The sequence below is a fragment of the Ruegeria sp. G2 genome, assembly GCF_056533505.1.
In genome coordinates, this window is record NZ_JBQFON010000002.1 from 1 (window position 1) to 230686 (window position 230686).

The 230686-nt window shown below is 55.4% G+C and carries 206 protein-coding genes, 3 tRNA genes and 3 pseudogenes (1 of these 212 cut by a window edge); 88 read left to right on the top strand and 124 right to left on the bottom strand.

What is annotated here, in order from left to right:
* Positions 1–402: 402 nt before the first annotated feature.
* The 3 genes from katG to ACR0DU_RS04695 all read right to left on the bottom strand — a co-directional run bounded on the left by katG (position 403) and on the right by ACR0DU_RS04695 (position 4900).
* Positions 403–2604 (bottom strand): catalase/peroxidase HPI, encoded by a 2202-nt coding sequence (gene katG, locus ACR0DU_RS04685; protein WP_480717078.1) that lies wholly within the window; start codon positions 2602–2604, stop codon positions 403–405.
* 420 nt (positions 2605–3024) lie between these two features.
* The gene (locus ACR0DU_RS04690; protein WP_480872763.1) at positions 3025–4008 is read right to left on the bottom strand and encodes a glycosyltransferase; all 984 of its coding nucleotides are present in this window, start codon (positions 4006–4008) and stop codon (positions 3025–3027) included.
* Between the two features lie 46 nt (positions 4009–4054).
* A complete protein-coding gene (locus ACR0DU_RS04695; RefSeq protein WP_319545729.1) occupies positions 4055–4900 on the bottom strand; it encodes an SDR family oxidoreductase in 846 nt (281 codons plus the stop codon).
* Between the two features lie 88 nt (positions 4901–4988).
* On the opposite strand from ACR0DU_RS04695, the gene ACR0DU_RS04700 reads away from it, so the two are divergent.
* Positions 4989–5621 (top strand): class I SAM-dependent DNA methyltransferase, encoded by a 633-nt coding sequence (locus tag ACR0DU_RS04700; RefSeq protein WP_170779997.1) that lies wholly within the window; start codon positions 4989–4991, stop codon positions 5619–5621.
* A 56-nt stretch (positions 5622–5677) separates the two neighbouring features.
* Here the strand turns inward: ACR0DU_RS04700 and ACR0DU_RS04705 are convergent, their stop codons facing one another.
* Positions 5678–6664 (bottom strand): sterol desaturase family protein, encoded by a 987-nt coding sequence (locus ACR0DU_RS04705; protein ID WP_170779998.1) that lies wholly within the window; start codon positions 6662–6664, stop codon positions 5678–5680.
* A gap of 25 nt (positions 6665–6689) precedes the next feature.
* Entirely contained in the window at positions 6690–7445 is a 756-nt protein-coding gene (locus ACR0DU_RS04710; protein WP_480457016.1) for a class II aldolase and adducin N-terminal domain-containing protein, read from the bottom strand.
* 119 nt (positions 7446–7564) lie between these two features.
* Between ACR0DU_RS04710 and ACR0DU_RS04715 the strand changes: the two genes are divergently transcribed.
* The 7 genes from ACR0DU_RS04715 to msrA (ACR0DU_RS04745) all read left to right on the top strand — a co-directional run bounded on the left by ACR0DU_RS04715 (position 7565) and on the right by msrA (ACR0DU_RS04745) (position 14320).
* Positions 7565–8440: a LysR family transcriptional regulator gene (locus ACR0DU_RS04715; protein ID WP_480872765.1), complete on the top strand. Its 876-nt coding sequence runs from the start codon at positions 7565–7567 to the stop codon at positions 8438–8440.
* 156 nt (positions 8441–8596) lie between these two features.
* Positions 8597–10399, top strand: a complete 1803-nt coding sequence (ade, locus tag ACR0DU_RS04720; RefSeq protein ID WP_480872766.1) for an adenine deaminase — start codon at positions 8597–8599, stop codon at positions 10397–10399.
* Positions 10396–11859, top strand: coding sequence for an AMP nucleosidase (locus ACR0DU_RS04725; RefSeq protein ID WP_480872767.1), 1464 nt, complete (start codon positions 10396–10398; stop codon positions 11857–11859). Before ade ends, ACR0DU_RS04725 begins: the two co-directional genes overlap by 4 nt.
* A 130-nt stretch (positions 11860–11989) precedes the next feature.
* Positions 11990–12277 carry an HU family DNA-binding protein gene (locus ACR0DU_RS04730; RefSeq protein WP_010442901.1) on the top strand — a complete coding sequence of 96 codons (288 nt, stop codon included), beginning with the start codon at positions 11990–11992 and terminating at the stop codon, positions 12275–12277.
* 111 nt (positions 12278–12388) lie between these two features.
* Entirely contained in the window at positions 12389–13267 is an 879-nt protein-coding gene (locus ACR0DU_RS04735; RefSeq protein WP_480872769.1) for a DMT family transporter, read from the top strand.
* A gap of 94 nt (positions 13268–13361) precedes the next feature.
* Positions 13362–13811: a peptide-methionine (R)-S-oxide reductase MsrB gene (msrB, locus tag ACR0DU_RS04740; RefSeq protein WP_010442903.1), complete on the top strand. Its 450-nt coding sequence runs from the start codon at positions 13362–13364 to the stop codon at positions 13809–13811.
* Complete coding sequence (gene msrA, locus ACR0DU_RS04745; protein ID WP_480872771.1) at positions 13808–14320, top strand: peptide-methionine (S)-S-oxide reductase MsrA; 513 nt, start codon at positions 13808–13810, stop codon at positions 14318–14320. Before msrB ends, msrA (ACR0DU_RS04745) begins: the two co-directional genes overlap by 4 nt.
* A gap of 24 nt (positions 14321–14344) precedes the next feature.
* Here the strand turns inward: msrA (ACR0DU_RS04745) and ACR0DU_RS04750 are convergent, their stop codons facing one another.
* The 7 genes from ACR0DU_RS04750 to ACR0DU_RS04780 form a co-directional block, all read right to left on the bottom strand.
* Complete coding sequence (locus ACR0DU_RS04750) at positions 14345–16348, bottom strand: hydantoinase/oxoprolinase family protein (protein WP_480873282.1); 2004 nt, start codon at positions 16346–16348, stop codon at positions 14345–14347.
* A gap of 62 nt (positions 16349–16410) precedes the next feature.
* Positions 16411–17448: a tRNA epoxyqueuosine(34) reductase QueG gene (gene queG / locus ACR0DU_RS04755; RefSeq protein WP_480872773.1), complete on the bottom strand. Its 1038-nt coding sequence runs from the start codon at positions 17446–17448 to the stop codon at positions 16411–16413.
* A gap of 75 nt (positions 17449–17523) precedes the next feature.
* A complete protein-coding gene (fzlA, locus tag ACR0DU_RS04760; RefSeq protein WP_170470958.1) occupies positions 17524–18189 on the bottom strand; it encodes an FtsZ-binding protein FzlA in 666 nt (221 codons plus the stop codon).
* A gap of 58 nt (positions 18190–18247) precedes the next feature.
* The gene (gene mtgA, locus ACR0DU_RS04765; RefSeq protein ID WP_010442908.1) at positions 18248–18988 is read right to left on the bottom strand and encodes a monofunctional biosynthetic peptidoglycan transglycosylase; all 741 of its coding nucleotides are present in this window, start codon (positions 18986–18988) and stop codon (positions 18248–18250) included.
* A 38-nt stretch (positions 18989–19026) separates the two neighbouring features.
* Positions 19027–19947 carry a Hint domain-containing protein gene (locus ACR0DU_RS04770; RefSeq protein ID WP_480610766.1) on the bottom strand — a complete coding sequence of 307 codons (921 nt, stop codon included), beginning with the start codon at positions 19945–19947 and terminating at the stop codon, positions 19027–19029.
* A 186-nt stretch (positions 19948–20133) separates the two neighbouring features.
* Positions 20134–24666 (bottom strand): glutamate synthase large subunit, encoded by a 4533-nt coding sequence (gene gltB / locus ACR0DU_RS04775; RefSeq protein WP_480872775.1) that lies wholly within the window; start codon positions 24664–24666, stop codon positions 20134–20136.
* 124 nt (positions 24667–24790) lie between these two features.
* Positions 24791–26224, bottom strand: coding sequence for an NAD(P)-dependent oxidoreductase (locus tag ACR0DU_RS04780; RefSeq protein WP_480872776.1), 1434 nt, complete (start codon positions 26222–26224; stop codon positions 24791–24793).
* A gap of 229 nt (positions 26225–26453) precedes the next feature.
* Here ACR0DU_RS04780 and ACR0DU_RS04785 point away from each other — a divergent pair, with 229 nt between their 5' ends.
* Positions 26454–27257 (top strand): undecaprenyl-diphosphate phosphatase, encoded by an 804-nt coding sequence (locus ACR0DU_RS04785; protein WP_480872778.1) that lies wholly within the window; start codon positions 26454–26456, stop codon positions 27255–27257.
* On the opposite strand, the gene ACR0DU_RS04790 is transcribed toward ACR0DU_RS04785, so the two are convergent.
* Positions 27258–28241, bottom strand: coding sequence for a complex I NDUFA9 subunit family protein (locus ACR0DU_RS04790; protein ID WP_480872780.1), 984 nt, complete (start codon positions 28239–28241; stop codon positions 27258–27260).
* A 198-nt stretch (positions 28242–28439) separates the two neighbouring features.
* Here ACR0DU_RS04790 and ACR0DU_RS04795 point away from each other — a divergent pair.
* Positions 28440–28526, top strand: a tRNA-Leu gene (locus tag ACR0DU_RS04795).
* Positions 28527–28847: 321 nt separating this feature from the next.
* Here ACR0DU_RS04795 and ACR0DU_RS04800 read toward each other — a convergent pair.
* Positions 28848–29378 carry an SRPBCC family protein gene (locus ACR0DU_RS04800; RefSeq protein WP_480872782.1) on the bottom strand — a complete coding sequence of 177 codons (531 nt, stop codon included), beginning with the start codon at positions 29376–29378 and terminating at the stop codon, positions 28848–28850.
* Between the two features lie 104 nt (positions 29379–29482).
* Complete coding sequence (locus tag ACR0DU_RS04805) at positions 29483–30133, bottom strand: carbonic anhydrase (RefSeq protein ID WP_010442915.1); 651 nt, start codon at positions 30131–30133, stop codon at positions 29483–29485.
* Positions 30134–30276: 143 nt separating this feature from the next.
* On the opposite strand from ACR0DU_RS04805, the gene ACR0DU_RS04810 reads away from it, so the two are divergent.
* From ACR0DU_RS04810 to ACR0DU_RS04820, 3 genes are all read left to right on the top strand, one after another.
* Positions 30277–30666 carry a hypothetical protein gene (locus ACR0DU_RS04810; RefSeq protein ID WP_480872784.1) on the top strand — a complete coding sequence of 130 codons (390 nt, stop codon included), beginning with the start codon at positions 30277–30279 and terminating at the stop codon, positions 30664–30666.
* Positions 30667–30729: 63 nt separating this feature from the next.
* Positions 30730–32112, top strand: a complete 1383-nt coding sequence (locus ACR0DU_RS04815; protein ID WP_480872785.1) for a leucyl aminopeptidase family protein — start codon at positions 30730–30732, stop codon at positions 32110–32112.
* The gene (locus ACR0DU_RS04820) at positions 32109–32846 is read left to right on the top strand and encodes a C40 family peptidase (protein WP_480872787.1); all 738 of its coding nucleotides are present in this window, start codon (positions 32109–32111) and stop codon (positions 32844–32846) included. Before ACR0DU_RS04815 ends, ACR0DU_RS04820 begins: the two co-directional genes overlap by 4 nt.
* Here the strand turns inward: ACR0DU_RS04820 and ACR0DU_RS04825 are convergent.
* The 10 genes from ACR0DU_RS04825 to ACR0DU_RS04870 form a co-directional block, all read right to left on the bottom strand.
* Entirely contained in the window at positions 32843–33193 is a 351-nt protein-coding gene (locus tag ACR0DU_RS04825; protein WP_010442919.1) for a DUF2794 domain-containing protein, read from the bottom strand. The two genes, ACR0DU_RS04820 and ACR0DU_RS04825, sit on opposite strands and share 4 nt — an antisense overlap.
* 78 nt (positions 33194–33271) lie before the next feature.
* A complete protein-coding gene (locus ACR0DU_RS04830) occupies positions 33272–34936 on the bottom strand; it encodes an ABC transporter permease (RefSeq protein WP_010442920.1) in 1665 nt (554 codons plus the stop codon).
* Positions 34937–35041: 105 nt separating this feature from the next.
* Positions 35042–36259: a phenylacetate--CoA ligase family protein gene (locus ACR0DU_RS04835; protein WP_480872789.1), complete on the bottom strand. Its 1218-nt coding sequence runs from the start codon at positions 36257–36259 to the stop codon at positions 35042–35044.
* 19 nt (positions 36260–36278) lie between these two features.
* On the bottom strand, positions 36279–37112 hold the full coding sequence (locus ACR0DU_RS04840; protein WP_029622175.1) for an ABC transporter ATP-binding protein: 834 nt from the start codon (positions 37110–37112) through the stop codon (positions 36279–36281).
* 88 nt (positions 37113–37200) lie between these two features.
* Positions 37201–38484, bottom strand: a complete 1284-nt coding sequence (locus ACR0DU_RS04845; RefSeq protein ID WP_010442923.1) for an ABC transporter substrate-binding protein — start codon at positions 38482–38484, stop codon at positions 37201–37203.
* A 76-nt stretch (positions 38485–38560) separates the two neighbouring features.
* Complete coding sequence (locus tag ACR0DU_RS04850; protein WP_170471018.1) at positions 38561–39637, bottom strand: branched-chain amino acid ABC transporter permease; 1077 nt, start codon at positions 39635–39637, stop codon at positions 38561–38563.
* A gap of 3 nt (positions 39638–39640) precedes the next feature.
* On the bottom strand, positions 39641–39898 hold the full coding sequence (locus tag ACR0DU_RS04855; RefSeq protein WP_010442925.1) for a hypothetical protein: 258 nt from the start codon (positions 39896–39898) through the stop codon (positions 39641–39643).
* 3 nt (positions 39899–39901) lie between these two features.
* Entirely contained in the window at positions 39902–40888 is a 987-nt protein-coding gene (locus tag ACR0DU_RS04860) for a branched-chain amino acid ABC transporter permease (RefSeq protein ID WP_010442926.1), read from the bottom strand.
* 29 nt (positions 40889–40917) lie between these two features.
* Positions 40918–41736, bottom strand: a complete 819-nt coding sequence (locus tag ACR0DU_RS04865) for an ABC transporter ATP-binding protein (protein WP_170399285.1) — start codon at positions 41734–41736, stop codon at positions 40918–40920.
* A gap of 75 nt (positions 41737–41811) precedes the next feature.
* Positions 41812–43755, bottom strand: a complete 1944-nt coding sequence (locus ACR0DU_RS04870) for an AMP-binding protein (protein WP_170780349.1) — start codon at positions 43753–43755, stop codon at positions 41812–41814.
* Positions 43756–44123: 368 nt separating this feature from the next.
* Here ACR0DU_RS04870 and ACR0DU_RS04875 point away from each other — a divergent pair, with 368 nt between their 5' ends.
* Positions 44124–45065, top strand: a complete 942-nt coding sequence (locus ACR0DU_RS04875) for a sterol desaturase family protein (RefSeq protein WP_480872792.1) — start codon at positions 44124–44126, stop codon at positions 45063–45065.
* A gap of 57 nt (positions 45066–45122) precedes the next feature.
* On the opposite strand, the gene mutT is transcribed toward ACR0DU_RS04875, so the two are convergent.
* From mutT to ACR0DU_RS04890, 3 genes are read right to left on the bottom strand one after another with little or no spacing between them, the layout of a single operon-like run.
* Positions 45123–45521 carry an 8-oxo-dGTP diphosphatase MutT gene (gene mutT, locus ACR0DU_RS04880; RefSeq protein ID WP_170471024.1) on the bottom strand — a complete coding sequence of 133 codons (399 nt, stop codon included), beginning with the start codon at positions 45519–45521 and terminating at the stop codon, positions 45123–45125.
* A complete protein-coding gene (gene argJ / locus ACR0DU_RS04885) occupies positions 45518–46744 on the bottom strand; it encodes a bifunctional glutamate N-acetyltransferase/amino-acid acetyltransferase ArgJ (protein WP_480872794.1) in 1227 nt (408 codons plus the stop codon). Before argJ ends, mutT begins: the two co-directional genes overlap by 4 nt.
* A 5-nt stretch (positions 46745–46749) precedes the next feature.
* Entirely contained in the window at positions 46750–47598 is an 849-nt protein-coding gene (locus ACR0DU_RS04890) for a peptidylprolyl isomerase (RefSeq protein ID WP_010442932.1), read from the bottom strand.
* A gap of 176 nt (positions 47599–47774) precedes the next feature.
* Between ACR0DU_RS04890 and secA the strand changes: the two genes are divergently transcribed.
* The 3 genes from secA (at position 47775) to ACR0DU_RS04905 (ending at position 53095) form a co-directional block, all read left to right on the top strand.
* A complete protein-coding gene (gene secA, locus ACR0DU_RS04895) occupies positions 47775–50492 on the top strand; it encodes a preprotein translocase subunit SecA (RefSeq protein WP_480872796.1) in 2718 nt (905 codons plus the stop codon).
* Between the two features lie 100 nt (positions 50493–50592).
* The gene (locus ACR0DU_RS04900; RefSeq protein ID WP_480872797.1) at positions 50593–51513 is read left to right on the top strand and encodes a hypothetical protein; all 921 of its coding nucleotides are present in this window, start codon (positions 50593–50595) and stop codon (positions 51511–51513) included.
* Between the two features lie 25 nt (positions 51514–51538).
* A complete protein-coding gene (locus ACR0DU_RS04905) occupies positions 51539–53095 on the top strand; it encodes a phosphate ABC transporter substrate-binding/OmpA family protein (protein ID WP_480872799.1) in 1557 nt (518 codons plus the stop codon).
* Between the two features lie 3 nt (positions 53096–53098).
* On the opposite strand, the gene radC is transcribed toward ACR0DU_RS04905, so the two are convergent.
* The 3 genes from radC to dnaK all read right to left on the bottom strand — a co-directional run bounded on the left by radC (position 53099) and on the right by dnaK (position 57147).
* Positions 53099–53854, bottom strand: a complete 756-nt coding sequence (gene radC / locus ACR0DU_RS04910) for a RadC family protein (RefSeq protein ID WP_170471034.1) — start codon at positions 53852–53854, stop codon at positions 53099–53101.
* Between the two features lie 159 nt (positions 53855–54013).
* Positions 54014–55165: a molecular chaperone DnaJ gene (dnaJ, locus tag ACR0DU_RS04915; RefSeq protein ID WP_480872801.1), complete on the bottom strand. Its 1152-nt coding sequence runs from the start codon at positions 55163–55165 to the stop codon at positions 54014–54016.
* A 74-nt stretch (positions 55166–55239) separates the two neighbouring features.
* Positions 55240–57147 (bottom strand): molecular chaperone DnaK, encoded by a 1908-nt coding sequence (gene dnaK / locus ACR0DU_RS04920; protein ID WP_170471036.1) that lies wholly within the window; start codon positions 57145–57147, stop codon positions 55240–55242.
* Positions 57148–57361: 214 nt separating this feature from the next.
* Here dnaK and ACR0DU_RS04925 point away from each other — a divergent pair, with 214 nt between their 5' ends.
* Complete coding sequence (locus tag ACR0DU_RS04925) at positions 57362–57964, top strand: alpha-ketoglutarate-dependent dioxygenase AlkB family protein (protein WP_480872803.1); 603 nt, start codon at positions 57362–57364, stop codon at positions 57962–57964.
* Here ACR0DU_RS04925 and ACR0DU_RS04930 read toward each other — a convergent pair.
* Complete coding sequence (locus tag ACR0DU_RS04930; RefSeq protein WP_480872805.1) at positions 57961–58782, bottom strand: ABC transporter permease; 822 nt, start codon at positions 58780–58782, stop codon at positions 57961–57963. The two genes, ACR0DU_RS04925 and ACR0DU_RS04930, sit on opposite strands and share 4 nt — an antisense overlap.
* A 123-nt stretch (positions 58783–58905) precedes the next feature.
* Here ACR0DU_RS04930 and cysQ point away from each other — a divergent pair, with 123 nt between their 5' ends.
* The 7 genes from cysQ to ACR0DU_RS04965 all read left to right on the top strand — a co-directional run bounded on the left by cysQ (position 58906) and on the right by ACR0DU_RS04965 (position 66799).
* Complete coding sequence (gene cysQ / locus ACR0DU_RS04935) at positions 58906–59703, top strand: 3'(2'),5'-bisphosphate nucleotidase CysQ (RefSeq protein ID WP_480872807.1); 798 nt, start codon at positions 58906–58908, stop codon at positions 59701–59703.
* The gene (locus ACR0DU_RS04940; RefSeq protein WP_480872810.1) at positions 59703–60503 is read left to right on the top strand and encodes a 3-deoxy-manno-octulosonate cytidylyltransferase family protein; all 801 of its coding nucleotides are present in this window, start codon (positions 59703–59705) and stop codon (positions 60501–60503) included. Before cysQ ends, ACR0DU_RS04940 begins: the two co-directional genes overlap by 1 nt.
* The gene (gene galE / locus ACR0DU_RS04945; protein WP_170780049.1) at positions 60500–61483 is read left to right on the top strand and encodes a UDP-glucose 4-epimerase GalE; all 984 of its coding nucleotides are present in this window, start codon (positions 60500–60502) and stop codon (positions 61481–61483) included. The genes ACR0DU_RS04940 and galE overlap by 4 nt, the downstream gene beginning before the upstream one ends.
* Positions 61480–62526, top strand: coding sequence for a glycosyltransferase family 2 protein (locus ACR0DU_RS04950; protein ID WP_170780050.1), 1047 nt, complete (start codon positions 61480–61482; stop codon positions 62524–62526). Before galE ends, ACR0DU_RS04950 begins: the two co-directional genes overlap by 4 nt.
* A gap of 149 nt (positions 62527–62675) precedes the next feature.
* Positions 62676–63662, top strand: coding sequence for a glycosyltransferase family 2 protein (locus ACR0DU_RS04955; RefSeq protein ID WP_010442946.1), 987 nt, complete (start codon positions 62676–62678; stop codon positions 63660–63662).
* The gene (locus ACR0DU_RS04960; RefSeq protein WP_170780052.1) at positions 63659–65359 is read left to right on the top strand and encodes a DUF5927 domain-containing protein; all 1701 of its coding nucleotides are present in this window, start codon (positions 63659–63661) and stop codon (positions 65357–65359) included. The genes ACR0DU_RS04955 and ACR0DU_RS04960 overlap by 4 nt, the downstream gene beginning before the upstream one ends.
* A 6-nt stretch (positions 65360–65365) precedes the next feature.
* Positions 65366–66799, top strand: coding sequence for a nodulation protein NodH (locus ACR0DU_RS04965; RefSeq protein WP_480872813.1), 1434 nt, complete (start codon positions 65366–65368; stop codon positions 66797–66799).
* 1 nt (position 66800) lies between these two features.
* On the opposite strand, the gene ACR0DU_RS04970 is transcribed toward ACR0DU_RS04965, so the two are convergent.
* The 8 genes from ACR0DU_RS04970 to hslO form a co-directional block, all read right to left on the bottom strand.
* Entirely contained in the window at positions 66801–67319 is a 519-nt protein-coding gene (locus ACR0DU_RS04970; RefSeq protein WP_170542577.1) for a L,D-transpeptidase family protein, read from the bottom strand.
* A 62-nt stretch (positions 67320–67381) separates the two neighbouring features.
* Positions 67382–68167: an ion transporter gene (locus ACR0DU_RS04975; RefSeq protein WP_170471057.1), complete on the bottom strand. Its 786-nt coding sequence runs from the start codon at positions 68165–68167 to the stop codon at positions 67382–67384.
* Positions 68168–68189: 22 nt separating this feature from the next.
* Positions 68190–69413 carry a class I SAM-dependent RNA methyltransferase gene (locus ACR0DU_RS04980; RefSeq protein WP_480872815.1) on the bottom strand — a complete coding sequence of 408 codons (1224 nt, stop codon included), beginning with the start codon at positions 69411–69413 and terminating at the stop codon, positions 68190–68192.
* 39 nt (positions 69414–69452) lie between these two features.
* On the bottom strand, positions 69453–71285 hold the full coding sequence (locus ACR0DU_RS04985) for an ABC transporter ATP-binding protein (RefSeq protein ID WP_480872816.1): 1833 nt from the start codon (positions 71283–71285) through the stop codon (positions 69453–69455).
* The gene (locus tag ACR0DU_RS04990) at positions 71282–73120 is read right to left on the bottom strand and encodes an ABC transporter ATP-binding protein (protein ID WP_480872818.1); all 1839 of its coding nucleotides are present in this window, start codon (positions 73118–73120) and stop codon (positions 71282–71284) included. Before ACR0DU_RS04990 ends, ACR0DU_RS04985 begins: the two co-directional genes overlap by 4 nt.
* A gap of 194 nt (positions 73121–73314) precedes the next feature.
* Positions 73315–74469: a CCA tRNA nucleotidyltransferase gene (locus ACR0DU_RS04995; protein WP_480872820.1), complete on the bottom strand. Its 1155-nt coding sequence runs from the start codon at positions 74467–74469 to the stop codon at positions 73315–73317.
* On the bottom strand, positions 74466–75065 hold the full coding sequence (locus ACR0DU_RS05000; protein WP_480872821.1) for a CoA pyrophosphatase: 600 nt from the start codon (positions 75063–75065) through the stop codon (positions 74466–74468). Before ACR0DU_RS05000 ends, ACR0DU_RS04995 begins: the two co-directional genes overlap by 4 nt.
* The gene (gene hslO / locus ACR0DU_RS05005; RefSeq protein ID WP_170780059.1) at positions 75055–76041 is read right to left on the bottom strand and encodes an Hsp33 family molecular chaperone HslO; all 987 of its coding nucleotides are present in this window, start codon (positions 76039–76041) and stop codon (positions 75055–75057) included. The genes ACR0DU_RS05000 and hslO overlap by 11 nt, the downstream gene beginning before the upstream one ends.
* Before the next feature lie 76 nt (positions 76042–76117).
* Between hslO and ACR0DU_RS05010 the strand changes: the two genes are divergently transcribed.
* On the top strand, positions 76118–76561 hold the full coding sequence (locus ACR0DU_RS05010; RefSeq protein WP_170780060.1) for an NUDIX hydrolase: 444 nt from the start codon (positions 76118–76120) through the stop codon (positions 76559–76561).
* Here ACR0DU_RS05010 and ACR0DU_RS05015 read toward each other — a convergent pair.
* A complete protein-coding gene (locus ACR0DU_RS05015) occupies positions 76558–77832 on the bottom strand; it encodes a PP2C family protein-serine/threonine phosphatase (RefSeq protein WP_480873284.1) in 1275 nt (424 codons plus the stop codon). The two genes, ACR0DU_RS05010 and ACR0DU_RS05015, sit on opposite strands and share 4 nt — an antisense overlap.
* 121 nt (positions 77833–77953) lie before the next feature.
* On the opposite strand from ACR0DU_RS05015, the gene ACR0DU_RS05020 reads away from it, so the two are divergent.
* The gene (locus ACR0DU_RS05020; protein ID WP_480872823.1) at positions 77954–78304 is read left to right on the top strand and encodes an Hpt domain-containing protein; all 351 of its coding nucleotides are present in this window, start codon (positions 77954–77956) and stop codon (positions 78302–78304) included.
* Here ACR0DU_RS05020 and ilvA read toward each other — a convergent pair.
* Together ilvA and ACR0DU_RS05030 are read right to left on the bottom strand one after the other, a co-directional pair.
* A complete protein-coding gene (ilvA, locus tag ACR0DU_RS05025) occupies positions 78301–79527 on the bottom strand; it encodes a threonine ammonia-lyase IlvA (RefSeq protein ID WP_480872826.1) in 1227 nt (408 codons plus the stop codon). The genes ACR0DU_RS05020 and ilvA overlap by 4 nt on opposite strands.
* Before the next feature lie 57 nt (positions 79528–79584).
* Positions 79585–80352, bottom strand: coding sequence for a hypothetical protein (locus ACR0DU_RS05030; RefSeq protein WP_480872828.1), 768 nt, complete (start codon positions 80350–80352; stop codon positions 79585–79587).
* A 139-nt stretch (positions 80353–80491) separates the two neighbouring features.
* On the opposite strand from ACR0DU_RS05030, the gene ACR0DU_RS05035 reads away from it, so the two are divergent.
* A complete protein-coding gene (locus ACR0DU_RS05035; protein WP_480872829.1) occupies positions 80492–81715 on the top strand; it encodes an argininosuccinate synthase in 1224 nt (407 codons plus the stop codon).
* Positions 81716–81750: 35 nt separating this feature from the next.
* Here ACR0DU_RS05035 and ACR0DU_RS05040 read toward each other — a convergent pair whose 3' ends face one another.
* The gene (locus ACR0DU_RS05040) at positions 81751–81930 is read right to left on the bottom strand and encodes a DUF1508 domain-containing protein (protein ID WP_170694862.1); all 180 of its coding nucleotides are present in this window, start codon (positions 81928–81930) and stop codon (positions 81751–81753) included.
* 387 nt (positions 81931–82317) lie between these two features.
* Here ACR0DU_RS05040 and ACR0DU_RS05045 point away from each other — a divergent pair, with 387 nt between their 5' ends.
* Together ACR0DU_RS05045 and msrA (ACR0DU_RS05050) are read left to right on the top strand one after the other, a co-directional pair.
* Positions 82318–82599 carry an SCP2 sterol-binding domain-containing protein gene (locus ACR0DU_RS05045; protein WP_170780351.1) on the top strand — a complete coding sequence of 94 codons (282 nt, stop codon included), beginning with the start codon at positions 82318–82320 and terminating at the stop codon, positions 82597–82599.
* A 91-nt stretch (positions 82600–82690) separates the two neighbouring features.
* Positions 82691–83362 (top strand): peptide-methionine (S)-S-oxide reductase MsrA, encoded by a 672-nt coding sequence (msrA, locus tag ACR0DU_RS05050; protein WP_170780064.1) that lies wholly within the window; start codon positions 82691–82693, stop codon positions 83360–83362.
* Here the strand turns inward: msrA (ACR0DU_RS05050) and ACR0DU_RS05055 are convergent.
* Together ACR0DU_RS05055 and ACR0DU_RS05060 are read right to left on the bottom strand one after the other, a co-directional pair.
* A complete protein-coding gene (locus ACR0DU_RS05055) occupies positions 83359–84231 on the bottom strand; it encodes a ribokinase (protein WP_480872831.1) in 873 nt (290 codons plus the stop codon). The genes msrA (ACR0DU_RS05050) and ACR0DU_RS05055 overlap by 4 nt on opposite strands.
* A 3-nt stretch (positions 84232–84234) precedes the next feature.
* Positions 84235–86490 (bottom strand): NADP-dependent malic enzyme, encoded by a 2256-nt coding sequence (locus ACR0DU_RS05060; RefSeq protein WP_480873286.1) that lies wholly within the window; start codon positions 86488–86490, stop codon positions 84235–84237.
* A gap of 161 nt (positions 86491–86651) precedes the next feature.
* Here ACR0DU_RS05060 and mutS point away from each other — a divergent pair, with 161 nt between their 5' ends.
* On the top strand, positions 86652–89267 hold the full coding sequence (mutS, locus tag ACR0DU_RS05065; RefSeq protein WP_480873288.1) for a DNA mismatch repair protein MutS: 2616 nt from the start codon (positions 86652–86654) through the stop codon (positions 89265–89267).
* Positions 89268–89325: 58 nt separating this feature from the next.
* On the opposite strand, the gene ACR0DU_RS05070 is transcribed toward mutS, so the two are convergent.
* Positions 89326–89889: a nucleotide exchange factor GrpE gene (locus ACR0DU_RS05070; protein ID WP_010442968.1), complete on the bottom strand. Its 564-nt coding sequence runs from the start codon at positions 89887–89889 to the stop codon at positions 89326–89328.
* A gap of 10 nt (positions 89890–89899) precedes the next feature.
* Entirely contained in the window at positions 89900–90964 is a 1065-nt protein-coding gene (gene hrcA / locus ACR0DU_RS05075) for a heat-inducible transcriptional repressor HrcA (RefSeq protein ID WP_010442969.1), read from the bottom strand.
* Between the two features lie 112 nt (positions 90965–91076).
* On the opposite strand from hrcA, the gene rph reads away from it, so the two are divergent.
* Genes rph through ACR0DU_RS05095 form a run of 4 tightly spaced genes read left to right on the top strand, consistent with a single transcriptional unit; the run spans position 91077 to position 93902 of the window.
* Complete coding sequence (gene rph / locus ACR0DU_RS05080) at positions 91077–91790, top strand: ribonuclease PH (RefSeq protein WP_170542547.1); 714 nt, start codon at positions 91077–91079, stop codon at positions 91788–91790.
* Complete coding sequence (gene rdgB, locus ACR0DU_RS05085) at positions 91787–92401, top strand: RdgB/HAM1 family non-canonical purine NTP pyrophosphatase (protein WP_480872833.1); 615 nt, start codon at positions 91787–91789, stop codon at positions 92399–92401. The genes rph and rdgB overlap by 4 nt, the downstream gene beginning before the upstream one ends.
* Entirely contained in the window at positions 92391–93545 is a 1155-nt protein-coding gene (gene hemW, locus ACR0DU_RS05090) for a radical SAM family heme chaperone HemW (RefSeq protein WP_480872835.1), read from the top strand. Before rdgB ends, hemW begins: the two co-directional genes overlap by 11 nt.
* Before the next feature lie 3 nt (positions 93546–93548).
* Complete coding sequence (locus ACR0DU_RS05095; RefSeq protein ID WP_170780071.1) at positions 93549–93902, top strand: YbaN family protein; 354 nt, start codon at positions 93549–93551, stop codon at positions 93900–93902.
* On the opposite strand, the gene ACR0DU_RS05100 is transcribed toward ACR0DU_RS05095, so the two are convergent.
* The 7 genes from ACR0DU_RS05100 to ACR0DU_RS05130 all read right to left on the bottom strand — a co-directional run bounded on the left by ACR0DU_RS05100 (position 93892) and on the right by ACR0DU_RS05130 (position 101267).
* Positions 93892–94785: a ParB/RepB/Spo0J family partition protein gene (locus tag ACR0DU_RS05100; RefSeq protein WP_480872838.1), complete on the bottom strand. Its 894-nt coding sequence runs from the start codon at positions 94783–94785 to the stop codon at positions 93892–93894. The genes ACR0DU_RS05095 and ACR0DU_RS05100 overlap by 11 nt on opposite strands.
* A 20-nt stretch (positions 94786–94805) precedes the next feature.
* Positions 94806–95609 (bottom strand): ParA family protein, encoded by an 804-nt coding sequence (locus ACR0DU_RS05105; protein WP_170471099.1) that lies wholly within the window; start codon positions 95607–95609, stop codon positions 94806–94808.
* Positions 95602–96225 carry a 16S rRNA (guanine(527)-N(7))-methyltransferase RsmG gene (gene rsmG / locus ACR0DU_RS05110; RefSeq protein WP_480872840.1) on the bottom strand — a complete coding sequence of 208 codons (624 nt, stop codon included), beginning with the start codon at positions 96223–96225 and terminating at the stop codon, positions 95602–95604. Before rsmG ends, ACR0DU_RS05105 begins: the two co-directional genes overlap by 8 nt.
* Positions 96222–98090 carry a tRNA uridine-5-carboxymethylaminomethyl(34) synthesis enzyme MnmG gene (mnmG, locus tag ACR0DU_RS05115; RefSeq protein ID WP_480872841.1) on the bottom strand — a complete coding sequence of 623 codons (1869 nt, stop codon included), beginning with the start codon at positions 98088–98090 and terminating at the stop codon, positions 96222–96224. Before mnmG ends, rsmG begins: the two co-directional genes overlap by 4 nt.
* 12 nt (positions 98091–98102) lie before the next feature.
* Positions 98103–99389 (bottom strand): tRNA uridine-5-carboxymethylaminomethyl(34) synthesis GTPase MnmE, encoded by a 1287-nt coding sequence (mnmE, locus tag ACR0DU_RS05120; RefSeq protein WP_480872843.1) that lies wholly within the window; start codon positions 99387–99389, stop codon positions 98103–98105.
* 30 nt (positions 99390–99419) lie between these two features.
* Positions 99420–100691, bottom strand: a complete 1272-nt coding sequence (gene rho, locus ACR0DU_RS05125) for a transcription termination factor Rho (RefSeq protein WP_010442979.1) — start codon at positions 100689–100691, stop codon at positions 99420–99422.
* 126 nt (positions 100692–100817) lie between these two features.
* The gene (locus ACR0DU_RS05130) at positions 100818–101267 is read right to left on the bottom strand and encodes a CopD family protein (RefSeq protein WP_480456961.1); all 450 of its coding nucleotides are present in this window, start codon (positions 101265–101267) and stop codon (positions 100818–100820) included.
* Positions 101268–101670: 403 nt separating this feature from the next.
* Here ACR0DU_RS05130 and ACR0DU_RS05135 point away from each other — a divergent pair, with 403 nt between their 5' ends.
* From ACR0DU_RS05135 to dnaQ, 4 genes are read left to right on the top strand one after another with little or no spacing between them, the layout of a single operon-like run.
* Positions 101671–102270, top strand: a complete 600-nt coding sequence (locus ACR0DU_RS05135; RefSeq protein WP_480456960.1) for a Maf family protein — start codon at positions 101671–101673, stop codon at positions 102268–102270.
* Entirely contained in the window at positions 102267–103100 is an 834-nt protein-coding gene (locus ACR0DU_RS05140; protein WP_170773574.1) for a shikimate dehydrogenase, read from the top strand. The genes ACR0DU_RS05135 and ACR0DU_RS05140 overlap by 4 nt, the downstream gene beginning before the upstream one ends.
* Positions 103097–103690 carry a dephospho-CoA kinase gene (coaE, locus tag ACR0DU_RS05145; protein ID WP_480456959.1) on the top strand — a complete coding sequence of 198 codons (594 nt, stop codon included), beginning with the start codon at positions 103097–103099 and terminating at the stop codon, positions 103688–103690. Before ACR0DU_RS05140 ends, coaE begins: the two co-directional genes overlap by 4 nt.
* Entirely contained in the window at positions 103683–104405 is a 723-nt protein-coding gene (dnaQ, locus tag ACR0DU_RS05150) for a DNA polymerase III subunit epsilon (RefSeq protein ID WP_480456958.1), read from the top strand. The genes coaE and dnaQ overlap by 8 nt, the downstream gene beginning before the upstream one ends.
* A 25-nt stretch (positions 104406–104430) precedes the next feature.
* On the opposite strand, the gene secB is transcribed toward dnaQ, so the two are convergent.
* Both secB and ACR0DU_RS05160 read right to left on the bottom strand, forming a co-directional pair.
* Positions 104431–104931: a protein-export chaperone SecB gene (gene secB / locus ACR0DU_RS05155; RefSeq protein WP_010442985.1), complete on the bottom strand. Its 501-nt coding sequence runs from the start codon at positions 104929–104931 to the stop codon at positions 104431–104433.
* 54 nt (positions 104932–104985) lie between these two features.
* Entirely contained in the window at positions 104986–105486 is a 501-nt protein-coding gene (locus tag ACR0DU_RS05160; RefSeq protein ID WP_480872846.1) for an FxsA family protein, read from the bottom strand.
* Between the two features lie 108 nt (positions 105487–105594).
* Here ACR0DU_RS05160 and ACR0DU_RS05165 point away from each other — a divergent pair, with 108 nt between their 5' ends.
* The 3 genes from ACR0DU_RS05165 to ACR0DU_RS05175 are packed head-to-tail and all read left to right on the top strand — an operon-like array spanning position 105595 to position 107881.
* The gene (locus ACR0DU_RS05165; RefSeq protein WP_010442987.1) at positions 105595–106257 is read left to right on the top strand and encodes a Tim44/TimA family putative adaptor protein; all 663 of its coding nucleotides are present in this window, start codon (positions 105595–105597) and stop codon (positions 106255–106257) included.
* The gene (mltA, locus tag ACR0DU_RS05170; RefSeq protein WP_480872848.1) at positions 106254–107294 is read left to right on the top strand and encodes a murein transglycosylase A; all 1041 of its coding nucleotides are present in this window, start codon (positions 106254–106256) and stop codon (positions 107292–107294) included. Before ACR0DU_RS05165 ends, mltA begins: the two co-directional genes overlap by 4 nt.
* Entirely contained in the window at positions 107294–107881 is a 588-nt protein-coding gene (locus ACR0DU_RS05175) for a Smr/MutS family protein (protein ID WP_319545808.1), read from the top strand. Before mltA ends, ACR0DU_RS05175 begins: the two co-directional genes overlap by 1 nt.
* Here ACR0DU_RS05175 and ACR0DU_RS05180 read toward each other — a convergent pair.
* From ACR0DU_RS05180 to hslU, 3 genes are all read right to left on the bottom strand, one after another.
* On the bottom strand, positions 107878–109098 hold the full coding sequence (locus tag ACR0DU_RS05180; protein WP_480872850.1) for an MFS transporter: 1221 nt from the start codon (positions 109096–109098) through the stop codon (positions 107878–107880). The genes ACR0DU_RS05175 and ACR0DU_RS05180 overlap by 4 nt on opposite strands.
* The gene (locus tag ACR0DU_RS05185) at positions 109095–110192 is read right to left on the bottom strand and encodes an alpha/beta fold hydrolase (protein WP_170780086.1); all 1098 of its coding nucleotides are present in this window, start codon (positions 110190–110192) and stop codon (positions 109095–109097) included. The genes ACR0DU_RS05180 and ACR0DU_RS05185 overlap by 4 nt, the downstream gene beginning before the upstream one ends.
* A 100-nt stretch (positions 110193–110292) precedes the next feature.
* Positions 110293–111600 (bottom strand): ATP-dependent protease ATPase subunit HslU, encoded by a 1308-nt coding sequence (hslU, locus tag ACR0DU_RS05190; RefSeq protein ID WP_170780087.1) that lies wholly within the window; start codon positions 111598–111600, stop codon positions 110293–110295.
* Positions 111601–111799: 199 nt separating this feature from the next.
* On the opposite strand from hslU, the gene ACR0DU_RS05195 reads away from it, so the two are divergent.
* Positions 111800–112201: a DM13 domain-containing protein gene (locus tag ACR0DU_RS05195; protein WP_170542507.1), complete on the top strand. Its 402-nt coding sequence runs from the start codon at positions 111800–111802 to the stop codon at positions 112199–112201.
* Between the two features lie 105 nt (positions 112202–112306).
* Entirely contained in the window at positions 112307–113548 is a 1242-nt protein-coding gene (locus tag ACR0DU_RS05200) for an MFS transporter (RefSeq protein WP_170780089.1), read from the top strand.
* Between the two features lie 95 nt (positions 113549–113643).
* Here ACR0DU_RS05200 and hslV read toward each other — a convergent pair whose 3' ends face one another.
* Positions 113644–114195, bottom strand: a complete 552-nt coding sequence (hslV, locus tag ACR0DU_RS05205) for an ATP-dependent protease subunit HslV (RefSeq protein ID WP_010442995.1) — start codon at positions 114193–114195, stop codon at positions 113644–113646.
* Between the two features lie 198 nt (positions 114196–114393).
* Here hslV and ACR0DU_RS05210 point away from each other — a divergent pair, with 198 nt between their 5' ends.
* On the top strand, positions 114394–114591 hold the full coding sequence (locus ACR0DU_RS05210) for a DUF1127 domain-containing protein (protein ID WP_010442996.1): 198 nt from the start codon (positions 114394–114396) through the stop codon (positions 114589–114591).
* Positions 114592–114647: 56 nt separating this feature from the next.
* On the opposite strand, the gene ACR0DU_RS05215 is transcribed toward ACR0DU_RS05210, so the two are convergent.
* The 10 genes from ACR0DU_RS05215 to regB form a co-directional block, all read right to left on the bottom strand.
* Positions 114648–115010: a Lin0512 family protein gene (locus tag ACR0DU_RS05215; protein WP_010442997.1), complete on the bottom strand. Its 363-nt coding sequence runs from the start codon at positions 115008–115010 to the stop codon at positions 114648–114650.
* Entirely contained in the window at positions 115007–115357 is a 351-nt protein-coding gene (locus ACR0DU_RS05220; RefSeq protein ID WP_480872852.1) for a Lin0512 family protein, read from the bottom strand. The genes ACR0DU_RS05215 and ACR0DU_RS05220 overlap by 4 nt, the downstream gene beginning before the upstream one ends.
* A gap of 91 nt (positions 115358–115448) precedes the next feature.
* Complete coding sequence (gene trxA, locus ACR0DU_RS05225; protein ID WP_010442999.1) at positions 115449–115769, bottom strand: thioredoxin; 321 nt, start codon at positions 115767–115769, stop codon at positions 115449–115451.
* 58 nt (positions 115770–115827) lie between these two features.
* Positions 115828–119187 (bottom strand): double-strand break repair helicase AddA, encoded by a 3360-nt coding sequence (gene addA / locus ACR0DU_RS05230; protein WP_480872853.1) that lies wholly within the window; start codon positions 119185–119187, stop codon positions 115828–115830.
* Complete coding sequence (addB, locus tag ACR0DU_RS05235) at positions 119184–122111, bottom strand: double-strand break repair protein AddB (RefSeq protein WP_480872854.1); 2928 nt, start codon at positions 122109–122111, stop codon at positions 119184–119186. Before addB ends, addA begins: the two co-directional genes overlap by 4 nt.
* Positions 122104–122790, bottom strand: a complete 687-nt coding sequence (locus tag ACR0DU_RS05240) for a nucleotidyltransferase family protein (protein ID WP_480872855.1) — start codon at positions 122788–122790, stop codon at positions 122104–122106. The genes addB and ACR0DU_RS05240 overlap by 8 nt, the downstream gene beginning before the upstream one ends.
* Positions 122787–123791, bottom strand: a complete 1005-nt coding sequence (locus ACR0DU_RS05245; protein WP_480872856.1) for an aminoglycoside phosphotransferase family protein — start codon at positions 123789–123791, stop codon at positions 122787–122789. The genes ACR0DU_RS05240 and ACR0DU_RS05245 overlap by 4 nt, the downstream gene beginning before the upstream one ends.
* Positions 123788–124258, bottom strand: coding sequence for a tRNA (adenosine(37)-N6)-threonylcarbamoyltransferase complex ATPase subunit type 1 TsaE (gene tsaE / locus ACR0DU_RS05250; RefSeq protein WP_170471151.1), 471 nt, complete (start codon positions 124256–124258; stop codon positions 123788–123790). The genes ACR0DU_RS05245 and tsaE overlap by 4 nt, the downstream gene beginning before the upstream one ends.
* Positions 124259–124298: 40 nt before the next feature.
* Positions 124299–125807 carry a PAS-domain containing protein gene (locus ACR0DU_RS05255; RefSeq protein ID WP_480872857.1) on the bottom strand — a complete coding sequence of 503 codons (1509 nt, stop codon included), beginning with the start codon at positions 125805–125807 and terminating at the stop codon, positions 124299–124301.
* A gap of 65 nt (positions 125808–125872) precedes the next feature.
* Entirely contained in the window at positions 125873–127264 is a 1392-nt protein-coding gene (gene regB / locus ACR0DU_RS05260) for a sensor histidine kinase RegB (protein ID WP_480456945.1), read from the bottom strand.
* 89 nt (positions 127265–127353) lie between these two features.
* Between regB and ACR0DU_RS05265 the strand changes: the two genes are divergently transcribed.
* The 3 genes from ACR0DU_RS05265 to ACR0DU_RS05275 all read left to right on the top strand — a co-directional run bounded on the left by ACR0DU_RS05265 (position 127354) and on the right by ACR0DU_RS05275 (position 129509).
* On the top strand, positions 127354–127971 hold the full coding sequence (locus ACR0DU_RS05265) for an SCO family protein (protein ID WP_480456944.1): 618 nt from the start codon (positions 127354–127356) through the stop codon (positions 127969–127971).
* A gap of 87 nt (positions 127972–128058) precedes the next feature.
* Positions 128059–128613: an ActR/PrrA/RegA family redox response regulator transcription factor gene (locus ACR0DU_RS05270; protein WP_010443008.1), complete on the top strand. Its 555-nt coding sequence runs from the start codon at positions 128059–128061 to the stop codon at positions 128611–128613.
* 128 nt (positions 128614–128741) lie between these two features.
* Positions 128742–129509, top strand: coding sequence for a sulfotransferase family 2 domain-containing protein (locus ACR0DU_RS05275; RefSeq protein WP_480872860.1), 768 nt, complete (start codon positions 128742–128744; stop codon positions 129507–129509).
* Positions 129510–129774: 265 nt separating this feature from the next.
* Here ACR0DU_RS05275 and ACR0DU_RS05280 read toward each other — a convergent pair whose 3' ends face one another.
* Positions 129775–130581, bottom strand: coding sequence for a glycosyltransferase family 32 protein (locus tag ACR0DU_RS05280; protein ID WP_480872861.1), 807 nt, complete (start codon positions 130579–130581; stop codon positions 129775–129777).
* 235 nt (positions 130582–130816) lie between these two features.
* Here ACR0DU_RS05280 and ACR0DU_RS05285 point away from each other — a divergent pair.
* Positions 130817–130960 (top strand): annotated as a pseudogene (locus ACR0DU_RS05285) (two-component system response regulator); the annotation flags it as partial.
* A 212-nt stretch (positions 130961–131172) separates the two neighbouring features.
* Entirely contained in the window at positions 131173–131409 is a 237-nt protein-coding gene (locus ACR0DU_RS05290; RefSeq protein ID WP_170542472.1) for a hypothetical protein, read from the top strand.
* Between the two features lie 327 nt (positions 131410–131736).
* Here the strand turns inward: ACR0DU_RS05290 and ACR0DU_RS05295 are convergent, their stop codons facing one another.
* The 3 genes from ACR0DU_RS05295 to ACR0DU_RS05305 all read right to left on the bottom strand — a co-directional run bounded on the left by ACR0DU_RS05295 (position 131737) and on the right by ACR0DU_RS05305 (position 134248).
* Positions 131737–132705, bottom strand: a complete 969-nt coding sequence (locus ACR0DU_RS05295; protein ID WP_480872863.1) for a glycosyltransferase family 2 protein — start codon at positions 132703–132705, stop codon at positions 131737–131739.
* Positions 132706–132755: 50 nt separating this feature from the next.
* Positions 132756–133427 (bottom strand): FkbM family methyltransferase, encoded by a 672-nt coding sequence (locus ACR0DU_RS05300; protein ID WP_480872865.1) that lies wholly within the window; start codon positions 133425–133427, stop codon positions 132756–132758.
* 227 nt (positions 133428–133654) lie between these two features.
* Positions 133655–134248 (bottom strand): HD domain-containing protein, encoded by a 594-nt coding sequence (locus ACR0DU_RS05305; RefSeq protein WP_170471168.1) that lies wholly within the window; start codon positions 134246–134248, stop codon positions 133655–133657.
* A 207-nt stretch (positions 134249–134455) separates the two neighbouring features.
* On the opposite strand from ACR0DU_RS05305, the gene ACR0DU_RS05310 reads away from it, so the two are divergent.
* From ACR0DU_RS05310 to ACR0DU_RS05320, 3 genes are all read left to right on the top strand, one after another.
* Positions 134456–134770 carry a hypothetical protein gene (locus tag ACR0DU_RS05310; RefSeq protein ID WP_010443015.1) on the top strand — a complete coding sequence of 105 codons (315 nt, stop codon included), beginning with the start codon at positions 134456–134458 and terminating at the stop codon, positions 134768–134770.
* A 101-nt stretch (positions 134771–134871) separates the two neighbouring features.
* The gene (gene ahcY / locus ACR0DU_RS05315) at positions 134872–136260 is read left to right on the top strand and encodes an adenosylhomocysteinase (protein ID WP_480872867.1); all 1389 of its coding nucleotides are present in this window, start codon (positions 134872–134874) and stop codon (positions 136258–136260) included.
* A 13-nt stretch (positions 136261–136273) separates the two neighbouring features.
* Complete coding sequence (locus ACR0DU_RS05320) at positions 136274–137023, top strand: extensin family protein (RefSeq protein ID WP_170780106.1); 750 nt, start codon at positions 136274–136276, stop codon at positions 137021–137023.
* A gap of 4 nt (positions 137024–137027) precedes the next feature.
* Here the strand turns inward: ACR0DU_RS05320 and ACR0DU_RS05325 are convergent, their stop codons facing one another.
* Positions 137028–137675 carry a DUF899 family protein gene (locus tag ACR0DU_RS05325; protein ID WP_480872869.1) on the bottom strand — a complete coding sequence of 216 codons (648 nt, stop codon included), beginning with the start codon at positions 137673–137675 and terminating at the stop codon, positions 137028–137030.
* Positions 137676–137866: 191 nt separating this feature from the next.
* Between ACR0DU_RS05325 and ACR0DU_RS05330 the strand changes: the two genes are divergently transcribed.
* Complete coding sequence (locus ACR0DU_RS05330) at positions 137867–138208, top strand: DUF2853 family protein (RefSeq protein ID WP_480872871.1); 342 nt, start codon at positions 137867–137869, stop codon at positions 138206–138208.
* 222 nt (positions 138209–138430) lie between these two features.
* On the opposite strand, the gene ACR0DU_RS05335 is transcribed toward ACR0DU_RS05330, so the two are convergent.
* Genes ACR0DU_RS05335 through tsaD form a run of 4 tightly spaced genes read right to left on the bottom strand, consistent with a single transcriptional unit; the run spans position 138431 to position 141180 of the window.
* Positions 138431–138853 (bottom strand): EVE domain-containing protein, encoded by a 423-nt coding sequence (locus ACR0DU_RS05335; RefSeq protein ID WP_010443020.1) that lies wholly within the window; start codon positions 138851–138853, stop codon positions 138431–138433.
* Complete coding sequence (locus ACR0DU_RS05340; protein WP_010443021.1) at positions 138853–139122, bottom strand: YciI family protein; 270 nt, start codon at positions 139120–139122, stop codon at positions 138853–138855. Before ACR0DU_RS05340 ends, ACR0DU_RS05335 begins: the two co-directional genes overlap by 1 nt.
* A gap of 1 nt (position 139123) precedes the next feature.
* Positions 139124–140086 (bottom strand): NAD(P)H-dependent glycerol-3-phosphate dehydrogenase, encoded by a 963-nt coding sequence (locus ACR0DU_RS05345; protein ID WP_480872873.1) that lies wholly within the window; start codon positions 140084–140086, stop codon positions 139124–139126.
* Complete coding sequence (gene tsaD, locus ACR0DU_RS05350) at positions 140083–141180, bottom strand: tRNA (adenosine(37)-N6)-threonylcarbamoyltransferase complex transferase subunit TsaD (RefSeq protein WP_480873290.1); 1098 nt, start codon at positions 141178–141180, stop codon at positions 140083–140085. The genes ACR0DU_RS05345 and tsaD overlap by 4 nt, the downstream gene beginning before the upstream one ends.
* Positions 141181–141277: 97 nt before the next feature.
* On the opposite strand from tsaD, the gene ACR0DU_RS05355 reads away from it, so the two are divergent.
* The 3 genes from ACR0DU_RS05355 to ACR0DU_RS05365 are packed head-to-tail and all read left to right on the top strand — an operon-like array spanning position 141278 to position 144812.
* The gene (locus ACR0DU_RS05355; protein ID WP_029622191.1) at positions 141278–141991 is read left to right on the top strand and encodes a uroporphyrinogen-III synthase; all 714 of its coding nucleotides are present in this window, start codon (positions 141278–141280) and stop codon (positions 141989–141991) included.
* A 54-nt stretch (positions 141992–142045) separates the two neighbouring features.
* Positions 142046–143314: a COG4223 family protein gene (locus tag ACR0DU_RS05360; RefSeq protein ID WP_480872875.1), complete on the top strand. Its 1269-nt coding sequence runs from the start codon at positions 142046–142048 to the stop codon at positions 143312–143314.
* Between the two features lie 10 nt (positions 143315–143324).
* Positions 143325–144812 carry a heme biosynthesis HemY N-terminal domain-containing protein gene (locus ACR0DU_RS05365; RefSeq protein WP_480872877.1) on the top strand — a complete coding sequence of 496 codons (1488 nt, stop codon included), beginning with the start codon at positions 143325–143327 and terminating at the stop codon, positions 144810–144812.
* Positions 144813–145011: 199 nt separating this feature from the next.
* Here the strand turns inward: ACR0DU_RS05365 and ACR0DU_RS05370 are convergent, their stop codons facing one another.
* From ACR0DU_RS05370 to ACR0DU_RS05385, 4 genes are all read right to left on the bottom strand, one after another.
* Positions 145012–146199, bottom strand: a complete 1188-nt coding sequence (locus ACR0DU_RS05370) for a CaiB/BaiF CoA transferase family protein (protein WP_480872879.1) — start codon at positions 146197–146199, stop codon at positions 145012–145014.
* A complete protein-coding gene (locus ACR0DU_RS05375; protein WP_010443028.1) occupies positions 146189–147700 on the bottom strand; it encodes a tripartite tricarboxylate transporter permease in 1512 nt (503 codons plus the stop codon). The genes ACR0DU_RS05370 and ACR0DU_RS05375 overlap by 11 nt, the downstream gene beginning before the upstream one ends.
* Position 147701: 1 nt before the next feature.
* Positions 147702–148184, bottom strand: coding sequence for a tripartite tricarboxylate transporter TctB family protein (locus tag ACR0DU_RS05380; protein ID WP_480872881.1), 483 nt, complete (start codon positions 148182–148184; stop codon positions 147702–147704).
* Positions 148185–148253: 69 nt separating this feature from the next.
* Positions 148254–149234, bottom strand: coding sequence for a Bug family tripartite tricarboxylate transporter substrate binding protein (locus ACR0DU_RS05385; protein WP_010443030.1), 981 nt, complete (start codon positions 149232–149234; stop codon positions 148254–148256).
* A 109-nt stretch (positions 149235–149343) separates the two neighbouring features.
* Here ACR0DU_RS05385 and ACR0DU_RS05390 point away from each other — a divergent pair, with 109 nt between their 5' ends.
* Genes ACR0DU_RS05390 through ACR0DU_RS05400 form a run of 3 tightly spaced genes read left to right on the top strand, consistent with a single transcriptional unit; the run spans position 149344 to position 152346 of the window.
* Entirely contained in the window at positions 149344–150012 is a 669-nt protein-coding gene (locus ACR0DU_RS05390) for a response regulator transcription factor (RefSeq protein WP_170542436.1), read from the top strand.
* Entirely contained in the window at positions 150002–151369 is a 1368-nt protein-coding gene (locus ACR0DU_RS05395) for a sensor histidine kinase (protein WP_480872883.1), read from the top strand. Before ACR0DU_RS05390 ends, ACR0DU_RS05395 begins: the two co-directional genes overlap by 11 nt.
* Positions 151348–152346: an ABC transporter substrate-binding protein gene (locus ACR0DU_RS05400; RefSeq protein WP_480872885.1), complete on the top strand. Its 999-nt coding sequence runs from the start codon at positions 151348–151350 to the stop codon at positions 152344–152346. The genes ACR0DU_RS05395 and ACR0DU_RS05400 overlap by 22 nt, the downstream gene beginning before the upstream one ends.
* Positions 152347–152624: 278 nt before the next feature.
* Here ACR0DU_RS05400 and ACR0DU_RS05405 read toward each other — a convergent pair whose 3' ends face one another.
* Together ACR0DU_RS05405 and ACR0DU_RS05410 are read right to left on the bottom strand one after the other, a co-directional pair.
* Positions 152625–153242 (bottom strand): response regulator transcription factor, encoded by a 618-nt coding sequence (locus ACR0DU_RS05405; protein ID WP_480872887.1) that lies wholly within the window; start codon positions 153240–153242, stop codon positions 152625–152627.
* Positions 153239–155629, bottom strand: a complete 2391-nt coding sequence (locus tag ACR0DU_RS05410; RefSeq protein WP_480872889.1) for an ATP-binding protein — start codon at positions 155627–155629, stop codon at positions 153239–153241. Before ACR0DU_RS05410 ends, ACR0DU_RS05405 begins: the two co-directional genes overlap by 4 nt.
* Positions 155630–155873: 244 nt before the next feature.
* On the opposite strand from ACR0DU_RS05410, the gene ACR0DU_RS05415 reads away from it, so the two are divergent.
* From ACR0DU_RS05415 to ACR0DU_RS05430, 4 genes are all read left to right on the top strand, one after another.
* On the top strand, positions 155874–156836 hold the full coding sequence (locus ACR0DU_RS05415) for a TAXI family TRAP transporter solute-binding subunit (RefSeq protein WP_480872891.1): 963 nt from the start codon (positions 155874–155876) through the stop codon (positions 156834–156836).
* A 107-nt stretch (positions 156837–156943) separates the two neighbouring features.
* A complete protein-coding gene (locus ACR0DU_RS05420; protein ID WP_480872893.1) occupies positions 156944–159553 on the top strand; it encodes a TRAP transporter permease in 2610 nt (869 codons plus the stop codon).
* Complete coding sequence (locus ACR0DU_RS05425; protein WP_480456924.1) at positions 159550–159981, top strand: universal stress protein; 432 nt, start codon at positions 159550–159552, stop codon at positions 159979–159981. Before ACR0DU_RS05420 ends, ACR0DU_RS05425 begins: the two co-directional genes overlap by 4 nt.
* A 179-nt stretch (positions 159982–160160) precedes the next feature.
* Positions 160161–161366 (top strand): MFS transporter, encoded by a 1206-nt coding sequence (locus tag ACR0DU_RS05430; protein ID WP_480872895.1) that lies wholly within the window; start codon positions 160161–160163, stop codon positions 161364–161366.
* Positions 161367–161426: 60 nt separating this feature from the next.
* Here the strand turns inward: ACR0DU_RS05430 and ACR0DU_RS05435 are convergent, their stop codons facing one another.
* The 6 genes from ACR0DU_RS05435 to ACR0DU_RS05460 all read right to left on the bottom strand — a co-directional run bounded on the left by ACR0DU_RS05435 (position 161427) and on the right by ACR0DU_RS05460 (position 168421).
* A complete protein-coding gene (locus tag ACR0DU_RS05435) occupies positions 161427–162902 on the bottom strand; it encodes an NAD-dependent succinate-semialdehyde dehydrogenase (protein ID WP_010443040.1) in 1476 nt (491 codons plus the stop codon).
* 216 nt (positions 162903–163118) lie between these two features.
* Positions 163119–165341, bottom strand: coding sequence for a HEAT repeat domain-containing protein (locus tag ACR0DU_RS05440; RefSeq protein ID WP_480872897.1), 2223 nt, complete (start codon positions 165339–165341; stop codon positions 163119–163121).
* Positions 165342–165661: 320 nt separating this feature from the next.
* Complete coding sequence (locus ACR0DU_RS05445; RefSeq protein ID WP_480872899.1) at positions 165662–166684, bottom strand: aspartate-semialdehyde dehydrogenase; 1023 nt, start codon at positions 166682–166684, stop codon at positions 165662–165664.
* Between the two features lie 279 nt (positions 166685–166963).
* Positions 166964–167089, bottom strand: coding sequence for a hypothetical protein (locus tag ACR0DU_RS05450; protein WP_010443044.1), 126 nt, complete (start codon positions 167087–167089; stop codon positions 166964–166966).
* A 12-nt stretch (positions 167090–167101) separates the two neighbouring features.
* The gene (locus ACR0DU_RS05455) at positions 167102–167233 is read right to left on the bottom strand and encodes a hypothetical protein (protein ID WP_480872901.1); all 132 of its coding nucleotides are present in this window, start codon (positions 167231–167233) and stop codon (positions 167102–167104) included.
* Between the two features lie 15 nt (positions 167234–167248).
* Positions 167249–168421 carry an MFS transporter gene (locus ACR0DU_RS05460; protein WP_480872902.1) on the bottom strand — a complete coding sequence of 391 codons (1173 nt, stop codon included), beginning with the start codon at positions 168419–168421 and terminating at the stop codon, positions 167249–167251.
* A gap of 146 nt (positions 168422–168567) precedes the next feature.
* Between ACR0DU_RS05460 and ACR0DU_RS05465 the strand changes: the two genes are divergently transcribed.
* The gene (locus tag ACR0DU_RS05465; protein WP_480872904.1) at positions 168568–169710 is read left to right on the top strand and encodes a DUF3095 domain-containing protein; all 1143 of its coding nucleotides are present in this window, start codon (positions 168568–168570) and stop codon (positions 169708–169710) included.
* On the opposite strand, the gene ACR0DU_RS05470 is transcribed toward ACR0DU_RS05465, so the two are convergent.
* A complete protein-coding gene (locus ACR0DU_RS05470) occupies positions 169707–171116 on the bottom strand; it encodes a pyridoxal phosphate-dependent decarboxylase family protein (RefSeq protein WP_480872906.1) in 1410 nt (469 codons plus the stop codon). The genes ACR0DU_RS05465 and ACR0DU_RS05470 overlap by 4 nt on opposite strands.
* A gap of 149 nt (positions 171117–171265) precedes the next feature.
* Between ACR0DU_RS05470 and hpaR the strand changes: the two genes are divergently transcribed.
* Both hpaR and ACR0DU_RS05480 read left to right on the top strand, forming a co-directional pair.
* Positions 171266–171700, top strand: coding sequence for a homoprotocatechuate degradation operon regulator HpaR (gene hpaR, locus ACR0DU_RS05475; protein WP_480873292.1), 435 nt, complete (start codon positions 171266–171268; stop codon positions 171698–171700).
* Positions 171701–171853: 153 nt separating this feature from the next.
* Complete coding sequence (locus ACR0DU_RS05480) at positions 171854–172750, top strand: helix-turn-helix transcriptional regulator (protein WP_480872908.1); 897 nt, start codon at positions 171854–171856, stop codon at positions 172748–172750.
* Positions 172751–172758: 8 nt separating this feature from the next.
* On the opposite strand, the gene ACR0DU_RS05485 is transcribed toward ACR0DU_RS05480, so the two are convergent.
* A complete protein-coding gene (locus ACR0DU_RS05485; protein WP_480872910.1) occupies positions 172759–173973 on the bottom strand; it encodes a winged helix-turn-helix domain-containing protein in 1215 nt (404 codons plus the stop codon).
* A 6-nt stretch (positions 173974–173979) separates the two neighbouring features.
* Positions 173980–175005 carry a LacI family DNA-binding transcriptional regulator gene (locus tag ACR0DU_RS05490; RefSeq protein WP_311201791.1) on the bottom strand — a complete coding sequence of 342 codons (1026 nt, stop codon included), beginning with the start codon at positions 175003–175005 and terminating at the stop codon, positions 173980–173982.
* A 115-nt stretch (positions 175006–175120) separates the two neighbouring features.
* Between ACR0DU_RS05490 and ACR0DU_RS05495 the strand changes: the two genes are divergently transcribed.
* Positions 175121–175197: transfer RNA gene (locus ACR0DU_RS05495), tRNA-Arg, on the top strand.
* A 157-nt stretch (positions 175198–175354) separates the two neighbouring features.
* The gene (locus ACR0DU_RS05500) at positions 175355–176677 is read left to right on the top strand and encodes a tyrosine-type recombinase/integrase (RefSeq protein WP_480872911.1); all 1323 of its coding nucleotides are present in this window, start codon (positions 175355–175357) and stop codon (positions 176675–176677) included.
* Here ACR0DU_RS05500 and ACR0DU_RS05505 read toward each other — a convergent pair.
* Positions 176674–177312, bottom strand: coding sequence for a hypothetical protein (locus tag ACR0DU_RS05505; protein WP_480872914.1), 639 nt, complete (start codon positions 177310–177312; stop codon positions 176674–176676). The two genes, ACR0DU_RS05500 and ACR0DU_RS05505, sit on opposite strands and share 4 nt — an antisense overlap.
* Before the next feature lie 324 nt (positions 177313–177636).
* Between ACR0DU_RS05505 and ACR0DU_RS05510 the strand changes: the two genes are divergently transcribed.
* The gene (locus tag ACR0DU_RS05510; RefSeq protein WP_480872915.1) at positions 177637–177795 is read left to right on the top strand and encodes a hypothetical protein; all 159 of its coding nucleotides are present in this window, start codon (positions 177637–177639) and stop codon (positions 177793–177795) included.
* Positions 177796–177938: 143 nt separating this feature from the next.
* Positions 177939–178490 carry a recombinase family protein gene (locus ACR0DU_RS05515; protein ID WP_480872916.1) on the top strand — a complete coding sequence of 184 codons (552 nt, stop codon included), beginning with the start codon at positions 177939–177941 and terminating at the stop codon, positions 178488–178490.
* Positions 178491–180030: 1540 nt separating this feature from the next.
* On the opposite strand, the pseudogene ACR0DU_RS05520 reads toward ACR0DU_RS05515, so the two are convergent.
* Positions 180031–180851: pseudogene (locus ACR0DU_RS05520) on the bottom strand (IS5 family transposase).
* A gap of 259 nt (positions 180852–181110) precedes the next feature.
* Between ACR0DU_RS05520 and ACR0DU_RS05525 the strand changes: the two are divergent.
* The 3 genes from ACR0DU_RS05525 to ACR0DU_RS05535 are packed head-to-tail and all read left to right on the top strand — an operon-like array spanning position 181111 to position 184051.
* Positions 181111–182934, top strand: a complete 1824-nt coding sequence (locus tag ACR0DU_RS05525; protein ID WP_480872918.1) for a sensor histidine kinase — start codon at positions 181111–181113, stop codon at positions 182932–182934.
* 2 nt (positions 182935–182936) lie between these two features.
* Positions 182937–183362 (top strand): hypothetical protein, encoded by a 426-nt coding sequence (locus ACR0DU_RS05530; protein WP_480872920.1) that lies wholly within the window; start codon positions 182937–182939, stop codon positions 183360–183362.
* A complete protein-coding gene (locus ACR0DU_RS05535; protein ID WP_480872921.1) occupies positions 183341–184051 on the top strand; it encodes a hypothetical protein in 711 nt (236 codons plus the stop codon). The genes ACR0DU_RS05530 and ACR0DU_RS05535 overlap by 22 nt, the downstream gene beginning before the upstream one ends.
* 692 nt (positions 184052–184743) lie before the next feature.
* Here ACR0DU_RS05535 and ACR0DU_RS05540 read toward each other — a convergent pair.
* The 6 genes from ACR0DU_RS05540 to ACR0DU_RS05565 all read right to left on the bottom strand — a co-directional run bounded on the left by ACR0DU_RS05540 (position 184744) and on the right by ACR0DU_RS05565 (position 190147).
* The gene (locus ACR0DU_RS05540; RefSeq protein WP_480872923.1) at positions 184744–185754 is read right to left on the bottom strand and encodes a DUF2955 domain-containing protein; all 1011 of its coding nucleotides are present in this window, start codon (positions 185752–185754) and stop codon (positions 184744–184746) included.
* Positions 185744–186808, bottom strand: a complete 1065-nt coding sequence (locus ACR0DU_RS05545; RefSeq protein WP_319545853.1) for an HlyD family secretion protein — start codon at positions 186806–186808, stop codon at positions 185744–185746. Before ACR0DU_RS05545 ends, ACR0DU_RS05540 begins: the two co-directional genes overlap by 11 nt.
* Positions 186805–187884, bottom strand: a complete 1080-nt coding sequence (locus ACR0DU_RS05550) for an AI-2E family transporter (protein ID WP_170780137.1) — start codon at positions 187882–187884, stop codon at positions 186805–186807. The genes ACR0DU_RS05545 and ACR0DU_RS05550 overlap by 4 nt, the downstream gene beginning before the upstream one ends.
* A 179-nt stretch (positions 187885–188063) precedes the next feature.
* Positions 188064–188390, bottom strand: coding sequence for a potassium channel family protein (locus ACR0DU_RS05555; RefSeq protein ID WP_170471240.1), 327 nt, complete (start codon positions 188388–188390; stop codon positions 188064–188066).
* A gap of 84 nt (positions 188391–188474) precedes the next feature.
* Complete coding sequence (locus ACR0DU_RS05560) at positions 188475–188657, bottom strand: hypothetical protein (protein WP_480872926.1); 183 nt, start codon at positions 188655–188657, stop codon at positions 188475–188477.
* A complete protein-coding gene (locus ACR0DU_RS05565; RefSeq protein WP_480872927.1) occupies positions 188657–190147 on the bottom strand; it encodes an ArnT family glycosyltransferase in 1491 nt (496 codons plus the stop codon). Before ACR0DU_RS05565 ends, ACR0DU_RS05560 begins: the two co-directional genes overlap by 1 nt.
* A 117-nt stretch (positions 190148–190264) precedes the next feature.
* On the opposite strand from ACR0DU_RS05565, the gene ACR0DU_RS05570 reads away from it, so the two are divergent.
* The 6 genes from ACR0DU_RS05570 (at position 190265) to ACR0DU_RS05595 (ending at position 194838) form a co-directional block, all read left to right on the top strand.
* The gene (locus tag ACR0DU_RS05570; RefSeq protein ID WP_170780139.1) at positions 190265–191026 is read left to right on the top strand and encodes a glycosyltransferase family 2 protein; all 762 of its coding nucleotides are present in this window, start codon (positions 190265–190267) and stop codon (positions 191024–191026) included.
* Positions 191023–191322, top strand: coding sequence for a lipid-A-disaccharide synthase N-terminal domain-containing protein (locus ACR0DU_RS05575; RefSeq protein ID WP_010443061.1), 300 nt, complete (start codon positions 191023–191025; stop codon positions 191320–191322). Before ACR0DU_RS05570 ends, ACR0DU_RS05575 begins: the two co-directional genes overlap by 4 nt.
* A 171-nt stretch (positions 191323–191493) precedes the next feature.
* On the top strand, positions 191494–192129 hold the full coding sequence (locus ACR0DU_RS05580; RefSeq protein WP_480872930.1) for a GNAT family N-acetyltransferase: 636 nt from the start codon (positions 191494–191496) through the stop codon (positions 192127–192129).
* 126 nt (positions 192130–192255) lie between these two features.
* Entirely contained in the window at positions 192256–193977 is a 1722-nt protein-coding gene (locus tag ACR0DU_RS05585; RefSeq protein WP_480873294.1) for a tetratricopeptide repeat protein, read from the top strand.
* Between the two features lie 92 nt (positions 193978–194069).
* Positions 194070–194333 (top strand): YjhX family toxin, encoded by a 264-nt coding sequence (locus ACR0DU_RS05590; RefSeq protein ID WP_480872932.1) that lies wholly within the window; start codon positions 194070–194072, stop codon positions 194331–194333.
* A gap of 7 nt (positions 194334–194340) precedes the next feature.
* Entirely contained in the window at positions 194341–194838 is a 498-nt protein-coding gene (locus tag ACR0DU_RS05595) for a GNAT family N-acetyltransferase (RefSeq protein WP_480872934.1), read from the top strand.
* A gap of 164 nt (positions 194839–195002) precedes the next feature.
* On the opposite strand, the gene ACR0DU_RS05600 is transcribed toward ACR0DU_RS05595, so the two are convergent.
* From ACR0DU_RS05600 to ACR0DU_RS05615, 4 genes are all read right to left on the bottom strand, one after another.
* Positions 195003–195932 carry a hypothetical protein gene (locus tag ACR0DU_RS05600; RefSeq protein ID WP_480872936.1) on the bottom strand — a complete coding sequence of 310 codons (930 nt, stop codon included), beginning with the start codon at positions 195930–195932 and terminating at the stop codon, positions 195003–195005.
* 137 nt (positions 195933–196069) lie between these two features.
* On the bottom strand, positions 196070–197380 hold the full coding sequence (locus ACR0DU_RS05605; protein WP_480872938.1) for a gluzincin family metallopeptidase: 1311 nt from the start codon (positions 197378–197380) through the stop codon (positions 196070–196072).
* A 12-nt stretch (positions 197381–197392) separates the two neighbouring features.
* The gene (locus ACR0DU_RS05610) at positions 197393–198709 is read right to left on the bottom strand and encodes a TfuA-like protein (RefSeq protein ID WP_480872939.1); all 1317 of its coding nucleotides are present in this window, start codon (positions 198707–198709) and stop codon (positions 197393–197395) included.
* A complete protein-coding gene (locus tag ACR0DU_RS05615; RefSeq protein WP_480872941.1) occupies positions 198706–199899 on the bottom strand; it encodes a YcaO-like family protein in 1194 nt (397 codons plus the stop codon). Before ACR0DU_RS05615 ends, ACR0DU_RS05610 begins: the two co-directional genes overlap by 4 nt.
* A gap of 159 nt (positions 199900–200058) precedes the next feature.
* Between ACR0DU_RS05615 and ACR0DU_RS05620 the strand changes: the two genes are divergently transcribed.
* Positions 200059–200134: transfer RNA gene (locus tag ACR0DU_RS05620), tRNA-Thr, on the top strand.
* Between the two features lie 191 nt (positions 200135–200325).
* Here the strand turns inward: ACR0DU_RS05620 and ACR0DU_RS05625 are convergent.
* Both ACR0DU_RS05625 and ACR0DU_RS05630 read right to left on the bottom strand, forming a co-directional pair.
* Positions 200326–201486, bottom strand: coding sequence for a hypothetical protein (locus tag ACR0DU_RS05625; protein ID WP_480872943.1), 1161 nt, complete (start codon positions 201484–201486; stop codon positions 200326–200328).
* A 20-nt stretch (positions 201487–201506) separates the two neighbouring features.
* Entirely contained in the window at positions 201507–203822 is a 2316-nt protein-coding gene (locus tag ACR0DU_RS05630; RefSeq protein WP_480872945.1) for an alginate lyase family protein, read from the bottom strand.
* Positions 203823–204300: 478 nt separating this feature from the next.
* Between ACR0DU_RS05630 and ACR0DU_RS05635 the strand changes: the two genes are divergently transcribed.
* The gene (locus tag ACR0DU_RS05635; protein ID WP_480872947.1) at positions 204301–204537 is read left to right on the top strand and encodes a hypothetical protein; all 237 of its coding nucleotides are present in this window, start codon (positions 204301–204303) and stop codon (positions 204535–204537) included.
* Positions 204538–204555: 18 nt separating this feature from the next.
* Here ACR0DU_RS05635 and ACR0DU_RS05640 read toward each other — a convergent pair whose 3' ends face one another.
* On the bottom strand, positions 204556–204726 hold the full coding sequence (locus ACR0DU_RS05640) for an integrase core domain-containing protein (RefSeq protein ID WP_480872948.1): 171 nt from the start codon (positions 204724–204726) through the stop codon (positions 204556–204558).
* Between the two features lie 291 nt (positions 204727–205017).
* Between ACR0DU_RS05640 and ACR0DU_RS05645 the strand changes: the two genes are divergently transcribed.
* The 4 genes from ACR0DU_RS05645 (at position 205018) to ACR0DU_RS05660 (ending at position 208939) form a co-directional block, all read left to right on the top strand.
* The gene (locus ACR0DU_RS05645; RefSeq protein WP_480872950.1) at positions 205018–205956 is read left to right on the top strand and encodes a hypothetical protein; all 939 of its coding nucleotides are present in this window, start codon (positions 205018–205020) and stop codon (positions 205954–205956) included.
* Positions 205957–206033: 77 nt separating this feature from the next.
* Entirely contained in the window at positions 206034–206843 is an 810-nt protein-coding gene (locus tag ACR0DU_RS05650; RefSeq protein ID WP_480872952.1) for a polysaccharide pyruvyl transferase family protein, read from the top strand.
* On the top strand, positions 206827–207654 hold the full coding sequence (locus ACR0DU_RS05655; RefSeq protein WP_480872954.1) for a glycosyltransferase family protein: 828 nt from the start codon (positions 206827–206829) through the stop codon (positions 207652–207654). Before ACR0DU_RS05650 ends, ACR0DU_RS05655 begins: the two co-directional genes overlap by 17 nt.
* 91 nt (positions 207655–207745) lie before the next feature.
* Positions 207746–208939 (top strand): glycosyltransferase, encoded by a 1194-nt coding sequence (locus ACR0DU_RS05660; RefSeq protein WP_480872956.1) that lies wholly within the window; start codon positions 207746–207748, stop codon positions 208937–208939.
* Positions 208940–209904: 965 nt separating this feature from the next.
* On the opposite strand, the gene ACR0DU_RS05665 is transcribed toward ACR0DU_RS05660, so the two are convergent.
* Positions 209905–211917, bottom strand: a complete 2013-nt coding sequence (locus ACR0DU_RS05665; RefSeq protein WP_480872957.1) for an acyltransferase family protein — start codon at positions 211915–211917, stop codon at positions 209905–209907.
* 698 nt (positions 211918–212615) lie between these two features.
* On the opposite strand from ACR0DU_RS05665, the gene ACR0DU_RS05670 reads away from it, so the two are divergent.
* The gene (locus ACR0DU_RS05670; RefSeq protein WP_480872959.1) at positions 212616–213911 is read left to right on the top strand and encodes a nucleotide sugar dehydrogenase; all 1296 of its coding nucleotides are present in this window, start codon (positions 212616–212618) and stop codon (positions 213909–213911) included.
* Between the two features lie 365 nt (positions 213912–214276).
* Here ACR0DU_RS05670 and ACR0DU_RS05675 read toward each other — a convergent pair.
* Positions 214277–214653, bottom strand: a pseudogene (locus ACR0DU_RS05675) (IS3 family transposase); the annotation flags it as partial.
* A 346-nt stretch (positions 214654–214999) separates the two neighbouring features.
* On the opposite strand from ACR0DU_RS05675, the gene ACR0DU_RS05680 reads away from it, so the two are divergent.
* Entirely contained in the window at positions 215000–217132 is a 2133-nt protein-coding gene (locus ACR0DU_RS05680; RefSeq protein WP_480872961.1) for an alginate lyase family protein, read from the top strand.
* 1214 nt (positions 217133–218346) lie between these two features.
* Here the strand turns inward: ACR0DU_RS05680 and ACR0DU_RS05685 are convergent.
* From ACR0DU_RS05685 to ahbB, 12 genes are all read right to left on the bottom strand, one after another.
* The gene (locus ACR0DU_RS05685; RefSeq protein WP_480872962.1) at positions 218347–219321 is read right to left on the bottom strand and encodes an FAD:protein FMN transferase; all 975 of its coding nucleotides are present in this window, start codon (positions 219319–219321) and stop codon (positions 218347–218349) included.
* Entirely contained in the window at positions 219318–219833 is a 516-nt protein-coding gene (locus tag ACR0DU_RS05690) for a nitrous oxide reductase accessory protein NosL (protein ID WP_480872963.1), read from the bottom strand. The genes ACR0DU_RS05685 and ACR0DU_RS05690 overlap by 4 nt, the downstream gene beginning before the upstream one ends.
* The gene (locus ACR0DU_RS05695; protein WP_480872965.1) at positions 219830–220651 is read right to left on the bottom strand and encodes an ABC transporter permease; all 822 of its coding nucleotides are present in this window, start codon (positions 220649–220651) and stop codon (positions 219830–219832) included. Before ACR0DU_RS05695 ends, ACR0DU_RS05690 begins: the two co-directional genes overlap by 4 nt.
* A complete protein-coding gene (locus ACR0DU_RS05700; protein WP_480872967.1) occupies positions 220648–221541 on the bottom strand; it encodes an ABC transporter ATP-binding protein in 894 nt (297 codons plus the stop codon). Before ACR0DU_RS05700 ends, ACR0DU_RS05695 begins: the two co-directional genes overlap by 4 nt.
* The gene (locus ACR0DU_RS05705; protein WP_480872968.1) at positions 221531–222787 is read right to left on the bottom strand and encodes a nitrous oxide reductase family maturation protein NosD; all 1257 of its coding nucleotides are present in this window, start codon (positions 222785–222787) and stop codon (positions 221531–221533) included. Before ACR0DU_RS05705 ends, ACR0DU_RS05700 begins: the two co-directional genes overlap by 11 nt.
* A 3-nt stretch (positions 222788–222790) precedes the next feature.
* On the bottom strand, positions 222791–224698 hold the full coding sequence (gene nosZ / locus ACR0DU_RS05710) for a TAT-dependent nitrous-oxide reductase (protein WP_480872970.1): 1908 nt from the start codon (positions 224696–224698) through the stop codon (positions 222791–222793).
* A gap of 14 nt (positions 224699–224712) precedes the next feature.
* A complete protein-coding gene (locus tag ACR0DU_RS05715; RefSeq protein ID WP_480873296.1) occupies positions 224713–226836 on the bottom strand; it encodes a 4Fe-4S binding protein in 2124 nt (707 codons plus the stop codon).
* Positions 226837–226880: 44 nt separating this feature from the next.
* Positions 226881–227345, bottom strand: coding sequence for a DUF2946 family protein (locus tag ACR0DU_RS05720; protein WP_480872972.1), 465 nt, complete (start codon positions 227343–227345; stop codon positions 226881–226883).
* Between the two features lie 105 nt (positions 227346–227450).
* Complete coding sequence (locus ACR0DU_RS05725; RefSeq protein ID WP_480872974.1) at positions 227451–227714, bottom strand: hypothetical protein; 264 nt, start codon at positions 227712–227714, stop codon at positions 227451–227453.
* Positions 227671–229224: a cytochrome D1 domain-containing protein gene (locus ACR0DU_RS05730; RefSeq protein ID WP_480872976.1), complete on the bottom strand. Its 1554-nt coding sequence runs from the start codon at positions 229222–229224 to the stop codon at positions 227671–227673. The genes ACR0DU_RS05725 and ACR0DU_RS05730 overlap by 44 nt, the downstream gene beginning before the upstream one ends.
* A complete protein-coding gene (gene nirJ, locus ACR0DU_RS05735) occupies positions 229199–230413 on the bottom strand; it encodes a heme d1 biosynthesis radical SAM protein NirJ (RefSeq protein WP_480872978.1) in 1215 nt (404 codons plus the stop codon). The genes ACR0DU_RS05730 and nirJ overlap by 26 nt, the downstream gene beginning before the upstream one ends.
* 3 nt (positions 230414–230416) lie before the next feature.
* Positions 230417–230686 carry the 3' portion of a siroheme decarboxylase subunit beta gene (gene ahbB, locus ACR0DU_RS05740; RefSeq protein WP_170773400.1) on the bottom strand. Its footprint extends 213 nt past the window's final position, so 270 of the gene's 483 nt are visible here — the last part of the coding sequence; its start codon lies beyond the right edge, outside the window; its stop codon occupies positions 230417–230419.

Genomic DNA, 230686 nt, shown 5'->3' on the forward strand with positions numbered 1-230686 from the left:
GCCAATCACTCAGCGCCACCGCCCAATTACCAACCTCAGATGCCCACCGTCTCTCCGATGCGTCTCAACCGTCTCTCCGGCCCGTCTCCGCAGTTCCCAGCGTCCCAGCAACCGCCTCAGCAGCGCCGGTGAAGGGGTATTTACGGATTAGGTCTAAGACCTGCAACCCCCATTTTGAAAAAACTTCACATTTCCGCTCAGCTTCTTCTCCATCTTAATGAAAACAATATGTTAGCTTCATAATTCGCCCAGCAAATTTGCTAAAAGGAGGTTCACGGCAACGAAATGGACGACCTTTCGGCGGAATCATACCCAATGCTCGGCAGGCAACCCAAACTCAGGCGAATGAAAACGCCGCCCGAGTCTCCTCGGGCGTCGCAATTCACTGCGAAGGTCGCGTCACTAGTTCAAATCGTATCGATCCGCATTCATCACCTTGTTCCAGGCAGAAACGAAGTCACAGACAAATTTACCGCCCGCATCGTCCTGACCATAGACCTCGGCCAGCGCCCGCAACTGCGAGTTCGAACCAAAGACCAGATCCGCGCGGGTACCCGTCCACTTCACTTCGCCGCTCACCCGATCACGACCCTCGTAGACGCCATCACCAGACGGCTTCCACTCGGTGCCCATATCCAAAAGATTCACAAAGAAGTCAGTGCTGAGCGTACCAACTCGGTCGGTGAGCACTCCATGAGAGGTGCCGCCGAAGTTAGCACCCAGCACCCGCATCCCACCGACAAGTGCCGTCATCTCAGGCGCAGACAGTGTCAGCAATTGGGCCTTGTCCACCAGCAGAGCCTCGGCCGGAACCGAGTACTCCTTGTGCAGGTAGTTGCGGAAACCGTCGGCGATGGGTTCCATCACTGCAAAGCTGTCCACATCCGTCTGCTCTTGCGCGGCATCGGTGCGGCCCGGGGTAAAGGGCACGTCAACGTCATGGCCTGCGGCTTTGGCTGCCTGTTCGATGGCTGCAGCGCCACCTAGGACAATAATATCTGCCAACGAAACTTTCTTGCCACCAGACTGTCCATCATTGAACGCAGCCTGAACCCCTTCCAGCGCACCCAGCGCCTTGGACAGTTTCAGCGGCTCATTGACCTCCCAATCTTTCTGCGGAGCCAGGCGAATACGCGCACCGTTGGCACCGCCACGCATGTCCGATCCGCGGAAGGTTGAAGCCGAAGCCCATGCGGTCGACACCAGATCCGAAACCGACAGCTCTGTCGCAAGGATCTTGGCTTTCAGATCCGCCACATCGGCGTCGTCAATAAGCGCGTGATCGACGGCAGGGACATTGTCTTGCCATATGAGCTCTTCGCTGGGCGCTTCTGCTCCCAGATAACGTGCACGTGGACCCATGTCGCGGTGGGTCAGTTTGAACCAGGCGCGAGCGAAGGCGTCGGCGAACTCTTCCGGGTTTTCGTGGAAGCGTTTCGAGATCGGGCCGTAGATCGGATCCATGCGCATCGCCATGTCGGCGGTGGTCATCATGGTCTTGACCTTCTTGGACGGATCATGCGCCGCCGGGGCCATGTCTTCATCTTTCACGCCGACCGGTTCCCAGATCCAAGCGCCCGAGGGACTTTTGGTCAGGTTCCAATCATAGCCGAACAACAGATCGAAATAGCCGTTGTCCCATTTGATCGGGTTCGCGGTCCATGCACCCTCGATTCCGCTGGTAGTGGTGTCGTCGCCTTTGCCTGAACCGAATTTGTTGATCCAGCCAAAGCCCATGTCCTCGATCGGGGCGGCTTCGGGTTCGGGGCCGACCAGATTGGGGTCGCCCGCACCATGCGCCTTGCCAAAAGTGTGGCCACCCGCGACCAGAGCGACGGTTTCCTCGTCGTTCATTGCCATCCGACCAAAGGTGTCACGGATGTCGCGGCCCGAGGCCAGAACGTTCGGCTCACCATCGGGCCCTTCGGGATTCACATAGATCAGACCCATCTGAACGGCGGCCAACGGGTTTTCCAGATCACGCTCGCCCGAATAGCGGCTGTGCGGGTTCTCGGTTGGGGCCAGCCATTCGGTCTCGGCACCCCAATAGATGTCTTCTTCGGGAGCCCAGATGTCTTCGCGGCCACCCGAGAAGCCAAAGGTCGTTCCACCCATGGATTCAATCGCGCAGTTGCCCGCCAGGATATAAAGGTCAGCCCACGAGATCTGGTTGCCGTATTTCTGCTTGATCGGCCACAGCAGACGGCGCGCTTTGTCCAGGTTGCCATTGTCCGGCCAGCTGTTCAGAGGCGCGAACCGCTGATTGCCGGTCGAGGCACCGCCACGGCCATCTGCCGTCCGATAAGTGCCCGCTGCGTGCCAGGCCATACGGATGAACAAGCCGCCGTAGTGACCGTAGTCCGCCGGCCACCAGTCCTGCGAATCCGTCATCAGTGCGTAAAGGTCTTCCTTCAGCGCCTTCAAGTCGAGCTTCTTGAACTCTTCGGCATAGTCGAATGTCTCACCCATCGGGTTCGATGCAGGGCTATGCTGATGCAGAATCGACAGGTTCAACTGGTTCGGCCACCAATCCCGGTTGGACCGGGCCTCGGCGCCATGCATTACCGGGCATTTGCCCATGTTGGGGGTATCACTTCCGTCCATATCGATCTCCAGTACTGGCTAGATGTGTGCGTCGCGCGGTTAACTTTGAAACGAGAAACAGGGGCTTGAGTGTTTTTGCGCTCGTCCCTGGCATGGGCACTACGCGGGATCGCGCGGATCGGCCCTGCCTTCATTGTAGGAAATAGCATTAACGACTCGTTCTTTCTGTTTGGGTGTAGATTTAGCAAATCCAAGCTATTCACATAAGTTTTGTTTTTCGATGATATTGATAACCCAAAACTATCACTTGAACGTCTTCGCGCAGCTGGACGCTAGAGCACGCGATTGCATTTTCGCCGTTGGGCTTCACCGTGACTCGCAATTTGAGCACGTGGGGGTGGCGACGCAAATGGATCTACGATGCTGACCGCTGTAAATTGCCTGAGTGGGGCCAGCGTCAAGCTGTCTGTCGACACAGGTTCAGTGGCCATTGACTTTTTTATAAAGGGCGGATTTGTAGCCAAAGGGAATTCCCAACACGCCGACCAACCACCCTGCCGTGCGGGCGATCTGGATCAACCGTCGATCCGGTTGGAACGGAAACAACAGTATTGCCCCCAGTAGCGCCAACAAACGCAAAGGTGCACTCAGGAAACCCAAGATCGCCTTTGTCGGCTTCTGATCAAGCTTGCGCCGCATATGCGTGTTGGACTGGTCCCGCCCTCGGGCAGCCTGATACAAGAACGAGAGGCGTTCGGGCGGAATGGTTTCATACACGAACGCATCAGGCACCCAGCCCACAGGCAATCCAGCGGCAACGGTCTCGGCGTAGAACTTTGCGTCCGTTCCGCCCGTCATCCGCATGGTTTCATCGAACCAAAGCCCGGTTTCGCTGAACAACCGCGTCTCGCCAAGCCAGTTGTTGGTCACGATGGTGACACCGCCGGTATCGTTCAGCGTGGCTTTCCTGGCGGCGACGTTTTCCTTATCGAGATATCGATTGCTGATGTTGCGCAGCATCAGCCGCTGCATTGCGGTCTCTTGTCCGGTCGGCCCCGCAGCGCGGAGTGGCGCACCCAACAACACAGAGGAACTCTTGCGATACCCGGCAACCAAATTCTCAAGCCAATCGGATGCCACTACCTCGTCATCATCGACAAAACAGAGTAGATCCGAACCCTGTTCAAGCGCCTCGCGCGCTGCACGGTTGCGCCCGAAAGGAATGCCAGGTTCGGTCTCAAGGACATAATCCAGACCCGCCCCGTTGGGCAGAACAGCCCCCGCTGCCCGCACGGTATCCTCGCTAAGCGGTGAACTGTCGTTTTCGACCACAAGGCATCGCACCGAGCAATCGGTCGGCAGCTTCATCTCGCCCCAGCTCTCGATCAATGCAGCCAGCATTTCGGGGCGCTGCCGGGTGAGAGTAGAAACCGTAATCTTCAGGGTGGCTGAGCGATCCTTCATCGCATCCCCATACTACCTGCATCTGTTTCTTGACAAGGCGCAGTGATCACGAGGGTTCCATCAACGCTTCTAACCCAACCCGGTAATTTGGGTAGAGCAGTGAGATACCCAGCTCTTCTTTAATCCGATCATTCCGAACGCGTTTGTTTTCATTGTAAAAACTACGGGCCATTGGAGTCAGATCAGCCTCATCAAACGGCACAGCAGGCGGTAACGGCAGTCCCTGCAGCTCGGCCGCATAGCCGATCACATCCTGCGGTGGCACCGGTTCATCATCGCAGACATTGTAGATCGCGCCCGGATTGGGTTTGGCCATCGATGCGATCAACACCTGCGCGATATCATCAACGTGAATACGCGAGAATACCTGTCCCGGCTTAATGATCCGTCTCAGGCCACCTCTCTTGAGCTTGGAAAACGGTCCACGCCCCGGCCCATAAATCCCCGCCAATCGGAATGTGTGTAACGGGAGGTCCGGGATATCTGCCCACTGCGTTTCGGCACGCACGCGCCACCGACCTCGTTCGGCGGTAGGTTCGGGCGCGGTGGTCTCATCCACCCAACCCCCATCGTGATCACCATAAACCGCAGTGGTCGACAGATACCCAACCCATTTGAATTGCCCGGCGCGGGCGGCAATCTCATCGCGCAACTCTGCCAATACAGGGTCACCATCTACTGTAGGCGCGGTTGATATCAATACATGTGTGACACATTCCAGGTCAGGCCGTTCCCCCGGCCAGACAATCGGCTCGGCGCCCGACGCGCGAATGGTCTCAATTTGCTTTGGATCGCGCGAGGTTCCGATGATCCGCCAGGATGCTGGATCAAGTTGCTTCGATGTCGCTCGGGCAGAATAGCCGTGGCCGAAGGAAAAAAGTGTCTGAGTCATAGCTCCTTTGATGATCCGCCCGGCCCGGGGATGCAAGCGCCGGATGGACGCACTTGATTCGAATCCTCTGATGCGCCTTCATTGATGTATGAGCAACAAAACACCCGATCTACGCGCCGCCTATTCCTTGAAGTCGCCTGAAGAGAACAAGCGTCTCTACGCTGAATGGGCCGGAGACTACGACGACAATTTTGCCGCACTGGAAGACTATCAACTCCACATCCAAACAGCGCGCGCTTTCGTTGCTGCCGGTGGTCAGGGTCCGGTATTGGATGTTGGAGCGGGAACGGGGTTATGTGGTGCGGTTTTGGCGGGGCTGGGCGTTGGCCCGATTGACGCCACGGATATCAGTGCTGAAATGCTGGATCAGGCGATGCGCAAGGATATCTACCGAGACGCGATCGAGGCCGATCTGAATCAGGGCCTTCCCGTCCCGCGTGACAGCTATGCAGGCGTGGTCTCCTCCGGAACGTTCACCCATGGCCACCTGGGGCCCGAGGCCTTGCCCGCGCTCTTGCGGGTCGCGCGCCCCGGCGCACAATTCGCCCTGTCAATCAACGCAAAGCACTTTGAGGCGCTGGGGTTTTCCGATGCATTCGGCGCTCTCGAGGCTGAACAAATCAGCAATCTGTCATTTACCGAAGTGCGTATATATGGTGAGCTAGCCGCTGGCCCCAACAAGGATGACATTGCTTTAATCGCACTGTTCGAAAAGGGCTGATCAGACACTAATCAGGGCGAATCTGACAATATCTGGACCTTCGCAGCATTAGACATCTAGGTATACATCTGCTTCTTATACGCCCGAGTCCGTGTTGTCGCCTCAGCTGAGCCGTCGTGATAGGTCCCGAACCACTTGTCGAACGGAATCTCAGAAGTGCCATAGTTGCACTCGAAATACCGGTGATGAAGCTGATGGAAGAAATCTCCTGCCCTCGCTGCGTCCGTCTCGCCAGCCTTTAGCTTTTCAAAGCCCGAATGGGACAGAACAGGGCTGATCTGCTGAAAGTAAACATGAAACAACAGATGCAGCGGGTGCGAGGGTACGATCAGATGGATGAAGTAGGTCGAAAAATAAAGCAGGTTTTCATACCAGTGGTTCGATATCCCCGACCACGGCCCGATATTGACGTTGCGGTGATGCACAGCATGGACATGTTTATAGAGTTTCGGGTGATGCTCCAACCGATGGACCCAGTAGAAATGCAACCCGGACCACATCGGAATCAGCAGCATCCAGATCACGAACCAGACCGGCGCTGCGGCCCAAGTTATGACTGGCACGTAGCCGTTCGCCATCGCCCAATAGATTATCCATTGATAGACCGTGGCCACAGTCATCGCGCTGCCCAAGGTCCACCAGATATTATCCAAAACCTGGTTTCGAAAAGTGAATGAACCGTTGTTCCGAGTCAGGTCCCGACGGTCAAACTTTTTATACATGCCCTGCCCTTTGCGCATGTAAAGCCACCAATGCAGGCCCCCAGCAACCAGGATCTGAGGGAGCATATTCAATAGCCAAACGCGGAACATCCAACCAGGCGCGAAGGATTGCATAGTCTCTAATGCAGGCAAAAACGCAAGATATGCAACCATTGCCAAGGCCATGCACAGAGTCAGCGACGTAAGCGGCAGCCAAGCCCCTCTGTACCAACGCAGGATCTCAGCGGGGCGCGGCGGCCAGTTGAACAAAGGATTCAGACCGACCGGACCGTCGGGGCGGTAATTCCAGCGGGCGGCTTCTGCATCATGAACGTCAGTCACGGAAGAAACTCCTTAGAGGGGGTATTTAGGATGCGTAGTCCGAGCCTTCGGCATCCAAGACTGCTTTAATTTCGCGCAGATGCGCCTCAGCCTGACCGGGATAGTCATCCAATTCCTGTGCGGTCTTTTCCGCAATTTCGTCTGACAGAACGCGCAAGGGCTGCCCGGTTTGAAGCGCACGGATGTAAGTTTCAGCGGCGCGTTCAAAATAGTAGAGTCTATTAAAGGCATCTGCAGGGCTGTCACCGATCACCAGAACCCCATGATTGCCCATGATCATGACCTTTTTCTTCGGGTCTGACAGCATCGAAGCGCATCGTTCGCCCTCGCTTTCGAACGCCAGACCACCGAATTCCTCATCGATCACATAGCGGTTGAAGAAGGTTGCGGTGTTTTGATCGATCGGCGGCAGGGTGCTGTCCGCCAGTGATGCCAGAACCGTCGCAAATATCGAATGTACGTGCATCACACAACGCGCATGGGGGCAATGGCGGTGGATTGATCCGTGCAACCCCCATGCCGTCGGGTCCGGCGCTCCGGGCTGATCCATGACATTATTGTCGTTGGCATCCAGTAGCAGCAGATTTGACGCTTTGATCCGCAAGAAATGCATCTGGTTGGCATTCATCAGAAACTGCGTGCCGTCTGCATTGACAGCCAAACTAAAATGGTTCGCTACCCCTTCATGCATGTTGAGACGCTCGGTCCAGCGGAAGGCTGCGGCCATATCAACACGTTCGGACCAATGATCGATGTTGGGGCGCAGGTTGGTGACGCTCATACCGGACTCCTTCGTGGGGCGATTGGGGCATTGGGTAAATCGTGCCTGCACTGCAAAAGTTTGACCAACGAAAAAAACACACCTAATTCATAAGTAAAACTACTGGCGGAGTTATGCATATGCGGAAACCACTTCCTCCTCTGGGTTGGCTGCGCACATTTGAAGCAGCAGCCCGTCACCTGTCGTTTACAGGTGCGGCACGGGATCTGAACATGACGCAAAGTGCGGTCAGTCAGCAGGTCAAATCGCTGGAGGGGTATCTGGGCCAGCCGTTGTTCCTGCGTCGCCCGCGCGCATTGGAACTGACCGAAGCAGGCATCACCTATCTGCCGGTTGTGCGCGAGGCGTTTCGAACGCTTGTAAGGGGTACTCAGGCCGTCACGGGGGCGCAACAAAACGCGGTTCAGGTGCAGAGCAACATAACATTTGCCGTCAACTGGCTGGCGCCGCGTCTTCCCCGGTTTCGGAAACTGCACCCGGATGTGCATTTGAACATCTTCACCGAGCTGTGGGAGCCACGCGAAATGGCTGAGGGTGCGGCGGTCGAAATTCGATATTCACTGCGTCCTGCCGACACGGTGCGCACAGAACTATTGCAGACCGATCACTATTATCCCGTCTGTGCTCCGGGCTTCCGGGTAACACTTGAAACATTGCAAGAGCAGCCTCTTTTTGATTGTTCGAACTTGCTGTCGAATTGGGAGAGCTGGGTCACGGAACAGGGTCTAACTTGGGAGAAACCGCAAGTTACCTATTCAACGACCTATCTGGTCAGCGTGTCAGTCGCGATGGCTGGAGGCGGGTTGTGCTTGGCCCATGACATGATCGCCAAACGCCTACTTGACGAAGGTCGCCTAATTGCGCCGTTCTCTCACCGTGCCGCCATGCCCGAGGCATATTATTTGCTGCTGTCACCTCAAGCTGAGGAAACGCCGGGCGCATTGGTTTTTGTTGACTGGCTGCGCTCAGAAATCTCAGCCGACACTCAAAACTAGACCAGGGCGCTCCCGCCCATCCTCAATGCCCTTTGGGCATCTCCTCTGGTTGGGCGTAGCAGCGCTGGCGCGCTGCGGTTGGCATGAATTGTGATGATTGGATGATACCTTACCGGTGGGGGTTGCACCTTTTGCTTCATTCGTGAAAGTTGGGCCATGGAATACACTCCCTTCCCCAGTTGGCCCGATACCGCCCCTCGTCTTATCGCTGTTGCTGCAGGCCGCGAAGCTGCCGATATGGTGATCCGCGGCGGTACTTGGGTGAATGTACACAGCCGAGAAGCCCTGCCGGATCATGATGTCGCCATCGCTGCGGGACGCGTGGCCTTTGTGGGTCCGGATGCCTCCTATTGCATCGGTCCTGAGACTCAGGTCATCGAGGCAGATGGCCGGTATATGATCCCCGGACTTTGCGACGCGCATATGCATATCGAATCGGGCATGCTGACGCCTGCAGAGTTTGCCCGCGCAGTCATTCCACATGGCACCACTTCGATGTTCTCCGACCCGCATGAGATCGCCAATGTGCTTGGCATTGAAGGCGTGCGCCTGATGCATGACGAAGCGCTTATGCAGCCCGTGAATATTTTTACCCAGATGCCGTCCTGCGCGCCTTCGGCACCGGGCCTTGAAACCACGGGATATGAGATCACAGCCGAGGATGTGGCTGAAGCAATGGCTTGGCCCGGCATTGTCGGGTTGGGTGAGATGATGAACTTTCCCGGGGTCATACATGGCGACCCGAAGATGCTTGCGGAAATTGCCGCCACTCAGCGAGCGGGAAAAACAGTGGGCGGGCACTACGCTTCGCCTGATTTAGGGTCTGATTTTGGAGCCTACGTTGCCGGTGGCCCCGCTGATGACCATGAAGGCACCTGCGAGGACGATGCCATTGCTCGGGTCCGTCAGGGGATGCGGTCGATGATGCGGCTGGGGTCTGCCTGGTATGATGTGGAAAGCCAGATCACTGCGGTGACCGAAAAGGGGCTGGATCCGCGCAACTTCATTCTGTGTACCGACGACTGCCATTCGGGTACTCTGGTCAATGATGGTCATATGAACCGTGTGGTGCGCCACGCAATCGCTTGTGGATGTGATCCTCTGGTCGCGCTTCAAATGGCTACCATTAACACCGCGACTCACTTTGGATTGGAACGTGAGATCGGCTCGATCACGCCGGGTCGGCGAGCCGACATTATTCTGAGTTCTGACCTGACAAGTCTGCCAATCGAAACGGTTATTGCGCGGGGCCAGGTCGTGGCTGAAAACGGAATGGTGACAGTCGACTGTCCGCATCTGGATTGGCCTGCCAAGGCACGGAACACCGTCCATCTTGGACATGAGCTGTCTTCGACCGATTTTGAGATTACAGCCCCCGCTGGCGCCAACCGCGTCATGGCCAATGTGATCGGCGTCGTCGAGAATCAAGCCCCAACCCAGGCGCTGAAGTCAGAATTGCCCATTATCGAAGGGCTTGTTGAGGGCGAAGGCCAGGTTTGCCAGATCGCGTTGGTTGAACGCCACCGCGCCACGGGTGGTGTAACCAACGCCTTTGTGTCGGGTTTTGGATATCAGGGCAAAATGGCCATGGCCTCAACCGTGGCGCATGACAGCCACCATATGATCGTTGTCGGCACTGACCGCGAGCAGATGGCTCTGGCTGCAAACCGACTGGCGCAAGTGGGCGGCGGCATCACAATCTTTCGAGACGGTGATGAACTGGCGCTGGTTGAATTGCCCATAGCGGGTCTGATGTCCGACAGCCCAGCCGCCGAAGTTGCAGCCAAAGCCGAACAGATGGTCGAGGCGATGAAAGCCTGTGGCTGTGAACTCAACAACGCATATATGCAGCATTCTTTGTTGGCCCTAGTCGTGATCCCTGAGCTGCGGATCTCAGACCTTGGGTTGATAGACGTACGCACATTTGAAAAGATCGACCTTCTGGAACCCCTTGCATGACAACTATCCAAACCCCTGACGTTCCCAACCCCGAGAAATTTACAGACCCACTGGCCGCTGTCGCGCGATTGGAAGAGCTTTATGAACAAGCGACAAAGTTCCTATGCGACAAGTTTGCTGACGCGCTCAAAAACGGCGCTCCCGCTGAAAGATATCGCGCGTTCTACCCTGAAATCCGGATCAGGACCTCTTCTTACGCACAAGTCGACAGCCGACTAAGCTTCGGCCATGTATCCGAACCGGGCACGCATGCGACAACGGTCACCCGGCCCGATCTGTTCCGATCATATCTGACCCAGCAAATCGCACTATTGATCAAGAATCACGATCAGCCGGTAACAATTGGAGCCTCTGAGACCCCGATCCCGGTGCATTTCGCCGTGGCCAACAACCCGGATCTGGTGGTTCCGCACCAAGGCGCAGCCGGTTTCACGTTGCGCGATGCGTTTGATGTGCCCGATCTGAACACAACCAATGACGACATTGTAAATGGCATCAACGAGCCCGAGAACGATGCCGAACCTCTGGCGCTATTCACCGCCCAGCGCGTAGATTACTCTCTTGCGCGGCTGTCGCATTACACCGCAACGGACCCGAGCCATTTCCAGAACCACGTTCTGTTCACAAACTATCAGTTCTACGTCTCTGAATTCGAAAACTATGCGCGCGCGCAGTTGTCCGATCCCGACAGCGGCTATACCAGCTTTGTCTCGACTGGAAATGTCGAGATCGCTGATCCAGAAGCGGCAATCGAACAGCCGTTGAAACTGCCGCAAATGCCAACCTACCACCTGAAACGCGCGGATGGGTCTGGGATCACATTGGTCAATATCGGCGTCGGACCATCGAATGCCAAAACAGCCACCGACCACATCGCGGTTCTGCGCCCGCACGCCTGGTTGATGGTCGGCCACTGCGCCGGTCTGCGCAACACGCAGGCTCTGGGGGATTTCGTACTGGCCCACGCTTATTTGCGCGAGGACAAGGTGCTGGACGACGACCTGCCTGTCTGGGTGCCGATCCCCCCACTGGCCGAAGTGCAGGTCGCGCTGGAACAGGCTGTGGCCGAGGTAACCGAGCTGGAAGGCTACGAACTGAAACGCATCATGCGGACAGGCACCGTCGCATCGGTCGACAACCGAAACTGGGAACTTCGCGATCAGTCCGGGCCGGTGCAACGGCTCAGCCAGTCCCGCGCGATTGCACTGGACATGGAAAGCGCAACGATTGCTGCAAATGGCTACCGGTTCCGGGTTCCATACGGCACCTTGCTGTGCGTCTCGGACAAACCTTTGCACGGTGAATTAAAGCTTCCCGGCATGGCTTCTGCGTTCTATACCACTCAGGTCAGTCGTCATCTGGCAATCGGAATCCGGGCGATGGAGCACTTGCGCGGCATGCCACTGGAACGGTTACACAGCCGGAAATTGCGTTCGTTCGACGAAACGGCCTTTCTCTGAAGCAAAAAAGCAACGAATTTCCCCTATTTTTGGGGTTTTTAGTGCTACTATTCGTTGTGTTCAGCCACAATATCCCGTTACAGTTACGCGGTGAGGCCCTATAGATCGGGCACGTTAAGGAGACCAAGAAATGGCAAAGCCTATGACAAAGACTCAGCTGGTGGCTGCTCTCGCTGAGGAAATGGGAACTGACAAGAAATCCGCAAACGCTGCGCTGGAGGCCATGACCGGCCTGATCACCCGCGAAGTTTCGGCCGGTGGCGCCGTCACCCTGCCCGGCGTTGGCAAAATCTACTGCCGCGAGCGCCCCGAGCGCATGGTGCGTAACCCCGCCACCGGCGAGCAGTTCAAGAAAGAAGCCGACAAAGTGGTCAAGATGACCATTGCGAAAGCTCTGAAAGACAGCGTCAACGGCTAATTCACCGAAGACAGATCACAAGATCGAAGGGGTCGCCACCGGGCGGCCCCTTTTCCTTGCGGTTGTCACGAAAACCGGTGACAGTCGCCCCGAATTCCCAAGGAGGCTGAAATGGATCTGCGCGCCATCGCTATGGGGCTTGTGTTTGCCCTGATCTGGTCGTCGGCCTTTACCTCGGCGCGGATCATTGTTGCCGATGCCTCACCCCTGTTCTCGCTTGCGCTGCGGTTTCTCATTTCGGGAATGCTCGGCGTGGCGATCGCGCGCGCCATGGGGCAGAGCTGGAATCTGACGCCTGCTCAATGGCGCGCCACAATCCTATTCGGAATCTGTCAAAATGCCCTTTATTTGGGTCTAAATTTCTTCGCCATGCAGACCGTAGAAGCATCGATGGCTGCGATCATTGCATCAACTATGCCATTACTTGTCGCCTTGGCTGGATGGCTACTGCTGGGCGAAAAACTGCGTCCGGTGGGTATCATCGGTTTGTTTGCAGGCTTTGCCGGTGTCGCCTTGATCATGGGCAGCCGGATCGGGGCTGGCATTGACCTGTTTGGGGTCACGCTCTGCGGGTTCGGAGCACTTGCACTCACTTTTGCTACGCTGGCGGTGCGCGGAGCGACCTCTGGCGGCAATTTCATGATGGTGGTGGGGCTGCAAATGCTTGTAGGCGCAGCGGCGCTGTTCGTCGCCGCCCCGATCTTTGAAACCATCTACATCCACCCAACCGTTCCGTTCATACTGGCTTTTACTTACACCACGCTGTTCCCCGGCCTTTTGGCCACGCTGATTTGGTTCCTGCTGCTGGACCGGATCGGCCCGATCCGTGCGGCAACCTTCCATTTCCTCAACCCGGTCTTCGGTGTTGCCATAGCGGCCCTCCTGCTGGGTGAAAAATTGGGGCCACTTGATGCGATCGGCGTACTGATCACCACATTGGGTATTTTGGCCGTGCAATTGTCACGCCAACCCGTCGCCAAGCTGGCCTAAGATCGCGCACGACTGCGCGAGCCGATGTAACAAGCCTTTGCTTTCCCCCTTAGAACCCCATTTATTGGTCGAAACCAATAGAATCGGAGGAGCCATGTCTCGTTTCACCAAGGACCCCGAGGCCATCGCCGCCCTTTCGCCGGAGGAGTTCCACGTCACTCAACGCAGCGGGACCGAACGCCCGGGCACAGGCAAACTGTTGAATAACAAGGAACCCGGTATCTATGTGGATATCGTCTCGGGCGAGCCATTGTTTGCATCGACCCATAAGTACGAATCCGGCTGTGGCTGGCCCAGCTTTACCAAACCCATCGTGCATGAACATGTCGAAGAGTTTCGCGACACCACCCATGGCATGATCCGGACCGAGGTCCGCTCGAAACACGGCGACAGCCACCTGGGCCATGTCTTCCCCGATGGCCCGCGCGAACATGGTGGGCTACGCTATTGCATCAATTCCGCCTCGCTGCGGTTCATCCATCGCGACGATATGGAGGACGAGGGCTATGGCGAATTCCTGATCCATGTGGAGGATATCAGATGACCGATGAACGCGCCGTTCTGGCCGGAGGCTGCTTTTGGGGCATGCAGGACCTGATCCGCAAGTTGCCGGGCGTGTCCCGCACCCGCGTCGGATACACCGGCGGTGATGTGCCCAATGCGACCTATCGCAACCACGGCACCCATGCAGAGGGGATCGAGATTTGGTTCGACCCGGCACAGATCACCTATCGTGAAATGTTAGAGTTCTTCTTCCAGATTCACGACCCCACCACCTTGAACCGTCAGGGCAATGATCGTGGCATGAGCTATCGCTCAGCGATCTATTATGTTGACGAGGTCCAGAAACAGGTAGCCGAAGACACGATTGCCGATGTGAATGCCAGCGGCATCTGGCCCGGCAAAGTCGTGACCGAGGTTGAGCCTGTCCGAGATTTCTGGGAAGCCGAGCCAGAACATCAGGATTATCTGGAACGTATCCCGAACGGTTACACTTGCCACTTCCCGCGCTCGGATTGGGTGCTGCCAAAACGCTCCAGCGCGGCAGAATAAGGATACCGGTAGCCCCTGCGGGGGCTACCCCACCGCCACCCGAGGCCGTCCGCTGGCCTCGACCGTGACCAACGCCTCGACAAACACCTCCTGCGCCTCAATTTTGGCGGTGCGGATGTCGCGCTCGACCGTCACTCGAATATCCTCGGCCCCTGCTTCGCGCACAGCACCTTCAGCCTCACCACGCAAAGCTGTTTCAAGTACCTTCAGGGCAGCGCTTGAATCCGAGAAATCTTGTGGCCCTTCTTCCAGATGCACCCGATAGCGGCCTACAGCGGGAGACGTGACAGTGCCTGACCGGCGCAGGGTCATCCGACCAACGACCGCTCCGATAGCATTCGCAACACCAGCGTGTACAGGCAGGATCATATTGCAATGCAACCGCTCACCTACGGCAGGGTAATAGCTGGGTGCCGAGGCCCCTAGGCCCACCACATCGACATTCAGTGCGGCATCCAGCGCGATCAATCCTCGGTGTTTGGCAAGACCACGATGGGTTAGTACGTGCCGCGCGAGTTCCTGCGGTGAAAGACCAAAACCGTCGATCTCCTCCGCAAAAGCAGTCTCTAACAAAGTCAATGAGGTTTGTTCCGTCAATTGATCAACGATCATCTGCGCCAGTACCTCAGGTGACCTCGCCAGCTTTTCTCCAGATCCAACCCGCTTACGCGCCATTAGCTCCAGTGCCTTATATGCAGCCTTAGCATCCCAGTCGTCCAGACGACCCAGAACATGGCTCGCGTCTGAGGGCGTGACACCGGAAACCTGAACAATCCCACGATTGACCAAACGCGTCAGCGCGCCATGTTCCATCCGGGTCTGCAACAATTTACTCAGCGCCAGCACCCCATCGCCCAGCCGGTCCAGCAAGACAGCTTCACGCGGGCCCACGCCTTCAGCCGGGATTCCCGGCACCCGCCGCGCAAAACGGGTATCGTGTTCACCCACTGTTGTCGCGCGCAATTGTTCATCCAACTCTGCGTGAACAACATCTGGTGCTTCAGCAGCGATCAACGAAACCGGAAGCACACGCCGCGGGCCAAGAAAGACACCACCCTGCAATCCTTCCGTTAAAACATGTACTTGGCTGTCCCCACCCAGACCGTGGGTACGTATCGCAACGGCTTCGACCATAGTACGGAAACCACCAACTTGCGCACCTGCGGGATCAATCGCGGGCTTTCCATCCCGTATCAACGCGACGTCGGTCGTAGTTCCACCGATATCGGAAACCAACGCGTTATCGGCATTCGTCAACCAACGCGCGCCCACAATCGATGCCGCCGGGCCGCTAAGGATCGTCTCGATCGGGCGTTCGCGCGCCTGTTCGGCACTCATCAAGGCCCCGTCGCCACGCACCACCATCATAGGCGCTGAAATACCTTGTTCTTTCAGTTGGTCCTGCGCCCGCCCGATCAAACGATCAATCATGCCTATCAATCGCGCGTTGAGAACCGCAGTCACAGCCCGTTTTGGTCCATTCAATTTGGCTGACAAATGGTGCGAGCAGGTCACCGGAATACTGGTTCTTTCCGCAACCACCCGTGCAACTTCAAGCTCATGCGCCGGGTTCCGGGTGGCAAATTGTGCCGCAACCGCGTAGCCAGATATGCCTTCGTGAGATTTCAAGAAGGCCTCAAGTGCCTCTGTATCCAACGGCTCTTTCTCACCGCCTGCGTGATTGTGCCCACCGGACAGAACCAACGCCGGGTCGCCTTTCAGCGCATCCCGCAACCCATGCTTTTCCAGATCACTTTCCCGAAACCCAACATAAATCAGCGCGATACGCCCCCCCTGGCCTTCGACCAGCGCATTGGTGGCCAGAGTCGTCGAAAGCGATGCCAATCCGATCTGATCTGGCGCGATCTCGGCTTCTGCAAGCACCGCCGAGATGGCCCGACCAACTCCTATCGCCAAATCTGCGCGTGTGGTCAGAGACTTAGCCGAGGCAATCACCTCACGCTCATCCCGAACCAGCACCGCATCTGTATAGGTTCCGCCCGTATCCACACCCAAAGCCAGCGCCATCGGGTCCTCCATCTGTTCGCCAGAATCGGGTGTAGCGTTTTCCTACGGCGCGTCCAGCCTGTTTACGACAACCTAGACGCCGCCCAGCGCGCAGCATCAGCCACCGTCGGATCAGGATCATCGGTCAGCGTCTGAGCAACCGGCAGCAATGCCGGTACCGCCGAGTTCCCAATCGCATAAAGCACGTTCCGCACAAACCGATCCCGCCCGATTCTCTTGATCGGTGAGCCCGAAAACATCGCTCTGAAAGCCGTATCATCCAACATCGCCAACTCTGCCAACGACGGGGCCTTCAATTCCTCACGCGCTGCATATCTAATATCGCTGGCAGCGACTGCGAACTTGTTCCAGGGGCAGGCTGCAAGACAATCATCGCAGCCATATATCCGGTTCCCCAGTAGCCCCCGCAATTCTTCATCCACCGGCCCCTTATGCTCGATGGTTAGATACGAAATACAACGACGCGCATCCAGTTGATACGGCGCTGGAAAAGCGTTTGTTGGACATGCATTCAAACAAGCCCTGCACGACCCGCAATGGTCGACCTCAGCCACGTCCGTTGGCAGGTCCAATGTCGTGAATACAGACCCTAAGAAGGCCCAATTGCCCCAATCTTGGCTTACCAGATTGGTGTGTTTACCCTGCCAACCTAACCCAGCTGCCTCTCCCAAAGATTTCTCAGGCACTGGCGCCGTGTCGACAAACACCTTCACTTCACCCCCGCCCTCAGCAATCAGCCAGCGCGCTAATCGCTTCAGGCGTTTCTTGACCAGATCATGATAATCCTTGTTCTGTGCATAGACCGAAATTGCACCCAATGCGGGATACGACAGCACTTCTGCGGGATCATGCTCAGGCGTATAACTCTCGGCCAGCATGATCACGGATCGTGCCTCGGGCCAGAGCGCCGACGGATCCCCGCGCCAATGGCTCCGCTCCGCCATCCACCCCATCTGACCATGATATCCGGCCTGCAGAAATGCCTCCAACCGCTTTGGCACCTGCGGCACGTCCCAAGGACGGCACACCCGGCAGGCCACAAACCCCTCAACAAGGGCCTGCTCCACCAATCGTGCCTTCAATTCCGATCCGTTCTTCATCTGGCCCTAATTTTCCTCGGGGGGCGAATTGGCCCAATGGGCCACGAGGGGCAGACATCCCCCTTCCCCAACCTATCAGAAATCCAGATCAGCGTAATGAGGCGGTGGCCGGAATCCAGGCACCTGATCCGCCAGAATCGAGCGAAATGCAGGGCGAGACTTGATCTTCGCATACCAGTCCTTCACCGCAGCGCTCCGGTTCCAATCCACGTCCGAGATATAGTCCAGCGCCGACAGATGCGCCGCAGCAGCAAAATCGGCCAGTGTCATCTGATCCCCGGCCAACCAGCGGCGATGGTCCAGCAGCCAGGCCATGTAATCCAAATGATACTTGATCGCTTTTGCACCTTCCTTGACGTTCTTGCTGTCCGGATAACCCTGCCCAGTGACCTTTTTGTTCACCCGTTCATAAAGCAGTTTTGAGGTGACCTCGTGATGAAATTTGTCATCGAACCAGCCAACAAGACGCCTGACTTCGTAACGCGCCTCGGGCTTTTTAGGCATTAGGGGCGGCTCGGGACGAGTCTCTTCGATATATTCACAAATCGCGGCACTCTCGGCCATGATCTGACCATCCAATCGCAACACGGGGACCTTGCCCGCCGGATTGCGGCGCAAAAAGTCCGGGTCTTGTTCCCAATATCGTTCTTCGACCAGCTCAACCTCGATCTTCTTTTCAGCCAAGGACAAGCGGACTTTGCGGCAGTAAGGAGAGAGGGGAACGTGAAACAGACGCGCCATGAGCTTCCAATCGAACCAGAGAATACACCTCAGCTTTAGCCTCTGACCGGCTTGAGATTCAATCCTCGAAACACTTGGCGCGTCCATCTGCGCGGATGGTGGCCGCTCCATCCAGGATCGATGCTGCACGCCTGCGAGTTCGAACCGAAGGATCGGTAACTGATCTGTTTCGCGGCGAGGGCAGAATTGCAGCAATACGCGCTGCTTGGACCGGCGACATCTTTGCCGCACTTACCCCATAGTATTTCTGTGCCGCCGCTTCGACACCAAACACACCGGTCCCGGTTTCGGCGACGTTCAGATAGACCTCAAGGATGCGCTGCTTGCTCCAGACCATTTCGACAACCGGGGTTATCGAGGTCTCAAGGGCCTTGCGCACCCAACTGCGCCCTTGCCAAAGAAAGACATTCTTCACCACTTGCTGCGTTATGGTCGATGCGCCTCGATTGCCCCCATCTTCCAATGCGTCCCGAATGGCCTCAACATCAAAACCCCAATGCAAGCAAAAGTTTGCGTCTTCGGCTGCAACAGCAGATCGGGCCATGACGGGTGAAATTTCTTCGATGGCGACCCAGTCACGGTCAACCTTACCCAACCGGCGCCATTCCGACCAGATCGTATGTGTGATCGGAGGGTTCACGACCGAATAAATCAGGATCAACGCAAAAAACGCGACAGCAATACCTAAGCCGATTCGCAGCCCCCACCGCCGCATCCGCGCGATGAGGCCTTGCGATTTCTTTGAGCCTGATGCCTTTTTATTCTTACCGCGTGACTTGCGCGCTGCTTTCTTTGCCATGCTTTGCTATACGCCGCAGAGGGCGCATTTAAAACGGATTAATTCGACAACATCTGCCCGTCCCGCGGACGAACAACCGGGCGCGCCGTATTGACTGATGCAACACCGCGCACACTCAACTCAGGGAACAGCGCCAGAACTTCACCTTGTGTTCGTTGTTCGGCCTGGGTCAGCGCATGTCCCGGATAGTAACTTTCGCTTTTGGCCCCATTGGCGAACACGATCTCATGCCGGCGGAACAAGAGATGGATATAGTCGACCTCGCCCCCTTCCACCCGTGTCACAGTATCACCGTTCACGAGACAATGCGCTGCGATCAGAACTTCATCATGTCCAAACAGGTATTGCGCACGCCAATCGTCAATAAGCATTCGGTGTTGAGGAGAAACAACCAGCGGCTCGACAAGGCCAAACATCCCGGCCTCAAACCGAACCGGTGCCAGATTACCCTCTGCCGCTACGGTCGTCCGGCCAACCCAAAGCACCGGTTCTGCACCGCTGTCTGCTGTTGTAACAAGATCTCCGGGTTTCAGGTCTTCAGCCAGACGCGGCCCATCTGGCGTATCGATCAGTGTTCCAGGCGTAAAACAAGGTGGGCCAAGTTCGCCCGGGACAATCAGGGGGCCTTCAACATTCACAAATGTCGTCGATACCAGCGTGCCTGCCTGAAGAACCTGACCGTCTGTAGGTGTGAAAACCCGCGTGACGCCGTCCGAAAGATAGAATGTAATACCCACATAGGTGACGTCTCCGACACCGGGAACATTTATCGTCACGGTGTCTCCGGGCCAGGAATCTGAAACCGTTTGCCCGGCGACAGTGTCACCGCCAAAGTCCTCAATCTCGCCATTTTCGTCCTGATCAACCAGATCAAATGTATCGACCGTGATCGCGGATCCGACGGGGGGTGGGTTTGCCGGATCGAAGGAATAAAACTGGTCTGTATAGGTTATCGGCACACCAAAACTCCGCCTCTTTCACATCATTGATTTAGGATCATGCCCGCATTTCCCGAACAAACAATGACCAAAGCTAGGCGTTCCAGACCGAATTGCACAAGAATTAGAAGTCCTGCGCATATGCAAAAGAGAACCCGGCGTGTTGGATTCGACACGCCGGGTAAACCGTTTTCGATATCGCAGATCCTATTCTGCAGGAACCGCTGCGACTTCGGTGGTCAGGGGATGGCTTAGCTTGTTCAGCATCTCCTTGGGGCAGACCTGCAGGAAATGCGTCTTTTCCACTTCCCAGTGCTGCAAAATGTCTGCAGCCTTGCGGCTATTGGTTTCGTCGACATGGCGTTGGATCAGCGTTTTCAGTTGATCCAACCAATGCTCTACCGTGACTGGACAGGTGACCAGGGTCTCGTTGTTCAACAGCGCTTCGGCCTTGCCTTCGGGATTGTACAGATAGGCCATGCCGCCTGTCATACCCGCGCCAAAGTTCGCTCCAATGTCACCCAGGATTACCGCAACACCGCCGGTCATGTATTCACACCCGTTCGAGCCACAGCCTTCGACCACAACAGTTGCGCCCGAGTTCCGAACCGCGAACCGCTCACCCGCGCGACCTGCCGCGAACAGATGTCCGTCGGTCGCACCATACAGGACGGTATTGCCAACGATGGTGTTGTCATCCGCCTTCAACGGGCTGACCTGCGGTGGACGCACGACGATTGTGCCACCCGAAAGGCCTTTGCCTACATAATCATTGGCATCACCTGAGACTTCCAGCTTCAATCCCGGAGCAGCAAAGGCCCCAAGCGATTGACCGGCCGAACCTTGCAGTTTGACATGCAAGTGGTCGTCCTGGAACGTGTTCCGCATCCCAAAGTTCTGGACGATATGGCTGGAGACACGTGTTCCCACGGTCCGGTGCGTATTCTGGACGGCGTATGACAGCTGCATCTTTTCACCGTCTTTCAAGAACCGGGCGGCATCGCGCACGATCTCAGCATCCAGCGTATCAGGCACCGCATTGCGATCTTTGTCGCGGTTGTACACGATGTTGTGCGCTCCATCGACGGTGATCAGCAGCGGATTGAGGTCCAGATCGTCCAGATGCGCAGAGCCCCGGCTTACCTGAGCCAACAGGTCTGCGCGACCGATAATCTCATCAACCGAACGCGCCCCTAGGCTGGCCAGAAGTTCGCGCACTTCCTGCGCGTAGAAGGTGATCAGGTTGACGACCTTGTCCGCGTTGCCGGTGAACTTTGCACGCAGGGATTCGTCTTGCGTACAGACACCAACTGGGCAGGTGTTCGACTGGCACTGACGCACCATGATACAGCCCATCGCGATCAATGCAGCGGTACCGATACCGTATTCCTCGGCCCCCATCATGGCGGCCATGACTATGTCACGCCCGGTGCGCAGGCCCCCGTCAGTGCGAAGGGTCACGCGGTCGCGCAGGTTGTTCATGGCCAAAACCTGATGCGCTTCTGTCAGGCCCATTTCCCACGGCAGGCCGGCGTATTTGATACTGGTCGCGGGCGATGCGCCTGTACCGCCATTGTGACCCGAAATAAGGATTATATCCGCTTTCGCCTTGGCCACACCGGCAGCAATTGTGCCAACGCCCGACGACGCAACAAGCTTCACCGTCACCTTACAACGCGGGTTGATCTGCTTGAGGTCATAGATCAGCTGCGCCAGATCCTCGATCGAGTAGATGTCGTGGTGCGGCGGCGGTGAGATCAGTGTCACACCCTTAGTCGAGTGCCGCAGACGCGCGATCAGGTCGGTGACCTTCATACCCGGAAGCTGACCACCCTCACCCGGCTTCGCACCCTGAGCGACCTTGATCTCAAGCTCTTCACATTGGTTCAGATACTCGGCGGTCACGCCAAACCGCCCCGAAGCCACCTGTTTGATCTTGGCCGCGGGGTTATCGCCATTGGGCTCCGGCACGAAGTGTGCAGGGTCTTCACCACCCTCACCCGAGTCGGATTTCGCACCGATCCGGTTCATCGCCACATTCAGCGTCTTATGTGCCTCTGGTGACAGCGCGCCCAGCGACATACCGGGAGTGACAAAACGCTTGCGGATCGAAGTGATCGATTCAACCTCTTCAATTGGCACCGGCTTGCCCAGCGGTTTGAAGTCCATCAGGTCGCGCAAATGGATCGGCGGGTTCGACTGCATCTTGGCCGAGTACTGCTTCCACAGCTCATATGAGGCTCTATTACAGGCCATTTGCATCATGTGCATCGAGGTCGCTTCCCACGCATGGGTCTCACCCGATTTACGCGCCTTGTAGAAACCACCGATGGGCAGCACATCCAGGCCGCTTGCCCAGCCCTTGGCGTGAATCTCTTCGACCTTGACTCGAATGCCGTGGATACCAATGCCGGAAATCCGGCTCGTCATGCCGGGGAAGTACTCGGCCACCATGGCGCGGCTCAGGCCGACGGCCTCGAAATTCAGGCCGCCGCGATAAGAAGACACGACAGAAATACCCATCTTTGCCATGATCTTGAGCAGGCCCTGATCGATGGCTTCGCGATATCGCGCCACATTCTCGGTCAAGGTGCCGTCCAACAGGCCCCGTTCGATCCGGTCTGCCAGAGAATCCTCGGCCAGATACGCGTTCACAACGGTTGCACCGCACCCGATCAGCACCGCGAAATAGTGCGGATCGACGCATTCTGCCGACCGCACGTTGAGCGAGCAGAAGGTCCGTAGCCCTTGCCGTGTCAGATGACTGTGTACGGCGCTTGTGGCCAGAATCATCGGCATTGCCACCTTGTCTGGCCCGGAATGGTGATCGGTCAGCACCAGATGTCCTGCACCCGAACGCACCGCTTCTTCCGCCTCGGCGCGGATGCGGGCCAGAGCCAAGTCCAACTGACCCTCACCCGGGGCAAAACTGCAATCGATCTCGGCCAAAGGAGAGTTGAACTGCCCGACCAGCAATTCCCATTGCGCATTGCCGACAAAGGGGCTTTCCAGAACCACAATCTCAGTCTGGCTGCTATCTTCGTCCAAAACGTTCTTCAGGTTACCAAATCTGGTTTTCAGCGACATGACGCGATACTCGCGCAAACTGTCGATTGGCGGGTTTGTAACCTGGCTAAAGTTCTGGCGGAAGAAATGGCTGAGCGGGCGATACTGTTTCGACAGAACAGCCGAAGGCGTGTCATCCCCCATCGAAGCAAGCGCTTCTTTACCATCTTCCGCCATAGGGGCCAGGATCTGTTCGAGGTCCTCAACCGAGTATCCCGCAGCAATCTGGCGCTTACGCAGTTCCTCGCCCGAGAACATGGGCGCTTCGGTTACACCTGCAAGCGTTGTATCCAGATCGTTAATCTTGCTGACCCAATCGCCAAACGGCAAGGCGCGCGATAGCTTGTCCTTGATCTGGGTGTCACGATACAGCTTGCCCTTCTTCATATCCACGGCCAGCAACTGCCCCGGTCCAAGCGCGCCTTTTTCCTTCACCGACGCCTCGTCAATTGGTACCATCCCGGCCTCGGAACCCGCGATGACCAGACCATCACCCGTTACAACATATCGCATGGGGCGCAGGCCGTTCCGGTCCAGTCCGGCACATACCCAACGTCCATCGGTCATCGCCAACGCGGCAGGTCCGTCCCACGGTTCCATGACTGAGTTGCAATAGGAATACATGTCGCGCCAAGCCTGAGGCAGTTCGACTGCCTGCTTGGACCAGCTTTCCGGCACCAGCATGGTTTTCGCCATCGGGGCTGAACGTCCGGCGCGCACCAAAACCTCAAAAACCGAGTCTAATGCGGCCGAATCCGACGATCCACCCGCAATGATCGGCTTGATATCCTCGGCATGGTCACCAAAGGTCGCGCTGGCCATTCGAATCTCATGGCTTTTCATCCAATTGACGTTGCCCTTGAGTGTGTTGATTTCACCGTTATGGGCCAGCATACGGAACGGCTGGGCCAGCCACCATTGCGGGAATGTGTTGGTCGAATAGCGCTGATGGTAGATCGCGAACGCGGATTCAAAGCGTTCGTCCATCAGGTCGGGATAGAACACCGCCACTTGTTCGGCCAGCATCATACCCTTGTAAATGATCGACCGGCAGGACAGCGAGGCCAGATACAACCCTGAGATCCCCGCGGCGGCGGCGGCCTTTTCGATGCGGCGGCGGATGACGTAAAGCTCACGCTCGAAGGTCTCTTCATCCACGCCTTTGGAGTTCGAGATCAGGATTTGTTCAATCTCTGGCCGGGTTGCGTTGGCCTTATCACCCAGACAGGTCACATCGACCGGCACATGCCGCCAGCCGTAGATATAATACCCCATGCGCAGCACTTCGGTTTCGACGATGGTCCGGCAGCTTTCCTGCGCACCAAAATCAGTCCGGGGCAAGAACACCTGACCAACCGCGATGAGTTCGTCCATGTTTGGCTCATGCCCGGTGCGACGAATCTGGTCATAGAAAAACGGTACGGGGATTTGCACATGGATGCCTGCTCCGTCACCGGTTTTGCCGTCAGCATCCACAGCCCCCCGGTGCCAGATCGCCTTGAGCGCATCGATCCCGGCGTCAACAACTTTGCGGCTTTTCTTGCCGTCAACAGAAACAACCAGACCCACGCCGCAGGATGAATGTTCATCTTCTTCGGAATAAAGACCATTCTCAGCCATCCACTGACGTTTGGTTTCTTCGGCCTGCACCCAATCTGCGTCAAACTTGGTCATTGGCTGTCTCCTTCTTCCGTCGGCACTCCAGGGTTTCTGAACCTTTGCGGGCGTTCATTTAGTAACGCCTGTCCTTCGGGTAGTTGATATTATGATTGCAGCAGGTGATCCGCCGCTTTTTGTATCATTCGGCTGCGACTGCGGCTTTGGCGTTTAACCTGCCGATAATCGCGTCAGCACAATCGCGCCCATCGCGGATTGCCCAAACCACAAGAGACGCCCCGCGCACGATGTCTCCGATCGCGTAAACGCCTTCCATTTCGGTCTCACCAGTCTCGAATGCGGCCTTGATAGTGCCCCACCGAGTCACCGGCAGGTCGGGCTGACCAAACAGGGTGGGTAGGTCTTCGGGTTCAAAACCCAGCGCCTTGATGACAAGATCGGCGTCTTCGACATAATCCGCACCTTCGATCACTTCTGGCGATTGGCGGCCTGATGCGTCGGGCTGACCCAGGCGCATCTTCTGCACCATGACACCTGAAACCTTGGCGTCGCCAGTAAAGCCTTTGGGCGCACTGAGCCATTCAAAGATGACACCTTCTTCCTCGGCATTTTGGGTTTCACGCTGTGACCCCGGCATATTCGCCCGGTCACGGCGATAGAGACATTTGACCGAAGTTGCCCCCTGCCGGATTGACGTGCGTACACAGTCCATTGCGGTGTCACCGCCGCCAATGACGACAACTTTCTTACCTTCAGCGTTCAGGCGGCCACTATCAAAATCTTCAACGGCATCTCCAAAACTCTTACGGTTCGAGGCGGTCAGGAAATCGATTGCCTTTTCGATCCCGGTCAGACCGCTGCCCGGCATGGACAGATCGCGGGATTTGTAGACACCGGTCGCAATAATTACTGCATCATGTTTTGCTCGGATTTCTTCGAACTTGGCAGCATCCACATTGCAATTCAGAACAAATTCTACGCCGCCTTCGGCCAGCAAATCATTGCGACGCTGGACAATGTCTTTTTCCAGTTTGAAACCCGGAATACCATACATCAGCAGACCCCCTGCGCGGTCATAGCGATCATAGACCGTGACCTGGATGCCCGCCTGCCGCAGCATATCGGCCGCGGCCAGCCCGCCGGGGCCGCCACCAATGATGCCAACGCTTTCGCCACGCTCCGCCGCTGGTGCAACGGGCTTCACCCAACCTTTGTCCCAGGCTGTATCAGTTATGTATTTCTCGATCGTTCCAATGGTGACCGTCCCGTGACCCGATTGTTCGATTACGCAGTTACCTTCACAAAGTCGGTCCTGCGGGCAAATACGGCCACATATCTCTGGGAACGTGTTGGTCGCCTGGCTGGTCACATAGGCTTCTTCCAGCCGCCCTGTGGCGGTCAGGCGCAGCCAGTCGGGGATATTATTGTGTAATGGGCAATGCGATTGGCAATAAGGCACACCACACTGGCTGCAACGACTCGCTTGCTCGGCCGCTTTTTCGGCGGCAAACTCCGCATAGATTTCATCAAAGTCCTCTTTGCGGTCACCAGCGGCACGCTTTTCAGGCATGACGCGATCGATCTGCACAAATTTCAGCATCGGTTGCTTGGCCACGGGTCAGACTCCATGAATTGGCTTGCTTGGGTCTCTTTAAGGGAAGTCATTGAGGATGAAAAGTCAAATATACTGACCTATTATTAGAAAATTTCGGTGATTTGGCGTGTTGAGGTGAAATTTTGTCCAGAAAATAGTACCGATTCGGACCTATCTATGCGCTTTCCTTTCTCGCAACACGCTTATACCCATTGATCACAACAAGCAGACCACAACACCGGCAGAGCAGATGAGTCTTTTTCACTTGATTCTTGTGGCGATTATCCAAGGCGTCACCGAGTTCTTGCCGGTCTCATCCTCGGGCCATCTGATCCTGCTTCCGGGCCTGTCCGGCGCAAGTGACCAAGGCCTGGCGATTGATGTCGCTGTTCATCTGGGCACGCTTGGTGCCGTGGTTCTGTATTTCTGGTCAGATGTGAGGCAGGCATTGGCCGGTCTGCCAGAAGTTTTGACCGGGCGAATCGATACTCCCAGGGCACAGCTGGCCTTCGGATTAATCGTGGCCACCATTCCAACCGTTATTGTCGGCGCGATTCTGTACCTGTCAGGGCTTCAGCAATCCCTGCGCTCAATCGCGGTCATCGGCTGGACGATGCTGGGATTCGGATTGCTGCTGTACTGGATGGATCAGAAAGGCGCGCAAATCAAACATGCATCAGATTGGGGCATAAGAGATGCCGTGATAATGGGGCTATGGCAGGTGCTGGCGCTGGTCCCGGGGACCTCACGGTCTGGGATTACCATCACGGGTGCACGACAACTCGGGTATACACGGGAAGATGGGGCCCGGATTGCCATGCTGATGTCTATTCCAACTATATTAGCCTCGGGAGCCCTTTTGTCGGTTGACGTCATCCAGGATGCTAACTGGGATTTGGCGAAGGACGGAGTCATCGCGGCAGCGTTTGCATTTGTTGCCGCACTGCTGGCGTTGAGCCTGATGATGCGCCTGTTGCGCAGCGTCAGTTTCACACCTTATGTAATCTATCGCGTGATCCTTGGGGCGATCCTGTTAGTTATCGCCTATTCCTGATCAGATACGCAGATTCTTGGCCGAGTTCTGAATATCGTCATATTGACCCGATGGGCGGAATTTCCAGAGATATTCCGGCAATATCGAATCCAGTGTTGCGGGCTCAATCCCAAGATCCACAAACCCCTTGGCATCTTCTGCCACGACGTTATCGCGCCGCAGGTTTCTAACCTGGTCGCGGGTTAGGATATTGTTTGGGAACAACTGAAAACTAACAAACTTTACGATATCCAGTACGCCCGCCATGATTTTGGCAGCGAGGAACGGCATGCCTATGATGATCCGACGACGATGGATCACTTCGAGCATCTGCTGCATCAAGCCACGAAAGCTCTTAACCTCGGGACCGCCAAGCTCATAAATCCCTGCAGAGGCCTTGCCCAAAACACCCTGAACAGCGGCCTGTGCAACATCATCCACATAGACCGGCTGAAACTTGGTGTCGGCTCCGACAAGAGGCAGGAATGGGCTCATGCGCGTCATTCCTGCAAATCGGTTAAAGAACTGATCCTCGGTCCCGAAGATTATCGAAGGGCGCAGAATAACAGCCCCCGGCAGGTGTTGCAGAACATTCGCCTCGCCCTGGGCTTTGGTGCGTGCGTATTCGCTATCAGATTCCAGATCGGCGCCAATGGCGGAGATATGAACCATGCGATCGACATCGTTCGACGCAGCCAGACGGGCGATCCGTTCGGCCCCGTCGGCCTGCACCGCGTCAAACGCATTTTTGCCCAGCTCATTCAGGACACCGACGCAGTTGACCACAGCATCGACACCATGCATCGCCGAAGCGACCGAAGCATCGTCGCGGATATTGCACAGTATGGGCTCAACTTGCCCGACCGCGCCATACGGTCGCACAAACATCGCCTCATTGGGTCGCCGTACAGCGACCCGAACACGCCAGCCTTCGGCTGCCATGCGCCGAGCGATATATCGGCCGACAAAGCCCGATCCACCGAAAATCGTGACCAGTTTGGACATGATGGCGCTCCTGCTGTCTGGTTCTGATCTGATCTACCGCCCAACCGCTCGACGGACAAGGCGCAATAACGCCGCGCATCCGCGAAAATCCAATGCGTGTATCCCCGTCAGGGCGAGACACTAAAAAACTTTCAAAAAACGCCCCGAATCCGGTTGACGCCTACCGCCAGTCGGCTTAAACGCCCCTCCACGACACCTGCCCAGGTGGCGGAATTGGTAGACGCGCTAGCTTCAGGTGCTAGTGTCCGTATGGACGTGGAGGTTCGAGTCCTCTCCTGGGCACCAAATCTTTCCCACATGGATGTTCACAAAAACTCAATTTGATTGAGGTTTTGATCATTATTCAGGTGCATTCCCGAATAAAAGTCACGACTGAAGTCAATTCCGGGCATCTGTAAATATACTCGTTCCCCGTTTTGAGACGAACCCGCATTGTGAGCGAGTCGGTTGAGCAGCCGGTTGTCATCTCAACCTTTTCAAAGTTGCCTGGTCATCGCCGAAATTCTGATTGCTGATAACACAATGAATCCAAAAGGTGTTTTTGCCGCAATGCCGCTGAATTCACGAGAACCAATCTCGCGCTCGATTCAACGTCTCGATTTAGCGCTATCCCTCAACCAGTGCCTTAAGGTTCTCAAGCCCGCGCTCGTAATCGCCACCGACCCAGTTATCCATCATCAGGCCCATCCAGCGGGACATAGGGTTCATTCCCAACTCAGACACGAAACCCCAGGTCACCTGCGTACCTGCACCTTCGGATTGCAATGCGAATGTAGCCGTCGCAGTCCCCATCGGGCCAAAGTCGAGGGCGGTTTTGACGGACTGATCGGGGGTGCTTTCAATAATTTCCTGTGATCCAGTGCCCACCTGCGGATTGTCTGAGCTCCAGTTCAATGTATTGCCAACCCCAGCATCCGGGCCGCTGTAGCTGAGCTTGGTTTCGGGATCACGCGACAGCCACGGCGACCATTTCTCGGTCTCCTGCATCGAATTAACATAAGGGAATATCATGGCGGCCGGGGCGTCGATCGTGATGCTGCGCGACACCTCGGCTTTACCTGGCAGCAGGTAGGACACCCCAACCAGTGCCAGAATGATAAGAAGAAAGGCGACGAGGATACGTTTAATCAATCTCATAGAAATGGTCCGAATCCAATTGAACTGGATGGACTATATCAAAAAACAGCGCAGAATCAGAGGACTGATCTGCGCTGTTTAGCGTCAAGCAATGAATGACGTGCCTATACCACGACGAATTTCTTTTCCTGCGGATCATAACTCTGCAACCCGCCTTCTCCGATATCGGTCCAGAGCCCATGCAGGCTGAGTGAACCTTCTTCGACGGCGGAAGATACAAAAGGGAAGGTCATCAGGTTTTCCAGCGAGGCGACCACGGCCTGACGCTCGAATTGCCGGGCTTGTTCGGTGCTGTCTTCGACATCGGCAACCAGCTCGTATTTAGGCTTGAGGATATCCATCCAACGTCCGACGAAGCTGTCTTTCGCCTCAAGCTGCGGAGCCTGTCCCTTGCACATGTCGATACAGCCCTGCACGCCGCCACATTGAGAATGACCCAGAACTATCAGATGCGCGACCTTCAGCGCCGTTACCGCATATTCGATAGCTGCGCTGGTGCCGTGGTGATCCCCGTCCGGTGCGTAAGGTGGCACCAGGTTGGCGATGTTACGGTGAATGAAAAACTCACCCTGATCGGCACCGAAGATCGAGGTCACATGCACCCGGCTGTCGCAGCACGAAATGACCATTGCGCGCGGGCGCTGTCCCTCCGTCGCCAATCGCCGATACCAGACCTGATTCTCGGAATAGGTGGTCGCCTTCCAGCCGTGATACCGTTTCACCAGATAGGTCGGCAAAGGTTTGGCAAATTTCATTCTGATGCCCCTGTTGTTTTGACTGGATCGCTCTGTACCCTGAATTCTCACAAAATTCGAGACATTATCCCGCTGCTCCGCAAGGAATTGCAAAGGTATTTCAAAGCAGAATTGTAGCGTGCCGTGGGGGCATATCAACTGGGGTGAATGTGGTGGACAAGATTATCACGCTTGAACAGAAAGAATCCGTGCGTCTGGACCCGGACCGCCTTAACAGCCTGTATCATCAACTTGGTGAAAACAATGCGATGGATGTGCTGTGCAGAACAGTTGAAGAGCTCGCTCTGCGTATGTCGAATTGCGAAAGATTCTGGCGGAAACGCGATTGGACTGGGCTGCGCAAATGCGCCAAATCATTGGTGGCCATATCCGAACAGATCGGCATGACAGCATTGGCCCGTGTCGCGGGTGACGTCGTGCAATCGGTTGATGTCGGCGATGCTGTAGCAACAGGTGCCACGCTATGCCGTCTGATCCGGGTTGGCGAGCGTTCGCTGACCGCCATCTGGGATCAGCAGGATCTATCGGTCTGAGAGGGGTTGCGGGGACGCCGCAGACGGATAGTCTGTGCCAAACTTCAACCAGCCGAGGCCCGTATGACCCTGTCCTTTGCCCCCGCTACTGACCCGTCTTTGCCGCTATATGTTCTGCAGCAATCCGAATTGGCGGGCTGGCTGGAAAATCAGCCGGATCACGTGCACTCATGGGTTTCGGCGGATGGTTTTTCTGCCGCACTTGGTCAAACAGTTTTGGTACCCGGCCCAGATGGTAAGCCTGAATTTGCCCTTGCGGGATATGGCAGCGCGGCAAAACGAGCGCGCAAACGGTTTCCCTTGGCCGCAGCGGCGGAATCGTTACCAAAAGGAACCTATCGCATAGCCTCGGGCATCCCGGCGAACGTGCTTGAAGCTGAATGCTTTGGCTGGCTGATGACCGGGTACGCGTTTGATCGCTACGCCGCGCAAATCGCTGCAAATGCCGCGTTGGTTGCACCCGAAGGTTTGGATGCCAAACGGATCGAGATCATGGCAAAATCCGAGGCCTTAATACGGAATTTGGTCAACACTCCCGCTGCGGATATGGGCCCCACGCAATTGCAACAAGCCATTGAGGACCTGGCGCAGGAGTTCGATGCAGATGTATCGGTCATCAGTGGCGAGGCGCTGTTGGACCAGAACCTTCCAATGATCCACGCGGTCGGACGCGCAGCGGAACAGGCGCCTCGGCTACTGGAGATGAATTGGGGTGACAGCGGCCCGAAACTGACATTGGTTGGCAAAGGGGTTTGTTTCGATACCGGAGGGCTGAACCTGAAACCAGGTGCCTCGATGGGGTTGATGAAGAAAGATATGGGTGGCGCAGCCAATGTGCTAGGTTTGGCCCGTATGATCATGGCACTCGGGTTGGAATTACAACTGAGGGTGTTGATCCCAGCTGTCGAGAACTCGGTTGCGGGCAACGCATTCCGTCCCGGTGATATATTAACCGCGCGAAATGGAATGACCGTAGAAATCAACAACACCGATGCCGAAGGACGGTTGGTTCTAGCCGATGCGCTGGCGCTGGCACATGAGGACGCGCCCAATCTGCTGATATCGATGGCCACGTTAACCGGTGCAGCAAGGGTAGCGTTGGGGCCCGATTTGGCACCGTATTATACCGATGACAACAAGGCAGCCGAAACGCTGGCACGGGCAGCAGAAACTGTCGCAGATCCGGTCTGGCGCATGCCATTCCATGAGCCCTACGAAGCGATGATTGAGCCTGGCATCGCCGACCTCGACAACGCGCCGTCCGGTGGGTTTGCGGGGTCAATCACCGCAGCGCTATTCCTGCGCCGGTTTGCTAACCGCAGCCGCTACATGCATTTTGACATCTATTCCTGGCAACGTAGCAAGGAACCCGGCCGCAGCAAGGGCGGGTTGGGTCAAGGGCCACGTGCCCTTCTGGCGGCCCTTCCGGAGCTTCTTGGCCTATGACCCAAGCGCGTATTATCCGTCCCGTCGTCGATTTGCTACGTCAACCTGATGGCTCGCGCGACCGGCAATTGCTATTCGGTGACTCTGTGACCATCGAAGAAGAGCTTGATGGCTGGAGCAAGATCAAAGCTAGCAAGGATGGTTATCAGGGATGGCTGCCCACCAATCGGTTGGGCCCAATTGAGCCCCAGACTCACTGGATCATAGCCGGTTCGACCCACGCATACGAGAAGCCTGACATTAAAAGTCGCGACCTAACCTCATTAAGTTTCGGCAGCAGAATTCGCGTTTTGTCGGAGGAAGACAGATTTATGGAGACCGCACTGGGCTTTATTCCAGCGGTCCACGCTGTCCCTGCCTACTCTCAGCTCGCCGATCCTGTTGCCGCTGCCGAACTGTTTCTTGGCACGCCATATCTATGGGGAGGCAATAGCCGGTTCGGACTGGATTGCTCGGGTTTGGTACAGGCTGCCCTGCTAGCCTGCGGCATCCCCTGTCCCGGAGACAGCGGCGATCAGGAACGTGAAGTCGGAGAACTTGTGTCTGCAGGGGAACCTGCGCGTCGCGGTGATCTGCTATTCTGGAAGGGCCATGTGGCCTGGGTGGCGGCCGGGAATTTGCTGCTCCACGCCAATGCCTATCACATGGCTGTCGCGCTTGAGCCGATGGATCAGGCGATTGCCCGAATTGCAGCGCAAGGCGATGGGCCAGTTACGGCGCATAAAAGGCTCTAATCTGAGTCAACCGCCCGGATCAATTTGCGTTCCAGAACTCTCAAAACAGAGCGCAGATCGTGCCCACGTTTCAGAATGCGCCCATCCATACCCACCACCGAATACATACCCTGCCGCATTCGCAAGCGGGGGTGCTTTTCCACCCGGTAAATCGGATGTTCGGCAGTTCGCCTGAAAATTGAAAACACGGCTGTCTCGCGTAAATTGGAAATTCCGTAGTCACGCCATTCACCGGCGGCGACCATTCGGCCATAGACAGACAGGATTTGAGACATCTCACGCCGGTCAAACGCGACCGGCATCTGGGCAGAGCCGGACCCGAACCGGCTGGGAGGCTGCATGTTCATAAAACAAGCCTTGCCGGAAATCGTCATTGAATCAAGCCCAGTGCAATCGCAACACGAATTTTTAGAACCGACCGTGTGCTACCTGCGTCCAACCTGACGGCAAATCAGGATCACCGGCAACAGCCCCACTGCGAGGATAACCAGTGACGGCACCGCTGCACCTTCTAACCTCTCGTCCGAAGCTAGCCGGTAAGCCTGTACCGCCAATGTGTCGAAGTTAAAGGGCCGCATGATAAGAGTTGCGGGTAATTCTTTCATGACATCGACAAAGACGATCAGCAACGCCGTCAATAGCGAAGGGGTCAGAATCGGTAAATGCACCCGGCGCAATGTGCCCAGCGGTGTCTGCCCCAGCGATCGCGCGGCAGCGTCCATATTCGAGTGCACGGTACTTTGGCCACCTTCATATGCGCTGAGCGCAGCGGCGAGGAAGCGCACCATATAGGCCGCGACCAGCAACCAGATCGAACCTGTAACTAGCAGTCCCGTTGAAACATCAAAGGTTTTACGCATCCAGGCATCCAGCGCATTGTCTAGCCCGGCAAAGGGAACGATCAGCCCGACAGCGATCACTCCACCGGGCACCGCATAACCCAGCCGCGCCAGATAAGCCGCCGTGGCAGAACCACGCCCGGGTCTGAGGCGCTGATAGAACCCGACCGAGATGGCGGCGCAAACAGTGATTACGGCTGCAGTTCCGGCCAGCGTTAGCGAATTTTGAATGAACCCAACATATCTGCGTGATAGAAGGTTTTGTTCGGATTCGAGACCCATCTGCACGAGGATCACAACAGGTAGAAGAAATCCGAACAGAACTGGAATTGCGCAAAGCAGAAAAGCGGCAAACGCCTTTGCGCCCTTCAGCTCTGCAGCAGGTTGGGCAGCATGCTGTTTGCCGGTTTGGTAGTATTTAGCCTTACCACGCTGTGTCCGTTCGGCTATTGCCATCACAAGTGCAAACCCCAGAAGGCACAAGGCAAGCTGAGCTGCAGCGGCACGGTCGGCCATGGAAAACCAGCTTGTGTAGATCCCGGTGGCAAATGTCTGGACACCGAAATAGGCGACGGTTCCAAAATCGGCGATGGTCTCCATCACAGCCAACAGCACTCCCCCCGCAATGGCGGGACGTGCCATAGGTAGAGAAACACGCCAGAAAGCGGGCCAGGGTCCGTTCCCCAAGGCGCGGGCAGCCAAAAAGGCGGTGGCACTTTGTTGCAAAAACGCGGCCCGTGCCAGCAGATAGACATAAGGATAGAGCACAAGGATCAACATCACCGCCGCGCCCTCGGTCGAACGAATTTCGGGGAACCAATAGTCGCGCGGCCCCCAGCCCGTCACATCGCGCAGTGTGGATTGCACGATGCCGGGGTGGTCAAGGATAAAGGTATAGGCATAGGCCAGAACGTAGGCCGGAAAGGCCAACGGCAGCACCAATGCAATTTCGAGAAATCTCACCCCCGGGAAACGGGTCATGGTCACCAGCCAGGCCGCCCCGACCCCGATTGAAAATGTCCCCGCTGCGACCAGCGCGACAAGGATGATCGTTGTCAGAGCGTAACTGGGTAGTACAGTCTCTAACAAGTGGGAAACGGTGTCCGTTCCGCCGGTCACCGCTGCCAGAACCACGGCCACCATCGGCAACAGACAAGCTGCTGCTACAATACAGGCGATAGCTCCCACGAAACGCGTGCCCAAGGCGCCGCGATTGCGTGTTCCGTATTCTGAATATTCGATTTCGGCCATGATGCCTGACTGAGAATCCCGAAGGTTCCGTCTTTAATCGACCAAATTGCTAAGAAACACCAGTGTGACGGGAAACAAATCTGCGGCACATACTGCCGCAGACCCTTATTCGTAGACGCGCTGGTCCTCGATCACCAACCCATCCTTGGGCAATGAACCGGGGGCCACGACCTCAATCGCGCCTTTGAGTTTCAGCACCTCGGCAACCGATTTGGCATAGGCACCGTCATTCTCGCATGGGCTTTCAATCTGTACGGTCATTGTGTCCATCTCGCCCTGACGGGCTGCGATAACGCGGGCTTTGACAATCTCGTCATGCTTATCCACCAGTGCGGCCACCTGTTCGGGACGCACAAACATACCCTTGATTTTGGTGGTCTGATCAGCGCGCCCCATCCAGCCTTTGATGCGCATATTGGTGCGCCCACACGGAGAGGCTCCGGGCATGATAGCCGACAGATCGCCTGTGGCGAACCGGATCAGAGGATAGTCGGGGTTGAGAGTGGTTACGACGACTTCACCAACCTCACCGGGTGCAACGGGTGTGCCAGTGCCCGGCGTGACAATCTCGACGATGACGTGTTCGTCGATGATCATCCCCTCCATCGCCGGGCTTTCATAGGCGATATTACCCAGATCCGCTGTAGCATAACATTGCAGGCAAGCTATGCCCCGATCCGCGTACTCTTGACGCAAGGAAGGAAATAACGCACCCCCGCCCACGACCGCCTTCGAAAACTGCAGAGCAACACCCATCGCGTCAGCCTTTTCCAGGATGATCTTGAGATAATCCGGGGTTCCGGCATAGGCAGTGCAACCCACATCGCGCGCAGCGGTTACCTGCAGTTCAGTCTGCCCAGTACCGGCTGGCAGAACCGACGCGCCCACAGCCTGGGCACCGCTTTCGAAAATCATACCTGCAGGGGTCAGGTGGTATCCGAAACAATTCTGCACGATATCGCCCGGGCCCACGCCTGCTGCATTCAGAAAGCGGCCCATGCGCCACCAGTCGTAATCGGTGCTGCCCGGCTCATAAATTGGGCCCGGTGACTGGAACACATGCTGGAAGTTCCGCGCAGGTTTCACTGTAAACCCACCAAAAGGTGGCCGCCCAGCCTGTGCCTTGGTCAGGTCAGATTTCCGCAGCACCGGCAATTGCGCCAGCGTCTGCATATCAGTCACTGCGTCTGACTGCACATCAGAAAGGATATCCTTGTATCCGGGTGCTGCCTGCGCGCGACTTATTTGTTCAGGCAAAGCGCGCGCATGATCCGCTGCGCGTTCATCTGCTGATCGGGTTTCAAGCTTATCGAAATAGGTCATCGAAATATCCTCTGCCCGCTTACAGCCATCTCTTGCGACGGCGGTATGAGCGCACGTCGCGAAAGCTCTTTCGACCCTCGTCCGACATGCCGAGATAAAACTCCTTAACGTCAGGATTCTCGCGCAATTCGGCAGCAGGTCCATCCATCACAACGCGACCCGATTCCAGAATATAGCCGTAATGAGCGAACCTTAGAGCCACATTTGTGTTCTGTTCGGCCAGCAGAAAGGAAACGCCTTCCTTCTCGTTCAGGTCTTTTACAATGCCGAAAATCTCTTCGACCAACTGCGGGGCCAAACCCATCGAGGGTTCATCCAACAGGATCGTCTCGGGGCGTGACATCAGCGCCCGGCCCATCGCAACCATCTGCTGCTCTCCACCCGAAGTATATCCGGCCTGCGACCGGCGGCGTTCCTTCAAACGTGGAAAGTAATTGTAAACCAGTTCCAGATCCTGCTGGATGGCAGCCGAGCCGTCTTTGCGTGTATAGGCGCCGGTCAGAAGGTTTTCTTCGACAGTCAGATGTTCAAAACAGTGGCGGCCTTCCATTACCTGGATCACGCCCTTTTCAACCAGAACAGCCGGATCGCTTTCATGCACGCTGGTCCCGCGATATTTGATCGAGCCTTTGGTAACCTCGCCCCGTTCGGAATGCAGAAGGTTCGACACCGCCTTAAGTGTCGTGGTCTTACCCGCGCCGTTTCCACCCAATAGGGCAGTAATACCGCCTTTCGGCACGGTCAGGCTAACGCCTTTCAGCACGAGGATCACATGATTATAGATCACCTCGATATTGTTGACCTCAAGCAATGTTTCGGCTTGTACATCAGTGGTTTGTGCAGCATCCAGCATCAGCGCATATCCTCATGCCTGCCCCGTGGGACCGTTTAATCGGGGCGGCAGCTTACCGCCGCCCCTAAGTTCATGGTCGAAGCAGGCCTTAGTTGCAGCGTGTTTCGACGTTGTTTTCGGCTGCATATGCGCTCGAGTCTTCTTCAACCAGCGCACCGATCACCTCACCATCGGTTGGCTTGAAGTCCGAGATCAGGTTCCATGTTTGTGTACCTGCATCCCACTGAGAGACGCCGATCAAGCCAGGCCCGCCATGGTTATCGCACGATACCTGGAAGGTCGGACCAAAGTTCGGCATACCCAGAGAGGCCATGCGCTCTTCGGTGATGTTCAGCTGCTCCATCGCGTCCCGAACCATACCCGGTGTGACATCCCCGGTTCCATTTGCTTCCTGCGCGTCCTTGATCGCTTCGGCGGCGAGCATCGCTGAGTAGAGGCCACGGTTGTACAGAACGGTACCAACCTGATCTCCCGCGCCTGCGGCCTTTCCGGCATCCACGACATGCGTCTTGATGTCGTCAAATACAGGGAAGTCATCACCAACGGCATGGAAGGTTACGGCCTTGTAACCGTTCGCCTTGTCGCCAGCAGGCAGTACGTCATGCTGCGCGCCCGACCACCAAACGCCGATGAAGTTTTCCATCGGGAAGCGGATATTGGCAGCCTCCTGAATGGCGACCTGGTTCATTACGCCCCAGCCCCACATCAGGACAAAGTCTGGCTTTTCGCGACGGATCTGCAGCCACTGGGATTTTTGCTCTTGCCCTGGATGGTCGACCGGCAACAACGACAGCTCAAAGCCGTGCTTTTTCGACAGCTCTTCCAACGTTCTGATCGGTTCCTTGCCATAGGCTGAGTTGTGATAGACCAGAGCGATTTTCTTGCCGTTCAGATCGCCTCCATTTTCGTCTAGCAGATAGTTGATCGCGCCCGAGGCACCGTCCCAGTAGTTCGCGGGATAATTGAAGACGTGGCTGAACACCTTGCCGTTGCGGGCCGAAGTCCGGCCATAACCCATTGTATGCAGCGGGATGTCATCCGCCGTTACTTTGGGGATCAACTGATATGTAATACCCGTCGACAAGGGCTGATAAATCAACGCGCCTTCGCCCTTGGTTGATTCATAGCATTCCACACCTTTTTCGGTGTTATAGCCGGTCTCACATTCGATCACGTTGACAGGAACACCGCCAATACCCCCGTCTCGTTCGTTGAGCAGAGTGAAATAGTCAGCATAGCCATCAGCAAATGGAATACCGCCTGCAGCGTATGGGCCCGTACGATAGCTGAGCGATGGGATCACAAGATCTGCGAGCGCAGGTCCTGCCGCCATCAGCGCGCCCAGCGCCAGGGTAGCCATTTTCTTTTTCATCGGGTGTCTCCTCCCTTAGTTGATCCGATGTTGGGTTTCGGGCTTCAGCCGCCCGTCTTTTCATTGGGCCTGCCCACTAGTGCGGGAACGGCCAGAGTCTGAGTTTCTCTTTCGCGACGCGCCAAAGCTGCGCCAGTCCGTGGGGTTCAAGAACAAGGAATATGATGATGAGAGCGCCCACGATCACGAGATTCAGGTGCGCAACTATATCCGTGGGCCAACCCAGCAGATCGACACCCAGCAGCTTTAGGACAACTGGCAGCAAAACCAGAAATGCCGCCCCCGCGAAGGACCCAAATATAGACCCTAATCCGCCGATAATTACCATGAACAGCACCAGGAATGATTTCTGAATACCGAACACTTCACCCACTTCGACCGCGCCCAGATAGACAGCAAAGAACAGTGCGCCTGCAATGCCTACGAAAAACGAGCTGACGGCAAAGGCGGTAAGCTTTGCCTTGAGCGGGTTCACTCCGATGATCTCGGCTGCGATATCCATGTCGCGGATCGCCATCCATGTTCGGCCCGTAGTGCCGCGTGTCAGGTTACGCGCGATGATCGCACTGAAGGTCAAAAAGATCAGGCAAAACAGATAGGTCGCCCAGGCAGGCGCGTTCGGACCGGTGATGATGATGCCAAACACATCCCGTTCGGGCGAGTTGATCTGGCCAGAGGCCGAGTAGTTGTAGAACCACGGAACCCGGTTGAAAAGCCATACAAGGAAGAACTGTGCAGCTAGCGTGGCCACCGCAAGGTAGAACCCTTTGATCCGCAAAGAGGGCAGACCAAACAGCACGCCCACCAGCGCAGTGACACCGCCAGCCAACAGAACATGGATGAACATGCTGACATCCGGAAACGCCGTCATCAGCTTGTAGCAAGCATAGGCCCCCACAGCCATGAAACCACCTGTTCCCAGCGAGACCTGCCCGCAATATCCCACCAAGATGTTCAGCCCGATCGCTGCGATGGCGTAAATTAGGAAGGGCAGCAGCAGTGCGTTGGCCCAATAGTCGTTGATAATGAACGGAATGACCCCGAACGCCACTGCCAACACGACGTAGTACCGATACCGGTCAAACTTGATCGGGAAAGTCTGGCTGTCCGCTATGTAGGAGGTTTTGAAGTCTCCGGCCTCACGATAGAACATATCTTACTTTCCCCATTCTTCCTGCGCCCGATTGCGGGCTGCGGCATCCAGTTGATTGGAGCCCTTGGCGTATCCGGTCGCCTCAGAGGCGCGCACCAGTTTCATGTAGGCGAGAACGCCCATAACAAGCCCGGCAAAAGCCAGAAGCACAGCGATCACAAGCTGGCCTTCACTTAGATCACTGGACGTCAGAGCGATGTAGCCAAAGGCCCAGAACCCGGCCCATGCAATCACGTTGACGATGGCGATCAGCTTGGTCATCCCCTACACTCTCTCAATGATCTTCTCGCCGAACAGGCCTTGCGGCCGGAACACCAGAAAGATCAGCGCCAGTACATAGGCAAACCAATTCTCGGTCGCGCCACCAACTAAGGGGCCGATGGCAAACTCGAACAGTTTTTCGCCAACACCGATGATCAACCCACCGACGATTGCTCCGGGGATCGAGGTGAACCCGCCCAGCATCAGCACCGGGAGCGCCTTGAGTGCGATGAGTGACAGTGAGAACTGAACGCCCGACTTGGTACCCCACATGATCCCTGCAACTAGCGCCACGAACCCGGCAACCGACCAGACCATCACCCAGATGAAGTTCAGCGAAATCCCGACCGACAGCGCCGCCTGATGGTCATCCGCCACCGCACGCATCGCTCGGCCCTGTTTGGTGTACTGGCTGAACGCGACCAAGGCCGCCACCAGCAGCGCCGCGATGATCGTCGCCACGATGTCCAGATTGTCGATGAAGAAGCCATAGTCGAAGATGTTGAAGGTCGTCTCGTCAATCCATAGGTTGATGCCCTGTGGCAGACCCACATCCAGCGTCTTGATCTCGGACCCCCACATCAGGTCCGCCACGCCTTCAAGGAAATAGGCCAGGCCGATGGTCGCCATAAACAGGATGATCGGTTCCTGCCCAACCAGATGGCGCATCACGAACCGCTGCACGGCCCAGGCTAGCAGTACCATCACCGCCATGGTCAGAATGATCGCCAGCAGCGCGGGGACGTTCCAACCAAAGTAATGAACATGCGTGCCAAAGATGGCGTTAATCAGATGTGCAAATGGTACCTGCCCATTCATGATCCCGACTAGCGTCATCGCCGCGAACAGGGCCATAACTCCTTGGGCATAATTGAAAATCCCCGACGCCTTGTAGATCAGCACAAATCCCAACGCGACCAGCGCATACAGCACCCCGGCCATCAGACCGTTAAGGATGACCTCCATCGCAAATACGAGTTGTTCAGGCATGCCAGCCCCTCCCCAATTCTGCCCGAGCGTCAGTCATGACTGACCCCCAAATAGGCGTCGATGACTTCCTGATTGTTGCGCACCTCATCCGGCGTGCCGTCACCGATCTTCTTGCCGTAATCCATCACGACCACCCGGTCGCTCAGGTCCATCACCACGCCCATGTCATGCTCGATCAGGGCGATGGTGGTGCCGAACTCGTCATTCACGTCGAGGATAAAGCGGCTCATATCCTCTTTCTCTTCGACATTCATCCCGGCCATCGGTTCATCTAGCAGCAGCAGCTTAGGCTCCGCCGCCAGCGCTCGCGCTAATTCGACCCGCTTCTTCAAGCCGTAGGGCAAACGGGACACAGGCGTTTTGCGGATGTGCTGAATTTCGAGGAAATCGATGATCTTTTCGACCGCTTCCCGGTTCTCGGTTTCTTCCGCCTCGGCCTTACCCTTCCATAAGGCCTGCTGCAGGATGTTCGTCTTCATAAAGCCAAGGCGTCCGGTCATCACGTTGTCGAGAACGCTCATACCTTCGAAAAGGGCAATGTTTTGAAACGTCCGCGCAATGCCTTGCTGCGCCACCTCGAAGGGCCGCATCGGCGGGCGCTTGGACCCGTGGAACCAGACCTCGCCCTCTTGCGGGACATAGAAGCCCGAGATCACATTCAGCATCGAGGACTTACCCGCCCCGTTCGGTCCAATGATCGCGCGAATTTCGCCTTCGCGAATGTCGAACGAGATATCCTTGATCGCCACCACACCGCCAAAGCGCAGGGTGATGTTCTTCATCTCCATCACCACACCGCCGATCTTGCGGCCGTCTTCGGTGACATATCCTTCGGAGTTATCCAGCATCAGAACCTCCCTGACACAAAAACGGGACGGCGGGCGGGGCGATGACCGCGGGTCGAGCGGCGCACGTCAGCCCCCTCATTCCGCCGCCACCTTGTGCTGCACGACCGGCACAACCGGTGCATCGACAATCTCCAACGTCGCAGAAATCGAACCCTTGCGACCATCTTCATAGGTCACCTCGGTGGTGGTCGACACTTGGCCAGACCCGTCATAAAGCGCAGCGATGATGTCGTGGAACTTCTCCTCGACAAAGCCACGGCGCACCTTCCGAGTCCGGGTCATTTCTCCATCGTCGGCATCCAGTTCCTTGTGCAGAACCACAAAGCGATGCACCTGACAGCCCGACAGCATTTCGTCCGCCGCAACCGACTTGTTCACCGCTTCCACATGGCCGCGAATCGTCTCTAACACACGGGGATGGCCTGCCAATTCCTGATAGGACGCATATGCCACGTTGTTGCGTTCGGCCCAGTTTCCAACCGCGGTCAGATCGATATTGATGAAGGCGACACAACGATCCTTGCCATTGCCAAACAGCACGACTTCGAGAATGTCAGGATAGAACTTCAGCTTGTTCTCAACATATTTCGGCGCGAACATCGATCCGTCGGCCATTTTGCCAACATCCTTGGCGCGATCGATGATCCGCAAATGGCCCGAGCTTTCTTCGATGAACCCGGCATCACCGGTCGCAACCCAGCCCTCGGCATCTTTGGTTGAAGCCGTGGAGTCCGGATTGTTGTAGTACTCAACAAACACACCGGGCGAGCGATAGTGGATCTCGCCGCTGTCATCGATCTTCAGCTCGACATCTGGCGCGGGCACACCAACCGTATCGGCACGCACCTCACCATCCGGCTGCACGGTGATGAACACAGTTGCTTCGGTCTGGCCATAGAGTTGTTTCAAGTTTATGCCCAAAGAGCGATAGAAATCAAAGATTTCCGGCCCAATTGCCTCACCCGCTGTGTAGCCCACCCGAAAGCGGCCATAACCCAACGTATCCTTGAGCGGGCCATAAACCAGCAGGTTGCCCAGCGCGTATTTCAATTTGTCGCCAAAGCCCACAGGCTTGCCGTCCAACAGCAACCCGCCAACCTTTTTGGCATGGGCCATGAAATGATGGAACATGCGCTGCTTCAGCTTGCCTGCATCCTCCATCCGGATCATCACATTGGTCAGCTGGGTTTCGAACACGCGCGGCGGTGCAAAGAAATAGGTCGGCCCGATCTCGCGAAGGTCGGTCATCATCGTGTCGGCGCTTTCGGGGCAGTTCACACAGAAGCCGCACCAATAGGCCTGACCGATGGAGAAGATGAAATCGCCCACCCAGGCCATCGGCAGATAAGACAGGATGTCCTCGTTCCGGGTCAGATGATCGAAGTCCGCCGAGTTCTTGGCGCTTTCGATCACATTCCGGTTCGACAGCACCACTCCCTTGGGCTTGCCCGTCGTTCCGCTAGTGTAGAGCATCACGCAGGTGTCGTCATAGGTGATCTCGGCGATGCGCTTGTCGAGTTCCGCATCAAACCGCGCGTGGCCGGCACTACCCTCGGCCATAATGTCTTCAAGCGCGTTCATCTGGCTGTGGTCGTATTTCCGCATCCCGCGTTTATCGGTATACAGAATGTGCTTGATCTGATGCACTTTTTCCTGAATTTCAATGACCTTATCAACCTGCTCCTGATCACCGCAGACGACATATTTTGCGCCGCAATGCTCCATCACATAGGTCATCTCTTCGGCAACAGCGTCTTGGTAAAGCGGCACTGGGATCGCGCCCACCATCTGTGCCGCGACCATCGACCAATAATGCGCCGGGCGATTACGACCTATGACAGCAATATGATCGCCTTTTTCGACGCCAATCTCCAGAAAACCCAATGCAATGGCGCGGATTTCTTTGGCGGTTTCGGCCCAGGACCAGCATTGCCAGATCCCGAATTCCTTTTCGCGGTAAGCCGGGGCATCCCCGAACTGGGTCACATTGCGGTGTAACAGCGCCGGAAGGGACTGCATCCCACCAGCGCCCGACTGCGTCTGAGCCAATCTTTCTCTCCTCCCCATCCGACCCCTCCTCGGGCCGGAAACGACAAGCCGGGAACACGCCCCGGGCGCCGATGCCCCGATAAGGGACGCGGAAAAGATCAGCGTCAAGTTTTGCCTGATGTTTTCTCAATTCTTACGAATTGTAACAGGGCACCGTGTCGGCATGTCGAGATCCGGGATCCGACCAAATCTGCTCAGGCCAAGCCCTTTGGTGTATCGAATTTAGATAAAGCACTCCGAACAGCGGAAGAAGGGGAGGGCTGCGCCACATTTCCGCCGGTATTAAGTGAGATTACATCTATACAGTTATGCAGTGAATTTGGTACAGGCACCGCGGAATGGACTTTTCAGAACTTGCTCAGATAGCCATATCCAAAATTTCGGGCTTTGCGGATAACGCAAACCTGCGGCATTTTTGGGTGTATGTCCTGTGTGGTATGAGCATCGCAATCGTCGCCCATCGATTGGGAGGAGATGACCGCAGATTTCATTCGGTTTTCTTCAAGAAAGAAGTCTGGGGCTCCCGCTCGGCCTTCATTGATTATGTAATCCTTCTTCTCAATCCGATCATCTTTGTGTTTGCCCTCGATTGGATCGTCAACACACTCTGGAAACTGACCCCTGTCGTCGCTGATGGTATCCGGTCTTTGGGTGCAGACCTTCAAAGCGAGGGTGGCTCGGTTTGGGTCGCCGTCGCGCTGACCGTCACGCTGTATGTCGTGAATGATTTTATGCGCTGGTGGATGCACTATCTACAGCACAAGGTTCCGTTTCTTTGGGAATTCCACAAGATACATCACTCGGCAGAGCATCTGAACTTTGCAACCGCCGAGCGGCACCATCCATTCGATGCGGTATTTTTCGGTTTCGGAGCAGTAGGTGCGGCGGCTATCGTGAATGGTGTCTTCATAGGTCTGTTTGGTGATCATCTGACCGCCTATCAGATCGGTGGCGCAAATGTCATATTCTTCGGGTCCAACCTCATCGGTGGTGTTTTGCGCCACAGTCCCATCTGGGTCAGCTATGGGCCACGTATCGAGAAATGGTTGATATCACCGGCCATGCACCAGATCCATCATTCGAGCGACCCCAAACATTGGGACAAAAACATGGGCGGTGGATTGGCGGTTTGGGACCGGATGGGCGGTACGCTCTATGTTCCCAAAGGCCGGGAAGATTTACAGTTTGGCATCGGACCGGAAACTGAAGACTATCGGACCCTATACGGCGTGTATGTCGAGCCACTGATGAAAGCAGCTCGGATTTTTCAACGGGGTTGAACAAACTTGAGAGGTGAGCCCCTGTAGCCCTCTGGAATAGTGGCTCTCACCCTGTGCCTATAGCCAATCCCGCAAAATCGGGATCAACGGAACATCCGCCGCAGGCATCGAGTAATTTCTCAGATCATTCGCGCGTACCCACTTTAGCGCCTGCCCTTCCTTCGATTGCGGGATGCCTTCCCATTTGCGACAGGCAAACAGCGGCATCAGCAGGTGGAAATCGTCATAGCTGTGGCTGGCGAAAGTCAGGGGCGCGAGGCACGACGCCCAGGTGTCGATACCCAGCTCCTCGTGCAATTCGCGGATCAGCGCAGCCTCAGGGGTTTCGCCGGGTTCGATTTTGCCCCCTGGGAATTCCCAAAGACCGGCCATAGATTTGCCTTCGGGGCGTTGGGCCAGCAGGACGCGGCCCTCGATGTCGATCAGAGCCACCGCAGACACTAAGATTGTTTTCATGAACGGTAATCCGCGTTGATCTCGATATAGCCGTGGGTCAGGTCGCAAGTCCAAACAGTGGATTTACCTTCACCCAATCCCAGATCGACTGCGATCACGAGGTCTTGGCCTTTCATGTAAGCGGCGGCGTCTTCCTCGCGGTAATAGGGGCTGACCCAGCCTTTTTCGGCGACAAGGATGTCGCCGAAAGAAATGCTCAGAAGATCGCGGTCAGCAGCAGCGCCGGATTTACCGATGGCCATGACGATACGACCCCAGTTCGGGTCTTCGCCTGCAATGGCGGTTTTGACCAGAGGCGAGTTGGCAATGGCCAGCCCATGGATTTTGGCGTCAGCGTCCGTTGCAGCTCCGGTCACACGAATTTCTACGAATTTTGTGGCCCCCTCACCGTCGCGCACCACTTGCTGCGCAAGGTCCAACATCACAGTTTCAAGTGCCTGCGCAAACGCCTCATTCCCCGTGGCATCAACGCCCGAGGCTCCGGTTGCACACAGAAGCAGGCTGTCAGAGGTCGAGGTATCACTGTCGACGGTGATGCAGTTGAAGGTCCGATCTGTCTGAGCACCCAACATTGCTTGCAGGGCGGATTGTTCGACATGGGCGTCGGTGAAGATATAGACCAGCATCGTCGCCATATCAGGCGCGATCATGCCGGAGCCCTTCGCAATCCCTGCGATAGAGATTGTTTTACCATCGATCTCAGCCTGCGCGGATGCCCCTTTTGGGAAGGTGTCCGTGGTCATGATCGCCCGCGCCGCGTCTTCGATGGCGTGCCGATTTAGGCCGGATTTCAAGGCCTCAAGCTGGGCGACGATGCGGTCATGGGGTAACGGCTCGCCGATGACTCCGGTGGAAGAGGTGAAGACCCGCTCCACCGCCACGCCGGTGGCTTTGGCGACGGCTTGCGTCACCTCGGCCACCGATGTTTGTCCATAATGACCAGTAAATGCGTTGGCATTGCCTGAATTCACCAGGATTGCCGCAGGCCCGTCATACGGCCCGCCGATCTTGTCCTGACAGTCCAGAACTGGCGCCGCGCGCGTGGCTGAACGGGTGAAAACCCCAGCCACCGATGTGCCCGGATCCAGCACCGCCATCATTACGTCAGTGCGGCCCTGATAGCGGACGCCCGCCTCAACCGTGGCAAAACGTACGCCGTCGATGGCAGGCAATTCAGGAAAGGCCTCTGGGGCCAATGGTGATACCTTGGTGATCGTCGCCACGCGCGTTACTCCTGCAGCAGCTCGATCTGGCGCATGACCTCGGGTCCAACCCCTTCCAGCGCTGGACGTTCAATCGTTGCCTGCTGCGTCAACTCGTCGACTTTGGCCTGAATCGCGTCCTGCCGGATGGTTTGGGCCAGTTCATCACGCACGACGGCCAGTTCCGGGGCCTGCGTTTTGCGTTTATCGTTCAGAGCAACCAAATGCCATCCGAATTGCGTCTGGACGGGTTCCGAAACACTGCCTTTTTCCAAAGCTACAACCGCGTTTTCGAACTCGGGCACCATCTGACCTTTACCGAACCATCCCAGCGAACCGCCATTGGGTCCCGAGGGGCCGGTGGACTTCTCTTTCGCCAATTCGGCGAAATCCGCGCCCTCGTCCAACTGGGCCTTGATGGCTTTGGCTTCGTCTTCACTTTCAACCAGAATATGGCTGGCGTTGAATTCGTCCTCGCCCTCGAATTCGGCAAACTGCGCATCATAGGCGGCTTGGATTGCTTCATCCGTAACCTCGGCAGCGGTGATCGCCTCAACCGTCTGTACCGCACGCAGGGACCGCGTTTCGTTTTCCAGACGCAATGCGTTCAGAGGGTTCAGAGCATCCTGTTGCTGACCCAACAGGTGTTGCTGGACCAGTTGTTCAAGGATGAAGTCATAAAGAACGTCGTCTTCCAACTGCTGATACTGCGCGGGCAGAGCAGACGCGGTGGCGATGACGTGACCTAATGTGATCTCATCACCATTCACGCGCGCCACGACGGTCGAGGCATCGGGCTTGGTTTCGGCGGCCAACGGCAGGGCCATCACGGCAGCAAGCGCCAGCGATGGCAGAAAAGTGAGGCCTTTGGGCATGGAATCATCCTATTTCTTTGCCGCGACAGGGCGCAGCGTTGACACTTTAGAACCTGCCGCTTACATCGCTTTGAAGCCTTGGACAGGGCCGCCTTTCACCCCCCGTATCTATGGGTTGCGCGCAAGGTGGGCAAGCCTGTCGCAACCACGATAAGAACAGATCCGCTGGAGTGAACATGCTGGGACTCGGAACGCTCGCCAAAAAGGTGTTCGGAACACCGAACGACCGCAAGATCAAGGCGACCCGCCCCCTGATCGAAAAGATCAACGCGATGGAGCCCGAGTTCGAGAAACTGACCGACGAAGGCCTGATCGATAAGACCGCTGAGCTGCGCAAACGGGCGCTGGACGGTGAAAATCTGGATGACCTGCTGCCTGAGGCCTTTGCCAATGTCCGCGAAGGGGCCAAGCGCGCGCTGGGTCTTCGGGCCTTTGACGTGCAGTTGATGGGGGGTATCTTCCTGCATCAGGGCAATATCTCGGAAATGAAGACGGGTGAGGGAAAGACTCTGGTCGCCACACTCCCCGCCTATTTGAACGCCCTGACCGGCAAGGGCGTGCATGTGGTTACAGTGAACGAATACCTGGCCAAGCGCGACTCGGAATGGATGGGCAAGGTGTTCGCGTCCGTGGGCATGACCACAGGCGTGATCTGGACAGGTCAGCCCGATGCCGAGAAAATGGCCGCGTATAACTGCGACATCACGTATGCCACTAACAACGAGCTCGGCTTCGACTATCTGCGCGACAATATGAAGGCAGATCTGGAGCAGGTTTATCAGAAACACCACAATTTCGCGATTGTGGACGAAGTGGATTCGATCCTGATCGACGAGGCTCGGACCCCGCTGATCATCTCGGGGCCTGCGCAGGACCGGTCGGATCTGTACACTGCCATCGATGCGGTGATCCCGACATTGCAGGACGATCATTATTCTCTGGATGAAAAAAGCCGCAACGTGACCTTCACCGATGAAGGCAACGAGTTTCTCGAACAGCAACTGCTTTCGGCGGGTCTGCTGCCCGAAGGGCATTCGCTGTACGACCCTGAAAGCACCACTGTGGTGCATCACGTCAATCAGGGCCTGCGCGCGCATAAACTGTTCCAACGCGACAAGGACTATATCGTCCGGGATGGGAATGTCGTGCTGATCGACGAATTCACCGGTCGGATGATGCCGGGTCGTCGCCTGTCTGAAGGCCTGCATCAGGCCATCGAAGCCAAGGAAGGCGTGCAGATTCAGCCCGAGAACGTGACGCTGGCCAGCGTGACCTTCCAGAACTATTTCCGCCTTTACGACAAGCTGTCGGGCATGACCGGCACCGCGCTAACCGAGGCCGAGGAATTTCAGGAAATCTATGGTCTGGGCGTGGTCGAGGTTCCGACTAACAAGCCGATTGCGCGTGAGGACAAGGACGATCAAGTTTATCGCACCACGGGTGAGAAATACGGCGCCATCATCGAACAGGTCAAAAAGGCCGGTGAAAAAGGTCAACCGGTCCTGGTCGGCACCACGTCGATCGAAAAGTCCGAAGTGATCAGCCAGATGCTGGATAAAGAGGGAATCGAACACAACGTTCTGAACGCCCGCCAGCATGAACAGGAAGCCCAGATTGTGGCCGATGCAGGCCGTCTGGGCGCGGTGACCATCGCCACCAACATGGCGGGCCGCGGCACCGATATTCAGCTGGGCGGCAATGTCGAGATGAAGGTGCTTCAGGCGCTGGCCGAAAACCCCGAGGCTGACCCGGCCGAGTTGCGTGCGGCAGAAGAAGCCAAGCACGCGGAAGAAAAGGAAAAGGTGCTAGAGGCTGGCGGTCTTTACGTGATGGCGTCAGAACGCCATGAAAGCCGCCGGATCGACAACCAGCTGCGCGGACGTTCTGGACGTCAGGGTGATCCGGGCCGCACGGTTTTTTACCTCAGCCTCGAAGATGACCTGATGCGCATCTTCGGTTCGGAACGTCTGGACAAGGTCCTGACCACGCTGGGCATGAAAGAGGGCGAGGCGATCATTCACCCTTGGGTGAACAAATCGCTTGAACGGGCGCAGTCCAAGGTCGAAGGTCGCAACTTCGACATGCGCAAGAACGTTCTGAAATTCGACGACGTGATGAACGATCAGCGGAAAGTCGTGTTCAGCCAGCGACGCGAGATCATGTCAGCGGACGATCTGTCGGATGTGGTTTCGGATATGCGCGAGCAGGTGATCGACGATATGATCGACGAATACATGCCGCCGAAAACCTATGCTGATCAATGGAATACCGAGGGGCTGCATGAGGCCGTCAAGGACAAACTTACCATTGATGCACCGGTTCAGGACTGGGCCGCCGAAGAGGGAGTGGATGACGAACAGATCCGCGAACGCCTGATCAAGGCAGCCGATGAAATGATGGCACAGAAAGCCGTCGCCTTCGGCCCCGAGAACATGCGTAACATCGAAAAGCAGGTTCTGCTGCAAACCATCGACGGCAAATGGCGCGAACATCTTCTGACGCTGGAACATTTACGCTCGGTAGTGGCTTTCCGAGGCTATGCCCAGCGTGACCCGCTGAACGAATACAAGAACGAAAGCTTCCAGCTGTTCGAAGGGATGCTCGATTCGTTGCGTGAAACCGTGACCCAGCAATTGTCGCGCGTTCGCCCGCTCAGCGAAGAGGAACAGAAGGAAATGCTGGCGCAGATGGCCGCGCAGCAGGCCCAGGCCCAGCAGGCAGTGGATAAGGCGACGGGACAGGCCGAAGCAGTGGCCGAGGCGCAAGCTTCGGGCGATGCCCGCCCAGGCTTTGTCGAAGATGACCCTACAACCTGGGGAAATCCGTCGCGCAATGATCCCTGCCCCTGTGGTTCAGGCAAAAAGTTCAAACATTGCCACGGTAGATTGACCTAACGTCATCCACTTTCAAACACAATGAGTCCGCCTCAAGGCCACATATTGGCCTTGATTCAGATGCAAGTTACGAGTCGCTCCTTCAACTGGGGAGGGTGTCTTGTTTGTAATAAAGAACTATGTGACCACGGGCGGAACTGTTGCCTGCGCCCTGGCCATCGGATATCTGATGCAAAGCGGATCAGCGCAGCAACCCAGCGCTGAACCAAGCGGCGCGCGTGTCGCGTCGATCTCTGAGCATGGCGCGGACCTTGCCGGGTTGCAAAGCGTTGTTCTGACTTCTTCCTCCCCCACCGAAGCGCACAATGAGATTCAACCAAAATCCTCGCTTCCAGCTCCCGAACAAAGCCGTTTGCCATCCAACTGTGATCTAAGCGCGCGCGCTTTGGCTGTACCCGGTGCGAATGCACGGTTGCGAGTCAAGGCCCCGTGCCATGCAAATGCAACCATCGAAGTTCATCATAACGGGCTGGTATTCAGCACCGAAACCGATGCGCTTGGTGGCTTGAACCTGACTGTTCCGGCGCTGTCCGAATACGCCATATTCCTGATCTCTCTGCGCGACGGCAAAGGTACAGTTGCAACAACGCATGTGCCAGAGATCAACGACTTCAACCGGATCGCCCTACAATGGCAGGGTAAGACAGAGCTGCAGTTGCACGCATTGGAATTCGGCGCAGGCTACGGAGAAAAAGGCCACGTATGGTCTGGCTCTGAGGCCGGCGGTGAGGGTTCGGTGATCCATCTTGGACAGGGCGGCTCTGACATTGCACGCAATATTGAAGTCTATTCCTTCCCGATACAATCCGCGACCGAGACGGGTTCGATCACCCTATCAGTCGAAACTGAGGTCACCGATGCCAATTGCGGCAAACCTCTGAACGTGCAATCGCTGGAATGGCGCGCGGATCAACGCCTAAGATCCCGCGATCTGACATTGGATATGCCGGGTTGCGAAACGGCTGGTGATTTTCTGGTGTTGAATAATCTGTTCACAGACCTGACAATTGCTGCCAAATAGGCAGCAGGCAATTCAACGGTCCACAATGAAAATCCTTCGTGCGGCATTTGTCGCGCTTTTGTCCTTGTCCTTGGCACAGGGAGCGTCCGCGCAAGACATCACTCTGACCTCACACGACGGCAAGGTCGAAGTCGTCGGCACATTGCTTGGGTATGATGGTGAATTTTACCGCGTCGATACGCAGTTTGGCGAACTGACGATCGATGGCTCGGGCGTTACATGTGATGGACCAGCCTGCCCCAATCTGACCGATTTTGTCGCCGAAGTGCGATTTTCAGGTTCATCCGTTATGGCAGAAACTTTGATGCCGGCACTCGTGCAGGGTTTTGCCGTACAAGAAGGTCTGTCGGCATCTGTTTCAGAGACTGCCGTAACCCAACGTGAGTATACATTGCATCATCCTGACCGCTTTGCACCTTTGGCCAGGTTTACCTTCTCTGTGACCGGCACCTCTCAGGGGTTTGCCGATCTTGCGAAGGGCACGGCGGATATCGTTCTTGCCCAACGCGAGATTCGGCCGGACGAGACTAAGTTGAACCGCGACGCTGGATTGGGTGATCTGACTCAGGCACGCCGGTCAAGGGTCTTGGCACTGGATGCGATTGTTCCGATTGTATCTGACGACAATCCCATACGTCAGATATCCCCCGCAGACTTAGCCAAAATCTTCACGGGACAAAATACAAACTGGTCCGATCTTGGCGGTCCCGATGCACCCATTTCTCTGTACCTGCCGAAAGCCGGATCTGGCCTCACGCAGGCCATAGAAGATCTGTTGCTGGCACCGGTCGATGCGCCGATCTCAGCAGACGTTACATTTCATGCTCGCAACAGCGATCTTGTACGCGCGATCTCAGGTGATCCTTTCGCAATTGGTATCGCCAGCCTCGCTGAGACGGGCGAAGCGCGAGCGCTGCCACTGACCGGTGGCTGCGGTCATACCCTCTCGGCGACGAGGCAATCAGTAAAGACCGAGGACTACCCGCTCACCGCACCGATGTTTATCTACCTGCCGCAAAGAAGATTGCCGCGGCTCGCCCGGCAATTTCTGGCCTACACCCAAAGTGGCGTTGCACAAATGGTGATCCGGCAAGTCGGATTTGTCGATCAATCACCCGAGACCATCGGGATGGCGTTACAAGGCGAGCGGCTGGTCAATGCCGTCAGCACCGGCGGAACCGAAGTTGGACTGGAAGAACTACAGCGCATGATCGAAACCCTCCGCCCTCTGTCCCGGTTATCTTTGTCCTTCCGCTTCGAGCCCGGCTCGTCGCGACCCGATGCGCAATCCCGCTCAAATATCCTGCAGCTCGCGCAGGTGTTGGAAAGCGGTAGGCTGGATGCGCGACAGGTGACTTTTGTAGGGTTTAGCGATGGCGACGGGGCTGCCACATCCAACACGCGCATTGCTCTGCAGCGGGCCAAAACCGTTCGTAACGCGGTGCTGGCGGCAATCGAAACGAGTATTCCTGCGAGTCTCGAGATAGCGGTTGAGGGCTTTGGCGAAGCGATGCCAATGGCCTGCGATGACACCGAATGGGGCCGCAAGGTGAACCGCCGGGTCGAAGTATGGATTCGATAGCGGTCAAAGATATCCTTGCGCGCGAAAGCTCAATTCTGTCGATTTGCCGATAATCAAATGATCGTGCAAGGTCAGCCCCAGCGCCGTGCAAGCATCCTGAATCCGGTTGGTCATGTCGATGTCAGATTGTGAAGGCGTCGGGTCACCTGAGGGATGGTTGTGCACCAATATCAACGCTGACGCATTCAGCTCCAGCGCGCGTTTCGCCACCTCACGCGGATAAACCGGTACGTGATCCACTGTGCCCTTCGCCTGCTCTTCATCTGCGATCAGTACATTCTTCCGGTCCAGATAAAACACCCGAAACTGCTCGGTCTCGCGATGGGCCATCGTCGTGTGGCAATAATCCAGCAGCGCATCCCAGCCCGAAATCACATGCCGCTGAATCACCCGCGCTCGTGCCATCCGATGAGCGCAGGCCTCAAGAATTTTCAGATCGGTAATCACCGTGTCCCCGATCCCCTTTATCTGACGCAGCCGTTCCTCAGGCGCCGTCAACACGCGGTTGAAGTCGCCAAACGCATCCATCAGAGCACGTGCCAGCGGTTTCACGTCCTGACGCGGGATGGATCGGAACAAAGCCAGCTCCAGCAGTTCATAATCCGGCATCGCTGCTGATCCGCCAGACATGAACCTTTCGCGCAGCCGTTTGCGATGGTCTTTGATGTAGGAGGGTAACCGACCAACGGGCAGCGGCTGCGCCGGTGCTTCATCCGTATCGAACAGCATGGGGGCTTCGGCAAAGGCGTCTTGGGTCATAACCCCACTCTGACGCAGAATCGGTTTCCGAAAAGTTAACGCGCCTTATCCCTGCCCGTCGGATCGGCAACACACGGGTCCCACGCTTCATCTGGCCATAAATATCTCGGGGGAGCCGCCCAGAGGGCGATGGGGGCAGAGCCCCCCTGCTTAACCGGTTTAACCCTTCATTCCATCCCAGAAGGACTTCACAGAAGAGAAAAAGCTTTTCGATTCCGGGTGGTTATCTTCACCCAAATCGTCAAACTCACGCAGCAGCTCTTTCTGGCGGCTGGTCAGATTGACCGGAGTTTCCACGGCCAGTTCGATGAACATGTCGCCGATACCACCACCACGCAACGCGGGCATGCCTTTGCCTCGCAAACGCATCTGACGTCCGGATTGGCTGCCTGCCGGAATCTGAACGCGGCCGCGACCACCATCGATTGTAGGAACTTCGATCGAGCCACCCAGCGCCGCTTTACCCATACTGACCGGAACGCGACAATATAGGTTCACGCTGTCACGCTCGAACAGTTTGTGATCCGAAACCTCGACAAAGATATAGAGGTCGCCCGGAGGGCCACCGCGCATGCCAGCCTCGCCTTCACCGGCCAGACGGATGCGGGTACCGGTTTCAACGCCCGCTGGAATGTTCACAGATAGCGCGCGATCTTTTTCAACACGACCAGCACCGCCACACGATTTACAGGGATTCTTGATGATCTGACCCAAACCGGAACAGGTCGGACAAGTGCGTTCAACGGTGAAGAAGCCCTGTTGCGCGCGCACCTTGCCCATACCGGAACAGGTTGGGCAGGTGGTGGGTTCAACCCCACCCTCAGCCCCAGTACCCTCACATGAAGAGCAGGCCACGGCGGTCGGTACATTTATAGTTTTCTGCAGACCCGTATAAGCCTCTTCCAGCGAAACCCGAAGGTTATAGCGCAGGTCAGATCCGCGGGCTGCACGACGTCCACCGCCGCCGCCACGTTGGCCGCCCATGAAGTCGCCGAACAAGTCGTCGAAAACGTCTGAGAACGCGCTGGAGAAATCGCCCTGGCCGCCAAAACCGCCACCGGGACGACCTCCGTCACCCATACCGTTTTCAAACGCAGCGTGGCCAAAGCGGTCATAGGCCGCCTTTTTGTCGCCATCGCGCAGCACATCATAGGCTTCGTTGGCCTCTTTGAACTGCGCTTCGGCATCAGGATTGTCCTTGTTGCGATCGGGATGCAGTTCTTTGGCTTTCTTGCGAAAACCTTTCTTGATCTCATCCGCCGAAGCGCCCTTGGACACGCCGAGCACTTCGTAATAGTCGCGTTTGGACATCAGTTCTTCCTTCTGCCTCAACGTAATTGGGCCGGCCCGGCAACCGGACCGGCCCATATTGGCCCGGTTACCCGTTAGTTACGCTTGTCGTCGTCCAGATCTTCGAACTCGGCGTCGACAATGTCGTCTTCACCCGGTGCCTCATCGGCTGCCGCCGGCGCATCCTCACCCTCTTCGGCTTGCGCCTTGTAGATGGCTTCGCCCAGCTTCATGGCGGCTTCGGTGACGTTCTGGATGCCGGATTTGATCTTGTCGGCATTCTCGGTTTCCAGCTCGTCCTTCAGCGCGGCAATCGCCAGCTCGATGGCTTCGATGGTGGTCGGGTCAACCTTGTCGGCATGCTCTTCCATCGACTTTTCGGTCGAGTGGATGAGGCTTTCCGCCTGGTTCTTGGCGTCGACCAGCTCGCGGCGTTCCTTGTCGGCTTCCGCGTTCTCTTCGGCGTCCTTGACCATCTTTTCGATGTCCTCATCGGACAGACCGCCCGAGGCCTGGATGGTGATCTTCTGCTCTTTGCCGGTGCCTTTGTCTTTGGCCGAAACCGAGACAATGCCGTTGGCGTCGATGTCAAAAGTCACCTCGATCTGAGGCATACCGCGCGGTGCGGGCGGGATGTCTTCGAGGTTGAACTGACCCAGGATCTTGTTGTCCGCAGCCATTTCACGCTCACCCTGGAACACGCGGATGGTTACGGCGTTCTGGTTGTCCTCGGCGGTCGAGAAGACCTGAGACTTCTTGGTCGGGATCGTGGTGTTGCGGTCGATCAGACGGGTGAACACGCCACCCAGCGTCTCGATGCCCAGTGACAGCGGGGTCACGTCCAGCAGTACCACGTCTTTGACGTCACCCTGCAGAACACCGGCCTGAATGGCGGCGCCCATGGCAACCACTTCGTCCGGGTTCACACCCTTGTGCGGCTCTTTACCGAAGAACTTGGTGACCTCTTCGATCACTTTCGGCATCCGGGTCATACCACCGACCAGAACAACCTCGTCCACGTCAGCAGCCGACAGACCGGCGTCTTTCAGAGCAGCCTGGCACGGCTTCATCGACTTCTTGATCAGGTCCGCAACCAGCGATTCCAGCTTGGCACGGGTCAGTTTCATGACCATGTGCAGCGGCTGACCGTTCGAACCCATCGAGATGAACGGCTGGTTGATTTCGGTCTGCGAGGTCGAAGACAGCTCGATCTTGGCTTTTTCAGCGGCTTCTTTCAGACGCTGCAGGGCCATCTTGTCAGCGGACAGATCGACACCGTGTTCCTTTTTGAACTCATCCGCCAGGTAGTTGACGATGCGCATGTCAAAGTCTTCACCACCCAGGAAGGTGTCGCCGTTGGTCGACTTCACTTCGAACAGGCCGTCGTCGATTTCCAGAATGGTCACGTCAAAGGTACCGCCACCAAGGTCATAGACCGCGATGGTTTGGGTTTCTTCTTTGTCCAGACCATAGGCCAGCGCAGCCGCTGTCGGTTCGTTGATAATCCGCAGCACTTCCAGACCGGCGATTTTACCGGCGTCTTTGGTGGCCTGACGCTGGGCGTCGTTGAAATATGCCGGAACGGTGATGACCGCCTGCGTGACTTCCTCACCCAGATAGCTTTCTGCGGTTTCCTTCATCTTGCCCAGAGTGAAGGCCGAGATCTGGCTTGGGGAGTACTTTTCACCGCGGGCTTCAACCCACGCGTCGCCATTGCCGCCATCAACGATGGCGTACGGCACCATTTTCTTATCTTTTTCGACTTCGGCATCATCCACGCGACGACCGATCAGGCGCTTGACGCCAAAGATCGTGTTGTCGGGGTTGGTGACCGCCTGACGTTTTGCAGGCTGACCGACCAGGCGCTCATCTTCAGTGAAGGCGACGATCGAGGGCGTGGTCCGCGCCCCTTCGGCGTTTTCGATGACCTTCGGCTGCGAGCCATCCATGATGGCCACGCACGAGTTGGTGGTTCCGAGGTCAATCCCGATTACTTTTCCCATAATTTTGATCCCTTTCAATTTAAGGCGATGTCCCGAGGCCTGAACCCGTTACGGCATCCCGGCCCCGATCTGATGTGCGCGACAGCACTACACCATCGCGCGTCGAGGCGTATATAAGGGCGCAGACTGGGGCCTGCAAGCGGTCAGAAACGCAGGTTTTCGGGATTTTGTGGCCTTTTTTGGCAAGGTTCTGGCAAGGTTTGGGGATTCTTCCATGGCGCGGCTTCTTTTGCGCGGATTTGATATCCGCAAAGGCTATCTGGATGCGGTGTCGCAAATCCGCCTGGTTGACCTGTTGCGCCCGATTCTGAAGGCCGCACCGCTCTATCGGCCCATCACCCCATCGGGCAAAGAAATGTCGGTACGCATGACCTCGGCCGGAGCATTGGGCTGGGTTACGGATCGGGCTGGCTATCGGTATCAGGATACCCATCCCAAAGGCATGACCTGGCCTGCAATCCCGGATGATATTCTGACGATCTGGCAAGACCTGACCGGCGCGGAACGTCAGCCCGATTGCTGTCTGATCAACTACTACGGCGAAGGCACCAAGATGGGCCTGCATCAAGACAAGGACGAGGCTGATTTCTCTTGGCCGGTGTTGTCGATTTCACTGGGCGATGACGCGTTATTCCGCATCGGCAATACGACACGCGGGGGCAAGACCGAGTCAATCTGGCTGAGCTCGGGCGATGTGGTGATCATGGGCGGACCTGCCCGTCTGACATATCACGGGATTGACCGCATCCGATTTGGATCATCCAAACTGCTGCCGAAGGGCGGGCGTATTAATCTGACGCTTCGGGTCGCCACCTAGCGACGCGCCTCCCAGCTTTTTGACACGTGTTTGCGCGTGTAGAATTCAGCCAGCAACCCGATCATGGTCAGGACAATCCCCACCCAAAGCGCATATTCCCAACTTGTGTTGCGAGGAAAATAATTCCGGAACACAAAGCCGCGGCATTGGTCGATAACATGAAACAGCGGGTTCCAGGCAAACATGGTCAGCATGAACCCACCCAGCGCGTTTCCCACGAACATCTTGCCGGAAAAAACCATATTCATCCGCCGATAGACATTTTTCAGGATGGTCACTGTATTGGGAAACCACGGCTTCAGCGCCAGTAACACGAGCCCCACCGAACACCCCGTAAACCAGGCAAGCACAAGCATGGCAAAAGCCCCGCCTGGCTCCTGAATCTCGAGCGGCGAAACTGCAACGCTGTAGACAAACAAAATCACCAGGATCGAGACAAGTTGGGTATAGAGCGTGCCTAGCGCCGAAGCCGCCAGCATCACCATCATGGTCATCGGGGAATGCAAAGTCATGGGATTATTGCCATCTCCGACACCGGCAATGGCACCGACCGATTTGATATGTGTGAGAAACAGAAACACTCCAGACAGCAGAAAAAGTATGAACTCACCGCGTATCTTCGCGATCCGGGTGCCCATGAAAGACAGGATCAAGTAGAACGCACCGGCGACCACAACCACCTGAAGAATATTTATCAGGATCGCCATCACCGCATTTGAATGCTGCGATCGGATATTGCGCACAATCGCATGAAATATCAGTTCAGCTGTGGTGAAGACCCCGCCCAACAACGACTGATTTCGCTTATAGTGAAACACGCGACCACTCTTTCCTGCTCATGTCACCTGCAATCTGGCACGAATTTCTTGCTGTTCCGTATCTAGCGCACCATAAGTCCGTAAGAAACTTGGATCAACAAATCTCAAGAACGGAGCTTTTTTGTGACCTATGACGCCCTGATACCCGTCATCCGGCGGCTCGCCCTTCAGGCAGGCGACAAGATCATGCAGATCTACGAGTCGGATGATTTCGACGTCAAAGTCAAATCCGATTCCAGCCCGGTGACCGAGGCGGATGAGGCCGCAGATGCGCTGATCTCGGCCGGGCTGCGCGAAGCTTTTCCCGAAATTTTGCTAGTGACTGAAGAGCAGGCGGACTCGCACTCGGAAAAAGGTGAGACCTTTCTGATCGTCGATCCGCTGGACGGCACCAAGGAATTCATCAACCGTCGAGGCGATTTCACGGTGAACATCGCATTTGTTGAGAACGGCGTACCGACGCGCGGCGTAGTTTATGCGCCCGCACGGGGGCGGATGTTTTATACGCAGGCCGATGGGCAAGCGGTTGAGGAAACTGGCGCGCTCGACAAGGATCAGCCGGGTGCGCTAACGCCAATAGCAGTCTCTAAACCAGACAATTCAGCTCTGATGATCGTTGCCTCCAAGTCGCATAGGGATCAGGCGACCGAGGATTACATCAACAAGTATCAGGTGCGCGACAGCAAAAGCGCCGGGTCGTCGCTGAAGTTCTGCCTGGTGGCGACGGGTGAGGCCGACCTCTACCCCCGCGTAGGCCGCACAATGGAATGGGACACCGCAGCGGGCCATGCAGTATTGGCCGGTGCTGGTGGAAATGTCGTGCGCTTTGATGACCACACCCCGCTGACCTACGGCAAAGACGGCTATGCCAACCCATTTTTCATCGCCTATGCTCCGGGCGTCGACCTGAAGGAAGCCTGATGTCTGTTCTGATCGCGATTCCCGCCCGCTACGCGTCGACCCGCTATCCGGGCAAACCTCTGGTGCCGCTGACCGGGGTCAATGGTACAGCCATGACACTGATCGAACGGTCCTGGCGCGCCGCCATTTTGGTCGCGGGTGTCGATCGGGTCGTCGTGGCGACAGACGATGACCGCATTCGCGAAGTATCCGAAGGGTTCGGGGCCGAAGTGATCATGACCTCGGATACCTGTCGCAATGGCACCGAGCGCTGCGCCGAAGCACATACGGCGCTGGGCAGCGGTTATGAGATCATAGTGAACCTGCAGGGCGATGCACCATTGACGCCGCACTGGTTTGTCGAAGACCTGATCTCAGGCTTGCGCGATGCACCTGAGGCCGGTGTGGCCACCCCGGTTCTGCGCTGCGATGGCGACGCTCTGAACGGGTTGTTGAATGACCGCAAACACGACCGCGTCGGCGGTACGACAGCAGTGTTCGGCAATGATCACAGTGCGCTCTATTTCTCGAAAGAGGTAATTCCCTTCACCTCTGAGACCTATGCCAACGATGATCCAACTCCGGTCTTTCATCATGTCGGTGTCTACGCTTATCGGCCAGATGCACTGGCAGACTATCCCTCCTGGCCGACCGGCCCGCTGGAAACATTGGAGGGCCTTGAACAACTGCGTTTCATGGAAAACGGTCGCAAGGTTCTGTGCGTCGAGGTGGAAGCCAAAGGTCGTCAATTTTGGGAACTGAACAACCCGCAAGATGTCGCCAAGATCGAAGAAATGATGGCCGCGATGGGACTGGAATGACCCATATTCTGGTCACCGGCGGCGCGGGCTATATTGGTTCGCATGCCTGCAAGGCGCTTGCAAAGGCGGGCTATATTCCGGTGACCTATGACAATCTGGTCACCGGTTGGCAGGATGCGGTGAAATTTGGTCCGTTCGAACGGGGCGACCTACTGGATCGCGCGCATCTGGACGCCGTCTTTGCCAAATACCAGCCAGCCGCCGTGATGCATTTCGCAGCCCTCAGCCAAGTGGGTGAGGCAATGTCCGAGCCTGGCAGGTACTGGTCGAACAATGTGACCGGCTCTTTGACGTTAATCCAAGCGGCAGTCGACGCGGGCTGTTTGAATTTCGTCTTTTCATCGACTTGCGCCACTTATGGCGAACACGACAATGTGGTGCTCGATGAAACCTCACCTCAACAACCGCTGAACGCCTATGGCGCCTCAAAACGCGCGATCGAAGATATCCTGCGTGATTTCGAATTCGCCTACGGGCTAAACCATGTGATCTTCCGATATTTCAACGTCGCTGGGGCCGATCCGGATGCCGAAATTGGTGAATTCCATCAACCCGAGACCCATCTGGTGCCGCTAATGCTGGACGCTGTCGCCGGTAAGCGCGATGGTCTTACAGTGTTCGGCACCGATTATGACACGCCCGATGGCACCTGTATTCGCGATTATGTGCACGTCTGCGATCTGGTCGATGCGCATATTCTTGGTCTGAAGTGGCTGGAACAAGGCAAAGAGAGCCGTGTGTTCAATCTGGGTACCGGATCAGGATTTTCGGTTATGGAAGTGATCGAGCATTCAAAGACCGTCACCAATCGAGCGGTGCCCTACAGCATTGGCCCACGCCGGGCAGGGGACTGTACACGTCTGGTATCAGGCTCAACCCGCGCCGAACAAGAGCTGGGCTGGATGCCAAAAAGATCAACGTTAGATACGATGGTCACCGATGCTTGGCGCTGGCATCAGAATGGCAGCTACAAAAAGTGAGCACCAAGGATCAGCCGCTAAGCTGGGGGCAGCGATACAAGCTGCGCCTAAAGCGTAAGCGGCTTTTATGGCGGTCTTTTCGTAGCCGCCATCAGTTAACTTCGCGTGCAGACAAAACACAACAAATCGCGCCGGGAGCTATCCTTGCCTTTACCACTCTACGGAACGAGATCATCCGATTGCCGTGGTTTTTTCATCACTACCGGACGCTGGGTGTAGATCATTTTCTGATTGTGGATAACGGCAGCGACGACGGATCGACCCAGTACCTGCTTGATCAGCCGGATGTATCTCTGTGGCAGACAACTGCTAGCTATCGTGCGTCCCGGTTCGGATTGGATTGGCTGACATATCTGCAGTGGAAATTTGGCCACGGGCATTGGACGCTTATGGTCGATGCCGATGAATTGCTTGTCTATGCCCATCACGACACGCATTTGTTAAACGATTTGACGGGCTGGCTGGACGCGCGTGGGCAGTCCGCCTTTGGCGCATTGATGCTGGATCTGTTTCCCAAAGGCCCAGTGGGCACGCAGTACTATGACCCGCAATCCGATCCCACGGATGTTCTGAACGGGTTCGACACCGGCCCCTACAGATCCCAACGTCAATTTCCATTGGGCAACTTGTGGGTTCAAGGCGGGACGCGCGAGAGAGCTTTCTTTTCGGACCACCCTGAAAGATCCCCGACTCTGAACAAAATCCCTTTGATCCATTGGTCGCGACATATGGCTTATGTGAATTCCTGCCACTCCGCCCTGCCGCGAGCCCTGAATTTTGAATATGACGGGCCAGAGGGGCAGGCTCCTTCGGGCGTTTTGCTGCACACGAAATTCCTGCCGGGGGTTGTAGAAAAATCGCAGATCGAAAAACACAGGCGCCAGCATTTCCACGACCCTAAAAAATTCAGCACATATTATGATGGGATTATCAATAAGCCCGATCTTTGGGGGTCTGATTCTGTAAAGCTGCGCGATTGGCAACAATTGGAGACTTTGGGGCTGCTGAACGGCGGCGGCTTTCCAGCCACTACGGGGAAGTAAACCGGATTTAAACCCATTGCTTCGCAAGGTAACTAGATGTCATAAAACGATGACGGCTCGGCACCACTCAGGCCTCAGGCGGCCCCGGGCAGACGCGCGTATATCAAAAAAGGTTGGGCAGCCGCGTGAGCCTTTTGGATTCCTATCGCATGAGATTGCGACGCAAGCGTCGCCTTTTGCGGTGCCTGCGCAAAAGACGCGAATTGAAAGCGATACAGAACAACACGTCAGATATTCGCCCGCAAGACATCTTGTTGATGAGCGTCGTGCGAAACGAATGTATCCGCCTGCCTTATTTTCTGGACTATTACCGCAAGCTTGGCATCAACCATTTCCTATTCGTCGACAACAATAGCGATGACGGAACGCGTGAATTTTTAACCGACCAACCAGACGTGTCACTGTGGTGGACGGATGCCAGCTACAAAAGTTCGACTTATGGGCTGGACTGGTCAAATTATCTGTTGCGAACCTATGCCCACAAACACTGGGTTTTGACCGTCGATCCGGACGAGTTCTTTGTTTACCCGTTCTGTGATACCCGCCCGATAAGGGCGTTGACCGACTGGTTGGATGACACCAGCGTTCGTAGTTTCGGCACAATGCTGATCGACATGTATCCTGAGGGGGTCGTCGAAGACACGCCCTATCATGCCGGTCAGAATCCGTTCGAGATCGCCCCGTGGTTTGACTCAGGCAACTACATGATCGCCCGGAATCCCACCTATGGCAACCTGTGGATTCAAGGTGGTGCCCGAGCACGGGTTTTCTTTCATGATACGCCCGAAAAAGCCCCTGCACTGAACAAAATCCCTTTGGTGAAATGGCATCGCCGATACGCCTATGTCAGCTCGACCCATGCGCTGCTGCCCCGTGGCCTCAACCAAGTTTACGAGGAACGTGGGGGTGAAAAAACCAGCGGCGCACTGCTACATGCTAAGTTAATCGACACTCTGGGCAACAAGGCCCGTGAGGAACTAAGCCGCAGCCAGCATTATCGCGCCTCGGGCGAATATAGAGCTTATGCCGAACACTTGGAGAATAAGCCCGTTTTCTGGAACAACTGGTCCGAGAAATACATCAACTGGCGACAGCTTGAGATCCTCGGCATGATGTCAAAAGGGAACTGGGCATGAGCAGCCTGGGCATCGTCATGCTGGTGCACACCGCACTCGACCGAGTAGAGCGGGTGGCGCGGCATTGGACCGCATCGGGCTGCCCGGTCGTGATCCATGTGGATCGCAAGGTGACCAACTCGGCATATTCCACTCTGGTCACCGCCTGTTCAGATAATCCTTTAATCCAGTTCTCGGGTCGACATGTCTGTGAATGGGGTGGGTGGGGCATCGTTGCAGCCTCACAGTCCGCTGCAACTCAGATGTTGGACAGTTTCCCGCAGGTGCGTCACGTTTTCCTTGCCTCGGGTGCTTGTTTGCCGCTTCGCCCTGTGGGCGAGCTGATGGATTATCTGGCTGATCGCCCCCGCGTTGATTTCATCGAAAGCGCCACAACACGCGATGTCAGCTGGACCATGGGGGGGTTGGATCTTGAACGCTTCACGCTGCGTTTTCCGTTCTCATGGCGCAAACAGCGGAGATTGTTTGACGCCTACGTGCGGCTTCAACGCGTAGTAGGAATGCGCAGGGCGATCCCTGAAGGTCTTGTGCCACATATGGGCAGCCAATGGTGGTGCCTGACACGGCAAACCCTGTCAGCCATTTTGCAGGACCCCAAGCGCCCGGACTATGACCGGTATTTTCGGAGGGTCTGGATCCCGGACGAAAGCTATTTCCAAACACTCGCGCGCCTGTATTCCACGCATATCGAAAGCCGGTCGCTGACACTGTCGAAGTTCGACTATCAGGGCCGACCTCATATGTTCTACGACGACCACCTACAATTGCTACGCCGCTCGGATTGCTTTGTGGCGCGGAAAGTCTGGCACGGAGCAGACAGGCTGTATCAATCCTTTTTGTCGGATGAAAACAGCGCGATGACACCGGCTGAGCCCAATCCGGGAAAGATCGACCGAGTGTTTTCTAAAGCTGTCGAGCGGCGCATTCGCGGCCGGGACGGATTGTATATGCAGAGTTGTTTTCCGCGCGCGACAAGCGAACGCGGCCTAACCGCTTTTCCTTATTCCGTGCTTCAAGGCTTTTCAGAGCTGTTTGAAGATTTCGAACCCTGGCTTGCAAATGTGACGAGTGCACGGGTGCACGGACATCTGTTTCACCCGGAGAAGGCGCAATTTGCAAACGGTGGCACAATGATGAACGGCGCGCTTCCAGATTGCGCGTCTCTCCGCGACTACAATCCGACTGCATTCCTGTCGAACGTCATCTGGAACACACGGGGCGAGCGCCAATGTTTTCAATTCGGACCGAATGATTCCCAACAGATCAACGAGTTCCTGTTGCGCGATCTGAACGCCAGTATTGCAATCATCACTGGCGCCTGGGCGGTTCCCTTGTTCAGGTCCAACATGAACTTTGCCGATATTCGGTGTGAAGCTGCCCGTTTGCAGCAGCGGGAAACAAAGCAGCTTGAGTTGCTGGATACAGCCCGCGCAAACTCTAGAATACGGGTCTGGACCATGGCTGAGTTCGTGGAATCCCCCATGGAACACCTGCAGACCGTGCTTGAAGATATGGGTGCGCCCCAGCCCACCCACTTGACCGAGGCACCCACGATGGTGGATCTGACGGGGTTTGGTAAGTTTCTGCAGAATCTCAAGAACCAGGGCATGCATCCCTATTTGATGGGTGATTTTCCTGTTAACGATGTATTTGGCGGACAAGCCAAATCATTCAAAAAGCCCTATCTGGTGCAGTAATTAAAAATGACCCGCCGCTTCGATTACTTCATCGTACTGGCCGATATGCGTACTGGCTCGAACCTGTTGGAATTGCAGTTAAATACGCTCGACGGAGTGACCTGTCACGGTGAGGCGTTCAACCCCTACTTCGTCGGCCTGCCAAAACTGGATAGCGTTCTTGGGTTTACTCTAGAAGATCGCGAGAACGATCCTCTGGCTCTGATCAATGCGATCCGAAACGCACCGGGTGAGATGAACGGTTTTCGATTCTTCAGTGATCACGATGCGCGTGCTCTTGGGCCTGCGCTTGATGATCCACGCTGTGCCAAGATCATCCTGATGCGCAATCCTCTGGACAGCTACATCTCTTGGAAAATCGCGTTGAAGACCAAGCAATGGAGATTGGTAAACATCAAGCAGCGCCGCGACGCGCAGGTCACTTTCGACACCGAAGAGTTCTTTGACCAACTTCAACAACGGCAGGCGTTCCAGCAGACCGTTCTCAAGCACTTGCAAACCACAGGGCAAACGCCGTTTTATATAGACTATGACAATCTGAATGATCTGGACGTTTTGAACGGGCTTGCTGCCTGGCTGGGCGTCAGCGCACGGCTTGCCGAGCTGAACCAACATCTCAAGCGCCAGAACCCCGCGCCTGCCTTGTCGAAAGTGACCAATCCAGACGACATGGAGCAGGCACTGTCACAGTATGACCGGTTCAAGTTGCACCAAATCCCAAATTTCGAGCCGCGCCGCGGTCCTGCCGTGTCGCGCTATGTGGGCGCGGCAAACACGCCCCTGATGTATCTACCCGTGCGCGGGGGCCCCGAGGCGGAAATTGCGCAATGGCTTGCCGATCTCGATGGAGTCACAACCGATGACCTGATCACTGGCCGCAATCAGAAACAGACGCGTCATTGGATGCAAAGCCATCCCGGTCACCGCAAATTCACAGTGCTACGGCATCCGTTGGCGCGCGCGCACGCGGTATTCTGTGACCGTATCCTACACACCGGCCCCGGCGCCTATGTCAGTATCCGCAATATGCTGAGCCGGCGGTACAATGTGCCGCTACCTGCCAAAGGTGATTTAGGTGCTTATTCACTTGACCAACACTACGAAGCTTTCTCGGCATATCTGGGCATGTTGCGCAGTATTCTTGCCGGTCAGACCCCGATCCGCGTCGATGGAGAATGGTGCGGGCAGGTGCAAACACTGGAAGGCATGGCTGGATTCACTCTACCCGATCTGATTCTGCGTGAGGATGAGATGGCAATCAAATTGCCCGAGCTTGCCCGTCAAGTGGGACACGAAGCACCGCCAACTCCGATGAAAGCAAAGCCTGATGTACCCTTCTTGTTGGATCAAATTTACGATGCACGGCTTGAAGCGCTGGCAGCCGAAGCCTACCAGCGCGACTATGTGCAGTTCGGGTTTGGTGCTTGGAAACCGCTTTGAGTCAAGGACGCAGAGTGATGACCGTTCCCTCGTTCACCATCGCGTAAATCTCTTCGATCTCATCGTTTTTCACAGCGATGCAGCCCGCTGTCCAATCAGGCGTCTTCTTCGCACGCTTGAACTCGGACCTTAGGTTCGGCTGTCCGTGAATGAAGATATCACCACCCGGATCAACGCCAGCGGCCTTGGCCTTCGCCCGATCTTCCGAGTTCGGATACGAGATGCCCAGCGACAGGTGATACCGACTACGTGGGTTGCGGCGGTCGATCAGATAAGTGCCCTCAGGCGTGCGGCCGTCGCCTTTTTTGGTTTTTGTGCCTCTGGGCGCAAATCCCAGATCGACATCATATTCCCGTAAAATCTGCTCGTTATGAAGAAGATACATCTTGCGTGCGCCCTTGTTGATGACCAAAGAGGTCACCTCGGGCCCGCGATAAGAAAGAAATCTGGGTTTCGCTGAGGCGCACGCTGAAAGGCTCAGCGTTGCCATCGCGCCCATTCCAAATGCTCGACGATCCATAGTTTTCACTGCCTGATGCTCTTTTTTGCCAATTATTATGCCAGATTTGCGCGAAACTTAAATCACTTTTTGATGTACGACTGTTCCGTCAGGCGGCGTTCAATCGACTCGAGCCTTTCAAGAACCTCGTCACGATAGGCGTCTGTTTTGACCTCATCCTCGGCATGGTGGGCATCCTGCATCGAGTTCACGATCAGACCAACCAGAAGGTTAACCACCGCAAAGGTGGTCACCATGATGAAGGGAACAAAGAATAGCCAGGCGTAGGGATAGACCTCCATCACCGGGCGGACGATCCCCATGGACCAACTTTCCAGCGTCATGATCTGGAACAGCGTATAGGCAGACATGCCCAGATCACCGAACCAATCCGGAAAGCTGTATGAGAACAGTTTGGTCGAGATCACCGCGCCGATATAGAACAAGATCGCCATCAGCAGGAACACGCTGGCCATGCCCGGCAGCGCCGAGATGAAGCCTTCGACTACTCGGCGCAGGCGCGGCGCAACGGAGATGACGCGCAATACCCGCAAGATACGCAGCGCCCGAAGAACAGAAAGCGCCCCCGCGCTGGGGACAAGGGCGACACCCACAATCACAAAGTCAAAAATGTTCCAGCCGCTTGTGAAGAACCGACGCCCGGTCGCGATCAGTTTCACCACGATTTCGATGACGAAGATGGTGAGGCACAGTTTATCAAGCGTCACGATCAGCGGGCCTGCCGCCTCCATCAGCGTGGGTGATGTCTCCATCCCCAACAGGACCGCATTGAACAGGATCACGCCGGTGATGAACTTCCCGAAAGTCGGCGCTTCGATGATGGGCAGCAGTCGTTGGGCGATCACCATGCGGGTGGTCCTTATCTCAGGGTTAATTGTTCAAAATGAACCGAGCGGCAAGTTCGGTGTGTGACGACCATCGAAATTGGTCAACCACCTGCACCCATTCAAGGGTATATCCGGCGTTAACCAATATTTTTGCATCGCGGGCAAAGGTCACTGGATTGCATGAGACATATGCGAGCACTGGACGCTGGGCCTGCGCTAACTCGGCCACCTGCGCCTCGGCCCCTGCGCGCGGCGGGTCTAGCACGACAGCATCGAATTTCTTGAGCTCATCGGGCATGAGCGGGCGGCGAAACAGGTCTCGGGCCTCGGTTGTGACCTGTTTCAGGCCTTGCGCCTTGCGCCATCCCTGATCCAAGACCTTCGTCATTTCGGCCTCGCCCTCGACCGCATGCACCTCGGCTGTCTGTGCCAGCGGTAGTGAGAAAGTTCCGCATCCCGCGAAAAGATCGACGATCCGCTTGGCCCCCAGCGTCGCATCGGAAACGGCCTGTAATAGAGCCTGTTCTCCATCCTTGGTGGCTTGCAAAAACGCTCCGGGCGGTGGGGTGACGCCAGCGTTTCCAAAGCGTTGGATCGGAGGCTCACGCATGGCGATAACTTCATCATCCCAACTGAGCCGGGCAAGGCCGTGGTGCTCGGTCGCTTGCGCGAGCGCCAGTTCCAATGGTCCATCCAGCGGTTTGCCGCCTTTAATCGCCACATCCAGACCGCCTTCGGACAGGGTCAGCATTACGGCCAACACGCCTTTGCGGCTGCCACCCAACACGGCCAAGGCCTCGGCCACCGGAATGGCGTCGATCAAGGTGGGATGCAGCAGGCGACAGTCCGGAATTTCGGTGATCGTTTCCGAAGCGCGTCCGTGGAACCCAGCCAGAGTACCCTTTTTGGTGCGCCGAACGGCGATGGTCGCACGGCGGCGGGATCGTTCAGGCGAGGTGTGAATGGGCCGCATCGGGGCATCGAGCCCCTGCGCGGCGAGCGCGTTGCGGACCACGTCGACCTTCCAGTTGGCGACAAAGTCGTCAGCTGCGTGCTGCATCTGGCAGCCACCACAGGTCTTGTAATGACGGCAAGGTGCCTTGACCCGCTGATCCGAGGGCGTTTCGACACGGATGTCACTCAGGAACTGCCCCAGCAGCGTGCCGCTGACCACCTCACCCGGCAGGGTGCGTGGCGCATAGATCGGACCATCGGCGATCCCGTCGCCCTGATGTCCAAGGCGGTTTATAGTGTAGTGCTGCGTCATGGGGGCCTGATACCGAGGGTTTGCGACCAACAAAACCCCTTATTCTGCCGCCTCCGCCTGAATGAACCCACCCGACTGGCGGTGCCAGAACCGGGCATAAAGCCCGCCACGTTCCAATAGCGCCTCATGTGTTCCGCTCTCGACGATATGCCCATGATCCAGAACGATGATCCGATCCATCTCGCTGAGCGTGGAGAGACGGTGCGCGATCGCCAGAACCGTTTTACCCTGCATCACCCGGTGCAGCGCGGTCTGAATCGAGGCCTCGACCTCGGAATCCAGCGCCGAGGTCGCCTCGTCCAGAACCAATATTGGTGCGTCTTTCAGGATAGCACGGGCCAAAGCGATTCTCTGCCGTTGTCCGCCACTGAGTTTCACGCCCCGCTCACCCAGATGCGCATCATAGCCCCTGCGGCCTTGCGCGTCCTCAAGCCCGAGGATGAATTCATGCGCCTCGGCCTTGGTCGCGGCCTCAATCAATTCAGCCTCAGTCGCGTCAGGACGGCCATAGAGGATGTTCTCGCGCGCCGAGCGGTTGAACATCGCAGTTTCCTGCGTCACCATCCCGATCTGTTGGCGCAGACTGTCCTGTGTCACTTGAGAGACATCCTGCCCGTCAATTGAAATGACGCCATTTTCCCCGTCATAGAGCCTAAGCAGCAGTGAAACCAAAGTGGATTTCCCCGCACCCGAGGCCCCGACAATGCCCAGCTTCTCACCCGGAGCTGCGGTGAAATGCAGGTCAGACACGCCGCCCACATCGCGGCCATAGGCAAAACTGACATGGTCAAAGGCGATCTCACCTTCCGAGACCACTAGGGGAGTCGCATTCAGGGCATCTTCGACCCGGTCGCGCTTGGTCAAGGTATGCATCCCGTTCTCGATCTCGCCAACATTGGCGTATAGGCCCATCAACGTGAAACTGACCCAGCCGGTCATTTGTGAGATACGGATCGCCACGGCGCCAGCCGCTACGATATCCCCAGCAGTCGCGCCGCCCATCCGCCAAAGCCACAGCGTCGCACCGATCAGCAGGACTGGCAGAACCCCGGCTAGCGTCATCAGGATGAACCGGAAACTGGCCGACAACTTGCCGAATTCCAGCGACCGTTCTCGCAGGTCGACCATAGAGTTGCGCGCAGCGTGGTCTTCGAATTCCGAATGAGCGAACAGTTTGACCGTCTTGATATTTGTAATCGTGTCGACCACTTGCCCCGACACCATCGCTCGTGCTCCGGCCCGCGCGGCAGAGCGCACACGAATGCGTGGAAGATACCAGCGCACCAGCAGGAAGTAGACAACCAACCAAGCGGCGAACGGGACCATCACAAGCGGATGAATAGACCCTAACAAAAGCAATGACCCCGCAAGCGAGGCCAAGGCGAACACAATCGCGCTGATGGTTTCGGACACCACCTGCGTCATCGCATTTGAGGTTTGCATCTGTTTTTGGGCAATCCGCCCGGCGAAATCATCGTCGAAATAGGTCACCGATTGACCCAGCGTCCAGCGGTTCAGCTTGGCTAATACCAGTGATGTGATGTTGGGCATGACGATGTAGTTATTCGCGATCGATGACAGCCCAAACAGCGCGGGACGCAACAGCATGAAGAATGCGACAGCACCCAAAATGATCGCAAGATTGCCGCCGGTCAAAAACGCGTCTGGCCCGCTGGTTGTAGTCAGATCGATAACCCGCCCCAAGACCCAGGCGGTGCCGGCCTCCATAGCGCCTGCGATTGCCGAGAACGCAGCAGCGACGAATAGCATCGGCCAGGCGCCGGACAGGCTCCAGCGAATGAACGCCCCCAGCGTTTGCGGCGGGGGCGTTTCGATGTCTTTGAACGGTTGGATGAGGTCGGCAATCCTCATTCAGCGGCCTCCGGGTTCAGGAAGCCCCCAGATTGCCGCGCCCAGAACTGGGCGTAAAGCCCTCGTTGCGCCAGCAATTCGGAATGGCCGCCCTGTTCGACGATGCGACCACCATCCATCACCAGAATGCGATCCATCTGAGCAATCGTGCTGAGCCGGTGCGCGATGGCGATCACGGTCTTGCCTTGCATCATGCCGTAGAGTGTTTCCTGTATCGAGGCTTCGACTTCGGAATCTAGGGCAGATGTCGCCTCGTCCAATAGCAAAATCGGCGCGTCTTTCAGGATCACCCGCGCCAGCGTTACACGCTGCCGCTGACCGCCCGACAGTTTCACGCCCCGCTCGCCCACATGCGCATCATAGCCAGTGCGGCCCTCCGGGTCTTGCAGATCGAGGATGAACTCATGCGCTTCGGCCTGTTTGGCAGCGGCCACCATCTGCTCTTCGGTTGCATCAGGTCGGCCATACAGGATGTTGGCACGAACAGAGCGGTGCAACAGAGCGCTGTCTTGCTGGACCATCCCGATATGGCTGCGCAGGCTGTCCTGCGTAACCTTCGAGATGTCTTGACCATCGATCAGGATCGCGCCTTTCTCGACGTCGTAAAACCGCAGAAGTAGCTTTACTAGAGTCGATTTTCCGGCCCCCGACCGCCCGATCAGGCCAATCTTTTCGCCTGGCCGGATGGTCAGATTGACGTGATCTAAACCACCAGTTTCGCGCCCATAATGATGCGACAGGTCGCGGATTTCGATCTGGCCATTGCCCAGCCGCAAGGATTTCGCATCAGGCTCATCCAACAAGTCGATGGGCTGTGCAATGGTCTGCATCCCTTCGGCAACGATGCCCAGTTCCCGGAAGAAGCTGGTCAACGCCCACATGATCCATCCGGTCATGGCATTCAGCCGCAGCGTCAACGCAGTGGCGGCGGCCACCACACCAACCGTAGCGCTACCTTGCGCCCAAAGCAGGATCGCCCAACCGACGACTCCCACGATCAGCACACCGTTCAACGCAACCAGTGCGGCATCCATGATGGTGAAAATCCGCATCTCGATCTGGAATGTGCGGCGGGTTTCTGCAATCGCCTCGCGCGCATAATCCTGTTCCTGCATGTCATGGGCAAACATCTTGATGGAGTGAATGTTGGTATAGCTGTCCACCACGCGCCCTGTTACGGTCGAACGCGCATCGGACGCGGCTTGCGACGCGGGTCCGACCCGCTTGACGGTCCACCGCACCAAGGCCCCATAGAACACCAACCAAATCAATAACGGCAGCAACAGGCGCGGATCAGCCGCCATCAGCAATATGGCCGCGCCGATCATGTAGGCGATCGAGAATGAAATCGCGTCAAAGACCTGAAACACCACCTCGCCCGCAGCGGGTGGGGTCTGAACAACCCGGTTGGCGATACGGCCGGCAAAGTCATTTTCGAACCAGCCAACCGATTGACGCAACACATGTTTATGGGCCCGCCAACGGATCAGCGTGCCAAAGTTCGGCAGGATCGTGTTGTTGAGCAGTAAGACGTCAACCAGCTGCAGAATGGGACGAATGAACAGGATCAGCGCGGCGACCACGATCAGTTCGGTCCCGTGCGCCTGCCAGAATTCAGCGGGTGAGCTTCCCAGCAGGTCCACGACACGGCCCATATAGAAGATCAGTCCGACCTCGACCGCAGCAACGATCACGGACATCAGTGCGGCCAGCACGAAAACGCGTTTGAAAGGCTGCGAATAGCCCAACATGAAAGGCCACAGCCGCGTAGGTGGGGTATCTACCTGTTCATAGGCGACAAAAGGGTCAATGAGGTTTTCGAAGTAGCGAAACATAGAGAGTGCTCCGATTGAGCAAAAAATAGGTCATGCGATGAAAGATGGCGCCAGAACACCACCCCTACGGGTCAAAGTGTTCCGGGCTTTAGCCGAACCAGATCCCGTAATACATTCGCATTCCTCCCTCCATATGAGTCAGGCGCACCCTGCCAAATCAAATCGGGTTTGTCATCCCCTTTTGAGACTTCAATTTATTCCGCCAGCAATTCTTCGCGTCTAAGCGTGAAATCCGACGCGATCCACCGCGCCTCAAGCTCGGCCAGTTTTTTGCCCAGCGCGGGACCCGAGAAGGCTGGGATCAAATCCGACGCCTTAATCGGGAAACTGGCTGCGGCCCCATGTTGCAATGCTTGGCTCAGGTCTTCTGACCATGGCTGTTCAAGAAATGCGTGGCGCAAAAGCGTCTCGTGCAAACCGCCTTCCGAGCCATAGCGGTAACCCAGTTCCGCGACGCTGGTCATCGCCATCGCTTCGTCGCGCATCCGGGTCAGTCTTTGCAGTTGCGCACGGCTGAGGCGCAGGGTTTTTGCGACTTCAGGCGGTGCAATCGCGGCCAAACGGCGAATCGCTTCGGGCGTGGCGTGGGCGTCTTGTTCCAGCTGGATCAGGATCGCCAGAGCCCGGTAATCTGCCCCGGGCAAAAGCTGCGCCAAAACACCGGTGCTGTGCATGGCGGCAACCGACGGCGCGGGGTCAGGCGCAGCGAGAAGTTTCAGCATCTCGGCCCCGACCCTTTCGCGGGAAAGTGTCTCTAACCCGTCCAAATTCGCAGCAATCGCATCCAGCGCATCGGGGTCGAAGCCCTGGTCTGCATCACCGTACCAAGCGTGAAAGCGGAAGTATCTGAGCGATCTCAGGTAGTCTTCGCGGATGCGATCACTGGCCTCACCGATGAAGCGCACGCGACGCGCCTGTAGGTCCGGTAAACCGTTCAGCGGATCAAGGATCGTGCCGTCAGGTCGAGCGTAAAGCGCGTTCATGGTGAAATCACGACGCGCGGCGTCTTCTTCGACCCTGTCTGAAAAGGCCACAACCGCACGTCGACCATCCGTTTCGACATCACGGCGGAACGTCGTGACCTCATGAGGAATACCCTTGCTGACGACGGTTACCGTGCCATGTTCGATCCCAGTCGGGATTGGTTTCAGCCCAGCCTTCTGCGCCAGTTCCATAACCCGCTCGGGCTTTGCATCCGTGGCAATATCGATGTCTGAAACCGGTGCGTGCAGCAGAGCATTGCGCACACAACCACCGACGAATAGCGCCTGCGCCCCACCGTTAGTCAGTGCGGCGCACACATCCTGTGTGGCTTGTTCGGTTAACCAATCTTCTGTGATCCGCTTCATTCACTCATCCGCGCTGCCAGTCCCCGCAGCATCCGCGCCGTTGCTCCCCAGATGTAGTAGGGGCCATAGGGCACAGCATAGTAATACCGTCTTTGGCCGCGCCAACGGCGCGACTCGACGACATAATTCTCTGGGTTCAAGACATGCGCAAGCGGAACTGAGAAGACCTCATCCACTTCGCCCGGTTCGGCGATGGTTTCGAAGCTGGCTTCAAGGATCGCAACAACAGGCGTGACCGAAAAGGAGGTTACGGTTTCATGGGTTGGCAGACGGCCCAGTATGCGCGGCAATTCGGGTGGCAGACCGATTTCTTCTCGGGCTTCGCGTAAGGCGGTGGCCGTGACATCCGCGTCACCTTCATCCTGTTTTCCACCCGGAAAGGCAATCTGGCCCGGGTGGTGCTTCAACGCCGAAGAGCGCTTGGTCAGGATCAACTGCGACACATCGCCGACTATGGAAATAGGCACTAACACACCCGCAGGGCGCAATTTGCGCCCCGCAGGCAGCACCGTCTCCGGGTTCAGATCAAAGTCACTGGACCCATCGCCATTACGACCCAGAGCCGCTGTCAGTTCCGAGATCAGATCACGCGCCATCCGGACCTTCGGCCTCGAACCCGACGGTCGTTGGATCCAGCACGTAATGCGCACCGCAGAATTGACAATCTGCTGTGACGGTGCCTTCGTCCGTGGTCATTGTCGCAATATCCTGCGCCGAATAGATCGACAGGCTTTGGCGCACGCGATCTTCGGAACAGGTGCAGCCGAATTTTACCTGCTGCGCATCATAGACGCGAGGCTGTTCCTCATGAAACAGGCGCACCAGAAGGTCGGTTGGCGCAACGGACGGCCCGATCATCTCCAGATCATCTACGGTGTCGAGCAGGATGTTAACGCGATCCCAGTTCTCGCCCTCTTCACCATCCACCAGATCCGAGGCGGTCAGAATCTCTCCGCTGCCTTCCCCGGATGCGGCAAAGGGCGAAGCCTTGGGCATGTGCTGCAACATAATCCCGCCTGCGCGCCAGTGTTCCCCGACACCGGGCTCGGTCGATTTGCCGAAGCTCAGTGAAAACCTGGTTGGCAGCTGTTCAGACTGTGCAAAGTAAGCCTCGGCACAGGCGCTCAGCGATCCACCGGCCAATGGCGTGATGCCTTGATAGGGCTGCGTGCCTTCGCCCTGATCGATCATGATGGCGAAATAGCCCTCACCCACCTGGTCGAAGGGGGCGGCATCAGTCAGCCGATCACGATCAAAGCTGGCATAGGCACGGATCTGCGCGGGCTCACCTTCTTGCTGCGGTGCGTAATAATCTGTTGCGATCATCCGCACAGCACCCTTGGACTGCACCTGTAGGGACAGCTTCCAGCGCAGCGATACTGTCTGCCCGATCAATGCGGTCAGCAGGGCCATCTCGGCCACCAGCGCCTCGACCACCTCAGGGTAGTCGTGCTGTTTCAGGATGCCGTCCAACACACCGTCCAGCCGCGCCACGCGGCCACGCATGTCCGATACATCGAGTTGAAAGGGCAGGACCGTGTCGTCCCACGCGATTTTGGTTCCAATAGACATGGGGTTTCCTTAAGCGCCACAGGTTGGCATACCGCCACCATATAGGTTGAACAGTTTTGGTTGAAAGGGGCCTTACATGATCAGACGGTTCGGTGAAAGCCCCGAGGCAGATCGTAAATACACCCGGCGAGTCGGCGTTTATGCTTTGCTACCTCAGGGCAACCGTTTGTTGCTGACCTGTCAGCTGGAACCTGGCCCCGATCTTCAGCTGCCGGGCGGTGGCATCGATCCCGGGGAATCACCCATTACGGCGCTTCACCGTGAGGTTTACGAAGAAACCGGTTGGCTGATCGCCGCACCCCGGCGAATGGGTGCGTTTCGGCGATACACCTACATGCCGGAATACGACCTGTGGGCCGAGAAAGTCTGCCTAATCTACCGCGCCCACCCCGTCCGTCGCCTAGGCCCTCCGACCGAAGACATTCATGAGGCCATTTGGATGGAGACCGCAGATGCCGTTCATCTGTTAGGCAATGACGGCGACGCCCATTTCGCCCAGCGCCACCTGCATGGGCTCTAAGGTCCGTTATATTCGAAAAACACGGCAGAGACGTCATCGGTCATGCCGCTGTCTGGCGACATCACCTGACTGAGTCGCCAGAACATATCCTCAAGGAATTCCGGCCCTCCGTTATCTTCAGCGCACTCGACAGCCATTGACCTAAGCCCGTCTTCGTCCAGCAAACTGCCATCGGCGAGCTGACATTCTGTAAACCCGTCCGAGTGCAACAGCAGCTTGTCGCCCGGCTGCATATAGGTTTCGGTTTGCTGAAACTGTGCTTCCGGCAGCAGACCAATTGGCAACCCACCTTCGCCCAAAAACTCGGTTTTGCCATCATGGCGCATCAGCAGCGGATGCGGGTGACCTGCCTGCACCATTTTTAGATGTCCGTTGCGAAGATCAACGATGGCATAAATCATCGTAAAATACTCTTCGATCCCGGTGTCGGCGATCAGACGGGAGTTGAGCAGAGACGCGACCTCTTCGGGCGGTAGCAAGGCGTAGAATTTGTTGAACCGGCGTTCCATCGCGATGTTCTGGTTGAAATGCGTGCTGGACAAATACCCGCCAAGTCGGGCCGTCATCATCGCAGAGGTGATCCCATGGCCTGAGACATCGATACTATAGAACCCCAGCCGATTAACACCGGGTGAGAACATTCCAACAAGATCGCCGCCGATATGCCCACAGGGTTTCAAAAGCAGGCTGACCTGAGATTTACCGAAGGTTCCCTTCAACTCTGGCACCAGCGATTCCTGAATCTTTCGCGCCTGTATCAGGTCTTTATCGATCGCGTCATGGGCGAGCTTCAGCTCGTTCAGCGCGGTTTCGATCAGCTGGTTTTTGCGCGACAGCTCGCGCTGCATGTCCAGAATACGCGCACCAGCCGAGATGCGCGCACGCAGTTCATCCGCCTCAAGAGGTTTGATCAGGAAATCGTCTGCGCCTGCGTCTAGCCCTTTTGCGACCTCCTGCTTTTCACTTTTTGAGGTCAGAAGGATGAAATAGCTATATTGATCACTATCCAGCTCTCGGAAGGCGCGACAGAACTCCAGCCCGCCCATGCCGGGCATAACCCAATCGCTAAGCACCAGATCGGGCGTATCGGTTGCGCAATACTCAATCGCAGCCTCGCCGCTATCGGCCTCAAGAACTTCGAACCCCCACTTCTTCAGCGAGGCCACCAGAATGCGTCGCTGCAGACGGCTGTCGTCTACAACAAGAACCTTACGGATCGCGCCAAAATCCAGCTCGACCCGGGTCTCAACATGACTGGCATCCGGCACCATGAAGTCCCTGTACTTGCTCAACTCTCCAGTTGACAAAACGCTAAGGGCGTCAACTTAACATCCGATGAAAGATCGAGCAGCCAAAGTTTAACTCCTCATTTACCCGCAGCAGGATACCAAAATGCAACCGCAAGAGGGTGGCATGATTCAGTGGTCCAGAGTCAGACAGTTACGTGATGAGGTCGGCGCAGAAGAGTTCGATGAGGTTGTCGATATCTTTCTGGACGAGGTTCAGGAGGTCATCAAGAAGCTGCGCGATGATACGGCCCGGATCGAGATCGAGCAGAACCTGCATTTCCTGAAAGGCAGCGCATTAAGTCTTGGGTTCGACAGCTTCTCGAAGCTATGTCAGGACGGCGAGCGCCGGGCCGCTGCGGGCGACGGCGCTGCAGTCGATCTGGGTGAAATTTGTACGGCTTATGACGCATCGAAAGCCTTGTTTCAGGCGGGCCTCGCCGAAAACCTGCTCTAAATTACAAACTGCGCCAGGGTCTCGTCCTCAGTGATATCTGTATACGTGAACCCTGCGTCATCCAGATGCGCGAACAGACGCATAAAATTCTCGGGTTTGCGGGTCTCTATTCCGATCAGAACAGAACCAAAGTTGCGCGCCGATTTTTTCATGTATTCAAATCGTGCAATATCGTCCTCTGGGCCAAGGATACCCAAGAACTCTTTCAACGCACCTGGGCGCTGCGGTAGTCGTAGGATGAAGTATTTCTTCACGCCTGAATAGCGCTGCGCGCGCTCTTTCACTTCAGGCAGGCGCTCGAAATCAAAATTGCCTCCAGAAGTCACGCAGACCACTGTCTTGCCACGGATAAAGCTCTGGACATCGGCAACCGCCTCAATCGCCAAGGCACCAGCTGGCTCCAAAACGATGCCTTCGACATTCAGCATCTCGATCATGGTGGTACAAATCCGATCCTCGGACAGGACCAAAACATCTGACAGGTGACGATCCTTCAGCAGCTCAAAGGGTTTCGCACCAATTTTTCCGACCGCCGCGCCGTCTACAAAATTGTCCACGTGGTCCAACGCCACCGGATGTCCCGCTGCCATTGCCGCATGCAAGCACGCGCCGCCTTTTGGCTCCACAAATAAACAATGCGTCCGGCCCCCAAACCACGTCGCGACCCCCGAAGACATTCCGCCACCGCCAACAGGCAGGATCACGTGATCAGGCACGCCGCCCAATTGCGCTTCGATCTCAACCGCCAGAGAGGCCTGTCCCTCGATCACATCAGCATCGTCGAACGGAGACAAGAAATGCCCACCCTGCTCTTCACACCAGGATTGAGCGGCGGACAGGGTATCGTCGAAATAGTCACCGGTCAGATGTATCTCGATATTGTCACCACCAAAGATACGGGTTTTCTGTATCTTCTGCTGCGGCGTTGTCACCGGCATGAAAATCACACCCTTCACGCCCAGATGCTTGCACATATAGGCCACGCCCTGCGCGTGATTGCCTGCGCTGGCACAAACGAATAGCTCCTGCCCCTGCTGCTTGCGCATCGCATTGAATGCGCCGCGGATCTTGTAGGACCGCACCGGGCTGAGGTCTTCGCGCTTGAGCCAGATATCCGCGCCATAACGTTCGGACAGATGGGCATTCCGCTGTAGAGGCGTTGCTGGAAAAACAGAGCGCATCGCCTGTTCGGCAGCGCGGGCACGGGGCATGAAATCAGTCATGTCGATTTCCCTGCCCGATCACCGCTGAAAGGGCAAGGAATACATATGTGTACGGGCTCAGGACAACTCGCGTTTCTCGATGAACACACCATAGATCGTCGTCAGGATGCTAACATTGATCAATGGGACGATCAGCATGCTCGCAAACAAGACAATGAAGATACCGATGATCGGGACGAACAGCAGCAGTGATGCCAGCAGCTGAAGCAACAATTGGAAGAGGATGGACAAGACGACCAGAAGTGCGATTGCTCCGCTTGCGCCAGTGGTCGCCTGCCAAGCTTCAGACAGCTTTAGCGGTTTTCCGATCGCTGCGGCGGGCAAAATCGCGGAGGCCCGATAGAAGCCGATGGTGAGAAAGATAATCAAACCCAGCCAAACCAGAATTCCTAGCACTGCAGAGGCTTGCGCCATCATGCTCATGATCAACGTCCCCGGTATCATGATTATTAGAGCGATTAGGCCGAGCATCAGGAGACGCCCGAAATAGGCGAGCACACGGTCGAACCTGAAAGACGGAACCAAACCGCTTGGATATTCCTCAAGAAGAACAAAGCGGTGCCACGACACGACAATCCATAGCATGACCCCAAAGATAACGATCATAAAGCAGAGCAGAAATCCGGTGAAGGATGCCGCCGTTACACCGTCAGGAAAGCCAGTGGTTTCACTGTTAAATTCTTCAAAAGGGATGCCGAACAGAAAGAACAAGCCGATTGCTAGGAAGCCGCCAATCAACGCTGGTACAACAGAAATCTGCAATGCCTGTGTCAGATTCCTAAGAACCATTCTCACCGAATGCACGAATATCTCTAATCCCAGCATAAAAACCGCCCTCTCAACTATTCCTTGTTCTCTAACGGACCGTTTCACCTCAATTCCCGCCCTGCGTCAATCCACACAGCTTGCCCCCGCGTCCAAAACCCGCTAGGGGCCAGTCGTTCTACGCATAAAGGGAAGTCAGATGTCCGCGCCCAAGAAAGTTGTTCTGGCCTATTCCGGTGGCCTTGATACCTCAATCATTCTGAAATGGCTGCAGACCGAGTATGGCTGTGAGGTCGTGACCTTCACCGCCGACCTGGGTCAGGGTGAAGAGCTTGAGCCTGCCCGCAAAAAGGCAGAGTTGCTGGGGATCAAGCCCGAGAACATCTATATCGAGGACATCCGCGAAGAATTCGTCCGCGATTTCGTCTTCCCCATGTTCCGCGCCAACGCGGTTTATGAAGGTCTATACCTGCTCGGTACGTCCATCGCGCGACCTCTGATCTCGAAACGTCTGGTTGAGATTGCTGAGGCGACCGGTGCTGATGCCGTCGCCCATGGCGCGACCGGCAAGGGCAACGATCAGGTGCGGTTCGAACTGGCGGCTTACGCGCTGAACCCCGACATCAAGGTTATTGCTCCATGGCGCGAGTGGGACCTGACCAGCCGCACCCGTCTGCTGGAATTTGCCGAGGCGAACCAGATCCCGATCGCCAAGGACAAGCGCGGCGAGGCTCCGTTCTCGGTTGACGCAAACCTGCTGCACACCTCGTCCGAGGGTAAGGTTCTGGAAGACCCTGCGGATATGGCGCCGGATTATGTCTATCAGCGCACAGTCCACCCCGAGGATGCACCGAACGAGCCCGAGTTCATCGAAATCGGCTTTGAAAAAGGCGATGCGGTCAGCATCGATGGCGAGGCGATGAGCCCCGCGACCATCCTGACCAAGCTGAACGAATATGGCGGCAAGCACGGCATTGGCCGTCTCGATCTGGTCGAAGGCCGTTTCGTTGGCATGAAATCGCGCGGTATCTACGAAACACCGGGCGGCACAATCCTGCTGGAAGCGCATCGTGGCATCGAATCCATCACCATGGACCGGGGCGCGATGCACCTGAAGGACCAGCTGATGCCGCAATATGCCGAGCTGATCTACAACGGCTTCTGGTATTCGCCTGAACGTGAAATGCTGCAGGCCGCGATCGACAAGTCTCAGGAACATGTCACCGGCACCGTGCGCGTAAAACTGTACAAAGGCCTGGCCTCAACCGTGGGCCGCTGGTCGGATCACTCGCTCTATTCCGAAGCACACGTGACCTTCGAAGAAGACGCCGGTGCCTACGATCAAAAAGACGCTGCGGGCTTCATTCAACTGAACGCGCTGCGCCTGAAGCTCTTGGCTGCGCGTGACAAGCGGTTGGGTTAAGAAAATGGGCAGCGCAAGCTGCCCACCCTCAGTTCTTATGCCGCCCGCTGTTCGTGGACAGGGGCATTATATGCTGATTTCGTAAGGTTGATTCCGTACTCAGCGTCAGCCTTGCGGACGTAACTCTCCGAAGAAACAGCGATAGGTTCATGGTTGGACGCTTTGAGTGTCCAACGCCAGTATCCTGCGTTGTCTTTGTAAAGAACGAAATACATTTACGCGTCTCCTAGTACTCTAGAACGCGGTCCCAGCGGGAATGCCGGAACCTACAAGGACGCCGCAACATGCTTGACGGGACTCGCGATTTCGGTGAGAATCGCAGTGTCTTCAGTAGACAGAATGCCCGTTTGCGGCAGTCATGGGGTACCTATGCCAGTAGGTACCCCTTATGATTCCGCCTCTGCACCTCAGAGTCGAGTCTTTTTCTATGTTAGATAACAACATCTTGTGTGGCATGACGTGGCGCACACAGCATGATCTACCACATTTAGCCCGATTCCTTGGACCCAGAAGACTGCGCAACTTTCCGGTTCCCGTTTGGTAAGTCTTGCAGGTTTTGACCTTTTGTCTTTACGCATACGTCAAGTTTGAAAGGAAACACCATGCTGCAAGACATCGCCGACGGAATTCAGAAAGGTCTGAATGGCAAGGGCTTTGACGGATCACTGAAATTCGATTGTGGCGAGGATGGCGTGATTGTTCTGGCCGACAACACTGCCTCAACCAAAGATCGCGAGACCGATTGCACCATCCGTATCTCGCGCGAGAACCTGACCAAACTGCTGACCGGTAAGCTGAACCCGATGACCGGGGTGGCGCTAGGCAAGCTCAAGATCTCGGGCAATATGAATGTGGCGATGAAACTGGGGCAGTTGCTGGGCTGATAAACTCGTCTCACCAGCGCGTGACAAATCATGTCAGCACATTGCACAAGCGCAATCCAGCGGGCAGCTTGGTTTCGGAAGGAGACCTGCCATGACCCGGACCACTTACCTTGATTGCCTGAAACCTTCGCTTCTGTTTGTGCTGATCCTGTTGGTCGCAATGCTGCGCGCCTTGCCAGCCCTTGCGGCGGGGACAGAAACGCTGACCGTAGCCGGGGGTTGTTTCTGGTGTGTCGAATCCGATTTCGAATCAGTGCCCGGGGTAATAGGTGCAGTTTCGGGTTATACGGGCGGTACGACCGAGAACCCAACCTATGATCAGGTCTCAAAAGGCGGAAGCGGGCATTACGAGGCGGTGCAGATCACCTTCGATCCCGCCCGCGTTTCCCGTGAAACCTTGCTGAACATGTTCTTCCGTTCGGTCGATCCAACGGACGCGGGAGGTCAGTTCTGCGATCGTGGTGAGAGTTATCGGACCGCCATTTTCGTCTCTAACACAGGGGAAAAGGCGTTGGCGCAGCAGGCCAAGAGCAGCGCGCAAAACGCGTTGGGTCAAACGGTGGTCACACCGATCCTGCAGGCCGGCACGTTTTATCCGGCGGAAGCCTATCATCAGGATTATTACAAGGGCGACAAGCTGGTCCTGACCCGGTTTGGTCCCAAGCGCCAAAAGAACGCGTACAAAGCATACCGCAAAGCCTGCGGTCGCGATGCGCGCGTCAAGCAATTGTGGGGAAGCGAAGCACCCTTTGCCGGTTCCTAATCCAGCTGCGCTTCGCGTACCTCTTTTAGATCAGGAATAACATCAGCTGTCCCGTGCCGCGTGACCATCAGGGCCGCGGCACGGTTTGCTTGTGCAATTACCTGCTCCATTGGCATGCCCCGATCCATGCCCGCCAGCACATAGCCGGTAAAAGTGTCACCAGCACCCGTGGTATCCACGGCGTTGACCTTATGCGCCCGAAACGCCTGTGGTTTATGACCCCGCTGATAATACCGCGCACCTTTTGAGCCAAAGGTGACGATAACATGCTCGACCTGCAGGTCTGACGGGGCCAGGCCCGTTGCATCCTGCAACTGCTCGGCCTCAACCTCGTTCAGGATCAGAAAATCCAGATAGGGCAGAACCGCCTGTACCGCTTCGGCTTGAAATGGAGCGGCCGCATAGCACACGGTCAGCCCCATTTCGCAACCCAGTTTGGCGGCCTCAATTTGAGCATTGGTTTCGTTCTGCATCACCAGCAGGTCACCCGAAACAGCCGAGGACAACGCCTGTCCAAGTTGGTCGTTAGAAATGACGTGATTTGCACCCTGAAACAGCACAATCAGGTTTTCGCCCTGCGCATCCACCGCAATGATGGCGTGACCCGTAGGTACATCCACCTCAGCAATATGCCGGGTGTCCACACCATATTCGGTCAGCCTATCTCGCGCCCAAAGGCCATCTGACCCGACCGCGCCGATATGCGAAACCCGTGACCCCGCGCGGGCCGCAGCCACCGACATGTTGGCCCCTTTACCGCCCAGAAACCTTTGCAACCCGCTGGCCGCAAGAGTTTCACCCGCCGCGGGCAAATGCGGCAGGGCATAGACCATATCCGCGTTGATAGAGCCTAGGTTCCATATCGTCATGATTTACCCAATATCGCAGGAGGCCAGAATGGCCATGTTCAGAATGTCATTCGCGGTCGAAACCGTCGAACAGATCTGGATCGGCTTATCAACGCCGGACAGGATCGGACCGATTACGGTGGCTCCACCCATTTCCTGCATCAGCTTGGTCGAGATCGAAGCCGAGTGTCGTGCGGGAACAATCAGGATATTGGCTGGTCCGGTCAGGCGTTGGAACGGATAAGCTTCCTGCTGATCCACATTCAGGGCCACATCAACCGTCATCTCCCCTTCGTACTCGAAATCGACGCCGCGCTCGTCCAACACTACCGGAGCACGGTGCATCTTCTCAGCACGTTCAGACACCGGGTAACCGAAGGTCGAGAAACTGACAAAGGCCGCCCGGGGCTCAAGCCCCATATGACGCGCCACCGCTGCGGCGCGTTCGGCGATATTGGCCAGATCGTTCTCATCCGGCCATTCATGCACCAGCGTGTCGCCAATCAGGACAATCCGTCCTTTGTGCAGCAATGCAGTAACCCCCGCCGCGCCATGGGCGGCATCGGCGTCAAACACATGGTTGATGCGGTCCAGAACATGCGCCGACTTGCGCGTTGCGCCGGTCACCAGGCCATCCGCATGACCATGCGCCAGCATCAGAGACGAAAAGACGTGTCGGTCCCGCGCAGCGAGGCGGTGAATGTCCTTGTGGTCAAACCCTTTGCGCTGCAGCCGTTGATAGAGAAAATCCTTATAGGCCTCGAGATGTAAGGTATTGGCCGCGTTCACCACCTCAATCTCGCGCACCGCGTCCCCAAGACCAGCGGCTTCGAGCTTTTCTTTGACATCGTCCGGTCGTCCTACAACCAGCGCCTTCCCAAAGCCCGAGCGTTGGTACATGACGGCTGCGCGCAACACGCGCGGATCGTCGCCCTCGGCAAAGATCATCCGGCTTTGCGCCTGACGCGCACGTGCGTTCAGGCCGCGCAAGATGCTGGCCGTCGGGTCCATGCGGGATTTCAGGCTCAGCTCATAAGCGTCCATATCGATGATCGGACGTCGCGCCGCGCCGGTATCCATACCAGCCTTGGCAACCGCAGGCGGGATACGGTGAATCAGTCGCGGATCAAACGGGGTCGGGATGATGTAGTCGCGCCCAAAAGTAAGCGACTTGCCGTAGGCCATTGCTACTTCATCCGGCACATCTTCACGCGCCAATCGTGCCAGCGCATGGGCGCACGCAATTTTCATCTCGTCATTGATCGCACGGGCATGAATATCCAACGCGCCGCGGAATAGATAAGGAAAGCCCAGAACGTTATTCACTTGGTTCGGATAGTCGCTACGGCCCGTCGCAACGATCGCATCAACGCGGACCTCATGCGCCTCTTCCGGTGTGATTTCGGGATCGGGGTTCGCCATCGCAAAGATGACCGGATTGTCGGCCATGCTGGCCACCATATCCTGCGTCACAGCCCCTTTGACCGACACGCCAAGGAAGACATCCGCGCCCTTCATGGCATCTTCCAGAGTGCGTAGATCGGTCGAGATCGCGTGGGCTGATTTCCACTGGTTCATGCCCTCGGTCCGGCCCTGATAGATCACGCCCTTGGTATCGCAGACAATGCAGTTCTCATGCCGCGCGCCCATTGCCTTAAGCAGTTCGATACAGGCGATCCCAGCAGCACCTGCCCCGTTCAGTACAATTTTCACATCTTCGATCTTCTTGCCCGAGATATGCAGGGCATTCAGCAAGCCCGCTGCACAGATCACCGCTGTTCCGTGCTGGTCATCGTGGAAGACTGGGATATCCATCTCTTCCTTCAGGCGCTGTTCGATGATGAAACACTCAGGCGCTTTGATGTCCTCAAGGTTAATACCGCCGAAGGTCGGCCCCATCAGACGCACCGCGCGGCAGAATTCATCAGGGTCTTCGGTATCCAGTTCGATATCGATCGAGTTCACATCAGCGAACCGCTTGAACAGGACCGATTTGCCTTCCATCACCGGTTTTGAGCCCAGCGCGCCAAGATTCCCAAGGCCCAGAACGGCGGTGCCATTCGAGATCACAGCAACCAAATTGCCCTTGTTTGTATAATCATAGGCGGTCTCGGGCGCTTCAGCGATGGCTTCACATGGAACCGCAACGCCAGGGCTGTAGGCCAGCGACAGATCGCGCTGCGTGGTCATGGGAACAGTGGCCTGCACCTCCCACTTGCCGGGGGTCGGGTCGAGGTGAAAGGCCAGCGCCTCTTCTTTGGTGATCTTCGCTTTGGGCATCTTACAGGTCGTTTCCATGACTTAAGGGCTTTTGCCTCATAGCGCAGGCGGGGCCGCGCCTCAACGAGAATGAGTTTTCGGCTTTTACAGAAGATGCGGGATTTGTAAGGTCGCGCCCGGAACACGCCATAAGGGGGCCGCCTTTGTCCACAGTCACGCCGATGATGGCACAATATCTTGAGATCAAAGTGGCTCATGCAGACGCCCTGTTATTTTATCGCATGGGCGATTTCTATGAGATGTTCTTTGAAGATGCCGTCAACGCGGCCGAAGCGCTGGACATCGCCTTAACCAAGCGCGGAAAGCATAACGGAACCGATATTCCGATGTGCGGCGTGCCCGTGCATTCTGCCGAAGGGTATCTTCTGACCTTGATCCGCAAGGGCTTTCGTGTCGCAGTCTGTGAGCAGTTGGAAAGCCCGGCGGAGGCGAAGAAAAGAGGCTCTAAATCAGTTGTTAAGCGCGATGTTGTGCGCTTGGTGACTCCGGGAACATTGACCGAAGACGCCTTATTGGAGGCGCGGCGTCATAACTTTCTGGCCGCCTACTCCCAGGTACGGGATGAGGCTGCACTGGCGTGGACAGATATTTCCACGGGCGCGTTTCATGTAATGCCATTGACCTCCGTACGCCTCAGCCCCGAACTGGCGCGGCTTGCCCCGTCCGAGTTAATCGTGGCCGACGGGACGGAACAGATGTTGCAGGAACCGGTGCGCGATCTGGGCATCTCATTAACCCCAGTGGGACGTGCCAGCTTTGACAGCACAGCCGCCGAAAAGCGCATCTGCGGCTTGTTTCACGTCGGTGCGCTGGATGCATTCGGAAATTTCGGCCGCGCCGAGATTTCGGCCATGGGCGCGCTGATTGACTATTTGGAGATCACACAGAAAGGAAAACTACCCCTTCTGCAAACTCCATTGAAAGAGTCCGAGGACCGGGTAGTGCAAATAGATGCGGCCACACGTCGTAATCTTGAACTGACCCGATCCTTGTCCGGTGGTCGCGCGGGCTCTTTGCTTTCGGTGGTTGATCGTACTGTGACACCTGGTGGCGCGCGATTGCTGGAACAGCGCCTATCCAGTCCTTCGCGCAATCTGGACGTCATTCATGCCCGACTGGACGCCGTGAGTTTCGCTGCCGAAGACAGTCTAATTGCTTCGGATCTACGCGAAGCCCTACGTAAAACACCAGATCTGGACCGCGCCCTATCTCGTCTGTCACTGGAACGCGGTGGTCCCCGTGACCTGACTGCCATTCGTAACGGGCTGACTCAGGCTGTTGCGATTGCCGGAATTTGCGAGGGCCAGGATCTGCCGATCCTGCTGGCAACTGCTCTGCAGAACCTCGTAGGATTCGATGATCTACTGAACCTACTCGATGAGGCATTGATTGCTGAACCACCCCTACTGGCGCGCGACGGTGGATTTATCGCTCCGGGTTTTGACGCCGAGCTGGACGAGGCCCGCACGCTGCGCGACGAAGGCCGTTCTGTTATTGCAGGGTTTCAGCAAAAATATGCGGAACACACTGGCATCACCTCGTTGAAGATCAAGCACAACAACGTGCTTGGCTATTTCATTGAAACCACGGCCACCCATGCCGAGAAGATGCTGAACCTGCCATTCTCTGAGACTTATATCCACCGCCAGACCACCGCCAATCAGGTGCGATTCACAACTGTGGAACTGTCCGAGATCGAAACCCGCATCCTGAACGCAGGAAATCTGGCGTTGGAGATTGAAAAGCGGCTCTATCAAAGGCTTTCTGACGAAATTCTGGACCGTGCCGCCCGACTGAACCAGGCGGCTCGAGGTCTGGCAGAACTGGATCTGACTACTTCTTTGTCTGATCTAGCGCGTGGGGAAAGCTGGTGTCGTCCGCAGGTCGACAGCTCGCGCAGCTTTGAGGTGGAAGGTGGACGTCATCCGGTTGTTGAATACGCGTTGCGCCAGCAAGGCGGCGATGCATTCATTGCGAATGATTGCGATCTCAGCGCTGTAGATGGCGCCGCCATCTGGTTGCTGACCGGGCCGAACATGGCCGGTAAGTCGACCTTCCTGAGGCAGAACGCGCTGATTGCCTTGCTTGCTCAGATGGGCAGTTATGTCCCTGCTGAGCAAGCGCATATCGGGGTGGTCAGCCAGCTCTTCAGCCGCGTCGGCGCCTCAGATGATCTTGCGCGCGGTCGATCAACTTTCATGGTCGAAATGGTTGAAACCGCAGCCATCCTCAACCAGGCCGACGACCGCGCGCTGGTCATTCTTGATGAAATCGGCCGAGGCACTGCCACCTATGACGGGCTTTCGATCGCCTGGGCCACGCTGGAACACTTGCACGCCGCCAATCAATGTCGCGCTCTATTTGCAACGCATTACCATGAATTGACGGCTCTGGCAGGAAGTCTGGAGGGTGTGGACAACGCCACAGTAGCCGTCAAGGAATGGGGGGGAGAGGTGATCTTCCTGCACGAGGTCCATAAAGGTGCCGCCGACCGATCTTATGGTGTTCAGGTTGCTCAGCTTGCTGGCCTGCCCGCTTCGGTGGTAGAACGCGCGCGTGTTGTTCTGGACCAGTTGGAAAAAACTGAGCGCGAAGGCGGCAAGCAAAAAGCCTTGATCGACGATCTGCCCTTGTTTTCAGCCGCTCCGCCGCCGCCACCTCCCGCCCCCAAGGCAACACCCGTTACGGATATGCTCGACGAAGTCCTGCCGGACGAATTGACCCCGCGCGAAGCCCTTGACCTGATATACAAACTAAAAGAGGCGGCCAAATCCTGACCGCCCCTTCATCTTTTCAAAAATACTCTCGCCGAAGGCTTGGCTTCTTTGAAGCCAATCAGCCCGCAGGCATAGACGAAACACCTACCTGCGCCGGGCGCAACAGGCGGTCGTGTAGCATGAAACCTTCTGCCGAAACCTGAATGATGTCGCCTGCTTTGGTGCCAGGAACCGGTGCCTCAAACATCGCTTCATGAACGTTCGGATCAAATCGATCGCCCACCTCAGGTGTAATTACTTCGATCCCGTGCTTCTGGAATACGTCCTTCAGCGCGCGCATGGTGAGTTCGACACCTTCCAACAAGCCGGCAGCAAGCTCTTTTTGCTCATCGGTCGCGGCTTCGAGCGCTCTTTTCATGTTGTCATAGACCGGCAACATGTCACGCGCCAGCTTGGATCCACCGTACTGCTCGGCATCCCGACGTGCCTTATCGCCACGCTTACGGGCGTTTTCAGCGTCGGCAAGCGCTCGCATGAATTTGTCTTTGTAGTCGTCGCGCTCTGCGCGCAATTCGTCCAACTCCAGAGCTTCATCGCTGATCTCAGCAAATTCCTCGGCCAGCTCTTCTGCTTCTGCGGACATGATGTCGTCCAGAAAATCTTCGTTCTTGGGCTCTGCCATCTCTTACCCTCTAGCTCCGGTCGGAAATCAGCTTCCCAACCAGTTGCGCCGTATAATCCACGATCGGCACGATCCGTCCGTAATTCAGACGTGTGGGCCCGATGACCCCAACCGCACCGATTATCTTACGATCAGCGTTCATATATGGAGACACCACCAAAGAGGAACCCGAAAGTGAGAAAAGTTTGTTCTCAGAGCCAATAAAAATGCGCACACCCTCACCTTCCTCGGTCAATTCAAGGAATTCAGCGATGTCACGTTTGCGCTCAAGGTCATCAAACAGGGTGCGGATTCGATCCAGCTCCTCAGCCTGACCCGGCTCATTCAGTAGATTCGCGCGTCCGCGCACGATCAATCGAGCCGAGTCACTGCCATCCCCGTCCCACGCAGCAATGCCGCTTTCGACCATCTCACGCGCCAAAATATCGATTTCCTGCTTCCGCGCATCTATCTGCGACAGCATCTGGCGACGCACTTCGCTAAGCGTACGCCCTTCGATCAGCGCATTGAGGAAGTTCGCAGCCTCGCGCATCGAACTTGGTGTCTGACCGGGTGGAGGCGTAAACAGCCGGTTTTCCACCTGCCCGTCAGAGAACACCAGAACCACCAAAGCGCGATCATGACCAAGCGAGACGAACTCGATATGCTTGATCTCAGCCTCATGTTTGGGTGTCAGAACCAGCGAAGCGCCTTGTGTCACGTGTGACAATGCCGATCCCACACGATCTAACATTCCGCCAACATCGCCTGCGTTAGAGCCTAATGTTTCGTCCAGCTTCTGCCGATCATCCGCGCCCAGATCGCCCATTTCAAGCAATCCGTCGACGAACATCCGCAGCCCCTGCTGCGTCGGAATCCGACCAGCACTGACATGCGGGCTGTCCAGCAGGCCCAGGAATTCCAGATCCTGCATCACGTTACGCACGGTCGCCGCGCTGACTTTTTCCGAAAGCGTGCGTGTCAGAGTGCGGCTGCCGACCGGCTCACCGCTGTCCAGATAGCTTTCGACGATCAGCCGGAACACCTCACGTGACCGGTCGTTCATCTCGCTCAGAATTTTGCTCGCTTCGCTCATCGGCAATCCTCTGCTGGATCGTCATTAAATAGCAGGCACAAGAAAGGTCAATCGGGGTTGCATCGTAACGCTGCAGAGCGGTATCCCCAACCCAGCAAACAAAGGATTTTCCATGCGACCCTCAGGACGTGATCTAAACGAAATGCGCGCCGTTTCAATTGAAACCGGCTTTACCAAACATGCCGAAGGTTCCTGCCTGATCAAGATGGGTGACACCCATGTACTGTGCACCGCCACGATCGAGGACCGCGTTCCGCCATTTATAAAAGGCTCGGGCCTGGGCTGGGTCACCGCCGAATACGGCATGCTGCCCCGCGCGACGAATACGCGGATGCGGCGTGAAGCGGCAAGCGGCAAACAAGGTGGCCGCACCGTAGAAATTCAACGCCTGATCGGCCGTGCCCTGCGCGCCGGCGTAGACCGGGTTGCACTGGGTGAACGTCAGATCACCGTAGACTGCGATGTTATTCAGGCCGATGGCGGCACACGTTGCGCATCGATCACTGGCGGTTGGGTGGCGTTGCGTCTGGCAGTGAACAAGCTGATGAAAACGGGCGATGTAATTTCGGACCCTTTGGTTGATCCCGTCGCCGCCGTATCCTGCGGGATTTATGCCGGTCAGCCGGTTTTGGACCTCGACTACCCCGAGGACAGTGAGGCCGGCGTCGATGGCAACTTCATCATGACCGGCTCTAGCAAACTGATCGAAGTGCAAATGAGTGCCGAGGGATCCGTCTTTAGCCGCGCACAGATGGACCAATTGATGGATCTGGCGGAAAAAGGCGTGGCCGAACTGGCTGCCGCGCAGAAAGCTGCCACTGCATGACCCGTAAGTTCAACGGGGACAAGCTGCTGGTCGCCACGCACAACAAAGGCAAACTTGAGGAGATGGCACATCTCCTCGAACCCTTTGGTGTTGCCGTCGTGGGCGCCGGCGAAATGGACCTACCTGAACCAGAAGAGACAGAGGATACCTTCGTCGGCAACGCCCGGATTAAGGCCCACGCCGCCGCGCAAGCCACCGGCCTGCCCGCCCTGTCGGACGATTCCGGCATCACCATCGACGCGCTGGATGGCGCGCCAGGCGTCTACACCGCCGATTGGGCAGAAACCGGCAATGGCCGTGATTTTCTGATGGCGATGACCCGCGCACATAACGAGCTGGAAGCGAAGAGCGCTGCCCACCCTCGCACAGCGCAGTTCCGCTGTACTCTGGTTCTGGCCTGGCCCGACGGGCATGACGAGGTGTTCGAGGGCGTGGCCCCTGGACATTTGACATGGCCAATTCGTGGCAAGGATGGCTTTGGCTATGACCCGATGTTTGTCCCCGAAGGACACGACATTACATTTGCCGAGATGGATCGCTGGGAAAAGAACAAGATCAGCCATCGCGGCCGCGCGGTGGAGATGTTCGTGAAAGGCTGCTTTGGCGGATGATTGGCGCAACGGGGGCTTTGGCCTGTATGTGCACTGGCCCTTTTGCGAGGCCAAGTGTCCTTATTGTGACTTCAACAGCCACGTTTCAAAAAATATTGATCAAAAACAATGGCTTAATAGCTATCTGAATGAGCTAAAACGCGCAGCTAGTGAAACGCAAGGTCGGGTACTTAACACGATCTTTTTTGGCGGCGGCACGCCTTCGCTGATGGCACCGGACACCATCTCTGCCATCATCGAAGAGGCCCGCGCCCTTTGGCGCCCCGCCAACGATATGGAGATCACGCTTGAAGCCAACCCCGGCTCGGTCGAGGCCGGTCGCTTCGCAGCTTATCGCGATGCAGGCGTGAACCGTATTTCAATGGGTGTGCAGGCCCTCAACGACGATGACCTGCGCCGTCTGGGTCGCATTCACACCGTGGCTGAAGCCCGCGCCGCTTTTGATATTGCCCGTAGCTGCTTTGACCGTGTCAGTTTTGATCTGATCTATGCGCGACAACATCAGACTCTGGACGCGTGGCGCGCTGAGTTGGCCGAGGCCCTGTCGATGGCGATCGATCACCTGTCGCTTTATCAACTCACAATCGAAGAGGGTACGGCGTTCGGAGATCGCTATGCAGTTGGTAAGCTGCGCGGTCTGCCCGAGGATGACAGCGCGGCGGATATGTATCTGGCCACGCAAGAGATATGCGAGGCCCATGGTTTACCCGCCTATGAGGTCTCAAACCACGCCCGATCCGGAGCGGAGTCTCAGCACAACCTGATCTATTGGCGCTATGGTGATTACGTGGGTATCGGGCCAGGTGCACACGGGCGGATCACCCTTGATGGCCACAAATTCGCGACCGAGACCTTTCTTTCACCAACCAAATGGCTGGCCGCCGTTGAAAATGGAAGTGGGGAAAGCAACCGGTTCGAACTAACACAGCGTGAACAAGCGTCTGAATACCTTATGATGTGTCTTAGGGTCACAGAAGGTCTAAATATAGATAGATACAAGCAACTCTCGGGCGAAGACCTTCCACAGGAAAAGCTTGATACGCTGGCCGATCTGGGCATGTTGATCCTGGAAGGCGAACAGCTACGCGCCACATCTCAGGGCCGCGCCATTCTCAATGCCGTTATCCGAGAGCTATTGGAGTAACAAATGCAATATCTCTGGGCTGGTTTGGGGTTGGTCTGCGTCGCGCTCGCCATGGTTGGAGTGGTCTTACCCTTGCTTCCAACAGTGCCGTTTCTTCTGCTCGCGGCATTTTTCTTTGCGCGCTCTTCATCAAGGCTACATAATTGGCTGCTAACCCATCAGACCTTTGGTCCGCTAATTGTCGACTGGCAGAGCTCGGGCGTAATTAGGCCTGGCGCAAAAAAGGCGGCCACCCTGTCGGTTACCGCCGTATTTGGCCTGTCGGTGTTGCTGTCCATGCCTTCACACGTCCTGATCATTCAGGCCGTTGTGCTAAGCGGCGTCATGCTTTTTATCTGGACCCGCCCTAGCGGCTAAGCTTTGCGCAAAGATCATCCAGCTGATCGAGGTTTTCATAGGACAACACCACCTGCCCCGTTTCTGATCCGGGTTTGTGGTTGATGGTGACCTTCATTGCCAGAATAGCTGACAAATCCTTTTCGAGGGCGCGCGTATCTGCATCTTTCCCAGCATTTAGATTTTTGGATTTCAGCGCTGGCTTATCCGGACCACCTTGTTGTTTTTTGACCAGCGCTTCAGTAGCCCGCACGGAAAGACCATCACGCACAACTTGTTTGGCCAATTCCGAAGGATCTTCTGCCGTGATCAAGGCCCTTGCATGGCCGGCAGATAATTTCCCCTCAATCACAAGCGTTTGCACATCCATCGGCAATGACAGCAGACGCAACAGGTTGGCAATATGGCTTCGGCTTTTACCCAAAGCTTCGGCAAGTTTTTCCTGCGTGTGACCAAAGCGATCCATCAACTGCTTGAATCCTGCCGCTTCCTCCACGGCATTCAGATCAGCACGCTGAATATTCTCGATAATCGCGACTTCGAGCACCTCGGTATCATCAAATTCGCGAAGAATCACCGGAATATCATGGAGTTGCGCCATCTGAGCCGCTCGCCACCGGCGCTCACCGGCGACAATCTCATATTGGCCACCTGCTATACTGCGCACAATCAAAGGTTGAATAATGCCTTTTTCTTTGACCGATGCGGCAAGTTCATCCAGCTGCTCTTGCGCAAATCGACGTCTCGGCTGATCCGGATTTGCCTGCAACTTCTCAATCGGCACTGTAAGGTCGGGGCGGCGAGATTCCGACGAGATACGACCATCGGCTTCTGGTGCCACATCAGCCATTAATGCCGACAATCCGCGACCTAGTCCTCGGGGTTTTCCTTTCCTGGCATTCATGTTGCCCTCCTGACGGCCACTTAGATGGCTACTTTGTTGTTCTTATGCATGACTTCTCGCGCCAAATGCCGATATGCCATCGCCCCGAGTGAGCCCGAATCATATTGCAGTACAGGAAGCGCATATGATGGCGCCTCGCTGACCCGCACATTTCTGGGTATCTTGGTCTTAAATACCATCTGACCAAGATTGTCACGCGCGTCCTTTTCGACCTGGCGGGACAAGTTGTTGCGGTTGTCATACATGGTCAACACAACACCTTCGATCCTGAGGTCAGGATTTGCAGTCTGACGTACTTCGCGAATTGTCAGCATCAACTGCGACAAGCCTTCGAGCGCAAAGAACTCGCTTTGCAAGGGCACAAGGACAGAATGAGCTGCTACCATGGCGTTTACAGTGAGCAAATTCAAAGATGGCGGACAATCGATCAGAACAAAATCCAGTTCAAACGAGTCGATCGCCTTCTGGCGCAGCGCATCATGCAATAGATAGCTGCGTTTCTCATTCGAGATCAGCTCAATATCTGCTGAACTTAGGTCAACGGTGGCCGGAACTACAAAAAGATCTTTAATTTCTGTTTCTTGTACCACTGCTTCTAACGATGCGTCGTCCAGTATTAGGTCATAGGTTGTCCAATCGCGATCTTCGACCCCTAATCCCGTTGAGGCATTGCCCTGGGGGTCCAGATCTACGACCAACACCTTGCAACCTGCCTCGGCCAACCCGGCTGCCAGATTGATTGCAGTCGTGGTTTTCCCCACCCCGCCTTTTTGATTCGCAACCGCGATTATCCGAGGTCCGGCAGGACGAGACAGATCAACCACGCGCAACTCCTTTGATTTTCAGGATAACAGACTGAGGTTCTGTAAGACTTTTAATAGGATCGGCGTCGAAATTCCATTCCTTGCGTGCGTCTAAAAGCTCTTTTTTCCAGGTTGCGCCTTTTGGCAACAGAGCTACGCCATTTTCATCTAAATGCCTGTCGCAAAAAGATAATAAGGTGGTCAAATCCGCTAATGCCCGAGCCGACAAGATATCCGCGCCCAAGGGATCAATTGCTTCGATTCTTCGTGCTAAGACCGTGCAATTCGCCCCGCATTCCCGGGCCACATTTCGAAGAAATGCGGATTTTCTCTGATCACTTTCGACCAGCGTAAATCGGGTTTCTGGTGCGGACTCTATCGCCATGATTGCACAGACCACTCCGGGAAACCCGCCGCCGCTGCCTAAATCAACCCAATGATCTACAGGCTTTGATGTTCTGAATACTTGAACTGAATCTTGAATATGACGAACCCAGATATCCTTTAAGCTGTTCCTTGATACTAGGTTGATTCTTGGATTCCAACGCTCAAGCAATGCAACATAGATCGCGAGACGTTCGAATGTTTCACGTGAAACATTCAGTTTCTCAGCGATGGCAACGTCTTGACCTTTCATGCGTTGCGAGCTTTCACGTCGCGCCGGAGCTTAGCCAGGACTAAAGTTAATGCAGCCGGTGTCACACCTTCAACGCGACCAGCTTGAGCAATATTGGCCGGTTTGGCTTGTGACAGCTTTTGCTTCATTTCCGACGACAATCCGTCCAGCCCAAAATAGTTGAAATCCCGAGGTATTTCATGGGCCTCGTCTCGCTTCATTGCTTCAACATCACGTTGCTGGCGCGCTATGTAGCTCGCATACAAGGCATCGCGTTCAACCTGACGGCGGATTTCCCTCTCTGTCCCTTCCAATTCAGGTTCAAGCAAGACAATATCTTCAAAAGACACATCAGGAAAGGCGAGTACAGCCATCCCGTCGCGACGATTTCCATCCTGATTGACATTAATCCCTGCAGCCAGAATTTCTTTGGGAGTATACGTTCGCGCAGTTAGACTGGCCTTGGCAGCCGCTAGCTTTTCGAGCTTATTCGCGAATAGGCCAAGGCGCTGCGACCCTACACAGCCCAGCTCCTCCCCTATCGGAGTCAGCCTTTGATCCGCATTATCTGCGCGGAGGGATAACCGAAACTCAGCCCGTGACGTGAACATCCTATAAGGTTCGGCAACCCCACGGGTGGTAAGATCATCAATCATCACCCCGATGTAGCTGTCTGAACGGGTAAAATAGAAGGGCGCTCGAGACTGCACCTCTAACGCAGCATTCAACCCGGCGACCAAACCTTGTGCAGCAGCTTCCTCATATCCTGTAGTGCCGTTGATCTGACCCGCAAGATATAGACCAGGCACGTCAGGAACGGACAAAGATGCCGAAAGGATACGCGGGTCAACATAGTCGTATTCGATCGCATATCCTGGTTGCAGGATTTTTGAATGTTCTAGTCCAACAATCGATTGAACGTAGGCAAACTGAACATCTTCCGGCAATGAGGTAGAAATACCATTTGGGTATACTGTATTATCCTGAACCCCTTCCGGTTCCAAGAATATCTGATGGGATTCCTTGTCCGCAAATCGAACGATCTTATCTTCAATGGACGGGCAATACCTTGGGCCGACACCATCGATATGCCCGCCATACATGGCAGAACGCGATAGATTTTTTTCTATAATCTCATGCGTTTGTGCGTTCGTGTGAGTTATACCACATGCAATTTGTGGGGCTGTCACCGACCTAGACATGAATGAAAACAGGGTTGGCTCCGCGTCGCCATCCTGACGTTCTAATATATCCCAGTTTATGGTCCGGCCATCCAACCGGGGAGGCGTACCAGTCTTCAGCCGCGCCATGGGCAATGCAAACTCATCTAAGCGCTCTGCCAGCCGAATTGATGGGCGATCGCCCATACGACCTCCGGGACGAGACACGTCCCCAATATGGATTACTCCGCGTAAGAAAGTTCCAGACGTCAAAATGACCACCAGCGCCGGAACCTCAGATTCGTCTGCTAGCTTAACTCCGACAACACGATGACCGTCCATCAGGAAGTCAATTACTTCCCCTGTGATAACCGATAAGTTGTCTTGTTTCTCAGTTTCTTCTGCCATGGCAGCCCGGTAAAGGACCCGGTCTGCTTGCGCCCTGGGACCCTGAACAGCCGGACCTTTGCGCCGGTTCAACAAACGAAACTGAATACCTGCACGATCCGCGACGCGCCCCATTACACCATCAAGAGCATCGATCTCTCGAACCAGATGACCTTTACCTAGCCCACCAATCGCAGGATTACACGACATGACGCCGATGTCCCGTTCAGACAGAGTCACCAAAGCAGTTTTAACGCCCATGCGCGCTGCCGCATGTGCGGCTTCGGTACCTGCGTGCCCGGCACCGATAACAACGACATCAAATTTTGAATGTTTCACGTGAAACACTCCTCATTTACCTAAGCAGAAACTAGCAAAGATCTCATCCAGAAGGGTTTCGACATCTATTCGTCCAACCAGAGATTCAAGAGCGCGAATGGCTGTTCGCAGTTCCTCAGCTGCTATATCATACATATCTGGCCCCAATTCCAGAACTGTCTGTCCCGCAGCCAACGCTTCCGCTGCCTTTATCATCGCAACACGATGGCGTTCGTGGGTCGCAATACCATGACTAGTAGCCCGTTCACTTAAGATACACGATATATTGTCGATAAGGTGGTCAATTCCTTGCCCGGTTTTACCGGATATCCCACGCCCATCAGCTGCTCGTAAGTCAGATTTAGGCAGTACATGAATATCATCTTCCTGCATCTGGATACCTAAATCGTCAGGTGTATCCGTTAGGAATACACGCAAGTCAGCAACATCTGCCCGTTTGCGGGCCAGCTCGATCCCTAGATTTTCGACATGATCTTCGGTTTCTCTCAAACCGGCTGTATCAAGCAGAGTAACCGGCAATCCCGCCAGATCCATGCGCACTTCGATCACATCCCGCGTTGTACCAGCATACTCAGATGTAATAGCCGCCTCGCGTCCAGCTAAGGCGTTCAACAAAGTCGACTTACCTGCATTAGGAAGACCAACAATGGCAACTTCAAAGCCAGAGCGAATGCGTTCAGCGATGCGAACACCTTTCGCCTCTCGGGTCAGTTCGCCCATGACACCTGAAATCAATGTGCGGACTTCGGGCGTTACATCTGTGGGCACCTCTTCATCGGCAAAATCGATCACAGCCTCAAGCAAGGATGCCGCACGGATCAAATCGCGCCGCCACCCTTCAGCCAAAGTGCCCAAAGCACCTGCCAAAATCGTTTGCGCCTGTTTCCGCTGCACTTCGGTTTCTGCGTCAATCAGATCGGCAAGTCCTTCGACCTGCGCCAAATCCATCTTACTGTTTTCCAAAGCGCGCCGGGTAAACTCACCCGGCTCTGCCAGACGGAGATCATCCATATCTGACAAAGATGCCAATACGGCGTTAACCGAAGCCATGCTGCCGTGAATCTGAAGTTCGGCCACGTCCTCGCCCGTAAAGCTGGAAGGAGCCTTAAAGGTCAGGACCAAACCCTCATCCAACCGCGTCCCATCGGCGGCGCTAAGCGTCCGAGCCGTCATCCCGCGTGATGGCAGGCCTCCACCGGCCAAAATGTTGGCCGCAGAATGCGCTTGCGGACCAGAGAGGCGGATAACCGCCACCCCTGCTTTGCCTTGCGCGCTGGCCAAGGCGAATATCGTATCCATTCGAAGGCCTCGCGTTGGTTAAGACCTGTGTCAGGTATTCATCGAGTCGAAGAATTCGCCGTTTGTCTTGGTCTGTTTCAACTTCGACAACAGGAACTCGATCGCATCGGTCGTACCCATCGGGTTGAGGATGCGGCGCAGAACGAAGGTCTTGGCCAAATCACCCTTATCGACCAGCAGGTCCTCTTTCCGGGTACCAGACTTAAGGATGTCGATTGCCGGGAACACACGTTTGTCTGCGATCTTGCGATCCAGAACGATTTCCGAGTTACCGGTGCCTTTGAACTCTTCAAAGATCACCTCGTCCATCCGGCTACCGGTGTCGATCAGTGCGGTGGCGATAATGGTCAGCGAACCACCCTCTTCAATGTTCCGCGCAGCACCAAAGAAGCGCTTGGGCCGTTGCAGAGCATTGGCGTCCACACCACCGGTTAGAACCTTACCCGAAGATGGCACCACGGTGTTAAAAGCCCTACCAAGTCTTGTGATTGAATCGAGAAGAATAACAACATCTCGTTTGTGTTCGACCAATCGCTTGGCTTTTTCGATGACCATTTCCGACACGGCCACGTGGCGCGTTGCAGGTTCGTCAAAGGTCGAAGACACAACCTCACCCTTCACCGAGCGCTGCATGTCAGTCACTTCTTCCGGGCGTTCGTCGATCAGCAGGACGATCAGATAACACTCCGGGTGGTTCTGCTCGATCGAATGCGCGATGTTCTGCAGGATCACCGTCTTGCCGGTCCGCGGTGGTGCCACGATCAGCGAACGCTGACCCTTTCCGATAGGCGAGACCAGATCGATCACGCGAGCCGACTTGTCCTTGATGGTGGGATCTTCGATTTCCATTTTCAGACGCTCGTCCGGATACAGAGGCGTCAGGTTGTCGAACAGGATCTTGTGTTTGGCTTTTTCTGGATTCTCAAAGTTGATCTTGGTGACGTTGGTCAGCGCGAAGTAACGCTCGTTTTCATCGGGCGCTTTGATCTCACCTTCAACCGTATCTCCGGTCCGCAACGAGTGTTTGCGGATCATATCAGGCGAAACATAGATGTCATCTGGGCCTGGCAGATAGTTCGCCTCAGGCGAACGCAGGAAGCCAAAGCCATCCTGCAACACTTCCAGCACGCCATCGCCACCGATGGTCCATCCCTCATCCGCACGTTCGCGCAGAATCTGGAACATCATTTCGCCTTTGCGCATGGTCGAGGCGTTCTCGATCTCAAGCTCCTCGGCCATGGCGAGCAGGTCTTTGGGGCTTTTGGCCTTAAGGTCAGCCAGATTCAGGGATTCAGTTGTCATGATGATACGAACCTCGGCCGCTTGGACCGCGGCACCAGAGTGGAATTTCAGAACGGAAGATACCTCGCCCGGACGGGCGCGTTACGCGATAGATAAGCGCTTACTTAAGAAGAGTCAAACAGGCCCTTAGAACTTCAGAACGACCGCCAGAACGATCACAACCATCAGAATGGTCGGAACTTCATTCATCATGCGATACTGCCGCCCAGTGAGCTTATTTCGCCCCTCAGCAAGGTCCTTGCGCCGTGCAATCAACCAATGATGAAACCAGGTCATTCCGATCACAGCTGCACCTTTGACCCAAGGCCAGCTCCAATCCCATCCAACGATACCGGGCGTGAACACCATGATCAGCCCGCAGACCCAGGCAACGATCATTGCTGGACGCATGATCACGCGCATCAGCTTTTCTTCCATTTCGAAGAAAATTTCCTGCGCACCATTCACGGACTGCGCTTTTTCGACGTGATATACAAACAGTCTAGGCAAATAGAACAACCCGGCCATCCAAGAAATCACCGCCATGATGTGCAGTGATTTCACCCAAGGGTATATTTTAAAAAGAATGTCGGTCATTGGGCTTCCTGGATTTGCCTGAAACCCTCCTAATAAAAAAATATAGAAAGAAAAAGGAAGATGGTTTTGTAGGGAGATCAAATTCGGTGGATTACTTTTTTGTCCTGCATTTTTCCCCAGGTGGACAAAACAATTAGCTGCGCTGTAGAATCTATTGATATTTCTAAAAACAACATAATTACAGATACTTAATGTGATCACTTATAATATTATCTGTGGATAACCAATAGGGTATCTTGGGATAGCCTGCTTATCCGATCTTTTCGACTTATCCTTATCCCATCTGGACAGGATCCGGGCGACTCGGGGAAGTCTTGCTCCAAATTCCCGGGGTTGCGTGTCAACCGGAAAGCCATACAAACCGTTCAAGACTACTCAATGATTTGCACACGGGGTTTTCCACATGACTGTCCCCATAGTCCTTGCCTCGGGGTCCGAGATCCGCGCGCAGCTGCTAAAAAACGCAGGCGTCCCGTTTTCAGTTCAGATCGCGCGTGTGGATGAAGATACGGCCAAGCGTTCGCTATTGGCCGAGCGGGCATCGCCCCGCGATATCGCTGATGCACTGGCCGAGATGAAGGCGCGTAAAATTAGTGACAAGGTTCCGGGTGCCATGGTCGTGGGCTGTGATCAGGTTCTGGACTTCGATGGTCAGCTTCTGTCGAAACCGGAAACGCCGGAAGAAGCACTGGCGCAGCTAAAAGCAATGCGCGGCAAGCGGCATATGTTGCTGTCCGCCGCGGTGATCTATCAGGATGGTGAACCGATCTGGCGGCATGTCGGTCAGGTGCGCTTGCGGATGCGGGCCAGCTCGGATGCCTATCTGCGCGATTATGTGGCGCGCAACTGGGAAAGCATTCGTCATGCGGTGGGGGCCTATAAGCTGGAAGAAGAAGGTGCACGTCTGTTCGCTACCATTGACGGCGACTATTTTAACGTCTTGGGTATGCCCCTGTTGGAGCTGCTTAATTTGCTGGCCGTGAAGGGAGTGATCGATCAATGACGGACCATCGAATTCCTCTGGCCGGAGTGATTGGGCATCCGGTTGCGCATTCCCGGTCACCAAAGCTGCACGGTCATTGGCTGAAAACCTATGGGTTGGCAGGGCATTATATCCCGATGGATGTCGCGCCGGCCGATCTGGAAACTGTTCTGCACACGCTGCCCAAAGCCGGGTTTGTTGGGGCCAATGTGACTGTGCCGCACAAGGAAGCGGCTTTGCGTTTGGCAGATCACGTCTCGGACCGGGCCTCGGTCATCGGGGCGGCAAATACACTTGTATTTCGCGAGGATGGCTCGATTCATGCGGACAATACGGATGGGTACGGCTTCATGGCAAATCTGCGCGCGGGTGCGCCGGATTGGAACCCGGCGGATGGTCCGGCGGTTGTATTTGGTGCAGGTGGTGCCGCCCGTGCTGTTTTGCAGGCTTTGGCAGAGGCTGGCGTGCCAGAAATCTTGCTGACAAACCGCACGCGCACGCGCGCCGATCATTTGAAAGAAGAATTCGGCCAGCGGATCACAGTCGTGGATTGGGTGCAGGCAGGAAACGTGATCGAGAATGCCGAACTGGTCGTCAATACGACTTCGTTGGGTATGCAGGGGCAGCCGGAACTGCGCGTTCCGCTGGACGGATTGCAACCCGGCGCTGTTGTCACCGACCTGGTTTATGCACCGCTTCAAACGCGTCTCTTGCAACAGGCGGAAGAGGCGGGATGTACCACTGTCGACGGGTTGGGAATGCTACTGCATCAGGCTGTTCCCGGATTTGAACGCTGGTTCGGTGTCCGTCCTGAAGTTGATCCCGAAACGCGCGCGGCGGCCTTGGCATGAGTTTTGCACTCGGGCTCACCGGATCAATCGGGATGGGCAAAAGCACAACCGCTCAGATGTTCGCAGATGAAGGGTGCGCGCTTTGGGATGCGGATGCGGCGGTCCATCGGCTTTATGCAAAGGGTGGTTCTGCAGTTGAGCCCATGCGCAACGCGTTTCCATCTGCGATTGTGAAGGAAGCCGTTAGCCGCGAAGCTCTAAAAAAGATCATTTCGAATGATTCTAATGCATTGAAAATAATTGAGAATATCGTACACCCTTTGGTTGCCGAGGATCGCGCGGCGTTTCGTGCAGCGACCTCAGCCGATATCCTGGTGTTTGACATTCCATTGTTGTTTGAAACCGGCGGTGAAACTGTAATGGACGCCGTGGTCTGTGTCCGGGTTCCGGCTGATGAACAAAAACGACGCGTCATGGCGCGTGGTACGATGACTGAGGAACAGTTTGAGCAGATCCGTGCCAAACAGATGACTAATGACGAGAAATGTGCCCGGTCTGATTTTGTGATTGAAACGGATAGTCTGGACCATGCCCGCGTGCAGGTGCAGGATGTGATCAGGCAGATACGGGCGGGGATGGTAGATGCGTGAGATTGTACTCGATACCGAGACCACCGGGTTTGATCCTGAAAGCGGTGACCGGATTGTCGAGATCGGCGCAGTGGAGCTGTGGAACCACGTGGCCACGGGAGAGACCTATCATGTCTATATCAACCCGGAACGCTCAATGCCTGATGAGGCGTTCGGGATTCACGGAATCGGCCCCGACTTGCTGGAGAATCCACGCCCGCCGGAAAAAGGCGAAGTGACGCTTAAGGACAAGCCTGTCTTTGCCAAAGTTGGGCAAGGACTTCGCGATTTTGTGGGCGACGCCAAGCTGGTGATCCACAACGCCTCGTTCGACATGAAGTTTCTGAATGCCGAGTTGAGGTGGATGGGCGCGTCACTGATTCCCATGGATCAGGCAATCGACACACTGGCCATAGCGCGTAAACGGTTCCCGGGCTCGCCCGCCTCGCTGGATGCGTTGTGTCGTCGGTTTGGTATCGATAATTCGAACCGGGTGTTACACGGGGCGCTTCTGGACTCGGAGATCCTTGCCGAAGTGTATCTGGAGCTGATCGGAGGACGTCAGCCTGATTTCGGCCTGTCGGCAACTACAACCGCGATGGCCGGAGGCGGAGAAGAATGGCGCCCAACGGCACGACCCAATGCATTGCCACCCCGGATTACCGAGGATGAACGCGCAGCACATCAGGAATTTGTGGAAAAACTGGGCGACAATGCCCTGTGGACCCGCGCCTGACCATAGCCAGCCGCGGGTCAATGTCTTAAGCGTCGGTTTTTTGCGCTTGTGCGGCCTGACGGCGTGCCAGTTCGTTGCGATAAAGTGCCACGAAATCAATGTTATCCAGATTGACCGGCGGGAACCCACCGTCGCGGGTGATGTCGCTGACGATGCGACGCAGGAAGGGGAACAGCATGCGTGGGCATTCGATCATAAGGAACGGATGCACTTGATCCTCGGGCACGCCCTCCACGTGGAACAACCCGCAATAGTCGATCTCACACAGGAACAATACGTCTTCCAGGCCTTTGGCTTTAGAAGTCAGCTTCAGCTTGATCGAAACTTCGAATTGATGCTCGGTCGGGCGCTTCTTGGCATCCAGATTCACTTGAACCGAAATCTCTGGCTGTACATCGCCTGAGACGCCTTTCTGCGCCATCACGTTCTCAAAGGACATATCACGAATGAATTGCCCCAGGACGCGCATTTGAACCTGTGGTGCGGCTTGTGCCGCTGTGTTTTCTTTGGCGTCTTCTTCGGCCATTTATCTACTCCGGAATTGAAATTCGACACTGCTTATCAATTTGGGCGCGGTACCTCAATGCTGGTGCGGACCTTCCACCCATTTAGAGGGATTTCCGGGTTCGTTACGTGGCCGGACTTCAGTGAATTCACCATCAATCACGTCGTCCTGATTGAACGGGTCTGGACCTGATCGAAACTGTGAGCCGGTGCCCATTTGGAATTGGGTGATGGTCGCCTTAGATTTCAGATAGCGGAACACAGCAACGCGGATGCCCGGGACCAGCAATGCAAAACCAACCGCATCGGTGAAAAATCCGGGGGTCAACAACAATACACCCGACAAAAGGATCATAGCCCCATGTGCAAGCGGTTCGGTCGGGTCGTCCAATTCGGCAAAGGATCGTTGTAGATTGGCCAATGCCGTGCGACCTTGTGTCCGGACCAATACAGTGCCCAGAACGGCGGTCAGGACTACGATTGCAAGCGTTGGCCATAGTCCGATCAGCCCGCCAACTTGTATGAACAGGGCGATCTCAATGATCGGAACTAATAAAAAAGCCAAGAACAGGTACATTTGCGGTATCCTTTAGCATGTGCCGGGCTGTGGACTTGCGCCCAACTGTCACCTACATAGTGGCTTGAGGCCGGGTTCACAAAGTCCTGGCGCTGAAAAGAGTATGAAATGAGCGACAACCCTATGATCCAGTTGCTGGTCCTGGCCGGAATTGCCGTTTTCCTGATCCTGCGTCTGAAAAGCGTATTGGGCACACGCGAAGGGTTTGAAAAACCACCCCTTCAACAACAGCCAGATACCAATGGTACGCGTCGTGATTTCGAGGTCATTGATGGCGGGCCGGATCACGATATTACTGACCATGTAGCGGAAGACAGCGAACAAGCGCAAACTCTGGCCGCGATGAAGCGGGTTGAGCCCAGTTTTTCCGTTAGCGAATTTGTTCAGGGTGCGCGCGGTGCCTATGAGATGATCGTGATGGGGTTCGAAAAAGGCAATCTGGACGAGATTCAACCTTTCTTGTCCGAAGAGGTTTTTGACAGTTTTGTCTCTGTGGTCGCTGATCGCGAAGACAAGGGCCTGACCATCGAAGCCGAATTTGTCGGCGTACGTGAAACTACTCTGGCAGATGTTTCGTTCGACAAGGACAGCAATCAGGCCGAGATCACCATGCGCTTTATCGGTGAGCTGACCTCGGTCGTGCGTGATCGCGGAGGGGATATCATCGAAGGCAACCCCAATACGGTTAAACGCCAAAAGGACAGCTGGACCTTTGCTCGTGTAATGGGCGCGGACGATCCGAACTGGCTACTTGTTGCCACGGACGCATGATTGCAGCGATTCGGTCGCTTCTACTGGGGGTCGTCATGACCACTGCCAGCGCCGCCGGAGCCGAGGCGACGCGATCCATCCTGTCATTTGATAACCTTGATGGCTGGGCTGCCGATGATCACGGGGCAGCCCTTTCAGTTTTTCTGAACACCTGCGGCGATCTGAAGGATCCGGATTGGCAGGCGCTGTGTGGCGTTGCCCGGACCTATGAACCTCAGGCCGCACGGTCGTTTTTTGAGCTGTTTTTCCGACCGGTTCTGGTTGAAGGCGGCGATGACGCGTTGTTCACAGGTTATTTTGAACCCGAACTGGACGGCTCTAAATATCCAACCAGCAAATACCGCTATCCGCTCTACCGGATGCCTCCGGAGGCGCGAGGCGCTGATCGGTGGCTTAGTCGCCGCGAATTGCTGACCGGGGACGCGATGACGGGCCGCGGGCTTGAGATCGCATGGGTCGATGACCCGGTCGAGTTGTTCTTTCTGCAAATTCAGGGTTCCGGTCGTATTCGCTTGCCCGATGGCAGCGCGCTACGTGTGGGATATGGCGGAGCGAACGGACACCCTTATCGTTCAATCGGAGCCGAGTTGATCCGTCGCGGGGCGCTGGGCGCGCACGAGGTCAGTGCGCAGATGATCCGGGCCTGGGTGCGCAAAAACCCCGAAGCCGGTGCCGAGTTGTTGTTTCACAACCCCTCTTATGTGTTCTTTCGTGAAGTGAACCGGGTTGCCCCAGAACTCGGACCTCTGGGGGCCATGAATCGCTCGGTCACCACGATGCGCAGCATCGCGGTGGATCCGGCATATACGCCCCTCGGGGCGCCGGTTTGGGTTGAGAAGGATGGCAAGGCCCCGTTACGGCGATTAATGATCGCGCAGGATACCGGTTCAGCCATTAAGGGTGCCCAGCGGGCGGACATTTTCTTTGGTACTGGGGATGAGGCGGGGCAAGCTGCTGGCCGTCTGAAAGACCCCGGTCGTATGGTCGTGCTTTTGCCGATTCAGCGAGCCTACGCCCTGTTACCGGATGAATTCTGATGACACGGCGCAAACTGACGTCAGAAGAGATCGAGCTGTGGCGCAAGGTCACCAAACAAGCTGAACGATTGCACCCCGAAATACCGCAGACCATCCACCCCACGACGTTGCCAAAACCCAAACCGACCAAGACTCCAAAGGCGCGCATCGAAGCGTTTGAGTTGGGCCAGACAGCGCAATCCAAACCCACGCGGAATAATCTCAAGCCCTCAATCACCGAAGGATTGCGGGCAAATCCTGTACAAATGGATACTAAGGCATTTGCGCGCATGAAACGTGGCAAGCTAAAGCCTGAGGGCAAGCTGGACCTGCATGGGATGCGTATGAGCGCGGCCCATCCTACTTTGGTGCGTTTTATCCTGACGGCGCAGGCGCAAGGCAAGCGGTTGGTGCTGGTTATTACTGGCAAGGGAAAGGATCGCGACGAGCCCGGGCCAATTCCGACCCCGCGCGGTGTTTTGCGCAATCAAGTGCCACACTGGCTTTCTATTCCACCCTTAACGCAGGCGGTGATGCAGGTGACGCCCGCACATATCAGTCACGGTGGCGATGGGGCTTACTACGTGTACCTCAGGCGGGTTCGCTAACCCGGTTGAAGTGCGCGGGCTATGCCGATCCGAACCAAGCCGCAGACGCACAAGAAGAATGCTGCGATCCAGAAGAATTGAGTGTTCAGTGAAACGCCTTTGTCGATCAACATACCGGTCAAAGCCGGTCCGATTGCTGAACCCAGAACCATCACTGCAGCGGCCATGGCCTTGATTGCTCCTATGTGGCGCGTGCCATAGAACTCGGCCCAAAAGGCGCTGGGCAATGGATTATGCGCACCAGCTGTCAGGGCGAGGAAAACCATTCCAATCAATGCCCCGCCAATCGAAGTTGAGACCGACAGGATGGCAAATCCGACGGCCATCGGTAATTGATAGTAGGGCATCATCCGGGCCGTGCCCCATTTGTCCAACGCCCAGCCCGCTGCAAACATCGATAGAATCGAAACCCCTGTGAAGACCGGAAACAGAGCGACCAGTTGTATATGTGGCCAGCCTTTGATTTCGGCGAGATGCACCTGATGAAAAAAGAAGGCGGTGATAAAGGCCGAAGGCGCAAGGATTGCGGGTGTCATAAACCAGAACAACGGGTTCAACAGCGCCTCGCGGCGCGTCCATTGGCGACCCTGCATGCCGACAGACGAGGCATTGGTCGCCAAGCTTTGCGGTGTTCGTTCCTGACGCAGCAACCGGATCAGTACGGGAATACCCAAAAGGGTTATGCAAGCTGCAAGCCCCCATAACCAGCGCCAATCCAGAAACGCCAGAGCAGCAACGAATGTCAGGGGCAAAAGTGCCTCTCCGATTGCATACCCCAATGTTGCGATCGACAAAGCCTTGCCTCGTGTCGCTGTAAACCAGCGCGCCATCGCGACGGCCGCAAGATGGCTGCTCATCCCCTGACCGAGAAGTCTGAGAAAGAAGACCACAACGGGCAACAGAATAAGCCAAACATTCAGTGCCATTGCCAACGCGGCCAATGCCAGGCCGGTCAAAACCGCAGGGCCCAGCACACGTACGCGAAAGATATCAGTAAGACCTCCGGCCCAGATCATCACCAAAGCGGAAACGGTTGTGCCAAGCGAATAGAGCCCACCCCAGGCTCCGTGGCTTAGCTCAAATTCCGCCCGAATTTCTCCTGCGAAGATCGAGATGAAAAAGGTCTGTCCAAAGCTGGAGAGAAAGGTCAGCAGAACTCCCGCACCCAGCCAGTTTGCATTCTGGATCAGAAAGCGACGAAGGCCGGATCGCGTCACGGGGTGCTGACCTGCGCCTGCCCGGTTTCGGTCAGAATGATTTCTGTCGCGCCATCCGTATTGCGTTCGCTGGGAGGGACGAGCACATCTATGCCGGGCCGGTCAGGACCGAATGTATTGCTGACCCTGCGGACCGAGCTGAGAATCGCCAGAAGTGCGGGCGAGGTTGCAGCCACGAAATGGGACGACCCTGCATCGCTGTTGAATGCGGTCGTGTCGATCACGTTTATCGGGTATTCGGCCAATGCGTCAGCCGAACTGATATTGCCCAGTCTCTTACTGTCCGCAGTACCGCGCAACCGCGCCGACAGGTTTAGGATCTTATCTTTCCTGGATACCATCACCACAAACGGATCTGGCGGGTTTTTGATACTGTTCATCTGTGACCTAAACAGATCGACATCCAGATCGGGCGAGATCAGGATAACCCCCTCCAGATTGCGGTTTGACCAGCCGGGTTCACGCAGTTCGGCTTGTCGCATCATTTCCATCGACAATGCGCTACCCATCGAATGCGCGATTAGGATAACCCGTTTGACACCCATTGATTTGAGCAGCCGGATCGTCTGCTCCAACCCATCGCGGGCAAACAGCATACTGTCCAGATCATAGGCATATCCTGTTCCGCGCGCCTGGCTGGGCCAGGAATAGATCAGAGTGGTTCCGGGGATACCGATATCATGGCTTAGCTGGGCTGCACGAAAGGCAGTTTCGGTTTGCGTTGCGTTATAGCCGTGGACAAAGATCACCACATCATCCACACCACGCAACCGGGTCTTTAGATCTTGCGGACCTGAAAACTCGGTAACATCCGCTACAACAAACTGTTTGTTCGGATTCGGGTTCGCGTAGGAGAAATTTAGGTCACCCGGCGTGTGCGACGGCGGGATCGAGACGGTCATCTCGAGATACCGCAAAGCCTCGGCGCGTTTTGCGCCATAGCTTCCATCCATGTCGCGCGCGCGGGTTGTTGCTGCAAAGACCGTTGCAGGGGTACCGACCTTCAGCGCTTCGGGCGTGATCTCGGTTATCGAACGGTCCGCGCAGGCGGCCAGCAGGCACAGGTTCGCGATGATGATCAAATAGCGCAGCACTGTCTGCCCCTACTAAGCAGTTACAGGGCCACGCTACCTTATTCCCGCTCAGCGTCCAGTCTGAGGATGCAGATTACCGGCAAAAACCGGCTGGCATCTGTTACAGAACGTAGCGGCTGAGGTCGGTCGATTTTGTCAGTTCACCTAGATTGGCGTCCACAAAGCCCGCATCAACGGTAATCTCGGCCCCGGCCTGATCGGGTGCGGTGAACGAAAGCTCTTCGAACACGCGCTCCATCACCGTGTACAGCCGCCTCGCACCGATATTTTCAATGCTCTGATTCACATCAGCGGCGATACGGGCCAAGGCTGCGATTCCGTCTTCGGTGAAGCTGACCGTGACCTCTTCGGTACCCATCAAGGCGGTGTACTGGAGGGTCAGAGCATTGTCGGTTTCAGTCAGAATGCGCACGAAGTCTTCTTCGGTCAGCGCTCGCAGTTCCACGCGGATCGGCAGTCGACCCTGAAGTTCCGGCAACAGGTCGGAAGGCTTGGCGATATGGAACGCGCCGGATGCAATGAACAGGATATGGTCGGTTTTCACCGGTCCATGTTTGGTGCTGACTGTGGTTCCTTCAATCAGCGGCAGCAGGTCGCGCTGAACCCCTTCCCGGCTGACATCGCCACCGCGCGCGTCCGAGCGGGCGCAGACCTTGTCGATCTCATCCAGAAACACGATGCCGTTCTGTTCGACGGACTCCAACGCCACGCGGGTGACGGTTTCGTCGTCCAGCAGCTTGTCGGCTTCTTCCCCGATCAGGGCATCGTAGCTTTCGGCGACGGTCATGCGCTTCTTGACCGTGCGACCACCGAAGGCTTTGCCGAATATGTCGCCCAGATTCATCATCCCCATCTGACTGCCGGGTTGGCCCGGAACGTCGAACATCGGCATCGGGCTTGAGGTATCGGACAGCTCCAATTCGATCTCGGTATCGTCAAGCTCGCCGGCCTTAAGCTTCTTGCGGAACATCTCACGCGTGGCTTCGCGGGCGTCGGTGCCTGCAATCGCCTCGATCACGCGATCCTCGGCGGCTTGATGGGCGCGGGCTTTGACATCTTCCCGCATGAATTCGCGGGTTTGCAGGATCGCAGCATCGGCCAGATCGCGCACGATCTGTTCAACATCACGGCCGACATAGCCAACCTCGGTGAATTTGGTGGCTTCAACCTTAATAAACGGCGCGCGGGCCAGCTTGGCCAAACGGCGACTGATTTCTGTTTTGCCAACGCCGGTGGGACCGATCATCAGGATGTTTTTCGGATAGACCTCGTCGCGGATATCATCCGGCAACTGTTTGCGCCGCCAGCGGTTGCGCAGCGCCACGGCGACGGCGCGCTTTGCGTCTTTCTGCCCGATGATAAAGCGGTCCAGTTCCGAGACAATCTCGCGCGGGGTCAGGTCGGTCATAAGTGTTCTATCCGTATGTTTCGCTGCGGAACCTAATCATACGGCGCGAAAACACAAGCCGATCACGGAAAGATCACGGCAACTCACAGACAGCACACGGAAATTCGTGGCGATGTGAATCGTCAATCATGCGGCAACTGCGTCATAACCCTTTGCGACGAACGCCCCAGTTCGCATAATTTTACGGAGATACCTCATCATGATGACTCGTCGTTCACTTTTTGTGAAAGCTGCAGCTACAGGCGCGGCCCTGACCCTGGCCGGCACAACTTCTGCTCTGGCAGGTGGCGCCAAAAAGAAAGGCACATTCGAAGGTCGCTCGAACCACATCACCACCGGTTCGGTGAAGCTGGTCAAAGACGGTGAACGTTACATCGTTGAACTGGGTCAGGACTTTTCGCTGGATGGCGGCCCGGACCCACGCGTTGCATTTGGCAAAGACGGCACATACGCCCCCGACAGCAAGCTGGGCGCGCTGCTGCACCTGACCGGCAAGCAATCCTATGCCGTTCCGCCAACCATGGATGTCTCGGCCTATAACGAAGTCTACATCTGGTGCGAGGTTGCTGGTGTCCCGCTGGGCGTCGCTTCGCTGAAGTAATCACGACTGTCAGAGGTCGGAGTTTCCGGCCTCTGACACGCCGTTAGGTAACAGCGCGACAGTCTGTTACACTCGCCCCAAGATATTGGAACTGGGGGCGTTTTTATGACTAAGATTGCCAAGATTACCTTGCTGTTTGTGGTCTTTGTCGACCTGATCGGGCAAGGGCTGGTGTTTCCGATCATCAACTCTCTGATCATGGAAACAAAGTCGGGCTTTCTGCCGGAAAGCACGGCCATGGGCACAAGGCATTTCTATTATGGTCTGGTGATCGGCTGCTTCTTTCTGTCTTGGTTTCTGGGGGTGGTTTATGTCTCGAAAGTCTCGGACTCCATCGGGCGTAAGAATGCCCTTCTGGTTTGCCTGACCGGAGCACTGGTCGGCTACGCCCTAACCATTGCTGCGCTTTATATGAACAGCTTGCTTTTACTGATCATTGGCCGGTCGATCACCGGATTTACCGCTGGCAATCAGCCGATTGCGCAGGCTGCAATGATCGACGGCAGCACGGATGCAGCCGACCGAGATCGCAACATGGGCTACATCGTGACCGGCGTCAGCTTTGGCCTCGTGGGTGGCCCGATTATCGGCGCGGTCCTGTCAGATGCCGCTTTGCTGGGCAGTGCAGCGACGTTAAAGACACCTTTCTACGGTGCGTTTGTTCTGGTCCTGATTGCGATCTTCCTCGTGACCACATTCTTCAAGGACACCAGAACCGAGCGCGAACCCTTTGTCTTCCGTCCCCGTGACATCACCGATAGTCTCATAGCTGTCCGTGAGCACCCGTTGGTTTTGAAAATCATGCCCGTCTATGCGCTGTTCATGGTTGCCAACGTCACTTTTTATGTGTTCGTCGACAACTTCCTGACCAGCGCGTGGGGCTATGGCGTGATCGGAGGTAGCATGGCGATGGTGGTGATTGGCGTTGCGCTAGCCTTCTCCAGCACCTTCCTTGTGAAGCCTGCACAGGAACGATTCAGCAAGCACCAGATCATCTATACATCATTGGTGGTTATGGTGATCTGCGGCTTTGGCTTTGCCTTCAGCCCAAGCGGTGTGCTGAGCTATATTCCGGTTTTCTTCTTTTACTTTTTCTTCGGTGTGTCCTACCCGACGCTGCTGGGCCTGTTCTCATCCAGCGTTTCCGAAACGGATCAAGGCTGGGTTATGGGCGTAACCACAGCTGTGTTCTGCTTGGCAGGCGGCATCATGTCCCTGATTGGAGGCGGATTGATGAGCATCGACATCCGCGTGCCTTACTACATAGTTATCGTGACCGCACTTATGGGTCTAATAGGGATGCACATGCGTTGGAAAGGGAAAGAGATCAAAGCGCTGTTAGCCTGAGTCGTTTGCGTTTGATTTGAATCGAAATACGCCGCCCCTCCCTTCGGTCGAACGCGCATTTCGATCCATTGCTTTTGGCTAAAACGCAGAACGTCTTAAATCGTTTCGACAGTCAGGTTGCCGTTTGTGTAGACACAGATATCCGCCGCAATTGCCATGGCTTCGCGCGCCACATCTTCGGCCGGTTTGTCGCTGTCCATCATCGCACGAGCCGCTGCGAGGGCAAAGTTGCCACCCGACCCGATGGCGGCCACGTTATGTTCGGGCTCAAGCACATCCCCTGCCCCAGTGATCACGAGTAGATCCTTACCGTCGGTAACGATCAGCATTGCTTCGAGCTTTTGCAGATACTTGTCGGTGCGCCAGTCCTTGGCCAGCTCGACCGAAGCGCGCGCCAGTTGGCCGGGTGTTGCCTCAAGTTTGGCTTCCAGCCGTTCCAGCAGCGTGAACGCATCCGCCGTAGATCCGGCAAACCCGGCGACGACCTCAAACCCGCCCGGTGTCAGGCGACGTACTTTTCGCGCGGTGCCCTTGATCACGGTTTGGCCCAGGCTGACTTGCCCGTCCCCGGCGATGACAACCTGCCCGCCCTTCTTGACGCCGATGATGGTGGTGCCGTGCCAACCGGGAAAATCGCTGTCTGCCATGAATGCCTCCGTTATCCGTGCTGCCATATATGGGCCGGGCACGGGTTCTGCGCAACCAGTTCTCAAACCGCCCAAAAGATATGCAGAAAATGCAAACCGGGACTGTTGAGTCAGCATTTGTGAGATTCAGCCGCCGGAGTTACATGAGGCTCACAACCGACAACGGGTCGGCTGTTTCTGTTAAAAAGGACTACGCACATGGCAAACGCTGTCGCAAAAACCCATGCGCCGCTCGGAGCAGTCACCATCCTGCACGCAGTGGACGTATTCTCCCACTCATTCGAAAATGTTGTCGAATGGTATCAATCTCGCAAGACCCGCAATGAACTGGCGCGTCTGAGCGATGAGCAACTGGATGATATTGGCCTGAACCGTGCCGACATCACCAAGTTCTGATCTAGGATCAGAATTAGACGTAAGATGAGCCGCTCAAACGAGCGGCTTTTTCTTTTTCAGCTCTTGACGAATTTACCCGCCAGATCAGGCAGATATGCCTCAACCGCAGCGGTGGCGACAACATGAAGCGTGCCTGCCCCGGCGTCCTCGACATCCAGCCCGCCTTTGACGGCACGGACCGAAGCGCGCCCCCGCGGAAGATCAGATGCGACAAGATCACAATCAACCGCCTCGGGCCGCTGCACTCCAATCGTGACCTCAACGCGCATCTCTTCGTGGCTGATGCCCAGCTTAGAGAACAATGTGATTGACGAGTGGTGCAGTGCGTCCTGAACAGCGCGGCGCGCGGCCTTGGTATAGTCCTGACCATAGAGGTCATTGCCGGTTCCCATCTCCAGAATGATGCGTTTCTCGGTCATTGCGCGGGCTCCATGTCAAAAGACACAATGATCGCCGCATTGGCGATCACCGTGCGGCCCTCGATGTGGGGCTTTTCAATATCCAAGCCGCCTTGCGTTACCGTGATATTCGGTTGGCCGTATGGAAATACAGCTTTCAGCGCTTCGGTATCTACCTGGTCTGGTTGTTGGACGCCAATCTCGGCATCAATAATCATGGCTTCTTTCGGAAACCCGAACAGCTCTGCCATGTTCACCGAGTTATGCCAGAGTGCATCTTTGATGGCGCGCAACGCCGCCTCGGTATAGTCCTCACGCCGCAACGACGTGCCCAATCCGAATTCTATCAGAACTCGTGTTTTTGCCATTTCTTGTTCCCGTCAGATCAGCACATCCGTGCGGTCAACCAAAAAAGGCGTCCCGCATGAGACGCCTTTGATGCAATTGGTTCACACCGGCTCAGATCGACTCGTCGATCCAGCTTTGCAGTGCCGCTTTGGGTGCAGCGCCCGCACGGTTTGAAACGACCTGCCCATCTTTGAAGATGAACAGCGCCGGGATGCCGCGTACGCCCATGGCAGCAGCCGCGTTCGGGTTGCTGTCAACGTCCACTTTGGCAATCTTCACCTTGCCGCCATATTCACTAGCTAGCTCTTCCAGAGCGGGGCCGATCTGCTTGCAGGGGCCGCACCACTCGGCCCAGAAATCCACCACAACGGGGATATCGGAATTCTTGACTTCGGCGTCAAAGGTATCGTCGGTTACGGCAACGGTCGACATGTCTGTCTCCTGAATGGGAATGCTTGGGCTGAGAACGTAGGTGCCGTTCGGGAGGAGGTCAAGATATAGCGCTACGCCTCAGGGCCTCTGTCACTATATCGTGTGGCAGCCACATGAGATGTGCAGTGCGGGTCCATAGTATTGCGGTGTGGATCTGGTGCTTGGGAAATATTTGCGACAGGGCATTTGCATAGGCCCCCATCTGGCGCAACAACCCCTCGGGGCAGGTTTCAGGGCTGTTCGGAACGGTCGCATTTGATTTGAAATCAATCACTTGAACTTCTGTATCGGTAACGATCAATCGGTCGATCACCCCATGCATTCGGGCGCCGTTCAAATCGGCGGTGACCGGGACCTCGGCCAGTGCATCCGGTGCAAATACCGGTTTCAGATGATCGGCGGTCAGGACGGCCTCGGCTTCGTTTAGCAATTCCTGGCATTCCATATCCTGCATATCGGCCAACAGTCGTGTGCAAAGATGCGACCATTGCTCCTGAACAACAGCGGGTAGATGTTCCAGCAATAGGTGCAGCCGTGTTCCACGGAGTTTCGCCGCCTCTTCATCCTGCCCGGTATCTCCGGGCAAAGCCTTGGAACCCCCCAGATCGGAAGGGCTTAATGTTTCTACCGGCGTTGGTGCTGGCGGCGCTGGCTGATCGAAATATTCCGGCAGGTTTTGTTGGATATTCTGGACGCTATCATGCTCAACAACAGGCAATGCGTTCCAGTCTCCATGTGCCAGCCGGAGTGTCTGGGAACCATGCATCTGAGTGGCCCCTGCGCGCGCCATCGCGGCCTCGACCATTTGATACCAGCTGCTGCCATCTTTACCCACATCTCCGGCTGCGGCGACTATCAACCACTTTTCTGCTCGCGTTAGAGCCACATATAGAAGACGCAGCCGTTCATTCTCCTCGCGCCTTCGTGCTTCTTCACGCGCCGTAGCAATCAGTAAGGGTGAGGTATCAGAGGGCACTTTCCACAAGGGGGTATCCCCTGCCATCATGATCTCGGCATCGCGCGGCGGCTGCCGTTTGCCAGTGTCGGGCAAAATCACGATCGGTGCTTCCAGCCCTTTCGAGCCATGAACGGTCATCACTCGGATCATGTTGCCGACACCGCTCATTTGGCGCTTGATCTCAAGGTCATCAGTTTGCATCCAGACCAGAAATCCGGTCAGGCTGGGAACATCCGTCCGTTCATAGGCCAGCGCCTGTGACAGCAAAGCGTTGATACCGTCCTCGGCCTCGGCCCCCAGCCGACCCAGAAGTTTGCGACGCCCGTCATGACGCGTCAGAATACGCTCGATCAGGTCATAGGGGCGCAGAAAGTCGGTCTGCCCGCGCAGATCGTTCAGAACTGCAAGCGTTTCGGGGAATTCCTCGGTACGATTGCGCAGGGCGGCCCAAAGATAGGGTTCTTCCCTTCGATGGGCCAGATCGAACAATTGCTGTTCGGACCAGCCGAACAAAGGGGACTTAAGGACCGTTGCCAGTGACAAGCCGTCCTCGGGTGTGGCCAGAAAACTTAGCAATGCGGCAAGATCCTTGACCGCCAGCTCCGCACCCACTTTTAGGCGGTCAGCGCCCGCAATGGGCAGATCAGCGGCTTTGCAGGCACGAATAATCTCGGCAAATAGGTCTGAGCGTCGTTGGACCAGGATCAGAAAGTCGCCGGGCTGGACCTTGCGGCGAATATAGGTGCCTTGGGTTTCTCCATCGTCGGGTATTGTCGCGCCGTCATCGATCATGTCCCGGATCGACCGGGCCACTTGCTCTGCCAGAATAACCGTATGATGCCGTGCGCCAGGTCGGTCGACCGGGTCGGTCCAATCGATATCCTCCTCCTCCTCGACCTTTTCGACCACAGGCCACAGGTCAACACGACCGGGTAGATCGGCTTTAAAGGCACGGTGCAGCGAGTTTTTGTGGAACCCGGCCTCGGCACGGTTTTCGAACAGGATATCGACCAGTCCTAGGATCGTACTGGATGAACGGAACGAATATTCTAGCGTTGAATCCCAAAGTTTAGAGCCTGATTCTTGCAGTTTTAGCCCAAACTCGGCCTGCATCCGGTCAAAGGCCTGCGGGTCGGCGCCCTGAAAGGAATAGATCGATTGCTTCTTGTCTCCGACAACAAAGATCGTGCGCTCAACCCCGGATCGGGCCCCTTCCCCGCTGGTGAATTCCTGCGCCAGTTTCTCGATCACATCCCATTGATCTGGACTGGTGTCCTGCGCCTCGTCCACCAGAATGTGATCGATGCCGCCATCAAGCCGGTACAGCACCCATTCCGCCACCGCCGGGTCATTTAACACCTGCCGAGCGCGCAGGATCAGATCATCAAAGTCCAGCCAACCCCGCAGCTGTTTTCGCCGCTCGTATTCAGGCAGGAAAGCGGCAGCAAAACGATGTAAAACGTGGGTTTTCTGCGCAGCCGTCAACGCCAGCCTCTGTTCCCGCGCGGCCTCTACCCGCAACATGAGGGCCTCAAGCTGGGGCAATCTGTCGGCCAACACCCCTTCGCGTAACGCCTTGGTGGGGAAACTGTTGATCTTAGCTGTAAACGGTTCTTTTGCGGCCTTACCTGTAAGCAATACGCTTTCCAGCACAGCGAGGTCGTTCAGCCGCGCATCGACAAAGCCCATAAGCTTGTCGGCAGCTTTGGCGTTGTTTCCGCCGCTCTCTTTCAGAGCAGGTAAAATGGACTGGATCAGGTCGACTTCTCCACCCAGAAATACGCTTTGCAGCAAGGCTTGTTCATCAAATCCTTTTGGCAGATCAAAACGTTGCAATAAGTCCGGCCAGTGCAGAACTTCCTCAAACTGGTTTCGCCTCTGCGCCACGGCGGCGGTTAGTTTGTCAAAGCCGGTATCTGTCACAAAACGGGCCACATCCTCGATCAGTGCGGCCTGATGACCTTCGGCAAAATCCTCAATGATCTCTTCGCGCAGCAGGGCGGCGGCCCGATCTTCCATTTCGGCGAACTGCGGGCTGACCCCAGCCTCAAGCGGGAAGCGTCGAAGCAAAGAGGCGCAGAAGGAGTGGATCGTTTGGATCTTCAAGCCGCCAGGTGTTTCGATGGCGCGCGCAAACAAGGTGCGCGCCTGTGCCAAACGGTTGGGATCGATCACACCCGGAACACCGAGTTCAACCAGTTCTTTCTGAAGGGCGCTGTTACCCAGCATCGCCCATTTGCCAAGACGCTTGAACAACCGGTTCTGCATCTCACTTGCAGCGGCCTTGGTATAGGTCAGGCACAGGATATGCTGCGGCTGCACGCCATCCAGCAACAGCCGCGCCACCCGGTTGGTCAGCACCCGGGTCTTGCCCGAGCCCGCATTGGCCGCCAGCCAGGTTGAGGCGTCCGGGCGCGCGGCCTGAACCTGCCGTTCGGTGGCATCATTGCGGGGGGTCATGTCAGGTCCTCCGGTGCGGTTTCTGCCGACCGATCCCACTCTCCGAAACGGGCGAGATGATCATAATCCCCGACATCCGCATCCTTGTGTAGCATCCGGCGTGACGAAAACCCCTGATCAGGCTCTAAATAGGCAGATATGAGCTCTTTCAGTTCGGCCAGTACCTTGTCGGTTGGCTCTTTCTGCAAGGGTGCGGGTACCTCTTTGTAGGTGCCGCCCATACCGATGAAAATTGCCTGCGCGACGGGAAGCGGATCGAATCCTTCGATACCGCCTTGCTCGGCCATTGCGGCTTCGATCAGCAGTTGTTTGTCGAATTTTGCTTGCTGGCTTTCCGTTGGCGGGGTGCCGGTTTTGTAGTCGATGATCCGCAAAGCTCCCTGCCCGCTTCGATCGATCCGGTCAGCGCGTCCGGCAATGGTGAAGTCCAACGGGGCCAGCGCTAGACGCATTCCAACTTCAAAGGCCACCGGCCCACCATCGGTGCGTCGCTGAATCTCGGCGGATAGAAAACTGTCTGTGATCCGCTCTAGCCGTGCCAACCACAACTTTCGCGCTGTTGGCCATGCAACGTGTTGCAGCAGCAGGGCTTCGGCCCGTTTCAGGAAGTTTTCACGGCTCAGCAACGCTGGATCCAGAACACTGTCCCGCACGAACTGTTCCAGCACCTCGTGGATAACGATGCCACGTAACAGCGCGTCCGGGGCCTGCACTAGCGGGTCCAGAGGCTTCAGGCGTAAAACATGTCGGGCGTAGATGGCGTAAGGATCGCGGATCAGACGCTTAATCTCGGTCACCGATAACCGTCGCGGACGTGCTGCGACGGGCGGACGTGGTGACGGTCGGTGAGCCGCAGCAATTCGGGGCGCTTGTTCCAGTGTTTCTGCCCAATCCAGCCATTTTTTGCCACGCGCACGCATTGCCGCCAAAGCATCGGTTCCACCTTGTTCAGGCAAGCCCTGCAAAAGGTTGGTCATGCGGTTCAGCCAGCGTGAGGGTACGGTTTCCGCGTCATCCGAGCGGGTCGCGCGGGTCAGAACCACCTCCGGTGCACCTGCAGCTTGTTGAAAGTCATGCGCGGATAAGCCGATCCGGCGCTCGGGCAGCAAAAGCCCTGCTTCGTTGCGCATCTGTCGGTTCAACCAGGGATCGGGTGCCGCAGCCTCAGGCCAGCTGCCTTCGTTCAGGCCGCCTAGTATCAAAAGATCTGCGCCCTGTACGCGCGCTTCAAGCGTGCCCCAGATCATCAGATGCGGGTGGGGCGCATCGCGGTCGCGAACCTCCTCACCTGCCAATAACGCGCCCAGAAGGTCAGCGAAATCATGGGCGGTCATCGCGCCGCCATGGTGAGCCTCGCCCTCCAGTGCTGCCATCACCGCAAGCGCCTTTTGGCCGGCATTCTTGTCCCACAATGTACCCGGTTCACCAGTGGCACCCGCCGAGATTGTTTCGGCCAATGTGCGAAGTCGCGCGACCCAGTCTGACAGCGGTTGCTCATCTGGCCGGTATTGATCGCAGAATGCATCATTCACCCAGCGAACCCAGTCTTCGGGCGCTTCGTTGCGAATGGCGGAGGCCGTCAGGCTGGCACTGTCGGGAAAAGGCGGGCCGTGGCGGCGCAGGTCAAGCTCCAGATCGCGGGTGTGTAGCAGATGGGCGCCCCGGTCGCCGCCATCATGGCAAAGTGGATGCTTGAGCAGTGTCAGCAATGCCTCACCATCCAGACGGCGCGCGAACAACCCAGCGACATGGCGTAAAAACCGACCGGGTGGAGACAATTGTAGCGGTAAGCCCGCGCTGTCATCGGGCAGGATATTCCACCGGTCCAACGCGGCGCTGACCTGACGTGTCAACATCCGGTCAGGCGTTATGAGCGCGGCGGTTTGCCCGGTTTCGGCGGCCCGACGAAGGCGCAGAGCAATGGCTAATGCCTCAGCCCGAGGAGAAGACGCTTCGATCAGTGTGACATCCTTGGTTGCACCATTCAGATCAGCTAGATGAGGACCCTCGGTCATCCAGGCGTCAGTCACCGGGGCAGGGCGCAAGGCAAGTGAGATCAGCTTGTTACGCGCAGGTGAGGGCACCTGATCCGGGGTCCAAGGCTGAATCTGATCGGGACCAAGCCCTAGCCCGAGCATCAGCTTGCGGAAGCGATATTGCGGATGATCCTCGGAGGTCAGGGCGTCATCCAGATTGTGCCAGACATGCTCGGGCTGGTCGAAGTCATAGCCTGGCAACACCAGCGCCCCTTGCGGCAGGCGTGCGACGGCCTGCATCAGCATTAAGGTAGTTCCGCGTGACCCAGTAGAGCCCGCCAATATTACCGGATGTTCAGGCGGCGAGATCTGCCAGCGCGCGATCAGGTTTTCGACCACACGACGCTGCCGGGCCTGCGCGTCAAGCGTATCTGCGCCAGACTCCATGAACTGATCTGCGATGCCGATAAATGCTTGTGCCCGGGCCCAATGGCCGGACATGTCGCTGACGTCAAGTTGCCTGATCGCTTCGGGTGAAACGCCTTCGCCCTGCATCTCGTCAATCAGCGCGGCAAGGCTGTCGGACAGATCAAAAAGCGAAGAACGCGCGGCCAGATCGGGTTGTTGATCCAGCAATTTGGCAATCAGCTGCGTCAATTCCAGCCTGCGACGCAAGGGTGGAATTGCGGGCGGGATCTGTGCGAGTTTCGCGCTTTCGCCCAGATCGGTGACCAAAGACAACCGCGGGAGTAAGCAGGGCGGTCCTTGATCAAACAGATCACGTACCCTGCGTGCCATGCGGCGGGTGTTGATCACCAGTTGAACCCGCGCCAGAGCATCCGGCGGCCGACCATCAAACCGTTGACGCAAGCCGTCTACCAGCACCTTCGGGAAATCCGCGCCCGGAGGCACGGCGAACACCCGGGGCAGGGCGCTGGGCTCAAACATCGGCAATCAGCCCCTCGGCCAGATCAATACCTTCGGGATGCCCCACGTCACACCATCGACCAGGGTAGGACAGTGCAAATAGGCGATTATGCTGCAGCATCTGATCCCACAACACGTTCAAGGAAAACACGTCCTCATTGATGTCATGCAGCTCGTTGGTTTTGATTATCTGAGCCCCGCCATATATCAGACCTGCGCCTCGGGTGATCCGCCCGGTGCTGTCCTGAGTAAAATCACCCGGACCGGCATGACCAAGGGCCTGTCCGATCGGAATGCACATTAGAAGCGCATCCATTTCATTTGGATCCCAGTGATCCCTGAGCAATTTCAGCGGGTTTAGTCCGCCCCAGATCGCATCGCTATTCAGGGTGAAGACCGGCTCGGGCCCAAGCAGCGGCAGCGCTGCACGTAAACCGCCACCGGTGTCCAGAATGCGCGGATCTTCGAGCGACAGCGCCACGTCGTGGCCCGCCAGATGATCGGCAATCTGGTCGGCGCGATAATGCAGGTTGGCGACAACACGTAATGGTCTCAGCGCATCGACCAAATCCAACGCATGGTCTATCAAAGGTCGCCCGGAGACCTTAATCAATGGCTTTGGTCGGTCTTTGGTCAATGCCCCCATACGGGTGCCGAAACCGGCAGCAAACAGCATTGCAGCTTGGGGTGTAGCGGTCATTGCGACCTCAGCTTTGCAAGGTTCTCCGGGCTTGGTTCGGGCAGGGCGCTGCGCAAAAGATCCGCCACGGGAACCAGCGCCGGATGCTCCAGATCGCGCCTCAAATGGGCCCAGGCAGCGGGGATCAGGTCGACGTAATGTGGTTTACCATAATCTATTGCCAGCCGCGCAAATCCACCCAGAATACGCAGGTTGCGCTGTGCGCCCAGAACCGCATAAGCGGTACGGAAATCGTGCCCGTCAACACCGGTTGCAGTGATATAACGGTCGATCATCCGCATCTCGATGCCGACAGGGACCGTGCGACGCACATCCTGCAGCAGCGACATCAAATCATAGGCGGGATGCCCTAACATCGCGCTTTGGAAATCCAGCAGCCCTACACGCGCCAGACCGTCTCGATCAGGCATCCAGATCAGATTTTCTGCGTGATAATCGCGTTGCACAACAACCCGTGTCCCGCCGGTTTCGCGGTGCAGGATATCGGCAAAGCGAAGCTCGAACCGCGCGCGCGCCTCTTCATCATGTGAACCTTGAATGCCTTGCGCGTATTTTGTGAAAGAAAGCGCCGCAAGCTCAGTCATCAGAGCAGGATCATAGCTATCGAGCGAAAGAGTGTGGGCCGCGTGAAGATGGACCAGAACATCGGTTGCCACGTCATACAGGGTGCGTTCAAGCGTTGGGTCGTCTCGCAAGACGCGGGCAAACAGAGCGTCGCCCAAATCTTCGAGCAGCAGAAATCCGTATTCGCTGTCCTCTGCATAAATTTCTGGTGCACTCAGCCCGATTGAACGCAAATACTCCGACATGCGTACGAAAGGTTCGACCGACTCCCCTTTGTCGGGTGGGGCGTCCATTAGAACCGCTGTGCGGCCAGTGGCGGGATCGGTCAAGCGCTCGTAACGGCGGTTCGAGGCATCGCCGGCCAAGGGTGCATGTTGCGCACCGCTCCATGGGGTCTGCGCGATCAATGCTTCTGCCAAAATGGCCCGGTTTGTCATTGGATCATCTCCAGCCTGGTGCTCCATTTCGGGTCCGACCATGTAAGTGAAACTTGCCGGGTGTCCTGATCGTCGGGGTCGGTTGCGAAATGAACAAGCAAGGCCGATTGCGGGGACAGCGGACCCAGTTTTTCGGGCCACTCGATCAGGCAGATGCTGGTGTCAAATGCGTCGACCAATCCCAACTCTTCAATCTCTTCCACGGATGCAAGCCGATAGAGATCAGAGTGCCAAATGTCCCCGATCTGCGTCTCATAGACCTGAACCAGGGTGTAAGTTGGTGAGGGTACATCCTCAGGCTTCATCAGCGTCGACTGGATCAGAGCGCGTGCGAAATGGGTTTTGCCGCTGCCGATCGAACCTTCAAGAAGGACGGTATCGCCCGGTTGCAATGCACCCCCCAATCGGGTGGCGATTTCCGCAGTGTCCTGAGGGGATTTGAGAGTCAATTTCAGCGGCGCATTCATGGCGCCACAATGAACCTACGTCGGGTTGGCCGCAACCGGCTCAGGCGCTGATTTTTTGCTGCTGCGCGATGTTTTCAACGGCACTGTCTGAGGTGAAGCGAACGATGGTTGCCCCGTTTTGCATGGGACTGACTGTGCAGGTCATTGTACTGCCCGACTTTAGGGTCAGTTCGCCTGACCATTCGGCCCGGTTCTCGCGCGTGGTTACAAATTCCCGGATCTCGCCAAGGATTGGAGTGGCGGCGCAATGTTCCTGCCACTGGCGGGTGATTTCAAGAACTGTAGTAGGCTCAAACCCGACCTCGCCGCCGTCACCCCACATCAACTGGTAGGCATAGTTCGTCGTTGCCAGCGTCCCGTCATCCGAAAAGACAGCGATCGCATCAGCAAGCTTGTCCAGAATGGACTGCATCAAATCCATCTCAGCGCGGAACCTGCGCGTCAACGTAATTTCGGCGGTGATATCTTCGAACAGAAAGGCCACAGCGCCGTCCGGGTGCGGTCGTCCACTGACGGAATAGACCGAGCCTGAAGGTAATGACCACGTTTCCTGATAGTTCCCATCCTGGGCCGCTTCCAGTAGATCATTCATCTGACGCCGCCAGCTGCGGTAGTTTTTGGGCTCTGGCATCATATGCTGATCGCGCAACCGGTCAAAAAAGCTGGACAGACTGGGGCGAAGGCTCAGAAAATCCGGCGGCAGTGAAGTCAGATCAATCAGTGCAGGATTAAACAAAGCCAACTGGCTGTTACGGTCAAAAATGGCCAGACCAATTGAGAGTTGGGCAAAGGTTTTGGTCATCGTCTGCACGAATTTGCGCTGTACGGTTTCCGCCTCAACAATCGCGTTGATATCGACGGCATAACACAACTGACCCTGGTCTTGGGCAACACGGGTCAGATCAAACCACAATCTGGATTCACTGTCTTTGATCTGAACTGAGACACGGGATTTCCGGCCCAGTTGCGCCTCGTCTGAAAGCAGTGGAAAAACCGGTTTGGTCAAATCCGCATCCGGCCCCGAGATTTTCCGAGCCAGAGAAACATAGGCCGCGTTACACCAACGCACCGTGTTGCATTCGCCCGACAGCCATACCGGGTAAGGTGCTTGATCCATCGCTAAACGGGTCGGGTCATTCGGGTCGGCGCGCTTTGCCGATACAGCGTCCTTCAGATCGCGCAACTGGACGCGGATCACTCCATCTATCCATTCACATGAGACTTCGCGGTCAACTGTGCAATCAATTGCGGATACAACCAGATGGCCCCGAGCCCGAACGAGTTCGGGTGTTTCCGGGAAAGAGGGATAGTCACGCTGAAGCAGCCTGTGCAGATCGGACCAGTTGGTGACAGATTCATATCCGGCCAATGCGATATCAGAGTGGCTGATCAACCTGTCCCCATCGAATAGGAAGACCACATCAAATAGCGATCCGGGCGACGACAGCCCGTAATCTACAAACGATTTCTGGTGCCGAGGCAACAACCACAATATGGCAAAACAGGCCGATACCATGCTGATAGCGGCCAGAATGATCCAGTCGGCCATTATTCAACGTCCCTGTCAAAACAACCCGAGCCTGTATGAAGGGCAATAGTTAACGGGATCTTAACTTAGATCTGGAAGGGTTGGTTTGCGCCTGAGGGGACTGGCGTGTCGCCTGTTTGCGCATCAATCAGTTTGCGCGGCCAGATAACCTTGACGATTGCCCCTTTGCGTTCCTGCTGATCTGTCAAAGTCTGATACGGGTCCGCGCCATTGGCAAAGTAAAGCTCGGCGCCACTGCGCTCGAGCAGGGTTTTGGCAATGAACAATCCAAGCCCCATGCCTTCATATTCGGGCCGGCTGCTGCGGTCTGCCCGACGGCGGCGCATGAACGGATCTCCAATTCGTCCGATAATGTGTGAGGGGTATCCGCGACCGTCATCCATTATCGAAACACTGATCTGATCCGAGGTCCATTCAGCCTCGATCCAGACATTTGCCCGTGCAAAATCCACAGCATTCTGGATCAAATTGCGCAATCCGTGAATGATCTCGGGCTTGCGCAGAATTGAGGGTTGCTGAACATCGCCGTCGGCAACCGGCTTCTCTTCGAAATGTACCTGCTTGCCCCGGTTGATATGAGGTTCTGCGGATTCGTGGATCACCGTCGACAACGGGGCCTGCCGGAGGTGAAGGTCATCTTTTCCGGCCCGTCCCATGTCACGCAATATATCGCGGCAACGATCAGCCTGCTCACGGATCAAAGCCGCGTCTTCTTTCAGTTCGGGGCGATCGTCCAGCTCTTCGATCAATTCCGAACTGGCCAGCTTGATTGTGGCCAAAGGTGTGCCCAGTTCATGCGCAGCGGCCGCGACGACACCGCCAAGATCGGTGAGCTTTTGTTCGCGCGCCAGTGCCATATGCGTGGCCGACAGCGCCTCGGACATCGACTGCACTTCTGAGCTGATACGATGGGAATAGGCGCCGATGAATACAATGGCGATGATGATTGCGGCCCAATTTCCGAACAACAATATGTCAGGGATATCCAAAACAAGGCCCAGATTGGTACGCAGCGGCAGGTGAAACTGTGCCAGCAATGTTGTCAGGATCACCGCAACGCTGCCGATGATCAGGGTTGAACGTGTGCTCATCACATTGGCTGAAATCGTCACCGGCCCGATCAACAGTAGCGCAAAAGGATTGTTAAGCCCGCCAGTCAAATAGAGCAGTATCGACAGTTGCAGCAGATCGAACAGCACCATCAGAAAGTTCTCGAACTCGGACAGGCGCTTGTTTTCGGGGAACAACAGGATCGCTGTCAGATTGCCCATGACGGAGACGCCGATGGCAAAGTAACACAGGCCAAGCTCGAGCTGCACATGATAGTATTGTTGTGCGACTGTGATCGCCGTGAACTGGCCAATGATGGCCACCCATCGCAATAGGATCAGTGTCCGCAACCTGATCCAGGTGCTGCGTTCTTGCCCGCGCCAAAGGCTGGTGTTGGAATCCGTCATCTGTCGATTATGTCCTATTGCGTCGGCCCACAACGTTGATAGGAGTGCCGACCGAACCGATCAACAACCTTCGTCTCAGGATAGCCGTCATGCTCCGTCTTTATGCCATACTCGCAACTGTAGTTCTGGCCGTTGGTCTGGGTGCAATGTGGCTGCTGACACGCGGTGGTTCGGATGACAAGTTTGCCCAGTGCCGTTCAAGCCAGATCGCGGGCGGCAGCGCCGCGATTGGTGGACCGTTCGAGCTGGTCAACAGCAAGGGAGCAACGGTGACAGACTCGGATGTGATCACCGAACCAACGTTGATCTATTTCGGATATACGTTCTGCCCCGATGTCTGCCCTTTCGACATGTCCCGCAATGCCGAAGCGATTGACCTGCTTGCCGAACGCGGACAGTCGGTGACGCCCTTGTTTATTTCAATTGACCCTGACCGTGATACGCCCGAAGTATTGGATGATTACGCGTTCAACCTGCATGAACGTATGATCGCCTTGACTGGCTCACCCGAACAGGTCAAAGCCGCGAGCAAGGCCTACAAAACCTACTACAAAGCGCATGACAAAAGCGATGAGTACTACTTGGTCGATCACTCGACTTTCACATACCTGGTCACGCCCGAGGACGGTTTCCTTGAATTTTTCAAGCGTGATGATACCGCCGAACAGATGGCGGACAAGGTTGGTTGTTTCCTTGACAAGATTTAACGCGCAACAGTCGGTTTGACCTTTGGAATGGCGCTGCTATTACTCATGTTAAAGCCAAAAAGCGTGAAATAGCGGAAAGACCCACATATGGCAGACAGTTCCCAGCTTGAAATCGGCCCCGATAAATCGCTGCTTCTGGTAGATGATGACGAGCCGTTTCTGAGACGTCTGGCCAAGGCCATGGAAAAGCGTGGATTCGAGGTTGAGACCGCAGGCTCTGTCGCAGCAGGCCGCGCCATATCGACCGCACGACCACCCGCATATGCTGTGGTTGATTTGCGGCTTGAGGATGGCAACGGGCTTGATGTGGTCGAAGTTCTGCGTGAAAAGCGCCCGGACAGCCGGGTTGTGGTTCTGACCGGGTACGGAGCCATCGCCACTGCAGTCGCAGCGGTCAAGATCGGCGCGACCGATTATCTGTCCAAACCCGCCGACGCGACTGATATCACCAACGCATTGTTGGCAAAGGGTGACGAAATGCCCCCGCCGCCGGAAAACCCCATGAGTGCCGACCGTGTTCGATGGGAACATATCCAGCGTGTGTATGAGCTGTGTGATCGCAATGTCTCGGAAACAGCGCGCCGCCTGAACATGCACCGCAGGACGTTGCAGCGGATTTTGGCGAAGCGCAGCCCACGATAGGTCATCTCATAGGTAAGTTTGCAATTCCTGAGGTATATCGCAGAGCAACTGCGTTTCTCAGAAGCTCCAGGTGTCTTTCAGTAGTTGAAACCAACTAGGTCGAAAACTCGGGATAAAGGGGTATCTTGATGGAATCGAACGCGCCCAGTGCCTCAGATATTCTCAAAAACTACCACCATCAAAGGCATTTTTTGCAAATCGTTCATATGCCAGCATTTGATCCGCCGGTGCGTACATTTCTGTATATGAAAAATCATAAATGCGCCTGTTCAACGGTTATTGCCACTTTGCTGCACAGGTTGAATGCGCAGGCCGGTGGTTCAATGCAGATTGATATGAAAAGCATACACAACCCGCCAAAATCGCTGATCAAGACTGGAAGGAAGGCGTTGGATGTCCCGTCAGCAATTGAAGCACTAGAAGAAAGAACGCGGTTTTGCTTCTCGGTCGTTCGTCACCCGACTGCGCGCACGCTCAGTGCTTTTTTTGGGTATCTGTTAAAAACCCCAGGTCAAAAAGAAAAGTTTCTGCGGCATGTTGGTAGAGAACCAGATGGCGATCTCGGATTGTCAGACTTTCTCGACATCATCGCGCATGACGAAACTGCACGTGACTTGAACCGTCACTGGCGTCCGCAACGCAAAGAAATCAGTTTTGATTTCATCGATTTCGATTTTATTGGTCGCGTTGACGATCTGAATACGGCGGTGGAGCATATCTCTTATGAGATTTTTGGAAACCAAACTGAGATGCAGGATACCCGCAGCTCATTAGGACACTCTTCTTCTTCCAAAGACGCCATACAGAGCTTGACGAGAACTGATCATATGAACCTTGAAACCGCGTTCTCGATGGATTTTGAGATGTTCGAAAACGTAAAAGCACGGTTTAGCTGACGCTGAGCGATATTGGCCGTTTGATCCAAGTTCGCGATAAAAAGTGATATTTGACGAACTCGAAGCTTCTACGAAAATCCATGAACCGTTTTTTTTGGAATCAAGACTTATCTGGAGACAATGCAAGAGTTTGACTGGAGGCGCTGTACCAAAGTTTGGAGACTGCACGTTGGCTAAACACATACCGGCGTGTGTTTCGACGGATTTTGGCAAAGCGAAACCCGCAGTAAAATAACCAGTTGCACTCCTCGGTGCTGTTAATTGCTCAAAGTGGGGCCTCATGTGGATCGATACCATGCTTCTCGCACAATCGATGCAGAAAGCACCCTTCGGGTATTTTCCCACCAAAATTGCGCCTGATCACCGCTCTTAGATTGGTAGAGTATAGATGAATCGAAAGAGCCCTTTTAGGAATCTTGATTTCTGATCGGGTCAATAACATGTCTCTGTGACGCGCTTTAACGGGATATAATACGTCGCTTCTGGAAGCATGTATTGCTTCACCAGTTTCCCCCAAAAAGTACTGCAAGGCCCGAGGACCATATGTTCCCCAAGGGAAAAACTCAGGCTGAATCGGAAGATTCTTCTCCAGGTGTCTCCGACGAGTCGGCTGGTCCCACCAAGGAGGGAATTCATTATCGTTTGCTGAGAATTCCAGCATCTTTTTGAGGGTATTACTGTCTTTTGGCAGCGCAAGCACGCCATTTAGAATGTTTGAGCCTACCCTTCCAAACAGATAGCCATTCGTGGTTATTAGGGGTTTTAGCGCGTAAGCGTCTGTATCTGCCCAAATAAAGTTGGTTTTCTCGAGAAGATGTAGTCGAAAAATGTCGGAATGTAGTGCTGGGCTTCGCCGGACAAAACCGTTTCCAACTCTTTGAAGCAGAATTCGCTCTGGATCGTATACGCTTCGGGCGTCGGCTTGCGTGACATACGAAGGTAAATTTTCGATTGGGCTATACGAAAACAATGTGACCCGTTGACCAATGTCATCAAATGATTTGAGGCAAAGAAGATCCAAAAAGCTCAGGCGTTTGCCAATCCATAGCGACGCCACCTGACTGCGTTCCATAAAAAAACCTCTAAAGTAGTTTTGCGTATGACATACATGAAGCATGTTGACAACGGATCTGAATGGTCACCGTTTGAAGATATGATATCGATGCAGGATTTGACTAACTAAGTGTGAATTAGAGATATCCTGAGCGCTTTGGCTTGATCCGATGTCCAATCATCAAAAAATCGCGGCAATCAACTAATTTTCTCAATTTGCCATAGTGTTGTACGCCCTTCTGCTGCCTGATTAACCCAAGGACGCAGACCGCGTCCGCTATGATCCTATTTTACGGGTTTATGAGCTGTGCGATCGGAATGTCACGGAAACAGCCCTGTGCCTGAAAATGCACTTCCGTACGTTGCAGTGGATATTGGTGAAGCGCGATCCTCGATGACAATTTCAAGTTTGTAAAAAATTTTTCCGGAAGATTGGTATCATATCCCAACTGAGTTGAACTGTTGATCTTCTGTAAACAAAATTAACGCAATGTGAACAATGTGTTCAAATCGTGTTTAGATTCTCTGTGACATCATCGCGGTGTTGTAATTGCAACAATGCCGTCAAGTAAGAGGCAGGTCAGGCAAACCGTTCAGAGGATCAAGCGATATGAAACCGGACATGAGACCAAACCCTTCGCAGAAAGCGATCGAGAAGCTCTTCGAATTAGGCATCGATTTTCCCGAAGTGGGACCACCTGCAGATGCCGGTATGCCTGAGCTTCCTGAGCATGTGTTCCCCATTGAAGCGCCGGATTTGCCGGATCTTACTCTTCCTGAGGAAGCAATGGCTGATATTGAGATTCCTGCGGCCATTTTGCCAACAGATATCTTCGACTTAGGTTGAGTGATCGATCGAGGCCCAGACTTTGGTAAAGGGTGTATGTTTGTCCGCCGAACGTGATGTCATCCGGCGGGCAATAGAGCGATTCTAGATCTGTAACGATAATTGCCAATGCCGTTCGTAAAGATCGTTGCGTAATCGAGCCAGCGGTCAAAACCGGCCCCAAATCCCCAACCGGCGCATTACTGGATCGCCCACCGAGATCTATGGTTTCAAATTCGGAGACCTTGTAGTCTTCGGTGCCTCAATTCGAGAACTGATTTATTCGAGTAAGTTACCCGATCACTCAGGCTATATTGGAAATTTCCGATCTTTATGCCGCTTTAAAAATCAAAGTGTGGGATGTTGTGATCGCTCCGGAATACGCTGCGCATAAACCTTGAGGCAATGTGAGTATGCGTGGGAGACATCGGGAATTGCCAATAACGCGTCCATTTTCGCTCGCAGCTTGTCACCCATCGCCAGCATTCTGTCATCCACGATACTGTTTTGATTGTATTTCTTCCAATACCGTTCGCGAAACCGGCTGTACCGGTCAGGTGCATCAATTGGTTTAGTGCCCTGACCCCGCAGGCGCTTTAGCTCGAAACTGTCGCGTGTTTTCACCGGGTAGTGAAAAACGGCCGCCCAATCGTGCGAGACAAGATGTTCGGGTACCGCTCCGAACGCGTGTCGCCGACGCACGCCAGAGCGATAAATATCGTCATGCATGGGATGCCCGGATGCATTGACGAATTGCCCCCCGTCTTGCTGAAACCCTTTAAATAAATGGGGTCGATGAATACCGAACCCGCGTATCTTTTCGGAGGTCTGAAAGAGCGTCTTATAGCGTTGATGCAGGCGATGGTCATTCTCGGCGCGTCTCAGAAAGCGCTGGGTGATCAGTCCGGGCTCCCAGGTCGCATGATGCCCGTCTCCGAAGATCAGCCAGTTCACCGCGATACCTTCCGCTTTTCCATGACAGCGATTGATCAGATCTGAGACTTGATTGTTAGGACCTGAACAGTAGAGGAATTCGTCACTATCGAGCCACATCAACCAATCGGCATAAATGAGCGATGGATGCAAATAGGCTTTTTCAGCGGCCTCATGTTGGGGGATATCGCCCGGTTTCAGATCTTGTAAAACATGAGAAATAACCCCGTTTTTATCAAGCACATCAAGCAGCTCGGTCGTACCGTCGGTTGAATCATTGCTGTAGATCAGGATCGGATCGAACCCGATCAGCAGATGATAAGCGACCCACTCAAGAATAAATGGCCCTTCATTCTTTGCACAGGAAAACAACCCAACATTCATGCCGGTTCGACCCTAGGCTTGTTTATGGTCGGTGATCCTTGAGGCACAGCCTACCTTCTGAATATGATATTGCGCTGGGTTTGAAAGGTATTTTCATATCCACGAGCCGCCAGAGCAGCAAACAGGCTTTTCGTACCTTTACCGAGATTGACAGTTTCCAGTTGCAAATAGCACGGGAGCGCGTCGTCGTCGGCAGCCGCAAGGAACGGCGTGAGGATGCGCGGCTCGTGCCCTTCAACATCCAGCTTGATAAAGTCCGCTCCATATAGATGTTTTAACTCCAACAGTGTTCGGGTTTGCACTTGAATGAGTTGGTATTTTGACTTGTCCACGCGTGCCATGTCATTCGTCAATCGCCCTTCACCCAGATTGGTGGCCGTATCGCCGCGAAGCTCTATCGAAAGCGCAGCGTTGCCAGATTCGCCCGAAATAGCGAACGTGTTCAGATCGACGTTGCCGAAACCGTTCAACGCACAGTTTCTAGACATGCGATCCGCAAGCACCGGGTTTGGCTCGAACGCAAAAATCTGAGAGTCTGGGCCGACGATTGACGCAAAGAACAACGAGTAAAGACCAAAATTAGCGCCAATATCCAAGACCTTGAGTGTTTTCCCTTCAAAGGTCTCTTTCAGCCAATTCAACTCAAGCTCTTCCGGAGATCGACCTTTTCGCCAGAGTACAAACTCACTGAAATTGTCATAGGGATGCAGATGGATGTTCAAGTTTCGGTAGGTGACCATCTGTGGCAGTAGTGATTTTCGGATCAGATTGCGCACCCGACCGCGGCCTGTGAGGTTGTAGGCCTCACGTAAGCAGGCGTTGGCGTAATCCAATCGCACCTTCGGTACCGATACCTGACTGTCTGCATCGCTCATTAGAACCTGTGCCCGGCTATAGTCTTGTTTTGATGGCAAATTAGCACAGGCCGCAACTCCGATCTATCGGTGACTTAGAGGCTGTCCAGCAACTCCTGATGCCGTTTGGTATATGCTTCTCTTACCTCGATGGGAGGGCGCAGCTTGATCTGCAGCCCCTCCAGAATTGGCTTGTCGGGGCGGCCGAAGAATTTTGTCGCCTCAGCATCTGAAAAGCCCGCGATTTGTGTCGCCTCCATCCAGGCGCTGATCTTGTCGGCTTTCTTGATCTGGCGCTTCACCGTTTGCGGTACCGCAGCGGGCAAGCCAAAACGGATATGGATTGCAGCTGCCAACCGGTCGTCCAGCGCGCCATAATCCGGGCCGACCGCAGATTTGACAGGGGAAATCATGTCTCCGATCACGTATTCTGGCGCGTCGTGTAACAGTGCCGCTAACCGCCATTTTGTTGGTGAATTTGGTGCGATGCGGCCAAAAAGCTGTTCCACCAGCAAGGAATGTTCGGCCACCGAATAGGCGAAATCCCCGTTGGTCTGACCGTTCCAGCGTGCTACGAAGGCCAGCCCGTGGGCGATATCTTCGATCTCGATATCCACCGGTGTCGGGTCCAGCAAATCCAGCCGCCGTCCCGACAGCATTCTTTGCCACGCTCTGGGTTGTGTTGCCATTTTGCCATGCCTTGTGAACTAGGACACGTTCAATCCGTGTTCTTGTGCTATGATGTACCTGTCTGGATCACATGCTGCCAACAGTTTCTTGAGCATTCGTGCTTTGAACCGGTGCGATACGATCCCGACATTAAGGACTGAGGGGGGTGCAGACTCCTCCCAGTTGCGCCCCTCTCGAAGCGAAACTCGTATCGAAAGGAGCTTGTTATGTTCAAGCGTTTATTTGCTACCGCCCTCGCCTTTGGAATGGCTGCAACTGCACCGCCTGCGTTTGCACAGAATTGTGCAGAACGCGAGCACGTGATTACCAAACTGCAAGACAGTTATGCCGAGGAATTAGCCTTTGGTGGTCTTCAGAAGTCGCGTGGCGCACAGTCGGTCATGGAGGTTTGGACCTCGAAGGAAACAGGAAGCTATACCGTCCTGGTGACCCAAGCAAACGGCATCAGTTGCATTGTCGCCGTTGGCACGGATTTTTTTGAAGCGATCCCAAAGATCAAGGTTGAGGGTACGCCAAGCTGATATTTTCAGTGTCAGGAATTAACCCCGGCCACCTGCGTTGCCACCTGCCCCAATGAATGCTAGGGCAGCCCGGATCAAGATTTACCGGAGTGGAGCACCTAATGGCCGGGGACTATATCGTCAAAGACATTTCGCTGGCCGGGTTTGGCCGCAAAGAGCTGGATATCGCCGAAACGGAGATGCCAGGCCTGATGGCCCTGCGCGCAGAATATGGTGAGAGCAAACCACTGAGTGGTGCCCGGATCGTGGGTTCGCTGCACATGACCATTCAGACCGCAGTTCTGATCGAAACGCTAGTTGCGCTTGGCGCGGATGTGCGCTGGGCATCGTGCAATATCTTTTCAACGCAGGATCACGCGGCCGCTGCAATTGCGGAGGCCGACATCCCGGTCTTCGCGATCAAAGGCCAGACGCTGGAAGAGCATTGGGAATACCTGGACAAATCCTTCCTGTTCGAAGATGGCCCGAACATGATCCTCGACGATGGTGGCGACGCCACGCTGTATATCCTGCTGGGCGCACGTGCCGAGGCAGGTGAGGACATCATCCCAGTTCCGGGTTCGGAAGAAGAAGAAGTGATCAAAAAACAGATCGCCAAGCGCATGGCCGCTTCTCCTGGCTGGTTCACCAAAATGCGCGACCAGATCCAAGGCGTGTCCGAGGAAACCACCACCGGAGTGAACCGCCTGTATCAGCTGGTGAAAGACGGCCACCTACCGTTCCCGGCGATCAACGTGAACGACTCGGTCACCAAGTCGAAATTCGACAATAAATACGGCTGCAAGGAATCGCTGGTGGATGGCATCCGCCGCGCCACTGACACCATGATGGCCGGAAAGGTTGCCGTTGTCTGTGGCTATGGCGACGTGGGCAAAGGCTCGGCCGCTTCGCTTCGTGGTGCAGGTGCCCGTGTGAAGGTGACCGAAGTTGACCCGATCTGTGCCCTGCAGGCTGCGATGGACGGGTTCGAAGTCACCCTGTTGGAAGACGAAGTCGCAAACGCGGATATCTTCATCACCACCACCGGCAACAAAGACGTGATCCGCATCGAGCATATGCGCGAGATGAAAGACATGGCCATCATCGGTAACATTGGCCATTTCGACAACGAAATTCAGGTGGCCAGCCTGAAGAATCACAAATGGACCAACATCAAGGAACAGGTGGATATGATCGAGATGCCTTCGGGCAATCGTCTGATCCTGCTGTCCGAAGGTCGCTTGCTGAACCTCGGCAACGCCACAGGGCACCCTTCGTTCGTGATGTCGGCCTCATTCACCAACCAGGTTCTGGCGCAGATCGAGCTGTTCACCAAGGGCGATCAATACAAGAACGAAGTCTACATCCTGCCCAAGCATCTGGACGAAAAAGTCGCCCGTCTGCATCTGGACCGGATCGGCGTGAAGCTGACCCAGATGGACAGCGAACAGGCGGCCTATATCGGCGTAAAACCCGAAGGCCCCTATAAGCCGGAACACTACCGCTACTGATTGTAACAGACGCATGAGCGAAGAACCGAGACGCCGCCGAATCCTGCTTTCGGTGGCGTCTTTTCTTTTTGGTCTCGTAACGCTGTTGATCCTTTTGGGCGGCGGTGGTTGGTGGCTGCTGGCCCATCCCAACACTCCGGTGCCGCCGCATTGGAACCCTCTGCGCGATCTGACCGTAACCGCCCCGGTGACTCCGGTCACAACCTATCAGTTGAACCGCGCACTGGCGGATGACGCCTTGTGCCGCGCCGCTCTGGCTGAGGCCGAGGTTCAGTTTGAACCGTTGGACGATCTTGTCGTGGACGAGAACTGTGGGATTGCGGGGCGTGGCCGGTTGACCAACTTGGTGAAAGCACGGATCACGGCGATTGAGACCCGGTGCGCCACCACCTTACGGCTTGCCATGTGGGAACATCATGTGGTGCAGCCCGCCGCGCAGAAGGTGTTGGGCACCACAGTCAGCCGATTGCGCCAGATCGGCAGCTATAATTGCCGCCGGATGCGCACTGCGCAAGGAGAAGACGATGGTTGGAGCAGTCACGCCACCGCGGACGCGATCGACATTGTCGGGCTGGACCTGTCGGACGGGCGCAGCTTGAACCTGCTGTCTGACTGGGGCACCGACGGCCCCGAGGCCGATTTTCTGCGCCAGATTGGGCGCGGAGCCTGTGACTGGTTCCGCGTAGTACTTGGCCCTGACTACAACCGCTTACATGCCGATCACTTTCACCTGCAGGGGCCTGGCTGGGGCTACTGCCGATAGTACCTCAGCGTAATGAAGGAATGAAATCTCCACGCCCTTGCGGTGTGAAATCCAACACATTCCACAATGGCCACGCCGCATCCACGTGCCGGGGATGCCAGTCGCTGGGTTCAAAGAACAGCTCGGAACTCCAGAAGTGATGAATGCCATCAGGGAGCTGTTGAAAGACATTCAGGATGGGAAGCTGGTCGCCCCCTTCGGTCTGGGCCAGATAGTCGCTCTGGTAACTCGTCCCCAGTGCAGAATAGAGCGGCAGCGCATTCCAACCCATCTCATCTTTGAGCGCCGAGAGTTTTTCAGGCGTGTTCTGCGCCACCACGGCAACCGAGGCGTTCCGTATGAGATGGTGGATCTGAGAGTTCAGCCCATCCAGAAACGCCGAACACATAGGGCAGGGGCGTTCCACATCAGGTCCGTACATCAGTGAATAGCTGATCAGCGTTTCCTGATCGCCAAACAGCGACGACATAGGCGCACTCTCGCCTGCCAGATCTTGGAACGCATAATCACTCGGGATTTTGCCCCCGTTTGGAAGAGAACGGCGCAGGGCCGCGACCTCTTCAACCTTTGCTCTCAAGTCTCGCTCGGCGGAAAGAAGTGCGTTGCGCGCGGATCGATATTCAGTGGTTTCATTGGGCAGGGAAACGGGCATGAGGACCTCCGGGAATCATAATTAACTAAAATGTTAAATAATAAATCTGAAAAAATCAAACTACGAAGTTCCGCAAAGTTCAGCCTAGGGGGAAACCTTGTGATTTTTCCCTTTTGGGAATTCCGCAGACAAGGCTAGTCTCTTGCGCATCGGTAAAAAGTTCCGTGACAATGAATTAAGGAGACTGGGACATGGGCAAACGCGACGAATTGATCGCCAAATACGCTGAAGATCTGAAAGGCAAATGCGGGATGGACCCCGATATGGACCTGCTGACCAAGGTTACCATCGGTTGCGGTCCGGCGATCTATGACGCGGATGCGTCGACAGTGGCGGCCAGCCAGGAAGGTGAGCTTGAGACGGTCAAGAACAACTTCCTGATCAAAAAGCTGGGCCTGTCGGATGGTCCCGAGCTGATGGAAGCGATCAACAAGGCCATGGAAACCTATGGCATGTCCGAGCGCAACAAATACCGCGCCGTGGTCTATTACATGCTGACCAAGCATTTCGGCAAAGAAGCGGTTTATAGCTGATCTAGCCTAAAGCCAGCTTAGCACCCGTCGGTCCTGCCGGCGGGTGTTCTGTATTTGAATGAAACTCTAAATACTTGGCGTTTGAAGCGCGGTTCTGAAATCGGCTAAGGTCAGGTCATGACCAGGACGGTCAGAACCAACAGATTTCCGTATGCGTGTGGTGAGTTTGGGAGCACGCGGGGTAGGGAAGGTTCTGCATCCGTCAGGGCCTTCCCTTTTTATTCAATCTGCTTCGGTCTGGCCCAGTCCGCAGATCACCTGCCATTCTGCATCGCTGACCGGCTGCACCGACAGGCGCGAGTTCTTGACCAGAACCATTTCAGCCAGACGTTCATCTGCCTTGATCTGATCCAGCGTGACAGGGGTGGCAAATGGCCGGACGGCCTTGATATCCACGCATTCCCAGCGCTCATCATCGGTGGTGCTGTCGGAATGGGCCTCGGCGCAGACCTCGACAATGCCAACAATCGCCTTGTCCTTTTGCGAATGGTAGAAGAAGCCCCGATCACCGATCTGCATCTGACGCATGAAATTACGGGCCTGATAATTGCGGACCCCGTCCCATTCCTCGCCTGCATTTCCTTTGGCGACTTGCTGATCCCAGCTCCAGGTCGAGGGTTCGGATTTGAACAGCCAATACGCCATCAGCCGATCACCTTTTTCCACGGGATCAACTCGACCGAGTCGAACAGCCCGGCCAGCGCATAGGGATCATTTGCGGCCCAGGCCTCAGCTGCGGCCAGGTCATCGACATCCAGAATGACCAGCGATCCGATCATCGCATCGCCTTCCAGCAACGGCCCGGCCTGCGCCACCACACCAGTGTCATCGATATAGGCCAAATGTGCCGCGCGGTTGTCCAGCCGGGTTTGCAGGGCTCCGGCTTTGTCACGGGCGATGAGGGCGATGAGCATATTATTCCTCCTTGAGTGGGCGACCCAGCAGCGCCTGAATCGCGTCGGTGACACTGTATGCACCGCTGCTGAGTTTCGCCACCGTTGCGCTGATCGGCATATCCAGTCCTTCACTTGCGGCGATCTCAGACATGGCCAGCGCGGTGGCGACGCCTTCGACAGTTGTTGTGCTGTCAAACGGCTTCTTTTGACCCAAACACAGGCCAAAACGATAATTTCGAGATAATTCGGACGAGCAGGTCAATACCAGATCGCCCAACCCTGACAGCCCCATAAGCGTATCCGGTTGGGCCCCGCGCAGCGCGGCAAAGCGCTGCATCTCGGCAAATCCGCGCGTGATCAATGCAGCGCGGGCGCTGTCGCCAAGGCCTGCCCCAATGGCCGCGCCGCAACCAATAGCCATCACATTCTTTAGCGCGCCACCCAGTTCTGCCCCGACGGCATCGGCGGTTCGATAAAGACGCAGGTTGGCGGTTGTCAGCTCTTGCTGAAGCGCCTCGCCAAGTTCGGCATCAGCACAAGCCAGCGTCAGTGCCGTGGGTAAACCGCGCGCGATGTCGTCGGCAAAGCTGGGACCGGTTAGCAGGGCCGGTTGTGCGTCCGGCACGGTCTGACGGATGACGGCGACAGGACCCAGACCCGTGGACAGTTCGATCCCCTTGCAACAGGCAACCAGAACCTTCCCGCCCAGCTGTGCTTTGTGAAGGGTCAGAGCATTGCGTAGTTTTTGCATTGGCACGGCAAGCAGCAGTACATTGGACCGCACCGCCTGTTCAATCACGGCAGTCACCGTGATGTTGGCAGGCAGCGTGACGCGCGGCAAGCGATCGACATTTTTGCGCGATTGCTGCATTTGCCTTGCCTGATCGGAATTCCGCGACCAAAGCGTAACGGGGCCGTTTCCCGCCAATGATATGGCTAAAGCGGTTCCAAAGGCACCTGATCCAAGAACTGAAACGCTCATGCCTTGGCTCCTTTCTTGCCGCCACCTAGCATCGATGGGCTGGTTTGATCCAAGGGCCAGCGGGGTCGTGCCATCAGGTCCAAGCCATCCCGCGCACCGGTGCAGAATCTTTCTATTCCTGCATAGGCAATCATGGCGGCATTGTCGGTGCATAAAGCCTTGGGAGGGGCGGTAAATCGGGCGCCCATTTCCGCAGAAACAGTCTCTAATGCAGCGCGAATGGCAGAATTTGCAGCAACCCCACCGGCAACGGCAATAACCGGTTCCGACGGAGAAGCCTCAAGATACAGCGAAATCGCGCGGCGGGTCTTCTCGGCCAGAGTATCGACGATCGCCTGCTGAAATCCGGCGCACAGATCGGCGCGATCCTGTCGCGTCAGACCGCCTTTTTCGGCCACGATCTGATCCCGCATCCGCATCAGCGCAGTCTTGAGCCCCGAGAACGACAGGTCACATCCGGGGCGATCCAGCAGCGGGCGCGGAAAGCGGAAACGTTTGGGATCGCCCGTACGGGCCTCGGCCTCGACCGAGGGGCCGCCGGGCTGCGGCAGACCCAGCAGACGGGCGGTCTTGTCAAAGGCTTCTCCGGGGGCATCATCGATTGTGCCGCCGAGACGGGTGAAATGCTCGGGTCCATGCGCGATCAGGTATTGGCAGTGGCCGCCTGAGACCAGCAGCATCAGGTAGGGAAAGGCAATTCCGTCGGTCAGGCGTGGCGTCAGCGCGTGTCCGGCCAGATGGTTCACCCCGATCAGCGGCAACCCGGTCGCCGCACTCAGACCCTTTGCGCACATCACGCCGGACATCACGCCGCCGATCAGGCCCGGCCCGGCTGTCACGGCGATTGCATCCAGATCACGCAAGCCAATTTCGGCCTGTGTTAGAGCCTGTTTGACGCAAATATCCAGCTTCTCGGCATGCGCACGCGCTGCGATCTCGGGCACAACACCACCATAGGCGCTGTGCAATTCAGTCTGACCATGTACCACGGATGACAAGATCTCGGCCCGTGCGCCTGTGCACTGCCGCACCACGGCGGCAGCGGTATCGTCGCAGCTGCTTTCCAGTCCGAGGACGGTAAGTGTTTGCACCATAGGCCTGATCCGTTGCATCATGATTGCCAAGCGGGGTATCACCCCGCGCGGATGCAAACAATCCCAAGGCCGAAGGCGCCGACCGTTGTATTTGTTGATGACCCGCCCTCGCGCCGCCTCGGACAGGTTCGTTGCGCAACTGCCGGACCACATTCGGTCGCAAGTTGCAGTTATCCATTCACCCTTGTTAAAGATCGAACCGCTGACGGTCGCGGTTGAGTCTGATGAGTCCGCTGGGCTGATCTTTTCCTCGGCAAATGGCGTGAACGCCGCCGCCCTATTGAATGTGGATCGCTGCCTGCCCGCCTATTGCGTTGGTCCGGCGACCACGCAGGCTGCGCAGGACGCGGGATGGGACGCGCAGATGAGGGGTGCGACGGCACAAGAACTGGTGGCCAATCTGCTGAAACTCAGGCCACGCAGCCCGCTGCTTCATCTGCGCGGAGAACACAGCCGTGGCAACGTGGCCGAGCGTCTGACGGAATCCGGCCTGACCACCCGAGAACAACCGATTTACCGACAACAGCTTTTGCCGCTGAGTGATGAGGCGTCACAGGCCGCCGAGGACAACCAACCCATCATCGCCCCGCTGTTTTCGCCCCGCACAGCGCGACATTTTGCCGACGTTTGGGCCGGATCTGCGCCTTTGTGGCTGGCCGCGATCAGCGAGGCCGCCGCGGAACCCCTTAAAACACTGCGTTTTGAACGGCTGAAGATCGCGGATGAACCGACACCGGATAAAATGCAGAAAGCCGTGAAAAAACTCTTGAATCACGTGATGCGGGTTGAGAGCGCGCCGGGTGCGGATTAACTTGGGCAAGTCTGTTGTTCATGTGTTTTGGGAATCGATAAGGGGATTAACGCGGTGGCTGATAAGAAGAAACCCGATCAGGAGCCGGTCGAAGACCCCAACGTAGAAGAGGTGGCAGAGGCCACCGAAACCAAAAGTGAAGCAGTCTCGGATGAGAATTCCGTTGACGCCGAGGATGCTGCGGACGAGCTGACTTCCGAAGCCGAAGCCGAAGCCGAAGCCGAAGCCGAAGCCGAAGCCGAAGCCGAAGCCGAAGCCGAAGCCGAAGCCGAAGCCGAAGCCGAAGCCGCTTCTGAGCCTGTCGAAGAGGTTGCACCTGCAGAAGAGAAAGTAGTCGAACGCACCGTCGAAAAGCGCGGCGGGTTTGTTCCGGCGCTGCTGGGCGGCGTTGTTGCGGCCGGAATCGGGTTTGCCGTGGGCAGTGGCGGTTTTATAACCAGTGGGACAGATAGCTCGGACGCGATTTCCGCGCTCGAGTCGAAGCTAGCGGAACAAACCGATCAGATTGCCCAACTGACCAAATCTCTTGCTGATGGCCCCGATGTCTCGGGCCTTTCGGATCAGATCAGGGCTTTGTCCGACAAGCTAACGCCGGTCGAAAGCGATCTGGGTGCCGTGAAGACAAGTGTCGAAGGTCTGACCGGTAAGGTCGGTCCGTTGGAGCAACGACTGACCGCGCTTGAGAAACAACCGCTTGAGGCAAATGTCTCGCCCGAGGCGACCGCCGCGTTCGAGTCAGAGTTGAAGAAACTGCAGGATTCCCTGGCCTCGCAGCGAAGCGAAGTCGAAAAGATGGTCTCAGATGCGCAGGCGCTTGAGGCGAAGGCCTCAGCCGAGGCTCGCGCGGCGACCAACGCTGCAATCCTGTCGCGTCTGCATGGACAATTGGATGCCGGTCAGCCCTATGAAGAACTGGTTGCTGAGTTGAAAGCCGGGGGTGTTGACGTGCCGGATGCTTTGGCTGCGTCAGCGACGGACGGGGTTGAGACGCTCTCAGCCTTGCGCTCGACGTTTGCCCCTGCTGCGCGCACTGCGCTCGCCGATGCACGCGATGCCAACAAGGGGACCGGCTTGGTTGCCTTCCTTCAGCGCCAGACGGGCGCGCGGTCGGTGACACCGCAAGAGGGGGACGACCCGGACGCAGTCCTGTCGCGCGCTCAGGCGGCGTTGGCGGATGGTGATGTCTCAAAGGCGCTGACCGAACTGAAATCACTGCCCGAAGCGGCGCAGACCGCATTGGCGGACTGGGAGCAGGCGGCGCAGACGCGGGTCTCTGCCGTCGAGGCCGCAAATACGCTTGCTTCAAGCCTGAACTCGAACTGAAGGACCTGCCATGCTGTGGTCATTGTTAAAGATCCTTGTTTTTGTTGCGATTATCGGCCTGCTGGCCATGGGTGCAGGGTTCCTGATGGAATCATCCGGCGGGGTGCAGATCACCGTCGCGGGCACGGAATACACGCTTGGTCCGCTGCAATCGGTGATCGCGCTGGGCGTGCTGGTGTTTGCGGTCTGGTTGTTCTTCAAACTGCTGACGCTACTGATCGCGACGTTGAAATTCCTCAACGGTGATGAAACCGCCCTGTCGCGGTATTTCGACCGCAGTCGGGAAAAGCGCGGATATCAGGCGCTGGCGGACGGGCTGATGGCGCTGGCCTCGGGTGAGGGGCGCGTGGCGATGACCAAGGCCAACAAGGCCGAGAAGCTGCTGAACAAGCCGGAACTGACCAATCTGCTGGTGGCACAGGCCGCTGAGATGACCGGCGATACCAAGAAAGCATCCGAGACCTACAAGAAGCTGGTCACCAACAACGCCACACGATTTGTCGGCGTGCGCGGGATCATGAAGCAGAAACTGGCTGAAGGTGACGATGAAACCGCACGCAAGCTGGCCGAGAAGGCTCTGGCCTTGAAGCCCCGGCACGAAGAGACGCAGGATGTGCTGCTGAACCTGCAGACCAGGGCGCAAGATTGGGCCGGCGCGCGCTCCACGCTGACGTCAAAGCTGAAGGCCGGGTATTTGCCGCGTGATGTGTTCAAGCGGCGCGATGCGGTTTTGGCCTTATCCGAGGCCAAGGTGCTGCTGGATGATACGGCAACGGTCGAACAGCAGGAACACGCGATTGAGGCAAACCGCCTGTCGCCCGATCTGGTCCCGGCAGCTGCTATGGCCGCGCGGGCCTATATCAAAAAGGGCAAACCGCGCGCGGCAACCAAAATAATCAAAAAGGCATGGGAGGTTCAGCCTCATCCCGATCTGGCCCATGCCTTTGCTGAGATTGCGCCGGATGAAACCCCCGATCAACGCGTCAAGCGGTTCACGGCGCTGACTCGGATTCACCCGGAGAACATGGAGACCCGCTTGATCCTGGCCGAGCTCAACATCGTAGCCGAAGACTTCCCCGAAGCGCGCCGCGCGCTGGGCGATGTGGTTGAAAAGCAGGGGGATGCCAGGGCCTACACGCTGATGGCTGCGATTGAACGGGGCGAAGGTGCCTCGGACGCAGTGGTTCAGGGTTGGCTGGCCAAGGCGTTGAACGCACCGCGCGGGCCGCAATGGGTCTGCGACAATTGCCACGATATTCAGCCCGAATGGGGCCCGGTCTGCCAGAACTGCGGCAGCTTCGACACACTCAGTTGGCAGACACCGCAGACGCCTGAAATCGCCAGTGCGACAGGTGTGCACATGTTGCCGCTGATCGTCGGAGCGCTTGAGGATCAATCGGAAGCCGAGGAAGAACCAGAAGTCGACGATCCAGAGGTGGAAGAAGTGATTGAAGTAAACGCCGAGCCCGTCGAAATCGAGCAAGAGAAACGGGCCTAATGGTTCGATAATTCGTTAGGGCTGTTTATTAGCAAGCTCTGAGCTGTAATCAGGCGTGGTGGATTCTTTGCTACTACGCACTATCAGTCATTTCTGCGACGCCAACAGTCCCAACCAGGCTTTCAATCGTTTGGCAGCTCAGCCGATCGGCACGGGTTCCATGGCAATACAGGCCGCCTACCCCGATCGGTCACGTCATTCATATGATCCCTTCTTGTTTTAGTGCGTCAATTTCTGCGTCAGATAAGCCAAGCTCGGACCAGATCACAGCGTTATCGGCACCGAGGGTAGGCGGGGCAGCTTGGGGAGTTCTCCGCTCACCATCCATGACTATCGGACTGCCTGCGAGGCGCAAGTTTTCACCGTGAGCTGACAGGCTCGCTATCAATCCCCTCCCTTCCAGTTGTTTGTCTGACAAAGTCTCAGGCACTGTAAAAACCTGCCCCGTCGGAACGCCGAGCGCATTCAATTCGCGAACCCAATCCTCGGTCGGACGGGCGATCAACACACATTCGAGTTCTTGTCGAAGGGCATGCCGGTTTTGTTTGCGATCCTCACGGGTCTGATAGTTGGGATGGGTCAGCAAATCGTCTCGGTTTAGATGCTTTGCCAGGGCCTGCCATTGCTCATCCCGATTGGCCGCGATGTTAATCGGGCCGTTGGACGTGGCGAATGTACCGGACGGGGCCGAGGTGGTGTTTTCGTTGCCATGGGCATCTGGCAACACGCCTCCCAAAAGATAGTTCGAAACGACCCAACCCATTGTCGAGACAACGGCCTCAGTCATTGCAACGTCCAGAAATGTGCCGCGTGGATTGGCGTTCAAGGCCGCGCTGATGGCAAAGGCTGCGGTCAATCCGCCCACAGTATCTGCCAGAGGATAGCCGACCCGGTAAGGTGCCGTATCGGGGGCGCCCGTGATCGACATGACACCGCTGATACCCTGAACAATCTGGTCATAGGCGGGATCGTCACGCCTCGGTCCGTCCTGACCGAATCCGCTGATCGCGCAATAGATCAGGTTGGGATTTTCGTTGCGCAGAACCTCATAACCCAACCCCAGTCGATCCATGACACCGGGGCGGAAATTCTCAACCAGAACGTCGGCGGTTTGAACCAGCCTTTTGAGTAGCGCCTTCCCCTGCTCGGCTTTCATGTCCAGCGTAACAGACTTCTTATCGGCGTTTTGAGCCAGAAAGCTAATGCCCATTCCGGCCTTGTTGCGTTCAGGATCCGCGCCCAGCACTCGGGCCAGGTCCCCGCTGCCGGGGCGTTCAACTTTGATGACTTCGGCGCCCATCAAGGCAAGTTGATAGCAACAATAGGGGCCTGCCAGAACATTGGTCAGGTCAAGGACGCGGACCCCTGAGAGTGGCTCAGTCGCCATCGGCGATCCCAGCTGCCCGTGCCCGTGCTCGGCGGGCGCGGTAGCTGGGCAGCAGCACCAACAGCACGGCGATGACGAGTAGCGCCAGTGTCATCGGGCGCTCCCAGATAAATCCGATACCATCGTAAAGCTGCATGGAGCGTGCGAAGTTGTCCTCCATCATTCCACCAAGGATAAAGCCAATCAGCAGGGGAGCGAGTGGATAATCTGCGAACTTAAGAGCCGTCGCGCAGACCCCGAAACCGACCAGTATCAACAGTTCGGTGGCGTTGTTCTGGCCGATATATGCACCCATCAAGGTGAAGAACAGAATGAACGGGATCAGATAGTTGCGCGGAACGGCCAGCACTTTGGCGATATAGGGGATCAGTGGCAGGTTCAGGATCAGCAGGACGAGGTTACCGATGAACATCGACATGATGACTGCCCAGAAGATCTGCGGCTCATCAATCATCAAGCGAGGACCCGGAGTAACGTTCAGCGCAATCAGTGCGCCTAGCAGAATCGCGGTGGTGCCCGATCCGGGAATGCCCAATGTCAGCAGCGGCACAAACGAACCGGTACAGGCCGCGTTGTTTGCCGCCTCAGGTGCCGCAAGCCCTTTAATAGAGCCTTTTCCAAACTCTTCCTGCTCTTTTTTTGGCGCGATGTTGCGCTCGACCGCATAGCCAAGGAAGCTCGCAATAGTCGCGCCCGCGCCCGGCAGGACCCCGATGAAAAAGCCCTGAGTCGATTGGCGTCCAATAACCGGCGCGATGGCTTTTGCCTCGTCTTTGGTGATCCGCAGATCTTTGATTTCACCATCATCGCCTTGCAGATTCTTGGGCTTGAGGACAAGGAAAAGCGCCTCGGGCAAGGCAAACATTGCCATGGCCAGCGTGATGAAGCCAAAGCCGGATTGCAGGTCCATGATGCCCATAGTGAAGCGCGGCAGGTTGAACAGCGCACCCTCGCCAACGGTGGCCATGATCAGGCCGAGAATGGTCATGATCAGCGCCTTTGCCACCTGACCTGAACCGGCAAATGCCGCAATGGCTGACAAGCCAACGACCATCAGCGCGAAGTATTCAGCGGAATGAAACAACAGCGCCACGGAAGACAGCGCCGGGGCGAATACCATCAACAAGATTGCCCCGATCGTACCTCCTGCGAAACTTGCGATCGCAGCAATGGTCAGCGCTTTACCGGCTTTGCCTTGTCGCGCCATAGGATAGCCATCAAAGCTTGACGCCACTGTGCCCGCGACCCCCGGCGCGTTCAGCAGGATTGACGAGGTCGAGCCACCGAAAATCGCACCATAGTAGACGCCCGCGAGAAGGATCAGAGCAGCGGATGGGTCTCCCATCGAAATTGCGACCGGGATCATGATCGCGATGATCGACATTGGCCCCAACCCGGGCAACATGCCGATGAATGTACCGATCAGGCACCCCGCGATGACCATCAGTAGGTTTTGAAGCGAAAAGGCCGTTTGCAGACCGATCAGAAGTCCTTCAAGCATGTCAGCCTCCGAAAATGCCGGGCAGTGGGCGCATGTAAATTCCAAGAACTTCCTGAACCAGATACCAGACCGATCCGGTTGCGATCAGGGCCACAGGCACCATGATATGCCATTTGCGTTCACCCAGAATGTACGAACCGATAATCAAAAAGCCCGATGTCGCGATCAGAAATCCGACGGGGCGCAGACATAGGGCGTAGACGACCATCAGAACCAGCAGCGAAATCGCCTGCCCAAGGTGGTAATCGCCAAGGCGGCGGTAGTCGATATCCGCCTCTTTTATTTCACTTTTCTCAAAGCCCAGCAGGATAATTGTGCAGGCGATGATCCCCAAAATGGACAGAACCTTGGGGAAGGTGCTGGGCCATATCGGGTTTCTTTGCATGAAAGGGGGCAGGCTGCCGTCCATCGTGAACCAGGCTGCATAGCCATAGGTTAGACAAATCCCCAGCAGAACAAGCGCGATCCAACGATCCAGCGCCATGGTGTCCCCTCCCGTATTATTGTTGTGAGTTTGGGGGCAGAGCGGAGGACCGCTCTGCCGAAGCCACCTTTAGAGGAAGCCCAGTTTCTTCATCAGATCGCTGATCTGCTTTTCTTGATCTTCAAGGAAAGCAGAGAAGTCGTCGCCCGAGTTGTGGATGTTCACCCAACCGTTGCGCGCGCGTACTTCTTCCCATTCAGGTGTGTCATACATTTTTGTGATGGCGTCCTGATAGGCGACCAGCTTGTCTTCGGGCAGTCCGGGTGCCGCAAAGAATCCACGCCAGTTGACGAATGTGGTGTCGATACCCTGTTCCTTCATCGTCTGTGCGTCGGGTGCCGCGTCTACGCGCTCCTCAGAGGTAACGCCGATGATCTTCACCTCACCCTGATTGGCCAGATCGACAGCTTCCGAGAAGCCAGTCGACAAGGCTGCGATTTCGCCAGACAGCAGTGCCGCCATGGCCTTACCGCCTGCATCGTAAGGGATGTATTTGACGCCTAGCGCATCTTTGCCGGCTGCTTCCATCACCATGGCTGCCACCAGATGGTCCATGCCGCCCGGAACCGAGCCGCCGCCAATGGCGGTGGCACCTGGATCGGCGTCATAGGCTGCCAGGAGGTCTGCCATAGAGTTGATCGGGCTGTCCTTGCCAACAACGATTGCCGCATAGTCACCGATGGTGCCCGATACCAAAGTCAGGTCGCGGAAGTTATGCGGGAACACGCCCGTCAGAGACCGGATTACGATGGGTGTCGAATTGACCATCAGCGTTCCGTGATTGCTTTCGGCGTTTTCGATCAGATAACCGATGGCTTTACCGCCACCGCCGCCTGACATGTTCTCGTAGGACGCCGTGCCCACAAGACCTGCATTGGTTAGGGCCTCGCCAGTTCCGCGTGCGGTTCCGTCCCAACCGCCGCCGGCACCACCGGGGATCAGAAAGTGGATGCTGTCCACGACCTGGTCTTGCGCCAATGCAGGTCCGGTTAGACCAACGGCAGCAACGGCTGCGATCAGGGCACGACGGCCCAGTTTGAATGTTGTCATGATGTCCTCCCATTTGACATCCGGCCGCAGGGCGGCTCAGATTATTCTGAAGTTTAACCACACAAACCTGACATCAACCTGTCACGCGTTAGGAAGCGCCCCAGCCCTCATGAAATTCCTTCTGGTCGAAGATAATCTGGATCTTGCAAATGCGATGTGTGCCCGCATGCGCCTGGATGGTCATGTCGTTGATCATGCAGAGAAATTGGACGACGCAACGGCCTATGCTGAGATCGAGGAATATGATCTGATCCTGCTGGATATCATGCTGCCCGATGGAGATGGCCGGGACTTTTTGCAGCGTCATCGGGCCCGTGATCCGGATACGCCAGTTATCGTTTTGACCGCGCGCAGTCAGGTTTCGGATCGAATCGGATCGCTCGATTTGGGGGCGGATGACTATGTGACCAAGCCCTTTGATCACGCCGAGCTAGAAGCCCGTTGCCGGGCCGTCTTGCGGCGCAAATCAGGGATTGCCAAATCAAGGATCGAGGTCGGCGGGATCGTGTTTGACCCTGTCGCAGGCCATTTGAGCGTGCGGGGAGAAACGATATCCTTGCGCAATCGCGAGCTGCGGATGATGGAGCTGTTCATAAACGCGCCAGGTCAGGTTTTTTCGAAACAGAAGCTGGCCGACAGGTTGTTTTCTTACGACGACAACATCTCGGACAACGCGATTGAGGTCTATGTGGGTCGGCTACGCAAGCACCTTGAGAAATCCGAGCTGAAAATCACCACGTTGCGCGGGCTGGGCTACAGGCTGGACCATGACGGTTAGTCCGGCTGTTTATGGATCGCTCAGAAACCGGCTTGTGCTGGCGCTGATCAGCGGCGCGGCATTATTGGCCGTTCTACTGTTCTTCGCGGTTCGAAATTATGCAGCGCAAGTGGCCCAGCAGGGGCAGGACAACATCCTTGGCGCGTCGGCAGCCTCGATCCTGGATGCGGCTGCGCTGCGTGATGGGCAGCTCGAGATCGATATTCCCTATGCCGCGTTTTCTATGCTGGCGACCCCGTCGGATGACCGAGTGTTCTATGCGATCTATCAGGACGGCGCATTCATATCGGGCTATGACGATCTTCAGCTTGCCCAAGATACGAGGGCTGGCAACTGGACCTTCGATGCGGGTGAGCTTCGGGGTGAGCGCGTTCGGCAGGTCAACGCCAGCCGCACATTGGTCGGTCTGGGCCGTCAGACCGAAATCGAGGTCGCGCTTGCGCAGACGCAGGATGCACTGGCCGAAACGTTGGATCAGATCTCGCGCAATGCGGCCTTTCTGGGGATCGGCTTTTTTGTGCTGACCGCGGCATTGTCTTTTTGGGTTACAACAGCAACCATCGGACAGTTAAACAAGCTAACCACCTCGGTGACCCGTCGCGGACCGCAGGACCTGAGCCCGTTCCGAAAACCGGTGCCCAAGGAAATGGCACCTCTGGTGTCTTCGCTGAATTCCCTGATGGGGCGGCTGGATCAGTCTCTCAGCCAATCGGAAGATTTCATCGCAGAGGCGGCGCACCGGGTGCGTACTCCGTTGGCGACCGTCCGGTCCTATGCCGAGGCGACCTTGCAACGCGTCGAACGCAAGGAAAATCGCGAAGCATTGCGTGCGATGGTGCGGGCTATTGACGAAAGCTCTCGGGCGGCAGGGCAACTTCTGGATCATGCCATGATCACATTCCGGGCCGATCATCTGGAACGAGAAGACCTCGATCTTGTTGCTTTGACCCATGAGCTTGTGCAGCGCCTGACGCCCATCGCTGAAATGAAAGACCTTTCGTTGTCTCTGACGGGTGACGCTTCGGTTCAGTACTCAGGTGATCCGATCCTGTTGCAGAACGCCGTGCGTAACATGGTCGACAACGCTCTGAAATACGCACCCCCCGACAGCACCGTTGAAATCAACGTCACCGCAACGCCTCAGATCCAGATCAGCGTCAAAGATTCTGGCCCGGGGTTTCCACCTGATGAGATTGACACGTTGACCCGCAGGTTTGAGAGAGGCCAGAACGCGACGGGGACCATTGGTTCAGGCTTGGGGCTGACCATTGTGCAGGACGTGGCAACAGCCCATGGCGGCACGCTGGTTCTGACCAATCAATCAGAGGGCGGCGCATGCGTTATTTTATCGCTCTGATATTTTTGCTGCTTCCGCATGTTGGAACCGCCGACGACTGGGAAGATCGCCGTTTGTTCAACGATGGCGCCGAGGGCACGCCCTTGCGTGTCATATCGAGTACCGACACCGTTCTGTTCGCACCGTTCATCGAAGAGTTTGTTGCAAGAAACCCTCAGATTAGTGTCGAATATTTGGTGTCAGGGACTGCCGATATCTATGAGCGCGTTCGGGCAACACCTGATGCATTTGACGTTGTCATCTCAAGTGCCATGGACCTGCAATTGAAACTCGCCAATGACGGGTTTGCGCTGCCTCTGGACGGTATGCCCGTTCCTGTTTGGGCGCAGTGGCACGACAGTCTGTTTGCCTTTACCTCCGAGCCCGCCACCATTGTGGTCAACCGCGCTGCTTTCGAAGGCCAAACCATCCCGCAAACGCGTCAGGGCCTGATCGAAGCGCTGCGAGAACGGCCTGAGGTGTTTCGAGGCAAGGTTGGAACTTATGACGTACGACAATCCGGGCTGGGCTATCTGTTCGCCACGCAGGATGCGCGTGCGTCGGAAACCTATTGGCGCCTGATGGAGGTGATGGGCGGTCTGGGCGTCCGGCTATATTGCTGCTCTGGCGATATGATCCGCGATCTGGCTGACGGGAAAATTCTGGTCGCCTATAACGTGCTGGGCAGCTACGCGGCGGCTCGGACAGAAGGTGAGGGTGCTCTTGAAATCATATTGCCGTCTGACTTCCAGACTACGATGATGCGAACGGTCATGGTTTCTAAGGCGACACAAAAACCTGAGGTTGCCGAAGCATTTGTGCGTTATCTGATTAACGGTACGGCACAAAGTCCTGAGCGCTCGCCTCTGCCGGTCTTGTCTGTATCCGCCGATAGCGAACAGGAGGCAATCGGACTAAACCCTGCGCTGCTGACCTATCTGGACGTATTGAAACGCAGAAAGTTCATCTCGGCCTGGGAAAACGCTGTTATCCAATAGTGATGCACGGGCCGATTGTACCAATCGGTTCCGTTTGCCAATGTTGCCGTCGCATTGGGCGGGCCGGTATCGAAATTGCCAATATGATCTGCAAGACGCAATTCGTAAGCCAGACAGCATCTGTCTTTCGACCTATGCCGACCCCGCAGGATAACGCATCTAAGCACAAGCGCTTTATGAAAAATTGTTGCACATCTGCAGAGGATGCCTAGGACCAAAGCTCAGTATTGCTGCTGCGCCAAATCAAGTTTTGGGCGTGTACGTCGTAACGCTTGCGATCAGTGCATCTGCCCAAATAGCTCATACAGCTCGATGGTCGTTTTCACACCAACCTTCTGTTGGATGCGTCCCCGATGAATTTCCACCGTGCGAGGGCTTATTCCCAGTGCGGTGGCAATCTCTTTGCTAGATGTCCGCGAGGGGTGGGTCAGAATATGCTGCAGCACCTGTTCCTCGCGCTCGGTCAAAAGTCTGCGCTTATCTGCAAGCATCCGACGCCTTGTTTTCTCGGCGCGCAGTTTTGTGCCTAGTTCGAAAGCGGCCTGTATTCGTTCAACCAGCACCTGCAGTTCGAAAGGTTTCTCCAGAAAGTCAATTGCGCCTGCCTTTGTGGCGCGGACCGATTCCGGAATGCCCCCATGGCCTGAGATGAATATGACCGGGAGAGTCGAGTCGCGCCGGTTCAGATGGTCCTGTAGTTCCAGCCCGTCCATCCCCGGCATTCCGTAATCAAGGATCAGACATCCTTTTGCATCTTCATGCACTTGGTTTAGGAAGGCCTGTGCATCCGGAAAGTGTTCGACCTGCATCCCACGTTTGCTGAGGGAACGCGACAGGGCGATACGCACATCTTCGTCGTCATCGACGATGTATACAACCTGCGGATCAAAGATCATTCCTGATTTTCCTCGGATAAGTCGCTACGGCGCAGGGTGAAACAAAAGCATGCGCCGGTTGTTTCGGTGGGTTCATACCAAATCGTTCCGCCATTGGCTTTGATAATGGTTCGGCAAATGGACAGGCCCAGACCCATTCCGTCGGTCTTTTGCGTGTCGAATGTATTGAACAAAGTGACATCATCACTGACGCCGGGCCCATTGTCCTGCACATGAACTTCGACCATTTCATCTGTGGTTCGGGTCATAATGTTGATCTGGCCTTTCGCGACCGGATCACGCGCCAGAGCATCAATTGCATTGCGCAGCAGATTGACCAGCACCTGCGCGATCTGTGTCCGGTTTCCGATCACCGGGGGAAGGCCGGATTCCTCAAAATGCAACTTGATCTCATGCAGTTTCGCCTCGGCCTCCATCAGACTGACGGTTTGCCGGATCAGCCCGCTCAGCTCAAACGGGGTTTGACGTCCGCGATCCTTTCGCACCACTTCGCGCAGGGCGCGGATGATGTCGCCTGCGCGGCGAGACTGGCGGTCGATATCCGAAAGGATCTCGGTCAGTTCAGGATCGGGATCGCCGATTTCATCCAACGTGATCTTCGCAGCGTCAACGTTATATGAGATCGCGCTAAGTGGCTGGTTCAGCTCATGCGCCAGCCCGGATGCCATCTCACCCATCAAGTTGACCCGCGCCACATGGGACAGATCGCGGCTAAGGCGGCCGGCCTCATCCTCGGCCTGCTTCCGATCACTCACATCATCGATAATGGCAACTGCGTGATCGGGTATGCCACTTTCATCGCGGATCAGGATTGCGTTGACCCGCAGCCAGATCGGTGATCCGTCTTTGCGGATAAACTGGCTCTCGATTATGAACTCGGAATCCTGCAGCAGGGTTTCGCGGAACTTGACCGCAATCTGATGACCGTCTTCGGGCAGAATGTCGGCCAGCGTCATCTTCTCCAGTTCTTCCGGCTGATACCCCATGATGTCGCAAAGCTGTTCGTTGGTCCGTAGAAACCGCCCCGTCTCGGGTGAGATCTGGGCCATTCCCCGCGAGGCCAGATCGAAGGTGCGGCCATAGGCGGTTTCGAACCGTTGACGTTGTTTGACCTCTTGCGTCAGAGCCACACCGGTATCTTCCAGCTCACGATAAGGGCTGTGCAAACCTTCTTCGGGCGTGATCTCCCCACTGAACAATTGCTGGCTCTGACTGGCAAAGGTGCGCACCGGGGCATAGATCCGGTCGGCCATGGCAAGCCCGATTGCGCCGGTCAGAATGGCGATGGCCAGCGCGATCCAGACGCCTTGTGTCCGGTTCTTCTTGATCTCGCCAATAAAGTTGTCCTCGGCAGCATAAAGGCCGATTAGCCAACGCAGCCCCGGCTCGGACACTTCGATTAACATCGCCACATAGTCTTGACCATTTAGCTGGAAATCCGTGTGGACAGGACCCTCAGTGTCGCTTAGATCGGTTTGCACCACATCTCCGAACGCCATTTGCGCGATGGGGTCCGCGATCTGATCCACCCGGGTCAACTCGGGCGCTTCCATATGGGCTTCCTGCCGGATCAATACGAGCGTTGGGTGTGCCAGAACCGCACCATCTTCGTTCAGAACCAGCGCGGCGCCGCGTCGTTCAGACCAGATATCCAGCAGGAATCCCGACAGGGCGTCGATCTGGATATCGACACCCAAAATGGCGCGGATGTTTCCATCCTCGTCCAAGATCGGCACGCTATAGGTGATCCCCGGCTGGCGCGTCGTGAAGAAGATATAGGGTTCTGTCCAGATCGGCGCTTTGGTCTCAGAGACCATTCGGAACCAAGGCCTACTGCGCGCCTCATAGGTATCGGTGTCGGTGGCCGCCGTCTCAAGCAGAGTAAACTGATCGTTGCGCCATTTGAAATCGGCGGGATGCTCGGTAGTACCCTCAAGAAATGGCGGAACGTACTTGGTGCGATAGCGCCCGGCCTCTTCTGCGCGCATCACATAGACAAACCTGCCAGTCTCATCGGCCAGATACATCCCAGCAAGCTGTGGTGCGACCTGAAGCTGCTGGAAGAAATGGCTTTCCAAAACGGTGGCATCGCTGATGTCCAGAACGTCATTTTCGGCAAGACGCCTCGTAGCATCTAATGCTTGCCGGGCTGGGTTCAGGAAACTTTTGACCTGCCCGATGACGTTGACGCTAACCTCGTTCAGAGAATTGCGCGATTGCCGCAAAAGCGCGTTTTCCGAGCTGACAAAGGTCGACAGGATGACGGAAAGGATCGCGAGAAACTGCAACCCACCCAGGCACAATGCAAGCGTTGCACGCAGCGACCTGCGCCTGCGCGCGGGTTCGGCATGATCTGGACGAAGTTCTTGATGTCCTGCGTGGTCCAAATTCTGTCCAAACGACCTTATACAAGTATCGGTACCTAAGACGCGACCTGCGGCCGATTACCCTCATTCCCCTATCTTCGAATCCAAGCCTATACGTAATCAACCGTATAGACACCTGCTGTTTGGTTTCGCTTTCCTCTTATTCATCGGGGGGCCTGATTCCAGTGCGATTTTTTTGTGTTGTGTTCTGAAAGGTTTCAGGCACCCCAACAGATTAAAAAAGACTGACAACAGGAGTGTCAAAGTGTTCAAGAAATCCTCAATCACCGCATTTGCCGCGGCGGCCCTGATGGCACCAGCGGTATATGCAGAAGAGTTTATCACGATCGGAACTGGCGGCGTTACGGGTGTATATTACCCGACGGGTGGCGCGATCTGCCGTCTGGTCAACAAGGGCCGGAAAGAGCACGGGGTCCGGTGTTCGGTGGAGTCGACTGGGGGGTCGGTCTACAACATCAACACCATTCGCGAAGGCGAGCTTGAGTTTGGTGTGGCACAGTCGGACTGGCAGTACCACGCGTATAACGGCAGCTCGAAATTCGAAGAAGCCGGCCCGTTTGAGAACCTGCGTGCCGTGTTCTCGGTACACCCAGAGCCGTTCACGGTTGTGGCGCGTGCCGACGCGGGTATCTCGAATTTCGAAGACCTGAAGGGCAAGCGCGTCAATATCGGCAACCCCGGTTCCGGTCAGCGCGGCACCATGGAAGTTCTGCTGGGTGAGATGGGTTGGACCACCGACGATTTCGAACTGGCGACCGAGCTGAAAGCGGCTGAACAGTCTGCTGCTCTGTGTGATAACCAGATTGACGCAATGGTATACACTGTTGGTCACCCGTCCGGTTCGATCCAGGAAGCAACCACCGCGTGCGACTCGGTTCTGGTGAATGTCAGTGGCGATGCGGTTGACAAGCTGGTGGGTGACAACTCGTTCTACCGTACCGCTACCATCCCCGGTGGTATGTACCGTGGTTCGGACGGCGACACATCGACCTTTGGTGTAGGCGCGACCTTCGTGACCTCGGCAGACGTTTCGGAAGATGCGGTTTATGCGGTTGTCAGCTCGGTCTTCGAAAACTTCGATGACTTCAAAAAGCTGCACCCGGCATTTGCCAACCTGAAACCGGAAGAGATGATTGCGGATGGCCTGTCGGCACCGCTGCATCCAGGTGCAGAGAAGTACTATAAAGAAAAAGGCTGGATTCAGTAACCAGACCTGACACGGGGCGCCTTTCGGGGCGCCCCGATTCATATCCGGGCTAAACCGGAGACAAGACGGCTGCAAAAACCAAGGCCGAAGGACAGGGAGATACCAACATGAGTTCCGACACACAGGGCAACCGCCCTCTTTCCGAAGAAGAGCTTCAGGAACTGGTTGCCTCATCAGATGCAGGCGCGCGTGATCCGGCGGGAAATGTCGGGCTGTTTCTAGCGATCGTTGCGGTCTTGTGGTCGGTGTTTCAGGTCGTTCTGGCCTCTCCCTTATCGAATTACCTGCTGCCGGGCAGCGTGGTGAATAACTCTCGCCAGATACATCTGGCCTTTGCGATGTTCCTGGCCTTCTCGGCCTATCCGGCGCTTAAATCCAGCCCGCGAAACTATATCCCTGTTCAAGACTGGATTATGGGGATCGTCGGCGCATTCCTGGCGCTTTACGGTTATTTCTTCTACCAAAAGATCGTTGATGCAGGCGGCCTTGCAGACGACACCGACAAATGGTTCGCCCTTGTTGGCCTACTGCTGCTGTTTGAGGCCGCGCGTCGCGCGCTTGGCCCTGCGATGGCTATCATTGCCACGATCTTTCTCGCCTACGTCTTCTTCGGTTCCTCCGAGTGGGTGCCCGAGGTGATCCGCTGGAAAGGGGCCAGCCTGCAAAAGGCGATGAGCCATATGTGGATCACGTCCGAAGGTGTCTTTGGCATCGCGCTGGGCGTTTCAACCAAGTTCGTCTTCCTGTTCGTGCTGTTCGGCGCACTGCTGGATAAGGCGGGCGCGGGCAACTACTTCATCAAGATGGCCTTTGGCGCACTAGGACACCTGCGCGGTGGCCCGGCCAAAGCGGCTGTTGTGGGTTCGGCAGCGACCGGCCTGATCTCGGGGTCATCCATCGCAAACGTTGTGACGACCGGTACGTTCACCATCCCGCTAATGAAACGTGTAGGCTTTTCTAGCGAACAGGCAGGCTCGGTCGAGGTTGCCTCATCCGTGAACGGTCAGATTATGCCGCCCGTGATGGGCGCTGCGGCCTTCCTGATGGTGGAATATGTAGGCATCTCCTACGTTGAGGTGATCACCCATGCATTCCTGCCTGCTGCAATTTCCTACATCGCGCTGGTCTATATCGTGCATCTTGAAGCGGTGAAGCGGAACATGCCGACATTGGGCGACCGCGTTGTTTCGATGGGTCGTACGATTGGCGGCATGGCGCTGTTCTTCGTGGGCTTTGCTGGGCTGTGCTACGGCATACAGTACCCGATCAAGGCGATCGTTGCGCTTATGCCCGACGCGTCGGGGCTGGTCCTGTCGGCGCTGATTGTTCTTGCCTATCTGATCCTACTTTGGCTGGCTTCCGGAGTTGAGGACTTGGTTCCCGACGATCCTAATGCCAAAGAGGTCGAATTGCCGGTGATCGCCGAGATCTACAAGGCTGGTCTGCATTACCTGCTGCCGATCATCGTGCTGGTCTATTTCCTGATGATCGAACAGAAATCACCGGGTCTATCAGCCTTCTGGGCGACTTCGCTGCTGTTCGTGATCCTGCTGACGCAGAAGCCGCTCAAGTCGATCTTCCGGGGCGAAAGTGACACCGCGAACGCATTCAAGGCCGGTGCTACCGACCTGTGGAACGGGCTGATCGACGGCGCGCGCAACATGATCGGTATCGCTCTGGCGACCGCTACGGCGGGCGTGATCGTGGGCACCGTCACACTGACCGGTGTGGGCCAGGTGATGGCTGACCTGGTCGAGTTCCTGTCGGGTGGCAACCTGATCGCCATGCTGGCGCTGGTCGGTCTGCTGAGCCTGATCCTCGGCATGGGCCTGCCGACCACGGCGAACTATATCGTGGTCAGCTCGCTGATGGCAGGTGTGGTTGTCGAACTGGGCGCGCAGGACGGTCTGATCGTGCCGCTGATCGCGGTGCACTTGTTCGTGTTCTACTTCGGCATCATGGCTGATGTAACACCGCCAGTTGGTCTGGCGAGCTTTGCGGCCGCCGCCGTTTCGGGCGGGGATGCGATCAAGACCGGCTTCACCGCCTTCTTCTACAGCTTGCGCACCGTTGCACTGCCTTTCGTGTTCATCTTCAACACTGACCTGTTGCTGATCGATGTGGGCTGGGTACAGGGCATATTGGTGGCCGTCTCTGCGACCATTGCGATCCTGATTTTCACCGCCGGCACCATGGGCTGGTTCCTGACCAAGAACCGCATCTATGAAAGCGTTGCGCTGATCCTGATCGCCTTTGCGCTGTTCCGCCCGGATTTCTTCATGAACCGTATCGCACCGCCGTTTGCGCAGATCGAACCGGCACAGCTGACGCAGGCCGTGGGTGAGGCCGTGCCAGGTAGCACCATGCGGATCGAGGTCGCGGGCCCGGATTTTGACACCGGCAATATGACCGAAACCACCGTGGTTCTGGACATTCCGGAAGGGGCCGATGGCACAGCACGCGTTGACGCTCTGGGCCTGATGACGCTGGAAGAGGATGGTCTGGTCAAGCTTGACGAGCCGATGTTCGGTACGCCGGTCGCGGATGAGCTGGATATGTTCGACTATTATGCTGACGATGCCGTTCGCATCACCAGCATTCAGGCCCCGCAAAGCCAGCCCGCGAAAGAGCTGATCTTTATCCCGGCGCTGATCCTGTTGGGTCTTGTCGCCTTCCTCCAGCGCGGCCGCGCCGCAAAACAGGGAGAACCCGCATGACCCAAGCAATTTTGTGCGCCGTGGATATCAGCAATGGCGATCTTGATGTTGCTGTCCTAGAACGCGCCGCAGCGCTGGCCGAAATGGATGGCGCGCGGCTGGATGTCGTGACTGTGACACCTGACTATGGCGAAGGTTTCGTCAGCAGTTTCTTCGAACCCCACCACCACGAAAAGGTGATTGAAGAGGCTCATGAAAAGCTGGTCGCCCTCTGCGCCGCCACGCTGGGGGAAGAGCGCAATGCCAAGGTCCGTCATGTGGTGGCCACCGGCAGCGCCTATCAAGAGATCCTCAAAACCGCGGAAGGTGCGGGCTCGGACCTGATCGTGATCGGTGCGCATAAGCCTGATTTTAAGGATTATCTGCTTGGTCCAAATGCTGCACGGGTCGTTCGGCACTCAAATACCTCGGTTTACGTCGTGCGCTAGCTCAAGCGGACCGAAGGGGGCCGGGAAGTTGAGATTGGTTGCTTTCGACGGGGCAGCCAGTTCACTCATCAAAGGTATGGCTGCGGGTGAGTTTGACGTGATTGAAAACGGTTGCCCGACAAGTGAAAAGTTCTGTCCTTTCCTCTTGCTTTAGCCGCGTACCCGTCCGATAGGGCGATATGTTCAAAAGCCGAGCCATAACCTTCATTCTGATCACGCTGATGATCGATGCCATCGGTATCGGCATCGTGTTCCCCATCATGCCCGACCTGATGGACCGCGTTGGTGCTGGGGACACCGGGCAGGGCGCCTTTTGGGGCGGGCTGCTGATGGCGGCCTATGCCGGAGCGCTGTTCCTGTGCGGCCCCATTGTAGGCAGCATTTCGGACGCCATCGGACGCAGGCCGATCCTGATAGCCGCCTTGGTCATGCTCGCGCTGGATTACGTGATCATGGCATTGGCTGACAGTTTCTGGTTGCTTCTTCTGGGGCGCACGCTCGCAGGTTTGGCCGGGGCAACCTACATCACCGCGACGGCTTATATTGCCGACATATCCTCGCCCACTGAAAAGGCTGCAAATTTCGGTCTGATTGGAGCGGCTTTCGGGATCGGGTTTGTACTTGGGCCAGCCATCGGAGGCATTGCAGCCGAGATCAGTATCATCGCGCCGTTCTGGATCGCTGCGGTTTTATCCGCCGCGAACGCCCTGTTCGGTGTGTTTGTATTGCCCGAAAGCCTTACACCCGAAAAACGCCGCCCTTTTGGCAAGCGCGATCTGAATCCGTTCAAATCGATCTTTGACGCTTTCCGGTTTCCAGGGTTGGCGGTACCGCTGCTGTGCATTTTCATCTTTGAATTTGCCAACATGGTTTACCCAACCCTTTGGGCGTTCTGGACGCGTGAAGTTTTCGACTGGCCGACACTCTACATTGGTCTGTCGCTTGCTGCTTACGGCGTGTTGCTGGCGATTGTGCAGGGGGGATTAATGCCCCTTTTTATCAGGTGGATTGGCGATTACCGCACATTGATGCTGGGGATGATATCCGCGCTGATTGGATTGATCGGATTTGGTTTTACCGCAACGATCACCGCCCTTGTGGTCTTTCTTTTGCTGGCCGCCTTGTCTGATCTTGTGCCCGCATTGATGACGGCAATGGCCTCGAACCAGGCCGACGAAGACCGTCAGGGTGTGGTGCAGGGGGTCATCGCGTCGCTATCATCTGTTGCTGCTGTCCTGTCGCCCCTGGTGATGACCGGCCTTTTTCAGGCTTCAGTCGATGCTGAAGGCGTCTACCTTCCGGGCGCACCCTTCTTTTTCTCGGCCGTTTTGGTGTTGGCGATGATGCCTTTGGTGGTTCGTTTGCGCGGGCACGCCTCGGTCTGACAAAAAAAACGCACCCGCAGCGACCCGCGAGTGCGTTGGCTTTCGACGACTTGAATGCGCTTACTGGATTTCACCCATACAGAGATACTTCATCTCAAGGAAATCTTCGGTTCCGTATTTCGAACCCTCGCGGCCCAGACCGGACTGCTTGACACCGCCAAACGGTGCAACTTCGGTCGAGATCAGGCCGGTATTAACGCCCACCATGCCCGATTCAAGCGCCTCGGCAACGCGCCAGACCCGCGCCAAATCGCGGCTGTAGAAATACGAAGCCAGGCCGAACTCACTGTCATTGGCCATGGCAACGACGTCGTCTTCCTCTTCGAACTTGAACAGAGGGGCAACGGGGCCGAAGGTTTCATCCTTCGCGACCACCATGTCGCGGGTTACGCCGGTCAGAACGGTGGGTTCAAAGAATGTCCCGCCCAGATCCGAGCGTTTGCCACCCATCGTGACCGTCGCGCCTTTGGATACCGCGTCCGAGATGTGCTCTTCGACCTTGGCGACCGCTGCGTCGTTGATCAGCGGGCCTGTGGTGATGCCGTCGCCAAAGCCATTGCCCACATTCAGATCCTTGGTTTTCTCGGCCAGCTTGGCAGCGAATTCATCGTAGACACCTGCTTGCACATAGATGCGGTTGGCGCAAACGCAGGTCTGACCGTTGTTGCGGAACTTCGCGATCATCGCGCCGTCAACGGCGGCGTCCACATCGGCGTCGTCGAACACGATGAATGGCGCGTTGCCGCCCAGTTCCAGCGACATCTTCTTGATGGTGCCTGCCGCCTGACGCATCAGGATCTGACCTACACGGGTCGAGCCGGTAAAGGTGATCTTGGCAACCTTGTCGTTGGTGCACAGCTCATTGCCCACACCCGAGCTATCGGTGCCGGGGATCACGTTCAGCACGCCTGCCGGGATACCCGCACGTTCGCCCAGTACTGCCATCGCCAGCGCCGAAAGCGGTGTAAGAGTTGCAGGACGTGCCACAAACGTACAGCCCACGGCCAGCGCAGGGCCGACCTTGCGCGCGATCATCGCGTTGGGGAAGTTCCATGGTGTGATCGATCCCACCACGCCCACGGGCTGCTTTAGCACAACGATGCGCTTGTCACGCTGGTGGCCGGGGATCACGTCGCCGTAGATACGCTTTGCCTCTTCCGCGAACCACTCGATGAAGGACGCGCCATACAGAATTTCTCCGCGCGCTTCAGCCCAGGGTTTTCCCATCTCGGCGGTAAGGATGGTAGCAAGATCGTCAGCGTTTTCGACCATCAGATCGAACCACTTGCGCAGGATCGCGCCGCGTTCCTTACCGGTTTGCGCGGCCCATTCCTTTTTCGCTGCATAAGCCACATCAATGGTCTGCCTGGTGCCTTCGATGTCGATATCCGTCACATTGGCGATCAGATCGCCGGTGGCAGGGTTGTGAACCGGAAAGGTCGCCTCACCCTCAACCCATGCGCCGTTGATATAGGCGCGGGTTTCCAGAAGGCTGGGATCCTTCAGCTCCAGTTTCGTCACTTTGGTGTCCAGCATGATCAGGCTCCTTTAGTAGCGTCGACCGAGGCTTCGAGGATTTACATGGCCTTGGCGAAGATTTTGTCCTGTACCGTTAGTGGTGCGAGGAATCGGATTACGTTCCCATATACGCCACATGTCAGCAGGATCAATCCACGCCTCATGGCTTTCGTATACACAATCTCACCATTTCTGTGTTTGGGTCCTGTCTCCGGGCAGAGATCAAGGTCGTCACTATTGTGAGTATCCGCGTATCTGTTCAATGGCTCGGGCAGCGAAACTCCCAGACAAGGACTTGTCAATGCTTGCTTCCAATGCGGGCAACGCAGATGAGGCACTTTCTCCAATTTCACCCAAAGCAATGGCTGCTTCTTTTCTGACAAAAACCGACGGGCTGTCGAGCAGCTTGATCAACTCAGGAACTGCTGGTGCTGCATTGGCACCAAATAGCGCCAATGTTTGAGCCGCTTCACGCTGTTCCTTGGCATCCCCGCGTGACAAATCGGCTTTGAGGCTCGCTATCGTTGTACTCGGTGCAAGCGCGGCCAATCGAAGGCCTTTTTTCAAGCGATTGTTCAAATATTGCTGCGCGCCAATCCAGCGCACTATAAAGAAGTACTCGCGAACAACTTCGTTCAGAACCCGCTCATGCTTTCCCTTCTGCCATCGATCGATCATTGCCCGCGCAGAGCTCCGATCGCCATTTAAGGCCAAAACCGAGGCCGCAAATGGCATCAATTCAATTGCCTGAGGGTTCCGATCCAGTTCATGCAATATGGCCGCCTCTGCGCCGTTCAGATCATCCATTGCAAAAAGCGCAGCACCTTCAAACAACGCGTAGTGGCTGGGATACGCAGGGTCGAGACGCATTGCAGCCTGTACAAAGGCCAGTCCTTCCTCAGGTTCACCGCCCGCAATCAGGGCCCATCCCATTGTTAAATGCGCCTCTGGGTCGCTGGGTTGCAGGGCAATGGCTTTTGCGGCCTCTTGCCTGGCTTCATCCGTTCCCCGACTTACGCCCTGGGCACTGTCCCAATCCGGAAGGTTAAGACTGACTATCGCCCGGACGACGTGGATCAATGAGGTGTCCTGCTCCGTCAGTTCGCGGAAGTACTTGTAGAACAGACCAATATGCAACTGTTCGTCAGCGCCTGCGAAGCCTGTCCAATGGTGGAAAATGTGCGGTCGTAAATGTGCCAGAGCAAGAGTCGCCCAGGCACGACCATAATCAGGGTCCAACTCGACTGCGCTTTCAAAATGCGGAATTGCAGCCAGATTGTCGCGCTCATTGAAACGCGAATAAAGCTCCCAACCGCGCTGGAATGCTTCGCGTGCTTCGATGGTTTCCGTTTCTACGTTTTCGATTGCAATCCGACTTTGAGAATCGAGAGGAACATCAAGCTCCTGCGCAATCGCCAGCACAATGTTGTTTTGCAGGTCAAAAATCTCGTCAATTTCACCATCGAAACGTTCGGCCCAAATCAACCTACCGTTTACCGTGTCGGTCAGGCGGATATTGACCCGAAAACCTTCATCGGTGCGTCTAAGACTTCCATCGACGACGTAACGAACACCCAATTTTTCGGCAAAGCCTGGAACATCAATGTCGCGGTCCTGAAAAGCGAAAGAGGTATTTCCCGCGATGACAAATAAACCGGAAATGCGGGATAAATCCGTAATCAGGTCCTCAGAAACGCCGTCTATCAGCATCTTGTTGGACGGGTCGCTGGTAAAATTTGTCAACGGAAGCACGGCAATTGATGGCAAGTCTGGTAGCGGGTAGGCCAATTGTGCTTCTGAGGCGCGCAGTTGCCCCTTTTTCCAGGTCATTGCCCCGAAATACCCCATCAATATCAGCACAGCCATAACCGCAGCCAACTTAAGAAACCGTGACGCATTTTTCGCTTTCGGTTTTGTCAGAAAGGGTGCCGCATCAGTATCTATTAAGAAAGCCTCAACCGGTTCTGCGATGTTCTTGACTGATTGCGGACCAATTGACGCAAAACTGAAAGGAACCTTGTTGCGGGCATATTCAACGATCGACTGCGACGCGATAATTCCACCCGGTTCCGCCAATGCCTCAAGTCGCGCGGCCACGTTGACGCCGTCGCCCAATATGTCATTCGCGTTCGAGACCACATCACCGACATTCAATCCGATCCGAAAAACGATTGCGCGGTCAGGTTCGATATCTGAGTTTCTTTTCAAAAGTTCCGATTGTATCTCGACCGCCGCACGCACCGCATCGACCGCGCTGTGGAATTCGATCAGAAAGCTGTCACCCGCCGTGTTCGCAATGCGCCCCGAATGCCCTGAGACCAATGGCTCTATGACTTCGGCACGGATCAAACGCAGCTTGTCTATGGTGCCTTCTTCGTCCAAGCCGATCAGTCTTGAATAGCCTGCGATATCGGCGGCTAAAATAGCTGCTAATCGACGATTTGGTCGGCTTTCCATAATTTCTCAGCCTATCATTTGGGCATTTTTCTGGGAAATGGTTTTCACGGCAGAGCATTTTACGCTCACATTTGAATGCTGCGCGCCAGCTATCTGGATTGAGATGAAGGTCTCAGGCCGTTGAATTTGGGCGATAGATGCCGTCCAAGAAGTGATAAACTGAACGTCAACTCTGCCCGCCAGACGATCGATGGTCGTTGCTGGTTTTTATCAGCAGCAGGCGTCGGCAGTCCTGCGGGCTAACGCCCCTTTGCCCTCAAAAAAGAAAAACCCCGCTGATGGCGCAGCGGGGTTTAATCGACTTTCGAAATTGTGCAGCCTCAGCCTTTTTTCAGAACCTCACGGCCCAGCAATTCTGCAATCTGAACTGCGTTCAACGCTGCGCCTTTGCGCAGATTGTCGGACACGCACCACAGGTTCAGGCCGTTCTCGATGGTCGAGTCTTGGCGGATACGGCTGATGAAGGTGGCGAAGTCGCCCGCGCATTCGATGGGCGAGACGTAGCCGCCCGCTTCACGCTTGTCGATCACCATGATGCCCGGCGCTTCGCGTAGGATGTCGCGGGCTTCGTCTTCGTCCAGGAATTCCTCGAACTCGATATTTACGGCCTCAGAGTGGCCAACAAAGACCGGAACGCGAACACAGGTTGCGGTGACCTTGATCGACGGATCGACGATCTTTTTGGTCTCGACAACCATTTTCCACTCTTCCTTGGTTGAACCGTCTTCCATGAAGACGTCGATCTGCGGAATCACGTTGAAAGCGATCTGCTTCTGGAACTTCTTCGGCTCAACTTCGGTCGTCGGGTTGTAGATGGCCTTGGTCTGATCCCAAAGCTCATCCATGCCTTCCTTACCGGCACCCGACACTGATTGATATGTCGAGACAACCACGCGCTTAATGCGTGCACGGTCATGCAGCGGCTTCAGCGCGACGACCATCTGCGCGGTCGAGCAGTTGGGATTGGCGATGATGTTCTTGTTCTTGTAGTCGTGGATCGCCTCGGGATTACATTCTGGCACGATCAGCGGAATCTCCGGGTCATAGCGATAAAGCGACGAGTTATCGATCACCACGCAGCCAGCCGCCGCCGCCTTGGGGGCGTATACCTTGGTTGCCTCGGAACCCACGGCAAACAGCGCCATGTCCCAGCCGGTGAAATCGAAAGTATCCAGGTCCTTGGTCGTGAGTGTCGTGTCGCCAAAGCTAACCTCGGTACCCAGTGAACGACGGCTTGCCAGTGCGGCAAGTTCATCGACGGGGAACTGGCGTTCCGCCAGGATGTTCAGCATTTCGCGGCCCACATTTCCTGTGGCGCCGACGACTACGACGCGATAGCCCATTTCATGTCTCCAAAGTTAAGGACGCGCGTTCATAGCCGCGTTGCGGCAAAGAAAAAAGAGGCGTTTCGGCTTATTTCACCCCGTCACACCGATTTGACACAGTTCAATACCGTTCAGGGTTGTTTCAGCAAGGATCGACAAACCTCGACAATTGCCTGCGCCTCGCCTTCGATTCGAAATTCTGTTCGACATGGGTGCACGCGGCGTGTTCCGCGGTGGTTAATGCGGCGCGGTCATGCAGCATATCTTCCGGCGCACTGGCCATCGCCTCAAGCGAGGTCAGGCCAAATCCTTCGTGCCGCGCGGGGCCACGAACAGATCGAGCGCGCGATAGGTCTCGACAATCTCATCCCAGGGGTGTTCGCCCAGAAAATGAACTCGGTCTCCAAGCCCGGCGTCCTGCAATTTTTGTTTCTGCTAGGCTTCGAACGCTTTGGTGGTGCAGATGCCGATCATCTTTTCACCTATCGGCAGCAGCCGGATAACCGTAGTCGTCACACCTGACGGGGAAAGTTTCAATTTGAGCGCAACTACTTCGATGTCCCGCACGGGTGGGCTCCGGTTTCAGTCCACGCTGTCCCGACTGAACAGATAGATCACGCAACCAATGGCAAGGGTGGCGGCGAAAAAGCCGAAGATTGCGGTATAGGGCGCCGAGGGGCTGATCGTGGCGCTGGCCGCATGGATGCGCCCGGTGGCAAATTGCGCTAACCCGACACCGCCGATGCCGAAGAGGTTCAGCAGGGTGACACCACGCCCGACCAGATGCGCTGGAATGAAGGCGCGACCATGCGCCATGATGACCGGAAAACTGGCGCCCAGAAAGCCGATGACCGCAAGCAGCAAGACCGAGAGCCAGACGTCCCCGTCAATCCAAAGGCACAGCAGTCCTAAAGTTGCTGCGCCCAGGGCGTTGCCACCGAAGATCACCCATTTGCGGGTCTTAAGGATGCGGTCCAAAGGCCCATAGGCAAAGGTGCCCGCAATCATCGCGGCACCCATGATCAGCGTTGCCTGCCCGATCTGAGTAGTGCTGAGGTCAAATACATCGCGCAGATAAGGCCCTGCCCAGAGACCGCGCAACGCCGCAGAGGGCGCATAGGCCACCAGCATAAGTGGCAGGATGGTCCAGAGGGCGGGCTCTTTCAGCAGGTCCAGAACCGATCCTTTGTGTTCGGTCTCGACCTTATTGGGATCATGCACCGTCAGCCAGATCCCTGCAGCCACCACGCCCGAAATGATCGCTAAACCACCCAATGTCGCCCGCCACCCCATAAGCTCAACCGCGAGAGCCGTTGGGTAAGAGGCCACCAGATTGCCGACTGACCCAACGCCCAGCATTACCGCGGCGAGCGTGGCGAATTTGGCAGGTGGAAATTCTCTGGCAAAGATATAATAGGACGCCATCAGGACAGGGGAACAGCCAACCCCGATCAGCGCCATGGCCAGCGCAACATGAAACGGAGTGGTTGCAATGGCGAACAGGCCAGCCCCGCCTGCGCCGCCAATCAGCAACAGCATCGCAGAGCTGCGCCTTGGGCCGACACGATCCAGAGCCCAGCCCACCGGGATTTGCATAGCGGCAAAAACCAGAAACCAAAGCCCCGACGCAAATGCCAGGTCTTCCGGCGTGGCCCCGATGTCTCTGCCCAGATCGGTGGTCAGCACGGCCAGGAATGCGCGAAAAAACTGGCTGAGGACATAAGCCAGACATAACACCATCAAGCCTGCCTGCATCTGCTGCCTCTTTTGCCCGTATACCCTGCCGAGATGCTTTGCACGTTGTGCGGGCTTGCACAAGCGCTCGGGGTAGCGCGAAAGGGGCAGACATCCTTCACATTTGGGCTATCTTGAAAGCAGTTTTGGGAATTTCAGAGAGTGTTATGCCCCCTTCAGACTCTTTATTTTATGACTCAGTCCCTATTTCAGACAGCTTCCTGCGACTGAGCGATCCGGTGCAGTTTACACCTTTGCCTGATACGTGGGTTTTGGGAGTCGCGGATATCGTGGACTCGACCGGAGAGATCGAGCGTGGCCGTTACAAAACCGTCAACATGGTTGGTGCTGCGGTTATTTCAGGCATGATCAACGCGCTGGGTAGTCGCGTATTTCCCTATGTCTTTGGCGGCGATGGGGCCGGCTTTGCAGTGCCGGGCGAAGATGCCGAGATCGCGCGCGAAACGTTAGCGGCTTTGCAGAGTTGGGCCGAAACAGAATTTGCCATCACTTTGCGCGCAGGGCTGGTTTCAGTGGCTGACATCCGCGCTGCTGGGCGCGATCTTCGTGTTGCCCGCTATGCGCCCTCTACTGGTGTTGACTATGCGATGTTTACAGGCGGTGGATTGGCCTGGGCCGAGGCGCAGATGAAATCCGGGCGCGTCGCCATTCCACCGGCTGGGCCTGACGCGCAGCCTGACCTGACGGGCCTGTCTTGCCGCTGGTCCAACAGTCCGGCCCGCCACGGTCAGATCGTATCTCTGGTAATTCAGCCAACATTAGAGTCTAGCGAGGCCGATTTCGCGGCTTTGAGCCAATCCGTTTTATCGATCGCCGAAGGGTTGGACCGGGCCGGTCATCCGGTTCCCCAAAAGGGACCACCGATGAGCTTTCCTCCGCCAGGTGTTGATATCGATGCCCATGTCTCACGCGCTGGGCGCAATCTGCTGGTTCAGAAGATACGGCTGATGATCGAAAATATGCTGATCGGGCTGTTGTTCAAAACTGGTGTAAGATTGGGGCAGTTCGAACCCAATCACTATAAAGAAATGGTCAGCCGCAACGCGGATTTTCGCAAATTTGATGACGGATTGAAGATGACGTTGGATTGCGACCCATCCACGTTGGAGCAGATCACCCGGATGCTGGAAGACGCTCAGGCACGCGGTAATATCCGATACGGCCTGCATTCTCAGCAAGAGGCGATGATGACCTGCTTTGTGCCCTCAGCGATGAGCGATGACCATGTGCACTTTGTTGACGGTGCCTCAGGCGGCTACGCGCAGGCCGCAGCTGTGATGCGGGCCTAAAGGCTGCGCGCGATTTCTGTAATCACGTCATATGCCATCAAAACATCGCTCTCGGTGGTTTCGAACTGCCCAGCCTGAAAGCGGATGACCAAATCACCGTCAACGCGGGTCTGGGTCAGATAAATCCGCCCGTCATCATTAATCGCATTCACCAGCCGCAAGTTCAGGTCGTCCAGGTCGATGGCGCCCTGCGGCTCATATCGGAAGGTCCACAGCGACCACATTGGCGGTGTGACGATCCGAAAGTCCGGCTCAGCTGCCAGTCGATCATGCAGCGCGACCGACCAGTTGACATGATTGCGCAGCCGTTCACGCAGCCCCTCTAGCCCGTAGGTTCGGATGACAAACCACAGCTTTAATGCCCTGAACCGACGGCCCAGTGGTACCGACCATTCCGAGTAGTTGATGATTCCGTCTTTCCCATGGGTTTTTAGGTACTCTGGGCTGATCGCTAACGTGCGGACCAAATCATCGGGGTTCTTCAAGAAATGTGCGCAGCAATCGAACTGGACACCTAGCCATTTATGCGGATTGAAGACGATGCTGTCAGCTTGTTCGATGCCCGGCCAGTATTTGCGATATTCGGGACAGATCATAGCAGAGCCGGCCCAGGCAGCGTCGACGTGCGAATAGAGCCCGTATTTACGCGCAATCTCAAGGCAGCGATCCACCGGATCAGTCGCCCCGGTTCCTGTTCCACCAACGCAAAGGATCACACCAGCCGGCTGTAAACCAGAGTCTAAATCGGACTGAATCGCTGCTTCAAGCGCGTTTGGATCGATCCCACGCCAATCACCTTGAACTGGGATGCGCACAAGATTGTCTTGTCCGATCCCCGAAACCCAAATGGCGCGGTCGATTGAGGTATGTACTTCGGACGAGCAATAAACACGCAGTGGCTTTTGGCCAAAAAGACCCTGGCTGTTTCCCTGCCAGTTCATTGCCTTTTCGCGCATGGTCAACACAGCCGCTAGCGTCGCCGAAGAGGCGGAATCCTGTATGACCCCGGCAAATCCTTCAGGCAGGTCCAGCGCCTCGCGCAGCCAATCCATCATCCGCGTTTCCATTTCGGTCGCGGCGGGAGAGGTCTGCCACAGCATACATTGCGGCGCGATGGCACTGGCCAGGAATTCAGCCAGCACCGACGGCGCCGACGCGTTCGAGTTGAAATAGGCGAAGAATCGGGGGTGCTGCCAATGGGTGATACCGGGCATCACGATCTGTTCAAAATCGCGAAAAATACTTTCGATTGCTTCACCATGCTCGGGCGGATGGGTGGGTAGGGCGTTCAGAATATCGCCAGGCTCAGTTCTTGCACGAACGGGCTTGTCGCCAACGGTCAGGTGATAATCTTGTGTCCAATCAGCGATTTTTTTGCCCCATACGGAAAATTCGTCCCAATTCATTGCGGTCTCCTTGCGGCTAATCTGATCTGCCTACTGAATAATCACTTCGACTCACTATTAATGAACAAGTTAATTAAAATCCAGCCCTGCAAGTTTGCGTGAACTTAGCAACCTATTGCGAAACAAAGGGAGTCGCGTCAAAATTAACCATGACGAATAGTTTGCCGTTGACGTCTCGATCACTGCCGATTGCCTTGTTGCGTGCGCGTGAAAGGGTGATGGGGCCGATACGTGGTGTTTTAGCTGACGCAGGGGTAACTGAACAACAATGGCGCGTTCTGCGCGTCTTGCAAGAAGAAGGTCCGCAAGAACCCACGCAGATCTCAGAACGCGCTTGTTTGTTGCTTCCCAGCCTGACTCGGATTCTGAAAAAGCTGGAAGATAAAAAGTTGATCAAACGGCAGGCCGTCGAAAAAGATCGTCGTCGCCAGGTCGTCGAAATCACCAAAGAAGGAATGCAGATCATTCACGCCAACTTGCCGGAAATGTTGCGGTTGGCGGCACAAACGCGCGAATTGATGGGGGCTGAGCAACACGAAACACTGCTGAATCTTTTGAGCGAACTACACGAATTTAAAAGCTAATTACTCAAGTTGGATAGACTCTAAACAATGGTTGTTTGTTTGTTTTTGGGGCAGCAATTCCTGCATCGGTTCCTGAGCTTGTACAATATCGATTGCCCGCGTCGTTCTAGCGTCGTAGCTTGAAGGTCACTTGGAACAAACGGTCTGACAAAGATGGATGGGCCCAAGCCGCAAAAACCGGCACAGCCTAAAGAATTCGCCACGCAGGATTTGAGCGAGCGCGTAGGAGCGCGCGTGCGGAAGGCCAGGCAAATGCGCGGCATTCCGCGCCGGGTTTTATCGGAAAGCTCGGGTGTTTCGCCCCGGTATCTGGCGCAACTCGAAGCTGGTGAGGGCAATATCTCGATCGGAGTACTGCATCGGATTGCGCAGGCGCTGGATTACAAGGCCGAATGGCTGATCGGCGAAGAAGATCCCTGGGATTCGGATGATTTGCAGATGCTCGAACTGTTCCGGCAGGCCAGCGATGACGTCAAAGACAACGTCATGAGGGCACTGTGTCCCGATCCTGCTGAGAATGCTCGGGCACAGCGGGTTTGTCTTATCGGTTTACGTGGCGCGGGGAAATCAACGCTGGGTGCTCTACTTGGCGCTGCGCTTAAGCTGCCCTTTGTGGAACTGACGGCTCAGATCGAAGAAATGTCGGGGATGCCATTGGCTGAAGTCATGGCCTTCTACGGGCAAGAGGGATATCGCAACCTCGAAGCGCAAGCGTTGGACCGGGTCATTGCCGCCGATGATCGAATGGTTCTTGCTGTTGCTGGTGGCATCGTTTCAGAGCCTTCGACCTATACGACATTGCTGAGCCGGTTTCACACCGTCTGGCTTCGGGCCACACCCACCGAGCATATGGAAAGGGTGCGCGCGCAAGGCGACGAACGTCCCATGGCAGGAAATCCAAAAGCAATGGAGCAGCTCAAGTGCATACTCGCCAGTCGCGAGGCATTGTACGGGCGTGCGAACGCTCAGCTGAATACAACCGGGCGGACCGAGAATGAGTCGATTAGAGATCTGATGGAGCTTGTCGAAGAACATGGGTTCTTGAGGTAATACAGGCTCTATTTAGGGTCTTTCAGCCAGTTTCCAGCGAATTCTATGGTGTCTAGATCAGCGAATCGTCGAACCCGGTCAAGTTCTGCCTCCAGCCGTCGGGTTCTTGCATCGGACCAGCGGACGGATTGCTCGGGCCACATTGCCCGAACATGCAGATTGCCTTGACTACGGTGTGCCTTCATGTCGATACGGCCGATCATGCGGTTCCCCTCCATCAAGGGGAAGACGTAGTATCCGTAAATGCGCTTGGGCTCGGGGACGAACACTTCGATGCGATAATGAAACCCAAATAGGCGTTCCGCGCGTTTACGATCGCGCAACATGGGATCAAAAGGACTAAGAACCCTGATCCGACCGGGCGCTTCTGGCAGCGCTGCCACCTGTTCGGATATTTCGGGCCGTGCAAAGACTTTGCGGTCATTCCCATCCGCACACTCTACGAATACTTCTGCAATTATTCCCTTTGTCAGAGCCTGATCACACCACGCCTTTGCCTCGCCGGCGCTGACGGTATCCCAAAATGCAGCCAACTCTCCTGACGTGGCAAAGCCCAGCCGGTCGAGTGCCGCGTTACAAAGCCAATCCACGGTTGCATCTACGTCGCACGCTATGCTGCCGGGGCAAAGTTGGGTGTCGATAACCCGCTCCGTCAGATCATAGCGTTTCTGAAACCCCTCACGACCGATTACAGTCAGCGCCCCGGATCGCCAAAGGTATTCCAGCGCTGTTTTTGACGGATGCCAATCCCACCAACCACCAGACCCCTTTTTTTCACCCTTGCCCACATCAGATGATCCGACGGGACCATGATCGCGAATGTGCTGAAGAACAGTTTCGAATCTCTGTTCAAAGCCATCACGTCGCCAGTTCTTCCATCGGGCTTTCAGCATTTCGGCATCGCGAAGGAACCGCAGGTGCCAATGGCGATAGAAATCCATCGGGATAACGGCAGCGTCATGGGTCCAGTGTTCGAACAGCGCCTGATCACGCTCGTAAAGTCGCTTGAGGTTGCGCGGGCGATAGCTTGGTCGCCGCGCATACAGGATCATATCATGGGCGCGCGCGACCGTGTTGATGCTGTCGAGCTGCACAAACCCCAGGCGGTGGATCAATCGCAACAGATCCTCACCTTTAGAACCGCCTGCCGGCTGCTCCAGCAACGCGTGGCGATCCATGAACATTTTCCGCGCTTGGCGGTTGTTCAGGCGTTGCAGGGTCATGGGATCCTAGCGTCGTTTTAGCGTGTCACCAAAGCTGATCTTAGGGGTCAAGGTGACACGGGTATCAACCTCTGACTCTGGATCGGCCAGCTTTGCCGCTATGATTTCTGCAGCGGTACGCCCGATCTCGGTTCGGCAGGCATCCATCGTCGCCAGCTTACGCGGTAATCCTTGTAACAGCTCGACGTTGTTGAACCCGGCGAGGCCAATCTGACCAGGCACGTCTATCCCCTGATCCAGCAAATAAAGCAGCCCACCCGCGCCAATCATGTCGTTGGAATAATAAAGAAAATCTAACTCAGGCGAACGTTCCAGCATGGCATGCGTCATCTCTCGGCCCTTGGCCAGCGCTGAGCCGCCCGAATAAAACTCGCGATCTTCGATCTCGATCCCGTGCTTGCCCAGCACCTCGGTAAAGCCTTCGAACCGTTTGCGGGCCCGATGGTCCAACGGCATCTTGGTGCCCATAAAGCCGATATGTTCATAACCCGCCTTCAGAATAGCCTGGGCCATCTCGCGCCCGGCGCGGCGGTGGGAAATGCCCACCATGGCATCGACCGGCTTGCCATCGGTATCCATGATCTCGACCACCGGAATGCCCGCCGAATCCAGCATGGCGCGGGCCGCCTCGGTATGTTCCAGACCGGCGATGATCACGCCCGATGGCCGCCACGAGAGCATCTCGTACAGAACCTTTTCTTCCTTTTCAGGCAGATAGTCCGTGACACCGACCACCGGCTGAAGTTCAGTATCTTCCAGTACCTGATTGATGCCTGTCAGAACCTCGGGGAAAACCATGTTCGACAGCGATGGAATGATCACTGCCACAAGGTTCACCCGGCTTGATGCCAAGGCACCGGCGATCTTGTTGGGCACATATCCCAATTCCTTCGCAGCAGCCAGAACGCGGGTACGGGTGGCGTCCGATACATCTCCGCGATTGCGTAGCACCCGGCTGACTGTCATCTCCGACACTCCGGACGCTTCCGAAACATCACGAAGGGTAAGCGGGCGTTTTGTTTCTATTGTCACCGGGGATACCTGCATTGTTTGTTTCCGCGATGGTAGCGTGAACAGGGTGACCTGTTCAACTGTTGTGCAAAGCCGATGACAATCCGAATAAACCCGGTTACAGAAAGCGAAACGCGGCCCCGTGGCTCAACTGGATAGAGCAGCCCCCTCCTAAGGGGCAGGTTGCAGGTTCGAATCCTGCCGGGGTCGCCAGTTGTGTTAAACCCCTATTATATTGACGAAATATCAGATGTGGTGTTACGAGTGTGGTGAAGTTACACCACGATTTTACACTACTAATGAGCAAGCCATGAGTAATGATAGGAACCTTGAGCAGCCACGTGGACCCGGTACGGCGTGGCGGTTTCGCATGTCTACGCCCAAAATTTTAAAGGGAACCACAGACCCCGAGACAGGCAAAACCTTTGGTCGAAACATCATCAGAAGCCTTGGAGGCGTAAAGCACAAAACGACGGCACGTAAATTGCGCGATGTGGAATTGAGCAAGGTTCGAGAGCTAGAACTGCAGGCGCTGGGCAGGAACCGTTACAGCCTTGCTGCTGCAGACCGATGGGCTGAGGCAATGGCGGACCCAGACCCAGAGGCTGCAATACTGGCGCGCGATGTGTTCTATGATGAGGTCGAAAGAGCGCCGAGCGCAGTGCGAGATGCGTTTAGTAAACGGGGTATGGCCAAATCCAAACCACTGGCTGAGATTGTTGAGGCTTATATTGAAGCCAGAGCACCGGGGAATGCTTCAGGTTACAAACCACTGAGGGGTTCGACCATCAACGATTTCCGAACTTCGGTTCGCTATCTGGTCGACTTTCTGGGCGGTGATATATCCAGCCTCCATGTGGACGATGTGGCAGACGTTGAGGCGGTGGCCTTCAGGGAGTATCTAGGGGGCATTATATCGGAGCGGACAGAGCAGCCATTAGCAGGCGCGACAATCCAGAAACTCATGACACAACTTCGCATGTATTGGGCGTGGGTGGTTGAGACCAAGGCCACAAGCAAGCCCTCTGTGGAACCCTTCACGCTGCCTAAGGGGGTCACTAGGGAAGCGGCAACGCCGACGAAAGAAAGGCTGATGTATCGACCAGATCAGACCAGCGCTTTGTTCTTAGCGCGTTCGCAGGAGACACAGTTAGGTGCTTTGATACGGCTGGGTCTGATACTCGGAACACGCATTTCTGAGTTAGTTAGGGTCACAGTTGACGATACTGACGTCGACGGCGCTGGGCTAAAGATCATTGTCGGCAAAAGCGATAACGCGAAACGGTGGACGCCTGTACCCGCTGAGCTTCAGGGAATGGTTTCAAAGTTGCGAAACGAGGCAGAGAGCAGAGAGGGACCTGAAGGCAGACTTTTGGGTGCCTTCAGCTTGGACCCAAGGACTGGCAACAGCAAGAAAGCCAGTAAGGATTACAGCCGCCTCAGGGACGAAGTTGTAGGACGGGCCGAGGGTAATGTCATGCTGGACTTTCACAGCTTTAGACACACGTGGACGACCTATGCGCACAGGGCAGGTGTCGACGATAAAGACGCTAATCAGCTAGGTGGCTGGACCAAGGATAAGCGCAGGTCTAAGGAAATTTACAACCACGGGCTGGGACGCGATGAGTTGCGAGAGGTGCAGCGCAGGATTGTGGATAGGATGCGGGCTGACGGATACCTTGAAGGGCTTTAGGGACTTGGAAGGCGATCACATACGTCGTCTGTGTCCCAAGTCGCTTCAATTGCTACGATACCGGCTGCGCTTGCCGAGGCCTTAATTTCATTTGGTCGTACAGGTAGACCACAAGCGCCCTTCAAGGCCATCATCATCGCTTCCATTAACTTTTCTTGGATGGCCGAAACGCTTGAACTTAAGGAAAACGCTGCAGGAACGGGTTCTATTTCTCCGCCTGACATAAAAACGTATCCGGGAAGCCCATCAACATTCGGAACCGCCATGAAATCTACCTTACCGGGTCCTGCCATTGATCTGTAAACGGACCACGAGACGTCCGGCGTTGTTGGCAATGTTTGGGCCACATCTTCGTCGGTCCAGCCCTGCGCCACCATTTCGTCGGTGAGAACTTTTGGCGTCAATCCGCCAGCCGCCTTTAGCCAAGACTTATTATCGTATGTGAACTCTGGAACGGTGTCCAGACCGCCCGCAATCATTTCAGCCATTAGTGTATCACCCTCTGAACCAGAAAGGCCGTCGTCAGTCATAGTGGTGATCACGCCATCAAACGCATCTGCATCTAGCTTTTGAGCGTACAATTCAGACGCTTGAAAAACACTCAAGACTAAAGCGGTTCCTAAAATCAGCCTCATCAAAATTCCCCAAAGAAAAATTCCAGTAACATACTCACTTTACGCAAAAGAAAATTCTGCCGTCCATCAGAAAAGGCCCGATATTCGACAGTGGTTATTCAATCCGCGCAGGCGATCAACAATTTTGGAAAAAAAATCTGAGTGCCAGAGATTATATAAGATGCCGCGCATACCCCCCGTTGGGGCCACCTCAGGACCAACTCTCTTCACCAACGGGAAGTTCCATTTAATGCAATAAAAACAATAGGTTGATTGCCCTTTGACGCTGGGCCAAGTTAAGCGCACATCGCTCCTGATGCACATCATTTAATGAGGTAATGACCCATGATCATCTTTGACTTTCGCTTTGGCCCTTTTGACTTGCTCGTTGAGCGTGAGGCCCGTTCAGTCCCCTTCAAGGTGACCCGTGAGGGAGCCGGTGAGGTGTTCCTTGATGTTGGACGATACGCCGTGACCTTCACGAACCACACAAAGGTCGCCTGAGCGCGTTCGTCTCATTTGACCGGAGTGTAACAAGACAGGTGCCAACCCCTCAGATACTGTCTCATTTAAGTGAGGTTGACACTTAAAGCACGCTTTCTTACTTAACTATAAAAGGTAAATGATACACATTCGGAGACAGGCACATGCTAATCGGATACGCCCGAACATCTACAGCAGACCAGATCGCAGGCTTTGAGGCGCAGCAGCATGAGCTAACAGACCACGGGTGTGAGAAGGTGTTCGCGGAGCAGGTCAGCAGTGTGAAGCAGAGAGACCAGCTTGAGGCCGCCATAGACTTTGCCCGTGAAGGGGACACTCTGGTGGTCACTAAGCTGGACCGTCTGGCGCGTTCGGTCCCTGACCTCATCGACATTCGCAAGCGGCTTTCAGGTAAGGGCGTTCAACTGCACATCATGAACATGCCCATGATGAATGACAGTGCCACCGCACAGATGCTTGAGACCATCCTCGGGGCTGTTGCTCAGTTTGAACGTGAGGTGATGCTTGAACGACAGCGTGAAGGGATTGCGAAGGCCAAGGCCGAGGGGAAGTTCAAAGGACGCCCAGCTATGGACGAGACTAAGGCCGCAGCCATTCGTGAGGCGTTCCAAAATGGTGAGAAGCCGACCCAGATCGCGAGGGACTTTGGGGTCAGTAGAGCGACGGTTTACAGGCTGGTCAAAGAGGCGGCCTGAGGGGCTGAGACAATTAACCCCCATACAAGCAGAAAGTAAGCGTTCAGTGAGTAACGGTTATCGCTCGTACAAGCAGTAACTAATTCACCCACACTATAGCCATACAGAACGCTCGTCGGGGGCTCGGAGTTATCACCCATAATAGCCCCTACATACCGCTCGCTATTGGGTCGGAGTTAACCCTCATACAAGCCGTGGGCAATTCACCCACCCCATAGCACTATGCAGCAACAGACATTGCCTGCTGAGTTCCTAACGACCGCATTCGAGGGCAAGTTATGAACTTGCAATTGCACAACTCAGACGTTCGATAGATAGTTGTCGCCCTCAATAGACTTAAGCAAACGACCAATGACCGGGGATCATCTACCCTCATAGCAAATATTGGACAGCCATTGGCATAATTCACCCACATACAAGCCGAAACCAATTCACCCCCACTATTGCAGTAACACGCCCGCAGCTTAAACAATTGACCCACACTATTGCCGCACACAAGTTTTCCGAATTGCCGCGTCTCATGGAAGTGCGAGGCGATGTCAGGATGACGTTATCACCGACCGGCAGGCGGACTGAGAGAAGACCATTTGGGGGCGCAGCGGTAGTGTAGTTGTCGTTTCGACCTAGCACTCCCCGTGAGTTGCCCTGTGGGACTCCCTGAAATGGAACCTATCGGGCACCTCACGTGTGGTTACGATCTTTGTTGTCTTGAGATGGCGGGGCTTAAGTCCCGTCAGATCATTTCGACGTGCCTGTGCATCAGGGCGTTATCAGTTAAAAAAGAAACTTCGATTGCAGTGTAGCGAGGGGTGGCGTCAGCAATAGGTCCCTCCGCATATGTAATAGTAACCCTAAAGGCTACCCATAAGGTGCGTCGACTTTCGTCTCCTCCATCAAAATAAACCCCAATAAAGTCTTCCCCTGAAAGTAATGCAGTTTCACTGCCAACACGTTCAGGTGCCCCCTATGGCTCGCTCCGCTCGTGGAGAGACCAATTGACGATGATCGTCATTCATCACACCAGAATCCAACCGTAAGGAACTCCCCAAATGAACATTGCCACATCCCTTCAGGGGAACCTTAATGCATGCGCTAGGTGCAGCCATACGTTTGAACCTCGAAGGCCGGACCAGAAGTATTGCTCAGTCAAATGCAAAAAGGCAGGCAGCAAGAACACAGCTCGAGGCGACCGTGCTTTGGAGAACAAGTGGCGGTCTAGGACGCATTATGAGCGCGCGAGAGACTTGGAACAAATGGTCTATTCCGTCGCTCCTTCAGAGCGTCTTGGCGTCATGCGACACATCCTGTCTTACGTGCCTGTAGATGCTGGTCTCAGGAACATTCTGAGTGACCCTAAGTTGCTTCGTGAACAGCCCAGAAAGTCGGGTCGGAAGAACATTTCTCAAGCGGCCAGTAGATACACCGGTAAGTTCTATGGTCTCTCCATCCAGACGTATGTCCAAAGGGTGCAAGCCGGAGATGAGATTGAGGGCATTAGGATAACGTAGCGGGGCCTATCCGATCTTTCTAAGGTCAGGATTCATAACCAATAGATGACTGTAGCTGCGAGTGCGATTGCGGAGAGGAAGACTTTGGGACAGCGATCATAACGTGTCGCTGCGCGCCTCCAGTCCTTGAACCTACCAAACATGATCTCAATTCGGTTGCGCCGTTTGTATCGGCGCTTGTCATACTTCACGGTTGTCTTGCGTTGCTTTCGACCTGGGATTCAGGCGTGTATCCATTTGTCTTTCAACGCTTCTCGGAACCAGTCGGCGTCGTAAGCTCGATCAGCAATCATCCAATCTGCGGCTGGCAAGCTGCTCACAAACGCCCTGGCGCCCGTGTAGTCACCTCAGTGGTTGCCGCCCCAAGTGCAAGGAGTTTTCGACTCTGAAGGTGCGTGATCGAGTGTGAACTTCTGTAAGACCTCTTTTTGCGGCATTCCCAGAAGCCGCGGGCCGGGATGGTGATCAGGCGGCCACGCCCCCTTTTTCGCGGCCATACTGGTCGCGGTACGATGTGCTTTCAGATAGATCGCGTCGACTGCTCGGCAGGGCATTGCGGAGCAATGTCACGAGAGGGGATCATCACGGTCTTTTCCTCGCCATGTTCGGCTGCCAAGCCGACCATCATCCGAGCGAAGATACCTTTTTCACTCCAACGCTTCCACCGGCTATAAAGTGTCTTGTGCGGTCCGAATTCTTTGGGAGCGTCTCGCCACCACAATCCATTGCGATTGATGAAGATAATCCCGCTCAGCACCATCTTGTCATAGACCCGTGGCTTACCATGCGACCGCGGGAAGAAAGGGGAAAGTTTGGCCATCTGCTCGTCAGTCAGCCAGAAAAGGTCGCTCATATCGCCGCTCGATTTCCGAGCCGTGAGTCATACAGCGCTTTGAAAACCAATGCATCCTGACCCTAACCTCCCTCACGAACCTCCTAGGTTATCGACCACGATAAACGGCATGTTAAAGGTCTGGTGTCCAGAGGTGATCGCAACCAGTATATTCAAGCACTCGTCAACCTTGGGCGTAACCGTGCTCTATGCAAAGTAATGGGCGCTTCACAAAACCAAAAATAGAAATTAGCATATATTACATTGCAATGGAGGGAAAATGACGGCGGATTCTACCAATCTCAACCGTCGAGATGTCCTTGATCTGCTGGACATAGCGTCAGATATGAGGAAAGACGCGCTGAGCAGGCTTCTCACGAAATATTGTGAAGTTAACAAGCACGTTCGGTTTGCTAGCTTGTGGCGATTCAATAGCCGTGCCAATACGATTTCAATCTACGCTCGCTCAAAAAGCGACTACCTCCCCCAGCTTGGGGACAATGGCGAGTATATTCAGGAGTTTCTATGCTCCGCCGAGTGCCCGTCTGTGGCGGGCTTTTTGTCCAAAGCTGAGTATAGGTCTGGGACTCGAACGAATCATTCTATTAAAAAGAGTGGTAGATATGGCTTATTTCACCCAAAGGATGTAGCCGACAAGTATGATCTTGATGAATTCGTGGTTCTGCCCATCCAAGCAGCGCACGCACCAGGAGCCGATGGTAGAGCGCAAAACTCACCTAGGTTCTTTTGCCTGTTTTATTGCCCTCTCTCAAGCACTGCGGAGCAGATCGCCGACATTGATCTCGATCTAATACATCAGTGCTTGGGCAATATGATCTACAACCGTTTTAACGAAAGCAGGTGGAAAACCATTAGTAAGTTCACTGAGTTTATATCAGTGAACCACGATCCGGATTCCAGCGACTTTCTAGATGAGCTTAAGTTAAATATCCCCTGCCAAGCAGTTTTCGAAATATCAAAGGCTGCTGGGAAAATAAACATTTCATCGGCCAGTTCAAACGAATTTAGGTTGTCAGGGACAGTGGCGCAGAAGTTTTGGTCTCTCAAAAGTGATGAAGATGCTTGGTTGATTGAGAAGAAAGATTTTCTAAAATATGGTTGTGAAAAACTCAAATCAATCATTGCTTACCAATCACTGAATCATGAAGAGGATAATCGGTCCCTAATTCTTTTTTGCAACAAGGTTTCGGAAAGCCCCTTCGCAACCACTGGCCAAAAAGAATTTACTGACGACTTTGGGTTCGACGATGTTCTTCTTGCAGAGGCAGTCGGCGAGCATGTGCGGGCGTTTTCGCTTACTAAAGCCGAACGAAAGAGACGCGAGGACGTGACTCGTATTATCGCTCATGAGATCAAACAACCTCTCATCGATATCAGAAATAGTATTGGAAATTTTCAGTTTAGCCCTGAAAGGTTTGGCCTTCGTATGACGATTGAGAGAATTCAAGAGTCCACGGACCTAGCGTTGCTGCTAGCAGAGATGAACACTGAGTTAACCGATGAAAACGTACTGCGGTCCGCCGTAAGAAACCCCCCAACACTAGATGTAAATGCACAATTGAACAGAATGAAACGATCGCTTAGAGGTTTGTGTGAGGATTTCGATTTCAAAAATGACAACATAGAAGTCCGGCTTGATTCTGGATGTGACTATTTGGCTATTGCGCGGTCACTTCTGGCGACAATCTTTTTGAATACTGTTTCAAACTCGGTGAAGTACAGTACCAAAGATTTTTTTGCTTCTTGGTGTAGTGTTCGTTTGAGGATGGTCGATAGTAACGATGTGTTTTGGCAAAGGGATGAGGCCAGCAAGGGGAATAGAACGAAGGGGCTATTGATCACTACAACTGATAATGGCATTGGAATTCCCGAGGCTGAACTTGATAATGTATTTGGGAAAGAACATCGATTGCATAGCCCAAATACTGTCCCTGGCTTGGGACTTGGGCTTTTTCACCTTAGACGTACCGTAGAGGCACTGGATGGTCAGGTGTGGATGCACTCTAATTCAAAAATCCAGCAAAAAGTTCTGAACTACTCAACTCGGGTTTTTACGGTGTTACCCGATAACTTGATGAGGTGAAAATGAGCAGAATTGGAATTCTTGAGGACCGCCTCGGATACGCCAAAAACCTGGCAACCATCATTGAAATTGAACTTGGCAATCAATCACTGGCGGCAGAAATAGAAACTTTTGGCGGTGTTGACGCTGCTATGGCGGCGTTAGATTCACATACCGATTGGGTGATATGGGTGGTCGATCTCATGATGCCAACCGGTGAAAGTGTTTCTGCTGCTGACGCGGAGAATGGCCTGTCAACTGGTACTCGGTTCATTGAGCGGCTTCTCGATAGGGAATTGGAACACTTAATTGAGATAACCGTAGTCACGTCTCGAAGTACCGAGAAAGATAATTTCCAAGAAAAGTCAAATATGATTACGGAGTTTCAAAAATCAGAGTTCACTCAAGTTGATATAGCGAAACACGTATGCAGGTCGATAAAGGGTTAAAAATGAATCGCTTTTTGGTTGCCCTTCTTGTGGTTCTTAGTGCTGTAACTTTGTACGGGCTCTCTTATGCCGCAAGCGTACACTGCTTTCGGGCCGGGCATTGTTTGATCGAAAATGGTAGTGCAACCATCTCCATGATGGAGGCATTTAGTTTTGGCGGCGTACTGATCACGATCCTAGCGTTTGTAGCAGCCTTCGCCATAATTCTGATGGCCATCGACGCTTTCTCCATTTCAAGCGCGGTGAATCGGAACGCCGAGAGAGTGCGTGAGAACTTGAACCATTTGGATGAGATCGACGATCGTTTGGCCAAGGCCCAAGCATTCGTCGACGCATTGGATGTGTTTGTTGCAGAGATTGACGCTGCCGGTGACGAGAGTGATCAGGTCTTCTTTCTACTTGAGGTGATTGAGGATCGGTTGGATTTGGGCGAAGGGATCAAGCATATAATACTCAAAGGAAGGCAGAGCCTTAGAGCACGTCGAGCAAGATTGAACGCAATACGTGCGATTGTATCCAAGTTACATGATCCAACCGTATCTATCGAGATAGGCTCTGCGATTCCTGAACTTATTGCGGGCGCGGAAAAAGATCACTCTTCCAGCAGAGAGATCCTAGCTCTTCTACGTAAACATTCGTTGCTCAGCAGCGAGGAAGAGGCCCAATTCGATGCTTCAGTAAGCGGGTAGTTTTCGCCTTCCCATTCTCTATGTACCAAAACCTTGATTTCATGAACCGGTGGTTTTCAAGACTCCCTGGATTCTGAGGCTCCCCTGCCAGGCTGACCGGGTAGATATCCTTAAAAATCCTTCTCAAAAAACATCTCCCCGAAGAACTTTTAGCGATGAGGCTCGAGAAGTTCCATATTCAATACCAGTCTTACGTGGGACAACACCAAAGATAAGCCCAGCAATGGGTGACCTGCTTTGGGTCGGGGGTTAACGAATGGAACCAACTCAATAAGACAGAACCGGTGGTCTACGACGCAACGATCAAGTTGCGTTCGCCTGAGACAGCGGAACACTTAGAAAGAATTTAGGCGTGGTGTAAGTTTAACCACATTAGATTTACACTACGCAAGGCGCCGATATTTCCGTAACTTTACAAATGCTTAAAGCTATTTCGAGGCGGGGTGCATACGTTTCCTGCCGGGGTCGCCAGACTATTCATACAAATACTGCGCTTTCTATCAGTTAGATGCTTCCTGTACCCCGAATTGTGACACACATCGAAGAACCGGTTTAGCTTCCGCGACGACCTATGAGTGCTTAAGTCACCGCAAACCGACCGACCTGAACGGTTTTCAGGCCAAATGAACAGAGCAGAAGGTTTAAGTTGGTGACGCCACCGGTTTTAGATCAAAGCACTTTTGCAACACACTCTATTGAGCTGCACGGCGCTCTTGTTCTGGCCAAAACTCATCGACCACGACATATGCGATGATCACGAAAATGGCCGCGCTGGCGACCTGCAATACTCTTGTGATGCTCTTGACGTCAGCCTCATCGGAAAACGGAGCGATCGAACCACCGTAAACGATCAGAACCGTTGTTAATGCCGAACCTGCAGCAGCGGCGAGCGGGACCTGCGATTTGCCAAGCGCTCCGAGTGTCAGGCAAAAGAAAAAACCTAACAAAATTGGGGTAAGAATAACCGGAGCTATTACGTTTATTTCATAGCAGATGATTGAAACCGCCGCCCCGAGAAGATTAGCCGTCAGCATGGCTTTGGCCACTGTTTTGCCCATCGATGGCATAGCTGCAAGTTGTTGGCTAAGAAGCGCGACAAAGAATAGGACCAACAGGGCTGAAGCGCCGGACACAAAAAACGCCATCGCGAACGGAACCGTGACAAGCGACATTCTGGCGATCCGGCGATGCGGGTCAAAGTCAGGCGAAGTATTGGCCTTTTTCTGAGCCGCTGTGGGGGGGGCAGCGGGTATCAACACAAACATCAGCGTTGATATGAAACCTGCAAATAGCAGGTTCAACGGTATCCAAAACACAAGCACCAATGCCAGATCCTGTGACTGCAGAACAAGGTTTGGGATCATCAACGCACCCATGAGGGCTATGACACCAGGCAGGACGCCTGCGCCAGAAACGGACCACATGAAAGACAGGATGATCCCAATGGCAACTAGAATCAGAAACACCACGGGATATGGGGCAAAGACTGACGACAGCAGGAATGAAATGAACATCAGCCCGATCGAGAAGACAAACAGCTTTGCAAATGCAGCCAAGGGCAAAGCAGCGGGTGCCTGAAGAAACAGCGCGGTGAAAACCGCTCCTACCACCGCAAGTGGCCACCCCAGAAATAAGCCCAAGGAGAATACCCCGGTGACTCCGAGTGCCAGGCGTAAAACCGAATTTCGATCCTCAGTACGCATAGGACAGGATTGATACCAAACGGATATAGGTCCGACCTACCACGTTCAGCAGAGTGTTTTCGCTCAGATACATGATAACGTCGGCCTGCCCATTAAGCTGGAAGCGCAAGTCGTCTTCGGCATCCCCGGCTTCGTAGCCAGGCAATACGATCCGGACTGGAAAGCGCTCAGGCTCACGAAGAAATCCTTTGGTGCTGGGCGGGCTGGCCAACTGGCCGGGCTCATCCCCACCACTCAGTGAGACTGCTGCGCTGAAGCTTTCGATCACGCCCGGAATAATCTGGCCGGGATGCATGTCCAGTACCACATCGACAGGTGATCCTACCGAAGCCCGACCAAGGTTGTTTTCGGTAAAATACGCTTCGATCCAAACGTCTGTTGCGTCCAGAAACGTCAATAGGTCCTGACCAGATCGCGCATATGTTCCAGGTGCGATCAACAAATTGGATATGACGCCTGTCGCCGGAGCACGCAATTCTGTCCACTCGAGATTAAGCTCTGCATCCGCTAAGGCAGCCAACGCGCGCTGGATTTTCGGGTTGTCAATTCCGTCGTCGCCCAACCGCTGTTTGGCCTTTTCCAGATCCGCTTTGGCGTTTTCAAAATTTGCCTCGGATTCTGCCAGTTGCCCACGCGCATCATCGGCCTTTGAAATCGCAATCAACCCTTTCTTTTCAAGCGCAAAAACACGCTCGGTCTGAATGCGCATCGTGTCGAGATCACTCTGTGCCCTTGCCAGCTTGGCTTGTGCAGCGCTCACCTCTGCCGAGGATGCACCCACCTCCTGCGTGGCTGCCTCAAGATCAGCCTCGGCCTTGTCGCGATCATTTTCGTAGGGCCTTGGGTCAATTCGAACCAGAACATCACCGGCTGATACGACCTGACCGTTTTCGACAAGAACTTCGGTGACTGTACCGGTGACCTGTGGAACGATCTGTGTCGCAATTGCTTTTACTCGGGCATTCCCGGTAAATGGCGTTTTTCGGTCAGCGACCAGGTACCAGATTAAGAAGATAAGAATAACGGTCAGCGTGGTCCAAATCGTCTTTCTCATTTCGCCGCTCCTTCAGCGGCACTCTCGGCTTCGGGTGAGGTATCAATCCAAACCTTGAACAGTTCATAGAAGACAGCGAAGAGAACCGGCCCCATAAAGACGCCGATCAAACCGTACGCCATCATACCTCCGAGAACACCGATGAGGATGACCAACATAGGAGTCTCAAGGCCTTTTGAGATGAACACGGGTCTTAGGAAGCTGTCCATTATCATGACGGGAACGGCTAATAGGGTGAAGATCAAGGCAGTACCGCCGGACATGGAACTCCATGCGTAGATAATAACCGGTATAAGAACCAATCCGGGCCCGATTTGGATAATCGAGAGGATCAGGCAGATAAATGCGAGAGTGGCGGCCGAAGAAATCCCAAACAAGGCCAATAGTATCCAAACGCAGACAGCTTGAATGGCTGCTACGCCAATCACTCCTTTTGTCACGTTCCGAATTGTTGCGCCCGCCAATGTTACGAATTCTCCACCGCGCGGGGCGAAAACACGGTTTGCAAAGCGCTGAAGACCCTGGACCAAATTTGGCCCGGGGCTGAACAACGCCCCCATAATCAACACGGACAGAGCTAAGCCAAGTAGCCCGATACCGATGCCCAGCACTTTTCCGAAGAGCGATTTGGTGATCTCAAGGATTTGCGCACCGTATTTGGCAAGCGCACCATCCAGGTTCCGTTCAAACATTCCCCACACGTCGGCAATTTTGCCCCCGACTAACGGTATTTCTTTCAGGCCTTCGGGTGCCGGTGGAATCTTTAATTCACCCTTGTCTGCTTGTTCCGCGAATTCGGACCCAAGTTCCGCGGCACCAGACACCGCAGTTGCGACTGGCCCGAGGGTTAGAACAAGGCCCAACAAAACCAAGATCGTCGTGGCAAGTTTTTTCCGACCTCCCAGCTTGGACTGCAGCCAATCAAATGCCGGGTAAAGCGCCACACATAGGATCGTTGCCCAGATAACCACGCTTGCAAGCGGCGCCACCATGACCAGGGCGCTGTAGAGGAATAATCCGAGAAAAAGCAATCGTATCGCTAGATCGACAATCTTTGCGTCCTGGGTCTTTTCCATTCCATCCCTCCACTATTTGTTATCTCAACATTACACTCAAAAAACCCGATATGTATATTTATTATCTACCAAAGATCTTACAGTGGCCTGAAGACACAGATGAATCCGGATTAGGGCTTTAGCTGTTCTGGCTATAAAGCGATTGCGCATGACTTTTTGTGAGTCGAAACTTACGAGGCTTATTTTTCTGATTTCTCATCGTTCTGGGACAAAATGGTATCCGCCACAGTGGTTGCCGTGGTCACAAATATACCCAGGCCGACGATGATGTAGATCATCGTAAAGATCTTCCCTGCCGCGGTTTCTGGAGAAAAGTCACCAAATCCCACAGTCGAAATCGTCACGACAGAAAAATAGATGGAATCGAGCCAGCTCCAGCCTTCGACATAATGATAAAACACCGATGCCCAAAGGATCATACCGGCCGTAAAGGCCAATAGTCCCTTTACTCTGCCGTCCTTGAAGGCGACACCGATCCCTCGCGATATTCTGGTTAGTGCATTCATTGCGATCTCACTTTCGAATGATTGCATTTGTATCAGAATTGAGGATTTTCGGAAGAAACAAAGCTGATGAACATGCCGTTAATTTCACGGAATGTTCCATAACTGCCAAAAAACAAACAGGGTTTTAAGTTCGTCACCGCTCTGGCGATGATGCTCGTTTGGAATAAACACCTTACCGATCTTAGGGATGGGAAGCACTTCCATTCCGAAGACCTTTGCCCGCAAGCCACCGCACAGAGCTTGTTTGCGAGCGAACGGGCTTGTCATCAATCAAGGTGCAAACCGCGTGCCGTCCAATAGACAAAATCTGTGCCTTCAACAGATTGCCGATCCAATCCGGAAAGCTCATCTGAGAACTGGTTAAGTTCTTCGGCTCGGCAAACCCCTCTCAAAGGACCGGAAGTATAGCCAAATCTTTTGAGGTAGCCCGGCAAATCAGAGTGCCTCATATACACGAACCGTCGGTCGGGTGAAGCGTACACTGAGGCGGCACCCAAGGGCAATCGGTGTCTGTTTTTGAAACCGCATACAACAAGTGTTTCATCTGGCTGATGGGCTGATTGCAACGGCGAAAGCAGATTCTGAAGGTCTATGCCGAACTGATCTGCGGTGTTGGGATGACTATAATCAACCGTACGTTTGATCGGACCCTGCTCGGAAAAACACAACACCGCCAGCAGTAAGGCCCGCACCCAAAGCCGTTTTGAGATCAGCAAGATGCCCCCAGCTGCGCCCACCATCAACATTGGCAATATCAACAAAGTATAGCGATCATAGACCTTTCCCGATGCCATCCACATTGCCAGGAAAAAGAACAATGCGATCCCGGCAGGGGCAAGCAGCCGTGGTCGGCCGAGTGCGAAGGGCAGGGCGCAAAGGCCTAAAATACCCGCAAACCTTAAGACTGGAGCATTACCCAGGATGATTTCTGACAGCTTCTTTAGACTTCGATCTGACACGGTGGGTGCAAACCGGTGTAGCATTTCATCGCGCACACTGCCCTGAAACTCGGCACCAAAACCAAAGCGCAGGTACTGGAACAACGGCCATAGAAATGCCAGCAGTAAACAGGCCGCCATGGTCCATTGGAAGGTTTTGTTTCTTAGAATCTCGCTTACGGGTCGATCCTGCCAGCGCCGGGTTAGAGCAAGTGTCAGGAGTGCCAGAGCCAAAAATGCGAGTGGGGTCGGACTTTTCTGCAATCCAGCCAGAAACACAGTGACCCCGAACCATGGCCACAGCTTTGGACGCTCGAACGCGGCAAGCATCGCGACCACCCCCAAGGTGGAAAAAAGCATTGCCCCGCTATCCAGCATGGCCGATGTCGCATGTCCCCAGAAGTTTTTTGAACTGGACACAAGCAAGACCGCAGGCAACATCAGCCAAGGTTGATCGGGAACCATAATTCGGGCGAGCAAAGCCGTTGCGATCAGCGACCCAAGCGCAAACAGCATCGAAGGCAGATGCAGGGCCAGCATGTGCGACATTCCCTGCTCGATCAATGCCGCTGTCATCCAATATTGAAGGGGTGGTTTTTTTAGGCTGGGCTCATTCTGAGAATATACTGCAAGCCAGTCATTGTTGCGGATGAAACCCAGGCTGCGGTCATAAGTAAAAAATTCATCAATCTTTGACAGGCCATCTTGCCCCAACCCGGACATGTACCAGCACCACAACAATGCGATGGTGATGCCTGTTATTGCATAAGGTAGCCATTTGTGGGTCTGCAAATGTTCGATGCCCGAATTTTGGACCACTCTGGTTATCCTCTGACTTGTTGTAATATGATGTGTTTTGGACTAGGCGAGTACTTGAATTTCGGGGTCTGATCAATCACAAACCCCGGTGACTGTATCCAAGAAGATTTGATTGCGATGTCGACCGAACCTAAGGAAAACGCTGATAATCGACCCACAGTTTCGGTTGTGATTCCCATGCATAACGAGCAAGGGGCCGCTGCTGGATTGATTCAGGGGATCTGCGACGCCGCATCTGATCTTCCTGCGTTCGAGATCATCGCGGTTGATGATGGTTCGACCGATGGTACCTTTGCGGCGCTGCAGGAGATGCAGAAAGAATGCCCGCAGTTGCGCATACTACGGCATAAAACGGCAGGTGGGCAAAGTGCCGCTGTCCATTCTGGCGTCAAGGCCGCACGCGCCGATATCTGTTGCACTCTGGATGGCGATGGACAGAACCCGCCAGAAGAACTGCCCAAGATCTGGGCGCCGCTGGTATCTGGCGATGATGCGCAGGTCGGTCTTGTGGCGGGGCAACGGGTCGGTCGGAAAGATACCGCATCAAAAAAGCTCGCCTCGCGATTTGCGAATGCCTTGAGGGGCTGGATGCTGAAAGACGGTACCCGCGATACGGGTTGCGGTTTCAAGGCGTTCAGAACGCAGGCGTTCGTCGATCTTCCGTTTTTCAACCATATGCATCGATACCTGCCAGCGCTGTTCAAAGCCTACGGATGGAATGTTGCACTGGTTGATGTGGCGCATCAGCAGCGCATGACCGGTGAGTCAAAATACACCAATTTCGGGCGGGCCATGGTCGGCATTTGGGATTTGTTCGGCGTTGTCTGGCTGACCCGCCGCGCCAAATCTGTTTCAGCAACCGAGGCAAACCGGTCGTGAAAGAAACCATTCTGGAAATCCTGCACGTCGACAGCCCGACCGAGGCCCTTTGGGTATTCATCGGTCTGGCTGGTCAATTGATGTTCAGCGCTCGTTTCATCGTTCAGTGGATTACATCAGAACGCGCAAAGAAATCGGTCATACCGATGGCCTTCTGGTACCTTTCGATTGGCGGCGGGCTGATACTTCTCAGCTATGCGATCTATCGCCGTGATCCAGTGTTTATTCTGGGCCAGTCGATGGGTTTGTCGATCTACCTACGCAACATCTTCCTGATCCGGGCCGAGAAGCGCTGATTAGGTCTTCGCTCGCACTATTCAAACATTCTTCGGACTTGACTGGTTGCCCCGTTCAGCGGGTCGCAGCCGACGTCAGGCTTGTGTGAATAACCCTTTCTTGTTTCTGGGATATTTGTGCTAGTATCGCACGCATAGATTTTTTCATTTTGTTTCAGGAGGTCGTTTCCTTTGCCCGATACCTCACACCGGCAGTTCAAGCTGCGCCCTCTGGAAAAGGCTGATCTTGAGATCGTGGCCCGCTGGTTTCAGGATGTTCAAGACCTAGCTCTGTTCGACAGAACCACGCGAATTCCGCAAAATCTGACGCAAACCGAACACTCTTGGGAAGGCGCTGTTGGCATTTCTAACAGAGAGGAAAAATGTTGGTTTGTGATTGAAAATGATGATCGAGATGCGGTGGGCGTGGTTGGTCTCGAATCGATTTCACCCTTCAATCGGGATGCGGTTGTTCCGGTTTTTGTAGAAAAGTCATTGCGTCGTCAGGGCGTGGCGGTGCGGGCTGTTGCATTGATGTTAGATTTTGCATTTCAGCAATTAGGGCTTAACCGGATAACCTCGTACTATCGGGCCGACAATCACGGCAGCCGCGATCTGATCAGTCGATTGGGTTGCCAGATCGAAGGCACGATGCGGCAGGCTTGGTTCGCGGACGGGCAGTTTCACGACATGGTGGTCGTCGGTATGTTGCAACAGGACTGGGCTGAGCGTCGGAACGTGTTGGCACAGGAACTGGGCCGGGAAACGGTGGTCAGTCTTGGGGCAACAGGCATGTCCTGGCCGCCTGAATGCGGTTCTGCTACTTGAAATGATGCGAATTTTGCTTGGTATATTATTAAAACGCTCTTGTCGGAATCGACGAGACCACGCAGTTGAGTGCACCCAGTGAATACGACCGGTTCGGACACTTCAATCAGACAAAAGCTCGGGGCGGTGCTGTTTGCCGATGTTGTTGGCTATTCCCGCCTGATGAGTGAGAACGAGATGGATACGTATAACGCGTTGAAATCTCTTTTGTTCCAGCTCGAAGAGACTTGCTCGAAGTATCAGGGCAAAATCATTGAGGTGCGCGGCGACGGCATTCTTGCATTGTTTGATACGGCCACCAGCGCGGTTGAATTCAGCATCGAACTGCATCGAATTGCGGCCGAGCATAATCTGACGCGGCCGGACGGCCAGCACATCAAATTCCGTGCGGGCGTTCATTTGGGCGAGGTTTTGATGGATGAGCGTGGCATCCACGGCGACAACGTCAACATCGCCGCCCGCCTGCAAGAGATTGCCGAGCCCGAGCGGGTTTATGTTAGTGCGGCCGTTTATGAGCAGATCCGCAACCGGCTGCGTTATGGCTATGAATTCCTTGGCCCCAAACAGCTCAAGAACATCATGTCTCCGGTCGCGACATACTGTGTTCGAACCGAGGTCGAAGGAGCGACAATGGCCGCCACCTTGCGTCCTGAGATGCAGTTGGAAGTGCTCGAACGGCCCGATATCCCCTCGGTTGCGGTATTGCCGTTTGCCAGTCAGGGTGGTGAGGAAGATGATAACTGGGTCGCCGAAGGGCTAACCGATGACATCATCATGAACCTGTCCAAGTTCCGGAACCTGTTCATCATCGCCCGAAACTCGTCCTTCTTCTTCAAAACCCAGTCAATGTCGCCTCAAGAAGCTGCCCGGCGCCTAAACGTGCGCTACATCGCGCGCGGCAGCGTGCGCCGATCATCCAGCAGAATCCGGATCACGGCCGAGCTGATTGACGCCAACACTGAACGCACCATTTGGGGCGAGAGGTTTGACCGCAAGCTCGACGATATATTCGATATTCTGGATGAAGTGACTGAATGCATTGTTGCAGCCACCGCAGTGATGATCGAGTCGCATGAAAAACAGCGCATGGTACAGGCGATCCCGTCAGACTTGCAGGCCTATGGGTCTGTCCTTCAGGGGCAGCATCATATCTTCAAGTACACACGCAACGATAACCGCAAGGCGCAGCATTGCTATGAATCCGCTCTTGAGCGTGACGGCGGCTATGCACGGGCTGCAGCAGCCCTGTCGCGTACGTTGAACATTGATTGGCGCTATTCGTGGACCAAAGACCCAAACAGCGCGCTCGACAAGGCACTGTCGTTGGCCCAACGCGCCGTGGAACTTGACCCGACCGATGCACGCGGGTTTGGAGAACTGGGCTATGTGCAGCTCTATCGAAAAGAGTTCGATTCCGCGATCGAATCCTACAAGCGCGCTCTGCAGCTGAACCCCAACGACGCGGATATGCACTCGGACTACGCAGACGCACTGGCCCATTGGGGAGATAACGATACTGCGATCAAGCATCTGCAACAGGCAATGCGCCTGAACCCGTATTTCCCTGATCAGTACCTGTGGCATCTGGGCGGAGCCTATTACAACCTCAAGCGCTACGACGACGTGATCGCGTGCGTGAACAAGATGAACAACCCGACCGAAGGGCAGCGCGTACTGGCCGCCAGCTACGCTCATAAGGGCGAACTGGATATGGCCCGCCAGATCGCTGACAAACACCGTGCGGCGCATCCTAATTTCTCACTCTCGCGCTGGGCCAAGGTTCAACCAGACCGCCTGTCCGACGATACGCAGCATTTTGTCGAAGGTTTGAAAAAGGCTGGATTCTGAGAGGCAAGAACGGATGCGTCCTGCGCCGCCGCCTTTCATCCGGCGCGGTGTCCGATGCAACGACGCACAATTAGAAGTTTCCGCAGGTAACCATGAATATATCAATAACTGAACAACGCGTCCTGCACATGTTGGCTCAAGGCGGAACAATCCGCCACGAACGCAATCCCAATGGAAAAATAGTGCATGTTGTGTGCAATACGCTTGACAGATCCCTGCTATCCGACTGCACACTCGACATCATTGGTAAACTGCGCCGTAAGCGCTTGACCGTGTCGCGAAACTCCGGCTCTAACAGCATATCGGCTATCGGTCGCCGCTCTGTTGGGCGACAGCTAAGCAACAGAACAGCATGATGATGTTATGATAATACGTAACGAAACAGGCGCTGACATTGCGCTCATTCAGGCTGTCACTGAGGCAGCATTTGCTACAGCAGAGCACAGTTCAGGCACGGAAGCTGCTATAGTCGATGGCTTGCGCGAAGCTTCCGCTCTCACCTTGTCATTGGTCGCTGAGGAAGATGGGGAGCTGTTAGGCCACGCTGCATTTTCCCCGATCCTGATTAATGGCAAAGACATGAATTGGTATGGCCTGGGTCCAGTATCCGTCCGCCCTGACCACCAGGGCAAAGGAATTGGTGGCGCTCTTATCCAAGATGGGCTGGGGAAGCTCTGCGCTCTGGATGCAAATGGATGCGTTGTTATGGGGCACCCGGATTATTATCCGCGTTTCGGGTTTGTACGAGATGACAGGCTTCGATTTGAAGGCGTGCCGCCCGAGTATTTCATGCAGCAAGTCTTAAATGGCAAACAACCTGACGGCGCGGTAACTTACCATCCCGCGTTTTTCATTGAGTAATAAGTTTCGAAGCTTCGCCCCATGCAGAAATAGGGCGGTGCGACAAATCCTGGATTGGGTTCGAAGCTGACATAAAGTTGCTGCTGCCCACACACCTGCACGTATGCGGCCAGCAACACTTGTCATATCAGGCTTAACCCAACAGCGCTTTGCTTAATCAGGCCCTATTCCCCGCGGGCCTTTGCACCGCTGACTTTGGCACCTGAAACTTTAGCACCCGACACTTTGGCTCCGCTGACCTTGGCGCCAGAAACCTTGGCCCCGCTCACCTTGGCACCCGATACCTTGGCTCCGGCCATCATTGGCGCGTCGTATTCGAAATAGACGTCCAGAAGTACTTCCTCGATCTGACCGGCGGCAATATCCATGCGGATGGTGTAGTCGGCTTGATCATAGTTCCAGACACGGATGTCATTCGCCATCTGGTAGTCCGCGGCTGCAACACCTGATACCGATGGGTTCATCGGGGCACGTGCCGCCTGTTGCGTGGTGTCCTGGGCGTCGGCGTCATTGCTGGTTTGCAGCTTGAACCCATAGGGCAGGTTGCCACCCGTGGCGCTGTCGCCTGCACCATGTACTAGAAAGATCGTGGGTTCCGGCATTTCGTAATAGGTGCCGTCATATGCGAAGCCATAGATTCGGGCCAGCCGGGCATCGCCTCCGAACTGGTCCCCGATGAAGTTGTTGACGCCGCGACCCTTTCTGCGGTCATCTTGTTCAACAAACAACTGCTTGCTGTGGCTGTTTTCTGTCTGCTGCCAGAATGTGTGTTTGAAAACGCGTCCCCGACGAACATAGACAAATGATTCAAAAGAGACCTTCTTACGTTTGTCCAGTTTCAGCTTGTCGCCGTCGTTCTGGTCCTTGATGATCTTGTAAATCCCGGACTTGTTGTTTGCGCTGTCTCCAACCTGAACAAGAATCCGATCATCTTCGCGGACAGCCACACCATCAATCTTGGTGATCTCATCTGAAAAATCAAAATTCGTCGCCACCTCAATTGCCAGCCGGACCGATTTCTGCCGCAGTTTAAGATCGCTTAACTCTCGCCCAAACAATAATACCTCGGAAAAACTGAGTAACGACTCAGACATATCACTTTCTCCCTATCGGGGGCTGACGGAGCTTTATGCCACGTCCGTCCCGGTTTGCGCATTGGTCTGCGCTTCGTTTGTCGAATTATCACCCCGTGCCCGTAACCTGACATAAAACCGAGGTAAAAACAAAGACTTTAAGGTTCTTTTGGCTCGGGCGCTAGTGTTCGAACCGATGCTGCATGGCTCGACCCATCCGGCTTAGTCAGACGTGGGCCAGGGCGTGCCAATCCGATGTCGCGCATGCGGAAATTGCCTTCGATGATCTGGCGGAATGCCCCTCCCGTGATCTCTTGGTCAACAACAACCAACGCACGCTCAACCCCGAAGTAGCTCAACATATCAGCATCCAGCATGTCCAAAGCGTCGGCAAGATAGGTTCCCAGCAAATCCCGCGCTTCTATCAGCGCAACGCGGAATCCTTCCGGGTCAGCGGCGTGATGCTCGTCGAATAAATCCTGCATGATCGCGTTGTATTCGTCAGAGCCTTCCAGCTCATCCGAAAGCTCCTCCATCTCGGGGTCGATCACATCATGTGCAACCAGCCGCTCGTGGTAGATATCGACCAGAATGTCGAACATCGCCCCGGTCAGCGGTTCCGACAGCGCGTGTTCACTGGACCAGCCATGTGAGAACTCGGACAGAGTCCGGTCATTAGCGGCGATGCGGATTTGCGAGTTTTGGGACAACTCAGCAAAACGGCTGAGCCGGTTATAGGTATACAGGTTCCCGCGCGTGTTCTTCAGCAGTTCATCTACGACTGAACCGAAATGCAGTGATGCAAGCAGTGCCACCATATCTGCTGCTGATTCATGAAATCCATAATACTCGCCAGTTGCGTTCTCTTCTGACGGCATGCCGATGACGCTGTAGATGATGGCATGGCCGATCTCATGCGCCACGACGTCAAAATTAAGGCTATAGGGGCGGTATTCGTCGCCATGTTCTCGGGTGCCGCCGGTTTCCAGAAATCCCCAGCCGATATGCGCGTTATCAAGGCTGGGCAGTAGGGAAAGTTCCAACCGTTCGAAATCACGCTCGAAATGCCAGGGGATAGGGCGGCCGAAATAGCCCTCCCATACATCCATCGTAAAATGCGCTGCGCCAAACAGATGGGCAGCTTCAAAGGCCGGATCGTCGGGATCGATATGGATAAAATTTCCGAACTCGTCGGGTTCAGGGGGCGGCAAGATATAGCCATCCCAGGCGGGCAGATACATCTCGGGCCCTTCTTCGCCTTCAATCATCGCGCCATAGGGGATCGTCTTGTCGACCGGGTACATCGCATACATTCGCGGTCCCGAGGGGCCGGGTCCGATCGTACCCTGCGGGGCAGAGATCTCGACCAATTCAGGTTTCGAATTCGGCTCTAAGAAGGGCGATTGCGGGTAAAGCAAGAACCGTGTGCCCGGAGTTTCGTTGTCCGAATAGTCGGGCCAGATCGTCATTGTCCCCTCCCGTTATTGTCCCGGTTCACCTTCGGTGTGGCAAAACATGTATTCAGCTTCAATCAGATCAAGAAACGCCTCGCGCCCGTCAAGACCAAGCGCGATTGCATGGGATTCAAGATCATCTGGCACCGCCTGGTCAAGCCGCGTTTCAAAATACCAGAGCAGCGATTGCATTCTGTTTGCAGAACCATTCACCCGATCCAGCCCCGCTATCCGGCTGGCCTTGCGTCGCGCCCGATCACGCAGCGCGCCATAGCGACCATCGTGGCGCAGCTGGGCTAGCAGGGCAAAGTCGAGCTCATCCGCGCGCGCTGTGATGGCCGTATCTTTGTAGGAACAGTCCGCCAGCAATGCCTCGTATTGAGCAAGCGTCAGATCGTTGTCCTGCAACCATTCCATCAGATCGGAGTGGCGGGGCAGGCGGGCCGCGCGACGGTGCTGAGCCATCTGTTTTCGCAAGGTATCCCGATCAGGCAGGTGATTTATCCGATATGCTTCGTCGCGCGCCAACAGGTGCAGCGCGGCGCGGTCGCGTAGTTGGACATAAAGGGCTGGGTCCAGCCGCAGCTCGTCCACCAGTGCCCGCGCATCCGGGTCATGCGGAGCGGTCTCGGAATCCACACGAGTCCGCAGTTCACGCCAGACCAGAGTTCGTTCGATGCGTGTCGATTCCGGCGCGTCGGAACCTGCTTCCAGGTACCGCGCCATCTGCGCCAGCATCTCGCGTGCATCGTCGCCTTTGGCATCCACTTGCCCGCCGGGCAACCAGTTCCGAAACGTCACCGAGTCTGTGTCGGTCTTTGCAGCCGAAATCAGCTTGTCCCAAACCCGGTCGCGATAGTGCAGCGCCTTGGCTGCACCCAGCAATATCTGTGCCTCATCCTCCGACACCACTTCGGCCTTCACCGCTGCGGACAGCGTGGCCCGGATCGAGACCATAGGCTCACTCAACGGTATGAAGCCAAGCTCGGCGGGGCCGTGCAGCACCGCGACCTCATCGTCATCTGCAATGGCGCCGCTCAGGTAATCCTCGAACACCCGTCCGACGCCGATCATCCCGAAATCAGCCAGTTCCGCCGCCCGCAAAGCACCCATGCTGGCGCTGCCGAATACCGGAATGCCCTGTTCCAGCGCCCACAGGATTTCCTTGTGCCAGACCGAAGGCACCCCGTCGAAATACCCGTCGATAATGCCAATTGCTTGCGGCCTGTCGCGCACCGCACGATACACATCGCCCTGCTGAACCGGGGGCAGGATGGTGGCGTCCAGTTGTTCCTGAACGGCCTCGGGTCGCAGCGTGGGCCCAACAAAAACAACGACGGTCATGCCGATACCGCCCGCGCCCTCGGACCGGCGATGAAATCAGGATCGTCATGCGGGGCTTCCAGCCCAGGAATGACCGCGCGGATGACCGCGATGTCGATCCCGGGTCGGGACAGATCAACCGTTACCACTTGGCCGATCCCAGCCTCAGACAACCGGGACAAAAGTAGATCGAGGTCTTCTGTGAAAGATCCGGTTACGTGCGATGGGCAATCCGTAAAACGCTCTGTCGGCTTTGCGCCTTCGATCAGCTCGCGAACATACCGTCCGCGCCACAGACGCGCCTCGTCGATAAACTCCTCAGGGTCCAGATCGTCCCGCGCGCCTGAGATATAGGTCAGCCGTGTTTGCGCCGCCTCGGTCAGCGCGCGTAGTAGCGCGATGGCGCGGTCAGGGTGACAGCCATCCCCGATCCCGATATGGCCGTTTGCCTCGCCGGTCTCGCAGATCACACAGCGAAAACTGGCGATGCCGATATCCGAGGTCGTGTCCCAGATCCCCAGCTCCAGCCCCGCCTCTGCGATCAAGCTCATGGCCTGACGGCAGCGCGGGTCATCGACTGTATCAGGATCGACGCGGGGTGTTGGACCCCGATGATGCCACAGCGTCGTGGCATCGCGCTCGATCAGTTCGCAGATCGCGTGGCAGCTAGCCTCAGCGGCATCGTTTCCCGATGCCAGACCATTTGTCGTACGCGGAAACGCGCGCTGTCCGTTGGCCATTGAGGTCGTGTAATCCGTATCCACCATCTCATAGGGCACCCAGCAAGCAGCATCCGCGTTCAGGTCCTGCCCCTGCACCCACAGCATCGCGCCGTGAGGGTCAAACTGCCCACCGGTCACGCGAGGCAGGCGGTCCACATCAACCACGTTCTCCTGCGCCAGATCGGTGTGGCTGCACAGCCGCAGCGGCAGCTCGATCCGTTCCGCATGCCACGACTCGATCGCCTCCATCACCCCCGAGGCCTGCGCCGCACTCAACGACAATCCCTTGCCCAGCGACACCGCAACCGAGCGCGAATTGGGCCGCGTCACCATCACGGTCGGCAACCCGATCCGATCCAGTCCGGTCAGATTTGCGATCCGTGTGATGCCCATCTCTTTGAGAAACGGTTTGACGATGGCAAGGGTCTCTTCCGGATCGCGTAGCCGGTGGGTATCCAGAACATATGTCTTCTGCGATTCTCCGAGCATTCAAATGACCTTGGTAAATATTTGATTAACCAACCAAACCCTCCAAGCGGATCAAGTCGGAGTCAGGATGCGGGATGATAGCGAATGGGTCAACACCACTGTCAGAGCGAACCGCCCTTGAATGACCTGTACCCTGCCGCTAAACGGAACCTCTGAATTGCCTCAATAGCTCAGCTGGTAGAGCAGGTCCTTCGTAAGGACAAGGTCGGGGGTTCGAGTCCCTCTTGAGGCACCACTTAATCAACCAGTTGCGTTCGATCTAAGCCGATAGTAGCTTGTTTTAGCAGGGTTTAGCCGAAAGACGCGCAGCCGCCCGGGATGGAGACGAGGTGCTGGAATAAAGGCCACTTTAACAGATGGCCTCTTCACCCATTTGGAAGATACACAGTGGACCTGTCACGTTTATGTGCCGCTCCAAGTGCTCGTTTAGGTCACTTTCCGGCTCCACCTTCTTCGCAGCCGACGAAATGTTGAAGCGAACGGTAATCTTTTTTGGCTTGGGTATTTGGACTTCAGGCACTGAGCCTCTAACCAAGAAGCGAGTTCTGGAGTGTTCTTTTTTTTATCGGCTCTGAGGGCTTCAACCAAATATTGCAACCTGATTTCATCTACCTGAACGATCTCACTTACCAATCCTTGGATGATCGGTTGTGACACAAAGTCGCCGCGCTCCAATCGCAAGTAGTCGAAATCAGGAAACACAATTCCATATTTGTCGCGCAAGATGAGCGCGGTGGTGTCGGCGTAGTCGCAATAGTCTCGAATGTGTGGAAAGAGGGTCGGGCGCTTATAAGGAAACTTTATGTCCAATGACTTTAATCGCTGACGAAATTTCCGCGTAGGTGCGTTGTATAAATCGTCTTGATCTGCAAAAAAGTTTTTTCGGAAATTCTGTAGCAACGCCATACTTTCCGCAGAGAAAGATTCATTGCCGGGAACTTGCCTCGATGCTTCTCGTAAAGTGTCTATGTGGTTGGGAAGGTAGTGATGGGCAAAATCTGCTGCAATGTCTCCCTGAACAAGGCTTTTCTTATCAAAAAGGCGGACGGTTAGTTGATCATTTGGACAGGCTATCGAGTATTCTCGAAGGGTATCGAGCATCGACCGGTTCATTTGGTTGTCCATACTCTTGAATCTGCTCGAAGCGTGCAACTTTTGTTGACAAGCTGAGAGAAACAAAGCTGATGGTCTTCGGACATAGAGTAGAAACTCATAAGTCGTAGCACCGGTTTTCCCCAATACTTCTCTGAAAACCTCTGGTTTAGCGGCTCGAAACACGCGGTGTAAATACTCAGACGACAATATCAACAGATCTGGGTTATGTTCTTCAATTTGCTCTAACATTGTACTGATAAAATGAGAGGTACGTTTCTCAAATTCTTCTGGCGACCTCTTTCTAAATTCACGTGGCGCGTCACCAAAGGACATAGCCGCGCCTGCTAGCAGTCCGTGATTGTAGCCCTTTGGAACATTTGGATTGGGATAGAGAATAGAGTCTGCAAGCAATGTCTCGCGAATTGAGAACAAGGCGTGCTGCAGTGCGGTGGTACCGGTTTTAGGCATTCCAATGTGAATTATGGCCTTCAATATGACCCCCTCGCGGACACTTATGCGTTTTCTGACAGACCACGGGCCAAACGCCAAAATGGCGGGATACCGTCGTGCGGGAAAAAACTGGCATGAGCCGTGTCCTCGAGTAGTATGCCGTCACCTGTTCGCCGCCTCAAGGCAAAGTCAAGTGGTACGAGACGTTTTGTTTCGAACGGTTCAATCTGAGGATGGCTCCAGCCTTCGACCGACTCAGTAAGCGTACGGCGTATCCCTGTTATCAACCTTTCAGCTGAATCGCTTGCCCATGGACGCATACCCGCACCCTCAAGCAGATTAAAAAGATTGATCCAGCTTTGCAGATTAAAAACACAATAGTGATGGGTCAGCGTACGTTGCATTTCATGAGGTTGTTCACCTTTCTTCGTAATGGTTCCCATAAGTCGTGCTTGAGCACGCAGACTAATCTCTTGCAGCGATTGGGTATCTCCCAAAAACGCCGCAAGCGCTGCGGTTTGCAAATCGTAGCAAGTGCCATGATTATTGGATGCTTGGCATTCTTTGCGCCCCTGTTCGCTTTTGCACAACCAAACAAAAAACTGCTCGCTCCACTTTTGAACACCTTGCGTAATATTTGGATTGCCTACCAATCGCACAGCATCAAGGAAATAATAGAAATCTTTGGTTTCGATTATTCCGTGTGACATACCTTTGTTGCCATAGTGCCCAAGGCGAACTTGTGCGTATTTCAAGTGCGGGTTCATCCGCGTCTCGGGGTCAATGAACCAAGTTTGGATCAAGCGTTCTGCATGTTCGCGATACGCTTTATTACCTGTTACTCGGGAAGCCAACGCTAAGGCGGTCGTATCATCAAAAAACTGCTGAAGTCTGGTTCGGTCGAATCTCGAACTATCGGGGGAGTACATCTGTGTGCCTGGCACACGTTCCCCATCTCGTCGGATGTAAGGAAGGCCGTCCGGCTTTGATTGATCAGGCCACCAATAGGGCGCGGGGTGATAATAATCGAGTATGTTACCACTTGGCCCAGGTTGTGATTTGTCAGCTACCGAGTGCGGACTGCGTTCTAGCGCCACCTCGGCTGCAGCGATGATGGCTTCTCGGTCTGCTGTACCTGGTGTCTCAGCCAGCAGCAGTTCATAACACAAAGGTTCCCCCGATGACAGATTTGGAAGAACTGCGGATTTTTCTAACATATCTATCGTAGAACGGATTGCCTCTGCCCTCGCCTGTCCACGGTTACGCATCACTTGCTTTCCAGCAGCTTCCAGCTTTGCTTCTCCGGAAAAAAGTCGAGCAACCCAACCGGCTTTACCTACCCGGTACCCCTCTGCGCTGACCTTGCGCGGTGATGCATCAAATGGGTCTTGAAACCAGCGCGTCCATTCTCCGGGAATGCCCAAATGTAAAAACATCTCGACCTTAGGGCGGCGACCGTAAGCGTGTGACGGATCGAAACGCAGTGGTGCGTCGCAGCGGAATGCCATCTGAGGCTCTTCTTTTGCCTCTGGTAGATAGCCGGTGTTCAGCAGCGCAGAGTTATCCTGTATCCTCGCCATTGCTACCGTAAAGTATCGCTTTTCACGTTGGGCCAAAATATCGCTGTGAAAGGCTTTCCAAGCTTCTTGTGTGAAGAAGCAGTTGCCGTCAAATGGTAACGCCCATTTGGCGTGACGCAGACAAAGCTCCAGTGCAATGTTGCGAGCACCATTGTTATTCATGACATAGTTGTTGCGTGCGCGGTAAGCTTGGACCACTGCTCGTATCGGTCCTCCCTTGAATGTCTGCCCGTTCTCACCCAATCTCTCCAAACGACCGTCTACAAAAATTAGAGGATCGTCGAAGGTCGCGAAATCGTAACCGACTGCCAAAAACTCTTCCAAGATAAATGGAATCCGCTCATAAATTTGCGCATGCTCTTCAAGAAGCTCTATTATACGAGCTTCAGTCTCTGGATCAAAAATCCGGTTTAATAACCATACTTTAGTGCAATTTTGTAGTTCTGGCTCGTTTTCGAGGACAAATTTTACATTTTCGAAAGATTGCCCTGCGCGGTGTCGCGGAACAAGATCATTGCCGATAATTCGGCATAGTGCAAAATTATCGGGAAGCGCATCAATACGTGCTTCGTTCGTTTTGTCGATTAAACCAGGTTCTACGTCAGTCAACGAGCCAGCAAGTTCACCGAGCCGCGGGAAATTATTGCTAGAGGCAGCACGCTTCCGCTTTTTGATCAAGTAATAGATGGGCAGCAAGACAGGAGACAATGGGAGCAAAATTGGAGACAATAAGATAAGCATTCGGTTGCGACGTCGTTTTCTAAGTTTTTTGTGTTCTAGGGACGCTTCAACCACCATGGGCTCGTTTTCCTGTCAGTTAACCAACTTCGAACAAAAGTGCCTTCTTCGTCAAACCGCTCATCCAGCGGGCACTTGTTTTGCTTTCGCTTGGATTCGGCTGCCTGAGCTGAGTAGGCTGATCGCTGCAGACTTTCTAAGTTTCGCAGTTGCGGCGTACACGCACGCAGATCTTCACAAGAGCCAGCACATTAAGAACTCGGGTAACGCGATCGGTTCCAAAACACCCTCCCAAGTCATCGCCATAATGCAATCCAAAAGCTGAGCTGTGGGTGATCGTTACAATGAACATTGAATGATCGTCAATATTTAGTCGAACCCACCATCAATCAAATTGGAATACCATGCCAGAGCGGATCACGCTCTACTCCCACATAGCGGAACCACTTGTGTGATGGTATAGTAGCATATTCCCGCTGGCCGCAGGTATGAACCTCAGGACTTTGATATCGTCTAGCAACTGTAATTCTCGGGCGCTATGATCAACCCATTTCTGACGAGATTTGAGGAGCGCGTTCGCGATTGTGACGAGTTTGCGAGCGACGGCGGTGATGATGACTTTGTGAGGTTTGCCTGCTTCGCGAAGTTGGTTGGTGAAATTTTTCAGGACCGGATTGTTATGGCGGGCAACGATAGCGGCTTGGTACATTACATGCCGCAGAAGTCGCCGCCTGAAGTGGTCCCACCTTTTTGGACAGATTTTTGGCTTTGCTAAGGTGTATCGGGTTTGGGTTTATGCTGCTTTCTGCTCTACCAAGCCGGACCAATATGCCTCGTCCGGCGTTCGCCGATCAAGCGCGGAATGGGACCGCTCTGTGTTGTAGAATCCCATCCAGTTTTTGAAGACTTTTCGAGCCTGGAAGCTGTCAGTGATCTTGGCAGAGGCGGATGGCGGGGACAACATAGCAAGCGGAAATCAATGGATCCTCATCCTACCGGCCTCCTCAACTGGGATGAAGCAGACAAAATCCAACAATCGACGTACAAACCAAAAAGTGCGTCCAGCCACCACTGGTGAGTGATTTCTGTTGGCAAACAATTCCAGGTTACTGAAGGCCGGACTATAGAGCGATCACTGCCGAGTCTTTGGCTTGGTAGTCTCAACTTTCCATTTGCGCGGCGCCGAGGTACAAATTAGATCCAATCTTGGTGATGTGCGTTTCGACGACGGCCAAACATCAAGAGGTCCAATATCTTGCTTCAAACCTTATCTCGCCGCAGTACCGCAAGAACGCAAAAGCTCGCCAATGCATTGCAGGAAACTGGGATCGTCAACTTGTTTAACCCATCCATCCAAATTACAGCCGATGGGTATGCAGTAGCTTTTCGAGGCTTGAAAGCAGGTGCAAAGAAACCCTTTGACGCTTTTCTTTCACGCTTTGGCGAAGATTTCGCCCCACTCGGATCCACGCTTAGCCTTAGCGAGCTATTCAAGCCCTCAATAGGAGCCAATGTATGCGATCCAAAACTGTTTCAAATTGACGGGCGTTGCTGGATTACATTCAACACAGGCCATTTTGAGCGACCAAACCGGGTTTTTGTTGCGTCGGTTGACCCCGACATCGGACCGCCCATTGAAATTATTTACTCAGATCGAACTGAAATTGAGAAAAACTGGGCATTCTTTGAGCACGATGGAAAACTTCATGCGCTGTATAGCACCTTCCCTACCATAGTTTTGCGTGAGAAGACCCGTCTAGATGGCAGCATCACCCTCGAGCGCGTGAAGAGTACAACTAGCGGGACCGACGAGTTCGTTAGTAAGGCAATTATCCAACCCAAAGTAACGATCGGCACACAGCTCGAACCGCTTAACCCTTCTAAAAACCTGTACGGTTTCATCGGGCACCGACGTTGGTACTGGCGCGGCAAACGTTTGTACCTAGGCTGCCCAATGACGCTAACAATGGATGAGCAAAACGCACACATTCAAACAAGTCGCGATATTTGGGCCCATTCCCTAAGGTCATTGATGGGCGCTAATGTAAAGCACAATCCAAACTTGATAAGTTGCACATATTTTTCCGGCGTAAGTATGTCGGCGGACAAAGCGATTGTGTCTTACGGCATAAATGACGTTGACTTTTCGTTGGCTGAAGTGCCTTTGACATGGTGGAGCAAGCTGTTGGCTTAGTGTTACTACAGAGGCAAAGAATGGTATCAAATGTAAGAGTCTTTTTCTGGCACGACAGAGTGCGTAATAGACTGCACTTGAACTACGATCGGTACATCAAGCGCAAATCGTCGACATGGCGAGAGTTTGCGGTTGGAAATGCCGGCGATATTTTTGCACGAAACCTTGTATCGCACCACTACCACGGCGCCAAGGCAATCAATGTCTCTGAAGGACCACGCCTCCTGTGCGTGGGCTCTATTGCGCACAAACTGGTCGCAGGTGATATACTGTGTGGGATCGGGTGCAAGGATGTTGAATTTCCTGCCGTCGACCCGGAGACAATAACAGTTCACGGAGTGAGGGGACCGATAACTGCTGAAGCCCTTCACAATGCTGGATACGACATAACTCGGATCAAATGGCACGGTGATCCGGGTCTAAAAATATCTCAAATGATAAAGCCTATAAGCGCGAAACCGGGGAAGGTAATTTTCATCCCTCATTATCGCGAGCGGGGCATTATCCGAAACGATATTCCACGATGGATAAATATGGTGGATATCGATAACGACCCATTAGAGGTTGGACGCAAGATTATGCAGGCCGAACTAGTCTATTCGTCGTCCCTTCACGGAATAATTTTTGCACATGCGCTAGGACGCCCGGTTGTTATGGTCAAGCCCGCGACAGAGGAGCCGTTGAACAAATTTGATGACTACTATTTTGGTGTCGGGCTTTCACGTCCGCGCTTTCTCTCTTCAATTTCTGAAGCAGACTTACACAGCAAGCCGAACTCACCAGCGTCATTAAAGGTTCTAGCCGAGGACATCACCTTTCCTACTTCACAAGAGCTTGAAGACCGAGGAATCATGATCCGGGAGCAAAGTAATGGTCACGACCTTTGACGATCCCTCGAAAGTCTGCATACTCTCAGGGCGTTTTCCTCGAAGCGAGTTTTTGCATTCGTGGAACCATTACGCCTATGCGAAGCGACATGGCTATACCTACATTAGTTGTGACTGGCCAACCACCGCAACTAATCGTTACATGAATAAATTCATGTATATTAAACATTACATTCATCATTTTGAGTACGTGTTTTGGATTGACGATGATGCCTTCTTTATTGATCAAGACAAGTCTCTGGACGTTCTGATCCCCAAACGTGAGCGACTCGCCTCCTTCTGCAAAAGCCCCACGAACAAGGAAATTTTTACATATCTCAGCTCAGGTCAATTTTTGATCCGAGGCGGCAAACGCAGCGAAGAGTTCATCAACTCCATCTTGGAAACACCACTTGATCTGGTGAAGGCTTGGTGGCGCGACGAATTGGGTATGTTTACGGGCGGCGACCAGGACGCAATAGTATATCTCATACACGAAAACGATAAATATCGAGACTGTATCGAACTATTTGAATATAATCAATTTAATAGCCGCCTAGCCGATCTACGCGAAGATCCTAGCGGCGTGTTCTTGTTGCATTTTACGGGACGGAGAGACGTCAAGATCGAGCATGCCAAGATGGCCGCGAGAATTTTGAAACGTGGTCCATCTCTGCTACCAAAGGAATTGGAGAAAGAACTTCTAGGTGGGCGCGGTATACGATCCATATTGAACGCCATGCAGACTCAATTTTGGCTACCCGAGCCAAAGAAACAAAAAAGTCAAAGAGTGTTTGACCGTCTATTAGGTTTTTTTAGTCGAGTGCCGTAGGTCAATCAAAATGCAAAGAACTTGTAAATGTTTGTAAACCGAAGTTTTACACAATCCAGAAGACCAAACGGATTTATGTGCGGCAAGACAAATGAACAAAACACCAAACCAAATTCTCTCACAAACGAACAAAAATCATACCGTCCCTGCATCTGAGGCGCGATGTTCGAATGGGAGAGGACCTACTTCCGCCGTTTCAAATGTGACAGTAAAACCGTTGAAAGTTCTGTACTGGCCACATTACTCAAACCCATATCAGGAACTCTTTTATGGTGACGACGTACCGGAATTTAGTTCAGAAGCTAAAACGATATATGACGCGATTAAGCTTCAAAAAGCAAATCCCTCGGAAAGGGTTGTATTTCACCTTCATTGGTTGAATTTTTTGTTTAAGGGTAAATCAGCGGAAAGACGGGAAACTGAGGTCAACGAATTCATCAACGCATGCCACAAGTTTCAAGAGGCTGGAGGAGTATTCGTTTGGACAGTTCATAATTTGGTTGAGCATGACAAGGTTGACTCTCAACTAGAATTCAAACTGCGCAGTGAAATAGTTAATCTCGCGAGCGCACTGTTCGTGCATGGGAATGCCGCTAGAAACGCCGTGGTTAATGCTCATCCTGAAGCGCAAGGTAAAATACATACAATTGCTCATGGCAATTACGTCGAGTACTATCCCAACAAAATCCGCAAAGTAGCAGCTCGCGCGATCATTGGCTTGTTCGAAACCAGTACTGTATTTCTGAATTTAGGTTGGATTCGCCCGTACAAAGGGCTTGGCGCATTGCAGGCGGCTATGAAGTCGCCGGAAATTACTGATAGCAAAGCCAAACTTCTTGTTGTGGGAAAGATGCGCGACGCAGATAGACCATACTTTGATACCCTTTTTGCTGATGCTCAAAACATCATAGTTCGTGAAGGTTGGATCGCTGATAAGAGCATACAAACCTATTTGAATGCATCTGACTTTATGGTTTTGCCCTACATGGGTACACTTACATCCGGCGCTGCGATGCTTTCTTTTTCGTTTTCCTTGCCAATAATCGCTCCAAAAATTGGAGCATTTACAGAAATTGTCCAAGACGGCAAGAACGGTTTTTTGTATGATCCGAATGATGAGAACGGATTGCAAAATGCATTGGGTCGCGCAATTGCGACCAGACCCGAAGTTCTTTCTCAAATGAAGCAATTATCACTGGAAACGGCGCTGGTTCATAGGTGGGAAGATGCACGCAATGTATTTATTGAAGTAGTTGGTAACCGGAGTCCCGAGGCCATGTTGTAGTGAGCCGCTCCGGGTTTTCCGGAGGCTCCAAATCGAGGAAGTATTGGAGCCCTGGAAAAGGACAACAGAGCAAATCGCCATTCACCTGAGACACGCGCGAGAGCGGTGCGAATGGTGCTCGACAATCAAGGAAGTTACGAGAGCCAGTCGGCTGTGATCGGGAGACGTTGCGGCGTTGGGTTCAGCAGGAATAAACCGACGCTGGCCGCCGGGAAGGGGTGACATCTGAGGAGCAGGCCCGGATCAAAGAGCAGGAACGCGAGGTTCGGGAGCTTCGTAAGCGTTGCGTGAAGGTCACCTTCCATCCCTGTCCCTGATCTGAGAGTCCGCCTTGGAGTGATTTCTTGAGGTGAGTTTCTCCATGGAGAGTACAAGAGAGTTTCTCATTGGGCTTGGCGTTATCTTCTCAGCTGATGGGATGCGGCGGTGGCCGGATTGGATTAGCCCCCTGAAAGTGGTCCACCTACAGGGATAGTTTTATCCCGCAAATTGGAGGATCAGCGATGGCTGGGAAACGAGAGAAACCAGAAGAGATCGTATCGAAGCTTCGGCAGGTTGAAGTTCTGCAAGGGCATCCTGCAACAACGAGAAAGGACCAAACGGAAGACCATCGAAACGCGACGCTTGCTTCACCGCAAATCCACCGCATAATCAGACCAACCAGATGAGCCAGACCCTCCCTTAGATCAGGCAGCCATCTGTCCCAAAATCCCTGACGACGGACAATCGAAATGCGTGAAGCAGATCTGAAGCTAAAGGCACTTACCAATCAGATGAACAATAGCGACGATTGATAACCCTTAGCACAGAGGCTTACGACGGGGCTCGCTGCGATTATCCACCGCGTCACAATTCGACTGAAGCGATGAGCCCCTTGCGGTCATTGCTGCGCCGCTTGGGCGCTGCGGATGCATTGGACCGCTAAAAGCCCAAAGCGGTCGCTGGTTTAACGGGGCGTTTAAAAGTCACCGTGACAATACTCCGTGGATCCCCGTTTCAGCGGAACGAAAATACTGTGCAAACGGCTCTGCCAAGGTCAGGGCCGTTTGTGAGGTAAGATGGTTTCCATCGCGATAGATCGGAACACCATCACGCACCAATCTGCAGTTTGTTTCCATACACAAAAACCCCCACGTATTGATAATGGACACCTCTTTACCCAGCAATTCCAGCGTTTTGTCTACCAGACTTTGGCGCGCGTCATAGTCGGCTTTCGAAGGATCAAGGGTGTAGGGTACTTGGTGCCATAATGTGCGGGCCAGTGCATTGGGCACGGAGGATTCAGCTTCAGGTACTTGCTTTACGAAATGAACCTTTAAGCCAAGCTCTTTGAGCCGGGCAAAAGTACGCACCAGTCCCCGTTCAAACACAGCCTCGTTTTCTTCGGGTCGCATCGCAGATGATGTATTGTCGCCAATAAGTACCTCGTTCCCAATCTCTCGCAAATAGCGCGTCCCGGTAGCATAAATTGCCCAACGTGCTGCCAAGAATATATGGGTTATTTCAGGCTCGGCTTCTAAAGCTTCAATGAGCCCGTCAAAGCTCTTGGTGCAATCGTTGAAACCCTCGCGCAATTGGCTCACACCCATCAGCGGTGGGCATCCGCCACGTGTAATCATAATTCCCTTTGTTCCAGCGCGTCTGGCAGCATGTTCGAATGCTGGAGCCATAGCCTGAGCATGTGAGTCACCCCAGAGTAGGAACGTGTAGGGTCGGTCGCCCTCTACAAGCCCTAGGGAGCATGCAGGAGCACGCGTTGGCCATTCGATGCGGCGGCTTTTGGGGCATTTCTCAATGGCAGACACATCTTCAGAGGCCAGCATAGCGACACGGGCATTGTCGGGCAGCCGGCTAGGGACACCTTCGCCCATGATCAACAACAGGGACGCCAAACAGAAAACCAATGTAGCGCACCCTGCTAAAAAGATAGGAGTTTTCGACACTTGCTCGCGAGATGTGCTCCGTCTGAATGGACGCTCTACGAAGCGCCAAGACAAAGCAGCGGGAACCGCGGATAGTAGCGCGACAAGCATCAGCTTTTCACTTTGGAGATCGACGGTATAGTAATGTCGATAAAGGGCCAGCATCGGCCAGTGCCACAGGTACCAAGAATAAGAGATAAGGCCGATCGCTCGCAATGGTCTCCAACTTAGGATGCGCGCCTCGAGCCCTTTAGGATAATATTGAGTGCTAAGCAGAAGCATAAACGTACCACCAACCGGCAAGAGCGCAGACCAGCCTGGGAATGGCGTGTGTTTACTGATACTGAACAAGGCGATTGCAATCATGGCCGTTCCGCCAAGGGCAAGAGATCGACCAAGCAAACGTGGCAACCTCATCACTGGAGCCGCTGCCAGAACTGCACCCGCCAATAGTTCCCAAGCGCGCAAATGGGTTGAAAAAAACGCCGTAGCCTCACGCCCTGAAGACACAGCAATCACGGATGCTGAGAAGGTTATAGCTAGTAAAAACAGTAAGATGCCGAATAAGAATTTTGGGCAAAACCGAAGCAAAGAAATGAGAATTAAGGGAAATACAAGATAAAACTGTTCCTCGACGCCTAAAGACCAAAGGTGCAACAATGGACGGTACTCTGAGGCAGGCGCAAAGTATTCGAGACTGTCCAGAAAGTACCAATTCGCTACCCAAAGCACTGCGGCGAGCATTGAAGAGCCAAGTTCGGCATAGGCTTCTGGCAGTAAAACAAACCAAGAGGCGATGTAAACGACGGCAAGCATAAGGAAGAGTGCTGGAAGGATTCGCCTGACGCGCCGCTCATAAAACCTCGTAATAGAGATACCTCCGCCCGCGGCATCCGAAAGTAGAATACGCGTAATTAGGTACCCAGAAATGACAAAAAAGATGTCAACTCCCACAAAGCCGCCGGGGATGACGTTGGTCTCCGCATGGTAAAAGACCACGGAAAGGATAGCGACGGCCCTAAGACCGTCTATTTCAGGGCGGTATGATTGCGACATGAAACCTCACGGGTACTTAAAGTCTTTGCCCGACCACTTCCAAACCCACTGACAGCGACTCCATGCGATCCGCGCAAATCGACAAGAGTTCCGCAACTTTACAGCGCAAACTCGGCGCTGGTCTTAGCCGGAAACCTTGCACTGGGCAAGCACGTAGGACAATGAAGTGGTCATTGGAAGATTGAACACTGGCGCTCACAATCGCCGGGCACGATTGGCTGCACTGTCCGCAAAGCTGCCAATAGTGGCTTTCGATGCTGCAAAGGCGGCGAAGGTCTGTTTGGCGGCCAAAACGCTCTAATCCTTTGGTTAAGTGGGTGGTTCAAAGAGCAAAGACGCTTCGCGCATCGGCACGAGTTGAGGGTCGTCACTACCTCATCAGTGCAGCTCTGCCCGGCGCAGTTTGACCCCAAATCCGCCTTTACCAGTCCGTTTAAGGCAAATACATATGGTCATACCAAAACCATGCAGACGCTTAATTGGAAGCGCTTGAATGTTCTCGCAGAAGCTTTCGATACATCTAAGGGCCAGACATTACTAGGAGATTAGGCGAAAGACCGCAGGTGCGGCACCGCAAGAAGCCAATATCTAGGTGGCATAAGAGCCAGTCATGTACTAATCGCCACCTTAGATCACGTCACTCGATAACAACATACATTGTACGGTGTTCTAGAGCAGAGGATTAATAGGAAGTTAACATGGAGTTGAAAGAGAGTTTTGCCTTAAAACAGGCAAAAATAGGAATAATTGGCCTTGGCTATGTTGGCATACCCCTCGCGCTTTCAATTGCCAAAACAGGTTTACCAGTCTTAGGTTTTGACATCTTGAAGGAACGTATCGAGCAAATGAACGGAGGTCATAGTCCGATCAAACATATCGCTCATAAGGAGATTGCCAACCTTATGGAGCACGGTTTTGAGGCAACGACAGACTTCTCCCGCGCACGAGAGTGCGACGCTTTAATCATCTGTGTGCCCACACCCCTAAATTCCAATCGCGAGCCCGATCTGAGTTTTGTGCGCTCGACTATGGAGTGTATTCAGCATCACCTGCGTGATGGGCAACTCCTTAGCTTGGAGAGCACCACTTGGCCGGGGACAACCGCTGAAGTTCTATTACCTTATATCGAAGGCAAGGGACTAAAAGTTGGTTCAGATTTTTTCCTGGTTTATTCACCGGAGCGTGAAGATCCCGGCAACCCCGATTTCGAGACAACGACCATTCCAAAAGTTGTTGGAGGTCACACGGCGGCTTGCCTCGAGGCAGGCCGCGCCCTCTACGGTACATTCATCGACAATGTCGTACCCGTAAGCTCAACCCAGGCCGCTGAAATGGTGAAGCTACTGGAAAACATCCACCGTTCCGTGAACATTGGTTTGGTTAACGAGATGAAGATTGTCGCCGATCGCATGGGACTCGATATTTTCGAGATCGTGGACGCCGCCGCTACTAAACCTTTTGGGTTTACACCATACTATCCAGGTCCCGGTATTGGAGGACATTGTATCCCAATTGATCCCTTTTACCTTACGTGGAAAGCCCGGGAATACGGATTGCATACGCGCTTTATTGAGTTAGCAGGTGAGATCAATGCAGCGATGCCGCAGTATGTGGTCGACAAGGTGATACGTGCGCTTAATGAAGCGGAGAAACCTATCAAGGGTGCTAAAATTCTGGCTCTGGGGATCGCCTATAAACGAGACGTGGATGACATGCGGGAAAGCCCTTCTGTATTCGTGATGGAACTCCTGCGGGAATGGGGAGCTAATGTACAATATTCAGACCCCAATGTTCCAGTTTTTCCACCCATGCGCGAACATGCATTTGATTTGTCTTCCGTAACTCTTACCCCAGAAGTACTCGCTCAATTTGATGCTGCGATCTTGCTGACCAACCATACTGGTTTTGACTACGATATGATTGAAAAGCACACAAATGTTCTAATCGATACACGTGGTGTCTATCGCGACGCGGCTGATGTTGTGCGTGCATAGGATTAGCTATGCAAAATAACGACAAAAAATAATAATCTCCATAGGGGTTTCCATCGAAAAGTGTGTATGTGTCGCCAGATGACCTTCGGTCGGTTCAATCCGCACGCCAAATTCGAGTCTTAGAGATACTGGATGACGAAAATCGCGCTGCTCGGGCCGAGCTCGCCTTACAAAAAAACGCGACAGAAAGCTAAAAAATATCGTTAATAGCAAGCGCACCTTGGTTGATTTTGCTGGCACCCCTAACGATCCTATGGGCTGTGAGAAGGGTCATCGGAGAGCAACGCAAAAAATGCCCTGTCTTCCGAGATTGGACTCGTTCAGGATCAGTAGCTTAACCGTATTAAGATTTTGCATGCCTAGTACTGTTGTGTCGAGCGATGCTGCCCAAGCACCTGGAAAATCTGGCGTTCCGATACCTTCATCTCGCTTCTGATCAGGTCGATGCAGACACGCCGCCGGGTGGGGCTCAGAAGTTTCCCAGGGCCGCTTCCTTCAAGATGAGCCCGTCGATTGTGAGACCAGAGACGACCTTTCGCAGACGCTCATTCTCATTCCGCAGACGATTGAGTTGCTTTAGTTGATCGGTTCCCATCCAACCATATAGCTTGCGCCACCCGTATTAGGTCTGTTTCGCTATGCGAACCTCGCGGATCGCATCTGCACGCATCATTCCTTGTCCGCCAAGCACATCAACTTGCCGCAGATTCTGAACTATTTCTTCTGGCTTGTGTCTCTTGATCTACATTCTCGGTCCTCCGTTCCTCACAAATAACGGTGGTCCAAATCAAATGAGGCACTCAAGGGGCACTGCAGTGAACAAAGGCTCAGAAGAGCCGAGCGAATCATGAGCGAATTATCGCTTTTATATTGGTTGTTGAGATCAAACAAAGCCAATATGCGTGTCAAAGTGATCTAACAGGAGGCAAGCTTTGCTCCAACAACTTATACATGACTTCAAGCGAAGCTCCCCGCTAATTCGAATATCGATCATAGCTTTGTTCCCTCTCTACCTGCTGTACAGGCTGCACCGATATCGGCGAGACATTAGGCGCAACCGCATCAACACTTCTTTCAGCGTGCAGCGGATGGGTGACATTAGCGGTACTCTGCGTGATGTGAAACAAGAGCCCATTGATCCAAAACTGGAATCTGAGATCAACGATTTGGCGGATACATTCGCGCTCTGTCGGATTGTCGGCAACGATCTCGAGCCAAGGCACAAGGTTGGCCAAAGTCTCTCAAATGTGCGCTTTATTTTAGACAATGAACCAGAATTCGATGGCGTAAAAAAGTTATGGTTGCTCAACAGGATATTTAACACCGAGACTGAAGCAAAGATTGTCAGCTTACTTGAGGAACGAGGGCAGACCTATCGACGTATCGCCTTTGATCCAGAAGAATATCAGTCTATCGGGTACAGCTTCGATACGTTCAAACAGCCTGATATGTTCTACGACGGACATCTTGAAATAGATTCAACCAGTACACGCACGACGCAGGCAATTATGCAGGCTTACCGCGCCCGCAATAACTATGTGATGCACAACAACGGTGCACGAAATGCAGCTCTCGAGTTTTGTCTGGAATACGGCAAGTGGGCGCTGCCTTTTGATGGGAATTGCTTCCTTACGTCCTCAGGATGGGCGCGGCTGCATTCGAACATCTTAGAGGCCCGGGACAAGCGATATTTTGTTGTTCCAATGGCAAGGATCACCAACAATCAAGATTTGCTGGAACCTAACAATACCTTTTCTGCGGAAGAAGAGCCCCAATTGGTTTTTCGATGCGATGCACCATTGAGGTTCAACGAGGACCTTCCCTATGGTCGTCGTCCAAAGGTTGAGCTTTTCATGCATCTTGGTATCGAGGGTCCGTGGACGCGATGGCCTGTGGAAGATTTCGACATTCCGCCACGCCGAGTTCACCCTGATGGTCATCGGGTTGGGCAAGCCGGTTGGGTCGCGCGGCTGGCGTCAGGAAAAGCCCACCTTGAACAGGCTGATCGGAAGGCATTTGTTAACCGTGGTCTCGCACGCGCTGCTGCGATCCGTTCGACTTTGGACATGTTGTCGATGCGTCCAGTCCGTGCGGCTCTAGCGCAAGACCAAGCCCTGACTTATGACCTGACCACGGCTGATCCGGCACAGTCAGAAGATTGGGCAGCTGTTCGGGAAGCTGCACAGCAGGCTTTAGACCGAGGGCCCTTTTCGGTTACGCAAAAACCCGAGCCCGGCCCCTCTGGCGATCTTCGCGACTATTTTCATCCAGCGCCATATTGGTGGCCGAACCCAAATTCGAAAGATGGTTTGCCCTATGTCAGGCGCGACGGTGAACGATTGCCGGGCACGGAACTTTATGAAGCAGAGAGTGGCCGCTTCGACCGAACACGTCTGCAACGCGTCTTCGACGACACCACAGCCCTTGCATTAGCGAGTACATTACAAGACGCCGATCCGAGTTTCCACGCACACGCCTGCTCAATTCTGAGGACGTGGTTTCTGGACGCTGAAACTGGCATGAAGCCCAACCTTTCTTATGCGCAGGTTCGGCTGGGTCACCAGGGTAACATGGGGGCTGCCCATGGGGTCATTGAAACCAAAGATTTTTATTTTCTTCTTGATGCGGTTCGGCTTCTTAGAGATTCGCACATAACCGACCGCATGAAAGAGTGGAGCTCGGAGTTTTTTGATTGGTTCACTGATAGTGTGCAAGGTCGCCAAGAATGCAGAGCAGCCAACAACCACGGGACATGCTATGACTTGCAGGCCGCCAGTCTTGCCGCATTTCTGGAAAAAGAAGATTATCTGCAAGCCATTGACTTACGAGCGCAAGCCCGCGCAATTTCTACAATCACCCCTGATGGAGATCAACCGCACGAACTGCAGCGCACGCTGACGCAGCACTATTGGGCTTTCAATTTACAGAGTTGGGTTAACCTGTTCGACCTTCTTTCAGCTGCAGGGCTGCGCCCTTGGCAGAGTGAAGCTGGCGAGAGGGTGCGGGTTGGACTACGCCGCATGTTGATGCTGTCAAAGCAAAACTGGGAGCACCCCCAGATCAAGCCATTCGACAGCAATAGATTGCTAACTTTGAATGAGACACTGAAGAACCAAACAGGTGAGGATATCCTCGGGCGCGCGGAAAGTGATGGGCCTGTCAGTTTTTTTCCTCATGATGGGGTTGCCCCGTTCTGGCGTTTGACAAGGCTAGGGCGCTGAGAAAAAAGTAACTAGCGCATCCTTAAATGCTGCGTCAGTTAAGGAGCTTGCAGTATTGCAGACAGCTGCAATCTCACCAAAGCACGAAAGATCATCAAAAACTGCAGGATCGACCATAACACAAAGCGAGCGCGCACTTTTGTTGGCGGGCTAGTTTCAGATTATTAGGCGAATCTCAGTGTTCCTCATGCTTGCTTCGTTTGAGTTATTCAGTGGTTCCGCTTGGCAGGCATTGACCACAATTCAATCAATACGAAGAGGCAGAAACGGCTTTTACGTCCAAACGATCGGGATCCACGAGCAGGGTCACAGCCTAGCATCAGATATTTAGCTTTGAGGCGGAATTTTAGTGCATTATGGTTGTTGCCTTTTAATCGCTGGGCTGTTCACTTTAGGACTGCTCTGAGTGACTTCTTTTTGATCCGTCTAACTTCGCTCTGCTCGCCCAGAGACATGCATATTCTTGCAACACGGCTGGCTCGTCTTTGTGCAGCGCCATTAAAGCGCAAGCTGCCCACATCGCTACGTCATATTCCGAATTGGAACGTTTCAGCCGGTATGCATTTACGGCTGCACTGTTTGGGGTTGAGGGTTCGAACATCAGTTCCTGAGCCGATCACAAAAAAGCATATATTGTTAGAAAGCCGGAAAAAATCCCAATTGAGGCAACCGTGAAGTTTAGAGAGAAGTTTAACATCGGGTCTTCCAATCTAGAAAGTTTGGCAGGTGCCGTATAATCGTCGGCGACATAACATACTGTTAGTATGCCGGAATGTCTTTGAATGGATCGAAAACGCATCGTTAACATTGCGTTAACAATTCGCGCGATTTCGGAGCTTTGTAGGTTGTAATCGTGCAGATCTACTGATCTTCGTCCGCCTCAAGCGGACAGCGCCTTCGTTCGGATCGATGCAAATATTTGAGGAAATGCGCCAACGATCTGCTACTCGACGCATTTCAATGAGTAAAAAGTGTATGAAAAAACTTAACCCTATTAGACGCTTAGGGGCGGTAAGAGGAACTCTCTATAATAGTCACCGCGCTTGCAGTATTCACTCGATGAAATCATAGCTTGCTGTTGGCGTGCCTCCTCGGGGAACTTGGCTAAAGCATCAATACACTGCGGTTCGTTGATCGGCGCAAACCCCTCCATCTCACTGGCCAGCCGTCAAAATCAATTCACATTGGCGAACATAATTCTCCAACAAAACCATTCAGTGAATATCCCGACCATAACGGGGTACTCCAAAGCCAGCGCTTGATATTTTTGAGGTGCCTGCCGCTCTTGTGGCTCGGAGTAGCATCTCGATTTTCGCCCCTGGAAACCGTGACGCCAGCGCGTTTGCTCCGCTATCCGGAGTCAGGCAAAGGGCGGTTGATAGCCCATCGGCAACAGCGGCCCGCGCCGCGGATACTGATACTGCGTGTTGCGTAACTTTGTGCCCTTTCGGGTTCAGGATATGGCCATGTTTGCCCTGTAACATCGTACCTCCGGGCGCTGAGGTTGCGACAGCTCGATCCTGAAGCCTGATTCGTTTGGCCACCTTGCCATCGGGGGCGGCCAGCCCCACGCGCCATGGTTCGCTAGTGTATCGCTGGCCAAGAGCGGCGACCTCACCCATATCCACCAATACATTGCGCAGATCGAAGGACCGCAGCAAAGCAGCAATCCGGTCGGTGATCGCACCTTGCGCAATCCCGTTCAACGTGATCGCCGAATGTCTGGGATATGGCAGGCGGATTTCATCCGTACCGACATGCACGTTGTTCCATCCGATCGTTGCATGCGCGCGTTCCACTATCGGCTGCTCCGCTCCGCTGGCCAGCGCCAGCCACAGCGGCTGGATCGTCGGATCAAACGCCCCGCCCGAGGCTTCGTGAAGCGCGGAACACAGGCTCAGCACCTCCAGCAGCTCAGGCGCAGGTGCATTCAAGTGACCGGTGCGGTTCAACTGGCTGATCTGCGAATGAGGTCGGTAGAGGCTGAAGATATCCTCAAGCCGGTTCAATTCGGCCTCGACCGCAGCAAAGATCGGGTCGGCTTGTGCATCCGTCATGCCCTGCAGTCGCAGACTGGCCGGAGCGCCCAGTGCTATGCCCCGCCATTGGGCAGAGCCACTGGCGGTGGCAGGCACGGCCGCGCAGGCGGCTGAGATGGCCAGAAAACGGCGGCGGGTCAGGAGGGTCATGCGGGGGTCTCCAGCAACAGGTCCAAATCGGCGGGGCCAAGAACTTCGGCATCGGGCACATCTGAAAGGGGTACGGCAGAGCCGCCATAGCGCAGGATGAAGTCCTGGGCCTCGTCGAGTTTCGCAAATGGGACCACCTCGCGCGCGCCCATGCCTCCGGCGACATCTGCGCCGACGACGAAGGTCGCACCATCGGCTGCGATCCAGTTGGAGATGCCCGGCTGCCCCCAGTTGGGGGCGACACCCATGTCGCTGACGTAAACAGCGGTGATCTTGGCATCGCGTTCGGGGCTTTTCAGATAGGCGAGCATGTCGCGCACCTGCGCAAAGAACAAAGGTGCAGGATAGCCCTCAAGATGAATCTGACCTTTGGGCCCGCCATGTTCCGCGATGTTCATCTGGCAGAAATAACTCAGCGCATCTGGGGTCAGATCAACCGGGTCAGGGGCCTCGGCGACCTCTTCCTTGCAGGCCGCCAGCGCGACCAATGCGATCAGGGCGAGACGCTTCATGGCTCGACCCTCCGGAATGCGATCCGGGCGAGTGCAAAGCCTATCACCGGCCAGATCAACAGTGAGACGGGTGCAGCCCAGACCGGCAGCGCCTGCGCCGCCCCGGTCATGCCGGATGCCATAGCGACGCCCTCGGTCGCGGCGATGTTCCACAGACGGAATGCGTCGGCCGGGTTGGCTACCATCACCCAAGGAAAGACGGATTGGGTGAAAGTGCCGCCCTTGTCCATGACGACGGCTCCCAACAGCCCAAGATCATAGAGGACGACAAAAACCAGCCAGAGCCCGGCCGACAAACCTGCCGCCGCCGTGGCCCCCTTTGCCAGGGCGGACAACAGGTATCCAAGCGCCAGAAAGACAGCGCCCAGCAGGATGGATGTGAGGATAAGGCGGATCAGCGCCATCAGGCTCTCTGGCCCCGCGCCACCAAAGAAGGTGGCCACTGCGCCTGCGGTGCCGAAACCGATAGTCATGGCAAAGGCCAGCGCGGCGAGATGGGCGGTGAACTTGCCCAACAGGATTTCTCCACGCCCAGCCGGGTAGGACAGCAGCAGTGACAGGCTGCCGCGATCCACGTCGCCGGCGATGGCGTCAAAGGCAATCATCAGCGCCAGCAGCGGCGCAAGATAGACCGAGAGCGTGGTCATCGAAGCGACCGAAACGGTCAGCATGTCGACGCCCAGCGTGCCAGTGGGTGCGCTGCCCGCAAAGGTCAGCGCCAGCGCGAACAGAACCATGATCAGCGTTGCGACCAGCAGCCAGCGGTTGCGGCGCAGGATCAGCATCTCGGTCCGGGTGATGGCGAGGAAGCGGGTCATTGCAAATCCTCCTGTGCGTAGTGGCGATAGAGATCTTCCAGTTTGGGCGGGGTCATTTCCACATCCGCCACCGCGTCGCCCAACCCGGCGATCTGGCGCAGCGCCTCCATCTTGTCTTCGGGTGAGCAGAGCAATTCAACGGATGCCCCATTGATCCGGCTGCCGCCCAGTTCAGCGGCCAGCACATCAGGATTGGTGCTGGCGCGTACCTTCAGGCGGATCGGTAGACCGGCCAGCGCCGACAGATTGTTCAGCGTGTCGTCAGCGACCATCCGGCCCTTGCGCATGATCGCGATGCGATCAGTACGGGCCTCGACCTCGGTCAGCGCATGGCTGGCGATCAGAACGGCGGTGCCCTGCGCCGCCAACTCATCGATGATAGCATACAGGTCCTGCCGCGAAATCGGATCGAGCCCGCTTGTCGGCTCATCCAGCAACGCCACTTTCGGTTGGCCCAACAGCACCTGCGCCAGACCCAGACGTTGCCGCATGCCTTTGGAATAAGTGCCGATCCGACGGTCGAGAGCGTCGCTCAGACCAACGCGCTTCAACAGGCCAAGCACGTCGGCCTTTGCGCCTGAAAGCTGCGCAAACAGGGTCAACTGTTCACGCCCGGTTAGCGCGGGATGAAACGACACCGCTTCGGGCAGATAGGCCGTCTCGCGCCGCGCCTGAGCACTACCGGGGGTGGCGTCTCCGATCCGAATGGCTCCGCCATGGATCGGTGTCAGGCCGAGGATGGATTTGATCAGGGTCGACTTGCCCGCGCCGTTATGGCCCAGCAGCGCAACGCGCTGGCCGGGGGCAAGAGACAGGGTGATATCGTCAAGAACGCGGGTTTTTCCACGGTCCTTGAGAACATGGTCGATTGACAGGGCCTTATCCGTCATGAGGCACCTTTTTCATAGCTGGGGGTTCAGGGGCTTGCATCAATGGGTTGCTGTCCATCACACCCCCCGGCAACAGCGCCGGGAAGGCCGATTGCGACCAGCGCACCAGTTGCACGGCAGGCGAGCCGAGCAACAATTTGGCTGAGGGTTGGGTCCACAGCACATGGTCCATACTGTCATTGGGGCGATAGGGGGCATCGGCAATGCCGTTGCCATCCACATCATAAGCGGCAAAATCGGACCAGTAATTGCCACGCCCGTCTTCGGACCACTCGACCCATTTGGTCGAGACGTATTTCACCTGAGTCCGGTTTCCGATGAATGAGTTGCCAACGATACGGTTGCGCTCAGACCCGGCGGTAAAATGGATGCCGATGCCGCATCCCTGGAACCAGTTGTCGGTGAATTCGTTCTTGTTGGAGTTATAGAGGAAGGTGCATTTTTCCTTGGCACCTTTCACCACGTTTCCGGTGATGGTGCTCTTGTTGGCGTAGTTCAGCATCACGCCGTGTTCGCGGTCGCCGATCGAGACATTGTTGGCCACGGTCACATTGGTTGTGAACATCACCGCATAGCCCAGATCATTGCCGATCGAGACGTTGTCGCTGACCACCGAATTGTCGGCATACATGTAATGCACGGCAAAGCGCAGATCGCGGAACAGATTGTTGGTGAAGGTGTTCTTCTTGGACGAGTTCACAAAAATACCGTCGCGCCCGTACCGGATGTCATTGCCATCCACCACCGCACCCGGCGCGTTCCAGACATAGACGCCATTGCCGCGGTCATTCATCCGTTGATCCAAACGTCCTTCGATCCGGTTGCCGCGTACGATACTGTCCTTGGCCCCGTGAATGTCGACGCCATAGAGGTTACCCAGAAGCACGTTGTCCTCGACTACGGGCGCCTTAGCCGTTTTGGTCAGCTGGATACCACTGTCGATACCCTCATGGCTTGAGCCGGAACCGATTACGGTCAGACCACGCACAGTCACGCCCGGCCCGGTCACGGTGATGACGCTGCCGTTTCCTTGTCCGTCAATGGTGGCCTGTCCCAGCCCGTCGAGGGTTACGGGCCGGTCCAGAACCAGTGTTTCGGTGTAGACACCGGGGCTCAGGCGGAGGGTGTCTCCATCTGCCGCCTGCGCCAGTGTTTCATTGATGGCCCCCGCCCGGTTGGGCACATCCCAGTCCGCCGCCCAGAGGGGCGAGCCGAGCAGGAGCGGTATGAGCAGAGGCCAACGCATGGGCTACGCTCCCTGCGGCTCGACCAGCATCCGACCGCGCATTTCCATGTGCAGCGCGTGGCAGAACCACTGGCAATAGAACCAGTGCACGCCCGGACGGTCCGCAGTGAAGGTGATCGACGCGGTTGCCATTGGCCCGATCTCGAAGGCGATGCCGTAGTTGCCCAGGCAGAAGCCGTGGGTTACGTCGTCCACGTCATCCAGGTTGGTGACGTAGATTGTTACCTCGTCGCCCTGTTTGACGGTGAACTTCTCAAGGCTGAAGGTCGGGGCCTGCGATGTCATGTAGACCCGCACCTTGTTGCCATCCCGGATCGGTTCTTCAGCACCTTCTTCCAGATCGATGCCATCGGCTTCGGCCTGTTTGCGGGCGTCTTCCCATGTGACGTCGTTGCGGTCCCACACGTTGACCGGGTTGACGATGTCACTGCGAACGATGATCGAGTCATGCGGCTCGGCAAAAGTCGGGCCGTCGTGAACCACCTTCATCTCATCCGACGAGATGTCGATCAGCTGTTCGTTTTCAGGCTTCAGCGGACCCACATTCAGGAAGCGGTCTTTTGAGAACTTGTTCATCGAAATCAGCCACTTGCCGTCGGCATCCTTGGTTTCACCCATCGATGTCGAGTTGTGGCCCGGCTGATAATGAACATCGACCTTCGAGATGATCGGATCGACATCCTCACCCGCGTAGGCGCGGATCGCCTTGTCCATGTTCCACTTCACGATCTGGCTGTCGAGGAACAGCGTGGTGAACGCGTTGCCCTGACCGTCATAGGCAGTGTGGAGCGGACCAAGACCCAGCTGTGGCTCACCGACGATGCAGGACCGTGGATCGGCATCGCTTTCGAACAGGGCGTCCAGCTTGGTCACGTCCAAGATCGACACGGTGGGCGACAGCTTACCGTTGATGCAGACATGCTTGCCGTCAGGCGCGGTGTTGATGCCGTGGGGCGAGTTCGGGATCGGGATGTAGCGGGTGTATTTCTTGTTCTGACCCTTACGTCCATCCAGAACCTTGACGCCTTTCAGTTCCTGATAATCACCAGCCTCGATGCCTTTTTCGATTTCCGCGAGGTTGAAAACAACCACGTGGTCCAGTTCGTTCTCGGTCATCTCGGCCAGGTTCATACCCATTTCCGAGTTGTACGAGGTCGAGTAAGCGTATTTGCCCTGATAGTCGCAGTCGGTGTTGTCGAGGTTACCCGAAACGATTACCTGCCATGCCACCTCCATGGTGTCACCGTCCAGCGCGGTGAAGATGTTCACGTATTGCGACGGATCGTCCAGCACGCTGCCATCATTGACCAGCGGCGTTTCATCTTCACCATTGGCAAAGACATAGCCGGTGCGCGGGAATTTCTGCGGACGCAGACCGTGGATCGCCTTGGCGTTCGGGATCTCGGTGATCTTGTCGCATTTCATCACATCGCAGCGCACACGGGCAACGCGGGTGTTGGCCTTGTCGTTCATGAACAGATAGCGGCCGTCATAGGTGCCGTCGGTGAACGACATATGCGGGTGGTGCAGGTCGCCGTTGTCATAGGTTTTCATGCCGCGCTTGGCGAGGAATTCCTTAGTTTCCGGCAGCAGACCGTCGGTCATGATCTTCAGCGACTCGTTGGTCTGGCCCCAACCGGTGGCCGAGCAGCGGTTGAACACCGGCACCCGCATCAGCTCGCGCATGGACGGGAAGCCCAGAATGCGCAGCTCGCCGGTCTGACCCGAGGACCAGAAGCCGTAATATTCGTCCAGCTCACCGGGCTGCAGGTTGGCATTGGCCGCAGCACTGGCTTCTTTCGCGGTCATCAGGGTCGAGCCCAGACCGGTCCCGGCCAGCACGGCGCCTGTTGCGGTTGCACCCAGCATGCCGCGGCGTGTGACGTTCAGTTTCTTGTCATGTTCCGACATGATCGTTCCTCCTTTTAGGAAACGGTTTGCGGTTTGGCGTTCGGATGGTTCGCCGGTGGTTGCCCGAGGGGGGTCTTGGGATTGACCGACCCTGTCTTGGCCCGCCGCTTCAGCTGGCGGATAACGACGGGACATTTGTCCTCGGACTGGTAGAGCACCTGACAATGCAGGCAGGTGACGCACTCGTTCGGATTGATCTCACCGGTGGGGTGGATCGCCTGAACGGGGCATTCATTGGCGCAGGTCTGACAGGGCGTGCCACAATCCTTGTAGCGGCGCAGCCAGTCGAACATGCGAATTCGGGCCGGGATCGCCAGCGCTCCGCCCAGCGGGCAGAGGTAGCGGCAATAGAACCGTTCGATGAACAGCCCGATCCCCAGCAAAGCCAGCGCAAAGACCACAAACGGCCAGTCGCGCATGAATTTCAGGATGATCGCGGTTTTGAACGGCTCGACCTCGGCATATTTCTCGGCCAGCGGTATCGAGACAAAGCTGATCCCGAAGAGCACGAGGAAGATCATGTATTTTGCGGGCCAAAGGCGTTCGTTCAGTCCCCATGGCAGCGTCCATTGCGGCACTTTCAGCGCGCGCGCGATCTTGTTGGTCAGTTCCTGCAGCGCACCAAACGGGCACAGCCAGCCGCAATAGGCCCCGCGCCCCCAAAACAGCAGGGCGGCGGCCACGGCAAACCACTGGATGAAGACCAGCGGATCCAGCAGGAAGGCATCCCAGCTGAAACCGGTCCGCAAGCTGCCGGCCAGTGCCATCAGGTTCACAACGCTCAGCTGCGCGTTGGCGTACCAGCCGATAAAGAACAGCGTCAGGGTCAGATATCCGATGCGGAACCAGTAAAAGACCCGGGCGTTCATCGTGGCGTGGAATTGGAAGAAGAAGGTTGCAGTCAGCACCAGCAGCATGACGCCCAGACCGGCAATCTCGACCGTGCGATCCTTCCAGATGCGTTTCCACAAGGCGGCTTTTGCTGCGGCTTCGCCAGTGGCGTCATCCACAACAGTGGGGGCTGCGACCGGCAACAGATACTGCTCGGGCAGCTTGTAGCCCAAATCGAAGGTCAGGAAGGTTTTTTCGACCGCACCCACGGCCCTTTGCACCAGCAATTGCAGGCGGAATGGCTCGGCTGGGTTGAACTCGGCCTCAGTGGGGATCTTGAAGATATCCAGCTCAGTAAAACTGGGCGCATCCGGGGCTGCAACTCTGCCAAGTCGTTCTTGCTGCTTATCGAAGAACCGCACTGAATTGTCGCCCTGAATAAGCTGAATCCGGTCGAAGATTCCGCCGCGTACGTAGCCTGATCCCTTGAAGCTGTAGGCCCCGCGCCCCAGCACCAGAATGGCTTGTTCGCCTTCATCCAGCCATTCGACAAGGTTCTGATATTCGGCCTCGCCCAACAGCGATTTGCCGATCGACGGGACCGAGACAAGCGCCACGTGCATGTCGATGAACGTGTCATCCGGCTCGCCCGGTTCAGGGCGTTTGATGGCGCGCTGATCGCCCGTGGCTTCAAAGGCTGCGTTGACCTGACCGACATCCAGTGTCAGCCGCCGGATCGAACCGTCACCCGAAAGTGTTGCCCAGTCATATACGGCATCCCTTGCCATATCGACTTCGCGTTTCGGCCCGTCCGCCTGTAGCGGAGACAACCCGCCCAGCCCCAGCGCCCGCGCAACCTTGATCCCACCACGCACAAGGCTGTCATCAATCACCATGATCGTCACTGTCGCGCCCGAGATGATGTCTAGGTCGTGCCCCTCGCCACCGGTTTCTGCCTCAACCTTCAGGTCCAGACCGGCATAGCCTTCGGTCAACTCGACCATCCGCGAGTTTGGGATGCCGATCAGCACGATGGGTTCCGAGTGTTTGACCAGCTGCACGCCGGTCAACACCGCGTCGTCATCGATGGCCGCAACCACATGGATCGGTTTGCCGGAGTATCCGGTGGTGCCCACGAAGTCAGAAGTCAGGAAGGCCCAGGCAACGGTCTCGCCGCCCTTCAGGACGGGGGCGACCGGAACGTCATCGCGTACCGGCCCAAAGGCATCAGCACCGGGGGCCAGATCGGCGGGTTCAATCTCGGGCAGGAAGCTGGCAAGGCTGTCGGCATGGGCGCTGATCGCCATTAGGCAGGACAGGGCAAGGGCCAGAAGGATATGGATTGCGCGACTTACGACCACGGCGCACCTCCGATATTTAGGGTGGACGCCATGGACGCGCGCGGGGCGCGTTCAGATGTTTTTTGGGTCGGGCACGGGGGTCCCCGGGTTTCGGGCCACAGCCGATCCGAGTTGTACAACACGGAAGATTTGCTGTTTTGAACCTGTACAACACGGAAGATTCCGATTTGCGGCACTTGCGCCAGCTCGGGCACGGGTGCCGCGCTGGTGACAGCACACAGCGCGCAATCGGCGCATTTCGGGCAATACGCGGTCGGGTCTTCGGTGCCCTCCTCAAGGTCAACCTCAACCCAGACCGCGCCGCCTTCCGAGCAGATCTCCACCCAGACACTTTCACCGGGACTCGCCAGCGCCGGTCCAAAGGTCTGCAACAATAGAAGGAGCATGCCCGCCAACCCAGCCGCCGCGCGAACCGCGCGGGCAGGGAGATTGTGCAAAGGGACGAGGGCAGGCATGGAGACTCCGACTCGGGAAGCTATGCCGCGTGTTCTAGGGGATTCTCTCGGCGCGATACTTGACTTAGGTCAGGTTCTGGAAACTTTCGATTTTAACATTTGAAATCAATTATCTGCCTCATCCATCAACCCGCGCACCCAACGCCCCGCCAACCACGCGGCAGGTATGCCCAATGGGATCGACCACAGGATCGCGGGCACCGGCCCGATGGCACCAAATCCAGCGCTGTGCAGGATCAGCCCGGCCAGAAACAGGTTGATGGCCACGGTCAGAGCCGTGGCCGGATAAAGCAGGATGGCCAGTTTCCAGACCGGCCATCTATCCTCAGTGGCTGGTGCCTTCCGAGAAGGTGATTTTGTTCCAGACATTGTACTTCCCAGACGGTTTGCGCATCGGCAGGCGGCGGACCTCTTCCAGCGTCTGCGCGTCATAAACGATCACCGCGCCGTCATCTTCCCAGATTGAAACCAGCGCGTGGCTGCCATCCTTGGTGAACTCAACATGCGCCACGGTCTTGCCTGGCGCAGGGCGTAAAGTTTTTACGATTTCAAGGCTTTGCTTGTCGATTACATGCATGGCGTCCTTGTTCGGCCCAAAAAACACATCGGCCCAGACATAAGGTGAATTCTCATGGCTGCGCATGAAAAACCCCGGCCCTTCGGTCTTGATCCGCTTGACGGTTTCCCATGTTTCCATGTCGATCACCGAGACCGTTCCATCGGTCAGATGCGGCGTCGCCATCACGGTGGAGTCGCCATGTTTCCAGGTAATCCCTGAACCTAAGTGAGGCATCCCCGGCAGGTCCAGATCAGCCACCTTGTGACCAATCACCAGATCGATCACCTGACCACCCTTGCCATCGCGCGAGGCACCCATGACGTATTCATAGCTCTGGTCAAAGAAGAAATCGTCCAGATAGTCCGGCGTGGTAATCTTGCGCACCGGGAAGGGATCGGGGTTCTTGAACTGACCCTCAATGCGGAAATCGTGCCCCAAACCGGATTGCGGTGGGTTCGCCCCGTAGAACACTTCCCAAATCTCAGGCACGTCTTTCAGCGCTAGAACGAAGCTTTCGCGCGGCGGTGCCTGATAGACCGCCGAGACGCGGCTGGGTTTTCCTTTTTTGCTTTTTACATCAATGACTTTCGCTACAGACAGGTCTTCGGTGGATAGCAGTGTCAGAGAGTTCGGCAAATAGTTCGCCACGGCCACCCACTTGCCGTCTCCTGACATAGCGATGTTGCGGCTGTTCAAGCCCGCACGCACGCGGCCCACCTGTTTCAGCGCCCAGATGTCATATTTCTGCACCCAGCCATCGCGGGACATGATGAAGACATAGCGTCCATCCGGGCTGAACTTCGGCCCGCCATGCACGGCAAAAGGTGTCTCGAACCGGTCCAGAACCTCGAAAGTATCCCCATCCAGAACGCTGACATGGTGATCGCCGGTCTCAACGGCCAGCGTGATGTTCATCGGGTCGCTGTCCCAGACCGGGGCATCGACTGGAATGTAATCCTCGTCCAGAGTGCGGCTGGCCATGATATCGGCCTCGCCCCATTCGGGATTGGTTTCCAGCGGAGATTTCAGCCAACCCGCCAGTTCCTCGATCTGCAGCGCATCCAGCTCATGCGAAAACGCAGGCATCTGTGTCGCGATGCGCCCCTCGGCGATCACGGCAGCCACGCGCGGCCCCCGCATCCGTTTCAGCGTTTCGGGGATCAGCGCCGGACCGACTCCGCCCAGGCGGTTCTCTCCATGGCATGAGGCGCAATGCTCGGCGTAGTCCGACGGCGCATCGGCCCATGCGGTGCCCGCCAGCAGCAGCGAACAGAAAATGCCGATTTTCAGAGTGTCAAAAGAACTGATGCGCCGGATCATGGCTTTTCCCCCGGAACGGCGTGACCTGCAGGCGCTCGCTCGCGCCATCCACGCCGATTTCTTCGTTCGACAGATAGCAGGCCGGATCTTCGGCCCACGGATCACCAGTAAGTTGCAGCGCCCGGATGCGGGTGTTTCCGCCGCAGACATCCTTCAACCGGCACACCCCGCAACGCCCTTTCAAAGGACGCGGGCGGGTGCGCAGCATAGCCAGCATCGGGTCGTCACCGGTCCAAAGCTCTGAGAACGATTTGGTCTTCACATTGCCGACCGTGTAGTCGGACCAATAAGTGTCGGGATGCACGCGTCCCAGATTGTCGATATTGGCCACACCCAGCCCGCTGGAGTTCCCGCCCCACGCGGCCAGATGTTTGCGCACATGGGCGGCTTTGTCATCGTCGAAATGCGTCCGGACCCAGTTCAGGAAATACCCGGCATCGGCGTCGTTATTGCCGGTCACGATATCCAGCGGACGACCGCCAGACGCAGCCTCCCACGCACGTTCCAGCAGCAGGTCCAGACCCTTACGGGTGCGCAGGTGCTCGGCATCTTCGCCTCGGTTTTTGTCGCCGCGCCCGGCGTAGACGAGGTGAGACAGATAGAACTTGTCGACTCCCTCATCATCGCACAGCTGCAGCAGGTCAGGCAGGTGATGTTGCGTGCCTTCGGTCAGGCAGAACCGCAGGCCCACCTTGATGCCGCGTTTCTTGCATTCGCGCACACCGCGCAAGGCGTCGGCAAAGGCGCCGTCGACACCTCGGAACCAGTCATTCGTGGCCCCGATTCCGTCTAGCGAGATGCCAACATAGTTGAAGCCCACGTCGGCAATCATGTCGGCAGTTTCGTCGTAAATCCGTGTGCCGTTGGTCGACAGTGCTAGCATCGGCACCAGATCACGCGCGCGTTTGGCGATGTCGAAGAAATCGAACCGGTCCAGTGGTTCCCCACCCGAGAGGATCAGGGCCGGGACGCGGAACTGGCCCAGATCCTCAAGGGTTACCATGGCTTGCTCGTGGCTGAGCTCACCCGGGAACGCGACATCCGCCGAGACGGTATAGCAATGGCGGCATTTCAGATTGCAGCGCCGTGTCAGGTTCCAGATCACAACCGGTTTCACTGGGCCGGGGCGGCGTTTGCGCACCGGGGTCGGTTTCACGAGCTGGTGCATGTATTCGGTCAGGCGGAACATGTCTCAGCCTTTCTTTTTCAGGCGCAGCCCGGTCTTTTTCAGGATGCGCGTGGAATAAAGGATATCTTTGGCCCGGCAGGCATCGCCGAGGATGGCGGCAATCTCGGCACGTTTCTCCTCGACCTCATCCCGGTCAGCGCCATGAACCATGGCGAACAGATTGTAAGGCCAGTCAGGCAAGGCGCGCGGGCGTTCATAGCAATGGGTGACGAAGGGCAGGGCACCGATCTGCGATCCGAGTTCGGCAACGCGGCCATCTTCGACATCCCACAC

What these genes read in the sequence shown, in the direction of transcription:
- ACR0DU_RS04845 (WP_010442923.1), bottom strand. Translation starts at nt 38,484, where the DNA reads ATGAAAAAGAAAATGGCTACCCTGGCGCTGGGCGCGCTGATGGCGGCA.
- ACR0DU_RS04830 (WP_010442920.1), bottom strand. Translation starts at nt 34,936, where the DNA reads ATGGCCGAAATCGAATATTCAGAATACGGAACACGCAATCGCGGCGCC.
- ACR0DU_RS04940 (WP_480872810.1), top strand. Translation starts at nt 59,703, where the DNA reads ATGTCTGTTCTGATCGCGATTCCCGCCCGCTACGCGTCGACCCGCTAT.
- ACR0DU_RS05700 (WP_480872967.1), bottom strand. Translation starts at nt 221,541, where the DNA reads ATGACGGATAAGGCCCTGTCAATCGACCATGTTCTCAAGGACCGTGGA.
- ACR0DU_RS04695 (WP_319545729.1), bottom strand. Translation starts at nt 4,900, where the DNA reads ATGACTCAGACACTTTTTTCCTTCGGCCACGGCTATTCTGCCCGAGCG.
- ACR0DU_RS05715 (WP_480873296.1), bottom strand. Translation starts at nt 226,836, where the DNA reads ATGGCGATCAGCGCCCATGCCGACAGCCTTGCCAGCTTCCTGCCCGAG.
- ACR0DU_RS04970 (WP_170542577.1), bottom strand. Translation starts at nt 67,319, where the DNA reads ATGGATCGTCGAGCATTTGGAATGGGCGCGATGGCAACGCTGAGCCTT.
- ACR0DU_RS05690 (WP_480872963.1), bottom strand. Translation starts at nt 219,833, where the DNA reads ATGAAGCGTCTCGCCCTGATCGCATTGGTCGCGCTGGCGGCCTGCAAG.
- msrA (WP_480872771.1), top strand. Translation starts at nt 13,808, where the DNA reads ATGACCGATGAACGCGCCGTTCTGGCCGGAGGCTGCTTTTGGGGCATG.
- ACR0DU_RS04725 (WP_480872767.1), top strand. Translation starts at nt 10,396, where the DNA reads ATGACAACTATCCAAACCCCTGACGTTCCCAACCCCGAGAAATTTACA.
- ACR0DU_RS04790 (WP_480872780.1), bottom strand. Translation starts at nt 28,241, where the DNA reads ATGTCCAAACTGGTCACGATTTTCGGTGGATCGGGCTTTGTCGGCCGA.
- ACR0DU_RS05545 (WP_319545853.1), bottom strand. Translation starts at nt 186,808, where the DNA reads ATGAGAAAGACGATTTGGACCACGCTGACCGTTATTCTTATCTTCTTA.
- ACR0DU_RS05725 (WP_480872974.1), bottom strand. Translation starts at nt 227,714, where the DNA reads ATGTCTGGAACAAAATCACCTTCTCGGAAGGCACCAGCCACTGAGGAT.
- ACR0DU_RS04905 (WP_480872799.1), top strand. Translation starts at nt 51,539, where the DNA reads ATGAAAATCCTTCGTGCGGCATTTGTCGCGCTTTTGTCCTTGTCCTTG.
- ACR0DU_RS05370 (WP_480872879.1), bottom strand. Translation starts at nt 146,199, where the DNA reads ATGGCGACTGAGCCACTCTCAGGGGTCCGCGTCCTTGACCTGACCAAT.
- coaE (WP_480456959.1), top strand. Translation starts at nt 103,097, where the DNA reads ATGAGTTTTGCACTCGGGCTCACCGGATCAATCGGGATGGGCAAAAGC.
- ACR0DU_RS05310 (WP_010443015.1), top strand. Translation starts at nt 134,456, where the DNA reads ATGTTCAAGCGTTTATTTGCTACCGCCCTCGCCTTTGGAATGGCTGCA.
- ACR0DU_RS05195 (WP_170542507.1), top strand. Translation starts at nt 111,800, where the DNA reads ATGATGACTCGTCGTTCACTTTTTGTGAAAGCTGCAGCTACAGGCGCG.
- ACR0DU_RS04835 (WP_480872789.1), bottom strand. Translation starts at nt 36,259, where the DNA reads ATGACCTATTTCGATAAGCTTGAAACCCGATCAGCAGATGAACGCGCA.
- ACR0DU_RS04865 (WP_170399285.1), bottom strand. Translation starts at nt 41,736, where the DNA reads ATGCTGGATAACTCCGAAGGATATGTCACCGAAGACGGCCGCAAGATC.
- msrA (WP_170780064.1), top strand. Translation starts at nt 82,691, where the DNA reads ATGACCCGGACCACTTACCTTGATTGCCTGAAACCTTCGCTTCTGTTT.
- addB (WP_480872854.1), bottom strand. Translation starts at nt 122,111, where the DNA reads ATGTTTGAGCCCAGCGCCCTGCCCCGGGTGTTCGCCGTGCCTCCGGGC.
- ACR0DU_RS05060 (WP_480873286.1), bottom strand. Translation starts at nt 86,490, where the DNA reads ATGCCCAAAGCGAAGATCACCAAAGAAGAGGCGCTGGCCTTTCACCTC.
- nirJ (WP_480872978.1), bottom strand. Translation starts at nt 230,413, where the DNA reads ATGTTCCGCCTGACCGAATACATGCACCAGCTCGTGAAACCGACCCCG.
- ACR0DU_RS04840 (WP_029622175.1), bottom strand. Translation starts at nt 37,112, where the DNA reads ATGCTGGATGCTGCACAAACCACTGATGTACAAGCCGAAACATTGCTT.
- ACR0DU_RS05405 (WP_480872887.1), bottom strand. Translation starts at nt 153,242, where the DNA reads ATGATCTTTGATCCGCAGGTTGTATACATCGTCGATGACGACGAAGAT.
- mtgA (WP_010442908.1), bottom strand. Translation starts at nt 18,988, where the DNA reads ATGGCAAAGAAAGCAGCGCGCAAGTCACGCGGTAAGAATAAAAAGGCA.
- ACR0DU_RS05295 (WP_480872863.1), bottom strand. Translation starts at nt 132,705, where the DNA reads ATGAATGTTGGGTTGTTTTCCTGTGCAAAGAATGAAGGGCCATTTATT.
- ACR0DU_RS05510 (WP_480872915.1), top strand. Translation starts at nt 177,637, where the DNA reads ATGATCATCTTTGACTTTCGCTTTGGCCCTTTTGACTTGCTCGTTGAG.
- msrB (WP_010442903.1), top strand. Translation starts at nt 13,362, where the DNA reads ATGTCTCGTTTCACCAAGGACCCCGAGGCCATCGCCGCCCTTTCGCCG.
- ACR0DU_RS05595 (WP_480872934.1), top strand. Translation starts at nt 194,341, where the DNA reads ATGATAATACGTAACGAAACAGGCGCTGACATTGCGCTCATTCAGGCT.
- ACR0DU_RS05465 (WP_480872904.1), top strand. Translation starts at nt 168,568, where the DNA reads ATGCCCCCTTCAGACTCTTTATTTTATGACTCAGTCCCTATTTCAGAC.
- trxA (WP_010442999.1), bottom strand. Translation starts at nt 115,769, where the DNA reads ATGTCGACCGTTGCCGTAACCGACGATACCTTTGACGCCGAAGTCAAG.
- queG (WP_480872773.1), bottom strand. Translation starts at nt 17,448, where the DNA reads ATGAAGAACGGATCGGAATTGAAGGCACGATTGGTGGAGCAGGCCCTT.
- ACR0DU_RS05720 (WP_480872972.1), bottom strand. Translation starts at nt 227,345, where the DNA reads ATGCCTGCCCTCGTCCCTTTGCACAATCTCCCTGCCCGCGCGGTTCGC.
- tsaE (WP_170471151.1), bottom strand. Translation starts at nt 124,258, where the DNA reads ATGAATGCGCCGCTGAAATTGACTCTCAAATCCCCTCAGGACACTGCG.
- ACR0DU_RS05615 (WP_480872941.1), bottom strand. Translation starts at nt 199,899, where the DNA reads ATGCTCGGAGAATCGCAGAAGACATATGTTCTGGATACCCACCGGCTA.
- ACR0DU_RS05605 (WP_480872938.1), bottom strand. Translation starts at nt 197,380, where the DNA reads ATGACGATCTGGCCCGACTATTCGGACAACGAAACTCCGGGCACACGG.
- ACR0DU_RS05590 (WP_480872932.1), top strand. Translation starts at nt 194,070, where the DNA reads ATGAATATATCAATAACTGAACAACGCGTCCTGCACATGTTGGCTCAA.
- ACR0DU_RS05440 (WP_480872897.1), bottom strand. Translation starts at nt 165,341, where the DNA reads ATGGAAAGCCGACCAAATCGTCGATTAGCAGCTATTTTAGCCGCCGAT.
- ACR0DU_RS05515 (WP_480872916.1), top strand. Translation starts at nt 177,939, where the DNA reads ATGCTAATCGGATACGCCCGAACATCTACAGCAGACCAGATCGCAGGC.
- ACR0DU_RS05045 (WP_170780351.1), top strand. Translation starts at nt 82,318, where the DNA reads ATGCTGCAAGACATCGCCGACGGAATTCAGAAAGGTCTGAATGGCAAG.
- ACR0DU_RS04990 (WP_480872818.1), bottom strand. Translation starts at nt 73,120, where the DNA reads ATGTTTCGCTACTTCGAAAACCTCATTGACCCTTTTGTCGCCTATGAA.
- ACR0DU_RS04925 (WP_480872803.1), top strand. Translation starts at nt 57,362, where the DNA reads ATGGCGCGGCTTCTTTTGCGCGGATTTGATATCCGCAAAGGCTATCTG.
- ACR0DU_RS05245 (WP_480872856.1), bottom strand. Translation starts at nt 123,791, where the DNA reads ATGACAAACCGGGCCATTTTGGCAGAAGCATTGATCGCGCAGACCCCA.
- mutT (WP_170471024.1), bottom strand. Translation starts at nt 45,521, where the DNA reads ATGAAAACAATCTTAGTGTCTGCGGTGGCTCTGATCGACATCGAGGGC.
- ACR0DU_RS05275 (WP_480872860.1), top strand. Translation starts at nt 128,742, where the DNA reads ATGGAATCGAACGCGCCCAGTGCCTCAGATATTCTCAAAAACTACCAC.
- ACR0DU_RS05100 (WP_480872838.1), bottom strand. Translation starts at nt 94,785, where the DNA reads ATGAATGCCAGGAAAGGAAAACCCCGAGGACTAGGTCGCGGATTGTCG.
- nosZ (WP_480872970.1), bottom strand. Translation starts at nt 224,698, where the DNA reads ATGTCGGAACATGACAAGAAACTGAACGTCACACGCCGCGGCATGCTG.
- addA (WP_480872853.1), bottom strand. Translation starts at nt 119,187, where the DNA reads ATGACCCCCCGCAATGATGCCACCGAACGGCAGGTTCAGGCCGCGCGC.
- ACR0DU_RS05570 (WP_170780139.1), top strand. Translation starts at nt 190,265, where the DNA reads ATGTCGACCGAACCTAAGGAAAACGCTGATAATCGACCCACAGTTTCG.
- ACR0DU_RS05400 (WP_480872885.1), top strand. Translation starts at nt 151,348, where the DNA reads ATGCGTTATTTTATCGCTCTGATATTTTTGCTGCTTCCGCATGTTGGA.
- ACR0DU_RS05345 (WP_480872873.1), bottom strand. Translation starts at nt 140,086, where the DNA reads ATGAGCGTTTCAGTTCTTGGATCAGGTGCCTTTGGAACCGCTTTAGCC.
- ACR0DU_RS04855 (WP_010442925.1), bottom strand. Translation starts at nt 39,898, where the DNA reads ATGACCAAGCTGATCGCCATCGTCAACGTGATTGCATGGGCCGGGTTC.
- ACR0DU_RS05000 (WP_480872821.1), bottom strand. Translation starts at nt 75,065, where the DNA reads ATGGCGCGTGATCTGATCTCGGAACTGACAGCGGCTCTGGGTCGTAAT.
- ACR0DU_RS05425 (WP_480456924.1), top strand. Translation starts at nt 159,550, where the DNA reads ATGACCCAAGCAATTTTGTGCGCCGTGGATATCAGCAATGGCGATCTT.
- ACR0DU_RS05030 (WP_480872828.1), bottom strand. Translation starts at nt 80,352, where the DNA reads ATGCTGGGATTAGAGATATTCGTGCATTCGGTGAGAATGGTTCTTAGG.
- ACR0DU_RS05660 (WP_480872956.1), top strand. Translation starts at nt 207,746, where the DNA reads ATGAACAAAACACCAAACCAAATTCTCTCACAAACGAACAAAAATCAT.
- ACR0DU_RS04975 (WP_170471057.1), bottom strand. Translation starts at nt 68,167, where the DNA reads ATGGTGATCGCCCAACGACTGCTGCCCATCATCGAAGCGCCGACTTTC.
- ACR0DU_RS05160 (WP_480872846.1), bottom strand. Translation starts at nt 105,486, where the DNA reads ATGTACCTGTTCTTGGCTTTTTTATTAGTTCCGATCATTGAGATCGCC.
- ACR0DU_RS05685 (WP_480872962.1), bottom strand. Translation starts at nt 219,321, where the DNA reads ATGACCCTCCTGACCCGCCGCCGTTTTCTGGCCATCTCAGCCGCCTGC.
- rho (WP_010442979.1), bottom strand. Translation starts at nt 100,691, where the DNA reads ATGACAACTGAATCCCTGAATCTGGCTGACCTTAAGGCCAAAAGCCCC.
- ACR0DU_RS04960 (WP_170780052.1), top strand. Translation starts at nt 63,659, where the DNA reads ATGAGCAGCCTGGGCATCGTCATGCTGGTGCACACCGCACTCGACCGA.
- hslU (WP_170780087.1), bottom strand. Translation starts at nt 111,600, where the DNA reads ATGACCGACCTGACCCCGCGCGAGATTGTCTCGGAACTGGACCGCTTT.
- rsmG (WP_480872840.1), bottom strand. Translation starts at nt 96,225, where the DNA reads ATGAAAGGTCAAGACGTTGCCATCGCTGAGAAACTGAATGTTTCACGT.
- hrcA (WP_010442969.1), bottom strand. Translation starts at nt 90,964, where the DNA reads ATGAGCGAAGCGAGCAAAATTCTGAGCGAGATGAACGACCGGTCACGT.
- ACR0DU_RS05480 (WP_480872908.1), top strand. Translation starts at nt 171,854, where the DNA reads ATGGATGGGCCCAAGCCGCAAAAACCGGCACAGCCTAAAGAATTCGCC.
- hslO (WP_170780059.1), bottom strand. Translation starts at nt 76,041, where the DNA reads ATGTCTATTGGAACCAAAATCGCGTGGGACGACACGGTCCTGCCCTTT.
- ACR0DU_RS04985 (WP_480872816.1), bottom strand. Translation starts at nt 71,285, where the DNA reads ATGAGGATTGCCGACCTCATCCAACCGTTCAAAGACATCGAAACGCCC.
- ade (WP_480872766.1), top strand. Translation starts at nt 8,597, where the DNA reads ATGGAATACACTCCCTTCCCCAGTTGGCCCGATACCGCCCCTCGTCTT.
- ACR0DU_RS05555 (WP_170471240.1), bottom strand. Translation starts at nt 188,390, where the DNA reads ATGAATGCACTAACCAGAATATCGCGAGGGATCGGTGTCGCCTTCAAG.
- ACR0DU_RS05380 (WP_480872881.1), bottom strand. Translation starts at nt 148,184, where the DNA reads ATGGCGCTGGATCGTTGGATCGCGCTTGTTCTGCTGGGGATTTGTCTA.
- ACR0DU_RS05445 (WP_480872899.1), bottom strand. Translation starts at nt 166,684, where the DNA reads ATGGGCTATCGCGTCGTAGTCGTCGGCGCCACAGGAAATGTGGGCCGC.
- ACR0DU_RS05165 (WP_010442987.1), top strand. Translation starts at nt 105,595, where the DNA reads ATGAGCGACAACCCTATGATCCAGTTGCTGGTCCTGGCCGGAATTGCC.
- ACR0DU_RS05140 (WP_170773574.1), top strand. Translation starts at nt 102,267, where the DNA reads ATGACGGACCATCGAATTCCTCTGGCCGGAGTGATTGGGCATCCGGTT.
- dnaJ (WP_480872801.1), bottom strand. Translation starts at nt 55,165, where the DNA reads ATGTCCAAACGCGACTATTACGAAGTGCTCGGCGTGTCCAAGGGCGCT.
- ACR0DU_RS05505 (WP_480872914.1), bottom strand. Translation starts at nt 177,312, where the DNA reads ATGAGGCTGATTTTAGGAACCGCTTTAGTCTTGAGTGTTTTTCAAGCG.
- ACR0DU_RS04980 (WP_480872815.1), bottom strand. Translation starts at nt 69,413, where the DNA reads ATGACGCAGCACTACACTATAAACCGCCTTGGACATCAGGGCGACGGG.
- ACR0DU_RS05270 (WP_010443008.1), top strand. Translation starts at nt 128,059, where the DNA reads ATGGCAGACAGTTCCCAGCTTGAAATCGGCCCCGATAAATCGCTGCTT.
- ACR0DU_RS04870 (WP_170780349.1), bottom strand. Translation starts at nt 43,755, where the DNA reads ATGCAGTCCCTTCCGGCGCTGTTACACCGCAATGTGACCCAGTTCGGG.
- tsaD (WP_480873290.1), bottom strand. Translation starts at nt 141,180, where the DNA reads ATGGTGCAAACACTTACCGTCCTCGGACTGGAAAGCAGCTGCGACGAT.
- galE (WP_170780049.1), top strand. Translation starts at nt 60,500, where the DNA reads ATGACCCATATTCTGGTCACCGGCGGCGCGGGCTATATTGGTTCGCAT.
- ACR0DU_RS04715 (WP_480872765.1), top strand. Translation starts at nt 7,565, where the DNA reads ATGCGGAAACCACTTCCTCCTCTGGGTTGGCTGCGCACATTTGAAGCA.
- ACR0DU_RS05340 (WP_010443021.1), bottom strand. Translation starts at nt 139,122, where the DNA reads ATGCTCATCGCCCTCATCGCCCGTGACAAAGCCGGAGCCCTGCAAACC.
- ACR0DU_RS05390 (WP_170542436.1), top strand. Translation starts at nt 149,344, where the DNA reads ATGAAATTCCTTCTGGTCGAAGATAATCTGGATCTTGCAAATGCGATG.
- secB (WP_010442985.1), bottom strand. Translation starts at nt 104,931, where the DNA reads ATGGCCGAAGAAGACGCCAAAGAAAACACAGCGGCACAAGCCGCACCA.
- ACR0DU_RS05095 (WP_170780071.1), top strand. Translation starts at nt 93,549, where the DNA reads ATGCAATATCTCTGGGCTGGTTTGGGGTTGGTCTGCGTCGCGCTCGCC.
- ACR0DU_RS05540 (WP_480872923.1), bottom strand. Translation starts at nt 185,754, where the DNA reads ATGCGTACTGAGGATCGAAATTCGGTTTTACGCCTGGCACTCGGAGTC.
- ACR0DU_RS04730 (WP_010442901.1), top strand. Translation starts at nt 11,990, where the DNA reads ATGGCAAAGCCTATGACAAAGACTCAGCTGGTGGCTGCTCTCGCTGAG.
- ACR0DU_RS04995 (WP_480872820.1), bottom strand. Translation starts at nt 74,469, where the DNA reads ATGAAGCGGATCACAGAAGATTGGTTAACCGAACAAGCCACACAGGAT.
- ACR0DU_RS05630 (WP_480872945.1), bottom strand. Translation starts at nt 203,822, where the DNA reads ATGGTGGTTGAAGCGTCCCTAGAACACAAAAAACTTAGAAAACGACGT.
- ACR0DU_RS04850 (WP_170471018.1), bottom strand. Translation starts at nt 39,637, where the DNA reads ATGTTCTATCGTGAGGCCGGAGACTTCAAAACCTCCTACATAGCGGAC.
- rph (WP_170542547.1), top strand. Translation starts at nt 91,077, where the DNA reads ATGCGACCCTCAGGACGTGATCTAAACGAAATGCGCGCCGTTTCAATT.
- ACR0DU_RS05290 (WP_170542472.1), top strand. Translation starts at nt 131,173, where the DNA reads ATGAAACCGGACATGAGACCAAACCCTTCGCAGAAAGCGATCGAGAAG.
- gltB (WP_480872775.1), bottom strand. Translation starts at nt 24,666, where the DNA reads ATGACCAAGTTTGACGCAGATTGGGTGCAGGCCGAAGAAACCAAACGT.
- ACR0DU_RS05355 (WP_029622191.1), top strand. Translation starts at nt 141,278, where the DNA reads ATGACCCGCCCTCGCGCCGCCTCGGACAGGTTCGTTGCGCAACTGCCG.
- ACR0DU_RS05385 (WP_010443030.1), bottom strand. Translation starts at nt 149,234, where the DNA reads ATGACAACATTCAAACTGGGCCGTCGTGCCCTGATCGCAGCCGTTGCT.
- ACR0DU_RS04965 (WP_480872813.1), top strand. Translation starts at nt 65,366, where the DNA reads ATGACCCGCCGCTTCGATTACTTCATCGTACTGGCCGATATGCGTACT.
- ACR0DU_RS04860 (WP_010442926.1), bottom strand. Translation starts at nt 40,888, where the DNA reads ATGCCTGAACAACTCGTATTTGCGATGGAGGTCATCCTTAACGGTCTG.
- ACR0DU_RS05470 (WP_480872906.1), bottom strand. Translation starts at nt 171,116, where the DNA reads ATGAATTGGGACGAATTTTCCGTATGGGGCAAAAAAATCGCTGATTGG.
- ACR0DU_RS04700 (WP_170779997.1), top strand. Translation starts at nt 4,989, where the DNA reads ATGAGCAACAAAACACCCGATCTACGCGCCGCCTATTCCTTGAAGTCG.
- ACR0DU_RS05525 (WP_480872918.1), top strand. Translation starts at nt 181,111, where the DNA reads ATGACGGCGGATTCTACCAATCTCAACCGTCGAGATGTCCTTGATCTG.
- ACR0DU_RS05010 (WP_170780060.1), top strand. Translation starts at nt 76,118, where the DNA reads ATGATCAGACGGTTCGGTGAAAGCCCCGAGGCAGATCGTAAATACACC.
- ACR0DU_RS05395 (WP_480872883.1), top strand. Translation starts at nt 150,002, where the DNA reads ATGACGGTTAGTCCGGCTGTTTATGGATCGCTCAGAAACCGGCTTGTG.
- ACR0DU_RS05280 (WP_480872861.1), bottom strand. Translation starts at nt 130,581, where the DNA reads ATGGAACGCAGTCAGGTGGCGTCGCTATGGATTGGCAAACGCCTGAGC.
- ACR0DU_RS05535 (WP_480872921.1), top strand. Translation starts at nt 183,341, where the DNA reads ATGCAGGTCGATAAAGGGTTAAAAATGAATCGCTTTTTGGTTGCCCTT.
- ACR0DU_RS05610 (WP_480872939.1), bottom strand. Translation starts at nt 198,709, where the DNA reads ATGACCGTCGTTGTTTTTGTTGGGCCCACGCTGCGACCCGAGGCCGTT.
- ACR0DU_RS05255 (WP_480872857.1), bottom strand. Translation starts at nt 125,807, where the DNA reads ATGGCCGACTGGATCATTCTGGCCGCTATCAGCATGGTATCGGCCTGT.
- ACR0DU_RS04735 (WP_480872769.1), top strand. Translation starts at nt 12,389, where the DNA reads ATGGATCTGCGCGCCATCGCTATGGGGCTTGTGTTTGCCCTGATCTGG.
- ACR0DU_RS04710 (WP_480457016.1), bottom strand. Translation starts at nt 7,445, where the DNA reads ATGAGCGTCACCAACCTGCGCCCCAACATCGATCATTGGTCCGAACGT.
- ACR0DU_RS04800 (WP_480872782.1), bottom strand. Translation starts at nt 29,378, where the DNA reads ATGAGATTGATTAAACGTATCCTCGTCGCCTTTCTTCTTATCATTCTG.
- ilvA (WP_480872826.1), bottom strand. Translation starts at nt 79,527, where the DNA reads ATGACTGATTTCATGCCCCGTGCCCGCGCTGCCGAACAGGCGATGCGC.
- regB (WP_480456945.1), bottom strand. Translation starts at nt 127,264, where the DNA reads ATGACGGATTCCAACACCAGCCTTTGGCGCGGGCAAGAACGCAGCACC.
- radC (WP_170471034.1), bottom strand. Translation starts at nt 53,854, where the DNA reads ATGACCCAAGACGCCTTTGCCGAAGCCCCCATGCTGTTCGATACGGAT.
- ACR0DU_RS05375 (WP_010443028.1), bottom strand. Translation starts at nt 147,700, where the DNA reads ATGCTTGAAGGACTTCTGATCGGTCTGCAAACGGCCTTTTCGCTTCAA.
- ACR0DU_RS04805 (WP_010442915.1), bottom strand. Translation starts at nt 30,133, where the DNA reads ATGAAATTTGCCAAACCTTTGCCGACCTATCTGGTGAAACGGTATCAC.
- ACR0DU_RS05330 (WP_480872871.1), top strand. Translation starts at nt 137,867, where the DNA reads ATGGGCAAACGCGACGAATTGATCGCCAAATACGCTGAAGATCTGAAA.
- ACR0DU_RS04815 (WP_480872785.1), top strand. Translation starts at nt 30,730, where the DNA reads ATGACCCTGTCCTTTGCCCCCGCTACTGACCCGTCTTTGCCGCTATAT.
- ACR0DU_RS05305 (WP_170471168.1), bottom strand. Translation starts at nt 134,248, where the DNA reads ATGGCAACACAACCCAGAGCGTGGCAAAGAATGCTGTCGGGACGGCGG.
- ACR0DU_RS05530 (WP_480872920.1), top strand. Translation starts at nt 182,937, where the DNA reads ATGAGCAGAATTGGAATTCTTGAGGACCGCCTCGGATACGCCAAAAAC.
- ACR0DU_RS05265 (WP_480456944.1), top strand. Translation starts at nt 127,354, where the DNA reads ATGCTCCGTCTTTATGCCATACTCGCAACTGTAGTTCTGGCCGTTGGT.
- ACR0DU_RS05335 (WP_010443020.1), bottom strand. Translation starts at nt 138,853, where the DNA reads ATGGCGTATTGGCTGTTCAAATCCGAACCCTCGACCTGGAGCTGGGAT.
- ahcY (WP_480872867.1), top strand. Translation starts at nt 134,872, where the DNA reads ATGGCCGGGGACTATATCGTCAAAGACATTTCGCTGGCCGGGTTTGGC.
- mnmE (WP_480872843.1), bottom strand. Translation starts at nt 99,389, where the DNA reads ATGGATACGATATTCGCCTTGGCCAGCGCGCAAGGCAAAGCAGGGGTG.
- mutS (WP_480873288.1), top strand. Translation starts at nt 86,652, where the DNA reads ATGATGGCACAATATCTTGAGATCAAAGTGGCTCATGCAGACGCCCTG.
- ACR0DU_RS05240 (WP_480872855.1), bottom strand. Translation starts at nt 122,790, where the DNA reads ATGACCGCTACACCCCAAGCTGCAATGCTGTTTGCTGCCGGTTTCGGC.
- ACR0DU_RS05655 (WP_480872954.1), top strand. Translation starts at nt 206,827, where the DNA reads ATGGTCACGACCTTTGACGATCCCTCGAAAGTCTGCATACTCTCAGGG.
- ACR0DU_RS04875 (WP_480872792.1), top strand. Translation starts at nt 44,124, where the DNA reads ATGGACTTTTCAGAACTTGCTCAGATAGCCATATCCAAAATTTCGGGC.
- ACR0DU_RS05730 (WP_480872976.1), bottom strand. Translation starts at nt 229,224, where the DNA reads ATGATCCGGCGCATCAGTTCTTTTGACACTCTGAAAATCGGCATTTTC.
- ACR0DU_RS05695 (WP_480872965.1), bottom strand. Translation starts at nt 220,651, where the DNA reads ATGACCCGCTTCCTCGCCATCACCCGGACCGAGATGCTGATCCTGCGC.
- hpaR (WP_480873292.1), top strand. Translation starts at nt 171,266, where the DNA reads ATGACGAATAGTTTGCCGTTGACGTCTCGATCACTGCCGATTGCCTTG.
- ACR0DU_RS05600 (WP_480872936.1), bottom strand. Translation starts at nt 195,932, where the DNA reads ATGTCTGAGTCGTTACTCAGTTTTTCCGAGGTATTATTGTTTGGGCGA.
- ACR0DU_RS05665 (WP_480872957.1), bottom strand. Translation starts at nt 211,917, where the DNA reads ATGTCGCAATCATACCGCCCTGAAATAGACGGTCTTAGGGCCGTCGCT.
- ACR0DU_RS04750 (WP_480873282.1), bottom strand. Translation starts at nt 16,348, where the DNA reads ATGGCGCTGGCTTTGGGTGTGGATACGGGCGGAACCTATACAGATGCG.
- ACR0DU_RS05550 (WP_170780137.1), bottom strand. Translation starts at nt 187,884, where the DNA reads ATGGAAAAGACCCAGGACGCAAAGATTGTCGATCTAGCGATACGATTG.
- ACR0DU_RS05365 (WP_480872877.1), top strand. Translation starts at nt 143,325, where the DNA reads ATGCTGTGGTCATTGTTAAAGATCCTTGTTTTTGTTGCGATTATCGGC.
- hslV (WP_010442995.1), bottom strand. Translation starts at nt 114,195, where the DNA reads ATGGCAGACAGCGATTTTCCCGGTTGGCACGGCACCACCATCATCGGC.
- ACR0DU_RS05430 (WP_480872895.1), top strand. Translation starts at nt 160,161, where the DNA reads ATGTTCAAAAGCCGAGCCATAACCTTCATTCTGATCACGCTGATGATC.
- ACR0DU_RS05680 (WP_480872961.1), top strand. Translation starts at nt 215,000, where the DNA reads ATGGGTGACATTAGCGGTACTCTGCGTGATGTGAAACAAGAGCCCATT.
- ACR0DU_RS05070 (WP_010442968.1), bottom strand. Translation starts at nt 89,889, where the DNA reads ATGGCAGAGCCCAAGAACGAAGATTTTCTGGACGACATCATGTCCGCA.
- fzlA (WP_170470958.1), bottom strand. Translation starts at nt 18,189, where the DNA reads ATGGCGCGTCTGTTTCACGTTCCCCTCTCTCCTTACTGCCGCAAAGTC.
- ACR0DU_RS05210 (WP_010442996.1), top strand. Translation starts at nt 114,394, where the DNA reads ATGGCAAACGCTGTCGCAAAAACCCATGCGCCGCTCGGAGCAGTCACC.
- mltA (WP_480872848.1), top strand. Translation starts at nt 106,254, where the DNA reads ATGATTGCAGCGATTCGGTCGCTTCTACTGGGGGTCGTCATGACCACT.
- ACR0DU_RS05020 (WP_480872823.1), top strand. Translation starts at nt 77,954, where the DNA reads ATGCAACCGCAAGAGGGTGGCATGATTCAGTGGTCCAGAGTCAGACAG.
- ACR0DU_RS05640 (WP_480872948.1), bottom strand. Translation starts at nt 204,726, where the DNA reads ATGTTGTCCCCGCCATCCGCCTCTGCCAAGATCACTGACAGCTTCCAG.
- ACR0DU_RS04820 (WP_480872787.1), top strand. Translation starts at nt 32,109, where the DNA reads ATGACCCAAGCGCGTATTATCCGTCCCGTCGTCGATTTGCTACGTCAA.
- ACR0DU_RS04955 (WP_010442946.1), top strand. Translation starts at nt 62,676, where the DNA reads ATGAGATTGCGACGCAAGCGTCGCCTTTTGCGGTGCCTGCGCAAAAGA.
- ACR0DU_RS05325 (WP_480872869.1), bottom strand. Translation starts at nt 137,675, where the DNA reads ATGCCCGTTTCCCTGCCCAATGAAACCACTGAATATCGATCCGCGCGC.
- katG (WP_480717078.1), bottom strand. Translation starts at nt 2,604, where the DNA reads ATGGACGGAAGTGATACCCCCAACATGGGCAAATGCCCGGTAATGCAT.
- ACR0DU_RS05055 (WP_480872831.1), bottom strand. Translation starts at nt 84,231, where the DNA reads ATGACGATATGGAACCTAGGCTCTATCAACGCGGATATGGTCTATGCC.
- secA (WP_480872796.1), top strand. Translation starts at nt 47,775, where the DNA reads ATGCTGGGACTCGGAACGCTCGCCAAAAAGGTGTTCGGAACACCGAAC.
- ACR0DU_RS05485 (WP_480872910.1), bottom strand. Translation starts at nt 173,973, where the DNA reads ATGACCCTGCAACGCCTGAACAACCGCCAAGCGCGGAAAATGTTCATG.
- ACR0DU_RS05135 (WP_480456960.1), top strand. Translation starts at nt 101,671, where the DNA reads ATGACTGTCCCCATAGTCCTTGCCTCGGGGTCCGAGATCCGCGCGCAG.
- ACR0DU_RS04825 (WP_010442919.1), bottom strand. Translation starts at nt 33,193, where the DNA reads ATGAACATGCAGCCTCCCAGCCGGTTCGGGTCCGGCTCTGCCCAGATG.
- ACR0DU_RS05500 (WP_480872911.1), top strand. Translation starts at nt 175,355, where the DNA reads ATGTCTACGCCCAAAATTTTAAAGGGAACCACAGACCCCGAGACAGGC.
- ACR0DU_RS04690 (WP_480872763.1), bottom strand. Translation starts at nt 4,008, where the DNA reads ATGAAGGATCGCTCAGCCACCCTGAAGATTACGGTTTCTACTCTCACC.
- ACR0DU_RS05040 (WP_170694862.1), bottom strand. Translation starts at nt 81,930, where the DNA reads ATGTATTTCGTTCTTTACAAAGACAACGCAGGATACTGGCGTTGGACA.
- dnaK (WP_170471036.1), bottom strand. Translation starts at nt 57,147, where the DNA reads ATGGGAAAAGTAATCGGGATTGACCTCGGAACCACCAACTCGTGCGTG.
- ACR0DU_RS05635 (WP_480872947.1), top strand. Translation starts at nt 204,301, where the DNA reads ATGATCAACCCATTTCTGACGAGATTTGAGGAGCGCGTTCGCGATTGT.
- ACR0DU_RS05200 (WP_170780089.1), top strand. Translation starts at nt 112,307, where the DNA reads ATGACTAAGATTGCCAAGATTACCTTGCTGTTTGTGGTCTTTGTCGAC.
- dnaQ (WP_480456958.1), top strand. Translation starts at nt 103,683, where the DNA reads ATGCGTGAGATTGTACTCGATACCGAGACCACCGGGTTTGATCCTGAA.
- ACR0DU_RS05015 (WP_480873284.1), bottom strand. Translation starts at nt 77,832, where the DNA reads ATGGTGCCGGATGCCAGTCATGTTGAGACCCGGGTCGAGCTGGATTTT.
- ACR0DU_RS05460 (WP_480872902.1), bottom strand. Translation starts at nt 168,421, where the DNA reads ATGCAGGCAGGCTTGATGGTGTTATGTCTGGCTTATGTCCTCAGCCAG.
- ACR0DU_RS05130 (WP_480456961.1), bottom strand. Translation starts at nt 101,267, where the DNA reads ATGACCGACATTCTTTTTAAAATATACCCTTGGGTGAAATCACTGCAC.
- ACR0DU_RS04785 (WP_480872778.1), top strand. Translation starts at nt 26,454, where the DNA reads ATGAGTCTTTTTCACTTGATTCTTGTGGCGATTATCCAAGGCGTCACC.
- ACR0DU_RS05220 (WP_480872852.1), bottom strand. Translation starts at nt 115,357, where the DNA reads ATGGCAAAAACACGAGTTCTGATAGAATTCGGATTGGGCACGTCGTTG.
- ACR0DU_RS05560 (WP_480872926.1), bottom strand. Translation starts at nt 188,657, where the DNA reads ATGACAAGCCCGTTCGCTCGCAAACAAGCTCTGTGCGGTGGCTTGCGG.
- ACR0DU_RS05420 (WP_480872893.1), top strand. Translation starts at nt 156,944, where the DNA reads ATGAGTTCCGACACACAGGGCAACCGCCCTCTTTCCGAAGAAGAGCTT.
- ACR0DU_RS05035 (WP_480872829.1), top strand. Translation starts at nt 80,492, where the DNA reads ATGTCCGCGCCCAAGAAAGTTGTTCTGGCCTATTCCGGTGGCCTTGAT.
- ACR0DU_RS05175 (WP_319545808.1), top strand. Translation starts at nt 107,294, where the DNA reads ATGACACGGCGCAAACTGACGTCAGAAGAGATCGAGCTGTGGCGCAAG.
- rdgB (WP_480872833.1), top strand. Translation starts at nt 91,787, where the DNA reads ATGACCCGTAAGTTCAACGGGGACAAGCTGCTGGTCGCCACGCACAAC.
- ACR0DU_RS05435 (WP_010443040.1), bottom strand. Translation starts at nt 162,902, where the DNA reads ATGCTGGACACCAAAGTGACGAAACTGGAGCTGAAGGATCCCAGCCTT.
- ACR0DU_RS05705 (WP_480872968.1), bottom strand. Translation starts at nt 222,787, where the DNA reads ATGCGTTGGCCTCTGCTCATACCGCTCCTGCTCGGCTCGCCCCTCTGG.
- ACR0DU_RS05215 (WP_010442997.1), bottom strand. Translation starts at nt 115,010, where the DNA reads ATGACCGAGAAACGCATCATTCTGGAGATGGGAACCGGCAATGACCTC.
- ACR0DU_RS04890 (WP_010442932.1), bottom strand. Translation starts at nt 47,598, where the DNA reads ATGCCCAAAGGCCTCACTTTTCTGCCATCGCTGGCGCTTGCTGCCGTG.
- ACR0DU_RS05320 (WP_170780106.1), top strand. Translation starts at nt 136,274, where the DNA reads ATGAGCGAAGAACCGAGACGCCGCCGAATCCTGCTTTCGGTGGCGTCT.
- ACR0DU_RS05670 (WP_480872959.1), top strand. Translation starts at nt 212,616, where the DNA reads ATGGAGTTGAAAGAGAGTTTTGCCTTAAAACAGGCAAAAATAGGAATA.